The sequence below is a fragment of the Pseudomonas putida group bacterium ESBL64 genome (assembly GCF_045277175.1).
GTDB classification, from domain to species: Bacteria; Pseudomonadota; Gammaproteobacteria; order Pseudomonadales; family Pseudomonadaceae; genus Aquipseudomonas; species Aquipseudomonas alloputida.
The window spans coordinates 400719-631404 of sequence record NZ_CP145799.1 but is presented as its reverse complement, the minus strand read 5'-3'; the positions used below and the strand labels follow the sequence as shown (position 1 = coordinate 631404).

The 230686-nt window shown below is 63.5% G+C and carries 202 protein-coding genes, 2 pseudogenes and 1 riboswitch (2 of these 205 only partly in view); of the genes and pseudogenes, 97 read left to right on the top strand and 107 right to left on the bottom strand.

The features are described from left to right. Positions 1–277 carry the 5' end (the start) of a DAHL domain-containing protein gene (locus tag V6093_RS02815; protein ID WP_144000047.1) on the bottom strand. 1538 nt of this gene lie to the left of the window's left edge, so 277 of the gene's 1815 nt are visible here — the first part of the coding sequence; its start codon is at positions 275–277; the stop codon falls past the left edge of the window. Beyond that, positions 274–1272: a cytochrome-c peroxidase gene (locus V6093_RS02810; protein WP_047604933.1), complete on the bottom strand. Its 999-nt coding sequence runs from the start codon at positions 1270–1272 to the stop codon at positions 274–276. The genes V6093_RS02815 and V6093_RS02810 overlap by 4 nt, the downstream gene beginning before the upstream one ends. Before the next feature lie 197 nt (positions 1273–1469). Here V6093_RS02810 and V6093_RS02805 point away from each other — a divergent pair, with 197 nt between their 5' ends. The 3 genes from V6093_RS02805 (at position 1470) to V6093_RS02795 (ending at position 4773) form a co-directional block, all read left to right on the top strand. Then, positions 1470–2840, top strand: coding sequence for an HD domain-containing phosphohydrolase (locus V6093_RS02805; protein WP_108078608.1), 1371 nt, complete (start codon positions 1470–1472; stop codon positions 2838–2840). Positions 2841–2960: 120 nt separating this feature from the next. Continuing rightward, positions 2961–3626 (top strand): SOS response-associated peptidase, encoded by a 666-nt coding sequence (locus V6093_RS02800; RefSeq protein ID WP_047604934.1) that lies wholly within the window; start codon positions 2961–2963, stop codon positions 3624–3626. Positions 3627–4020: 394 nt separating this feature from the next. Further along, complete coding sequence (locus V6093_RS02795; protein ID WP_146175969.1) at positions 4021–4773, top strand: hypothetical protein; 753 nt, start codon at positions 4021–4023, stop codon at positions 4771–4773. 214 nt (positions 4774–4987) lie between these two features. On the opposite strand, the gene V6093_RS02790 is transcribed toward V6093_RS02795, so the two are convergent. The 5 genes from V6093_RS02790 to V6093_RS02770 form a co-directional block, all read right to left on the bottom strand. Continuing rightward, positions 4988–5572, bottom strand: coding sequence for a hypothetical protein (locus V6093_RS02790; protein ID WP_108078609.1), 585 nt, complete (start codon positions 5570–5572; stop codon positions 4988–4990). Positions 5573–5693: 121 nt separating this feature from the next. Beyond that, positions 5694–6176 carry a hypothetical protein gene (locus V6093_RS02785; protein WP_219341987.1) on the bottom strand — a complete coding sequence of 161 codons (483 nt, stop codon included), beginning with the start codon at positions 6174–6176 and terminating at the stop codon, positions 5694–5696. A gap of 609 nt (positions 6177–6785) precedes the next feature. Further along, positions 6786–7046, bottom strand: coding sequence for a hypothetical protein (locus V6093_RS02780; protein ID WP_138985785.1), 261 nt, complete (start codon positions 7044–7046; stop codon positions 6786–6788). 122 nt (positions 7047–7168) lie between these two features. Beyond that, positions 7169–7747 (bottom strand): tetratricopeptide repeat protein, encoded by a 579-nt coding sequence (locus V6093_RS02775; RefSeq protein ID WP_052196265.1) that lies wholly within the window; start codon positions 7745–7747, stop codon positions 7169–7171. Positions 7748–7852: 105 nt separating this feature from the next. Beyond that, positions 7853–8059, bottom strand: coding sequence for a hypothetical protein (locus V6093_RS02770; RefSeq protein ID WP_052196266.1), 207 nt, complete (start codon positions 8057–8059; stop codon positions 7853–7855). Here V6093_RS02770 and V6093_RS02765 point away from each other — a divergent pair. The 5 genes and pseudogenes from V6093_RS02765 to V6093_RS02745 form a co-directional block, all read left to right on the top strand. Beyond that, positions 7968–8168, top strand: a pseudogene (locus tag V6093_RS02765) (DNA cytosine methyltransferase); the annotation flags it as partial. The gene V6093_RS02770 and the pseudogene V6093_RS02765 overlap by 92 nt on opposite strands. 842 nt (positions 8169–9010) lie before the next feature. Further along, on the top strand, positions 9011–9484 hold the full coding sequence (locus V6093_RS02760) for an OsmC family protein (protein WP_003248145.1): 474 nt from the start codon (positions 9011–9013) through the stop codon (positions 9482–9484). A 174-nt stretch (positions 9485–9658) separates the two neighbouring features. Beyond that, positions 9659–10078, top strand: a complete 420-nt coding sequence (locus tag V6093_RS02755; protein WP_047604937.1) for an integrase — start codon at positions 9659–9661, stop codon at positions 10076–10078. Between the two features lie 32 nt (positions 10079–10110). After that, entirely contained in the window at positions 10111–11697 is a 1587-nt protein-coding gene (locus V6093_RS02750) for an ABC-F family ATPase (RefSeq protein ID WP_003248141.1), read from the top strand. 175 nt (positions 11698–11872) lie between these two features. Further along, entirely contained in the window at positions 11873–13066 is a 1194-nt protein-coding gene (locus V6093_RS02745; protein ID WP_406669694.1) for an MFS transporter, read from the top strand. On the opposite strand, the gene V6093_RS02740 is transcribed toward V6093_RS02745, so the two are convergent. After that, positions 13028–14074 (bottom strand): dienelactone hydrolase, encoded by a 1047-nt coding sequence (locus V6093_RS02740; RefSeq protein ID WP_012052517.1) that lies wholly within the window; start codon positions 14072–14074, stop codon positions 13028–13030. The two genes, V6093_RS02745 and V6093_RS02740, sit on opposite strands and share 39 nt — an antisense overlap. A gap of 201 nt (positions 14075–14275) precedes the next feature. Between V6093_RS02740 and yghU the strand changes: the two genes are divergently transcribed. The 6 genes from yghU (at position 14276) to V6093_RS02710 (ending at position 21637) form a co-directional block, all read left to right on the top strand. After that, entirely contained in the window at positions 14276–15118 is an 843-nt protein-coding gene (gene yghU / locus V6093_RS02735; protein WP_003248134.1) for a glutathione-dependent disulfide-bond oxidoreductase, read from the top strand. 584 nt (positions 15119–15702) lie between these two features. Then, positions 15703–17406: an amidase gene (locus V6093_RS02730; RefSeq protein ID WP_047604939.1), complete on the top strand. Its 1704-nt coding sequence runs from the start codon at positions 15703–15705 to the stop codon at positions 17404–17406. Positions 17407–17488: 82 nt separating this feature from the next. Further along, entirely contained in the window at positions 17489–18163 is a 675-nt protein-coding gene (locus tag V6093_RS02725) for a transcriptional regulator (protein WP_047604983.1), read from the top strand. Continuing rightward, on the top strand, positions 18160–19077 hold the full coding sequence (locus V6093_RS02720) for a pyridoxal-phosphate dependent enzyme (protein ID WP_003248127.1): 918 nt from the start codon (positions 18160–18162) through the stop codon (positions 19075–19077). Before V6093_RS02725 ends, V6093_RS02720 begins: the two co-directional genes overlap by 4 nt. Positions 19078–19262: 185 nt before the next feature. Further along, positions 19263–20360 (top strand): carboxynorspermidine decarboxylase, encoded by a 1098-nt coding sequence (locus V6093_RS02715; RefSeq protein WP_014756455.1) that lies wholly within the window; start codon positions 19263–19265, stop codon positions 20358–20360. Between the two features lie 32 nt (positions 20361–20392). Continuing rightward, complete coding sequence (locus V6093_RS02710) at positions 20393–21637, top strand: saccharopine dehydrogenase family protein (RefSeq protein WP_003248123.1); 1245 nt, start codon at positions 20393–20395, stop codon at positions 21635–21637. Between the two features lie 146 nt (positions 21638–21783). Here V6093_RS02710 and V6093_RS02705 read toward each other — a convergent pair whose 3' ends face one another. Beyond that, the gene (locus V6093_RS02705; protein WP_003248119.1) at positions 21784–22830 is read right to left on the bottom strand and encodes a class I SAM-dependent methyltransferase; all 1047 of its coding nucleotides are present in this window, start codon (positions 22828–22830) and stop codon (positions 21784–21786) included. A gap of 244 nt (positions 22831–23074) precedes the next feature. Between V6093_RS02705 and V6093_RS02700 the strand changes: the two genes are divergently transcribed. The 7 genes from V6093_RS02700 to V6093_RS02670 all read left to right on the top strand — a co-directional run bounded on the left by V6093_RS02700 (position 23075) and on the right by V6093_RS02670 (position 30213). Further along, on the top strand, positions 23075–24412 hold the full coding sequence (locus V6093_RS02700; RefSeq protein ID WP_108078613.1) for a UDP-glucose/GDP-mannose dehydrogenase family protein: 1338 nt from the start codon (positions 23075–23077) through the stop codon (positions 24410–24412). Next, entirely contained in the window at positions 24400–25374 is a 975-nt protein-coding gene (locus V6093_RS02695; RefSeq protein WP_047604941.1) for an NAD-dependent epimerase/dehydratase family protein, read from the top strand. The genes V6093_RS02700 and V6093_RS02695 overlap by 13 nt, the downstream gene beginning before the upstream one ends. A gap of 34 nt (positions 25375–25408) precedes the next feature. Continuing rightward, complete coding sequence (locus V6093_RS02690) at positions 25409–26152, top strand: glycosyltransferase family 2 protein (RefSeq protein WP_003248113.1); 744 nt, start codon at positions 25409–25411, stop codon at positions 26150–26152. Next, positions 26149–26421, top strand: a complete 273-nt coding sequence (locus tag V6093_RS02685) for a lipid-A-disaccharide synthase N-terminal domain-containing protein (RefSeq protein WP_003248111.1) — start codon at positions 26149–26151, stop codon at positions 26419–26421. The genes V6093_RS02690 and V6093_RS02685 overlap by 4 nt, the downstream gene beginning before the upstream one ends. Before the next feature lie 4 nt (positions 26422–26425). Continuing rightward, positions 26426–27982, top strand: a complete 1557-nt coding sequence (locus tag V6093_RS02680) for a glycosyltransferase family 39 protein (protein ID WP_341783163.1) — start codon at positions 26426–26428, stop codon at positions 27980–27982. Positions 27983–28153: 171 nt separating this feature from the next. After that, complete coding sequence (locus tag V6093_RS02675) at positions 28154–29374, top strand: putative DNA modification/repair radical SAM protein (protein ID WP_003248106.1); 1221 nt, start codon at positions 28154–28156, stop codon at positions 29372–29374. Beyond that, positions 29365–30213 (top strand): TIGR03915 family putative DNA repair protein, encoded by an 849-nt coding sequence (locus V6093_RS02670; RefSeq protein WP_014861078.1) that lies wholly within the window; start codon positions 29365–29367, stop codon positions 30211–30213. The genes V6093_RS02675 and V6093_RS02670 overlap by 10 nt, the downstream gene beginning before the upstream one ends. Positions 30214–30274: 61 nt before the next feature. On the opposite strand, the gene V6093_RS02665 is transcribed toward V6093_RS02670, so the two are convergent. The 3 genes from V6093_RS02665 to V6093_RS02655 form a co-directional block, all read right to left on the bottom strand. Then, positions 30275–31246 (bottom strand): biotin-dependent carboxyltransferase family protein, encoded by a 972-nt coding sequence (locus tag V6093_RS02665; RefSeq protein ID WP_003248102.1) that lies wholly within the window; start codon positions 31244–31246, stop codon positions 30275–30277. Further along, positions 31243–32130 (bottom strand): allophanate hydrolase subunit 1, encoded by an 888-nt coding sequence (locus V6093_RS02660; protein WP_012052525.1) that lies wholly within the window; start codon positions 32128–32130, stop codon positions 31243–31245. Before V6093_RS02660 ends, V6093_RS02665 begins: the two co-directional genes overlap by 4 nt. A 92-nt stretch (positions 32131–32222) precedes the next feature. Continuing rightward, positions 32223–32981 (bottom strand): 5-oxoprolinase subunit PxpA, encoded by a 759-nt coding sequence (locus tag V6093_RS02655; protein WP_003248098.1) that lies wholly within the window; start codon positions 32979–32981, stop codon positions 32223–32225. Positions 32982–33101: 120 nt separating this feature from the next. Between V6093_RS02655 and V6093_RS02650 the strand changes: the two genes are divergently transcribed. Beyond that, positions 33102–34019 carry a LysR family transcriptional regulator gene (locus V6093_RS02650; protein WP_108078617.1) on the top strand — a complete coding sequence of 306 codons (918 nt, stop codon included), beginning with the start codon at positions 33102–33104 and terminating at the stop codon, positions 34017–34019. Positions 34020–34036: 17 nt separating this feature from the next. Here V6093_RS02650 and V6093_RS02645 read toward each other — a convergent pair whose 3' ends face one another. From V6093_RS02645 to gtdA, 5 genes are all read right to left on the bottom strand, one after another. After that, positions 34037–35230 carry a 3-hydroxybenzoate 6-monooxygenase gene (locus V6093_RS02645; RefSeq protein ID WP_047604948.1) on the bottom strand — a complete coding sequence of 398 codons (1194 nt, stop codon included), beginning with the start codon at positions 35228–35230 and terminating at the stop codon, positions 34037–34039. Between the two features lie 29 nt (positions 35231–35259). Further along, positions 35260–35901 (bottom strand): maleylacetoacetate isomerase, encoded by a 642-nt coding sequence (maiA, locus tag V6093_RS02640; RefSeq protein WP_108078618.1) that lies wholly within the window; start codon positions 35899–35901, stop codon positions 35260–35262. 18 nt (positions 35902–35919) lie between these two features. After that, on the bottom strand, positions 35920–37272 hold the full coding sequence (locus tag V6093_RS02635; protein WP_406669693.1) for an MFS transporter: 1353 nt from the start codon (positions 37270–37272) through the stop codon (positions 35920–35922). 81 nt (positions 37273–37353) lie between these two features. After that, positions 37354–38052, bottom strand: coding sequence for a fumarylacetoacetate hydrolase family protein (locus tag V6093_RS02630; protein WP_108078620.1), 699 nt, complete (start codon positions 38050–38052; stop codon positions 37354–37356). Between the two features lie 16 nt (positions 38053–38068). Beyond that, on the bottom strand, positions 38069–39124 hold the full coding sequence (gtdA, locus tag V6093_RS02625; RefSeq protein ID WP_047604952.1) for a gentisate 1,2-dioxygenase: 1056 nt from the start codon (positions 39122–39124) through the stop codon (positions 38069–38071). A gap of 141 nt (positions 39125–39265) precedes the next feature. Between gtdA and V6093_RS02620 the strand changes: the two genes are divergently transcribed. The 4 genes from V6093_RS02620 (at position 39266) to V6093_RS02605 (ending at position 43859) form a co-directional block, all read left to right on the top strand. Continuing rightward, positions 39266–40192: a LysR substrate-binding domain-containing protein gene (locus V6093_RS02620; protein ID WP_406669692.1), complete on the top strand. Its 927-nt coding sequence runs from the start codon at positions 39266–39268 to the stop codon at positions 40190–40192. An 87-nt stretch (positions 40193–40279) separates the two neighbouring features. Beyond that, positions 40280–42346: a maltose alpha-D-glucosyltransferase gene (treS, locus tag V6093_RS02615; protein ID WP_012052528.1), complete on the top strand. Its 2067-nt coding sequence runs from the start codon at positions 40280–40282 to the stop codon at positions 42344–42346. Positions 42347–42518: 172 nt separating this feature from the next. Then, positions 42519–43148: a riboflavin synthase gene (locus V6093_RS02610; protein ID WP_003248093.1), complete on the top strand. Its 630-nt coding sequence runs from the start codon at positions 42519–42521 to the stop codon at positions 43146–43148. 9 nt (positions 43149–43157) lie between these two features. Further along, on the top strand, positions 43158–43859 hold the full coding sequence (locus V6093_RS02605) for a YoaK family protein (RefSeq protein ID WP_003248091.1): 702 nt from the start codon (positions 43158–43160) through the stop codon (positions 43857–43859). Here V6093_RS02605 and proP read toward each other — a convergent pair whose 3' ends face one another. The 6 genes from proP to glaH form a co-directional block, all read right to left on the bottom strand. Then, positions 43860–45362 (bottom strand): glycine betaine/L-proline transporter ProP, encoded by a 1503-nt coding sequence (proP, locus tag V6093_RS02600; protein WP_047604954.1) that lies wholly within the window; start codon positions 45360–45362, stop codon positions 43860–43862. It lies immediately after the preceding gene. A 158-nt stretch (positions 45363–45520) separates the two neighbouring features. Continuing rightward, a complete protein-coding gene (hemB, locus tag V6093_RS02595) occupies positions 45521–46495 on the bottom strand; it encodes a porphobilinogen synthase (protein WP_010953815.1) in 975 nt (324 codons plus the stop codon). Positions 46496–46690: 195 nt separating this feature from the next. After that, positions 46691–47584, bottom strand: coding sequence for a PA4780 family RIO1-like protein kinase (locus V6093_RS02590; RefSeq protein WP_003248085.1), 894 nt, complete (start codon positions 47582–47584; stop codon positions 46691–46693). Positions 47585–47671: 87 nt separating this feature from the next. Beyond that, the gene (gene gabP, locus V6093_RS02585) at positions 47672–49063 is read right to left on the bottom strand and encodes a GABA permease (protein ID WP_406669691.1); all 1392 of its coding nucleotides are present in this window, start codon (positions 49061–49063) and stop codon (positions 47672–47674) included. A gap of 150 nt (positions 49064–49213) precedes the next feature. Beyond that, entirely contained in the window at positions 49214–50464 is a 1251-nt protein-coding gene (lhgO, locus tag V6093_RS02580; RefSeq protein WP_019751791.1) for an L-2-hydroxyglutarate oxidase, read from the bottom strand. 114 nt (positions 50465–50578) lie between these two features. After that, positions 50579–51556, bottom strand: coding sequence for a glutarate dioxygenase GlaH (gene glaH, locus V6093_RS02575; protein ID WP_003248080.1), 978 nt, complete (start codon positions 51554–51556; stop codon positions 50579–50581). A gap of 195 nt (positions 51557–51751) precedes the next feature. Between glaH and csiR the strand changes: the two genes are divergently transcribed. From csiR to V6093_RS02560, 3 genes are all read left to right on the top strand, one after another. Next, positions 51752–52447 carry a DNA-binding transcriptional regulator CsiR gene (gene csiR / locus V6093_RS02570; protein ID WP_088512232.1) on the top strand — a complete coding sequence of 232 codons (696 nt, stop codon included), beginning with the start codon at positions 51752–51754 and terminating at the stop codon, positions 52445–52447. 74 nt (positions 52448–52521) lie between these two features. After that, positions 52522–53202: a response regulator transcription factor gene (locus tag V6093_RS02565; RefSeq protein WP_003248078.1), complete on the top strand. Its 681-nt coding sequence runs from the start codon at positions 52522–52524 to the stop codon at positions 53200–53202. After that, positions 53180–54571 (top strand): HAMP domain-containing sensor histidine kinase, encoded by a 1392-nt coding sequence (locus V6093_RS02560; protein ID WP_012052534.1) that lies wholly within the window; start codon positions 53180–53182, stop codon positions 54569–54571. Before V6093_RS02565 ends, V6093_RS02560 begins: the two co-directional genes overlap by 23 nt. Before the next feature lie 129 nt (positions 54572–54700). Here V6093_RS02560 and cysS read toward each other — a convergent pair whose 3' ends face one another. After that, positions 54701–56083 (bottom strand): cysteine--tRNA ligase, encoded by a 1383-nt coding sequence (gene cysS, locus V6093_RS02555; RefSeq protein WP_014591235.1) that lies wholly within the window; start codon positions 56081–56083, stop codon positions 54701–54703. Between the two features lie 9 nt (positions 56084–56092). Next, positions 56093–57796, bottom strand: a complete 1704-nt coding sequence (locus V6093_RS02550) for a glutamine--tRNA ligase/YqeY domain fusion protein (protein WP_003248073.1) — start codon at positions 57794–57796, stop codon at positions 56093–56095. A gap of 248 nt (positions 57797–58044) precedes the next feature. Between V6093_RS02550 and V6093_RS02545 the strand changes: the two genes are divergently transcribed. Further along, complete coding sequence (locus V6093_RS02545) at positions 58045–58545, top strand: peptidylprolyl isomerase (RefSeq protein ID WP_003248071.1); 501 nt, start codon at positions 58045–58047, stop codon at positions 58543–58545. After that, positions 58542–59264: a UDP-2,3-diacylglucosamine diphosphatase gene (locus tag V6093_RS02540; RefSeq protein WP_047604957.1), complete on the top strand. Its 723-nt coding sequence runs from the start codon at positions 58542–58544 to the stop codon at positions 59262–59264. Before V6093_RS02545 ends, V6093_RS02540 begins: the two co-directional genes overlap by 4 nt. 121 nt (positions 59265–59385) lie before the next feature. On the opposite strand, the gene V6093_RS02535 is transcribed toward V6093_RS02540, so the two are convergent. Next, positions 59386–61677, bottom strand: coding sequence for an acylase (locus V6093_RS02535; protein ID WP_406669820.1), 2292 nt, complete (start codon positions 61675–61677; stop codon positions 59386–59388). Between the two features lie 217 nt (positions 61678–61894). On the opposite strand from V6093_RS02535, the gene V6093_RS02530 reads away from it, so the two are divergent. Then, positions 61895–62269: a hypothetical protein gene (locus V6093_RS02530; protein ID WP_003248065.1), complete on the top strand. Its 375-nt coding sequence runs from the start codon at positions 61895–61897 to the stop codon at positions 62267–62269. 36 nt (positions 62270–62305) lie between these two features. Here V6093_RS02530 and V6093_RS02525 read toward each other — a convergent pair whose 3' ends face one another. After that, on the bottom strand, positions 62306–62494 hold the full coding sequence (locus tag V6093_RS02525) for a hypothetical protein (RefSeq protein WP_003248064.1): 189 nt from the start codon (positions 62492–62494) through the stop codon (positions 62306–62308). A gap of 151 nt (positions 62495–62645) precedes the next feature. On the opposite strand from V6093_RS02525, the gene V6093_RS02520 reads away from it, so the two are divergent. From V6093_RS02520 to V6093_RS02505, 4 genes are all read left to right on the top strand, one after another. Then, complete coding sequence (locus tag V6093_RS02520; protein ID WP_014861322.1) at positions 62646–63104, top strand: hypothetical protein; 459 nt, start codon at positions 62646–62648, stop codon at positions 63102–63104. Positions 63105–63355: 251 nt separating this feature from the next. Further along, complete coding sequence (locus V6093_RS02515) at positions 63356–63736, top strand: Mor transcription activator family protein (RefSeq protein ID WP_003248057.1); 381 nt, start codon at positions 63356–63358, stop codon at positions 63734–63736. Between the two features lie 65 nt (positions 63737–63801). Continuing rightward, on the top strand, positions 63802–64446 hold the full coding sequence (locus tag V6093_RS02510; RefSeq protein ID WP_012052541.1) for a DUF2589 domain-containing protein: 645 nt from the start codon (positions 63802–63804) through the stop codon (positions 64444–64446). Between the two features lie 74 nt (positions 64447–64520). After that, positions 64521–65075 (top strand): DUF2589 domain-containing protein, encoded by a 555-nt coding sequence (locus tag V6093_RS02505; protein WP_047604960.1) that lies wholly within the window; start codon positions 64521–64523, stop codon positions 65073–65075. A gap of 19 nt (positions 65076–65094) precedes the next feature. Here V6093_RS02505 and V6093_RS02500 read toward each other — a convergent pair whose 3' ends face one another. From V6093_RS02500 to V6093_RS02490, 3 genes are read right to left on the bottom strand one after another with little or no spacing between them, the layout of a single operon-like run. Next, a complete protein-coding gene (locus tag V6093_RS02500) occupies positions 65095–68769 on the bottom strand; it encodes a translocation/assembly module TamB domain-containing protein (protein ID WP_406669690.1) in 3675 nt (1224 codons plus the stop codon). Further along, positions 68766–70508 (bottom strand): autotransporter assembly complex family protein, encoded by a 1743-nt coding sequence (locus V6093_RS02495; RefSeq protein ID WP_144000565.1) that lies wholly within the window; start codon positions 70506–70508, stop codon positions 68766–68768. Before V6093_RS02495 ends, V6093_RS02500 begins: the two co-directional genes overlap by 4 nt. A 52-nt stretch (positions 70509–70560) precedes the next feature. Next, positions 70561–71211 (bottom strand): N-acetyltransferase, encoded by a 651-nt coding sequence (locus V6093_RS02490; RefSeq protein ID WP_004576713.1) that lies wholly within the window; start codon positions 71209–71211, stop codon positions 70561–70563. Positions 71212–71373: 162 nt separating this feature from the next. Here V6093_RS02490 and xthA point away from each other — a divergent pair, with 162 nt between their 5' ends. After that, positions 71374–72186 carry an exodeoxyribonuclease III gene (xthA, locus tag V6093_RS02485; RefSeq protein WP_003248046.1) on the top strand — a complete coding sequence of 271 codons (813 nt, stop codon included), beginning with the start codon at positions 71374–71376 and terminating at the stop codon, positions 72184–72186. 40 nt (positions 72187–72226) lie between these two features. On the opposite strand, the gene V6093_RS02480 is transcribed toward xthA, so the two are convergent. Further along, complete coding sequence (locus tag V6093_RS02480) at positions 72227–72979, bottom strand: anti-sigma factor (RefSeq protein ID WP_003248043.1); 753 nt, start codon at positions 72977–72979, stop codon at positions 72227–72229. Continuing rightward, positions 72976–73497 carry a sigma-70 family RNA polymerase sigma factor gene (locus tag V6093_RS02475; RefSeq protein WP_004577197.1) on the bottom strand — a complete coding sequence of 174 codons (522 nt, stop codon included), beginning with the start codon at positions 73495–73497 and terminating at the stop codon, positions 72976–72978. Before V6093_RS02475 ends, V6093_RS02480 begins: the two co-directional genes overlap by 4 nt. Positions 73498–73621: 124 nt before the next feature. Here V6093_RS02475 and V6093_RS02470 point away from each other — a divergent pair, with 124 nt between their 5' ends. From V6093_RS02470 to V6093_RS02450, 5 genes are all read left to right on the top strand, one after another. Next, complete coding sequence (locus tag V6093_RS02470; protein WP_267826985.1) at positions 73622–74674, top strand: catalase family peroxidase; 1053 nt, start codon at positions 73622–73624, stop codon at positions 74672–74674. Next, entirely contained in the window at positions 74671–75204 is a 534-nt protein-coding gene (locus tag V6093_RS02465) for a cytochrome b (protein ID WP_274094454.1), read from the top strand. Before V6093_RS02470 ends, V6093_RS02465 begins: the two co-directional genes overlap by 4 nt. A gap of 81 nt (positions 75205–75285) precedes the next feature. Continuing rightward, a complete protein-coding gene (locus tag V6093_RS02460) occupies positions 75286–76491 on the top strand; it encodes an MFS transporter (protein ID WP_047604963.1) in 1206 nt (401 codons plus the stop codon). A gap of 81 nt (positions 76492–76572) precedes the next feature. Continuing rightward, positions 76573–77118: a cupin domain-containing protein gene (locus tag V6093_RS02455; RefSeq protein ID WP_003248033.1), complete on the top strand. Its 546-nt coding sequence runs from the start codon at positions 76573–76575 to the stop codon at positions 77116–77118. A 2-nt stretch (positions 77119–77120) separates the two neighbouring features. Next, on the top strand, positions 77121–77420 hold the full coding sequence (locus tag V6093_RS02450; protein ID WP_267826980.1) for a hypothetical protein: 300 nt from the start codon (positions 77121–77123) through the stop codon (positions 77418–77420). Here V6093_RS02450 and V6093_RS02445 read toward each other — a convergent pair. Together V6093_RS02445 and V6093_RS02440 are read right to left on the bottom strand one after the other, a co-directional pair. Next, positions 77393–78007, bottom strand: a complete 615-nt coding sequence (locus tag V6093_RS02445; RefSeq protein WP_019751801.1) for a 2-hydroxychromene-2-carboxylate isomerase — start codon at positions 78005–78007, stop codon at positions 77393–77395. The genes V6093_RS02450 and V6093_RS02445 overlap by 28 nt on opposite strands. A gap of 29 nt (positions 78008–78036) precedes the next feature. Further along, a complete protein-coding gene (locus tag V6093_RS02440; protein ID WP_047604965.1) occupies positions 78037–78768 on the bottom strand; it encodes an SDR family oxidoreductase in 732 nt (243 codons plus the stop codon). Between the two features lie 89 nt (positions 78769–78857). Here V6093_RS02440 and V6093_RS02435 point away from each other — a divergent pair, with 89 nt between their 5' ends. Both V6093_RS02435 and V6093_RS02430 read left to right on the top strand, forming a co-directional pair. Continuing rightward, on the top strand, positions 78858–79421 hold the full coding sequence (locus tag V6093_RS02435; protein ID WP_003248015.1) for a TetR/AcrR family transcriptional regulator: 564 nt from the start codon (positions 78858–78860) through the stop codon (positions 79419–79421). Continuing rightward, positions 79408–80001 (top strand): DUF4157 domain-containing protein, encoded by a 594-nt coding sequence (locus V6093_RS02430; protein ID WP_047604966.1) that lies wholly within the window; start codon positions 79408–79410, stop codon positions 79999–80001. The genes V6093_RS02435 and V6093_RS02430 overlap by 14 nt, the downstream gene beginning before the upstream one ends. A 261-nt stretch (positions 80002–80262) precedes the next feature. Here V6093_RS02430 and V6093_RS02425 read toward each other — a convergent pair whose 3' ends face one another. The 5 genes from V6093_RS02425 to peaA all read right to left on the bottom strand — a co-directional run bounded on the left by V6093_RS02425 (position 80263) and on the right by peaA (position 86590). Beyond that, positions 80263–81936, bottom strand: coding sequence for a fatty acid CoA ligase family protein (locus tag V6093_RS02425; protein ID WP_267826976.1), 1674 nt, complete (start codon positions 81934–81936; stop codon positions 80263–80265). A 134-nt stretch (positions 81937–82070) separates the two neighbouring features. Continuing rightward, positions 82071–83189, bottom strand: a complete 1119-nt coding sequence (gene peaD, locus V6093_RS02420) for a quinohemoprotein amine dehydrogenase subunit beta (protein WP_003248009.1) — start codon at positions 83187–83189, stop codon at positions 82071–82073. 31 nt (positions 83190–83220) lie between these two features. Then, positions 83221–83544 (bottom strand): quinohemoprotein amine dehydrogenase subunit gamma, encoded by a 324-nt coding sequence (gene qhpC / locus V6093_RS02415; protein ID WP_003248007.1) that lies wholly within the window; start codon positions 83542–83544, stop codon positions 83221–83223. Between the two features lies 1 nt (position 83545). After that, positions 83546–84976, bottom strand: a complete 1431-nt coding sequence (gene peaB, locus V6093_RS02410; protein WP_406669689.1) for a quinohemoprotein amine dehydrogenase maturation protein — start codon at positions 84974–84976, stop codon at positions 83546–83548. A 48-nt stretch (positions 84977–85024) separates the two neighbouring features. Next, complete coding sequence (gene peaA / locus V6093_RS02405) at positions 85025–86590, bottom strand: quinohemoprotein amine dehydrogenase subunit alpha (RefSeq protein WP_029611842.1); 1566 nt, start codon at positions 86588–86590, stop codon at positions 85025–85027. 403 nt (positions 86591–86993) lie between these two features. Between peaA and V6093_RS02400 the strand changes: the two genes are divergently transcribed. Together V6093_RS02400 and V6093_RS02395 are read left to right on the top strand one after the other, a co-directional pair. Continuing rightward, positions 86994–88487 (top strand): aldehyde dehydrogenase, encoded by a 1494-nt coding sequence (locus V6093_RS02400; RefSeq protein WP_003248002.1) that lies wholly within the window; start codon positions 86994–86996, stop codon positions 88485–88487. A gap of 139 nt (positions 88488–88626) precedes the next feature. After that, the gene (locus tag V6093_RS02395; RefSeq protein ID WP_003247999.1) at positions 88627–89940 is read left to right on the top strand and encodes a hypothetical protein; all 1314 of its coding nucleotides are present in this window, start codon (positions 88627–88629) and stop codon (positions 89938–89940) included. Positions 89941–90161: 221 nt separating this feature from the next. On the opposite strand, the gene V6093_RS02390 is transcribed toward V6093_RS02395, so the two are convergent. From V6093_RS02390 to mnxG, 24 genes are all read right to left on the bottom strand, one after another. Beyond that, complete coding sequence (locus V6093_RS02390; RefSeq protein WP_047603813.1) at positions 90162–91454, bottom strand: NAD(P)/FAD-dependent oxidoreductase; 1293 nt, start codon at positions 91452–91454, stop codon at positions 90162–90164. Beyond that, positions 91447–92124, bottom strand: a complete 678-nt coding sequence (locus V6093_RS02385) for a S8 family serine peptidase (protein ID WP_012052158.1) — start codon at positions 92122–92124, stop codon at positions 91447–91449. Before V6093_RS02385 ends, V6093_RS02390 begins: the two co-directional genes overlap by 8 nt. Continuing rightward, positions 92114–93847, bottom strand: coding sequence for an ABC transporter ATP-binding protein (locus tag V6093_RS02380; RefSeq protein ID WP_047603815.1), 1734 nt, complete (start codon positions 93845–93847; stop codon positions 92114–92116). Before V6093_RS02380 ends, V6093_RS02385 begins: the two co-directional genes overlap by 11 nt. A 1-nt stretch (position 93848) precedes the next feature. Then, complete coding sequence (locus V6093_RS02375) at positions 93849–95759, bottom strand: sigma-54-dependent Fis family transcriptional regulator (protein ID WP_179052936.1); 1911 nt, start codon at positions 95757–95759, stop codon at positions 93849–93851. Between the two features lie 341 nt (positions 95760–96100). Next, entirely contained in the window at positions 96101–96337 is a 237-nt protein-coding gene (locus tag V6093_RS02370) for a hypothetical protein (protein ID WP_029380666.1), read from the bottom strand. A 68-nt stretch (positions 96338–96405) separates the two neighbouring features. Then, positions 96406–97257 carry a CsgG/HfaB family protein gene (locus tag V6093_RS02365; protein ID WP_047603817.1) on the bottom strand — a complete coding sequence of 284 codons (852 nt, stop codon included), beginning with the start codon at positions 97255–97257 and terminating at the stop codon, positions 96406–96408. Between the two features lie 34 nt (positions 97258–97291). After that, positions 97292–97705: a curli assembly protein CsgF gene (locus tag V6093_RS02360; RefSeq protein ID WP_047603819.1), complete on the bottom strand. Its 414-nt coding sequence runs from the start codon at positions 97703–97705 to the stop codon at positions 97292–97294. After that, positions 97702–98103, bottom strand: a complete 402-nt coding sequence (gene csgE, locus V6093_RS02355; protein WP_003247969.1) for a curli production assembly/transport protein CsgE — start codon at positions 98101–98103, stop codon at positions 97702–97704. Before csgE ends, V6093_RS02360 begins: the two co-directional genes overlap by 4 nt. Beyond that, a complete protein-coding gene (locus V6093_RS02350; protein ID WP_003247967.1) occupies positions 98100–98627 on the bottom strand; it encodes a type II secretion system protein in 528 nt (175 codons plus the stop codon). Before V6093_RS02350 ends, csgE begins: the two co-directional genes overlap by 4 nt. After that, complete coding sequence (locus V6093_RS02345) at positions 98602–98976, bottom strand: type II secretion system protein (protein ID WP_003247965.1); 375 nt, start codon at positions 98974–98976, stop codon at positions 98602–98604. The genes V6093_RS02350 and V6093_RS02345 overlap by 26 nt, the downstream gene beginning before the upstream one ends. Before the next feature lie 5 nt (positions 98977–98981). Then, a complete protein-coding gene (locus tag V6093_RS02340) occupies positions 98982–99461 on the bottom strand; it encodes a type II secretion system protein (RefSeq protein WP_003247963.1) in 480 nt (159 codons plus the stop codon). Continuing rightward, complete coding sequence (locus V6093_RS02335) at positions 99458–101323, bottom strand: secretin N-terminal domain-containing protein (RefSeq protein ID WP_108078859.1); 1866 nt, start codon at positions 101321–101323, stop codon at positions 99458–99460. Before V6093_RS02335 ends, V6093_RS02340 begins: the two co-directional genes overlap by 4 nt. Continuing rightward, positions 101320–101826: a hypothetical protein gene (locus V6093_RS02330; protein ID WP_012052151.1), complete on the bottom strand. Its 507-nt coding sequence runs from the start codon at positions 101824–101826 to the stop codon at positions 101320–101322. Before V6093_RS02330 ends, V6093_RS02335 begins: the two co-directional genes overlap by 4 nt. Further along, positions 101826–102389 (bottom strand): type 4a pilus biogenesis protein PilO, encoded by a 564-nt coding sequence (gene pilO / locus V6093_RS02325; protein ID WP_003247957.1) that lies wholly within the window; start codon positions 102387–102389, stop codon positions 101826–101828. The genes V6093_RS02330 and pilO overlap by 1 nt, the downstream gene beginning before the upstream one ends. After that, positions 102376–102918 (bottom strand): hypothetical protein, encoded by a 543-nt coding sequence (locus V6093_RS02320; protein ID WP_003247955.1) that lies wholly within the window; start codon positions 102916–102918, stop codon positions 102376–102378. Before V6093_RS02320 ends, pilO begins: the two co-directional genes overlap by 14 nt. 1 nt (position 102919) lies before the next feature. Then, positions 102920–103699 carry a hypothetical protein gene (locus tag V6093_RS02315; protein ID WP_003247953.1) on the bottom strand — a complete coding sequence of 260 codons (780 nt, stop codon included), beginning with the start codon at positions 103697–103699 and terminating at the stop codon, positions 102920–102922. Next, positions 103683–105470, bottom strand: a complete 1788-nt coding sequence (locus V6093_RS02310; protein ID WP_014756954.1) for a GspE/PulE family protein — start codon at positions 105468–105470, stop codon at positions 103683–103685. The genes V6093_RS02315 and V6093_RS02310 overlap by 17 nt, the downstream gene beginning before the upstream one ends. A gap of 60 nt (positions 105471–105530) precedes the next feature. Next, positions 105531–106064, bottom strand: coding sequence for a response regulator (locus tag V6093_RS02305; protein WP_019751814.1), 534 nt, complete (start codon positions 106062–106064; stop codon positions 105531–105533). A gap of 249 nt (positions 106065–106313) precedes the next feature. Further along, a complete protein-coding gene (locus V6093_RS02300) occupies positions 106314–106955 on the bottom strand; it encodes a SurA N-terminal domain-containing protein (protein WP_108078860.1) in 642 nt (213 codons plus the stop codon). Between the two features lie 12 nt (positions 106956–106967). Beyond that, positions 106968–108458, bottom strand: coding sequence for an ABC transporter substrate-binding protein (locus V6093_RS02295; protein ID WP_223817395.1), 1491 nt, complete (start codon positions 108456–108458; stop codon positions 106968–106970). Positions 108459–108652: 194 nt separating this feature from the next. Then, positions 108653–109318, bottom strand: a complete 666-nt coding sequence (locus tag V6093_RS02290) for an SCO family protein (RefSeq protein ID WP_012052145.1) — start codon at positions 109316–109318, stop codon at positions 108653–108655. Further along, complete coding sequence (locus V6093_RS02285; protein ID WP_004577519.1) at positions 109315–109971, bottom strand: SCO family protein; 657 nt, start codon at positions 109969–109971, stop codon at positions 109315–109317. The genes V6093_RS02290 and V6093_RS02285 overlap by 4 nt, the downstream gene beginning before the upstream one ends. Beyond that, a complete protein-coding gene (locus V6093_RS02280; protein ID WP_003247941.1) occupies positions 109968–111944 on the bottom strand; it encodes a cytochrome D1 domain-containing protein in 1977 nt (658 codons plus the stop codon). The genes V6093_RS02285 and V6093_RS02280 overlap by 4 nt, the downstream gene beginning before the upstream one ends. 18 nt (positions 111945–111962) lie before the next feature. Next, entirely contained in the window at positions 111963–117806 is a 5844-nt protein-coding gene (gene mnxG / locus V6093_RS02275) for a manganese-oxidizing multicopper oxidase MnxG (RefSeq protein ID WP_265980122.1), read from the bottom strand. 328 nt (positions 117807–118134) lie between these two features. Here mnxG and V6093_RS02270 point away from each other — a divergent pair, with 328 nt between their 5' ends. Then, the gene (locus V6093_RS02270; protein ID WP_047603832.1) at positions 118135–119208 is read left to right on the top strand and encodes an enoyl-CoA hydratase/isomerase family protein; all 1074 of its coding nucleotides are present in this window, start codon (positions 118135–118137) and stop codon (positions 119206–119208) included. A 16-nt stretch (positions 119209–119224) separates the two neighbouring features. Beyond that, positions 119225–120376, top strand: coding sequence for an acyl-CoA dehydrogenase family protein (locus tag V6093_RS02265; RefSeq protein ID WP_003247935.1), 1152 nt, complete (start codon positions 119225–119227; stop codon positions 120374–120376). 101 nt (positions 120377–120477) lie between these two features. Here the strand turns inward: V6093_RS02265 and V6093_RS02260 are convergent, their stop codons facing one another. After that, positions 120478–121410 carry a LysR family transcriptional regulator gene (locus V6093_RS02260; protein WP_003247933.1) on the bottom strand — a complete coding sequence of 311 codons (933 nt, stop codon included), beginning with the start codon at positions 121408–121410 and terminating at the stop codon, positions 120478–120480. A 124-nt stretch (positions 121411–121534) separates the two neighbouring features. Here V6093_RS02260 and V6093_RS02255 point away from each other — a divergent pair, with 124 nt between their 5' ends. Continuing rightward, positions 121535–121795, top strand: a complete 261-nt coding sequence (locus V6093_RS02255) for a DUF2790 domain-containing protein (protein ID WP_003247932.1) — start codon at positions 121535–121537, stop codon at positions 121793–121795. 1 nt (position 121796) lies between these two features. Here V6093_RS02255 and V6093_RS02250 read toward each other — a convergent pair whose 3' ends face one another. Then, positions 121797–122489, bottom strand: a complete 693-nt coding sequence (locus tag V6093_RS02250; protein WP_004577523.1) for a tRNA (adenine(22)-N(1))-methyltransferase TrmK — start codon at positions 122487–122489, stop codon at positions 121797–121799. Between the two features lie 136 nt (positions 122490–122625). On the opposite strand from V6093_RS02250, the gene V6093_RS02245 reads away from it, so the two are divergent. Together V6093_RS02245 and V6093_RS02240 are read left to right on the top strand one after the other, a co-directional pair. Beyond that, positions 122626–123006, top strand: coding sequence for a RidA family protein (locus tag V6093_RS02245; RefSeq protein WP_004577524.1), 381 nt, complete (start codon positions 122626–122628; stop codon positions 123004–123006). Positions 123007–123220: 214 nt separating this feature from the next. After that, positions 123221–125221, top strand: coding sequence for a U32 family peptidase (locus V6093_RS02240; RefSeq protein ID WP_003247926.1), 2001 nt, complete (start codon positions 123221–123223; stop codon positions 125219–125221). Between the two features lie 705 nt (positions 125222–125926). On the opposite strand, the gene V6093_RS02235 is transcribed toward V6093_RS02240, so the two are convergent. Next, complete coding sequence (locus V6093_RS02235) at positions 125927–127252, bottom strand: sigma-54 dependent transcriptional regulator (RefSeq protein ID WP_003247925.1); 1326 nt, start codon at positions 127250–127252, stop codon at positions 125927–125929. Between the two features lie 341 nt (positions 127253–127593). Between V6093_RS02235 and V6093_RS02230 the strand changes: the two genes are divergently transcribed. Next, positions 127594–127860 carry a hypothetical protein gene (locus V6093_RS02230; RefSeq protein WP_003247923.1) on the top strand — a complete coding sequence of 89 codons (267 nt, stop codon included), beginning with the start codon at positions 127594–127596 and terminating at the stop codon, positions 127858–127860. A gap of 106 nt (positions 127861–127966) precedes the next feature. On the opposite strand, the gene V6093_RS02225 is transcribed toward V6093_RS02230, so the two are convergent. The 4 genes from V6093_RS02225 to cobW all read right to left on the bottom strand — a co-directional run bounded on the left by V6093_RS02225 (position 127967) and on the right by cobW (position 134482). Beyond that, on the bottom strand, positions 127967–128557 hold the full coding sequence (locus tag V6093_RS02225; RefSeq protein WP_012052138.1) for a VWA domain-containing protein: 591 nt from the start codon (positions 128555–128557) through the stop codon (positions 127967–127969). A gap of 77 nt (positions 128558–128634) precedes the next feature. Beyond that, positions 128635–129648: an ATP-binding protein gene (locus V6093_RS02220; protein WP_004577135.1), complete on the bottom strand. Its 1014-nt coding sequence runs from the start codon at positions 129646–129648 to the stop codon at positions 128635–128637. 1 nt (position 129649) lies between these two features. Next, positions 129650–133411 carry a cobaltochelatase subunit CobN gene (gene cobN, locus V6093_RS02215; protein ID WP_047603834.1) on the bottom strand — a complete coding sequence of 1254 codons (3762 nt, stop codon included), beginning with the start codon at positions 133409–133411 and terminating at the stop codon, positions 129650–129652. 3 nt (positions 133412–133414) lie between these two features. Continuing rightward, on the bottom strand, positions 133415–134482 hold the full coding sequence (gene cobW, locus V6093_RS02210) for a cobalamin biosynthesis protein CobW (RefSeq protein ID WP_004577133.1): 1068 nt from the start codon (positions 134480–134482) through the stop codon (positions 133415–133417). Between the two features lie 99 nt (positions 134483–134581). Further along, positions 134582–134799, bottom strand: a riboswitch (cobalamin riboswitch). A gap of 100 nt (positions 134800–134899) precedes the next feature. On the opposite strand from cobW, the gene V6093_RS02205 reads away from it, so the two are divergent. The 4 genes from V6093_RS02205 to V6093_RS02190 all read left to right on the top strand — a co-directional run bounded on the left by V6093_RS02205 (position 134900) and on the right by V6093_RS02190 (position 138316). Continuing rightward, a complete protein-coding gene (locus tag V6093_RS02205; protein WP_004577132.1) occupies positions 134900–135052 on the top strand; it encodes a hypothetical protein in 153 nt (50 codons plus the stop codon). Beyond that, the gene (locus V6093_RS02200; protein WP_004577131.1) at positions 135049–135411 is read left to right on the top strand and encodes a hypothetical protein; all 363 of its coding nucleotides are present in this window, start codon (positions 135049–135051) and stop codon (positions 135409–135411) included. The genes V6093_RS02205 and V6093_RS02200 overlap by 4 nt, the downstream gene beginning before the upstream one ends. 171 nt (positions 135412–135582) lie before the next feature. Then, positions 135583–137160 (top strand): ATP-binding cassette domain-containing protein, encoded by a 1578-nt coding sequence (locus V6093_RS02195; RefSeq protein WP_265980127.1) that lies wholly within the window; start codon positions 135583–135585, stop codon positions 137158–137160. A 136-nt stretch (positions 137161–137296) separates the two neighbouring features. Further along, positions 137297–138316: a branched-chain amino acid aminotransferase gene (locus V6093_RS02190; RefSeq protein WP_003247906.1), complete on the top strand. Its 1020-nt coding sequence runs from the start codon at positions 137297–137299 to the stop codon at positions 138314–138316. A 468-nt stretch (positions 138317–138784) separates the two neighbouring features. On the opposite strand, the gene V6093_RS02185 is transcribed toward V6093_RS02190, so the two are convergent. Then, on the bottom strand, positions 138785–139213 hold the full coding sequence (locus tag V6093_RS02185) for a multidrug/biocide efflux PACE transporter (RefSeq protein ID WP_004577017.1): 429 nt from the start codon (positions 139211–139213) through the stop codon (positions 138785–138787). A gap of 92 nt (positions 139214–139305) precedes the next feature. On the opposite strand from V6093_RS02185, the gene V6093_RS02180 reads away from it, so the two are divergent. From V6093_RS02180 to V6093_RS02165, 4 genes are all read left to right on the top strand, one after another. Then, positions 139306–140160: a LysR family transcriptional regulator gene (locus V6093_RS02180; protein ID WP_003247901.1), complete on the top strand. Its 855-nt coding sequence runs from the start codon at positions 139306–139308 to the stop codon at positions 140158–140160. A gap of 154 nt (positions 140161–140314) precedes the next feature. Then, on the top strand, positions 140315–142060 hold the full coding sequence (locus tag V6093_RS02175; protein WP_033725242.1) for a hydantoinase B/oxoprolinase family protein: 1746 nt from the start codon (positions 140315–140317) through the stop codon (positions 142058–142060). A 13-nt stretch (positions 142061–142073) separates the two neighbouring features. Beyond that, complete coding sequence (locus V6093_RS02170) at positions 142074–144158, top strand: hydantoinase/oxoprolinase family protein (RefSeq protein ID WP_047603837.1); 2085 nt, start codon at positions 142074–142076, stop codon at positions 144156–144158. Positions 144159–144306: 148 nt separating this feature from the next. Further along, positions 144307–145263: a helix-turn-helix domain-containing protein gene (locus V6093_RS02165; RefSeq protein ID WP_003247896.1), complete on the top strand. Its 957-nt coding sequence runs from the start codon at positions 144307–144309 to the stop codon at positions 145261–145263. 59 nt (positions 145264–145322) lie between these two features. On the opposite strand, the gene V6093_RS02160 is transcribed toward V6093_RS02165, so the two are convergent. Next, complete coding sequence (locus V6093_RS02160; RefSeq protein ID WP_047603839.1) at positions 145323–146216, bottom strand: DUF2950 domain-containing protein; 894 nt, start codon at positions 146214–146216, stop codon at positions 145323–145325. Further along, the gene (locus V6093_RS02155; RefSeq protein ID WP_047603841.1) at positions 146213–147679 is read right to left on the bottom strand and encodes a DUF3300 domain-containing protein; all 1467 of its coding nucleotides are present in this window, start codon (positions 147677–147679) and stop codon (positions 146213–146215) included. The genes V6093_RS02160 and V6093_RS02155 overlap by 4 nt, the downstream gene beginning before the upstream one ends. Positions 147680–147924: 245 nt before the next feature. Here V6093_RS02155 and V6093_RS02150 point away from each other — a divergent pair, with 245 nt between their 5' ends. Then, positions 147925–148176 carry a hypothetical protein gene (locus V6093_RS02150; RefSeq protein WP_012052127.1) on the top strand — a complete coding sequence of 84 codons (252 nt, stop codon included), beginning with the start codon at positions 147925–147927 and terminating at the stop codon, positions 148174–148176. Between the two features lie 81 nt (positions 148177–148257). Next, positions 148258–148977: a TorF family putative porin gene (locus V6093_RS02145; protein WP_003247889.1), complete on the top strand. Its 720-nt coding sequence runs from the start codon at positions 148258–148260 to the stop codon at positions 148975–148977. On the opposite strand, the gene V6093_RS02140 is transcribed toward V6093_RS02145, so the two are convergent. Beyond that, positions 148974–149846, bottom strand: a complete 873-nt coding sequence (locus V6093_RS02140; protein ID WP_108078117.1) for a DMT family transporter — start codon at positions 149844–149846, stop codon at positions 148974–148976. The genes V6093_RS02145 and V6093_RS02140 overlap by 4 nt on opposite strands. A 135-nt stretch (positions 149847–149981) precedes the next feature. Further along, positions 149982–150404, bottom strand: coding sequence for a RidA family protein (locus V6093_RS02135; protein WP_060538469.1), 423 nt, complete (start codon positions 150402–150404; stop codon positions 149982–149984). Between the two features lie 189 nt (positions 150405–150593). Here V6093_RS02135 and V6093_RS02130 point away from each other — a divergent pair, with 189 nt between their 5' ends. Next, positions 150594–150920 (top strand): hypothetical protein, encoded by a 327-nt coding sequence (locus V6093_RS02130; protein ID WP_003247879.1) that lies wholly within the window; start codon positions 150594–150596, stop codon positions 150918–150920. A gap of 44 nt (positions 150921–150964) precedes the next feature. Here V6093_RS02130 and V6093_RS02125 read toward each other — a convergent pair whose 3' ends face one another. Continuing rightward, the gene (locus V6093_RS02125; protein WP_003247877.1) at positions 150965–151177 is read right to left on the bottom strand and encodes a PLDc N-terminal domain-containing protein; all 213 of its coding nucleotides are present in this window, start codon (positions 151175–151177) and stop codon (positions 150965–150967) included. Between the two features lie 103 nt (positions 151178–151280). Further along, positions 151281–151751 (bottom strand): hypothetical protein, encoded by a 471-nt coding sequence (locus V6093_RS02120; RefSeq protein WP_047603848.1) that lies wholly within the window; start codon positions 151749–151751, stop codon positions 151281–151283. Between the two features lie 161 nt (positions 151752–151912). Between V6093_RS02120 and V6093_RS02115 the strand changes: the two genes are divergently transcribed. Further along, positions 151913–152920: a GlxA family transcriptional regulator gene (locus V6093_RS02115; RefSeq protein WP_004577025.1), complete on the top strand. Its 1008-nt coding sequence runs from the start codon at positions 151913–151915 to the stop codon at positions 152918–152920. A 38-nt stretch (positions 152921–152958) separates the two neighbouring features. Here V6093_RS02115 and V6093_RS02110 read toward each other — a convergent pair whose 3' ends face one another. Together V6093_RS02110 and V6093_RS02105 are read right to left on the bottom strand one after the other, a co-directional pair. Next, positions 152959–153642: a TetR/AcrR family transcriptional regulator gene (locus V6093_RS02110; RefSeq protein WP_004577026.1), complete on the bottom strand. Its 684-nt coding sequence runs from the start codon at positions 153640–153642 to the stop codon at positions 152959–152961. Between the two features lie 148 nt (positions 153643–153790). Further along, positions 153791–154675, bottom strand: coding sequence for a hypothetical protein (locus V6093_RS02105; RefSeq protein ID WP_064493374.1), 885 nt, complete (start codon positions 154673–154675; stop codon positions 153791–153793). 259 nt (positions 154676–154934) lie between these two features. Between V6093_RS02105 and V6093_RS02100 the strand changes: the two genes are divergently transcribed. The 4 genes from V6093_RS02100 to V6093_RS02085 all read left to right on the top strand — a co-directional run bounded on the left by V6093_RS02100 (position 154935) and on the right by V6093_RS02085 (position 158955). Beyond that, positions 154935–155915, top strand: a complete 981-nt coding sequence (locus V6093_RS02100) for an aliphatic sulfonate ABC transporter substrate-binding protein (RefSeq protein WP_012052120.1) — start codon at positions 154935–154937, stop codon at positions 155913–155915. Between the two features lie 16 nt (positions 155916–155931). Next, positions 155932–157323: an LLM class flavin-dependent oxidoreductase gene (locus V6093_RS02095; protein WP_406669688.1), complete on the top strand. Its 1392-nt coding sequence runs from the start codon at positions 155932–155934 to the stop codon at positions 157321–157323. A 106-nt stretch (positions 157324–157429) separates the two neighbouring features. After that, positions 157430–158266 (top strand): bifunctional allantoicase/(S)-ureidoglycine aminohydrolase, encoded by an 837-nt coding sequence (locus V6093_RS02090; RefSeq protein WP_003247865.1) that lies wholly within the window; start codon positions 157430–157432, stop codon positions 158264–158266. An 89-nt stretch (positions 158267–158355) separates the two neighbouring features. Beyond that, on the top strand, positions 158356–158955 hold the full coding sequence (locus V6093_RS02085; RefSeq protein ID WP_012052118.1) for an START domain-containing protein: 600 nt from the start codon (positions 158356–158358) through the stop codon (positions 158953–158955). 74 nt (positions 158956–159029) lie between these two features. On the opposite strand, the gene V6093_RS02080 is transcribed toward V6093_RS02085, so the two are convergent. After that, on the bottom strand, positions 159030–159452 hold the full coding sequence (locus tag V6093_RS02080) for an Lrp/AsnC family transcriptional regulator (RefSeq protein WP_010954389.1): 423 nt from the start codon (positions 159450–159452) through the stop codon (positions 159030–159032). Between the two features lie 187 nt (positions 159453–159639). On the opposite strand from V6093_RS02080, the gene V6093_RS02075 reads away from it, so the two are divergent. Continuing rightward, positions 159640–160692 (top strand): ornithine cyclodeaminase, encoded by a 1053-nt coding sequence (locus V6093_RS02075; RefSeq protein ID WP_019751839.1) that lies wholly within the window; start codon positions 159640–159642, stop codon positions 160690–160692. Between the two features lie 152 nt (positions 160693–160844). Here the strand turns inward: V6093_RS02075 and V6093_RS02070 are convergent, their stop codons facing one another. The 3 genes from V6093_RS02070 to pobA form a co-directional block, all read right to left on the bottom strand. After that, complete coding sequence (locus V6093_RS02070; RefSeq protein WP_003247855.1) at positions 160845–161726, bottom strand: LysR substrate-binding domain-containing protein; 882 nt, start codon at positions 161724–161726, stop codon at positions 160845–160847. Between the two features lie 44 nt (positions 161727–161770). Then, positions 161771–163561, bottom strand: a complete 1791-nt coding sequence (gene ggt / locus V6093_RS02065; RefSeq protein WP_047603853.1) for a gamma-glutamyltransferase — start codon at positions 163559–163561, stop codon at positions 161771–161773. Positions 163562–163711: 150 nt separating this feature from the next. Beyond that, positions 163712–164899, bottom strand: a complete 1188-nt coding sequence (pobA, locus tag V6093_RS02060; RefSeq protein WP_014753390.1) for a 4-hydroxybenzoate 3-monooxygenase — start codon at positions 164897–164899, stop codon at positions 163712–163714. Positions 164900–165071: 172 nt separating this feature from the next. On the opposite strand from pobA, the gene V6093_RS02055 reads away from it, so the two are divergent. The 3 genes from V6093_RS02055 (at position 165072) to V6093_RS02045 (ending at position 167343) form a co-directional block, all read left to right on the top strand. After that, the gene (locus V6093_RS02055) at positions 165072–165950 is read left to right on the top strand and encodes a helix-turn-helix domain-containing protein (RefSeq protein ID WP_003247849.1); all 879 of its coding nucleotides are present in this window, start codon (positions 165072–165074) and stop codon (positions 165948–165950) included. Positions 165951–166025: 75 nt separating this feature from the next. Continuing rightward, positions 166026–166424 carry a MerR family DNA-binding transcriptional regulator gene (locus V6093_RS02050; protein WP_003247847.1) on the top strand — a complete coding sequence of 133 codons (399 nt, stop codon included), beginning with the start codon at positions 166026–166028 and terminating at the stop codon, positions 166422–166424. A gap of 19 nt (positions 166425–166443) precedes the next feature. Continuing rightward, complete coding sequence (locus V6093_RS02045) at positions 166444–167343, top strand: hydroxymethylglutaryl-CoA lyase (RefSeq protein WP_003247838.1); 900 nt, start codon at positions 166444–166446, stop codon at positions 167341–167343. A 532-nt stretch (positions 167344–167875) separates the two neighbouring features. Here V6093_RS02045 and V6093_RS02040 read toward each other — a convergent pair. Continuing rightward, the gene (locus V6093_RS02040) at positions 167876–168394 is read right to left on the bottom strand and encodes an MgtC/SapB family protein (RefSeq protein ID WP_012052114.1); all 519 of its coding nucleotides are present in this window, start codon (positions 168392–168394) and stop codon (positions 167876–167878) included. 169 nt (positions 168395–168563) lie between these two features. Here V6093_RS02040 and V6093_RS02035 point away from each other — a divergent pair, with 169 nt between their 5' ends. The 5 genes from V6093_RS02035 to V6093_RS02015 all read left to right on the top strand — a co-directional run bounded on the left by V6093_RS02035 (position 168564) and on the right by V6093_RS02015 (position 175636). Continuing rightward, positions 168564–168803, top strand: a complete 240-nt coding sequence (locus tag V6093_RS02035) for a DUF3203 family protein (RefSeq protein WP_003247835.1) — start codon at positions 168564–168566, stop codon at positions 168801–168803. Positions 168804–168924: 121 nt separating this feature from the next. Continuing rightward, positions 168925–170328, top strand: coding sequence for a cytochrome c oxidase accessory protein CcoG (gene ccoG, locus V6093_RS02030; protein WP_108078115.1), 1404 nt, complete (start codon positions 168925–168927; stop codon positions 170326–170328). A 50-nt stretch (positions 170329–170378) separates the two neighbouring features. Further along, complete coding sequence (gene mapR, locus V6093_RS02025) at positions 170379–171788, top strand: GntR family transcriptional regulator MpaR (RefSeq protein WP_054889555.1); 1410 nt, start codon at positions 170379–170381, stop codon at positions 171786–171788. Positions 171789–171845: 57 nt separating this feature from the next. Further along, the gene (locus V6093_RS02020) at positions 171846–173507 is read left to right on the top strand and encodes a PAS domain-containing sensor histidine kinase (protein WP_265980142.1); all 1662 of its coding nucleotides are present in this window, start codon (positions 171846–171848) and stop codon (positions 173505–173507) included. Positions 173508–173569: 62 nt separating this feature from the next. Then, positions 173570–175636 (top strand): PAS domain-containing protein, encoded by a 2067-nt coding sequence (locus V6093_RS02015; protein ID WP_047603857.1) that lies wholly within the window; start codon positions 173570–173572, stop codon positions 175634–175636. Between the two features lie 9 nt (positions 175637–175645). Here the strand turns inward: V6093_RS02015 and V6093_RS02010 are convergent, their stop codons facing one another. The 6 genes from V6093_RS02010 to V6093_RS01985 form a co-directional block, all read right to left on the bottom strand. Further along, entirely contained in the window at positions 175646–176392 is a 747-nt protein-coding gene (locus V6093_RS02010) for an SDR family oxidoreductase (RefSeq protein ID WP_265980145.1), read from the bottom strand. A gap of 841 nt (positions 176393–177233) precedes the next feature. Next, positions 177234–178769 carry a DHA2 family efflux MFS transporter permease subunit gene (locus V6093_RS02005; RefSeq protein WP_019751849.1) on the bottom strand — a complete coding sequence of 512 codons (1536 nt, stop codon included), beginning with the start codon at positions 178767–178769 and terminating at the stop codon, positions 177234–177236. Next, complete coding sequence (locus V6093_RS02000) at positions 178766–179959, bottom strand: HlyD family secretion protein (RefSeq protein WP_265979985.1); 1194 nt, start codon at positions 179957–179959, stop codon at positions 178766–178768. The genes V6093_RS02005 and V6093_RS02000 overlap by 4 nt, the downstream gene beginning before the upstream one ends. A 30-nt stretch (positions 179960–179989) precedes the next feature. Next, the gene (locus V6093_RS01995) at positions 179990–180463 is read right to left on the bottom strand and encodes a MarR family winged helix-turn-helix transcriptional regulator (protein WP_003247811.1); all 474 of its coding nucleotides are present in this window, start codon (positions 180461–180463) and stop codon (positions 179990–179992) included. Positions 180464–180643: 180 nt separating this feature from the next. Continuing rightward, entirely contained in the window at positions 180644–181276 is a 633-nt protein-coding gene (locus tag V6093_RS01990) for a response regulator transcription factor (RefSeq protein ID WP_014860281.1), read from the bottom strand. A gap of 9 nt (positions 181277–181285) precedes the next feature. Further along, positions 181286–182692, bottom strand: coding sequence for a sensor histidine kinase (locus V6093_RS01985; protein WP_033726412.1), 1407 nt, complete (start codon positions 182690–182692; stop codon positions 181286–181288). A 193-nt stretch (positions 182693–182885) separates the two neighbouring features. On the opposite strand from V6093_RS01985, the gene V6093_RS01980 reads away from it, so the two are divergent. The 3 genes from V6093_RS01980 (at position 182886) to V6093_RS01970 (ending at position 187657) form a co-directional block, all read left to right on the top strand. Further along, positions 182886–184508 carry an acyl-CoA synthetase gene (locus tag V6093_RS01980; protein ID WP_003247805.1) on the top strand — a complete coding sequence of 541 codons (1623 nt, stop codon included), beginning with the start codon at positions 182886–182888 and terminating at the stop codon, positions 184506–184508. 92 nt (positions 184509–184600) lie between these two features. Then, complete coding sequence (locus tag V6093_RS01975) at positions 184601–186370, top strand: acyl-CoA dehydrogenase C-terminal domain-containing protein (RefSeq protein WP_003247803.1); 1770 nt, start codon at positions 184601–184603, stop codon at positions 186368–186370. Between the two features lie 279 nt (positions 186371–186649). Next, positions 186650–187657, top strand: a complete 1008-nt coding sequence (locus V6093_RS01970) for a FecR family protein (protein WP_047603861.1) — start codon at positions 186650–186652, stop codon at positions 187655–187657. A 14-nt stretch (positions 187658–187671) separates the two neighbouring features. Here V6093_RS01970 and V6093_RS01965 read toward each other — a convergent pair whose 3' ends face one another. Continuing rightward, positions 187672–188991 (bottom strand): Na+/H+ antiporter family protein, encoded by a 1320-nt coding sequence (locus V6093_RS01965; protein WP_003247798.1) that lies wholly within the window; start codon positions 188989–188991, stop codon positions 187672–187674. A gap of 223 nt (positions 188992–189214) precedes the next feature. Between V6093_RS01965 and V6093_RS01960 the strand changes: the two are divergent. The 8 genes and pseudogenes from V6093_RS01960 to V6093_RS01925 all read left to right on the top strand — a co-directional run. Further along, a pseudogene (locus tag V6093_RS01960) lies at positions 189215–190525 on the top strand (HAMP domain-containing protein); the annotation flags it as partial. Between the two features lie 102 nt (positions 190526–190627). Beyond that, positions 190628–191383: a methyl-accepting chemotaxis protein gene (locus V6093_RS01955; RefSeq protein WP_406669819.1), complete on the top strand. Its 756-nt coding sequence runs from the start codon at positions 190628–190630 to the stop codon at positions 191381–191383. Positions 191384–191478: 95 nt separating this feature from the next. Beyond that, positions 191479–192495, top strand: a complete 1017-nt coding sequence (locus V6093_RS01950) for an ABC transporter substrate-binding protein (RefSeq protein WP_047603863.1) — start codon at positions 191479–191481, stop codon at positions 192493–192495. Then, entirely contained in the window at positions 192492–193340 is an 849-nt protein-coding gene (locus V6093_RS01945; protein ID WP_003247791.1) for a proline/glycine betaine ABC transporter permease, read from the top strand. The genes V6093_RS01950 and V6093_RS01945 overlap by 4 nt, the downstream gene beginning before the upstream one ends. A 93-nt stretch (positions 193341–193433) precedes the next feature. Continuing rightward, on the top strand, positions 193434–194297 hold the full coding sequence (locus V6093_RS01940) for a LysR family transcriptional regulator (RefSeq protein WP_003247790.1): 864 nt from the start codon (positions 193434–193436) through the stop codon (positions 194295–194297). 135 nt (positions 194298–194432) lie between these two features. Continuing rightward, positions 194433–195350 carry an AEC family transporter gene (locus tag V6093_RS01935; RefSeq protein ID WP_003247787.1) on the top strand — a complete coding sequence of 306 codons (918 nt, stop codon included), beginning with the start codon at positions 194433–194435 and terminating at the stop codon, positions 195348–195350. A 34-nt stretch (positions 195351–195384) separates the two neighbouring features. Beyond that, complete coding sequence (locus V6093_RS01930) at positions 195385–195996, top strand: cell wall hydrolase (RefSeq protein ID WP_265979977.1); 612 nt, start codon at positions 195385–195387, stop codon at positions 195994–195996. A 206-nt stretch (positions 195997–196202) separates the two neighbouring features. Continuing rightward, positions 196203–197054 carry a CAP domain-containing protein gene (locus V6093_RS01925; protein WP_003247783.1) on the top strand — a complete coding sequence of 284 codons (852 nt, stop codon included), beginning with the start codon at positions 196203–196205 and terminating at the stop codon, positions 197052–197054. 1 nt (position 197055) lies between these two features. On the opposite strand, the gene V6093_RS01920 is transcribed toward V6093_RS01925, so the two are convergent. After that, entirely contained in the window at positions 197056–198033 is a 978-nt protein-coding gene (locus V6093_RS01920) for a GlxA family transcriptional regulator (protein WP_047603866.1), read from the bottom strand. Positions 198034–198137: 104 nt separating this feature from the next. On the opposite strand from V6093_RS01920, the gene V6093_RS01915 reads away from it, so the two are divergent. Further along, the gene (locus tag V6093_RS01915) at positions 198138–198749 is read left to right on the top strand and encodes a LysE family translocator (protein ID WP_010954419.1); all 612 of its coding nucleotides are present in this window, start codon (positions 198138–198140) and stop codon (positions 198747–198749) included. A 48-nt stretch (positions 198750–198797) separates the two neighbouring features. Here V6093_RS01915 and V6093_RS01910 read toward each other — a convergent pair whose 3' ends face one another. Continuing rightward, positions 198798–199997: an MFS transporter gene (locus V6093_RS01910; protein ID WP_004575297.1), complete on the bottom strand. Its 1200-nt coding sequence runs from the start codon at positions 199995–199997 to the stop codon at positions 198798–198800. Positions 199998–200103: 106 nt separating this feature from the next. Continuing rightward, the gene (locus tag V6093_RS01905) at positions 200104–201009 is read right to left on the bottom strand and encodes a LysR family transcriptional regulator (protein WP_019751858.1); all 906 of its coding nucleotides are present in this window, start codon (positions 201007–201009) and stop codon (positions 200104–200106) included. Positions 201010–201126: 117 nt separating this feature from the next. Between V6093_RS01905 and V6093_RS01900 the strand changes: the two genes are divergently transcribed. The 3 genes from V6093_RS01900 (at position 201127) to V6093_RS01890 (ending at position 205526) form a co-directional block, all read left to right on the top strand. Further along, a complete protein-coding gene (locus tag V6093_RS01900) occupies positions 201127–201477 on the top strand; it encodes a cupin domain-containing protein (protein WP_003247774.1) in 351 nt (116 codons plus the stop codon). Between the two features lie 262 nt (positions 201478–201739). Beyond that, positions 201740–204157 carry a glucose/quinate/shikimate family membrane-bound PQQ-dependent dehydrogenase gene (locus V6093_RS01895; RefSeq protein WP_265979971.1) on the top strand — a complete coding sequence of 806 codons (2418 nt, stop codon included), beginning with the start codon at positions 201740–201742 and terminating at the stop codon, positions 204155–204157. Between the two features lie 100 nt (positions 204158–204257). Further along, positions 204258–205526 (top strand): carbohydrate porin, encoded by a 1269-nt coding sequence (locus V6093_RS01890; protein WP_003247771.1) that lies wholly within the window; start codon positions 204258–204260, stop codon positions 205524–205526. A gap of 42 nt (positions 205527–205568) precedes the next feature. Here V6093_RS01890 and argE read toward each other — a convergent pair whose 3' ends face one another. After that, a complete protein-coding gene (gene argE / locus V6093_RS01885) occupies positions 205569–206729 on the bottom strand; it encodes an acetylornithine deacetylase (protein WP_003247769.1) in 1161 nt (386 codons plus the stop codon). Next, positions 206722–207399 carry a DUF1028 domain-containing protein gene (locus V6093_RS01880; RefSeq protein WP_003247767.1) on the bottom strand — a complete coding sequence of 226 codons (678 nt, stop codon included), beginning with the start codon at positions 207397–207399 and terminating at the stop codon, positions 206722–206724. Before V6093_RS01880 ends, argE begins: the two co-directional genes overlap by 8 nt. Before the next feature lie 317 nt (positions 207400–207716). Here V6093_RS01880 and V6093_RS01875 point away from each other — a divergent pair, with 317 nt between their 5' ends. Both V6093_RS01875 and V6093_RS01870 read left to right on the top strand, forming a co-directional pair. Next, complete coding sequence (locus V6093_RS01875) at positions 207717–209036, top strand: NAD(P)/FAD-dependent oxidoreductase (protein ID WP_003247765.1); 1320 nt, start codon at positions 207717–207719, stop codon at positions 209034–209036. After that, positions 209036–209452 (top strand): RidA family protein, encoded by a 417-nt coding sequence (locus tag V6093_RS01870; RefSeq protein WP_003247763.1) that lies wholly within the window; start codon positions 209036–209038, stop codon positions 209450–209452. The genes V6093_RS01875 and V6093_RS01870 overlap by 1 nt, the downstream gene beginning before the upstream one ends. Before the next feature lie 202 nt (positions 209453–209654). Here the strand turns inward: V6093_RS01870 and V6093_RS01865 are convergent, their stop codons facing one another. Together V6093_RS01865 and V6093_RS01860 are read right to left on the bottom strand one after the other, a co-directional pair. Next, positions 209655–210395: an SDR family NAD(P)-dependent oxidoreductase gene (locus V6093_RS01865; RefSeq protein ID WP_003247762.1), complete on the bottom strand. Its 741-nt coding sequence runs from the start codon at positions 210393–210395 to the stop codon at positions 209655–209657. 177 nt (positions 210396–210572) lie between these two features. Then, complete coding sequence (locus tag V6093_RS01860; protein ID WP_003247759.1) at positions 210573–211400, bottom strand: amidohydrolase; 828 nt, start codon at positions 211398–211400, stop codon at positions 210573–210575. A gap of 148 nt (positions 211401–211548) precedes the next feature. On the opposite strand from V6093_RS01860, the gene V6093_RS01855 reads away from it, so the two are divergent. Beyond that, complete coding sequence (locus V6093_RS01855) at positions 211549–212487, top strand: LysR family transcriptional regulator (protein ID WP_004575289.1); 939 nt, start codon at positions 211549–211551, stop codon at positions 212485–212487. Between the two features lie 80 nt (positions 212488–212567). Here the strand turns inward: V6093_RS01855 and V6093_RS01850 are convergent, their stop codons facing one another. The 4 genes from V6093_RS01850 to pgm all read right to left on the bottom strand — a co-directional run bounded on the left by V6093_RS01850 (position 212568) and on the right by pgm (position 218210). After that, complete coding sequence (locus V6093_RS01850) at positions 212568–214973, bottom strand: TonB-dependent siderophore receptor (RefSeq protein WP_406669687.1); 2406 nt, start codon at positions 214971–214973, stop codon at positions 212568–212570. Positions 214974–215040: 67 nt separating this feature from the next. Beyond that, positions 215041–215985: a FecR domain-containing protein gene (locus V6093_RS01845; RefSeq protein ID WP_047603887.1), complete on the bottom strand. Its 945-nt coding sequence runs from the start codon at positions 215983–215985 to the stop codon at positions 215041–215043. After that, on the bottom strand, positions 215982–216494 hold the full coding sequence (locus V6093_RS01840; protein ID WP_012052087.1) for a sigma-70 family RNA polymerase sigma factor: 513 nt from the start codon (positions 216492–216494) through the stop codon (positions 215982–215984). The genes V6093_RS01845 and V6093_RS01840 overlap by 4 nt, the downstream gene beginning before the upstream one ends. A gap of 78 nt (positions 216495–216572) precedes the next feature. Then, a complete protein-coding gene (gene pgm, locus V6093_RS01835; RefSeq protein WP_406669686.1) occupies positions 216573–218210 on the bottom strand; it encodes a phosphoglucomutase (alpha-D-glucose-1,6-bisphosphate-dependent) in 1638 nt (545 codons plus the stop codon). A 173-nt stretch (positions 218211–218383) separates the two neighbouring features. Between pgm and V6093_RS01830 the strand changes: the two genes are divergently transcribed. Next, positions 218384–219031, top strand: coding sequence for a DUF1345 domain-containing protein (locus tag V6093_RS01830; RefSeq protein WP_003247748.1), 648 nt, complete (start codon positions 218384–218386; stop codon positions 219029–219031). Between the two features lie 274 nt (positions 219032–219305). Next, complete coding sequence (locus tag V6093_RS01825) at positions 219306–219566, top strand: DUF1652 domain-containing protein (protein WP_003247746.1); 261 nt, start codon at positions 219306–219308, stop codon at positions 219564–219566. Between the two features lie 60 nt (positions 219567–219626). On the opposite strand, the gene V6093_RS01820 is transcribed toward V6093_RS01825, so the two are convergent. The 5 genes from V6093_RS01820 to V6093_RS01800 all read right to left on the bottom strand — a co-directional run. Next, entirely contained in the window at positions 219627–221735 is a 2109-nt protein-coding gene (locus tag V6093_RS01820; RefSeq protein ID WP_047603889.1) for a bifunctional diguanylate cyclase/phosphodiesterase, read from the bottom strand. 129 nt (positions 221736–221864) lie between these two features. Beyond that, complete coding sequence (locus tag V6093_RS01815; RefSeq protein ID WP_012052084.1) at positions 221865–223355, bottom strand: efflux transporter outer membrane subunit; 1491 nt, start codon at positions 223353–223355, stop codon at positions 221865–221867. Next, on the bottom strand, positions 223352–226459 hold the full coding sequence (locus V6093_RS01810; protein WP_003247741.1) for an efflux RND transporter permease subunit: 3108 nt from the start codon (positions 226457–226459) through the stop codon (positions 223352–223354). Before V6093_RS01810 ends, V6093_RS01815 begins: the two co-directional genes overlap by 4 nt. Continuing rightward, on the bottom strand, positions 226456–229554 hold the full coding sequence (locus V6093_RS01805) for an MdtB/MuxB family multidrug efflux RND transporter permease subunit (RefSeq protein WP_406669685.1): 3099 nt from the start codon (positions 229552–229554) through the stop codon (positions 226456–226458). Before V6093_RS01805 ends, V6093_RS01810 begins: the two co-directional genes overlap by 4 nt. Then, positions 229551–230686, bottom strand: partial view of an MdtA/MuxA family multidrug efflux RND transporter periplasmic adaptor subunit gene (locus tag V6093_RS01800; RefSeq protein ID WP_003247736.1) — the 3' portion only. It continues 172 nt past the right edge of the window; the window shows 1136 of its 1308 coding nt (coding positions 173–1308); the start codon falls outside the window, past its right edge — the gene reads right to left on this strand; its stop codon occupies positions 229551–229553. Before V6093_RS01800 ends, V6093_RS01805 begins: the two co-directional genes overlap by 4 nt.

The window sequence follows — 230686 nt, the reverse complement described above, 5'->3', positions numbered from 1 at the left end:
CTTCCCGGCTGTCGAATCGTGCCCACAGCCGCTTCATCTCCTTGAGGGGGGTCACGAGTGGATCATAGTTATGAGAGACGGCTACCCGGGCCTTGAGCACCTCGTTTTCCCACACAGCATCCTGTTGCTTGAGCTGACGAATGAGATCTCGGGATTCGTTGTAGGTCTGGGTCTGCTCTGACCCGGAATTCAGGTACAGGTACAGCAGCATCGACGCCAGTACAAGGACCAATCCACTGAATAGAATCAGGCTTGTGCGCCGGGAAATCACCCTCATGGCTGACCCGCCTTTTCAGCAGTAAGGGTTTTGAGGAACAGCATGATGAGCCTGCGGTCCTCATCGCTTGGGATTCGTCCAAGCTGATACTGAAACATCACATCGATCGCACGCTCCAGCGTAGGCGCCGAGCCATCGTGAAAATAGGGCGCGGTCATCGCCACATTGCGCAGGCTCGGCACTTTGAACACGCCCCGGTCGGCCTCCTCTCCGGTCACGTTGAAGCGGCCCTGATCCGCCTCGGTGGGGTGGCCGCGGTCCGCGATGTAGTCGCCGAACACGCCAAATTTCTGGAACATGTTGCCCCCAATATTCACCCCTTGGTGGCAGGCGATGCAGCCATAGTCCTTGAAGCGCTGGTAGCCGTATTTTTCCTCCAGGGTAAGCGCCTCGGTATCGCCCTGCAGGTAACGATCGAAGCGCGCGCCAGGGGTAAGAAGCGTCCTTTGGTAATCGGCCAACGCGCTGAGGATGTTGTCCTTTGTCACCGCGTCCGGGTAGGCATCCTTGAACGCCTGGCGGTAATGCACGTCTGCGGCGATGCGTTGCTCGATCACGCGCCAGTCTCCGCCCATCTCGTGAGCGCTGGTGATCACGGCCTCCCCCTGCTCCTCGAGTGACTCGACCCGGCCATTCCAGAATTGTCGGAAATTAAGGCTGGCATTGAGTACCGTTGGCGTATTGAGCGTAAGCGGCAGGCCATCTGCCCCCATGGAAAACGCCCGGTCATCGGCCCCGTACTTGTCCAGACGGTGACAGCTGGCGCAGGACCGTGTGCCGTTGCGCGACAACCGCGGATCGTTGAACAACTGGCGGCCCAACTCGACACGCCCAGGTGTCAGAGTGGGTATCGGAGGCAGCGGCTTGAGCGGCTCGTCCAGCGGCTCCGCCCCGCTGCCTCCGCTCAGAACGAGCAGCACCCACAGGCCCAGACAACGGCGCAAGCGCTGCAGGTGAAGAGCGGAACGATAACGACAGGTTGTGCGCGCTGACATCCGGGAGAATCCTTTTCCCTGGGCTGACGGACTTACAGAAGGGTGGTGCCATGCCGTCAGGTTAGATGCCTTCCAGACAATTTGCCTGCCACCCGCCACACCTTGCCCGGCACCTGTCACGGAAAAATGAACTAGCCTTTGACCTAAGCGCTCGTTGAGCTCGAGTGCCTCCATCGATCGACCACGTGAGGCCTGCCATGGACGTGCAACCGCCCCTGATTTCACCCTATCGGCCGACCGTGTTGCTGGTAGACGACGAGGAGTCAATCCTTAACAGTCTGCGTCGGCTATTGCGTGGCCAACCCTATGACGTGAAGCTGGCGACCAGCGGAGAGCAGGCACTGGCGCAGATGGCCGAGGGCCCGGTTGATCTGGTGATGAGCGATGCGCGCATGCCCGGGATGGACGGCGCCACCTTGTTGGCACAGATCAATCAGCATCACCCATCGACCGTCAGGATCTTGCTGACCGGCTATGCCGACCCAAGCGCAATCATCAAGGCCGTCAATGACGGTCAAATCCACCGTTACATCAGCAAGCCCTGGAACGACGACGAATTGCTGATGACCTTGCGCCAGGCCCTGGAGCACCAGCTTTCCGAACGCGAGCGCCAACGCCTGGAGCTGCTGGCACGTCGGCAGAACGCCCAGTTGAGACTGCTCAATAACGACTTGGAGAAACGCGTTGCAGCCCGTACCGCGGAGCTGCAGCAGACCGCTGACATGCTCGATCTGGCCTACGAAGAACTGAAACACAGCTATGTGACCGGGACCGAGGTGTTCTCGATGTTGGCTAATCTGCGGCTGCCTCCAGCCAAGCAGACCAATCGACAGATCATCGAACTGGTGCGTTGCTACTGTCGGGTCCACGCCTTGGACGAGGCGATAAGCCGCGATCTGGCCATGGCTGCGGCGCTGTACAACATAGGCAAATTGAGTTGGCCGGATAGCATGATCGTAGCCCCATCGGACCAGCTGATGCACGGCGACCGCGACCGCTATCGCGACTACCCACGCCAAAGTGAAGCGCTGCTGATGACCCTTGAGCCCATGAAAGATGCCGCGCGCCTGATCCTGCATCATCAGGAGCACTGGGACGGCAGCGGTTTCCCGGACCGGCTCAAAGGTGAAGCTATCCCGTTCGGCGCTCGCTTGCTCAAGCTGGCCGTGGACTTCGTTGAGCTGCAACGGGGTTTGATTCTTGAACGGCAGATGAACAGCGATGAGGCCTTGCTCTACCTGCGCAAGTACGCCGACCGGTTGTATGACCCGGCGCTCCTTGAGGATTTCGTCCAGGTTTGCGCCTCGTTCCACAGCGATATCACCCTGGTGGACCCTGAAGTCCAGGTGTGTACCACCCGTGACCTGGCGCCGGGAATGGTGCTTGCGCGCAACCTGAACGCCGACAACGGCATGTTGCTGCTTAACGCCGGCAAGGTTTTGAGCGCCGCGCTGGTGGAAAAGCTGGTGGCCTTTGAATCGATGGAGGGTGGTAAGTACTGCATTTTCGTTCGGGTTCCCTCGAACGACCCTATAACGCCTGGAAGATCAGACTTGGCGCCGTATTGAAGGAGGTGGGGCGCTCATTCAGCCCGGCACCATCAGAACTGCGCGTACAGCACCACGTCGGCGTCATCCACACCGGCAATACACCCAAGCGCTATGCTTGCTCTGGCAGGAGGGTTGCGCATGTGTGGAAGGTTGAGTCAGTACCGAGGCATACACGACTTTGTCGAAACCCTGAGCCTGCCAGAGGCCTGGCGGAACAACGTCGGCGACCAGCCACTTGGCCGGTACAACGTCGCGCCGACCACGCCGGTGGCAGTGCTGCGAGTGGATGAAGCAGGCCCGCGGGCGGACCTGGTGAGATGGGGCTGGCGGCCGCATTGGGCGACCGACCGTGCCGCGCCGATCAACGCCAGGGTCGAAAAGGTGGCACACGGCCCCTTCTTCCGGGCGATCTGGCCGCACCGAGGCATAACGCCGATCGACGGCTGGTATGAATGGGTCGATGAAGGCGGACCGAAGAAACAGCCGTACTACATCCGACGCCGGGACGGGCGCCCTTCCCTTTGCGCCAGCATCGGCCAGTTCGCTGGCAGCGAGCATGATGGGTTCGTCATCATTACGGCCGATGCCCAGGGCGGAATGGTGGATGTGCACGACCGCAGGCCAGTGGTTTTGGCCCCAGACCTTGCGCGTGAGTGGATGCAAACCGCGATGCCCGGGGAACAGGCCGAGCAGATGGTGCTGAACCTGGGTGAGCCAGCCGAGGCCTTCGAGTGGTATCGAGTGAGCACAGCCATTGGCAATGTGCGCAACCAAGGCGCCGAGCTGATACAGCCGCTTCAGTGAAGCGGTAGTGGGCTATCGACCCATAGCGGCCCTCCAGGAAAGTCGGCTGTCGGTTAAAAGCAGGCGGCTCAATTTTAGTCGGAGTCCGCCGATAGTTCCGTTCTGTGACTCTCTAAGCACCCTATGCAATTCGGGAAAACCAATCGCAGCCGCCCCCCGAACGCTAAAATTTTGTAGATTCCCCTGCCATCGAAGGAAAGGGCCTCTGTGATGGCAAAGCCTTACGAACTCTCGGACGAGGTCTGGGACGTGGTCTCCGATCTCTTCATCGAAACTCATAGTCGAAGGCGGCCGCGCTTGCACTTCAGATTGAATGGGCAAAAGTGGCTTTGCCATACACGCTTGCCACCCGCTGTTCGCGTGCGTTCCTTCCACCTACCAGAGTAGTAGCAATGTGATACTATTCCTGATTGATCACTGGGATGTATTACAAGGGCGGGGTGAGATGGGGCCGGATGTCGATGAGGGGAGCTTCAAAAAGACGAGGAGCTTCTTGCTTGTTTTTTCGGGTTTGCTTGTGGCGGTCTGGTATTTTGATGCCAAAATGGAAAGCATTTCCCTACTCGGTAACGCGGTAAGGTTTGGCGATAACGTAGCGCACCTATGGGTCGTGTGGACGATCATCTTGCTCTATCTATTCGGTCGCTATGTCCAGCATTTGCCAGAGAATTGGAGAGTGCTGGATGGCAAAATGTGCGAATTCTATGCGAACGATTTGATTCGACTGACTTATCGGTCCAATCGTGAGCAGGTGCTCGTTAAATGCCGGGAAAAGTTCGAAGCCTCCGAGTATGCCAGCGTGCCCGAGCGCTATGCCCCCGTTAGTGAAGGGGCCACCGTGGGGAAAGTGACTGATTTTCAGCTATTCAAAGCCATCGATGTAAGCTATGTTCGATTTGGTTATTCGTTTCGCTGCGGAATGATCAATAGCCCCATCGATGACTTTATCGATTTCCGCGTTTCCACGTGGGTCAAGCGGCGGGCCAGGTTAAGCGCACTCATCAAGGGCGGATTGCTGACTCCATTTTTTACGGAGTATATTTTCCCGATTTGCTTCGCTTTTCTGGCGCTCCTCGTCACACTGTGGAGCCCGCTCTTTGTCTCGGTTTGGACCAGCATAAGTGACTTCTTCGCCGCCCTGGTTTGATGGCAATACCGATGCTCAGGGGAGGTGTTTTCACGCTGGTTCCGACTGATGCACCGCCCGCTTCGGATCGGTTGCAGACCTCCATAATAACTGCAACGGGTCGAATGCAGCCGGTCGCGTTTGACCGCTGTCGGCCAGTAGCGGTCATTGTGGGCTCGAGTCTTCGCGGCACCAGTAAACTGGATGATGCTCAGCAACTGGCCCCTCTTTTGATTTATGGCTCATAAAGGCAGCCGCCAAGTGGATCAGTCCAGACCAGATCCCCAGTAGCGGGTCGTCTCATAATGTTGTCAAGCTTGGCATCGACGTTACCTTCATGGCGCTCCGCAAATTCAGCCGACTTAGCGAGAGTTATCAAAACTCCTGCTAAATCTGGATACTCGTCAGCTAAGGCCCAGCATTGTTCAGAAAGCACGCAATTGGCAGGTAAATCATCATTTTCGTCGAGCAACCCCGACAATATGCCGGCAAGTAAAGGCTCACTGGTCTCATCTACGCTCGCCAACCTCTCCACTTGGGCCAGCCAATAGAACTCACTAGCGCTTCCTGGGAGTGAAGAGTCAGAGGGGCCGACTGCGCCGTAGTCGTGAATGATCTCGACAACATTACGGTTGCCTTCAGCCGACTGCTGGGCGAGAAAGTTGTGTCCGCATCCTTCGAGAGTAAGACGATAAAGTCTGTCGCCACGCTCAAACAACATGCTGCTAGAGCCTTGACAAAAGAAAGCTGCTTCTTTCAGCGGCTCTTTTGTGAGGATTTCCTGAAAATGAACACCCTCAAACGCTGGTTCATCGGTCATGCGTACTCCCCAACCTGATTTTTCCAATGGGATATAGCTGAGTAAGAATGAGCACGAGAGGCCATTAGAATTAATGCCAGTTGGACTAATCTGGCTTATGAGCTCCGGCCTGGATGAATTGTTAAATACCGACTCCTGATGCTTCGATCGCCGCTTTTGAGAGGAGGCCAAGGTTGCTTCTGAGGTGAGCTTTTTCCCCTAGCCAATTAGGAATCAAAGCACCTTGGGCAGCAAAATGCTCAACATGAACCACTGTAATTCTTCCGTCCGTGTAGGCAACTGAGTTGATCATTTTCCAAGCGCCAGGGCGAGCGCGGCGAAATAGATCGTAAGCGGACACTACATAGTTCAGACCCGTGCCCAAGCCAAACATGACAATGAGCCGAGTCTCTTCCGGCAGGTCACGGAGAAAGGTAGTTGTGCAGTTAGTCGCGACCGATGTGCCGAACGGGGTACCAATGAACTTGTCCAGCATGCCGCCACCTGATCCTTTCCAAGATGCAGACTTATGGTCATAGCGCTCTACAGTGCAACGAATGAGTGATGCGAAATGAAAGCGCCCGGACTTATCCGCGATAAGACGATCTACATGTTTCTTCAGCATATCGGACTCGTCGGTGGGGATGAGCCCGACGTGAGCCAGAATTTTGCCCACGTTGAGGCGATTGCCCTTGTACGCAATTTCGTCGTGAGGTTTAGAAGCGAGTGCTCCAGTCTGAGTCGGGCCCTTGGAAAAGCCAAGTACAACAACCTCGGGCTTAGTGCTACCCCATGCCAGAGGGTTTGCTGTAATTCGCCAATCTCCCTCCGCGCGCTTAGATACATCGAATTGTGGCGCAATATCACTATAGCAACGCGAGCAGGAGACTCTGCCGTGACTCGGTAAGCAACTCATCAATCCTCCCAGTACAGCCAAAGTCTGAAGTAGCCGAGAGCCCATAAGACGGACTCCATAAGCACCTAACTACTACGAGGCAGATGCTCGTTGTGGTTGACGTTAACAATTTGCCATCACAGAGTCCACCGTCCGCTCCTGGCCGGTTGCCGCCTTTCGGGAAGGGCAGCTTTGGATCGAAAGCAGTCCTGCCTGTGCGACGGCTTCTGGCCGATTTCTGCCCTTCACGAATGGCAGCTATGGGTCGATTGCAGCCTTTCCGGGACTGGCTGCATTCGACCCGATATAGATAGCCCGTTCCAAGGTACCCAGTAGCGGTCAATTCCAGATCATAATCGAATGACCTGGCCGCTGGAGCGTCATTGCTTCAGGCCCTGCCCAGGCCTCTGGGTGCACATTGACCCGGAGGGAGCCCTTGTCCAAGCCCAATACGATAACGTTGGCTTCTTTATCTTCACGGATTTCGCCGAGGCTACAGCCCTTGAGATCGGCAAAGCTAATGCCTTCACACAGAAATGGATTGTAGACAGACAACACAGATCCATCAGAACAAACGATCTGAAGATAATCCTCAACCATCAGGGCGTCCCTAATTGCTACGTTAACAGGATGGGGTCGCAACTCATCTTCACGCCCTGGACTATTCATCGCTAGCATTTCTGGCTACTGTCCCGCTGTACTGGCTAGCCCAAGTGACCAACTCAAAGAGCTTTGTAGGCGCGTATACAGGCCAATGCGCTTTTCCGGGCATCTGCCAACTTCTCAAGTGGAATATTGTCAACTATGTCCACCAGACTCTCGCGGGCATCCCTCGCAATCTTCAGCTCGGCTTCCTTATGCCCGTGCACTGCATTGCGTGTGGCGGTATCGATAGAACAACGCACCCACGAGTAAGACTGAACGGGGTCTGGCGCAACACCTTTACCTTCTTGGTAAGCAAGGCCTAAATGCCACTGGGCCTCAGAAACCCCGAGAACTGCGCCTTTACGCCAAAGATCGACAGCGAAGGATGGGGCGGCCTGCATGCCAAGACCATAGTAGGCTAGGTAACCCAAATTGTTGAGCGCAAACCGATTTCCTTGCGCTACTGCCTGACGCCACTGCACCACCGCTTCTGGATAGTCTTTACGCAGGTATGCCTCGACGCCCAGCTCATAGGCCGACTCACTTTGTGAGGAGGTGCGCGCTTGATCCGTGTTGACCGTAGTAGCGGTCGACGAAGTGCAGGACGTCAACATCAATACGCTGACGATGAATCCAATCTTGAATCTCTGATGCACAATGGAATCCTTGCCATGTGTTGGTTGGGCGCAGGACGTTATCGGAAATCGTTCCCATCAACAAGGCCGCGATGGCAAGCAGGATTGTCCTCATACCATTGCAGTTCAAGCTGCCTCTGCATGTTCCATCAACGCCCACAACCTTGCTGCCTCGGTGAACTTCAGCATGGCATCCAACTGGTCTGCGTCCACGTCGCTGCGTCGGTGCGCAGAAATCGCGAGCTCGGCAAGCACCGCGACCTGGGCGTCGGTATCGGCCTTGGAGTTCCACCGGCCGCAGGCGGCTGTGATCGAGAATGTGCCAGAGTTCACCGACTGAGTGCTCTACACCGCCTGGCTGCAGATTGTTCAGGCACTGGGGTATCAGGTGGCGCCACACATTGTCGAGTGGGTCGACCTCGGTGTGCCGCAGCACCGGGTGTGGCAGACCGCTAAAACAAACCCGCTCGGGAGCAATGCGCGTTATGGAGTTGCTGCAGCGAGGATAACTGCCACTGGCAGAGTGCCGACCTCACCATCCTTGGCAACGTCAGCCGCCTAATTGACGTGTGTCTACGCCCCCCCTGCATCACCCGTGAGCACCGTCTGGTCTACTTCTTCGAGATACAGGTGGGCGCACGTCCTGGCAAAAGCCGGGGGCGACGGCACCGCAGCGCAGGTCTTTCTGATCTGAGGGCAAATCCGTACTCTTTCTGATGTAGCCCCTGTCCCCCTCTATTCACTGCCGCGATATGGCGGCCATGGGGTCAGCTGCGTGCTCGTTTCACGACGCGGGCAGCCATGAGCGCGGCGCCCGGTATCCAGAGCCCAGGATTTGAAGTGCCTAATCCAACGGCAAGAAGCGCAATTCCGACAGCAAACATAAGCGTTATCCCTCGCTAGAAAAATCCATTTCAACAATCGCCCATTAAAGCACAGGCCGGTCGCAAGAGCGGCCAAGGAATCGTCATGCCCGAAACATGCGTTGGACCTCGACGCGATCGAGGCGGCGGCGAAGGCTCCGTTGAGCTGAAGCACCACTGTGCGTGTTGAGGCCCCAAGCCTGAGATAGGGTTTCGATACCCTCAAGCCAAGGACACGACAGAGAGCACGAGGAAATCAGCAATCAGGACTGTTCGCAGTTCGGATCATTGCATGTGCTCGGATTGCTCATGCGTCGCTGCAAACACTAGATGCTGGTGAAGAGCCCTCAATCGAGAGCAAGATAACCGCACCCAAGCGATGGGCAAGATTTTCCGGCCGTCTTTCGACACAGGAGTGACCATGAAAGAACACCATTACGCTGTCACCGTAAATTGGATAGGTAACACGGGTGAAGGTACTGCCAGTTATACGGCGTACCAGAGAGACTTCAACGTGGAGGCTCCAGGCAAGGCACCTATCCTTGGCTCTGCCGACCCCGCCTTTCGCGGGAACCCTGAACGCTGGAACCCTGAAGACATGTTGCTGGCCTCGATCTCGGCCTGCCACAAGCTTTGGTATCTTCATCTGTGCGCAGTCAACAACGTGAACGTCTTGGAATATGTCGACTACCCGGTGGGCCGGATGCTTGAAGGGGATGGCCAGCGCAAGGGCCATTTCAAAGACGCTGAGTTAAGGCCTCAGGTCATTATCAGCAGCCAGTCAGATCTGGATCTTGCAAGACGCCTGCATGACGATGCTCACCACGAATGTTTTATTGCCAACTCAGTCAACTTCCCTATCAGATGCAGTGCTGTTATCAAGCATCAGGACTAGATGTTCTGAATACAACTGCTTCCTTTGTTTAACAATGGCTTCTAATCGACGCTATCAATAGAAGGGGGGACACTCTTTCACTAGAGGCCGATAAAGGGCGAAAGCTGATAATCACGACCGACCGCGATCAATCCAAAGCGAAAACCTGACCAGACGAAAACCAAGCATCATCGGGTGGTCCTGTTAAACGAGCGCGCATTGAACGCCTTCAACCATGCCCAGCCAATCGCTACCCTTCGTCGCATGGTGTCCAAGTCGGCCCACCCGACTAGCCCCTTCGTGTTGCAACCTAGCAAAGGTGGGCTGTGGATCAACGAGCCAAGTGTTACAATCCGCCCCTTCAAATCGGCGCTGAAGGCGCTGAACATCCGTGAACGCCGTCAGTACGACACCCGCCACACCTACGCCACCCTATGCCTGATGCCTGGGATGAACCCCGCGTTCATCGCGAGCCAGCTTGGCCACAGCGTCGAGATGTTGCTCTCTACCTACGCGAAATGGATCAGCTCCTCCTCGGACTGGAGGGAGCTGGAGAAGCTGACGCCCCGAGTCGAATTGGTCCAACATTGGCCCAAGACTGACCACAGGGCCTAAATACACCTCTGGAACCCCCGCAGGACAAGCACTTGATTTCTACCGCTAACATCACCATGCAGTTCGGCTCCAAGCCGCTGTTCGAAAACGTTTCCGTCAAATTCAACAACGGCAACCGCTACGGCCTGATCGGCGCCAATGGTTGCGGCAAGTCGACCTTCATGAAAATCCTCGGCGGTGACCTGGAGCCGTCCGCAGGCCAGGTCATGCTTGAGCCGAACACCCGCCTGGGCAAGCTGCGCCAGGACCAGTTCGCCTACGAGGAATTCACCGTGATCGACACGGTGATCATGGGCCACGGCCAGCTGTGGAAAGTCAAAGCCGAGCGTGACCGTATCTACTCGCTGCCGGAAATGACCGAAGAAGACGGCATGGCCGTCGCCGAGCTGGAAACCGAATTCGCCGAAATGGACGGCTACACCGCTGAGTCGCGCGCCGGTGAACTGCTGCTGGGCCTGGGTATTCCGCTGGACCAGCACTTCGGCCCGATGAGCGAAGTGGCACCGGGCTGGAAGCTGCGTGTCCTCCTGGCCCAGGCGCTGTTCTCGGACCCGGACGTGCTGCTGCTCGACGAACCGACCAACCACCTGGACATCAACACCATCCGCTGGCTGGAAACGATCCTCACGGCGCGTAACAGTACCATGATCATCATTTCCCACGACCGGCACTTCCTCAACAGCGTCTGCACCCACATGGCTGACCTGGATTACGGTGAGCTGCGCCTGTTCCCGGGCAACTATGACGAGTACATGACCGCAGCCACCCAGTCGCGTGAGCAGCTGCTGTCGGACAACGCCAAGAAGAAAGCCCAGATCGCCGAGCTGCAGACCTTCGTCAGCCGCTTCTCGGCCAACGCCTCCAAAGCCAAGCAGGCCACTTCTCGTGCCAAGCAGATCGACAAGATCCAGCTGGCCGAGGTCAAGCCGTCCAGCCGCGTCAGCCCGTTCATTCGCTTCGAACAGACGAAAAAACTGCACCGCCAGGCCGTGGTCGTCGAAAAAATGGCCAAAGCCTTCGACGACAAGGTGCTGTTCAAGAACTTCGACATCACCGTCGAAGCGGGCGAGCGCGTTGCGATCATCGGCCCCAACGGTATTGGCAAGACCACCCTGCTGCGCACCCTGGTCGGCGAGATGACCCCGGATGCCGGCTCGGTAAAGTGGACCGACAGCGCCGAAGTGGGCTACTACGCCCAGGACCACGCCCACGACTTCGAAGACGACATGAGCCTGTTCGACTGGATGGGCCAGTGGACCTCTGGTGAGCAGGTTATCCGCGGCACCCTGGGGCGCATGCTGTTCTCCAACGACGAAATCCTCAAGTCGGTGAAGGTGATTTCCGGTGGTGAACAAGGTCGCATGCTGTTCGGCAAGCTGATTTTGCAGAAGCCGAACGTGCTGGTGATGGACGAGCCGACCAACCACCTGGACATGGAATCGATCGAAGCGCTGAACCTGGCGCTGGAAAACTACCCGGGCACCCTGCTGTTCGTCAGCCACGACCGCGAGTTCGTGTCGTCGCTGGCCACGCGCATCATCGAGCTGTCGGCCGATGGTGTGGTGGACTTCAGCGGTACTTACGATGACTACCTGCGCAGCCAGGGTGTGCTGGTCTGATTGAAGGCCAAGGCCTGGCCACCTTGTGTGGCTGGGCCTCTTCGCGGGCTTGCCCGCGAAGCCCCCCTCCGACCGACTGACACTGCCCGACGAATAATTCGTTAGCCTGCTTTCTTTTCCTTTGCGCAACGGCCATGATGGGACCACGCCCAACCGCCCGCCCGCGAAAGAGCCCATGACCGCGCAACAACCTGCCCCCGCCAGTCACACGCTGCACATCACCCTGCAGATCTTGTCGATCGTTTTCTATACCTTCATTGCCTTCCTCTGCATCGGCCTGCCGATTGCGGTGCTGCCCAGCTATGTGCACGACCAGCTCGGCTTTGGCGCAGTGATCGCCGGTGTAACCATTGGCCTGCAGTACCTGGCCACGCTGCTGAGCCGCCCGTTTGCAGGCAGGGTGGCGGACACCTTGGGAGGGAAACAGGCCATCCGCTTTGGCTTGCTGGGGATTGCCGGTTGCGGGGTGTTGACGTTGCTGTCAGCCTGGACCCTCACCTTACCGCTGCTGAGCCTGGCACTGCTGCTCGGTGGACGTTTGCTGCTGGGCATCGCCCAAGGGCTGATCGGCGTAGCCACCTTGAGCTGGGGCATCAGCCAAGTCGGCCCCGAACACACTGCCAGGGTGATCTCGTGGAACGGTATCGCCTCCTATGGCGCGATCGCCATCGGTGCGCCAGTTGGCGTTCTGGCCGTGGACGGGCTGGACTTCAGCGTGCTGGGGCCGGCTTTGCTGGTGCTGGCAACCCTTGCCCTGCTGGTGCTTCGAAAGCGCCCCGACGTGGTCGTGGTGCGCGGCGAGCGCCTGCCCTTCTGGTCGGCGTTCGGCCGGGTTGCCCCGTGTGGCCTGGGTTTGACCCTGGCCTCGATCGGCTACGGCACCTTGACCACCTTCGTCACCCTGTATTACCTCGAGCGCGGCTGGGCCGGCGCGGCCTGGTGCCTGAGTGCGTTTGGTGTGTGCTTCATCATTTCGCGGCTGCTGTTCGTCAACGCGGTCAACCGCTTTGGTGGCTACAACGTGGCGGTCGCCTGCATGGCCACCGAAGTGCTGGGCCTGAGCCTTCTGTGGCTGGCGCCCTCGCCGCCCTGGGCGCTGGTTGGCGCCGGGCTGACCGGTTTCGGGCTGTCGCTGGTGTACCCGGCATTGGGCGTGGAGGCGATCAAGCACGTCCCCAGCAGCAGCCGCGGCGCAGGGCTGGGTGCCTATGCTGTGTTCTTCGACATGGCCTTGGCCATTGCCGGCCCGGTGATGGGCGCCGTGGCGGTACACCTGGGGTATGCCTCGATCTTCTGCGTGGCGGCCCTGCTCGCCTTGGCCGGGGTTGGCCTAACGTTGTGGCTGGCGCGGCGCGCCCGCCGTAGCTGAACGCTCAGCCGGCGCTGGCGCGCCCAGCGCCTGGCTGAAGAACGCTGCCGTTTCTCGCTGCAGCGAATGATGGATATGCCGGCGGTCGACGCCGTCGGCGTCCTTGCACAGCGCCGGCATTCGCGCGTACTGCTCGGCATCGCAGTGGGCCATGAACACGAAATGCCCGGCACCGGCCAACAGGCGGTAGTCCGGTGTGACCGGCAGTTTGCGGGCCAGGGCCTCGGCATTACGGTCTACGGCCACAAGCTGATCGCTGTCGCCACTGTAGATCAGTGCGGGAACCTGCACCCCGGCCAGCGCATGGCGCCCGAACAACAGGCTCAGCGGCGCCATCAACATGACCGCCCCCACTCGCGGGTCGGTCTCGGGCGCCAGTTCGCTACGGTCGGCAATCAGGATGCCGTGGGTCTTGCAGGCGTCTGTGTCATGCGGGCGCTCCAGGCAGTATTGACGCAGACGGTCCAGGTCGGGGCGTGCGCCAGACAGGATCAACGCGGTTTCTCCGCCGGCCGAGTAGCCAATCACGCCCACCTTGCCTTCATTCAGATAAGGCCCGACCACTGCATCATCACGCGCTGCGGTGATCGCCGCGCTGACTTGCAGCGGCCGCCCATAAAGATTGCTCAGGGTGCCAAGGCGACTGTGGTCGCGCACGTTGTCCCCCGGGTGCACCACCGCCACCACCACGAACCCTTGCCGCGCCAGCGACGTGGCCAGGTAATGCAAAGCCAATGGGCTGCCCGTATTGCCGTGAGACAGCACCAGCAACGGGAATCGCCCCATGGCGACGGGCGCCTCTTCGGCCACATCGACGGGATACCCGTCTATACGGCTGATACGGGTTTTGCCAACGGCCGGGTAGAACGCCAGCGCTTGCATCGGGCGGCTATCGACCGGGTCGGTCAAGGTCATAAGGTGCAGGCCGGCAACCCACGGCGCGGCCTCGGCGCGGGCCAACAGGCCGCCGAGCAGGACCAGCGCCAACACGCAGCGTGCAAGGGTCATCGGCCAGCGGTTCCTTGCAGGACGAAGGGATAACCCAGCATAAAACCGGCTGGCGTTGTGCCGGATGAAAACTGGATGAAACCGCCGTCATGCAAGCTGCGCCTGCACCCTGTGCATTTGCGCATTGCGTCGAACCCATGGCATAGATGCAGGTCAACGTTTTCACGTGACCGTTTTCGCGCCTTTGAAGGAGATTCATGCATGAGCAAGCCTGCCTACGTGCCACCCAAAGTCTGGCGCAACGACGCAGCCTCCGGCGGCCAGTTCGCCAGCATCAACCGCCCGGTCGCCGGCCCGACTCACGACAAGGACCTGCCGCTGGGCAAACACCCGCTGCAGCTGTATTCCCTGGCTACGCCCAACGGCGTCAAGGTCACCATTGCCCTTGAAGAGCTGCTTGCCCTGGGCCACGCCGGTGCCGAATACGATGCCTGGCTGATCCGCATCGGCGAGGGTGATCAGTTTTCCAGTGGCTTCGTCCAGGTCAACCCCAACTCGAAGATTCCCGCCCTGCTCGACCGCAGCGTGGAGCCGCCGGTGCGGGTGTTCGAATCAGGTTCGATCCTGCTGTACCTGGCAGAAAAGTTTGGAGCATTGCTGCCAAAATCGCCGGCTGCGCGCACCGAATGCCTGAACTGGTTGTTCTGGCAGATGGGTGCGGCGCCTTACCTGGGCGGTGGTTTTGGCCACTTCTACGTGTATGCACCGGAAAAGTTCGAGTACGCCATCAACCGCTTCACCATGGAGGCCAAGCGTCAGCTGGACGTACTTGATCGTCGCTTGGCCGAAAGCCGTTATCTGGGCGGCGAGGCATACAGTATTGCTGATATTGCCGTGTGGCCGTGGTATGGCCAGCTGGTACGCGGCAACCTGTATGACGCGGCGCAGTTCCTGGCGGTTGACGAGTACCCGAACGTACAGCGCTGGGCCGAGGACATCGCCCAGCGCCCTGCTGTGCAGCGCGGTACACGCGTGAACCGTACCTGGGGAGATGAACACAGCCAGGTGCCGGAGCGCCATAGCGCCGCCGACCTGGCAGGTTGACGCAAACCGTGTGGAGCAACTGTCTTGCTCAATTTCCATAAGCTGGCGCGATCCGTGTGGGAGCGGCCTTGTGTCGCGAAAGGGCCGCGAAGCGGCCCCAGCATTATTTGCATCGACGCTGAAATCCCGGGGCTGCTGTGCAGCCCTTTCGCGACACAAGGCCGCTCCCACAGGGACTGCGCCAGGCTTTAGATGTGGACGACGACTTTCAGGACTTCCAGCGCCGGTTCGACCTTGATGCCCAGCACTGCCCCCAGGTCCATTACCCGTGCCAGTTCCTGCTGCCCTTCCATGACCATCTGCAGTTCATACCTGTGGGAAACAACGGCGACCCTGGGGTTGTGGGTGGGTTTGCGGTGATGATGTTTCTCGATATCGCGCAGGGCTGAGGCTGAGCACCAGCCTGTGGGCGGCCCTTGGGTGACTGAAAGGCCGCCCCCACAATGGGCCGGGTAATGCCTGTGAATGCCCCCGACAATGCCCCCCTGCATAAAACCATTTGCCCCTGCGCAAACCTGCGTCCGCCAAGCCCTTCTTGTACACTCCTCGCATTAGCCCCCACCTGCACATTTTTTGGTGAACGCATGATCGAGGTAACCGAGGTTTCCATTGCCGAGCTGCGCGACGCGCTCGAGTCGGGCCGCACGACAGCGGTCGCGCTGGTCAAGGCCTACCTGGCGCGCATCGACGCCTACGATGGCGCCGACACGGCCACAGCCCTTAACGCCGTAGTGGTACGCAACCCGGAGGCGCTCAAAGAGGCCGAGGCCTCCGATGCCCGTCGTGCCAAGGGCCAGGTGCTTAGCCCGCTGGACGGCATCCCCTACACCGCCAAGGACAGCTACCTGGTCAAAGGCTTGACTGCTGCCTCCGGCAGCCCTGCCTTCAAGGACCTGGTCGCCCAGCGCGATGCCTTCACCATCGAGCGCCTGCGCGCCGCCGGTGCCGTGTGCCTGGGCAAGACCAACATGCCGCCCATGGCTAACGGTGGCATGCAGCGCGGCGTCTATGGCCGCGCCGAAAGCCCGTACAACGCCAACTACCTGACCGCGCCCTTCGCCTCGGGCTCGTCCAACGGTGCCGGTACCGCCACCGCCGCCAGCTTCAGCGCCTTTGGCCTGGCCGAAGAAACCTGGTCCAGCGGCCGTGGCCCGGCGTCCAATAACGGCCTGTGCGCCTACACCCCGTCGCGCGGGGTGATTTCGGTGCGTGGCAACTGGCCGCTGACGCCGACCATGGACGTGGTGGTGCCCTACGCCCGCACCATGGCCGACCTGCTGGAAATCCTCGACGTGGTGGTCGCCGATGACGCCGACAAGCGCGGCGACCTGTGGCGCCTGCAGCCGTGGGTGCCAATCCCCGCTGCCTCGACGGTACGTCCGGCTTCGTACCTTGAACTGGCGGTAGATGCCAGCGCGCTCAAGGGCAAGCGCTTTGGCGTACCACGCATGTATATAAATGCCGATCCCGAAGCGGGCACCGCCGAGAAACCAGGCATCGGCGGGCCGACCGGCCAACGCATCAACACCCGCGCCACGGTGATCGACCTGTGGCAACAAGCACGCCAGGCCCTGGAAGCGGCGGGTGCCGAAGTGCTGGAAGTGGACTTCCCGTTGGTGTCCAACTGCGAAGGCGACCGCCCAGGCGCGCCGACCGTGTACAACCGTGGCATCGTCAGCAAGGCATTCCTGCATGACGAACTGTGGGAACTGTCGGGCTGGGCCTTTGACGACTTCCTGCGCGCCAACGATGACCCCAAGCTTAACCGCCTGGCCGATGTCGACGGGCTGAAGATCTTCCCCCACGACCCGGGCACCTTGCCCAACCGTGAAGATGACCTGGCTGCCGGCATGGACGAGTACGTCAACATGGCCAAACGTGGCCTGAAGACCTGGGACCAGATCGAGACCCTGCCCGACGGCCTGCGCGGGCTGGAGCAGACCCGCAAGCTGGACCTGGAAGACTGGATGGACAAGCTGGGCCTGGACGCGGTGCTGTTCCCCACCGTAGCCGACGTTGGCCCGGCCGATGCCGATATCAACCCGGTATCGGCGGACATCGCCTGGAGCAACGGTGTCTGGGTAGCCAACGGCAACCTGGCAATCCGTCACCTGGGCGTGCCGACCGTGACCGTGCCGATGGGCGTGATGGCCGATATCGGTATGCCGGTGGGGCTGACCTTTGCCGGGAAGGCCTATAGCGACAACGCGCTGCTGAGTTTTGCTGCCGCGTTCGAGGCCACCGGCTCGCGCCGGATGATTCCGCCGCGCACGCCGGCGCTCGGCTGAGTCTTACAGGGGCCGCAAAAGCAGATCGCGAATTTCAACCATATGTGTAAAAATGCACAAACAGTTGATTTTGCGGTCTGCCATGTCTATCACCCCCAGCGAAGAACGCCAACTCACCCTCACCGTGCTCAAGGCCGCGATCCAGGCACTGGGCAGCGTTGCCGCGCGCAACATGGAAATACTCCTGCACGACCTTGACCACCCCGAACACTCGGTGGTGGCGATCGTCAACGGTCATCTTTCCGGCCGCAGCGTGGGCAGCCCGATCCTCGCCGCACCGGAGCAGGACCAGGGTTTCAAGGCACTGATGCAGGCCTCGGCCGACCAGCACGGCTGTGAGCCGGTGGTGCTGCCCGATTACCCCACTACGCTCAAAGGCCGCACGCTACGGAGTGCCACGGCAATCTTCCGTGACAGCAGCGGCCACCCCTTCGCCAGCCTGTGCGTCAACACCGACGTCACCGGCCTGGATGCTGCCATGAGCTTTCTCCAGCAGTTGCAGCCGCTGGGGGCCATACCGGCGGTCAACGAACCGGCCGACATGGAGCTGCTGATGAGCGAGATCATCCAGGCTGCCCTGCAGCGCAGCGGCCAGGGGCGGATGAACAAACAGGCCAAGGTCGAGGCCGTGCGCGTCATGCAGGAGCGCGGCCTGTTCATCGTCAAGGGCGGCGTCGAGAAGGCTGCCAGCGCTCTAGGCGTGACGCGCTACACCATTTACAACTACCTCGAGCAACTACGCGGAGCCAGCCAATGACCTTGCACATTCATACCCCCCTGATCGAGTCGCGCCCGTTGTCGTTGGCGGCCGGTCGTAATATCTGGCTCAAGCTCGACGCCCTGCAACCCTGCGGTTCGTTCAAACTGCGCGGTGTAGGCTACGCCTGCGAGGTACACCACGCGCGTGGCGCCCGGCACTTTGTGTCCTCGTCAGGTGGCAATGCCGGTTTGGCAGTCGCCTACGCCGGACGCAAGCTGGGGGTGCCGGTGACTGTGGTGGTACCCGAAACCACCACCGAACGGGCCAAGCAGCTGCTGCACCTGGAAGACGCCAAGGTGGTGGTGCACGGCAGTTCCTGGCAAGAGGCCAACGCCCTGGCACAGACACTGGTAGGCCCGAACGATGCCTTCATCCACCCATTCGACGACCCACTGCTGTGGGCCGGGCATGCCAGCCTGGTGGATGAGGTGGCCGAAGCCGGCCTGAAGCCGGACGCGGTGGTGTTGTCAGTCGGCGGGGGCGGCTTGCTCAGTGGCGTGGTAGAGGGGCTCAAGCGCAATGGCTGGGGCGATGTGCCGGTGCTGGCAGTAGAAACCGAGGGCGCGGCGTCGCTGCATGCGGCCATGCAGGCCGGGCATTCGGTGGAGCTGGAGCGCATCGCCTCGGTGGCCACGTCGCTGGGGGCCAAGCGTGTGGCTGATCAGGCGCTGACGTGCGTGCAGCAGCATCCGGTGCACAGCCATCTGGTCAGCGATCGCGCAGCGCTGGAGGCCTGTGAGCGGTTCTTGCTGGACCACCGTGTGCTGGTCGAGCCCGCGTGCGGGGCGGCGTTGGCAGTGGCCTATGATGCCAAGGCACTGGGCGCCTTGCGCAATGTACTGGTGGTGGTCTGTGGCGGCGCTACCGCAACACTGGAGCAGATCCAGGCCTGGCTGCAGCAGGCAGACTGAAGCTGCCATCTGTCGGGGGTGATTACGACAGTCACATGCACCTGATCTACTAGGCTCGCCGCAACCGAAAAAGCCCTCGCAATAGCGTCAACCCTGACGAAATGCGTATCCCGCCCTTTCGGTCTGCGGCAAGTGAAGGCACAATGCGTGTCCTTTTTTTGGCCGGCCTGGCCGGGGGCCTTTAAATGATCAAGACGCCGTATTACCTCATCGATAAAACCAAGCTGCTCAGCAACATGGAGAAGATCGCCTACGTGCGCGAACACTCCGGTGCCAAGGCGCTGCTCGCCCTCAAATGCTTCGCCACCTGGTCGGTGTTCGACCTGATGCAGCAGTACATGGACGGTACCACCTCGTCCTCCCTGTTCGAGCTCAAGCTCGGCCGCCAGAAGTTCGCCGGCGAAACCCATGCCTATAGCGTGGCCTGGGCCGACGACGAGGTCGAGGAGATGCTTGAGAACTGCGACAAGATCATCTTCAACTCGATCGGCCAGCTGCAACGCTTTGCCGAACAGTCCGAAGGCAAGGTGCGTGGTCTGCGCGTCAACCCGCAGGTCAGCAGCTCCGACTACCTGCTGGCCGACCCGGCCCGCCCGTTCAGCCGCCTGGGCGAATGGGACCCGGCCAAGATCGAGCAGGTGATCGAACACATCTCCGGCTTCATGTTCCACAACAACTGCGAGAACGGTGACTTCGGCCTGTTCGACAAGATGCTCACGCACATCGAAGAGCGATTCGGCCACCTGCTGCACAAGGTCGAGTGGGTCAGCCTGGGTGGTGGCATTCACTTCACCGGTGAAGACTATGCAGTAGACGCCTTCTGCGCGCGCCTGAAGGCGTTCTCGGAAAAATACGGCGTGCAGGTTTACCTGGAGCCGGGCGAAGCCGCCATCACCAACAGCGCCTCGCTGGAAGTGACCGTGCTCGATACCCTGTACAACGGCAAGCACCTGGCCGTGGTCGACAGCTCGATCGAAGCGCACCTGCTCGACCTGCTGATCTACCGCCTCAACGCCAAGATGGCCCCCAATGACGGCGAGCATACCTACATGGTCTGCGGCAAGTCATGCCTGGCCGGTGACATCTTCGGCGAGTACCAATTCGACCGTCCGCTGGCCATTGGCGATCGCCTGTCGTTCATCGACACGGCGGGTTACACCATGGTCAAGAAAAACTGGTTCAACGGGCTGAAGATGCCTTCCATCGTGGTCAAGCAGCTCGACGGCAGCGTCGAAGTCGTCCGCGAGTTCGGTTTCGAAGACTACGTTTCCAGCCTGTCGTAAGACCGGCTTTCAAGTAAGGAGCAAAGGGTAAATTGAAGAAGAACGTTCTTATCATTGGTGCAGGAGGTGTCGCCAAGGTGGTGGCCCACAAGTGCGCGCAGCATAACGACGAACTGGGTCGTATCGCCATCGCGTCACGGAACATCTCCAAATGCCAGGCCATCATCGACAGCGTCAAGGCCAAGGGTAGCCTCAAGGTACCCGCCGACATCCAGGCCTTCTCGCTCAATGCCCTCGATGTCGAGGCAACCAAGGCGCTGATCCGCGAAACCGAATCGCAGATCGTGATCAATGTGGGTTCCGCCTTCCTCAACATGTCGGTGCTGCGTGCTTGCATCGATACGGGTGTCGCCTATCTGGACACCGCCATCCACGAAGAGCCGGGCAAGATCTGCGAGACTCCACCGTGGTACGGCAACTACGAGTGGAAACACCTCGAAGAGTGCCAGGCAAAGAACATTACCGCCATTCTCGGCGTCGGTTTCGACCCGGGTGTGGTGAACAGCTACGCCAAGCTGGCGCAGCAACAGTATTTCGACAGCATTGATTCGATCGATATTCTCGACGTCAATGCCGGTTCACATGGCAAGTACTTTGCCACCAACTTCGACCCGGAAATCAACTTCCGCGAGTTCACCGGACAAGTGTGGAGCTGGCAGAACAGCCAGTGGACCAGCAACACCATGTTCGAGGTCAAGCGTACCGACGACCTGCCAGTGGTAGGCTCGCAAAACCTGTACCTGACCGGCCACGATGAAGTTCACTCGATTTCGAAGAACCTCAACGTCCCGAACGTGCGCTTCTGGATGAGCTTCGGCGAGCACTACATCAACGTGTTCACGGTACTGAAAAACCTGGGCCTGCTCAGCGAGCAACCGGTGAAAACCGCCGAAGGCCTGGAAGTGGTACCGCTGAAAGTGGTCAAGGCTGTACTGCCAGACCCGGCCTCGCTGGCCCCTGGCTACACCGGCAAGACCTGCATCGGCGACCTGGTCAAAGGCACCAAGGATGGCCAGCCGCGCGAAGTGTTCATCTACAACGTGGCCGACCACGAAGAAGCCTACGCCGAGACCGACAGCCAGGGCATTTCCTACACCGCCGGCGTACCGCCAGTGGCTGCCGCCCTGCTGGTAGCCCGTGGCGAGTGGGATGCCAAGCGCATGGTCAACGTCGAGGAGCTGCCAGCCGAGCCGTTCCTCAAGGCGCTGGACGTGATGGGCCTGCCGACCCGCGTCAAAGATGAAAAAGGCGATCGTCCTTGGGACGCTGAAGCCTAAGCAACAAACAGAAGGGGCGCCACATGGCGCCCCTTCTGCTTTCCAGGCCCAGCCACTTCGCGGGCAGCCCAGGCGCTCCACAGGCCTGAAACAAGCACGTAACCTGTGTGGGCGAGCCCGCGAAGAGGCCGGTGCAGGATCACGCTCTACTTGCGGGCCTCCAGAATCAGGTTGAACGGCGTCTGCGTCGCCCGCCGGAACCTGCTGAACCCTGCCTCCTCGAAGACCGCCCGCAATCGCGCCTCCCCGGCCTGCGCACCCAACCCCAGCCCCACTTCCTGCGACAACGAATTGGGCGTGCAGATAAACGTCGACGCCGCATAGAACAAGCGCCCGACCGGTGTCAGGTTACCCTCCAGCGAGTCCTCGGCATAAGGCTCCACCAGCATGACCGTGCCATCCGCTTTCAAAGCATGGTAGGCATGCCTGGCTGCCCCGACCGGGTCACCCATGTCGTGCAGGCAATCGAAGAAGCACACCAGGTCATGGTCATGCCCCGGGTACTCCTTGGCGCTGGCCTGCTGGAAGCTCACCCGCGACTCCAACCCCGCTTCACGCGCACGCGCGTTGGCGGTGACGATCGAAGGCTGATGATAGTCGTACCCCACGAAGGTCGACGCCGGAAACGCCTGCGCCATCACCAGCGTCGAGGCACCATGACCGCACCCCACATCCGCCACCTTGGCGCCCGCCTGCAGCTTGGCCACCACACCCTCCAGTGCCGGCAGCCAATCCGCTACCAGGAAGGTGCGATACCCCGGCCGGAAAAACCGCTCGGTACCGCTGAACATGCACGGGTGGTGATCGCCCCAGGCCAACCCGCCATCGCCGCGCATGGCGGCTACCAGCTTGTCCTTGTCATGGAACAGCGCCGCCACCACGGACGCGCCGCCGGCCATGTAGGCCGGAGAATCCTCCAGCGCCAGGGCCATGGCCTGTTCTTCAGGCAGCACAAAACGGCCCTTGTCATGGACCATGTAGCCCGATGCCGCCTGGGCATTCAACCATTCTCGCACCAGCCGCGGGTGGCAGCCGGTCTTTTCCGCCAGTTGCTCAGGGGTGACCGCCTGGCTGTCGGCCATGGCCCGGTACAGCCCCAGTTCATCGCCGAGAATGACATTGGCCAGCGTCGCCGCCGCGCCCATGTCGCCCACCAGCTTGCCCATGAAATCGTGAAGCCTTGCCTCGTCCATGACCTGCCCTCCTCTGCAAGAAGGCCATCGCCAACGAGGGACATCCGCTCCGGGAAGGCGGTGGTCGGTTCAAGGGTTTTCGTTCGCGGTACAACGCGCTAACGCGAGCTGTCATTAAGTTTAGATGCTCTGCCTGGGCGAAGTGGAATAAAGGCCTCATGGCCCACGAAAACATCCGTCAGGTAACAATTCCTAAACAAGGATGTGACATTTTTTTTCAGCTTTCCTATCAAGGAGCTGTCAAATGAAGGTCACGGTTTTCGGAACCGGCTATGTCGGCCTGACCCAGGCGGTGTGCCTGGCCCAGGTAGGCCATTCGGTGTTGTGCATGGATGTCGATGCCGATCGGGTGGCCAGCCTGAGTGAAGGCCATTGCCCGATCTTCGAGCCCGGCCTTGCGCCGCTGCTGGAGAAGAACCTCGCCTGCGGTCGGCTGCGCTTCACCACGGATGCCGCAGTCGCTGCCAACTATGCCAGGTTGCAGTTCATTGCCGTCGGTACTCCGCCGCAAGCCGATGGTAGCGCCGACCTGAAACACGTTTTCGCCGTGGTCGACAGCATCCTCGAACACGCTGACGGTCCCAAAGTAATCGTCAACAAGTCCACCGTGCCGGTGGGTACGGTACACCGCATCAAGGCACGCATCGCCCAGGCCGTGGCCGATACCAGCCGCTTCCAGGTGATCAGCAACCCGGAGTTTCTCAAGGAAGGCTCAGCGGTGGATGACTGCATGCGCCCCGAGCGCATCATCATCGGCGGCGCAGATGCGGCCGAAGTGGAGTTGCTACGCGAGCTTTACCTGCCGTTCAGCCGCAACCGCGAGAAGCTTATGGTCATGGATGCGCGCAGCGCCGAGCTGACCAAGTACGCGGCCAACTGCATGCTGGCAACCAAGATTTCCTTCATCAACGAAATCGCCAACCTGGCCGAGCACCTGGGGGCCGACATCGAAATGGTGCGCCGTGGCATCGGCTCGGACCCGCGCATCGGTTATGACTTCATCTACGCCGGCTGCGGTTTTGGCGGCTCGTGCTTCCCCAAAGACCTGCAAGCCCTGCGCCACAGTGCCGAGGCGGAAGGCTTCGAGACACAGTTGCTGCGCGCAGTAGCGTCGGTCAACGAGCAGCAGAAGGGTCGGCTGTTCAGCAAGATCCAGCGCCACTACCCCGGCGGCCTGCGGGGCAAGGTGTTTGCCCTGTGGGGGTTGTCGTTCAAGCCCAATACCAATGATATCCGCGAAGCTTCCAGCCGGGTCCTGCTGGAAGCACTGTGGGCCGCGGGCGCGCGGGTGCAGGCTCACGACCCTCAGGCCATGGAAGAAATCCGGCGCCACTACGGCCCGCGTGCCGACTTGCAACTGGTGCCCTGCAAGGACGATGCATTAAAGGGCGCAGATGCCTTGGTGATCGTCACCGAGTGGCAGGACTACCGCGTACTCAATCTGGACAAGGTGCCGCAGCAGTTGACCGACCGGGTGGTGTTCGACGGGCGCAACCTGTTCGAGCCCGAGCACATGGCCGCCGCCGGCCTGACTTATTACGGGATCGGCCGTGGCCAGGTGCAGCCAGTATGCCGGTACTGATTACTGGTGTGGCAGGTTTCATTGGCTACCACGTGGCGCGGCGCCTGTGCGAGGCCGGCATCGAAGTGGTCGGTATCGACAACCTTAATGCCTACTACAGCGTCGAGCTCAAGCGGGCGCGCCTGCAGGCGTTGTTCGGTTTTTCCAGCTTCCACTTCCATACCCTCGACATCGCCAACCCTGCCGATTTGCAACCGCTGTTCGCCAGGCAGGCGTTCAGCGAGGTGATCCACCTGGCGGCCCAGGCCGGCGTGCGCTATTCACTGGACAACCCGGGTGCCTACGGCCAGGCCAACCTGGTTGGTTTCCTCAATGTTCTCGAGGCCTGCAGAGCGCAGCCACCACGCCACTTGATCTACGCCTCCAGCAGCTCCGTGTACGGGGCCAATGCCAAGCTGCCGTTCAGCATCGACGACCCGGTCGACCAGCCCGTGTCGCTCTATGCCGCCAGCAAGCGCGCCAATGAACTGATGGCGCACAGCTACGCCCACCTGTACCGCCTGCCGACCACCGGCCTGCGCTTTTTCACGGTCTACGGCCCCTGGGGCCGCCCCGACATGGCGCTGTTCAAATTCACCCGCGCCATGCTCGAGGGCCGGCCGATAGCGCTTTACAACAACGGCCTGATGGGCCGCGACTTCACCTACATCGACGACATCGTCGAAAGCATCGTGCGCCTGCGCCTGAAACCGCCCCGGCCAGCCGAGGGGAAACCACCCTGCCAACTGTTCAATATTGGCCGCGGTCAGCCGGTAAGGCTGCTGCATTTTGTCGAATGCCTGGAGGACGCCTTGGGTATCAAGGCCCAACGCGACTACCTGCCGCTGCAAGCGGGGGACGTGCTGGAAACCTGGGCCGACGTCAGCTCACTGGCACGCTGGATCGACTTCTCCCCAGGCACATCGCTGGAACATGGCGTCAACGCCTTCGTTGGCTGGTACCGGGATTTCTACCGGGTTTGATCCAAGCAATCACAACACGATCACAGGTAGCCTCATGAGCGATCCACTTGACCTCTCGGTACTGATCCCCGCCAAGAACGAGGTCGACAACCTGCCATCACTGCTGATGGAGATACGCACTGCACTCACGGCCGAACACTACGAAGTGCTGGTGGTCGACGACGGCAGCAGCGACGGCACCCTGAGCGTACTGCAACACCTGAAAAGCCAGGGCTACAGGCAATTGCGCATCCTGCGTCACGACCGTTCGCTGGGCCAGAGCACCTCGCTGTGGCATGCCGCCCAGGCGGCCCGCGGCCACTGGCTGGCGACCTTGGATGGCGATGGCCAGAACGACCCGGCAGACATCCCCGGCATGCTAGCCCTGGTGCGCGCCAACCAGAACCTGGCCGGCGGCGTCAAGCTGGTGGCCGGGCACCGGGTCAACCGGCGTGACAGCGCCAGCAAGCGCTGGGCCTCGCGCGTAGCCAACGGCCTGCGCAGCCGCCTGCTCAAGGATGCCACGCCCGACACCGGCTGCGGGCTGAAGCTGATCGAGCGGGCAGCCTTCCTGCACCTGCCCTACTTCGACCACATGCACCGCTACATTCCGGCACTGATCCTGCGCCACAACGGCCGCATGCTGGTGCACCCGGTCAACCACCGGCCACGCCACGCCGGTGTCTCCAAGTATGGCAACCTGGACCGCGCCCTGGTCGGCATCCTCGACTTGTTCGGGGTGTGGTGGCTAATCCGCCGCACCCGCCTGCACAGCCGCCCGCAGGAGCTTGAAGGATGACCCGCGAAACCCTCTGGTTGATCATCGGCTTCGCGGGTCAGGCCGTTTTCACCGGGCGCTTCGTGCTGCAGTGGCTGTACAGCGAACTCAAGCGCCGCAGCGTGATCCCGGTAGGCTTCTGGTACCTGAGCATGCTCGGCAGCGCGCTACTGCTGACTTACGCCATCTACCGCCAGGACCCGGTCTTCATTATCGGCCAAAGCTTCGGCTTTCTGGTCTACCTGCGCAACCTGCAACTGATTGCCCGCCACCAGCAACTGAAGGAATAGCCCTTTGCCTAAGTTCAAGACAATCGGGGCCGAACGCCTGGCCCTGATCGCCCTCGCCGTGTTGCTGGTGGGCGCGGGAATCGGCTGGCGTCAGCCGATGAATGTCGATGAAGAACGCTTTCTCGGCGTGGCCCTGGAAATGCTGCAGAGCGGCAACTGGTTCATCCCACACCGTGCAGCAGAGATCTATGGCGACAAGCCACCGTTGTTCATGTGGACCGTGGCGCTGTTCAGCTACCTGACCGGCGCGCCCAACGTTGCCCTGTACCTGCCCGGGCTGCTGTCGGCGGCGACCATCACCTGGGTGCTGCATGACCTCGGGCGGCGCCTGTGGAACCGGCGCACCGGCGTGATCGCGGCCTTGTTGTTCCTGGCCACCTACCAGACCTACAGCATCCTGCGCACCGGGCAGATCGACAGTTTCCTGTGCCTTTGGGTTGCGCTGGGCCTCTACGGCATGCTGCGCCACCTGCTACTGGGGCCCGCCTGGGGCTGGTTCTACCTGGCTTGCGCATCCATGGGCCTGGGCATTATCAGCAAGGGGGTGGGTTTTGTTCCGGCGCTGATATTGCTGCCTTATGCCTGGGCGGTGCGCCATCGCTGGCGCGGCGTAGTCGCCATGCCCGGCCAGGGATGGCGCTGGAGCCTGGGGCTACTGTGGTTACTCGCCGGTTGCGCCGTATGGCTGCTGCCGCTGCTGGTGTCGATCGCCCATGGCGGCGGCGCGGCAGAGCTGGCCTACCTGAAGGAAATCCTGCTGCGCCAGACCGCCAGCCGCTACGCCAATGCCTGGGACCATCGCGAGCCGTTCTGGTACTTCTTCGTCAAGGTCATCCCCAAGTACTGGCTGCCTCTGATCCTGGCCCTGCCCTGGCTGGTACCGGCCTGGCGCCGGCAACTGCAAAAGCACGATGGCCGCTTCCTGCTGCTGCTAGGCTGGGTGGCATTGGTGCTGCTGTTCTTCAGCCTGAGCACCGGCAAGCGCAAGCTGTATATTTTCCCGGCGCTGCCAGGCCTGATTCTGGCCATGGCGCCGCTTGTGCCGTGGCTGCTCAAGCGCTGGTGGCAGCGTCGGCCGGGCTGGCACAAGGCATTCACCACAGCAGCCCTGGTATGGTTCGCCCTGTGGTTCGCGCGTGGTTTCGTCGAACCCGTGAAGGAGGGCCGCAACCCGCATGAGACGCTGATGAGCGACGCCGCACGGACCACTGCCGGTGCAGAACTGGTGCTGGTCAACTGGCGCGAGGGGCATTGGCTGTTTGCCCGGCAACCCATCGTGCACTTCGGCTTCACCGGCCAATCCAGAGTAGAGGCAGCGGTCTATTGGCTGCGCCAGCACCCCACCGCCTTCGCCCTGGTTCCAGCCACCGAACTGGGCCAGTGCTTCAACGTCGACAAGGCACGCAAGCTGGGTGAAACCTCGCGGGCCAAATGGTATGTCGTCGGTGCAGATGCCGACAACGGTCAGTGCCAGGCCAGTGCCCCCAACGACGTCTACCACTTCGCCTGGGCCGATACCTGGCGCAACCCGCTGGTCGTTGAGGAACACGCAGGGAAATGACCCACCAGACCCTGCCGGTCCGGTGGGCGCTTAGGAGAATGCCCGCCGAACTACAGCGCCTGCCCGATCAGGTACTGCTCCAGGTCAAACTCGCGCTCCCCTATCCATATCGCTTGCAATCCATCAAATCTCAAAATACTGTATGAATATTCAGTATAGCGAGATCGCGCCATGCAACTCATCGCCAAACTCGGCATCCTGGCCGATGCCGCCAAGTACGACGCATCTTGCGCCAGCAGCGGCGCGCCCAAGCGTAACTCGCGCGGCGCTGACGGCCTGGGTGCTACCAATGGCATGGGTATCTGTCACAGCTACACCCCCGACGGCCGCTGCGTATCACTGCTCAAGGTACTGCTGACCAACTTCTGCCTGTATGACTGCCAGTACTGCGTCAACCGCCGCTCCAGCAACGTGCCACGCGCCCGCTTCAGCCCCGAGGAAGTGGTACGCCTGACCCTGGACTTCTACCGGCGCAACTGCATCAGCGGCCTGTTCCTCAGCTCCGGCATCATCCGCTCGGCGGACTACACCATGGAGCAGCTGATCCGTGTGGCCCGGCTGTTGCGCGAAGAGCACAGCTTCCGCGGCTACATCCACCTCAAGGCCATCCCCGATGCCGACCCGCTGCTGATCGAAGAGGCCGGGCGCCTGGCCGACCGCCTCAGCGTCAACATCGAACTGCCCACCGACGCCAGCCTCAAGCGCCTGGCGCCGGAAAAGCAAGGGCGCACCATTCGCCAGGCCATGGGCGTGATTCATCAGGGCCAGCAGGCCGTGGCCAACGAGCCCAGGGCGCCGCGCTTTACCCCGGCCGGGCAGAGCACCCAAGTCATCGTCGGCGCCGACAGCACCGACGACAGTACCTTGCTGCGCAATGCCGAGTCGCTGTACCAGGGCTACGGCCTCAAGCGCGTGTACTACTCCGCCTTCAGCCCGATCCCCGACAGCCCCGGCAGCGTGCCCCTCGCCGCACCACCGCTGCTACGCGAACACCGCCTGTATCAAGCCGACTTCCTGCTGCGTGGCTATGGCTACAAGGCTGGCGAGTTGCTGGGCCACAGCGGTAACCTGGCACTGGACATCGACCCCAAGCTGGCCTGGGCGCTGGCCAACCGCGAAGTCTTCCCGCTGGACGTGAACCGCGCGGAACCTGCGCTACTGGCGCGTATCCCCGGCATCGGCCTGCGCAGCGTACAGCGCCTGGTCGCCCTGCGCCGGGAGCGGCGCATCCGTTATGACGACCTGATCCAGCTGCGCTGCGTGCTGGACAAGGCACGGCCGTTCATCGTCACCAGCGACTACCGCCCCGCCCAGGCTGAGCTGCGCAGCGGCTTGCTGCGCGCGCGCTTGAGTGAGCCGCCAGCGCCCGTGCAGATGGGGTTATGGGGGTGATCGCACTCGACTGCGACGACCTGTTCGCCACCTGGCGCGACCAGGCCCGGGTGTTGTTGAGCCATGGCATCGACCCGTCGGAAGTCACCTGGTCGCAAGGCCCGATGGCGGACCTGCTGGCCGTGCCGGCAGCGCCGCCTGAAGGGCCTGGCCCTTTCCGGGCCAAAGTCCCGGCCGCACTGCTGAGCCAGTTGGAGCAGGCCTCTCGCTACCGTGGCGAACAGCGCTGGAACCTGCTGTATGAAGTGCTGTGGCGCGTCGCCCATGGCGACCGCACGGCAATGCTGGCCGGTGACCGGCTGGGCAGTGAGCTGCAACGGCGCATCAAGCAGGTAACCCGCGAGGCACATCACTTGCACGCGTTTGTACGCTTCGTGCCGCTGCCTGATGAACTGGCTGAGCACTTGCAACTGGAGCTGGTGGCCTATCACGAGCCGGCACACGACATTCTGCACAGTGCCAGCGCGCATTTTGCCGACCGCCTGGGGCGTTTGCGCTGGTTGATTGCCACGCCACAGGATGGCATTCGCTTCGACGGCCAGTCGTTCGACTACCAGCGACAGTGCCCCGAGCCCTGGCGCCAGTGGGCCCGCAACGCCGAAGACCCCGGCGCCGAACTCTGGCGCACTTACTACCGCCACACCTTCAACCCGGCCCGCCTCAACCCGGACGCCTTGCGCCTGCACATGCCAGGGCGGTTCTGGCGGCATTTGCCGGAAGGCATGCTGATACCGCAACTTGAAGGCCTGGCGCGCCAAGGCAAACAGCGGGACGGCCAAGCCCTTGAGGTGGCCTCTCAAACCGGCAAGACCATCAGCAAACCTGCGCGCTCGGCGTAGCCGCGGAGCCCGTTGCGGCCCCGTCGGGCACAAGGCCGCTGCTACAGCGAAAACATCATGCTCAACTGAAGAGCCTGGCCAGGCAGGCCAGCTTCTTCTTGTACGAACGCCGCGCCTCCAGTGCCTGCTCCAGGCTCACCGGCAGGAACCGCGCCTGCTGGTTGGGCTGCATCTGCCCGATCAGGTCGAGGTCGGCACTGATCACCGTGCCGATCATGGCGTAGCCGCCCCCCGACACTGCATCGCGATGCAGGATGATCGGTTCCAACCCTGCCGGCACCTGGATCGATCCGATCGGGTAGCAGCTGTCGACGATATTGGACGGGTCCGACCCCGCACCGAAAGGCTGCTCGCGCGGTTGGAAACTCAAGGCGCTGCCGCCTTTGTAGCGATAACCGATGCGGTCCGCTTCGGAGCCAACGGTCCAGGCGTCGGTGAAGAAACGTTGCGCTGCAGCTTCGGTCAGGCGGTGAAAGTACAGCCCAGGCACCACCCGCAACACCACCTCGCCCCCCAAGGCCTGACGCAGGGCCATGGGCAAGCTTGCACCGGCACGGGTCTTGCCGCTGGGCACGCCGACCGGCAGCAGGTCGCCCGCCATCAGTTTGCGCCCATGAAAGCCACCCAACGCGCCCAGCGCGTAGGTGGACCGGCTACCCAGTACCTCGGGCACATCGATGCCTCCGGCCACTGCCAGGTAGGCCCGGGCGCCCGCTGTTGGAAAGCCGAAACGCAACACTTGCCCGGCCCGCACGGCGAACGCCGTGTCCGGGCGCTGCTCGCGGCCATCGAGCAACGCTGGCATCTGCGCGCCGCACACAGCGACCAGTGCGTCCTGCCGGAACTCCAGCTCCGGCCCCACCAGCGCGCACTCCAGGCCCGCAGCGCCGGCCGGGTTGCCCACCAGGTGGTTGGCTGCGCTCAAGGCGTACTGGTCGAGTGCGCCGGACGGTGGAATGCCCAGGTGGTAGTAACCTTCGCGGCCCAGGTCCTGTACAGAAGTGGCCAAGCCCGGTTTGAGTACCTTGATCATGCCAGCACCTCCTGCAACGATTTGGGGTAGCCGACCGGGTCGGCGAGGAAGGCGTCCAGGGAAAACGCCACCGGGCGAATGCGCAGGTCGAAGCAGCCATCCTCCACCTCCGCCACCGCCTGATCGTAGGTGCGGCGGTCGATAGGCTTGAACTGCACGATGTCACCTGGGCGGAAGAACACCATGTGCTCTTTCAGGTAATTCAAGGTCTGCTGCGGGTCGTAGATCGGTGCCGGGGTGACGCCAAACATCTGGTAGCCCCCGGCCCCGCGCACCGAGTAGATGCAACCAAAGCAGCCGCCATGGCCCAGGGTGAGCTTGGGCGTGTCGGTACGGGGGCGCAGGTACTTGGGCACCTGCAGCTGCCGCTGGCGCTCGACCATCTGGAACATGAACGGCAGGCCGGCAACAAAGCCGACCATCGACACGAACCATGGCGCGCCACTGTGGGCGGCGATGAAGGCCTCGACATCGGCCAGGCCGTTGATACGCGCAGCGTACTCCAGGTCAGTGCTGGTCGGGTCCTGGTGGCGATCCCGAAAGCGCATCAGGGTTTCATGGGTCCAGGGGTCGTTGTACAGCACCGGGATCTCGATGATCCGCGTCTGCAACGAACGCTCGGCCACCGCCTGCGCTTCGGCGCCGCGCACGGCTTCGAGCAGTGCCTCGGGGGCGATACGGTCCGGGTCGAAGCGGACCTGGAACGACGCGTTGGCCAGGCACACATCAAGCACGCCATCCAGGGCCATGCGCTCCACCGCACGGGTGACGGCCATACCCTTGAAAAAGGCCTCCAGCGACATGCTTTCGCTGACTTCGGCAAACAGGTGCTCGTCGGCGCCGAAGCTGTAACGGATCGGGGTTGTAGCAAGCGGTTCGGCCATGACAGTTCCTTTTCTTGGAATCTTTATAGAAAGGCAGGCGAAAACAAAATGCACGGGCTCCGGCGTGTCTGTTTGCCGGATGCCTGACGGGTTCAGCGCGGTGCACGCACCACGATGCCGGCCGCATCCAGTGCCTTGCGCGTGGCCTCGACCAGGTCCAGCGCGCCCGGGGTGTCACTGTGCAGGCAAATGGAATCGAATTCGATCGCCAGGTCCTGGCCTTCGACCGTGCGCACCACGCCTTGGCGGCAAGCACGCAGCACCCGCTCGGCGACGGCTTGGGGCTCGTAGCCACGCACATTGCGGGTAAACACGATCGACCCGCTCAGGTCGTACTCGCGGTCGGCATAGAACTCGCGAATCACCGGCTGCCCCATTTCCCGGGCAATGCGGCAGATCACCGAACCCGGCATGCAGTACAGCAGCAACTCGGGCTCGATCACCCGCAGGTTCTGCACCAGCAAGCGCGCCGCTTCTTCGTCACGCGCCAAGTGCATGTACAGCGCCCCATGCGGCTTGATGTGCTGCAGGCGCACGCCCTGGGCACGAGCGATTTCACGCAGCGCGCCCAATTGATAGAGCATGTCGTCCACCAGTTCCTGCGCCGAGGCATTGATGTGCCGGCGGCCAAAGCCGACCAGGTCGCGGAAACCCGGGTGTGCCCCCACCGCAACACCCAGGGCCTTGGCGCGCTCGACGGTGCGGCGCATGGTGCCGGGGTCGCCGGCGTGGAAACCGGTGGCGATGTTGGCGCTGCTGATGTAGCCCATCAGTTCGTGATCGACGCCGTCGCCAATCGTCCACGGGCCAAAGCCCTCACCCATGTCCGAGTTGAAATCCACTGCTTGCATGACCGCGTCTCCTGGCACTTGTGACTGCATGCAAGCCACGTTAGATTCTCTACACCCCCTTGGGAAGATCTATAAACAGATGGGGTACCTTCTGAAAATCAGATACCCCGGGAGCCTACCGTGTCACTCACCTTGCGCCAGGTCCGCTACTTCGTTGCCACCGCTGAAATCGGCCAGATCTCCCAAGCGGCAATCCACCTGAACATCTCCCAGTCGGCAGTGACCACGGCCATCAAGGAGCTGGAAGCGATGCTCGGCGTGCTGTTGTTCCAGCGCTCGGCCCAAGGCATGAGCCTGACCGAAGCCGGCCGGCACTTCTTGAACCGGGCCTACGTCATCCTGCGCAGTGTCGACGATGCGTTGAACAGCCCGCTTCCGGACGTGCGCGCCAGTGGCCTGTTGCGCCTGGCGGCGAGTTACACGGTGATCGGCTACTTCCTGCCGCACCACTTGCAGCGCCTGGAGCACTGGCATCCGGACGTGACCCTGGAGCTGTACGAGCAGGAGCGCAGCGCCATCGAGCAAGGCCTGCTGGAGGGGCGTTTCGACATGGCGGTGGTGCTCACCGCCAACCTCACCCACCCCGACATCGTCTCGGAAACCCTGTTCAACTCCGAGCGCCGGCTGTGGCTGTCCGGGCATCACCCACTGTGCGAGCGCTCGGCCGTGAGCCTGGCCGATGTGGCCTGTGAGCCGTTCATCCTGTTGACCGTGGATGAGGCCGAGCACAGTGCCATGCGCTACTGGGAGCAGGCCGGGCAACGGCCAAGCGTAAGGGTGCGGACCAGCTCGGTGGAGGCCGTGCGCAGCATGGTCGCCAATGGCAGCGGTGTGGCGATCCTGTCGGACCTGGTGCACCGGCCGTGGTCGCTGGAGGGCAAGCGCATCGAGACGGTGACCATCAGCGACCCGGTCACACCGATGAGCGTGGGGTTGGCCTGGCACCGGGAACGGGCATTCAGCCCGGCGATGCAGGCGGTGCGCAATTACTTTCATGATGCGTTTCTGGCACCGCAGCAGTTGTCGGCCCGGCGCTGAGCCTGCCGGGCCTGTCATCAGCGTTTCAGGCAGGTTTCGATGTTCCAGCCATACAACCACTGCACGGCATCGTAGAACTGCTCCTGCGAACGGCCTTCCCACAGCTGGTTGCGCACCAGCCGCTCGACGCCCTTGGCATGGTAAAGCCGCCCCATTTCCCGCGCCGACCACAGCACCCGTGCGGTACGGGGTATGCGGATCGATTCGTACAGGCGCAACGCCGCCTGCAAGTCATGCTCACAGGCCTTCACCGCCTCCCCTAGCACCACGGCGTCCTCCAGCGCCATGCACGCGCCTTGGGCCAGGTACTGGGTCATCGGGTGAGCAGCATCGCCCAGCAGGGTCGCCCGCCCTTCTCCCCACTGTTCCACCGGGTCGCGGTCGGCGGTGGCCCAGCGGCGCCAGGAGGTAGGCCGGTCAAGCATCTGCCGGGGCCGCGGGTGAATGCCCTCGAAATACGACAGTACCTCTTCCTTGCTGCCGTCGGTCACGCCCCACTGTTCCTCGTTACGGCTATGGAAAGTCACTACCAGGTTGTACTGCTGGCCGCCGCGCAGCGGGTAGTGCACCAGGTGGCAGCGCGGGCCGGCCCACAGCATCGGCGCGTTGACGCGCAGATCTTCGGGCATGTTCTGCACATCCACCACGGCGCGGTACACCACGTGCCCGGTGACCCTTGCCGGGTCGCCAACCATACGCTCGCGGATCACCGACTTCACCCCGTCGCAGCCAATCACCGCGTCGGCCTGGTAGCGGTTGCCCTTGCTGTCGGTCAGGGTCACGCCATGGTCGTCCATCTCCATGCCGGCGATAAGCGTCGAGGTTTGGAAACGGATCAACGGATTCTGCTGCACGGCTTCAAGGATCGACAGGTGAATGTCGGCACGATGAATCACACCATACGGGTTGCCGAAACGCTGGCGAAAACGCTCGCCGACTTCAACGCGCCCCACTTCGTGGGCGTCGATGGCGTCCATCATGATCAGGTGGTCGGTAAACACCGAGCGATTGCGCGCAGCATCGCCGACGCCCAGCGCATCCAGCGCGGCATAGGCGTTAGGGCCAAGCTGGATACCGGCGCCGATTTCACCGATATGCTCGGCCTGTTCCAGCAGCAGCACCTGGATACCTTGGGCGGCCAGGGCCTGAGCGGCAGCAAGGCCACCGATGCCCCCGCCGACGATGATGATTTTTTGTTGTTGGGCAGTCATGGTTGGGGTCTCCGTACAGGCTGCGGTTTTTATTGGATGAAGTCGGCTTGGCGGCCGGGCGCAGCACGCTGGAAGGCGGGTTGCGCCTGGCAGTGGTCGTACACCGCCATCACTCGTGGGTAAGCGTGCAGGTCACAGCCCATGCGTTCGGCGTTCGCCACTTGCGGCACCAGGCAGCAGTCGGCCAGGGTCGGCTGTGCACCGAAGCAGTAGGGGCCTTCGCCATGGCGTTGCAGCAGGGCTTCGAGGGCGGCAAGCCCCTCGGCGACCCAGTGCGCGTACCAACGGTCCTTTTCCTCAGGCCCTACGTTCAGCACACCTTGCAGGTAACCAAGCACGCGCAGGTTGTTGAGCGGGTGGATGTCGGATGCGATCAGTTGCGCCACCTCCAGCACCCGGGCACGCAGCAAGGGGTCGCCGGGCAGCAATGGCGCCTGCGGATAGCGCGCGTCGAGGTAGTCGATGATCGCCAGTGACTGGGTCAGGCTGACAGAATCGTTGTCCACCAGTACCGGCACGCCCCCCATGGGGCTGAGCGCACGGTGCGGCGCCTGGCGTTGTTCACCGGCGCGCAGGTTGACGCCGTGGTACTCCACCTCCAGGCCTTTCAGGGCCAGGGCAATGCGCACACGGTACGAGGTGGAACTGTTGAAAAAGCTGTAGAGCTGCATGGCAGTATTCCTGCAGGTTCAGGGCATGATGTGGGTGGTGGCGGGCAACGCAGTGACAGGTCGCACGCCCTTCAGGAAGATCGCCGCAGCGGCCAGCACCGCGGGCAGCATGAGCACGCTGAACAGCAGCTCAAAGGACAGCCCGGCATCCATCAGCAACGCACCACCAAAGGTGCCGCACACTGAGCCGATTCGCCCTACCCCGTGTGCCCAGCTCACACCCGTGGCGCGGCTGCTGGTGGGGTAGAAGGCTGCAGCCAGGGCATTGGCACCGACCTGCGAACCGCTGATGCAAAAGCCCATGCCGGCCACGCTCAGCCCCAGCAGTACGTAGTTGCCATGGCACTGACCAATGGCGAACAGGCACGCCGCGCCGCCGAGCAAGGCCAGCATCAGCACGCTATGTGGCTCGAAGCGGTCCATGGCCGCCCCCAGGCACAATGCGCCAAGGGTGCCACCGATCTGGAACAGCGCGCTGATCAGCGCCGCCTGGCTCAGGCTCAGGCCGGTGTCACGCACCAGCAACGGCAGCCAGTTGGTCATGCCGTAGATGATCAGCAGGCTCATGAAAAACGCCAGCCAAAGCGCCAGGGTGCCGCGGCGTAACGGCGCGGCAAGAATCTGCCGCACCGGCGAATGGCCTTCTACCGCGTCATCGATGCGCAGGCCCTGGCAGCCCACGGGCAACACACCGATGCGTCGCACAATGGCAAGCGCCTTGCTATCGGCCGGATTGCGGCGCGCCAGAAAACGCACGGACTCGGGCAGCGCAAACCACAATACCGGCAGCAATGCCAGCGGCAGCACCCCACCCAGGGCCAGCACACTGCGCCAGCCGAAGACTGGCAACAACTGCGCAGCGACCACCCCGCCCAGGGCTGAGCCGAGGGTGAAGCCGCAGAACATGCCGGTCACCATCAAAGAGCGTCGGCGTTGCGGGCAGTATTCGGAGGTCAGGGTAATGGCGTTGGGCATCGCCCCGCCCAGGCCCAGGCCGGTAAGCAGGCGCAACAGTGCAAGGCTGTGCAGGTCCTGGGCGAATGCGGCAGCCAGGCTGAAGACGCCGAAGCAGGCCACCGACAGCAACAGCACGCGCTTGCGGCCAAAGCGGTCGGCCAAAGGCCCGGCCATGAACGCTCCCAGCATCAGCCCGACCAGTGCTGCACCCAGCACCGGCCCAAGCTCGGCGGCGCCGATTTGCCAGTGCTCGCGCAGCGCCGGGGCAATGAAGCCGATGGCGGCCGTGTCCAGGCCATCGATGGCGGTGACCAGAAAACACAGCAGCAAGACGCGCGACTGAAAGCGCGTCACCGGCTGGCTATCGATGAAGGCTTGTACATCCACGGTGTTGTTTTTATCGGTGGAAGACATGAGCGAAACCTCCGGGCCGGCGCTTGGCGCCGGCCACGTGTTGAACCGGGATGAAAGGCCAGCTGCGCCGGCCCACGGCAATCAGACGACGCGAACGCAGATTTCGCCGAGGCCTTCGACGCCACCCACCATCAGCTCGCCAGCGATCACCGGACCCACGCCTTCGGGGGTACCGGTCATGATCAGGTCACCCGGCTGCAGCTCGAAGAAGCGCGACAGGTAGGCGATGGTTTCCGGCACCGACCAGATCAGCTGGTCGATGTCGCTGCGCTGGCGGTCCTGGCCTTCGACCTGCAGCCAGATGCCGGCCTGCGCCGGATGGCCAACCTGGCTGGCCGGGTAAAGCGGCGCGATGGGTGCTGAGGCGTCGAATGCCTTGCCGATTTCCCAAGGGCGGCCCATTTCGCGCATTTTCATCTGCAAATCGCGACGGGTCATGTCCAGGCCCACTGCATAACCGAACACGTGTTCGTTGGCCTGCTCGGGCGCGATGTTGCGTCCGCCTTTACCGATGGCTGCGACCAGTTCGATTTCGTAGTGGTAATTGCTGGTTTGCGCCGGGTACGGCAGCTCCAGGGTCTGGCCGTCGGCCGTCGGTACCACGGCATCGGCCGGCTTGCAGAAGAAGAACGGCGGCTCGCGGTCCGGGTCAAAGCCCATTTCACGAGCGTGGGCAGCGTAGTTGCGGCCCACGCAGTAAACGCGGCGTACAGGGAAGCGCTGGTCGCTGCCGGCGATCGGCAGGCTGGTGGTGGCGGCAGGTTCAAACAGGTAAGTCATGGCAGGGCTCCTTGGATCAATGATGTTCGCGGGCTTCGCGCAGCAGCCCGAGGGCCTCCTGCACCGGCCGATCGGAATAGCTGAACAGCACACACGCGTCGTCCGCCTGAAGGCTCAGCGTTACCCAACTGGGCACGACGAAGGTGTCCTTGGGCTCGAAATGGAAGGTCTGCCCACCGATGATGGCGCGCCCCCGTCCCTCGACCACCGAGTACACGGTGGCATCGGTGCAGCGGGCAGTCTTGCCGGCGAATCCGCGTGGCAGCAGCTGCATGCAGGTACCGATGGTGGGCATGGCCCAGCCGCCAGTGGCCGGGTTGACATAACGCAGCTTCACGCCATCCCAGGCATCCACTTCGCCCTGCTGCTCAAGCGTGGCCAGCGCTTCGCGGGTACGCGCATACGGGTAGCTGAAAATCGGTGAGGTAGCGCCCTGCACCTCATGGCGCAGCGGCAGCATGTTGGCGCCGTAGCGGGCCAGGCTGTTGCCGTCCGGGCGACTGACTGGCTGCACGGCCTGCGGGTAGTTCTCGGCGAAACCGGCGCCATAGAAGCGCACGGTGGGAATGTCCAGGCCGTCGAGCCAGATCACCGGCTCGCCGCCTTCGGTTTCGCTGGGGTTGCCGTGGTCATGCCAGGTCCAGGACGGGGTGATGATGAAGTCGCCTGGGTGCATGGTGGTGCGCTCGCCGTCCACTGCGGTGTAGGCGCCCTTGCCTTCGACCACGAAACGCAGCGCCGACTGGCTGTGGCGGTGGCTGGGGGCGATCTCGCCCGGCAGGATCAGTTGCAGCCCGGCATACAGGCTGGGGGTGATCGAGGCCTGGCCGCGAATACCCGGGTTTTCCAGCACCAGCACCCGGCGCACCGCCTCTTCGGCGCTGATCAGCTGACCGGCCTCCATCAGGTACGGGCGCACTTCACTGAAGCGCCACAGCGCCGGCACGCAGGTGGTGGTGGGCTGCGGCGGTACCAGGTTGTGCAGCTGTTCCCACAGGGGGAACAGCGCCTGGCTGTCGATGCGTTGATAGAAGTCGGCGCGGGCCGTGCCGATATTGTCGTTGTTATTCATCGCTTCACCTTCGGTGGGCTGGGAAGGGGCGATTGGCAGTGGCAGCGCCCCGTTGTGCGATCGATTAAACGCCCGCCAGGCATACAAAAAAAATGATATTTTCATATGCATCCATACCAAAAAGATGATGAGAGGCACGCCATGCACTGGACCCGCCGCCTGCGCCCAAGGCACCTGCAACTGCTGGTGACGCTGGCCGAAACCGGTAACCTCAGCGACACCGCACGGCAGGCCTACACCACCCAGCCTGGGCTGTCGAAGTTCCTCAAGGAGTTGGAGGAAGATGCCGGCGCCCTACTGTTCGAGCGCCATGCCCGGGGCCTGCGGCCGACCGCCGAAGGTACCCTGCTGGTCAACCATGCGCGGCGCATACTCAGCGAGATGGAACGCGCACAAAGCAACCTGGACGCCCTGCGCGAAGGCAGCACACCCAACGTGGCGATAGGCACCTCACCGGCTTCGGCGCCTAGCCTGGTGCCTGACGCCATCCTGTACTTCCTGGAAAAACACCCGAAAGCGCAGGTATCGCTGCAGGAAAGCACGATGAACGTGCTGCTCGAACGCCTGCAGCTGGGCCAGCTGGATGTGGTGGTCGGGCGGGTCGACAACTACCAGCCCAGCCAGGCCCTGCACAGCGAGATGCTGTTTCGCGAACCCATGCAGGTAGTCGCCCGCCCCGACCACCCGTTAGCCAAGCGCAAGGGCCTGAACTGGGACGACCTGTATCAGTACGATTGGCTGTTGTGGCCGCCTGCCACGCCGATCCGCAACCGCCTGGACACAGCCCTGAGCAACGCCGGGCGCAAGCCGTTGCCGTGCCGCATCGAATCATCGTCGCTGATGGCCAATTTGTGGTTGATGCAGAACAGCGACATGCTGTCGGTGGCGTCCGGGCGGGTGGCCGAGCATTTCCATGGGCGCGGGTTGTTGCGGCAGCTGGATTTCGAGCTGGAGGCCGAAGGCTCGATCGGTATGTGCTGGCGTGATGAACCGCATATCGAAGGGGCAGTGCTGGATTTGCTGGAGAGCCTGCGCGAAGCGGCCCGCAGCCCCATTCGCAAGCCGTGACCGGTGCTGGTTTCTGCGCGGGCCGAACGTTCAGGCCGCGACGCCGTCATAACCTGAGCCGGTGCCGACACGCAAAGAGGACGCGAAATGACCCAGCCCGACCCGTCGTACGTCAAATGGCTCGAAGACCGCGCCATGCTCAAGGCCTCCCAGGCGCGCGCCAGCCTGTACTCAGGCCAGTCGCGCCTGTGGCAACAACCGTACGCCGAGGCCCAGCCACGCCGCGCCACCGAAATCGCCTCGGTGTGGCTGACCGTCTACCCCGACGCCATCATCGCGCCCGAGGGCTGCTCGGTACTCGGTGCCCTGGCCCACGAAGCGTTGTGGAAGCGCCTGTCGGAGATCGGCGTACAGGGCCTGCACACGGGCCCGATCAAACTGTCCGGTGGCATCCGCGGCCGCGAACTCACCCCCAGTGTGGACGGCAACTTCGACCGCATCAGCTTCGACATCGACCCGCTGTACGGCAGCGAGCAGGAACTGATCCAGATGAGCCGCATGGCCGCTGCGCACAATGCCGTGACCATCGACGACCTGATCCCCTCGCACACCGGCAAGGGCGCCGACTTCCGCCTGGCCGAGATCGCCCATGGCCCCTACCCGGGGCTGTACCACATGGTCGAGATCCGCGAAGAAGACTGGACGCTGCTGCCCGAGGTGCCCGCCGGGCGCGATGCGGTCAATTTACTGCCAGCTCAGTGTGACGAGCTGAAGGCGCGCCATTACATCGTTGGCCAGCTGCAGCGGGTAATCTTCTTCGAGCCGGGCGTGAAGGAAACCGACTGGAGCGCCACGCCGCCGATCACAGGCGTCGACGGCAAGACCCGCCGCTGGGTGTACCTGCATTACTTCAAGGAAGGCCAGCCCTCGCTGAACTGGTTGGACCCTACCTTCGCCGCCCAACAAATGATCATTGGTGACGCACTGCACGCGCTGGACTGCCTGGGTGCACGCGGCCTGCGCCTGGACGCCAACGGCTTTCTCGGCGTGGAAACACGCGCCAGCGGCACCGCCTGGTCGGAAAGCCACCCGCTGTCGCTCGTCGGCAACCAGCTGATCGGTGGCATGATCCGCAAGGCCGGCGGTTTCAGCTTCCAGGAGCTGAACCTGACCCTCGATGACATTGCGCAGATGTCCAGAGGCGGTGCCGACCTGTCCTACGATTTCATTACCCGGCCGGCCTACCAGCATGCGCTGCTGACGGGCGACACCGAGTTCCTGCGCCTGATGCTCAAGGAGATGCACGCCTTCGGCATCGACCCGGCCTCGCTGATCCATGCCCTGCAAAACCATGACGAGCTGACCGTGGAGCTGGTGCACTTCTGGACACTGCACGCGCACGACATGTACCTGTACAAGGGCCAGACCCTGCCTGGCAGCATCCTGCGCGAACATATCCGCGAAGAGATCTACGAACGGCTGTCGGGGGAGCATGCGCCGTACAACCTGCGCTTCGTGACCAACGGCATTGCCTGCACCACCGCCAGCCTGATCGCCGCTGCACTGGGTATTCGCGACCTCGAACAGATTGGCGCAACGGATATCGAATTGATCAAGAAGGTGCACCTGCTGCTGGTCATGTACAACGCCATGCAGCCGGGGGTAGTCGCCTTGTCCGGCTGGGACCTGGTCGGTGCCCTGCCCTTGCCCGCCGAAGCGGTGGCCGAACGCATGCTCGACGGCGATACCCGCTGGATTCACCGAGGCGGCTATGACCTGGCCGGACTTGACCCACAGGCGGTGGCTTCGGTGCGTGGCATGCCGCGTGCCCGGTCGCTTTACGGCAGCCTCGACAGCCAGCTGGACGAGGGTGATTCATTTGCCTGCCAGGTGAAGAAACTGCTGGCTGTGCGCCAGGCCTACGGCATCGCCACCAGCCGTCAGGTGCTGGTACCTGAGGTACGCAGCCCAGGGCTGCTGGTGATGGTGCATGAGTTGCCAGCCGGGCGTGGTATCCAGATCACTGCGCTGAACTTCGGCCAGGAGGCAATTGCCGAGGAACTGCTGTTGACCGGCTTCACACCTGGGCCGGTGGTCGACATGATCAACGAGACGGTCGAAGGCGATTTGACCGAGGACGGGCGCCTGATGGTGAACCTGGACCCCTACGAGGCGCTGTGCCTGCGGATCGTCAACAGCAGCGGGCATGTTTGAATCTGGCGTGGCCCTGCCGTCGGCAAACCGGTTTCGCCCGCAAGCACGCCGCCTGCCCCGCGCAGGCGCCAGACTCGCAAGCCGGCTTGCCAGCCAAGAAGCCGGTCTTGCATTTACGGCGCTACGGGCATAGCGTTCGGAAGTTTTCTTTTCCGTGCCCAGGAGCAACTCCATGTACACCGGCATCGTCCAGGCCGTCCGCCCTCTGCTTGATGTGACCACCTACCCGGGCCACAACCAATTCACCATCGACCTCACCCCGGAACTGCTCGACGAACTGAAAATCGGTGCCAGCGTCAGTGTCGAAGGTACCTGCCTGTCCGTGACCGAAATCGACGGCAGCCAGGTCAGGTTCGACGCCATGACCGCTACCCTCGAACGCACCAATCTGAGCAGCTTCAAGCCTGGCCGGAGCGTGAACATCGAACGCTCAGCGAAGATGAACGCCGAAGTCGGCGGCCACCTGATGGCCGGCCACATCGCCACCACCGCCGAGATCGTCGAGCTGTCGATCAAGGAAACCGGCGCCTTCATCAAGTTCCGCATGCCGCCGCGATGGGGCAAGTACGTGTTCCCGCGCGGTTTCATCGGGGTCAATGGCTGCAGCCTGACGGTCGCTGACGTGGAGGATAACGTGATCACCATCAACCTGATCCCGGAAACCCTGCGTCAGACTACCTTCGCCAGCTACCACACAGGTGAACTGCTCAACATCGAGGTCGACCACCAGACCATGGTGCTGGTCGATGTGGTAGAGCGCACCATCAAAGGTACCCTGGCCCGCGAAAACCTGTTGCCCTGAGGCCTGCACATGCTCCCTAACGCCCTCCCCGCGCGCACAGCCAGGCGTTTGCGCCTGCAGGTAATGCGCGGTCGCGTCGGCCTTGGCCTGGTCGCCGCCCTGTCGGTGCTGGCCGGCATGACCGATGCCATCGGCTTGCTGGCACTGGGCGATTTCGTGTCGTTCATGAGTGGTAACACCACACGCCTGGCGGTGGCCATCAGTGAAGCTGACCTGGCCCTTGTGCTACGCCTCAGTGGCGCCGTACTGGGCTTCGTTGCGGGCAATGCGCTGGGTGTGCTCCTGGCTCGCGGATTGCGCCGTCGAGCCTGGCCGGTGCTGTTGGTGGTTGCCGCACTGCTGGCTTTCGCGGCAGCGTGGCCGTTGCCGGCCACCTTCCCTGCGCTGTTGGCGGCCACGCTGGCCATGGGCATGATCAATGCGGTCGTGGAACAGGTGAATGGCCTGCCCATTGGCCTGACTTACGTGACGGGCGCCCTGTCGCGTTTCGGCCGCGGCCTGGGGCGTTGGCTGCTGGGCGAGCGGCGCAATGGCTGGCGGGTCCAGTTGATACCTTGGGCCGGGATGTTGCTGGGCGCCGCGCTCGGCGCCTGGTTGCAACAACACCTGGGCCTGCAGGCGCTGGCCGGCAGTTGTGCGCTGGCCTGCGTGCTGGCATTGGTATCGCGGTTCATACCGCGTTCCTGGCAGCGTGGCTACATGCCGCGCTGATCATTCGATACGCGGGTGCTGCTGTGCCAGTTTTTCGCGCTTGGCTTCCAACTCGGCGATCTGCGCATCGATGTCCTCGATCTTCTGCTCGATGTTGTCGTGGTGCTCCTGCAGCAGTTCACGCGCCTCTTCGATGTCTGACGCCGCAGGGGCGGCGCCGCGCAGGGGCTTGTTGGCGGTTTCCTTCATGGTCAGGCCGGTGACCAGGCCGACAGCAGCGATCACCATCAGGTAATAGGCCGGCATGTACAGGTCGTTTGTGGTCTCCACCAGCCACGCAGCGAGGGTTGGGGTAAGGCCGGCGATCAGCACCGAGATATTGAAGGCGCTGGCCAGGGCGCTGTAACGGATGTGCGTGGGGAACATGGCCGGCAGCGTCGAGGCCATGACGCCGATGAAGAAGTTCAGCAGCACGGCAATGATCAGCAGGCCGGCGAAAATAAGCCCAAGCACCCCACTGTTGATCAGCATGAATGCCGGAATGGCCAAGGCCAGCAGGCCGACACTGCCGACGATGATGAACGGCCGTCGGCCAAACTTGTCGCTGAGCAGACCGATGATCGGCTGCACGAACAGCATGCCGACCATGATCGCGATGATGATCAGCACGCCATGGTCTTCGCTGTAGTGCAGGTTGTGCGACAGGTAGCTGGGCATGTAGGTAAGCAGCATGTAGTAGGTGACGTTGGTGGCGATTACCACGCCGATGCAGGTCACCAGGCTGCGCCAGTGCTGGGTGGCCACCTCCTTGAACGACACCTTGGGCCCGGAGGCCAGGCCTTCACGATCGCCCTGTTCCAGCTTGTCGACGTGCTGCTGGAACGCAGGGGTTTCTTCCAGCGCATGGCGCAGGTAAAGGCCGATGATGCCCAGCGGCAGGGCCAGGAAGAACGGCAGGCGCCAACCCCATTCGAGGAACTTTTCTTCACCCAGCACCGCGGAAATGAGCACCACCACCCCTGCGCCCAATACAAAGCCGGCAATCGAACCGAAATCCAGCCAGCTACCGAGAAAGCCGCGCTTGCGGTCAGGCGCGTACTCGGCAACGAAGATCGAGGCACCGGTGTATTCACCACCCACCGAAAAGCCCTGGGCCATCTTGGCCAGCAGCAACAGGATCGGCGCCCAGATACCAATGCTTGCATAGGACGGTATCAGGCCGATGGCGAAGGTGCTCAGGGACATGATCACGATGGTCGCGGCGAGGATTTTCTGCCGCCCGAACCTGTCGCCCAAGGCGCCGAAGAACAACCCGCCAAGGGGCCGGATCAGGAACGGCACCGAGAAGGTGGCCAAGGCCGCGATCATTTGCACGCTGGGGTCGGCGTTGGGGAAAAACACCTTGCCCAAGGCATAAGCGACGAAGCCATATACCCCAAAGTCGAACCACTCCATGGCGTTGCCCAGCGCGGCGGCCGTGATCGCCTTCTTCATCTTGGCGTCGTCGACGATGGTGATGTCCTTCAGGCCGATTGGCTGGACGCTTTTCTTGCGAGGTTTCATACCCGTATCCCTGTCGATGAATGCTCTAAGGGATCAGATACAACGGGACACTAAATAATTCAGCGCTTACTGTTTTTTTGTGTGTTTGCGGCACCCCCCAACGGCGCCCAAAGAAAAGCCGCTGCAATGGCAGCGGCTTTCATGCCCAAGGCCTGGCTTCAGATACCTTCGCGCGCCAGGTCCATGGCGAAGTAGGTCAGGATCAGGTCTGCACCAGCACGCTTGATTGCGCCAATGCTTTCGCGCACCACCCGGCCTTCGTCGATGGCACCGGCCAGCCCGCCGAACTTGATCATCGCATACTCGCCACTCACCTGGTACGCCGCCAGTGGCAGGCGCGAAGCAGCGCGGATGTCGGCGATCACATCAAGGTAGGCACCGGCCGGCTTGACCATCAGCACGTCCGCGCCTTCCTGCTCGTCGAGCAGCGACTCGCGCACCGCTTCGCGGCGGTTCATCGGGTTCATCTGGTAGCTTTTGCGGTCACCCTTCAGTGCAGTGCCGCCGGCCTCACGGAACGGGCCATACAACGACGAGGCGAACTTGGTCGAGTAGGCCATGATCGCGGTGTCGTGGAAGCCGGCACCGTCCAGCGCGCTGCGGATAGCTTGCACCTGGCCGTCCATCGCCGCCGAGGGGGCAATGAAGTCGGCACCGGCAGCAGCGGCGATGACGGCCTGCTTGCCTAGGTTGGCCAGGGTGGCGTCGTTGTCCACGCCATGGTCATGCAGCACGCCGCAGTGGCCGTGGCTGGTGTATTCGCAGAAGCAGGTGTCGGACATCACCACCATTTCCGGCACGGTGTCCTTGCAGATACGCGACATGCGCGCAACCAGGCCGTTTTCGTTCCAGGTGTCGCTGCCATCGGCATCCAGGTGGTGCGATACGCCAAAGGTCATCACCGACTTGATACCGGCGCGGGCATAGCGCTCGATTTCCTGGGCCAACAGTTTCTCGGGGATACGATTGACACCGGGCATGCTGGTGATCGGCACGAAATCATCGATGCCCTCTTCGACGAAGATCGGCAGGATCAGGTCTTCAAGGCGGAACTCGGTTTCCTGGAAGATCGTGCGCAGGGACTCGTTCTGGCGCAGGCGGCGGGGACGAACGGACGGGAATTGGTTGGACATGACAGCTCCAGGGAATTTGAACGGCGTATACCTTATGCCTGTCGCGCGCCAGTGAAAAGGCTAAATGACGAGATTGTGTCTTGCGTCAATGGCAACGGCCGGGGTTTGCCTGTGTTGGCCTCTTCGCGGGCAAAACCGCGCCCACAAATCCCGTAGGTGCGGGTTTACCCGAGAGGAGGCCGGTACAGGAATAAATTACTGCAGCCAGGGCGGCGTCACTTCCTCTGCCTTGGCCGGCCCATGCTCAGCCTCGGCGCGTGCTGCACGGCGGCGAGCGTCGTCCATCCGGGCGGCGTCGATCTCGCGCATCACCCCGGTTACGTCAGCTTCATGTTCGTCATCCTCGAACACCCCGGTCAACGGGCTGTCGGGCAGCAACTCGCCGGCCTCGTACAACGCCCACATCTCCTGCGCATAGCGGGTGCTTTTCAGCTCCGGGGCAAAGCGCCCGAAATAATGGGCCATGTTGTCCACATCGCGCTGCAGCATGCTGAAGGCATGGTTGTTGGCGGCTGCATCCACTGCCTGCGGCAGGTCGATGATCACCGGCCCGTCCGGGCCGAGCAGCACGTTGAACTCGGACAGGTCGCCATGCACCATTCCGGCGCACAGCATCAGCACGATCTGGCGAATGACGAAGGCGTGGAACGCGCGGGCATCCTCCGCTTCGAGGTGAACGTCGTTCAGGCGCGGGGCCGCATCACCATCGGCATCGGTGACCAGCTCCATCAGGAGCACGCCGTCCTGGAAGTCGTAAGGCTTGGGCACCCTCACACCTGCGGCGGCCAAACGGAACAGCGCTGCCACTTCGGCGTTCTGCCAGGCATCTTCGGCTTCTTTGCGGCCGTACTTGCTGCCCTTGGCCATGGCCCGGGCCTGACGGCTGTTGCGTACCTTGCGGCCCTCCTGGTATTCGGCGGCCTGGCGGAAACTGCGCTTGTTGGCTTCTTTATAGACCTTGGCGCAGCGTACCTCGCTGCCACAGCGCACCACGTACACAGCGGCTTCCTTGCCACTCATCAACGGCCGTAGTACTTCGTCGACAAGGCCGTCTTCGATCAACGGTTCGATTCTTTTAGGTGTCTTCATCAGGCTGCGTTCAGGGTCCTGGCTTTGTTGGCGGACATCCTCTCACAGCCTGATGCGACTTGCTCGTCTGTCTTCAGACCGGACGAATCAGGCGCCCTGCCCTACGCCAGCCACCGCCCCGCCGCGTGCCCGGCGCCGGGTCACCAGCACCCCTGAGCACACCACCAACACCGCCAGCACCATCGTCGAGACCACTTCCAGGCGATGATCCGGGCGGAACAGCATCAATACCAGTACGCCGCTGATGAACAGGATCACGCCCCAGGTCAGCCACGGGAACAGCCACATGCGGTAACCCAGTGTCTTGCCCTGTGCCGTCAGGCGCTGGCGCAGGCGCAGCTGGGAAATGGCGATGACCAGATACACCAGCAAGGCAATGGCACCGGAGCTGGCCATGAGGAAGCCAAACACCTGAGCCGGCACCAGGTAGTTGGCGATCACCGCCAGGAAGGCAGCCCCCGTTGATAACAAGACTGCCACCACGGGTGTACCACTGCGGCTGGTTATCTGGGCACAGGCCGGGGCATCACCCCGGCGGCTAAGCGAATAGACCATGCGCGAGGCGGTGTACAGCGACGAATTGAGGCAACTGGTCACCGACGTCAGCACCACGAAGTCGATGATGGCCTTGGCATTTGGCACGCCGAGGGTGTCCAGCACCGTGACATAAGAGCCTTCGGTCGCCAGGCGTGGGTCGGTCCACGGTACCAATGCGATGACGATGAAGATCGACAGGATGTAGAACAGCGTTATCCGCCAGATCACCGAATTGGTGGCCTTGGAAATATGCTTGCCCGCCTCGTCGGATTCAGCCGCAGCGATGGTCACCACCTCGGCCCCGAGGAACGAGAACATGGTGATCAGCATCGCGCTCAGCACCGCACCAAAGCCGTTGGGCATGAAGCCCCCCGTATCCCACAGGCGCGAGACGCCGCTGACGCCAGCCCCCGGCAACAGGCCGAAAATGGCGCAAACACCCAGGGCGATGAAGCTGACGATGGCCACCACCTTGACCAGTGCCAACCAGAACTCGAACTCACCGTAATTCTTCACGCTGAACAGGTTGGTGGCCGTCAGCAGCAACGTGATCACCAACGACAACACCCAGATCTCCATCTGCGGGACCCAGGAGTTGATGATGGTAGCGGCGATATTGGCCTCGATCGGAATGATCAGCACCCAGAACCACCAGTACAGCCAACCGATGGTGTAACCGGCCCATTTGCCGATGGCGAGGTCAGCGTAGGTTGAGAACGAGCCGGTGTCCGGGGAGGCAACCGCCATTTCGGCCAGCATGCGCATCACCAGCACCACCAGGCCGCCCGCCAGGATATAAGCCAGGATGGTGGCAGGCCCCGCTTCGGCGATGGCGCGGCCAGAGCCGACAAACAGCCCGGCGCCGATCACGCCGGCAATGGACAGCATGGTGACATGCCGTGATTTCAATCCATGACTCAAATTGTTCTTGTGGGTTTGCATGGCGCTACCTTGTTGTTTTTGTCATGCCCACGCAGGGGCCGCCGGCTGCACGTCACCGACGCAGGCGCGAAAAAGCCCGCCCTGCCCTGAATGGTGAGCAGGGCAGTACGGGTTGAGTAAAACGAAACCGCAGGAGGTGTTACCGGGGTGTCAGCTGGCAGCCCTCTGGTTGGCCGACAGGTCGGCCTTGGGGAAGCTGCCGCCCTGCAGGCCGACCTGCTCGCACACCTTCTCGACGATGTAGGCGCCGATCGGGATGGCCGAGGTAGCAGCTGGCGACGGTGCGTTGCACACGTTGACACTGCGTGCGGTGTTGACGAACAGGAAATCGTCGATCAGCTTGCCGTCGCGCGACACCGCCTGGGCACGCACGCCGGCCGGGTAAGGCGTGAGGTCGGCTTTGGTAATGCTCGGGCAGTACTTCTGCACCTGCTTGAGGTACCCGCCCTTGAACAGCGAGTTCTTCATCTCGATCAGGCCCGGGCGGAAGTTCTTCGCCAGCACCTTGAGGATGCCGGGCGTGGTCAGGGTCTGGAACAGGTCGCTGGGGCTGACATCGGTCTTGCGGTAGCCCTCGCGCTTCATCGCCAGCACGGCGTTGGGGCCTACGGTGACGGTGCCGTCGATCATGCGGGTCAGGTGCACCCCCAGGAAGGGCATCGACGGGTCGGGAATCGGGTAGATCAGGTGGTTGACGATCTGATTGTGCTGCTTGGGCAGCAGGTAGTATTCGCCACGGAACGGGCAGATCACGAATTCGGTACGCAGACCGAGCATGCTCACCACGCGGTCGGCCATCAGCCCCGAGCAGGTCACCAGGAAACGGCTGCGCAATTCATCGCGCTGGGTGCGCACGATCACTTCATTTGCCTGTTCCTGCAGGCCAACCACTTCTGCGCCATAGCGGATTTCGCCGCCGGCACGCTGGAACTCTGCGCCCATCGCAGCGGTGACCTGGGCGTAGTTGACGATGCCGCTGGACGGCACGAAGATGCCCCCCATACCGACGATGTTGGGCTCACGCTCGCGCAACTCGTCAGCCGACAGCCAGTAGCGTTCCAGGCCATTGGCCGCCGTGCGCTCCCACAGCGCCTTCATGCGCTGCATTTCCAGATCGTTGGTGGCGACCAGCAGCTTGCCGCACTCATCGAAATGAATGCCGTGCCGGGTGCAGAAGGCTTTGGTCGCCTTGTTGCCTTCCAGGCAGAAGCGCGCCTTGAGGCTGCCGGGGGTGTAATACACGCCGGCGTGGATCACGCCACTGTTATGGCCGGTCTGATGGCGGGCCGGGCCGGACTCTTTCTCCAGCAGGAGAATCTTCGCGTCCGGGTAGACCTTGATCAGGTGCATGGCCGTGGACATGCCCACAATCCCGCCGCCAATAATGATGAAATCGTACACAGCCTTACCTCACACGCAGGCATTGCCTGGCAGGCTCACCAAGGCCCGCACGGGGCCTGGTGGCATTGTTTTGTGCAAAAACGCGTGGGCGAGCGCCCGCCCCGCGCCCTGTCATTATTGCCCGCGCTGGTACAGCGGCTTGGGGAAGGCGACGTAACCACGCTGGCGCATCAGTTCGCGGCGCAGGCCCTCGTGCGGGGTGAAGCGATCGCGGCCATGCAGCCAGAACAGGTTGTTGATCAGCAGGAAACTGCCTACGCCTACCGGCACCGAGACCTTCTTGCCGCTGCCTTCCAGCGACTCGGACAAGGCGTTCAGCCAGATACCTTCCTCGTAGTTTTCCGGCTGCACGAACTGGTCAATGTAGCGCATGGTCGGCCGGCCTTCGGTATCGGTGTCGAATACCGAATGGAACACATCTTCGGCAACCTTTTTGCTCGGCGGTGCGGTCCAGCGCATTTCGCGACGTGCCATCGGGTGACGGAAGAACGCCTCGCACTGCTCCCAGTCGTCCAGGTGCAGCAGCAGCGAGTTGCCGCCTTCCATGTTCTTTTCGTCGATCTTCAGCATCAGCACATAGTCGGTGATCTGGTTCACGAACGTACCGTCGTTGTGCAGCTCCATCACACGGTGCGGCTGGCGCAGGTAGCTGTCGGAGTTGTCGCTGTTGACCACCACGAAGCGCGCATAGAACTGGCCACTCATGGCGTCATAGTTGGAACGGCCGATCAGGTGTGCACAGGCGGTGGTGAACTTGACCATGTCTTCGGCCTGGCTCACGTCATCCAGGCCGATCGGGGTGATCAGCATGCCGCCTGTGGCGCGGTCGAGGATGGTGTTGAGCAGCACCGGGCGCAGCGTGCCCTGGCACAGCTCGTCAAGGATTTCGCCTACACGAAAACGCAGGAACGACTTGTACTCCAATGCCTGCACCGGCCATTGGGCAACGGCCTGCACGAACGCTTCGACAGTTTCCCGGGCAAAGGTCAGTTCCAGCAGGCGCGGCGACTGTTTCGAGGGGGCGATGGTGTAGCCCTGCGGTTCGAGCGGCAGTGGCATGACAAGTTCGTCGATCTGCGTAAAGGCGTTCATGGCAGTGTCCTGGCTAAAAAAGTAGGTGGCGCCGTCCGGTCATGACCTGGATCAGTGCGGGCGAGGTAAAAATATCGCCACTAACTAAAAATGTCTACATTTTTATGTTTCAACGACACTAACCGAGTTTGTCCATTGTTTTTCGTCGGCAGAGGGTTTCGGTATGATCGGCAAAACGTTTTGAGGAACAGGATCTTGGAAGCGCTCGCCCCCCGACAAAACTCAGCATTCAGCGGGTATGAGAGGCTCAAGAAGGACATCATCCGCGGGGTGTTCAAGCCCGGTGAAAAGCTGTTGATGAGCACCCTCAAGGAACGCTACGACCTGGGTGTGGGCCCGCTGCGCGAAGCACTGTCGCAACTGGTGGCCGAGCACCTGGTCAACGCGATCAGCCAGAAAGGCTACCGGGTAGCGCCCATGTCGCTGGATGAGATGAACGACATCTACGACGCCCGCGCCAACCTGGAAGCGATGATCATTGCCTTGGCCATCGAGCGCGGCGATGACGCCTGGGAGGCGTCGGTGCTGGCCCACTCGCATACCTTGGCCAAGGTGGTGGAAGTAAAAACCCGCGAGCAGCGGCTGGATGTGTGGGACGAGCGGCACAAGGCGTTCCATACTGCCATTGCCTCGGGCTGCGGCTCCAAGCACCTGCTGCAGGCGCGCACCTACCTGTTCGACCAGGCCGAGCGCTACCGCCACCTGTGGCTGACGCAGACGGTGTTTTCCGAACAGGCGCTGGCGCTCAAGCGCCAGGAGCATGCGGCACTGGTCGAGGTGATCCTCGCCCGGGATGCCAAAACTGCCAGCGCCATGATGCGCTCGCACCTGATGACACCGGTACCGATCATTGCGCAGATCATGCATGCCGAAGGCATCGGTGCCCGCTAGATGAATTTTTCTTAAATCGCCGGTTGTCTATTCTTTGGCACAATCAGATCTCCATTAGATGCCCAGGAACCAGCATGCCTCGCGTACTGACCATCGAAGACGACGCCGTCACCGGCCAGGAAATCGTCGCCGAACTTACCAGCCACGGCCTGGAAGTGGATTGGGCCGACAATGGCCGTGAAGGCCTGGCCAAAGCCATTGCGGGCGGCTACGACCTGATCACCCTGGACCGCATGCTGCCCGAGGTGGACGGCCTGACCATCGTCACCACCCTGCGCAACCTCAAGATCGCTACGCCGATCCTGATGATCAGCGCCCTCTCCGACGTCGATGAGCGGGTGCGCGGCCTGCGTGCTGGCGGGGACGACTACCTGACCAAGCCGTTCGCCTCCGACGAAATGGCTGCGCGAGTCGAGGTACTGCTGCGCCGTAACAGCGTCCCCATGACCCAGACCCGCTTGCAGGTTGCCGATCTGCAGCTGGACCTGATCAGCCACGAAGCGCGCCGCGGTGACAACACCCTCAACCTGTTGCCCACCGAATACAAGCTGCTGGAGTACCTGATGCGCCACAGCGGCCAGGTGATCACGCGGATGATGATTTTCGAGGAGGTCTGGGGCTATCACTTCGACCCGGGCACCAACCTGATCGACGTGCACATTGGCCGCCTGCGCAAAAAGATCGACTCACCCGGCCAGTCGCCGCTGATCCGTACGGTACGGGGCTCCGGCTATGCCATTGCTGAACCCGTCTAAAGGCTGGAGCTCTTCGACCAGCCGCCTGCTGGCGCTGTACAGCTTTCTGTTCGTGGCCTGGAGCAGCATCCTCATGGGGGTGCTGTACTTCGAGGTATCCAGCTACCTGAACAAACTCACCCGTCACTCCATGCTGCAACGCCAGCACCTGTTCGCCCACATGAGCGGCAAGCAACTGGACGACGCCCTGATTGCCAGCCAGGCCTTCGAGGAGCGCAGCTTTGACGCCTACGGCCTGTTCGATAGCCAGCTCAACCCGATTGGCGGCACCGTGCGAGCCTTGCCCCCAGAGCTCAGACTGGACGGCAAGATCCATGAATTGGAACGCTGCCTGGATGCCGACGACCCACGCATGCCCCGCGACAGCTGCGACGCGGTGGCAATCAAGGTACAGGATGGCCGGTGGCTGGTGCTGGTGCGTGACAATGGCTCGTTGTTCGTGGTTACCCGGATCATCCTGCACGCCCTGCTCTGGGGCATCTCGCTGACCCTGATCCCGGGTTTTGCCGGTTGGTACCTGCTACGGCGCAGGCCGCTCAAGCGTATACGGGCGATCCAGGCCCAGGCCGAACTGATCGTCGCCGGCGACCTGACCCACCGCCTGCCACTGTCGGCCCGTCGCGACGAGCTGGACATGCTTGCGGCGATCGTCAATGCCATGCTCGACCGTATCGAACGGCTGATGCATGAGGTCAAGGGTGTATGCGACAACATTGCCCATGACCTGCGCACACCGCTGACCCGTCTGCGCGCCCAGCTGTACCGTATTCGCCAGCAAAGCGACGTGGATTCTGCGCAAGCCGAAGCGCTGGACCAGGCCATCGGCGAAACCGACACCTTGATGGCGCGCTTTCGCGGGTTGTTACGCATCAGCGAGCTGGAAGACCGCCAGCGCCGCGCCGGCTTCGTCCAGCTTGACCCGCATGAACTGCTGGTAGAACTGCACGATTTTTACCTGCCATTGGCCGAAGATGGCGGCATTCATCTGCAATTGCACCAACCTGCGCAGCTACCGGCACTGCACGGCGATCGCGAGCTGCTGTTCGAGGCGTTGGCGAATCTGGTGGGCAACGCGATCAAGTTTACGCCCGAGGGTGGTCGGGTGCGCATAAGCGCCACGCTGGATGACAACGGCGTGCACATGGCGATCGAGGATAGCGGGCCAGGTATTCCCGAAGAAGAGCGGACGGCCGTACTGAAACGGTTCTATCGCAGCGATGAAGGCCACCGCCATGCCGGCTTCGGGCTGGGGTTGTCGATCGTGGCGGCAATCGTCGACCTGCATGGGTTCGGGCTGGAGATTGGCGAAAGCGAATTGGGTGGGGCCAGGCTGGTATTGCACTGCCCGCTTGCGGGCCTAGTGAAGTAAAAGCGGGGGCCGCTTTGCGGCCCTTCGCGGGCACGCCCGCTCCCACAGGTTGGCGCGACATTTCAAGTGTGCGCTATCCCTGTGGGAGCGGGCATGCCCGCGAAGGGCTGCAACGCAGCCCCAGTTGCTTTAGTCAGCCAGGCGCCAGGTCGTCGTGCCCTTGCTGTCTTCCAGCACTACACCCATGGCGGTCAGCTGATCGCGAATGCGGTCGGACTCAGCCCAGTTCTTGTCCGCACGCGCCTGCAGGCGCGCCTGGATCAAGCCCTCGACTTCAGCCGCATCGACCTTGCCTTCGGCACCGGCACGCAGGAAGTCATCGGCCTCCAGCTGCAGCACACCCAGCACATCACCCAGCTCGCGCAGTCGACCGGCCAGGCCAGCAGCAGCCTCCACGTCGCTGTCGCGCAGGCGGTTGATCTCGCGCACCAGGTCGAACAGAACGGCACAGGCTTCAGGGGTGCCAAAGTCGTCGTTCATCGCCACGCTGAAGCGCTCGACAAACGCTTCGCCACCCTTGGCCGCCACCCGTGGCAGGCCGCGCAGGGCGTGGTAGAAGCGCTCCAGCGCGCCCTTGGCGTCACGCAGGCTGTCTTCCGAGTAGTTGATCGCGCTGCGGTAGTGGCTGGCCACCAGCAGGTAGCGCACCACCTCCGGGTGGTACTTCTCGAGCACGTCGCGGATGGTGAAGAAGTTGTTCAACGACTTGGACATCTTCTCGCCGTTGATACGGATCATGCCGCAATGCATCCAGGCGTTGGCGTACTGCTTGCCGGTGGCCGCCTCGCTCTGGGCAATCTCGTTCTCGTGGTGCGGGAACTCCAGGTCGCTGCCGCCGCCGTGAATGTCGAAGCTCTCGCCCAGGCAGCAGGTGGACATGACCGAGCACTCGATGTGCCAGCCCGGGCGACCCGGGCCCCATGGCGATTCCCAGCTTGGCTCGCCCGGCTTGACGCCCTTCCACAGGACGAAGTCGAGCGGGTCCTGCTTGGCTTCGTCGACCTCGATGCGTGCACCGATACGCAGGTCTTCGATCTTCTTGCGCGACAGCTTGCCGTAGCCGACGAACTTGCCGACCCGGTAGTACACATCGCCATTGCCTGGCGCGTAGGCGTACCCTTTGTCGATCAGGGTCTGGATCATCGCGTGCATGCCAGCGATATGGTCGGTGGCACGCGGCTCCTGGTCCGGCGGCAGAATGTTCAGGCGGCGCTCGTCTTCGTGCATCGCGTCGATCATGCGGGCGGTCAGGGCGTCGAAACTTTCGCCGTTCTCGTTCGCCCGGTTGATGATCTTGTCATCGATGTCGGTGATGTTGCGCACATAGGTCAACTCGTAGCCGCTCTTGCGCAGCCAGCGGGTGACCAGGTCGAACGCCACCATGCTGCGGCCATGGCCCAGGTGGCAGTAGTCGTACACGGTCATGCCGCACACGTACATGCGCACCTTGTTGCCATCCAGCGGCTTGAAGACTTCCTTGGTTTTGCTCAGGGTGTTGTAGATGGTAAGCACGGCGGTTCCTCAGCTGCCCCAGGAGTCACGCAGGGTGACAGTGCGGTTGAACACCGGGCGGCCCGGCTGGCTGTCTTTCAGGTCGGCGCAGAAGTAGCCTTCACGCTCGAACTGGAAGCGGTCCTCGGGCTGCGCCTGGGCCAGCGACGGCTCGGCACGGCACCCGCTGAGTACTTGCAGCGAAGCCGGGTTGATGTTGTCCAGGAAGCTGCCGCCCTCCTCGGTCTTTTCCGGGTTCGGCGAGCGGAACAGGCGGTCGTACAGACGCACTTCGCACTCGACGCTGCCCTCGGCCGGCACCCAGTGGATCACGCCCTTGACCTTGCGGCCTTCCGGGTTCTTGCCCAGGGTGTCCGGGTCGTACGAGCAACGCAGTTCGACGATATTGCCGTCGGCGTCCTTGATGGCTTCGTCAGCACGAATCACGTAGCTGCCGCGCAGGCGCACTTCACCGGCCGGTTCCAGGCGCTTGTAGCCCTTCGGCGGCTCTTCCATGAAGTCGTCGCGGTCGATGTACAGCTCGCGGGAGAACGGCAGCACACGCACGCCCATGTCTTCCTTCGGGTGACGTGGCAGCTCAAGCTGCTCGACCTGGCCTTCAGGGTAGTTGGTGATGACCACTTTCAGCGGGCGCAGCACACACATCGCGCGTGGCGCGGTGCGGTCCAGGTCGTCACGGATGCTGAACTCGAGCATCGACATGTCGACCACACCGTCGGAACGGTTGGTGCCGATCATTTCGCAGAAGTTGCGAATCGAAGCCGGCGTGTAGCCACGGCGACGGAAGCCGGACAAGGTCGACATGCGTGGGTCGTCCCAGGCGTCGACGTGCTTCTCGTCCACAAGCTGCTTGAGCTTGCGCTTGGAGGTAATGGTGTAGTTCAGGTTCAGGCGGCTGAACTCGTACTGGCGCGGGTGTGCCGGCACCGGCAGGTTGTCGAGGAACCAGTCGTACAGCGGACGATGCCCTTCGAACTCAAGGGTGCAGATCGAGTGGGTAATGCCCTCGATGGCGTCCGACTGGCCGTGGGTGAAGTCGTAGTTGGGGTAGATGCACCACTTGTCGCCGGTCTGGTGGTGGTGGGCATGGCGAATGCGGTACAGGATAGGGTCGCGCAGGTTCATGTTTGGCGAGGCCATGTCGATCTTGGCCCGCAGCACACGCTCGCCGTCCTGGAATTCGCCAGCCTTCATGCGGGCGAACAGGTCGAGGTTTTCTTCCACGCTGCGCTCGCGGAACGGGCTGTTCTTGCCCGGCTCCTTGAGGTTGCCGCGGTATTCCTTGGCTTGCTCAGGGGTGAGGTCGCAGACGTAGGCCTTGCCGCGCTTGATCAGCTCGACCGCCCAGTCGTGCAACTGATCGAAATAGTCGGAGGCATAGCGCACGTCGCCGGCCCAGTCGAAGCCCAGCCACTTCACATCGCTCTGGATGGCGTCGATGTACTCCTGGTCTTCCTTGGCCGGGTTGGTATCGTCGAAGCGCAGGTGGCAGACGCCGCCGAATTCCTTGGCCAGGCCGAAGTTGACGCAGATCGACTTGGCGTGGCCGATGTGCAGATAACCATTGGGCTCCGGCGGGAAACGGGTGACGATACTGCTGTGCTTGCCCGAGTCCAGGTCGGCCTGGATGATCGGCCGCAGGAAGTTCGCAGGGACAGCGGGGGCGCCTTTGGCAGCGGCGTTGGGCGCGTTGTCGGCAGTGGGCTTGCTCATAGGATCCTTGAATGCGTGTGTCCAGCCTGGGTAGGCCGATTGAATCAAAGGGCCTATCATAGCCGAAGCAGTCAAGCTGCTGACAGTCGGGCCCGGACAAACTGATGTGATTTATCACGGCTTTTTGCCGCAGCCTGGCAAAATGGCCAGTGCGCGCCATGTGTCGTGATCGCCTGAACATACGTCAGGTGATAACCGGCGCCCTGCGCACCCTAATTTCTGATTGCCTTGAAAGAGCGAGTTTCAGCATGTCCAAAGTCAAACTGACCACCAACCACGGCGACATCGTCCTGCAACTGGACGCCGAGAAAGCGCCACTGACTACCGAAAACTTCGTTCAGTACGTCAAGGACGGCCACTACAATGGCACCGTATTCCACCGTGTGATCAAAGGCTTCATGATCCAGGGCGGCGGCTTCGAGGCCGGCATGAGCCAGAAGAAAACCCGCGCCAGCATCCAGAACGAAGCCGACAACGGCCTGAAGAACAAGAAGTACAGCATTGCCATGGCCCGTACCATGGAGCCGCACTCCGCCTCGGCGCAGTTCTTCATCAACGCCTCCGACAACGACTTCCTCAACCACAGCGGCAAGAACGTGCAAGGCTGGGGTTATGCCGTATTCGGTGAAGTGATCGAAGGCCGTGAAGTGGTCGACGCCATCGAAAAAGTGGCCACCGGTTCCAAAGCTGGCCACCAGGACGTACCGAAGGACGACGTGATCATCGAGAAAGCCGAGATCATTGAGTGATTCTGCTGATCTCTGATCTGCACCTGCAAGAAGAACGCCCGGATATTTCCCGGGCGTTTCTTGATCTGCTCGATGGCCGCGCCCGCCACGCCAAGGCCCTGTACATCCTTGGTGACTTCTTCGAAGCGTGGATTGGCGACGATGCCATGACGCCCTTCCAGCAGTCGATCTGCCAGGCCATGCGCCGGCTCAGCGACAGTGGCACGGCCATCTACCTGATGCATGGCAACCGTGACTTCCTGATTGGCCAGGCCTTCTGCGATGCCGCTGGTTGCACCTTGTTGCACGACCCCAGCGTGATCGAGCTGGGCGGTGAACAGGTGCTGCTGATGCATGGCGACACCCTGTGCACCCGCGACCTGGGCTACATGAAGATGCGCCGCCTGCTGCGCAATCCGCTGAGCTTGTGGATCCTGCGCCACCTGCCGCTGTCGGCCCGCTACAAGCTGGCACGCAAGCTGCGCAGCGAAAGCCGCACGCAAGTGCGGATGAAGTCCACCGAAATCGTCGACGTCACGCCAGAGGAAGTCCCCAAGGTAATGGCGGCGCATGGCGTGCGCACCTTGGTGCATGGCCATACCCATCGGCCAGCGATTCACAAGCTGGTGGTCGATGGCCAGCCGGCACGGCGTATCGTACTGGGCGACTGGGACCGCCGCGGTTGGGCCTTGCAGGTTGACGAGCAGGGCTTTCAGCTGGCGCCGTTCGAGTTTTCCTGACCCGGCGGGTCGCCTTCTTCGCGGGTAAACCCGCTCCCACAGGCTCCGCATCAACGCTGCAAGCGGAGAGTTTCCTGTGAGAGCGGGTTTACCCGTGAATGGGCCGGCGCAGGCTGACGCTTCAGGGCTGGCTGACTACCACCCCCTTGTCCCGCTCACTGATCACCACTTCCCGATACGCCGGGTCTGCCTTGATCTGAGCTTCGGTAAACGGAATCACCGCCAGTTGCTTGGCCGCAAATGCCTTGGTCTGGTCACTGGCATGCGCCGAAGCCTTCTCACTCGACTGGGAAAACGCAAGCAGGCCACGGGCTTCTGGCCCCTTGTCGGTAAAGCTGACCAGTTGCAGGTAGCTGGTGCCACTCACCACCAGCCGCTTGCCCTGCCCGTGCGGCACGCTGTAGATCGCGTTGTACACCCCTAGCGCCTGCGGGCCGCCCGGTACCGGCGTACCATCAAGGGCCTGTTGCACCTGCCCCCAGCGCGCTTCCCCGGCCACGCCACTTTCACTGACCTGCTTGAGCGACGCCAGTGCAGCCTGATGTACCAACCTGCTCACCGCCGCCTGCTCGACAGCCAGGCCGCGCGGGGTGTGCTGCGGGTCGGCCGGGTTGAATGCCACTCGCCAACTTTCCGGGTGCTCGGCCAGCGCATTGAACAGGTTCTGGAAGTGCACCAGGCCCATACCACTGTCGAGGTCGGCCTTGCCGTTCCAGGCGGTCAGGCTGCTGCACACGGCCTGCACATCTGCGCTGGCACCCTTGCACCATTGCAGCAGGTCTGGCAACACCAGGCTGGCCAGGTACACCTCGTCATCGGTGACCATGCGCTGCAATTCATCTACACCTAACCGGGCTTTGCTCTGTAGGCGTTGCAAGGCAAAGCGGCCACGCATGCCCAGTGGTTGGTCATTGCGGCTGACCAGTGGCGAGTAGCCGGTCAGCGGCTGCGCCGGGTTGGCCATCCAGGCCGGGTCGTTGGAGTTCTGTACGAAGTCTTCACGCTCCAGGCTTGGCAGCAGCCGCGCCGGGAAGATGCCCGGTTGCGCCGCCTGCGCGTCAACCTTCCACTGGCATGCGCTCCGCGAGCCATCCAGCACCACCAGGCGCCCTTGCGCCTGCGGGTTGCTGCAGGTATCCAACAGTTGCTGGTCAACATAGGGTACTACCGACTGATTCAGGTACAAGGCCCGCCCTCTCTGGTCCACGGCCAGCGTGTTGACCCAAGGGATACCTTGCAACTGCTCGACCGATCCCTTCAATGCCACCAGGCTGTCGGCTCGGTTGATCTGGTACCACTGCTGCAACACCCGTGAGTTCTCGAGGTTGGCGTCTCGCACGCTGTAGGCCGCCTGCGCATCCCAGTCCAGGCGGCCTGGCCATTGCACCACCGGGCCGAACTGCGAACTGTAGACCGGCCGCTCAACCTGGCTCAGGCTGCCATCCGTGCCTTTGACCGCGACACGGATGGTTTGCCGGGCCATCGGCAGCGACTTGCCATCGAGCACATAGCGGGTCGGGTCTTTGGGGTCGAGTTGCAGGCGGTAGAGCGTGAAGTGCTTGGAGGTGTCGACGGTGTGCGTCCACGCCAGGTGCTGGTTGAAACCGATGTTGACCACCGGCAGGCCCGGTAGCGCCGCGCCCATCACATCAAGCTGGCCGGGAATGGTCAGTTGCATCTGGTAGAAGCGCATGCCGCCCATCCACGGGAAGTGCGGGTTGGCCAGCAACAGGCCGCGGCCATTGGCTGAACGCTGCGCGCCTACTGCCACCGCATTGCTGCCGCGCTCCGCGGCGAACCGCTCCTGCCGGGCCAACGCGCTGGCAAAGCCCGCTGATGATTGCTGACGGGCCAGCGTTGGCGGTTGCGCCCCTGCCAACGCCTCGACGAACTGCCCGACACCGCCCTCGGCCAGTAAACGGCGGGTCAGTTTGACCAGATCCTGGCTGCTGATGGGCCGCACCCACTCACCATCACCACACTCGGCGGGCAGCCCTTGACGACGGCGTTCGACCAACGCCCGGTTGTAGCCGCTGGCGTATCCCGCCAGCAATGCCTGCACCGGCACGGGTTGCGCCTGCAGGAAGGCATCGACCGCCGCTGGGCTATTGAGCCAGGTGAAGAACAGGTCGCTGGTCAGGTTGTCACGCTGCTCCAGGGTCTTGCCCTTGGCGCCGAAATAGCGTGAGCGCTCACCGCTCACGGTCAGCACTTCATTGGCGAGCAGGCATAGGTTGTCCTGGGCGTAGGCATAGCCGACGCCATAGCCCAGGCCACGCTCATCCTTGGCCACGATATGCGGTACGCCGTATCGGGTATAGCGGATCTGGGCACTGGCGTCGGCTATCGCGGGCTGCGCCTGCACACCGACGCTGAAGGCCACCAGGGCAGCGGCCAGGCCGGCGCAAGTCATGGGACGGCAAAGTGGAAACACGGGCACTCCTCGGGTTCGGGGGTCATCCCGATCAGACGAATGGCCAGATGAATATTTTACGTATTACAAGGCGATGGAACGTCTTGATGAGAAACAGGCATTTTTTTCACGAATGGGTTGCAGTTTTTGCGTTCTCATTCGTCCTAGTAAGTGAGCCACCCACATTTCGGGTTCGTCCACGAAAAGGAGCATTCGCATGTACAACCCGCAAACCTCGATCCAGGCCGGGCGCGCGCCAGGCAAAGCGTCCAAGGAACAGGACGTATTTGCTGAAGAACGAATCGGCAACGAACAGATCCGCGAGCTGTTGCGCACCTTCGGCCTGCGCACCAGCCTGATCCGCCTCAAGGTTATCGATGCCTTGCACGCCGCCGACCGCAATGGCCGCAGTATTGGCGTACGCGGGGTGCACGCACAACTGGAACAGCTGGATATCCCGCTGTCGTTCCTCAGTGTGCGTGAAGTGCTCAAGCGCCTGTGTACCGAAGGCGTCATACAACTGGGTAGCGACAAGTGCTACAGGCTCAACCCCCAGGCGCGCGCCGTACTGGAGCAAACACCCTCGCGCTGAGCGCATGGCCGGCCATACCTGGCCGGCCCGCGCAGATCAGGGCTTGACCTTGCGCCGCAGAATGCCGTTGATCACCACGACCACCACGGCAATGGCGATGGCCAGCATCTGGAAGGTCTGCTCACTGATCGTGCCCTGCTTCTGCAGGTGGGACAGGCCCAGCATCAGGCCCAGTACCACCAGGATGATCAGAAGTGAATATTTGAGGCGCTGCACGTGTGTCATCGAATGTTCCTTGCAACATCAGGGGCAAATGGCTCGCAACGAGCCGCGGCAATGATACAACGGTCACCGCCCCCGGCGCTGGATTTCCTGCTGGGTGGGGTGACGTCAGCCTGAAAGCATGGGGCTTCCTAGCACCCACGCCGGAGGCACCATGTACAAACCCCTGTTGTTCGCATCGCTGTTACTGACCCCGCTCTCCCTTCATGCACTGGACACCCAGCAGACGCCGACCGAGCACCTGCTCGAACTGGGCCGCGAGTTGGCCACCCATGCCGGTGCCAGCCAATGGCAACAACTGTGGCAACGCGTACGCCAGGCCGGTTACCTGCAGACCGAAACTGCACCGGTACATTTCAGCGTGCCCACAGCCCGCTTGCCCGACCTGGCCCGACAAACGCTGGCGCAGGCCGACCAGGCACAGCCTCTGAATCAGACCCAGGTACTGTACCGCCGCCACTTTGCCGACCAGGTCATCGGCCAGCGCAACGGCCAGCCGTTGCACGCGCTGTGCCTGCTGGTCGATTGGCGCACGTTGCCGCCGGGCATGCGCGCCACCCCTCAAGCCTATCTGGGTAGCGCCAGCTTGCTGAGCAGCTACCCGTGCGATTGAGGGGTGCCGCACCCGCTCCGCATCATCGCGAGCGACCCGACAGGAAACCAGGAAGCACAGCCAGATGTCGACGCCATTTCCTACAGCGCCAGATATCGCTGCCTGCAAATCCTGTTCACCGAAGCTACAACCCCCAACCCATATGCCGCCTAGCGACGCGCCTCGGCTGTCGCACAGAATTTGCTCACACCTTCGACATAACGCCGCGGGTGATCGGGTCGCACATCCCATCTACCCCGAAGGAGCGCCATATGCAAATGCCAGATTTGAGCCAGATCGATATCAGCCAACTGCCCCACTCGCTGCAGGCACTGATCGACTGTATCGGCATCGAAAACGCCTACCAACTGACCTGCGCCTACGGCGGCAGGCCCAAGTACATCCCCAAGCACCGCGAGCGCACCAAGCTCGCTGACGTGCTGCCGGCCGAAGCGCTCGACGCACTGATCAAGCGCTTTGCCGGGGTCGCCCTGGAGATCCCCAAGGCTGACCACTTTCTGCGTCAGCTGCGCAACCAGCAGATCCAGAAGGAAAGCGCCAACGGTTTGTCCCGCAGCCTGCTGGCCAACAAGTACGGCCTGAGCCTGCGACAGATCGGCAACATCCGGCGCCAGGAGCTTTGCACGCGCTGACGCCCGGACACCTTGGCTGCTATTCGCGGCGGCCTTAACCCACTAGATAGAGCGAGCTTCCCGATATGTCGTTAGATAACAGCCTTATAGGCTCCGTGATCAATGCCCTGCCGATGGACCGCATGATCGCCGGTCCCTTGCAGGCCATGGTCCAGGCGCAGGTCACCGCCAGCAAATCCTACGCCGACTTCCTGATGCAGGTATGCGTCCAGGATGGCAAGGCAGTAGCCATCCAGTTCGACTACGACGAAACCATCGTCGACGAACAGGGCGAATACAAAGGGGTGGTCAGCAAGACCATGAAAGTGCCGCTGATGGCGGCCATTACCCACCCGAACATTTCCATCGAAGAGGGTAATGTAGAGTTCGAGCTGGTTATCAACCAGATGTCGGAAGATGTTTCCAACAAGGACATGAGTGCAGAAGCTACCGGCTCACTGGGATGGGGGCCGTTCAGGCTTAACGTGAAAGGCAGCGTGAGCCACAAATCCACGCAAACCCGTAAAACAGACACCCGTGCCCGCTATGCCTTCAACACGACCCTGAAGCGACAGGAACCGCCCGAAGCGATGATGAGGGTAATCGAGTTCCTCACTGACGCCGCAACCAAGCCAACCATTGTCCGAACCGCCGCACTGGAAAGCCCGGACGAAATATCCCAGGCGGACACCTTGAAACGGGCCGCGCCTGCAAACCTACCGACCCCGTAAAACGCTAGCGCTTGACCCATAGCCCCTCCTGCCGGTAGCCGGAGGGGCACACCCTGGCCTGAGGAGTCGAATCGTTGCAAAAGTCCCCCGCCCCCATGACCTCCATTGACCTGCGTGAAATTACCCGCGGCCTGCAAGAAGCCGCCAGTGCCACCAACAGCCTGATTGCCCAGCAGTACATCAACCTGTTCGACCAGTTTTTCGAGTGCGACACCCAAGCGCTGGGCGCCCCCATGAAAGCCAAGATGGTCGAGGTGGCCATGGATGGGCAGCACATCATGCGCGTCCCCCTGTTTGCGCTGGTGTCACCGAAAGGCCTGGCCCTTGAGCGCATGCAGGTCGACCTGTCGGTAAGGGTCAAAGGCACCGAGGCGCAGCAGGCACTGCTGACCGCGAGCGAGAGCAAGGCCGCGAGCTTCAAGGTCACCATTGGTGGCCAAGGCCGCCAGGGCGAAAACCGCGACCCCGACGAAGTGCAGATCCGCATGCAGTTCCAGGCGAGCGAACCGCCAGAGGCCCTGAACCGGTTGATCGAGGAATACACCAACCTGATCGTCCCGGTACGCGCCACCACTCCACCGCCCTCACCCGACACCAACGAGTTCATCGAGGCGGCCACCGTCCGTTGATGGCCGCCACGCTGCGGGCCTAGAAGTCGCGCTTGTAGAAGATGTCCAGAGAGCTTGCCAGCCCACTGGCGGCCTCGAGGTAAACCTTCTTGCTCAGCTTGTAACGCAACGCGATCGTGTTGGCCGGTTCGAACACGCCCACCCCGTAACGAAGGCTGAGTTTCTCGGTAAGGTTACCGCTGGCGACCACGCTGGTGCTGTTGCCAGAACCTTCGGTATCCAGCTGAAAGTCGTCGATCCCCAGGCTCGACGCCAGGCTGCCGGTTATGCCGGCGCTCCCGGCAAGGCCCAGGCCCAGGGCCGCCTCGGCGAGCATGTTGTTATCTTCGCCGGTATTGCCCAATGGCCGCCCCAATACCAGGTACGAAAGCGCCTGCTCCTGGCTCATGGCCGGCTCCGAGAACACTTTGGTCGTCGGCTGCTCGGCGCTGCCGCTCAGGCGGATGCCGGCTATCACATCGTCAACCTTGCGGATCGCTTCGATGTCCAGGTATGGCTGGTCAATCGGGCCGGCGAACAGCAGACGCGCCCGGCGTATGGTGAGGCGCTGGCCGTAGGCACGGTAGCGGCCGTCTGCCAGGCTCAGTTCGCCACGGGTATCGAGGTTATCGCCGATGTGCACATGACCCAGCAGGTTGGCAGTCAGCCCGAAGCCGCTGAACGACAGCTTGTCGCGGCCAACTTCGACATCGATGTCCATGGCCATTGCCATGGGTGGTTTGCCTTCCTCGGTCTGGTGACCGACGATTACCGTGTCATCCGACACCTTGACCGTGGACGGCGGCAGCTCTCGTACAGTGATCTTGCCCTTGGGCACCTGCACCTTGCCGGTCACCGCCAGCTTGTCATCGATCAGGCGCAAGGTCAGGTCCGGGGCAACTTCCAGTGTGGCGTAGGGCTCGACCGCGACCGGCAGTTGCTGGCCTTGCAGACGCACGTCCATGCCCAGTGCCTGCCCCCAGGTGAGGTTGCCGCTCAACTGGCCACGTCCCGCCTCGCCACTGCGCCAGTTACCGTTGAGCTGCACTTGCTCGCCGGCAATCAGCGCCTGCAATGACAGGTCCTGAAGGCTGGCCGGCAGCTCGGCGCCACTGACTTCGCCACCGCTGAGCATCAGGTTGCCGTTGACCTGAGGTGCCAGCAAGGTGCCTGAAAGCCGACCACTGCCATTGAGCTGCCCGGCCAGGCGTTCGACCATGGGCACGAATGGGCGGGCCACCGACAGGTCCAGCCCGGCCAGTCGGAAATCACCCGACAACGGTTTGTTCTTGCCCAGCGGATCGAGCCGGGCGTTGACGTTCAGCTCACCCAGGCGCTCACCGCGAAACGCCAGGCGCGTATCGATGCGCCGCGGTGCCAGCGTGCTGTCCAGGCGCAGGGCCTGGTAAGGGAAATCGACCCAACGGCCTTTGTCGCGCACGCGCAAGGTGCCACCACTGGCATCGACAACGACAGTGCCCTTGGGGCCGCTGGCCGGGATGTCCAGGTTGATATCGGCATTGAGCAGGCCTTGCCAGGCAAAGTCCTTCGGCAGCCACTGGGCCAGGCTGCCCAGCGGGAACTGCTTGAGGTGGTAGCGCAGGCGCGGTTCGGGGGCCAGCCGCTGGTCGTCGCCACACAGGCTTGCCTGGCCGGAGCGCCAGCAGTGGGCCCCGAAGTCAAGCTGGCCGCTGGCCAGCCGCTGCAGGCGTGCGGGCGCCTGCAACTGCCAGTCCTGGCCACCGGCCTGGATGCGGCCAGTGGCCAAGCGTCCGCGCCAGTCACCTTTGTTCAACTGGCCATCCAGGCCAAGGTCGAGCTTGAGCTGCGGGCCATCCAGCGCGAGGGTCAAGGCCTGTTGGCGAATGTCGCCTTTGCCGTTGGCCTGCAACGTGCCCAAGGCGGTATCACCCAGGTGGATACCGGTTGCCTTGAGCCCGACTACACCGCGTTGGGCGTTGTCCAGGCGGGCATCCAGGTCCAACTGCTGCAGGCGGTTTTCGCCCTGGGCCAAGCGCTGGCCCTGCAGGGTGAGCGTACCTTGCGGGGCCTGCAAGGTGCCGGCGACATCCAGCCGGCCCTTGACCCCGCCTTGCAGCCTTGGCCACAACTGGCCCAGGCGCGGCAAGTCAAGGTCGACTTGCCCCGCCAGGCGCTGTTGCACGCTGCCACTGCCGTTGATGCGGTTGTCACCCAGCTGGATAGCCAGTGCGCCCAGGGTCCAGCTTTGCCCTGCCCCTTGGGCCTCGGCCTTGAGCATGGCTGGCTGGCCACGCAGGCGGCCTTTGAGGTCAAGCTGGGCATCGAGGGTAAGTGCATCGCCTTTCAGTTCGCCTTTGCTGCGCAGTGGCCCCGCCAGGGTACCGGGCAGCTCGGCCAGCCAATAGGCCGGGTCGAGCGCGGAGAGCTGCAGGTCGACATCCCAGGCCAGGGTGTCGGCAAAACGGACGGCGACACTGCCGGCTGCCTTGCCCTGGCCGGCGGTCAGCGCCAACTGCGGCAGTTTCACCTGGGTGAGGTCACCTTCGAACGGGCTGGCCAGGCTGAACGCTCCTGCCGGGCCGTCCAGGTCCCCCGTGAAAGTTCCCTGGTAATTGCCATCACGATAATGCACCTGGGTATTGAAGCGCTTGAGGGTGACCTCGGGCGGTGTCTCCAGTGGGTACAGACGCAACCACGGGAAGTCCTGCCAGTCCAGCTGCGCATCGGCGCTCAGGCCTTGCTGCCAGTCAGCCGTGGCTTGCAGCTTGACCCGTTGGCTGTCGCTGGCGGTCAGGTCCAGGGCATCGAGCCTGGCGCCTTTACTGTCTACCAGGCCGGACAGGACCAAGGCGATCGGTGACTGCTCGGCCGGCAGGCTGGCCCTGCCAGACAGTTGATAGCCATCGAGCAGATCGCCCTTGGCATCGAGCTCGAGCGCTTTCAATTGCAAGGTGTCAGGCAACGCACCAGCCGGTTTGAAAGCGTCGGAGCGGATGTGCAAGGTCGCCGGCAGGTGCTCGGCCAATGCCTGCAACTGCCCGCTCAATGTGGCATCGAGGTAACCACTGCTGGTGCCGGCGAGCTCCAACGTCTTCTGCAATTGGCCATTGGCCGTCAGTGCCAGTTGCCAGGGTTTTTCGTCTACCGCAGGCAACTGCAATTGCGCCTGTAGTGTTACCGGCCAGTCGCCTTCGGGTTGCAGGTCACCCTGTAGGCTCAATTGCAGGTCGTCGCGCAGCAGCCGCAGGCTGTCGATGCGTATCCCGCTGCTGGTCCAGTGCGCAGCCAGTTGCAAATCGCCAAGCAGGTCGCTGCCATCCAGGCGCAGCTGCCCGACCTTGACCTCACCCAGTTCGATGGCCAGCGGCAAGCGCAGGGTCGGCAATTGCAGCGGGGCGCTCTCGGTCGGTTCGGTGCTTGGCGCAAAGGCCATGTCAATGCGGTCTGCCTGCAACCGGTCAATGCACAAGGTAGCGCGCAGCAAGCAAGCAGGCGACCAGGCCAGCGACGGCGCCTGCATCTCTACCGTGCTGCCGCCGTCGGCCCAGGTCAGCCGGCTGGCCTGCCAACTGCCCGCCAGGCGACCCTGGAAGTCGGCCACTTCAAGCCCCGGCACCTTGCCCAGTGCCCAGCGGCTGCCGGCCTGGGTACCCAGCAGCAAGCCGAGCACCAGGCCCATGCTCGCGACGCCCCCCAGCAGGCCCAGTGAAGTAAATTTGATTACGCGTTTCACAGCTCGGGCCCCATGGAAAAGTGCAGGCGAATGCCCCCTTCGTCATCCAGCGCCTTGGCCAGGTCCAGGCGCAGCGGCCCGACCGGCGATACCCAGCGCACACCAAAGCCGACACCGGTCTTGAGGCTGGGCAGCTCCAGGTCGTTGAACGAGTTGCCTTGGTCAACGAACGTCGCGACCCGCCATTTTTCGGTCAGCGAATACTGGTACTCGACACTGCCTGCCACCAGGTAGCGCCCGCCAATACGGTCACCGTCGCTGTTCTTCGGCGACAGGGTCTGGTAGTCGTAACCGCGCACACTCTGGTCGCCACCCGCGAAGAAACGCAGCGACGGCGGAATGTTGTTCTTGAAGCCATTGGTCGCACTGCCACCAAACTGTACGCGCCCGAGAAAGCGGTGGTTGTGGCCGAGCGTGGTCAGGCCTTTGAGCAATACGTTGCCGTGCAGCAGGTTGGTGTCGGAAACCAGCCCTTCCTTGGCACCTTGAACATCGAACTGCAGGCGATAGCCGTTGTGCGGATCGATACGGTTGTCACTGCGCAGGAAGGAATAGCTGACGCCTGGCATCAGCAGGTTGCTCAAACCGGAGTCGTCACCCAGGCGATATTCTTCGCGTTGGTACTTGAGCGAAATCACCCGCTGCCAGCCACTGGGCAGCTTGCTGTGCCACTCGGGGCCGACCGTCAACAGCTTGCTGAGCGTGTCGGTGCCGGCAAGCTCCTCGTTCTGGTAGCCACCGGCAAAGCGCAGCTTGTCGGTCAGCGGCGGATCAAGCGGAATGTCATACCACAGGCCGACGTTCTGGCGCGGGGCCGACAGTTCGGTTTCCCAGCCATAGCTGTGGCCTTGTGGGTTGACCCAGTGGCGGGTCCAGTTGGCCTTGCCGCGCGGCCCGACGTCGGTCGAGAAGCCCAGGCCAAGGCCCATGGTGCGTGGTTTACGGGTTTCCAGGTGAACATCCACCGGGACTTCTTCGCCCACAGCAGCACTGGGTGCCGCATCCACACGCACGCCTTCGAAATAGCCGCTCGATTGCAGGTCGTTGTTCAGTTCCGCGATCAGTTCCGAGTCGTAAGGGGTGCCCGGTTTGAACGAAACCATGCGCTGCAGCAGGTCCTCGTCCAGCGGCGCGTCGCCACCGAAGGTGACGGCGCCCAGGCGATAACGCGGGCCACTCTGGTAGACCAGTTCGATATCCGCCACACCCGCTTGTGGGTCAACGGCCAGGCGCTGGCTACTGAAGCGTCCACTGAAGAAGCCATAGCGCGACGCCTGGTTCTGGATCAACCGCTTGGCATCCTCGTAATGGCCGTGATTGAGTTGTTCACCCGCACGCAGGGCCTTGCTGTTAGGCACGCGGAAGGCCTTCATCTCGCTGGCAGGGCCCTCGATGCGCACGGTCACGTTGCGCAGGCGAATCGGTTCGCCCGGGTTGATGCTGATGATCAGTTGCGGGGGATGGTCGGCGTCGCTGGCAGGCTTGACCTCAGTATCGATCTGCGTTTGATAGTAGCCAAGTGCCTGCGCCGCTTTGCGCGCCTGCTCCTCTGCCCCGCGACTGAAGCGTAAAAGTGCTTCTTCGTCGCGGTCACCCAATGTGCCTATATAGCCTTCGACATTGGCCTTGAGCGCCTTGTTGGCCGGTTTCACCTTCACCAACAACTCGCTCTGGCCCCATGCTGCGAAACTGGCGACCCAGAATACCAGGCCCCAGGTCAATCTTCCTGAATACGTCATGCGGCGCATGCTACCAGAGCCAGGCGCTCAAGGGAGCCGCCCGGCGGCCTGTTCAGGCAAAAGCGGGTTTTGAAGAGACTGGATTAGGATGAAAGAACACCCTCTCTCGGATTGGTCCTACAGCTACTTCACCAATTTCCTCATAACCCTGACGCTGGTAAAAAGCCAGGTAGTGCTCGTTACCGGTGTCCAGCACCACCCCTTGGGTGCCTGGGTCTTCCGCGCACCAGTCGTGCACAGCTTGTAACAATTGCTCGCCATAGTGCTTGCCCTGAAACTGCGGGTGCACCCCCAGCAAAGGCAACACATGCACCTGGTCAGTGGGCAGACAGCTGGCCAATGCAGCCTGGTAGTCCATGTAGCGCCGCGTACAGCGCAGGCCGGTACCCAGCATCATGCGCAGGCGCCAGGCCCAGCTGTCGGCCACGCCCAGCCGGCGCTGCGGCGGCACGATCAGGGCCAGGGCAATCAGGCGGTCCTCGACCAGCAGGCCGATGGCGGGCAGTTGCAGGTAGAAGTGCTGGCGCACCCATTCGCGCACCATCACCCGCAGGCGCCGCTCATACCCGGGGCGCTGGGCTTCGAAGATGTAGGCGAAGGTGGGCTCGTGGCGGTAGGCGTTGTACAGCAGCGAACGTGCCTCGCGGCTGTAACCATCGTCGAGCAGGCAGACACGGGCCGGGGCGGCTGTGGTTTCGGGCATTGCGGGCAGACCTCCTGGAATGGGCGTTCAGTGCCTTGGAGGTGCCCCAGCGTGCTTCGTTCACCCCCAACAGCACGTTAGCAGCAGGCTCGCCTGGCCGCCATGCTGGTGATGCAGGTCGATGTCGGCTAGCATCGCGCCTTTTACCGGGATTGTCTTTCCATGAAGATCGTCTGTTTCAACATCAACGGCCTGCGGGCCCGCCCGCATCAGCTGGCGGCGCTGATCGAAAAGCACCAGCCGGACGTGATCGGCCTGCAGGAAACCAAGGTCAGCGACGATCAGTTCCCGCTGGCCGACGTGCAGGCACTGGGTTACCACGTGCACTACCATGGCCAGAAAGGCCACTACGGCGTGGCCCTGCTGTCGCGCCAGCCGCCGCTGAGCCTGCACAAGGGCTTTGCCACCGACGAAGAGGATGCCCAGCGCCGCTTCATCTGGGGTACCTTTGCCGATGCCAACGGCAGCCCGATCACCATCATGAACGGCTATTTCCCCCAAGGCGAAAGCCGCGACCACCCCACCAAGTTCCCGGCCAAGCAGCGCTTCTACAGCGACCTGCAGGCACTGCTGGAAAGCCAGTTCCGCAACGACCAGCCAGTGCTGGTGATGGGCGACATGAACATCTCGCCGCAAGACTGTGATATCGGCATTGGCCCGGACAACGCCAAACGCTGGCTGAAGACCGGCAAGTGCAGCTTCCTGCCGGAGGAGCGTGAGTGGATGGAACGTTTGAAAGGCTGGGGGTTGGTAGACAGCTTCCGCCACCTGTACCCGGAGGTGACCGACCGTTTCAGCTGGTTCGACTACCGAAGCCGCGGCTTCGAGGACGAGCCCAAGCGCGGCCTGCGCATCGACCTGATCATGGCCTCGCAGCCGCTGGTGCCGCGCATCAAGGCAGCGGGCGTGGACTATGAGCTGCGCGGGATGGAAAAGCCGTCGGACCATGCGCCGATCTGGCTGGAGTTGAGCTGATTCGGGTAACGGGCCCAAGGTGCACACCTTGGGCCCACTCTCACAACCCCAACCTCAACGCCTCCCCCACCCCCGCCCCACGCACATCGTCCGCCGCGCTGACCAAGGCAAAGTTATAAGCCCCATGCGACCAGTACCGTGCCTCCAGCTGGCCATCGACCCGCTGCCCGTCCGGCATGCGCCGATAAAGGTCGCCCGGCGAGCGCAGGAACAGGCTGATGCGCTGGCCCTTGCCATCTTCGAATACCAGTAATGCAGCCGGCCCCTGCTCGTTGCTGAGCAAGCGGGCGCCCACCGGTTTGAAGCCATACCCCGCCAGGTCCGGTAACTGGCCCACCCGGCTGAAATGGCGGCCTAGCCAGTCGCGCAACCGCCCAGGATCACTGGCCTGGATATCCAGTGCTTCACTGCTGGCGAACAAACGGTGCGCCTGAACAGCATCAGCCATGGGCAGGTCGACCCGCGCCAAGGTTGCATCGCGCACTTGCCAGCCGCCCAAGCCCCCCACACCCAACGCCAGCATCACCACCGCCGCCGCCGCCCAACGCCGCTGCCGACGCTGGCGCAATTGCCGACGCAACTGGCCAAGGTCCAGCTGCGCCGCACCGGGCAGCTCGCCCAATCCGGCCAGCGCTGTGCGCAGCCGCCGGGCATCGGCGCGCCAGCCTTCCACCCGTGCCGCAGCTTGCGGGTTGGCCGCCAGCCAGGCCTGCACTTCGGCCCGGCGCACAGGTTCCAGGCGCTCATCGACGTAAGCGTGCAATTCGTCATCGCTGGGGATCAGGCGCTTCATTTCAGTCTCCGCAAGGCCGGTGGCTGGGGGTTGCCCTCGGTCAGTTCGCGCAAGGCATTGCGCGCGCGCGACAGGCGCGACATCACAGTGCCGATGGGGATGCCCAAGGCCTGGGCGGCCTCCTTGTAACTCAAGCCTTCGATGCTGACCAGCAACAACAAGGCACGCTGCTCCGCCGTCAGCCGGGCAAACGCCTGCAGGTCGGCCTGTGCCAGGACGATGGTTTCGAGGTTGTCACCGACCGGCTCATCGTCGTGCTCGTTACGGCCGAACCAGGACAACCAGCGCGCATGCAATCGCTCGCGGCGCTTACCGTCGAGGAACTGTCGATAAAGGATGGTGAACAGCCAGGCACGCAGGGCATCAGCGTCCCGCTGCTGGTCGCGACGGCTCAGGGCCCGCTCGACCGTGGCCTGCACCAGGTCGTCGGCGCTGCCCGGCTCGCGGGTCAGCCACACGGCAAAGCGGCGCAGGCGGGCCAGCAGCTCGCGCCACTGGTGGTCGTCCAAATCATGCATGGCTAGGTCCCGGCCTCTGGGGTTGTCAGTGTAAAGGGCAGACGCCTGTGAACACATTCTATTCCCAATGAGGGAATAACTTTTTCTCTGACACGTCGTACTGGCACCTTCACTGAACCGGACGATGACCATGAACACACCCTTGCACGGCTCGGCCAAAGCCTTGCGCCTGGCCGCCATTGGCGGCGTGCTGCTGGCCGCAGGTGCCGGCTTTGCCTATGCCGCTGGCTGGCTCGGCGAACCCCGACTGACGCCACAGCGCATCATCGACACCTTCGAAGCCCAGGCCGGGCATTACCCCGGCTACCGCAAGAACCACGCCAAGGGCTTGTGCGTGAGCGGCTACTTCCAGGCCAGCGGGCAGGCCGCCAACCTGTCCACGGCGCGCGCCTTCAGCCAGCAACGGGTGCCGGTGGTGGGCCGTTTTGCCATCGGCGGCGCCAACCCGTTCGCCCCGGATACGGGTATACCCGTACGCAGCCTGGCGATTGAGCTAAGCACCGACGATGGCCAGGTCTGGCGGACCGGCATGAACAACCCTCCGGTGCTGGCAGTCAGCACGCCGCAAGGGTTCTACCAGCAAGTACTGGCGAGCGCACCAGACCCGGCAACCGGCAAACCGGACCCTGGCAAGCTGCAGGCGTTCTTCGCCGCTCACCCGGAAAGCGCGGCGTTTCGCCAATGGGCGGCGGGCTACAAACCCAGCAACAGCTTCGCCAACACGCAGTACCACAGTATCAATGCCTTCCACCTGATCGACGCAGCGGGTGCGGCCCACCCGGTGCGTTGGCAGCTCGAGCCACAAACTGCATTTGCGGCATTACCCGCGCAGGTTGATGACAAGCAATTCCTGCAACACGACTTGCAGCAGCGCCTTGCCCAAGGCCCGTTGCGCTGGACGCTGCGCCTGGTACTGGCCGAACCTGGCGATGCCGTGGACGACCCTGCCCGGCCGTGGCCCGCCGAGCGGCGCAGCGTGGACGCTGGCACTCTGGTACTGGAACAGGTAGACGCCCCCGAGCAAGGGGCCTGCCGCGATCTCAACTTCGACCCGCTGATCCTGCCCCGCGGCATAGAGGCATCAGCCGACCCGATCCTCGCCGCCCGCTCGGCCGCCTATTCCGAATCGTTCAACCGCCGTAGCCGCGAATCGCTCAGCACCGGAGCCAAGCCATGAAACCTCAAGCCTTCCACCCTTTCGCCCGCGTGTTGCACTGGCTGATGGCCGTGCTGATTCTGGCCATGCTGTTCATCGGCGTGAGCATGGTCGCCGACCTGTCGCTACGCCACCCGGTGCTGATCAGCCTGCACAAGGCCACCGGGCTGGCCCTGCTGGTGCTGGTGGTACTGCGCATTGCTGTGCGCCTGACCCTACCTCACCCGCCCCTGCCGAACGATCTGCCAAAACTGCAGCGCTGGGCCGCCGGAGCCTCGCATCTGCTGCTTTATGGCCTGATGCTGGCCATGCCGCTGCTGGGCTGGGCCATGCTGTCGGCAGGCGATTACCCGCGCCCGTTCGGCTTGCCCGCCATCGCCCCCCACAACCTGCAGCTATATGCTGTGTTGCGCCAGGCCCATGGCTGGGCCGGCTACCTGCTGTTTGCCACGGTGCTGGTGCATGTGGGGGCCGCTTTGATGCATGCGTGGGTGCGCCGTGACGGTGTGTTGCGTAGCATGTGGCCTGGCCCCTTGCACCGCAGCGAGTGAACGGTAGCAGCACGGGGTTCGACAATCGATAATGATTCCTAATAATATCGGTTTTGTTTGCCACTCTGCCCTGGACTGCCCATGAACGTCGCAAAGGATCCTGCAACCCTTCTGCCTGCCAGCACCCTGAACCTGCGCCCGCTGTTGCTGGCCAACATGGCCTGCACCATGTCGATGATGGCGTTCGTCGCCCTGATCGGCCCGATAGCCCGCCAGCTTGGCATGGCCACCTGGCAAGCTGGCGCCGCCGTGACCGTGGCCGGCGTGGTCTGGGTGCTGCTGGCCCGGCCCTGGGGCCGCGCGGCAGACCGCCTGGGCCGCCGGCGCATCCTGCTGCTGGGCAGCGCCGGCTTCACCCTGGCCTACTGGCTGCTGTGCCTGTTCGTCGAAGGCGCACTGCGCTGGATGCCGGGGGCGACCTTGGCGTTCATCGGCCTGATGATCGCGCGTGGTTGCATCGGCGCCTTTTATGCCGCCATCCCGGTAGGCTGCAATGCGCTGATCGCCGACCATGTCGAGCCGCAACGCCGGGCGCGGGCCATGGCCTCACTGGGGGCGGCCAACGCCGTCGGTCTGGTGGTCGGGCCGGCGCTGGCCGCACTGCTGGCGCGGCACAGCCTGAGCCTGCCGTTCCATATCATGTCGCTGCTGCCGGCCACTGCCTTCCTCGTGCTGTTTTTCACCCTCAAACCACAGGCGCTGCCGCACAGCCACGCCCCCAGCCCGGTGCGGCTGAACGACCCGCGCCTGCGCCGGCCGCTGCTGGTGGCATTCAGCGCCATGCTCAGCGTGACCGTGTCGCAGATCATCGTCGGTTTCTTTGCCCTTGACCGTTTGCATCTGGGCCCTGCCGAAGCGGCCCAGGCGGCTGGCATCGCCCTGACCACCGTGGGTGTGGCACTGATGCTGGCCCAGGTGATACTGCGCCAACTGGAGTGGCCACCGCTGAAGATGATCCGGGTGGGTGCCACGGTATCGGCACTGGGCTTTGCCTGTGGCTCGCTGGCCAGCACGGCCCCCTGGCTGTGGGCTTGCTATTTTGTTGCGGCGGCCGGCATGGGCTTCGTCTTCCCGGCGTTTTCGGCACTGGCGGCCAATGCCATGCAGGCCTCCGAACAAGGCGCCACGGCCGGCTCCATTGGCGCCGCCCAAGGCATGGGCGCGGTGATCGGGCCGCTCGCCGGTACCTTGGTGTATGCCCTTGATCCGCGCTTGCCATTCCTGGCCGTGGCCGTGCTGTTGCTGCTGGTCGGGCTGTGGCCAATGCCGCGTGAGCAGCGGGTTTGAGAAGCACAGCGCGCAAGGGCGCAGAGTGTGTTTTAATGCGCATCGCTCATTATTATTGACACCTCTGATTACAAGGCGGCTATGGACACGGGGACGCGACTCAAACTGGTGCGTGAACGCAACAACCTCTCCCAACGGGAACTGGCCCGTCGCAGCGGGCTGACCAATTCGACGATCTCGCAGATCGAGCAGAATCGCGTCAGCCCTTCGGTCAGCTCCCTGAAAAAACTGCTCGAGGGCATCCCCATGAGCCTGGCGGAGTTTTTCAGCTTCGACGAGCCGGTGCGTGAGGAACGCTACGTATTCCGTGGTGGCGAACAACCCGACCTGGGCCGCAATGGCCTGCGCATGCTGCTGGTTGGCGCCAGCGTCGAAGGCCGCCAAATGCGCATGCTGCGTGAGCTGTACGCACCCGGCGCCGACTCTGGCGAGCCGATCGTGCACGCTGAAGGCGAAGAATGCGGGTTGGTCACCCGTGGCACCGTCGAGCTGTGGGTCGACGGCCAGGTCAGCGTCCTCAATTCGGGCGACGGCTACTACATCCCCACGACCCTGCCGCACAGTTTCAAGAACATCGGCCCGGATGAGGCCGAGATCATCAGCGCCAACACGCCGGCGAATTTCTGATCTTGACGCACAGACCTTCACTGAGCGCCCGGGATGTCTATCAGTGCCTGCGTAATGTGGCCCTTGGCGTGCATCACCTTGAGGTGGCTGCACGCCGCGATGGCGGCCTGGTCGATGTCGGCATCCAGGGCTGGCAACTGACGTTGGCCCTGGATACTGAAGGCTTGGCGCATTGCGTTCATTGCCAAGCCCCCGACGGTGAACAGGCCGGGCTCGAACACTGGCAGCGCTATGGCACCAACCCCACCGACCTGCTCAGCCTGTGGGAGCGCACTCAGCTGGAGAGGCTGCTGGCCCCCTGACGCAGCGCCTCCTCGACAAAGTCCAGGCGGTCCTGGCCGAAGAACATGCCGTCACCGACAAAACAGGTGGGCGCGCCAAACACCCCGCGCGCCACAGCGGCCTCGGTCGCCTGCTTTAGCGCGGCTTTTACTTCGCTGTCAGCGGCCAGGGCATGAAAAACCTGCGGGTCGAAGCCTGCCTGCACGAGTGTTTCATTCAGCACAGCGCTGTCGCTCAGGTTGCGGCGCTGTACCCACAGCCCAGTGAACAGCACCGATAGCAATGCCTCGAACCGATCCGGTGAATGCAACTGGGTACCTGTCACGCCGCGCATCAAAGTCAGGGTATTGACCGGAAAGCCCGGCGGCATCCCGAACGGCACACCGTAGCGTTGGGCAAAGCGTGCCAGGTCGGTGAACATGTAGCGCCCTTTGGCCGGGATCATGGCCGGCGAAGCATTGCCGGTAGCCTGGAAAACCCCGCCAAGCAGCATTGGCCGGTAGCGCAGCGTAGCACCGTGGCGGGCACACAGGTTCGGCAGTTGGGTCCAGGCCAGGTAACTGGCCGGGCTGCCCAGGTCAAAAAAGAAATCGACAGACGTGTGCATGGTGACGGTCCTTGCGTGTTAACGGGGGTTTACCAGCGTTCCATCCAGGGGCGCAGGTCCAGCTCGAACGTCCAGGCGTCGCGGGGCTGGGCGTGCAGGAACCAGTAACTGTCGGCAATGTGCGCCGGGTCAAGGATGCCATCCTGGTCCTTGAGGGCATAACGCTCGGGGAAGCTGTCACGGATGAAGGCCGTGTCGATGGCACCGTCCACCACCACATGGGCGACATGGATGTTGCGTGGCCCCAACTCGCGCGCCATGCTCTGTGCCAGGGCACGCAAGCCATGCTTGGCGCCGGCGAAGGCGGCAAAACCGGCTGCGCCGCGGGTACCGGCTGTAGCGCCGGTGAACAGGAGGGTGCCGCGCTCACGCTGAACCATGCGCCGGGCCACCGCCTGCGCGGTGAGGAAACCGGCAAAGCAGGCCATTTCCCAGATCTTGAAGTACTTGCGTGGGGTTTCCTCGAGAATGCTGCACGGCACATTCGCACCGATATTGAAGACAAATGCCTCAATCGGACCTATATCACGCTCGATAGTGTCTACCAGCGCGGTCACCTCCTCTTCCTTGCGCGCATCAGAGCCAAAACCGTAGGCCTGGCCGCCAGCGGCGTGTATTTCCTCCAGTAGCGGCTGCAGTTTGTCGGCCTGGCGCCGGGTTACGCAGGCAATATAGCCCTCACGCGCAAAGCGCTTGGCGATCTCACCCCCAGTGGCGTCGCCCGCCCCGATCACCAGCACGACTTTTTGTTGTTCTGACATGCCTGCCTCCATGGGTAAATGATCGTTTAGTAAACGAACGCTATGCTATGATCGCGGTCATCGTCAAGCCTGTCTGCCGAGGCATGTGAATGCGCTATTCCAACGAACACAAACAGCAAACCCGCGAACGGTTGCTGGCCAGCAGCGGCGCGCTGGCCAAACGCGGGGGTTTTGCCAGCACCGGCGTGGCCGGGTTGATGAAAGCGATCGGCCTGACCGGCGGTGCCTTCTACAACCACTTCCCGTCCAAGGACGACCTGTTTACCGAGGTGGTACGCCAGGAGCTGAGCAACAGCCCCCTGGCACGCCTAGCTTGCCAAGGCGCCAACCGCGAACGCCTGGGCCGCTGTCTGCAGCAGTACCTGAGCCTGGCCCACCTGCGCAATGCCGAAGGTGGATGCCCGCTGCCGCCGCTGGGTGTGGAAATCGCCCGGGCCGACACGCCGGTGCGTGAAGTGGCTGAGCACTGGCTGGTAGAGCTGCACCAGGCCTGGAGCACAACCTTGGAGGATGAGCAGCTGGCCTGGGTGCTGATAAGCCAGTGCGTAGGGGCATTGCTGGTCGGGCGCATGCTGGCCAGTGAAAGCGTGCAAGCGCAGGTACTGGGCGCCAGCCGCCAGTTTGTCGAACAGGCCCTGCATGAGACGGATTAGTGCCCTGCTGAGTTTGCTATTGGCCCTGCCAGCGCTTGCCGAACAGGCCTGCCCGCCTGGGCAGTATCAAGTGTGCCTGATGGGCTGCTTCTGCGCCCCGATCGACCCAGGCCAGGCCGGGCAGATCCTCAAGGATGTGGAGGTCATGGCCTCGTCCAGCCTGACCTACGCCTTGCGCCAGGCCCGCGACGAAGCCACGGCCAGCGGAGTGCAGCCGATTCCGTTGCATATTCGGGCGCAGCTTGAACCTTGGTATGACTTTGCCGTGCTCGACGCGGCGCGCTTCCGGGTGGGGGATGAGCAACAGATGAGCGCAGCCAATGCGCTATTGCAGAACCCCGATGTGAACGCCGTTACACTGATCGACACGATCATCTTCCGCCGGGCCGCCGATGCCGAGGACAACGTGGCCTTGTGGGCGCACGAGCTCAAGCATGTGCAGCAGTATCAGGAGCTGGGCGTGGAGGCGTTTGCCCGACGCTATACGCGTAACTACGACGACCTGGAGGGGCCGGCCTACAAGATCGAGGCCGAAGTCGACAAGGCGCTGCGCGAGCGTCGTTCAGGCCTGGCCCGCTGATTGGCCAGGGATGTTGGCCAGCAGGGCCGGCCCCTTCGCGGGTAAACCCGCTCCTACAACGGCATGTGTTCAACTCCCGCTGTGTGTCCGCGACCGCGTAGGAGCGGGTTTACCCGCGAATACGGTGGCGGCTGCGACGGTGAACAGCGGGTAGAGATTGGCCAGCAGGGCCGGCCCTTTCGCGGGTGAACCCGCTCCTACGGGCGACCGCGCAGGATGTTCGAATCTTGAGCAAGGCGTTCACCTTGGGCACGTAAAAGGTCATCTGGCAGACAGCTCTTCGACACTGATCTCGCGCATCCGGAACTTCTGCACCTTGCCCGTAACCGTCATCGGAAACGCGTCGACAAAACGGAAGTACCTGGGCACCTTGAAGTGCGCAATCCTTGCCCTCGCCCACTCACGCAACGCTTCTTCACTGACAGCATGCCCCGGGTGCAGGCGCACCCAGGCCACGATCTCTTCACCGTACTTGCTGCACGGCACGCCAATCACCTGCACATCGGCCACCGCCGGATGGGTGAAGAAGAACTCCTCCAGCTCGCGCGGATAAATGTTCTCGCCGCCGCGAATGATCATGTCCTTGCTGCGTCCGACAATACGCACATAGCCCTGCTCGTCCATCACCGCCAGGTCGCCAGTGTGCATCCAGCCCTCTGCGTCGATGCTCTCGGCGGTGGCTTTGGGGTTGTTCCAGTAACCCAGCATCACGCTGTAGCCGCGGGTGCACAGTTCGCCGATCTCGCCACGCGGGACAGTGTTGCCTTCGGCGTCCACCACCTTGCTCTCCAGCCGGGGCTGGGTGCGACCGACGCTGGTCACGCGACGCTCCAGGTCGTCAGCGGCACCGGTCTGCAAGGACACCGGGCTGGTCTCGGTCATGCCATAGGCAATCTGCACTTCGGCCATGTGCATCTCGCCAATCACCCGGCGCATCACCTCGATCGGGCAGGTCGCGCCGGCCATGATCCCGGTGCGCAGGCTCGACAGGTCGAACTCACCACGCTGCGGATGGTCCAGTTGGGCAATGAACATGGTCGGCACGCCATACAGCGCAGTGGCTTTTTCCTGCGCCACTGCCCGCAGCGTGGCCAGCGGGTCGAAGGCATCGCTGGGGTAAATCAGTGCGCTGCCGTGGGTCATGCAGCCAAGGTTGGCCATGACCATGCCGAAGCAGTGGTACAGCGGCACCGGCACCACCAGCCGATCGTGCTCGGTAAGGCCCAGGCTTTCACCGACCATGTACCCGTTGTTGAGGATATTGCTGTGGCTAAGGGTGGCCCCCTTGGGGAAACCGGTGGTGCCTGAGGTGTACTGGATATTGATCGGGTCGTCGCAACGCAGTTGTGCCTGGCGCGCGGCCAGGGCCTCGCCGCTGACGGCCTCGGCACGGGCCTGCAATGCGTGCCAAGCCAGGAAGCCCGGCGGTGGCGACAGCGCCAGGCTGACCACGCCACGCAGCTCGGGGAAGCGCTCGCAGATCAGCGCGCCCGGTTGGCTGTTGGCCAGGCCCGGGAGCAGGCCCTGCAGCGTGGCGTGGTAATCGGAGGTCTTGAACGCATCGGCACAGATCACCCAGCGGCAGCCGGACTGGCCAAGGGCGTAGTCCAGTTCGCTGGAACGGTAGGCCGGGTTGATGTTGACCAGGATCGCGCCAACCTTGGCGCTGGCGAACTGGGTAATGCACCACTCGGCGCAGTTGGGTGCCCAGATGCCAAGACGGTCACCGGGCTGCACGCCCAGGGCCATCAGCGCGCGGGCGTGCTGGTCGACGGCGTCAGCCAGTTGCCGCCACGTGTAGCGCAGGGCCTGATGGTGAACCACCAGCGCCTCACGCTCGGGGAAGCGGGCCACGGTGGCGTCGAAGGCGTCGCCGATGCATTGGGTCAGCAGGGGCTTGTCCTGGTTGCCCTGGGTGTAGCTTGGCTGGGGCATAGGCGTTCTCTTGTTGTTCTTGTGTTTTCTGTGCTGGCTTCTTCGCGGGTGAACCCGCTCCTACAAAAACCTCCACCGGCCTCAAATGTGGCGCCGTCCTTTGTAGGTTTACCCGCGAAGAGGCACACACCGGTTTAGCGAACGAACACCTGCGGCGTCGTGGTAGACATGTCACCACCCGGCAACTTGATGTTCTTCACCTTTTCCAGCGTATCCGGGTTGAACACCGCCAGGTCATTGAAGGTGCCGCCCAGGTAAAGCTTGTCGCCCTTCTTGTCGAACGTCACGCAGTAGTAGGTGTGCTCCAGATTAGCCGCCTTGATCAGCTTGCGCTGTTTGATGTCGTACTTGGCCAGGCGGTTGAGCACGCCGTAGATCTGGTTCGGGTCCTTGGGCGAGCGCAGGCCGGTGAAGTACAGCTCGGTCAGGTCGGCGAACTCCTGGGTGTGGGTCTTGCCGGTCTTCAGGTCGATGCTCAGGTAGCCATACAGCGGTTCGGCGGTGGCCGGGTCCTGCTTGTCATCCTTGAACTTGGCAATGGTGTACAGCATGGTGAACTCATGGCGCGGGCTCTGGTGCGGCCAGAAGTACAGCACATCCGGGGCGCTGTAGCCTTTGCGGTTCCAGTTGCGCAGCGGCAGGGCTACCGAGTATTTGCCGGTCTTCACGTCCATCTTGTAAATGTCCGGCCCGGCAACGTACAGGCTGCCATCGTCGGAGGCGCGCATCAGGTACACCTGGCGCGGCATCGGGAAGCTGCGTACGGGCTTGGCCTGAAGGCCATCGGCGGTGCTGAACACCTCCAGCCGGGGTGGCTTGACCACGTAATGGTCGTTCAGCCTCTGGGTCGGGTTGACCGTGGCATACACCTCTTTGCCGTCTGGGCTGATGGCGAACGAATAGATCGACCGGCCGACTTCACCGGCTACGCTGGACAGGTTGGCGTGGAAGGTGTTCTTGCAAGTGTCCAGGTCGATGCCGTAGATGTCGCCGTAATGGTTGTTGAGCACGTAGGCGGTGCGATTGTCCGGCGCCATCATTGCGGTGCCAGGGCCGAACTTGTCCGGCATCCGGCAGCTCTTGTAGACCGTGTCACTGGCCACATCGACCACATGCAGGTTGTTCGGGTAGTTGGTCACGATCATGTATTCGTGGCCAGCCTTCAGTGCCGGGCCAGTGTCGTCGGCCTGTGCCAGCCCGGCGCCCATGGCGGCGATGGTGAGCGCCAATGGCGCGCAGCGTCCAGCTTTCATGCGGTTTCCCCTTGTCATTCTTGTTGGGCCGTCACTTGTCTTTCGGGAACACGGTGCCGAGGTTGCGCCAGTCCTCTGCCGAGTTGGTCGCCTGGGCGTTCCAGTCCTGGTAGGTGCTCATCATGTCCGGCACCTGGGCCGGCCACCAGCAAGGGTCGGAACAACCATAAAGGTCGGCCTCCATCGGCTGGCACAGCGAGCTCACGCCGCCAAAGGCGTCCACCTCCCAGCCGGGGTCGGTAGTGGCCGTGCAGCCGGCCACCGCGCTCATTGCCATCACGTCTTCGACACGGTCTTCGGCGGCGGCCTGCTCCAGGATGCGCGCCTTGTTGTTCAGGGGCTTCAAGTGCTTCATGTCAATGCGCCTTCCGCGGGGTGATGTAGCGATCGATGAAGGCCGGGTTGGCGGCCATGATGCGGCTGTAGACTTCAATGCCGAAGTCCACCCAGTCGCGCATCAGTTCGCAGTAGTGATACGTCGGGTGCTGCGGGTCGCCGTAGCGCGCATAGCTTTCGTGGTAGCAGCCGCCGGAGCACAGGTTGCGGATGCGACAGCTTTCACAGCCGGTGTTGCTGCGGTCCAGGCGCTGCGACAGGAAGTCGTTGAGCTGCGCCTGCTTCACGCCCTGGTGCACGTTACCGAAGGTGGGCAGGCTGGAGCCGGTGAAGCGGTGGCACAGGTTCAACTCACCTTCGTGGTCCACTGCCAGCATCTTCAACCCGGCGCCACACGGCAGGGCCTTCTTGTGGCCTTCGTGGATGTCGGTGATCAGCTGATGCAGGTTGGAGAACCCGATGTTGCGGTGCTCCAGTGCCGCCTCCAGGTAGCGCCGGCCGAGTGCCTTCATGTTGGCGAAGACTTGCACCAGCTCGTCGGCAGTGAGGTTGAAGTCGGCCATGTCGCCAGAGGTAACCGGGGCAAAGCCGACCTCGGCGAAACCCATTTCGTTGAACAGGTGGTTCCAAATGGTTTCAACGTCGGTAATGCCACGGGTCAGCGTGACCCGCGCGCCCACCGGCCGGCTGGTGTAGCGCGACAGCAGCAGGTCGGCCTTGCGCCGCACCACGTCATAGGTGCCCTGCCCGCCCACGGTGATACGGTTGCGGTCATGCACGGTCTTGGGGCCATCGATGCTGATCGACAGGCCAAAGCGGTGGGCGTTGAGCCAATCGATGATTTCTTCGGTCAGCAAAGTAGCGTTGGTGGTCATGATGAACTCCACCGGCTTGCCCGCTTCGGCGAACCGCCGCTCGCAGTAAGCCACCATGTGTTCGATCAACGGCCGGTTGGACAGCGGTTCGCCACCGAAGAACACCACGCTGTAGCGCTGCTCGTTGGGTGATTCCTTGAGCAGCATCTCCACCGAGGCTTCGGCGGTGGCGGTACTCATCTTCTTGCCGGCGGAAGGCTTGTCCAGGTCTTCCTTGTAGCAATAGGTGCAGCTGAGGTTGCAACCGGTGTTGACGTTGAGCACCACGGTGTTAAGTGCGGTGCGCTCGACTTGCCTGAGGGCGATTTCCGGGGTCAGCGGCGAGCCGTCGCTGACCAGCTCCAGCGCGATCAGCTCGCGCAGGGTGTCCTGGATATCGTCGCCGGCAAACTGCTGGCCAAGGCGCTGCATCAGCTCCTCGGCCGAGCAGCCTTGCTGGCGCAAGGTGTCGATGATGCCGCCGGTCACCGCGTCAGCGGTGAACAGCGAACTGCTGGGGATATGGAACAGCATGCGGTCGGCATCAACCTGTACTTCGTGCAGGTTGCGTTCGACCAGGTTCAGTAGTACGCCCATGGCGACCTCCCGATAATCGATCCGTTGGAAAACCGTTGCAGCCTGCCGTTACGGCAGCGGCGGGTTATTCCAGCGCTGTACGGTGACGATCATGTGCCCTTCGCCGGTCTGGCCACCGTCGGCCAGCGTGGCGATGACCTTCAGGTTACCGGCGTTGTTGGTCATCATCTTGCGCTCAGGGTTGGGCCCGGCACCGCCTGGCACGAACACACCGTCGGCCTGCATCTGCCCGGCGAACTTGACGTCTTCATCCTCGACAGCACGCTCGTTGAACGGCTCGACCTTCCAGCTGGCCGGCAGGTAGCCGATACGCAGCGGCTGGCCATTGGCATCCTTGCCCCAGGCTTCGGCCTCGAAACGCCCCTGCACTTTCGGCACGGAGGCACCGTTCTCGCCAATGCGCGCGATGGAGAACGCCGGCACGACCTTCACTTCATCGACTTTGTCGTAAACCGCCAGGTTCACGCCCTTGAGCGCACCTACCGCCACCTCGCGCAGCCCTGGCCTGGCATCGGCCGCGGCACGGGCCTTGACCCTTACCAGGGTCGGGGTCTGCTCCAGCACTTCGGTCACTTCCACCCCGGCGCCCAGGTCCGGCTTGCCAGTCAGGCCGCTGCCAACCAGGGTGATTTCGCTTTCGCCTCCGGCTTTGATGAACGCCGGTTGTACCGCCAGCAACTGCGCCTTGCCTTCTTTTACGGCGCTGAAGTCCAGGCCGCGCTCATCGTGATCGGCTTCGAACATACGGCCTTTCATTTCGCCATCCAGCGCGGCGAACACCTGACGCAGGTTGGCATCGCCAACCTTCACATTGCCCCGCCATTCATAACCGTTGTACAGGATGGCCGAGCCGCTGCCGTTGAACGGTGTACCGTCGGCGTAAGCGCCCTTGACCTCGACCTTGAAGGTATCGCCCTCTCCGGCCGTGACGCTCATTACCCCACGTACATCGCCCTTGGCCAGCATATGGCCGCTGAATGCCCACTGCCCCGGCAGTACGTCCGCCTTGGGTTTGGCCTTCTGCCATTCGTCCCAGGCCGCGCTGTCCATCGGGAAGCGCTTGGCAAGGTCCGGCACCACTTGCTGCAGGGCGATCGGCAGCCAGTCGCGGTCACGCGCCTGGGCCTGGTATTCAAGGGACGGCCATTGGCCAAGGTGGAAGTGGACCAGGTGTTCCCACTCCTTGGCCGGGCGCCGTTGCAAGGCGACACGGGCACCCGAGTGGCAACGGCCACAGGTCTCGCTGAGCTGGGTGTCGAAGTGCTCGACGGTATTGAGCCGACGCTCCATGGCGTAACGCACGCCATCGGTTTCGCTGGGCGCCAGGCCCTGTTTGTCGGCCAGGTATTTGACCAGCGTGCGACGGTCGTCGTCGCTGATCTGAAGGCCATGCATCACCTGCATGCGGGCGATGCTCATCAGCCAGCCTTCCGGCGTCTTGCGCTGGTGGCTGATGCGGCTATAGGTGTCGTTGCCTTCGGGGATATGGCACCCCATGCACTTGTTCTGCAACAGGCTCGGGCCCTGCTCGGCCGCCATGGCCTGGGTGCTCAGCAGCGCGGCGGCGACCAGCGCCAGTTTGCCCGCATGCCGCCGGAGTCGAGTCGTCTTCAAGGTCAGACCTCCACGGTTGTTGTTCTTATCGTTTTCGCACGCTTTGGTACAGCAGGTGTGCATGTGACGGTTGTGATACAGGAACTGTGCCAGTTAGGGTAAAAGCGTTTCCTTTCAACCCTTTAAGCGGTTTTCGGGGCTTGGCCAGGAGCCGGGATGGCCATTTGCAGCGTGCCATTTCGCGACAGGGTGTTTCATGTTGAGACAGGGCCCGCGAAGAGGCCGAACAGCCACTGTTTCATCACCGTCTCACACCGTCTCAATGTGCAACAGCGCAACCTGGCAAACGCAGCCTTGCGCTCAGGCAAAACCCAACGCCCACAACGCTTTGCGGCCATCTGCCCAGGTTGGCACGGCCATTGCGCCAGTGCCCGTCACATCCAATGACAAGAGGCACAGCCCCATGCTTTCCGAACTGCCCATCCTGCCCGCCACCCGCGCCTTTCTCGAACGCAAGCTGAAGATGCGCATCGGTGCCGACTGGCAGGACGCCGCCAGCGGTCGAACCCTGTCGTTCCGCAACCCGGCCACCGGCGAGGTGCTGGGTGAAGTGCCGGCCGCCGAGGCCGAAGATGTCGACCGCGCCGTGCGCGCTGCGCGCCAGGCCTTCGACGACTCGCCCTGGAGCCGCATGCGCCCGCGCGAGCGGCAGAACCTGCTGTGGCGCCTGGCCGACCTGATGGAGCGCGATGCGCGTCAGCTGGCCGAACTGGAATGCCTGAACAATGGCAAGAGCGCCGCCGTGGCCCAGGTGATGGACGTGCAACTGGCCATCGACTTCCTGCGCTATATGGCGGGCTGGGCCACCAAGATCGAGGGTAGCACCGTCGAAGCGTCCATGCCGCTGATGCCTAACGACCAGTTCCACGGCTTCGTGCGCCGCGAAGCAGTGGGCGTGGTTGGCGCCATCGTTGCCTGGAACTTCCCACTGCTGCTGGCCTGCTGGAAGCTCGGCCCGGCACTGGCCACCGGCTGCACGGTGGTGCTCAAGCCTGCCGATGAAACCCCACTGAGCGTGCTCAAGCTGGCCGAGCTGGTCGACGAGGCCGGCTACCCGGCCGGCGTGTTCAACGTGGTTACCGGTACTGGCCTGAACGCCGGCGCCGCGCTCAGCCGCCACCCCGGCGTAGACAAACTGACCTTCACCGGCTCCACCGAGGTCGGCAAGCTGATCGGCAAGGCGGCCATGGACAACATGACCCGCGTCACCCTGGAACTGGGCGGCAAATCGCCGACCATCGTCATGCCCGACGCCAACCTGCAGGAAGCCGCAGCCGGTGCAGCCACGGCGATCTTCTTCAACCAGGGCCAGGTGTGCTGCGCAGGCTCGCGGCTGTATGTGCACCGCAAGCACTTCGACAATGTGGTGGCCGACATCGCCGCAATTGCCAATGCCATGAAGCTGGGCAACGGGCTGGACCCGGCGGTGCAGATGGGCCCGCTGATTTCAGCCAAGCAGCAGGACCGCGTCACCGGCTACATCGAGCTTGGCCGCGAACTGGGTGCAACCATCGCCTGCGGGGGTGAAGGTTTCGGGCCTGGTTACTTCGTCAAGCCGACGGTGATTGTCGATGTGGACCAGCGTCACCGCCTGGTACAGGAAGAAATATTCGGGCCGGTGCTGGTGGCGATGCCATTCGATGACATCGACGAAGTGATCGGCATGGCCAACGACAATCCCTATGGCCTGGGTGCAAGTATCTGGTCCAACGACCTGGCCGCTGTGCACCGCATGATCCCGCGCATCAAGTCCGGCTCGGTGTGGGTCAACTGCCACAGCGCGCTGGACCCGGCGCTGCCGTTTGGTGGCTACAAGATGTCTGGCGTTGGTCGTGAGATGGGTTCAGCGGCCATCGAGCACTACACCGAGCTGAAATCGGTGTTGATCAAGCTCTGATCCTTTTTCCTGTACCGGCCTCTTCGCGGGTAAACCCGCTCCTACACCCGGTATCACGTGCCTTGTGGGCGCGGATTCACCCGCGAAGAGGCCGGTACAGGCGACACAAAAACAACAATAAAAACCATGGAGCAAACCCATGAGGCACACACTCGCCTGCACATTGGCCCTGCTGTTAACCGCCCCCGCCAGCCAAGCCTACGAGCTGTACAACCACGATGGCACCACCCTCAACGCCAACCTCGAAGCCCTGTTCGGCGTCTTCCACAGCGACGAAAGCTTCAACCAGGCCGGCAACCGCCAACCCGGCAGCACCGCCTGGCAGGAAGGCTACGTCAAATACGGCCTCAGCGGCAGCCAGACCCTGGCCGATAGCGGCACCCTCTACGGCGCCTTCAGCCTGCTCAGTTCCGCCACCTGGGGCGATGGCGACGCCGCCGGCCTGACGTTGGGCGACGAACGCCGTACCGCCATCGAGGACTTGTACCTGGGCTGGCGCTCGGCCAACCTGTTCCCGGCGCTGGGCGAAGATGGCGTGGACATTTCCGGTGGCCGCCAGGTCGTCACCCTGGGTGATGGTTTCCTGATCCAGGGTGACCCGGTCAACCTGGGCAAGGTCGACCTGGGGGCCAACTTCGATCGCGGCGGTGCCTACTACCTGGCCGCACGCAAGGCCTTCGATCGTACCGCCGTGCTGCGCCTGGGTGGCAACCAGGGCTGGCGCGGTGACCTGATGTGGTTGAAGTCCGACAACCATTACCAGGCCGACACTTCCCTGGCGGTTGCCAACCTGGAGCACGTCGCCGATACCGGTACCGTCGGCCTGAGCTGGATCCGCGGCCTCGACGTGGACCAGCGCTACGCGCAGATCATGGGCCTGGAACACCGCGACGGCATGGACACCGCCAGCCTGCGCGGGCGCGGCAACCTGGGCGTCAAAGACCTGGAGCTGGCCGCCGAGTACGTGACCCAGGACAAGACCGGCGGGCGCGAGAATGCCTGGTACCTGGAGGGCAACTGGACCTTCTCCCAACTGCCCTGGTCACCCACCGCCACCTACCGCTACAGCCGCTTCTCCGAAGGCTTCGACCCGCTGTTCTATGGCCTCAGCCGGGGTTACGGCACCTGGTTCCAGGGTGAAGTGGCAGCCAACTATGCCGGTCCGTTCAACAAGAACAGCCAAGTGCACCATGTAGCGCTGAAGGGCAAGCCACGGGACAACCTGACCGTCGGCGCGCTGTACTTCGACTTCGACACGCTGGACACCGACCAGGGCAACCTTGGTGGGCGCGAGTTGGATCTGTATGTGGAATGGATGGTCAACGACCACTTGCTGATCAGCCCGGTGGTGGGGTTCTACAAGCCGGAGCGCAGTGCGGCCAATGGCGGTACGCAGTTGGGCGGGCGGGATACCGGGACTTACCTGCAATTGATTGTCGGGACCTTTTTCTGATCCGACATCCTGGGGCTGCTTCGCAGCCCATCGCGACGCAAGGCCGCTCCCACAGGGTGGACCTGCTCCCAAGGGTTGGATTGGTGTCCAACTTCTTGGGGGCAGTCCAGGGTTGTGTGGTCGCTGTGGGAGCAACTGTCTTGCTCAATTTCTAAAAGCTGGTGCGATCCCTGTGGGAGCGGCCTTGCGTCGCGATGGGCCGCAAAGCGGCCCCGACAATCTCAAACCAACCCCTGCTCCCCTAGCCACCGCCGCACTATTCTCTGCTGTTCACTCGCAAGCCCCGACAACACTGCCTCAAAAGGCCGCCCACTGCGTATTTGTCGCACCACAGGCGCCAGTTCCACCCCCTGCAAATGCCAAACCCCCAGCGGCTGGTCCGCCGTCACCACGACCTCGGCTTCATCCACCAGCCCGTCACGCAGCACCGGCCGCCGCTCAACCCGCACCGCTTGCCAATCAGCCGCCTGATGCAGGGGTTGCGCATCCGGCCAGCCTTGGCGGCGTGACCAGAACGGTTGCCCCACCCGGCTTTGTTCCTGGGCATAGAAATCCCGGCCAATGCGGGCAAAACGCAAGAACAGCTGCTCGACCCGCTGCTGGTGAAACTGCCGCGCCAGCTCGGCCTGCTCAGGCCTGCGCAGCAACGTATTGATCACCACCGGCGCCTGCAATGCCGAAGAGAGCGACTGAAAAATCCCGTTGCCCGACAGCGGGTCAACGGCCATGGCGGCATCCCCCACCCGGATCCAGTCCTGCCCGACACATTCACCCGCCAGAATGGCGGTACTGCTGCGTGCATGCACCTGTGCCGGTATCAATGCCTGACCGTCGAACAGCTCGGCTACCAACGCGCTGCGGCCCCGCAACGCCACGCAGTAAGCTGCCAACCCAGCTTTCCCCGGCAGCCCGGCAGCGTCCTGGGTGACTTGCCAGTAACAGCGGCCATCTTCCAGCCGTGCCATCCACGCCCAGCCATCCTCCAGGCTCTCCACCGCCGACGCAGGCGCACCCGGGCTACCCTGCCAGACATTGAGCAGGCTGACCGTTTCCGGCCCACGCAGGCGGTCTGTGGCCAGGGGCGCCTGACGGCCTCGAGCCTCGACCAGGAAATCAGCAGTCAGCACCTGCCCATCGTCCAGGCGCACATGATGACCGACCCCCTGCACGACCTCACGCACCCGCCCCTCGACCACACTCACGCCTGCGCGCTGAAGGTCTTCGCGCAGCGCCTGGTCAAAGCGTTGCCGGTCGAGCAAAAACTCCTGGTTCATGTGCAGGTGCTGGCCGTTCCAGAGCACCTGGCGAGTGGCCGGCATGGCCGCCTGGCTCAAGGCCCCACCCAGGCCTGCATGACGCAAGCCCTCCAGCACCCGCTGCGAAACACCTTCAACTGCCGCGAAACGGCGCCACTCCGACACCACCGTCACGGTGTAACCCAGCCGCCGCAAGCCAATGGCCGTGGCGGCACCCGCAGGGCCGGCGCCCAGCACCACAATGCGCGGCTCAACCATGGCTGGGCCCCCGTCGCTCTGGGCCGATGAACGCCGCGTGATCGCGCAACCAGTCATGGACCTGCTGGCGATCCCTACCCGGCTCGTCACGCAGCAAAGCCGCAATCCTTCCGCTCAAAGCCGCACAGCCCAAGCTCGCACCTGCTCGGCCGCCCGCCCCCACATAACCACCAAAGTCCGCCTGCCGGGTGCCAAGCCAGGACCACTGGCCGGGCGCACAACGCGCATCACCGGTCAGTCGAAACACCCCAGGGTAGCTGGCCGGGTAGACCGGCCCACCCTGTGCCGGGCTGGATGCACACAACAGCACGCCAGCCGCCAGCGCCTCGGCACAAGCCTGATGCAGCACGGGCCGGTCCTGCTGCAAGCCCAGGCTGAGGTTGATCAGCGTCGCCCCCGACTCCACCAGCCACAGCAATGCGGCAGCCACCTGCAACGCACTGGTGCTGGCCTGAGCACTGAACACCTGGGCCACCAGCACCGACACCGGACCGGCCTCGTGTTGCAAGCTGGCGAGCACCGCACTGCCGTGCCCAAGTTGGTCGGGGAGCATTTCACCTTCGCGCAACTGGCCGTCTTCCAGCCAGAAACGGCGGGCGTCCCGCAAGCCGTTGGCCTGCTCCGGCGAGCAGCCGCTGTCGATGATGCCAACGCGCACGTCAGTGCCCATGCTTGATCACCTCCTGCGCCAGTACCTGCAACTGACCGTCATGCAGTTGCAGATGCAGGTCGGCATCGGCCAGGGTCGAAGCCCGGTGGCTGATCAGGATGCGCGTGCGGCCGGCGAACAGCTGGTCGATGGCCGCGATCACTTCACGTTCGGTGGCCTCATCCACCGCCGAAGTGGCCTCGTCCAGCACCAGAATCGCCGGGGCCTGCAACACTGCACGAGCAATGGCAATACGCTGCTTCTGCCCCCCGGACAACTGCTGGCCACGCTCGCCCAGCAGGCCGTCCAGGCCCAGCGGCAGGCTGTCGACCAGGCTGTCCAGCCGCGCCAGGCGCACCACCCGCTCCAGTTCATCACGGCTGGCCTCGGGCACGCCATAAGCCAGGTTCTGCGCCAGGGTGCCACGGAACAGCACGATGTCCTGGCTGACCACGGCGATTCGCCTGCGCAGCGCAGCCAGGTCTAGGTCGCGCAGGTCGACGCCGTCCAGCAGGATGCGCCCGGCGTCCGGGTCGTAGAAGCGCTGCAGCAGGTCGATCAGGGTTGACTTGCCCACGCCGGAGGCACCGCTGATGGCGACTTTCAGGCCACCCGGGATGCTCACCTGCACGTTGTTCAGTACCGCACCCTGGCGCCCCTCATGGGCAAAGCTCAGCGCCTCCAGGCGCAACTCGCCTGGGCCATCGGGGATGGGCTGCGGATTGACTGCCTGATGCACGGTCACCGCTTCGCGCTTGAGCTCCATGACCCGCCCCAGGCTCACGGCCATGCGCTGCACCGCCACATACAGGCCCAGCAGGCTCTGCACCGGCCCCACGGCCATGCCCATGTAGGTAGAAAAGGCGATCAACGCGCCCAACTGCCAAGTACCCTGGATCACCCACCAGCCACCGACCAGGAACGCACAGGCGCGGCACCACGAGGTGAGCGTGCCGGGGATGGCCTGGGTGAAGAATTCGGTCACCTGCACCTTCAGCAGCTGGCGCATGTAACCTTGCCCAAGCTGGTCCAGGCGCCCTGCTTCCCGGCCTTGCTGGCCGGCCGCCTGGATGAACTTCATCGCCGGCAGGGTCTCGACCAGAAAAGACGACACATCCGCCGAGCGCTCACGCAGGTTGCGCACTTCGCGTTCCACCTTGCGCCGCATCCAGCGCAGCCACAGCACCTCGATCGGCACCAGCAGCGCCAACAACAGGGACAACTGCCACGACAGCATCAGCATCAACGCCACCGCGCCCACCAGGCCGATCACCGCCGACACCGCCGAGAACAGCGAGTCCACGGCAAAGCGCTGGATCTCTGCCACATCGCCATCCAGCCGCGAAAGAATGTCGCCGATACGCCGCCGCCCGTAGAAGGTCGGCGACAACTGCTGCAGATGGCGGTAAAGGTCGTCACGCAGGGCAAACAGGATGCGCCCCGACAAGCGCGTATGCAGGTAGCGGTTGACCCCAGCCAGCACAGTGCCCAGCAGGCCCGCGCCGATCATGATTGCCGCCATGTGCCAAAGCGTTTGGTAATCCTTGGCCAGCAGCCCCTCATCGATCAGGGTCTTGACCAGCCAGGGTTGCGCCAGCGCCAGCAGCGATGCACCCAGCGACAAGCTGAGCAACAGGCCGATGGCACGCCGATGGGGGCGCACGAAACCATACAGCCAGGCCAACGCCTGGCGCATGAGTACAGGGTCGCTGGAATCCACCAGCCTTGCGAACAGGCCGCCCACGTCAGCCGCGCAACTGCTTGAGCTTGCGGTACAGCGTCGCCCGGCTGATACCCAGTGCCTCGGCGGCGGCCGAGACGTTGCCCTGGTGGCGCGCCAGAGCACCGCGGATCTGTTCCAGTTCACTGTCCTTGAGGCTGCCGGAGGGCGCTGCGCTGCTGGCGAGTTCGTCCAGCAGGCAGTCGGTAAGGTGATCGAGTGTCAGCACCTGCTCGCCATCCTCGCGCATGGCCAGGGCGGTGCGCACCACCATTTCCAGCTGGCGGATGTTGCCAGGCCAGTCGAAGCCTTCGAGCAACGCGGTCAACGCCGGGTCGAGGGTTACGCCACGCGCATCAGCCTTGTCCAGCAGGCCCTGGATGATCGCCGCCAGGTCATCACGTTCGCGCAGGGCCGGCAGGCGCAGCGACACGCCGTTGACCCGGTAGAACAGGTCTTCACGGAAGTGTTGTTCCTGCACCAGGCGCTTGAGGTCGCGGTGGGTGGCGCAGATCAGCGCCACGTCGATGTCCTGCTCGTCACCCGCCCCCAAGGGTGCTACGCGGCGCTCCTGCAGCACCCGCAGCAGGCGTGCTTGCAGGGCCAGCGGCATGTCGCCGATTTCGTCGAGGAACAGCGTGCCGCCATGGGCCTGCATCAGCCGCCCGACCATGCCACCCCGGCGCGAACCGGTGAAGGCGCCCTCGCGATAGCCGAACAGCTCGGACTCGATGAGCCCTTCGGGAATGGCCGCGCAGTTGACTGCCACAAACGGTTTGTCGGCACGCGGGCTGGCCTGGTGCAAGGCCCGAGCGACCACTTCCTTGCCGGTACCGGTTTCGCCCAGCAGCAGCACTGGCAAACCACTGCCAAGCCCCTGGCGAGCCATGCGCAGGTTGCGCGCCAGGCGTTGATCACCTCCGGCCAGAGCATCGAGTGCAGGCGACTGTTTGCTCAAGGCCGGCTTGCCAGGTGGTGTGCTGGGGCTGACCCGGCCATGGCGCGGCAGCTGTAGGGCACGGAAATAGAACTCGCCCTTGGCGGTCTGCACGCTGCTCACCCCGCCCTGCCACAGGCGAGCGATAAAGGCCGGGGAACGTTCGCCCAGCAGGTCGGTGCTACGCCGCCCAATCAGTTCGTGACGCGGCACCTGCAACAGCTGGCAGGCACTGTCGTTGGCAGCCAGCACTTCGCCGTCCAGGCTCAGGGCCAACAGGCCGTGCCAGGCACTGTTGAGGTATTGCGGGCGGCTGTGGAAGGCCAGCACCAACTGGTCCGGGTGGCACAGGCCAAACAGGCGGCTTTCAATGTTGCCGGCTGCCAGCATCAGGGTCGACAGGCTGTCCTGCGGTTGCGCCATCACCCCTTCGCGGGTGATGTCGAGCACGCCGATCACCTCGCCGCGCGGGTCGCGCAGTGGCACGGAAGTACAGGAGAACGGGCTCAGGCGGTCAAGGTAATGTTCGCCGCAGTTGATCAGCGTCGGCCGGCCTTCGACCACGGCCGTGCCGATGGCATTGGTGCCGCGCAGCGATTCGCTCCAGCAACTGCCCGGGTGCAGATCGCGCAGGCCTTCGCGTTGCAGCACGTGCTTCTGGCCTTCGATGGCCAGCACGTTGGCCTGGGCATCGCCGAGGATGACGATGCCAGCCTTGCCCTGGCGCGCGACCAGGTAGTCGAGTTCGGGGGTAACGGCATCGATCAGCAGGCGGTTGCGCTCCAGCAGCAGGCGCAGGTCATGGCCCTGTTCCAGGCCCAGGCCGACCTGCTCGCCCTGCAGGCAGTCCAGGCCGTGGCCCAGGCTGCGGCGCCAGGAGGCGTCGATCTCGTCGCGCAGCATGCCCAGCGGTAGTTCGCCTTCGCTGGCCAGCTTCAACCGGGCCTCGCGGGATTCGTGCAGCGGGTCGTGGGCGTTTGTTATAAGTTGTCGCGCCATTTTCTACTCCGGCTGTGCCCCGCAATGTGACGGGGTACGGGCTTGGGAATTTTCCGCAGTGTGCGGGAGAAATGGCTGGCCGTCATCTGGTAGTGGATGGATTGGGGTGTAGCTGGCCAGGTTACTTTAAGCGGGCGCAATCCCTGTGGGCGCTGGCTTGCCGGCGATCACCGGCGTTGCCGGTGCGATACACCGCGTCGCCTGCTTCGCGGGCTTGCCCGCTCCCATAGGCTGGCACCAAGCCTGAGGACTGCACATACCTGTGGGAGCGGGCGAGCCCGCGAAGAGGCCCTCGAGGTCAATCAGGGATATCGATCGCTATCACCAATACCCAAGCCCCGTCAGGCACTCGACGCCGCCTTCCGCCCAGCCAGCTGCTGCCTCTCAACCCCATCCAGCAACGCCTCCACCACCGCCTTGGCCGAATCCAACCCATGGTCATTGCTCAACAACAGATCACGGCAGGTGCCCTTGGCCAGTTCCAGCGCCTTGAGGTTGGTCGCAAACGCCCCTTTCAGCAGCGTGGACAGGTGCACCAGCGCATCTTCGTAATCCACGCCGGAACGAACGGCGAACAACGGTGGATGGCTGCATTATCGCGACACAAGGTCCACACATCGACCGCGCAGGTGCCGTTGAATCTGCTTCAAGGCTGCAGATTCTGGCTCAAGAACTTGTCCACCGTGGCCTTGCCATCAGCTGGATCCCCCGCCACCTGCCACAACCGCCGCTCGATCCCCTGCGCCAGCAAGTGCCCCACCGCCGATTCAATCGCCGACAGCACGCACAACTGCGCCGGTTCATTGGTGGTATACCCCACCTCGGCTTCCAGCAGCTTCTTGAACTCGATGAACTTGAACACGCCGGCACTGCGCCCTACCGAGTAGATGGTCTTGCTGGTCATCACGTTGGCCAGCACCTGCCCGGTGCGCACGTCCACAGCGCGCAGGTTGACGGTGACCTGGTCGACGCGGTATTCGCGGGAGATGTCGATGCCCAGGTAGCGGGCGCCTTCGCCGCCGCTGCGCACGTTGGTGTCGTAGGCAATGATGCCGCCCTCCAACATCAGGTTGGCGGCCTGCAACGGTGGCAGCTCGCCCATGATGTTTTCCGCCACATCCGGCTTTTTCTGCGATGCGCGGATGATCTTGCGCTCGGTCAGCAGGTTCTGCAGCCCTTCACGCTCCAGCACCACGAACCAGCCGCTGGCACTCAGGGCGTCCATCAACATGCTGGCCGCGCCTTGGGTGACGCTGGTGGAGAACGAGCTGGCCGGGGTGGGCTTGTACTGCCCGGTCTGGTCGCGGAAGCCGTACACCACGGCCATCAGCCGGCCTTTGGGCCGTGGCATGTTGATCAGGTCGTAATAGGTCGAGGCCCGAGGGGTCAGGGTCGGGGTTTCCGAGTCCTGTTCGGCCGACATGGGTTCGCGCAGGCTGCAACCACTTTGCAGGCCCAGGGCGGTGAGGATCAGCAGCGCGCTCAGCAGACGTTTCATGGTGTTATCTCCCCAACATAAAAGCCCTTCCCTCTCAGGGGTTCAGGCCGCTGACCTCAATGATCGAAATTTCTCCTGTGGCACGATCGGTGACCTTGATGCTCAAGGCCCCGGAATCGTCGATGACGTCGATGAGAAACGCATCGGTCGCCATGCTGCCGGTGTTGCCATTACTGATGTTGTCCAGCAACTGCGACAACATCCGCGACTCCAGCTGGTTGCTGAAGCGCTCAAGGGCCGTGGTGCCGGTAAAGGCCGAGGCGCGGTCCTTGAGGTCCGGGTCGTCGTAGTCGTTCTGCGCCTGGGCGTTGTTCAGCAGCCAGGTGCCGTTCAACGGGTTACCGCCAAAGGCCGGGTTGACCGGGGTGTACACCAGCTCGGTGGCCTGGGCAGCACAGGCGCTGACCAGCAGGCAGGCGGCAATGCAACGGGGTATGCGGTGGTTCATAGCTCGTCCCTCTCCAAGTCGGTGGTGTCCTGTAGCAGGCGTTGCAGCTTGCGTTGAATGATCTGCTGCTTGACCAGGTCGGCAGCGGCGACGGCCTCGTCTTTGAGCTCGGTGGTATTGGGTGGCAGGAAGCGGCGGTACACCACTTCACGCTCGAACTCCACCGTCACCAGGCTGCCCCAGCGGGCATCGGGGCGTTCGCGTACCACCAGGTTGAAGTCCAGACGGCTGGTGGCACGCAGGCGGTCGGCGAAGTAGTAGTAAAAGTCGTGGCCAATGTGCGAGATGGTGTTGTCGACGATAAAACCCTGCATCTCGTCTTCAGCACCCGCCTTGGCGCAGGTAGTCACCCCAGCCATCAGCAGCAGGCTCAGGCACAGCGCAGTCAGGCGCTTCATGGCGTGTCTCCCGGGCCCGCATTCGTCTGCACACCGCGTGCACTTTCGGTAAAGGCCTGCTCGGCGACGAACTGCCAGTCGCTGTAGTGCTCCATCCCCTCGAACCCGCTCCATTCGGCGCTGAAGCCACTGCGCTTGAAAGGGGTGGCGTCCGAACGGCTGTAGACGCCAGTGATACGGCCGTCGATCGAGCGCAGCAGGCCCCATTCGTCGCTGTTGCTGATCGGGTCAGGGTAAAGCCTGCGGATGTGCCGTTTGGCCTGCGGGAAACGGTTGTCCTGCAGCAGGTCGGCCAGGTCTTGCGGGTACTGGGCCAGCCCGGGGGATGCGCGGTAGTAGCTGCGCAGGGCCTGGGCGTACTGGCTGCCGACCCACAGCAACTGGCGTTCGCGGTCGCGCTGGGCGGCGCTCGCCCAGATCGTGCCGGTGGCCGCCAGGGCCACGCTGCTGACCGCAATCAGCAGCAGCACACCCAGGTAGGTGAAGCCGCCGTTGGCCTTACCATTCAGCGAAGAGGCTGCCATCACGCGCCCTCCCTGTGGCACCGCTCTTGATATCGGCCACGCCACCCGCCACACCCTCGGGCGGCGGCACCAACTGCCAGGCATCGCTGCGCTCGGTAATCGGGTCGACCGGTGTGTTGCGCAGGTAACGTTGCTCCACCAGTTGTTCCAGCGAATCGGGGTAGTGGCCGGTATCACCGTAGTAGTGGTCCAGCGCCTCGCGTAGCACTGCCAGGCTCTGACGCAGGGTGGCCTCGCGCGAGCTTTCCAGGCTGTTGAAGTAGCGCGGCATGGCGATGGTCATCAGCGTGGCGATGATCGCCATCACCACCAGCAGTTCGATCAGGGTGAAGCCTTTGCTGCGTTTCATGGCTGTCACCATTGCCCGTAAGGGATATTGTTCAGGCCTTTGCCACGGGCCCTGGAATACACGTCGAACACGTCTTCGCCGTCGCGCGGGTTGTCGGGGCTGCTGTCGTAGGCACGCAGGCCCCAGCCGCCTTCGTCTTCATCCTTTGCCGCCACCAGCGGGTCGTGCGGGATGCGCCGCAGGAAGTAGAACTTGGCGCCCTTGGCACTGCGCACATCGCGCACGCCCTCTACCAGCACCTGCAGGTTCGGCGGGTAGCCACTGCTGTCCACGCGCTTCTCGATGTAGCCGGCGTCGAAGGCCCGCTTGTAGGCATCGATGGCGTCGCGAATCTGGTACAGCGCCTCGCGCAGTTGCTGCTCCTTGCCGCGGCGTACCACCGTTTCGGTCAGCGGCGCGGCCATGCTGGCGAGCAACCCGAGCAGTGCCAGGGTCAGCACCACCTCGATCAGGCTGAAGCCGTGCATGCGACGCCGCGCGTTCATGGCCGTGGGCTCCCGTTGACCGGGGCGACCGCCATCTGGCTGTCCACGACCGGCTCATCGGTGGTCGGCGCATTACCGGGTACGTCTATCGGCGGCAGTGGCGCCATCTGGCGCACCTGCATGGCCGACTCGGTGCCCGTGGAAAACTCCATGTCCGACGGGCTCTGGTACGGCAGGTTACGTACGATGCGCGGGGTGATCGCCAGCACCAGCTCACTCTTGCTCATGTCGTCCTTGTTGCTGCCGAACAGCCGGCCCAGGCCCGGGATATCGCCAAGGCCGGGAATCTTGTTGCCACTGGCGTTGTGGTCGTTGCGCACCAGGCCGGCCAGCACCTGGGTTTCGCCGTCATGCAGGCGCAGGCTGGTCTGCGCGTTGCGGGTGTCGACCTGGACGGGGATGGTGCCCTGGCGGGTGGCCTCCAGCGGGGTGGCGTTGCTGACCTCGAGCGCCACCTTGATCGCCACTTCGTTGTTCAGGTGCACGGTGGGCTGCACTTCAAGCTTCAGGCCGACGTCCAGGTAGGTGACGCTCTCGGTAATGACCGGCCCTTGGGTCGACGGCACCGAGGTGGCGCTGATGATCGGTACCCGCTGGCCGATGTGGATGCGCGCTTGCTCGCGGTTGCTGACGCGGATCACCGGGCTGGCCAGGGTGTTGATGTCTTTGTCCTGGGCGTTGATCTTGGCCTGCGGCGCCGGCGCAATGCTGATGCGGCTGGAATTGATGCCCTTGAGCTGGTCGAGCACGCTGACCGGGTTGCCATCGTCGCTCAGCACGCCGAAGGTGTTCGGCCATTGCAGGCCAAGGTCGAGGATGCGCGAGGTGGCCACCTCCATCACCTCCACTTCCAGCACCACCTCGGGGTTGGACTGGTCCTGCGACTGCAGCAGCTTCTCGGCCATGCGCACCGCGTCCGACGTGTCGCGCATGGTCAGGGTGTTGAGGCGCTCGTCAACGAACACGTCGCGGGTCTTGAGCATGGTCTTGACCATGTTCAACGCGGTATTGGCGTCGATGCTGGTCAGGTAGAACGTACGCATGACCAGTTCCTGGTAGTCCTTGGTCTTCTGCGGCGAATCGGGGTAGACCATGACGGTGTTGTCGTTGACGATCTTCTGGCGCAGCTGGTTTTGTTCCAGCAGCAGCGCTATCGCGTCCTCGATGCGCACCTCGCGCACGAAGATGGTGGCTTTCATGTCCGGGCGCAGGTCCTTGTCAAAGATGAAGTTGATGCCGGCCACCTGCGACAGCACTTCGAAGATGGTCTTCAGGTTGGCATCGCGAAACTCCAGTGTGACCGGCCGCTCAAGCTTGCTGCGCAATTGCGGGTACGGCTGCGCGGTGCGTGCCTGCACGTTTTCGATGTCGCTGCGCAGCGTTATGCCCTTCTGGTTCTGCGGGTCCAGACGCAAGACTTCGCGCATGTAACGTTCGGCACCGAACAGGTCGCCCTGGCGCAGCGCCGCCTGGCCAAGCGCTACGCGTTCGTCCAGGGTGCGGATCAGCTCCAGCTGGCGAATGCCATCCTGGGCGCGGCGGTTGTTCGGCTCCAGGGTGAGCACCCGGCCATAGCCCATGCGGGCATTGGCGAAGTCATGGCGGACGCGGTCGCTGTCGGCCTGGCTAATCAAGGCCTCGACAGCCGCCTGGCGGCTGTGGGCCAGGGCGATATTCAGCTCTGTGTCACGCGGGTCGTCGCGCAGGGCCTCTTCCAGGCGGGCGATGCCGGCCTCGTACTGGCCCTCTTTCATCAACTGGTCGCTGTCCTGGCGAACCGCACTGGAGCCGCAACCGGCAATGGCCACGCACAGCGCCACGAGCAGAAACGGAGCAGGCTTGCACAGCTTTGACGACTTCATGGTGCGCTCCCGACAGACAAGGTCTGCGACTGGTGCAAAGGCAGGTAGACCAGGTTCAGCTCGCTGGCCGATACCCGATCGAGGCGATAGGTGTCTTCGATCACGTCGCCTTGGCGCACGACGTAGAGTTTTTCGCCGCTCTGCAGGAAGACCTGCAGGTCGTCGCGGTCACCCATGCGGCCGATGAACTGGAAAGGCAGCTCCGGGGCCGTCGGGGCCGCGGCGACGACAGGTGCGGTCATAACCGGTTGTTCGGTGACCGTGGCCAGGGTTTTGGGTGGCGTCCATTGCTGGGTTGGGAACAGGTCGCGGGAGGCCTGTTCCGGCCCTTTCGCGGGTAAGCCCGCGCCGACCATGGACGCAGCGCTTTCTGTTGCAGGCGCGGGTTTACCCGCGAAGGCCGCGACGCCATCGTCCTGGCCAAACCAATGGTCCGGTGCCCAGGCCAGCGCCGCGCTCACGCCAAGGAAGCCGGCCCAGATGACTGCACGTTGTGTGTTCATCATGACCTCGACAGGTAAAGGGTCATGCGCAGGCGGGCATTCAGCTCGCTGTCGCCGATGCGTTTGCGTTGCAGCTCAAGGTCTTCCAGCACCAGCGTCGGCAGTTGCTTGAGCAGGCCCTTGATAAAGCCGCGAATCTGCGGGTAGCTGCCGCGCACTGGCAGCACGATCTGGTAGCGGGCCAGCTGGGTCTTGGGGTCGATGCCCAGCGCGTATTCACCGCGGGCCAAGCTGATGCGCTCGGCGCTGGCCAGGCGGTACAGACGCTCGATCAGCTCGCTGGCCTGGGGCTGACCGGGCAGTTGCTGGCGCAGGCTGTCGAGGGCCTGCTGCTCGGGCTGGACCGCAATCTTCAGCTCACCCCGCTTGACACGCCCTACCTGTTCGCTGGCCTGCGCTTCGCTGGCGCGCAGTTCGCGTACGCTTTGCCATTGCGGCAGCACGCCGGCACACCCCACGCCAATGGCGAGCAGGCCTACGGCTACGGCAGCCAGGCCTACCGGGCCGACAACGCGCAGGCGCTCCTGGAGGATCAGGCGGCTGAACGATTCAAGGGCGCGCATGGCCGATCTCCCAGGTGGCGGTGAGGGTGAAGCGCACCGGGTGCTCGGGCCGCGCAGCGAGCACTTCGTGGTTGAGCAGCGACACGTCGCTGAGCTCGTCGCTGGCTTCCAGCCGCTGGTGGTACTGCAGCATCGCTTCGAGGTTGCGCGCCTCGGCGGCAATGCGCACCTGGCCCTTGCGCGCATCCGGCGTCAGGCCGAGCAGCGCGACGTCGTCCTGCGGCATGGCTTCAAGCATGGCGAACAGTTGCTGCCAAGGACGTTGCAGTTGCTGCGACACACTGCGCATTTGTGCCAGGCGCTCAGCCTGCTCCCGGCTGGCAGCGCTGTTCTTGGGTTCTGCGATGGCCGGGCGGCGGCCCAGTTGCAGTTCCAGGCTATGGACGCTGGCTTCCAGTGCCACTTGCTCGGTCTGCAAGCGTTGCTGCAGCAGCACCAGGCCGGCGACCATGGCGCTGGCAAGGACGAGCAGCGACCAAACCAGCGGTCCGCTGCGCCGTGGCTGGAATTCCAGGTCGAGGCGGCGCATGTCAGGCCACCGCCCGCCACATGGCGCACAGCGGGTCGGCTTCGCTGGCCGGCTGGCACAATTGCACGGCCGCCAGTTGCGGCACGTCGCAGCGGCCCGGGGCATGCAGGTACACCCGCGGCAGGTGCTCGCCGTACAGCTCACAGGTACGCTCGATCAGTGCTTGCAGGGCCTGGTCGCTGTCAGCGCAACCTTGCGCCAGCACTTGCTGCCAGGCACCGCCGGCGGCCAGCAGCAATACACTGCGGCGCGGCTCGGCCAGCACGAACAGGAAGTCCCCCTGCTCCAGCTGTGACCAGCAACGGTTGTAGGCAGCCATCAGGTATGGCTGCACCGAGCGCAGGCTCAGGCGGCTTTCCCGGCCCAGTGCCTGCAGCCGCTGCAGCAAGGCTTCGGGCAGCGCCGTGGCGATGCGGGCGGCACCGGCAGGCTCCGGTGACAGCACAATGCGCCAGTCGTCCAACGGCTGCCCGTAGAGGTTTTCGAAGCAAGCGCGGGCATAGGCGTCCAGCTCGCGAGGGTGGCCGATGGCGTCACTCCAGGGCACCAGGCAGAAGCGGCTGTAGCGGGCCGACAGCAACACCCGCAACTGGGCGCCACGTACCGCATGCTCGGCCAGCAGTGCGGCCAGCCCGTCGACAGCGGCATCCCAGGTCGGTTGGATGGCGTCGCTGCTGAACGCGCGGCTGCCCAGCCATTGGTGGTGATTGTTGTGCCAGCGACCCAGGCCGACACCCTCGGCGCCCAATACGGCGCAGTAACGGTCAGATGAATGTGACACGGTTGATCTCCTCAAGGGTGGTACGGCCATCGCGGACCAGGTCCAAGGCCGAGGCTCGCAGCAGGCGCAGGCCGCGCTGGCAGGCAAGCGTCTTGATCTGCGCCAGCGGGCGGCGCTCCACGATCATTTGCCGCAGGTCGTCATCCAGGTGCAGCAGTTCGGCAATGGCACTGCGGCCGCGGTAACCACTGCCACGGCACTGGCCGCAACCCTTGACACGGACGAATGTCCAGCCGGCCACCCCCTCGCGGGTCAGGCCTGAGCCATACAGGGTGTCGTCATCGTGTTCGCAGGGCGTGGCGCAGTGCGGGCAGGCCAGGCGAATCAGGCGCTGGGCCAGCACCGCGTTGAGCGCAGAAACGAAGCTGTAGGGGTCGACCTGCATCTGGCTGAAGCGGCCAATCACGTCGAACACGTTGTTGGCGTGGATGGTGGTGAACACCAGGTGGCCGGTGAGCGCCGATTGCACGGCAATCTGGGCCGTGTCGGGGTCACGGATTTCACCGACCAGGATCTTGTCCGGGTCGTGACGCAGGATCGAGCGCAGGCCTCGGGCGAAGGTCAGGCCCTTCTTCTCGTTGACCGGGATCTGCAGCACGCCGGGCAGTTGATACTCGACCGGGTCTTCGATGGTGATGATCTTGTCCACGCCATGGTTGATCTCGCTGATCATGGCGTACAGGGTGGTGGTCTTGCCGCTGCCTGTAGGGCCGGTGACCAGGATCATGCCGTAGGGTTCTGCCGCCAACCGGCGCAGGGCGCGCAAGGTTTCGTCGGCAAAGCCCAAGGCTTGCAGCTGCACGCCGCTGACCCGGTCGGACAAGTCCTGCTTGTCGAGCACCCGCAGCACGGCATCTTCACCGAAGATGCTAGGCATGATCGACACCCGGAAGTCGATTTGCCGGTCGCCCACGGCCACCTTGAAGCGGCCGTCCTGGGGCACGCGTTTTTCGCCGATGTCCAGCTCGGCCATGACCTTGATGCGCGAGATCACCTGGTCGGCGAAGGCGCTGCCACTGGCCTTGCCGGCACCGTTGAGCACGCCGTCGATGCGGTACTTGATGGTCAGACCCTGGCCGGTCATGCCCAGGTGGATGTCGCTGGCGTGCAGCTTGAGGGCGTCGTACAGGGTGGAGTTGACCAGCTTGACCACGCGGCTCTGGTCTTCGCTGATACTGGCCAGCGACAGGCGTTGCAGCGGGTCGCTTTCGCTGCTGGCGTCGGCGTCGTGGTCAAGGGCATCGACTGCGTGGAAGCTTTCTTCATGACGGGCCAGGAAGGTGGCCAGGTCGGCGGCGTGGGCCAGGTAAAGCGGCGCGCCTTGCAGTACGTCGTCGATCCAGGCCAGGCGGGCGTGGTCGAAGGGGTCGGCGAACACGCCCAGCAGTTGGCCGCCTTGCTCGATCAGCACACATTCGCGCTTGAGGCACTGGGCCAAGGCCAGCTTGTCGAAGCGTGGGGTGCTGGCCAGCAGGCTGTGGCTGTCGAGTACCGGGTAATGCAGGGTCAGGCCCAGGCGCTGGGTGAAGGTGTCGGGGGTGTCGCAGGCCAGGCGTTCCAGGCAGTCGAGCAGGCGCTCGTCGGTGGCTTGCAGACGGGCCTGGGCCAGCAGTTCGCGGGGGTAGGTCTGGCACGGGTTTACCGGTGCCGGCCCTTTCGCGGGTGAACCCGCTCCTACAGGTTCAGTGCAATCCTGTGGGAGCGGGTTCACCCGCGAAAGGGCCGGTGCAGGCTTTGCAGATTCCGGGGTTGCATCGAATGCTTCTGGCATGGCCTGCGACTCCGCTCAGGGGCGCGTCGCAGGCTGGCTCGGCCAGGGGTGCGGGCGCCGCTATTCCCCTGTGAGCAGTTGATCGTCGTCGGGCCCTGGTGGCTTGGCGCCGTTACGGCGGCGGTCGGCCAACACCCAGCTTCCATCGTACAACTGCAGGGGGAACGATTCGTTCCTGTTCTGGCGTCGTTCGACGAACCCTTCGGCCGGGTTGTCCGTGGCCCTGCGCCGGCGCTCGATGCCCAGCAGGTCGAAGATCGCACGCGCCAGCTCCATCAGTGGGAACGGCTTGAACAGGACGTGACTCACTCCGAGTTCGGCGGCCCGCTCACGCACCTCGACGGTGGGGTGGGCGGTGATCAGCACGAAGTGGCATTGCCTGTTCTTGCGTACAGCCTCCAGAACCTGAAAACCTTCCATGTCGGGCAAGCGGTAATCCAGCACAACTACTTGCGGTGCCAGGCTTTCAGCCTGTTCGATACCACTGGCACCGTTGTGGGCAACATGAACTTCCAGGCCCTGCGCCTGCAGATACGCTTGCAGGTTTTGCGCAAGAGTCTGTTCGTCATCGACTACCAATACTCTGTTCACCAAGGTCGACTCCCAAATACTGCCCGGTTCCCCGGTCTGCGAAGTACGCCCTTGTAGAGACTTGAGCAGGCTTCGTGCCAGGCGTGAATAGTCATGTTGCACCACTGTAAGCCACTGATTTTACTAAGGTGCCGGCCAGCAACCGACAGACGCTGAACAGGCACACCCAACCGGTTCCCCACAAGCGGGGAAAATGATGGCACATTGCCAAACCTTAATTCCCCAGCATTGGGGGACGCGCCCTCAACGGCCTCAGTCGGCGATTTCCACTTTAGCGGACTCGCGCAAACGTTGGCGCACGGTTTGGCGCGCCTGCGCCTCCCGCTGCCCGATGAGCGTTGCCCTGGCCAAGGCCAGGCCGTGTTTGCGTATGACCGATGGATTATCACTTTGGTTCTGCGCTCCTTGCAGTCTCTCCTGGTTGGCATCATAAAATGCCTCCACTTCGCCCTGGCTCGGCGCGTCGACTGCGCTGAGCAGGGCGTACACTTGCTGGGCCGCCATCTCATGCCGGGTGTATTCAGTGTACTGCGCCCTGTCGAAGCCCGCCTCTGCCAGTCGCCTTTCGAATAACGCCGGGCTGCCAAACGCCGCTTCTATCTCGCCAATCTGTGCCGACACGTGTTCATCGCTGACGGCAATGCCTTGGCGTTGCGCTTCCTGCCACAACAACTCCTTGTCGATCAGCTCGTCCAGCGCTTGGTCACGCAGGCGTTTGTACAGGCCTGGGTTGCGGATGCTGGTCACCGCCCGACCCTGGGCGTCCAGGTACTCGCTGAAGTAGCGCTCCAGGCGCATCAACCCGATCTCGACACCATTGACCCGCGCCGCTGGCACATCGGCCCAGCTCACCCTGGTCAGCACCAGCAACAGGCACAACCACACGATCCGCATGACAACCTCCGCTCAAGGGCTGACCGGCACTGGCCGGTAGGGGGTGACCGCAGTAAAGCGTGGCCCGGGCAGGGCCACCGCCACCACATGGGCACCTGCCATGCCCTGGCGGCGACCAGGGCCAAAGCCCAGTGCCGGGGTCAGGCCGGTGGGCACATCGTGCAGGCCTTCGAGCGCAGCGATCAGTTGTTCGCGGCTGGCATCCCGACCAATCTGCTTCAGCGCTTCGCTCAGCAGGCGCAACGCGCACAGCGTATTGACCTGCAACGACACCTGGCGCGGGTCCAGGCCCTGGCGCTGCTGCAGCCCGGCGAGCGTTGCCTGGCCTTGCTCGGTCCAGTCCTCTGGCACGTAGGGGTAGGCCAGAAACAGCCGCTGCGACCACTGCGCCGGCAAGCGCGCCACAGCGCCGGCTACCTGACTGGAAGCGGCGAACAGGTAGGGCTCGCGGCCCGCCACCTGCAACGCCGCCGCCAACTCGGCAAAGGCCTGGGCGCGGCCAAGGAAGACGATGCCCTGCCCGTCCACCGCCTGGCCGTCGAACGCCTGGATAGCGGGTGGCGCCCAGCCCTGCTGTCGTAAACGCTCGCGCACCTGCTCGGCCAACGCGGCGTGTTCGTTACCGGCATACACCACGCGTAACTCATCCGGCGCCAAGCCCAGCGCCACACGGGCATGGCCTGCCAGGCTCAGCAATTGCTCGGGCAAGCCGGGCAGCGGGTCGAAGATCTGTGCGCTGCCGCCGCTGCGCGGGGTACTGCCGACCATCGGCACGTTCTGTGGCGCCAGCAAGGTCGTCAGGCGCTGGTCGAGCATGGGCGCCAATGGCGCGATCAGGGCGAACACTCGCTTTTGCTCGAGCAACTGTTGCAAGGCGCGTTCGGCACTGACCGGGTCGGAGCCTGGGTCAAGCACCACCAGTTCCAGGCGCCGCCCGTGAATGCCGCCTTGCTGGTTGAGTTGACCCACGCCGTCTTCCAGCACGGCGCGCACCACCTGCCCGGCTTCAGCCAGCGGACCGCTCGCGGGCAGCAGCGTGCCAAGGCGCAGCACGCCCTCTTCCACACCAGGGTCACGTTCTTCGGCCAAGCGTTTGAGATAGGCGGTGAGGTTGCGCTGGTCGGCCAAGGTCAACTCGAAGCGTGGCATGGCCGGGTCGAGGCGATTGCCAGCCGGGTCGATACCCTGCTGGATGGCCCGCGCCAGGCTGCTGTCGGTGTAGGCCGGGTAGCGGCGGCCGTTGGCCTCGCGCGGGCCCTGGCCGAGTGCCAGGCGTTGCCAGTCGAGGCCGGGAGGGCGAACACCGCCTTCGGCACGGCCACGGCCGTCGTTGCCATGGCAACTGGCGCAGGGCAGCACGCTGGCGGGGACTGTGATGTCACTGGCGCCGACCCGGGCTTGCAATTGAGCGTCGCTACTGGAAACGCCCTCGCGGTAGAGGCGTTTGCCGGCTTGTTCGTGGTCGGTCAGGTCCAGGGCCAAGGCTGAGGTCGAAGATGCCATGCCAAGCACGCATGTGAGCCATATCGCAAGCCCTGTGGGCGCGGCCTTGTGTCGCGAAAGGCGCGCGCAGCGCGCCCCTCTTTCTGCGCGTGAGCTGCCACTGCCGGGGCTGCTGCGCAGCCCTTCCGCGACGCAAGGCCGCTCCCACAAAAGCGGATGCCACAGAGGCCAATTCCCCAGGCGGCCCATGATACTCACCGACCGGCCAGCGGCTGGGTCAACAGCTGCATGCGCTGGGCAATCGCCGCTGGCGGTGCATCCGGGCGAATCTTGCTCCAGCGTTTACCTGCAACATCACCGGCAATCAGCTGCGTCGAATGCTGCTCGGGACTCGGCAGGAACTGCCCTATACGGCCAAGCACCAGGTCGACATTGGCCTTGTCACCGGTCAGGAACAACCAGTTCGGCCCATCCACCCCTTGCTTGGCGGCGAACGCCTTCAGCGCCTCGGGGGTGTCGTTCAGCGGGTCACTGCTGATCGACACGAAGGTCACCTGGGCGGCCAGGGCTGGCCCCATGGCCTCGCGCACCTCGCGCAGCTTGCGGGTAATCAACGGGCAGGCATCGGTGCAATGGGTGAAGATCACGTTGAGCATCACCACCTTGTCCTTGAGCACGTCACTGTAAAAGCGCAGCTCGCGGCCATTCTGGTCCTTCAGCACGGTGTCGGTGAACCAGGTCTTGGCGTCGCGTGTACCGCCACCACTGGCCATCGCCTGCGGTGCTGGCTGCGGCTCGGGGGGTTGCGGCGCATGGCCTTCGTGGGCGAACGCCACCGACGTGAGGATCCACAGGCAGCCACCCAGTACCAGCCAGTCGAATGCGCGCATGCCAGCGCGGTGGGAGGTTGCAGTGCTCATGGTTGCACCTCGTGATGGTCGGCAATGGCGGTGCTCTTGGCATGTACCCGGCGCGCACTGAGGCGGTTGATTTCTTCGATCAATACGCCCGGGTCGGTGAAGCCGTAGTAACGCGTCCAGTGCCCGCTACGCCCGTCACCCACCAGTATCAGCGGCGGGTGCTGGCTGAGGTCGGCGTTGAAGCTGCCCAGCCCCTTCAGGGTTTCGGTGATGGCGTACGGGGTACCGGTCAGCCAGCTCCAGCCCGGCCCTTTCTGGAATGCCTTGGCATAGTTTTGCAGGCGCTTGGCGTCGTCACGCTGAGGGTCGACACTGATCGACACCAGGCGAACCTCCTCGCCTACCCGGCCGCCCAGCTGCTGCTGGACCTTGCCCATGATCGACGACACCACCGGGCATACCGTGGTGCAGCTGGTGTAAATGAAGCCCATGACCACCAGATGGTCACCCACCAGGTCTTTCTCCAGGCGTACCGGCATGCCTTCCTGGTTCAGCAGCGACACATCGGCAAAACGCACACTGGCCTTTTCCTGATGCGCCGCCGGGGGCTGCCCGGCATGGCCGTCATGCGCGTGACCGGCGTGGGCCATGGCCAGGTGGCTGGCGAATGCCAGGCTCAGGGCCAACAGTGTGCAAGCAGGCTTGGCGTTCATCGCACATTCCTCACGTCAGTCTGGGAGGCGTTGGTTGCAGCAGCCGGCAGAACGCGCAGGCTGGTGTAGTTTTCTTCGGCAAACTTGCGCCCCAACGAGGGCGACTGCACATGCAGGTACCAGGCGCCGGCCTCAGGCAAGTTCAGCGCTGCCTGGTAGACCCCCTCGCCCACCTCTTGCAGCTGCAGGTTGCGCGGCATCGACGATGGCGCCAGGAAGTAGCGCAGGCTCAAGTCGTTCAGGCCCAGGCGCGGCTGCCCGTCGTCACCGACAATCCGTACCCGCGCGGTGAAGTCGCTGTGCTGCGGCAGCGGCTGGTCGAGGCCAATGAACTCGGCACGCGCACCTTTACGTTTGCTGGCATCGCTCCCTGCGGCCACTTCGGTACTGAAGCAATGAATGATTTGCGGCTGGTTGAGCAGGAAGGCAACGTCGAACTTGCCGGCGGCGGGCAGCTTCACCGTCGAGCCATACACCCCGGGGGCCACTTCGCGCAGGCTGCGGTCAACGACGATGGCGGCGCGGGCCTGGTGGCCGCGGTTGTTGTAGCCGGACATCGGTGCATTCATGCCTTCGGCATAGAAGTAGGTGGTGTTGTCCACCGGGTTGACCACGAACACCGAATTGTCATCACGCGATACCGACAGCCCCTGGGCCAGTGGCAGGTCGCCAGCCTGGCGCGGCGCTGCGGGGCCAGCCTCGAAGCCTTGCACGATGGGCGCACGCCCCTCGCCCAGGCTGGCCAGATTGATCATGCTCACTTTCGGCGAGGCCAGGCCACGCACATAGGCATAGCCTTTGGTGAACGTCAGCTGGTACGGTTCGGCCGCCACCGGAATGCGGTGGATCAGCTTGTCGGTACTGGCGTCGATGACCAGGGCCTGGTTCTCCAGGGTATTGAGCACGATGCCGTAGCGGCCATCATGGCTGAAGCGCATCGGCCCCAGGCCCTGTTCGGCCTGGACCGTGTGTCGCAACTGATGGCTGCGGGCATCGAACACCCGTACGCTGCCCTCCTCGCCATCGACCACGTAGACGGCTTGGGACAGCGCCGAATAGCTGACCGACAGCGGGTGCGGGCCTACCTTGATGGTCTTGGCCAGGCGCATTTCCGGGATGTCGATGACGCTCAGGGTGCCGCTGTCGCGATTGCTGACATAGGCATAGCGCGAGTCGGCGCTGAAGGCGATTTCGTGGTGCCCGGTACCGGTGTTGAAGTGCTTCATGGCGCTGCGCCCCGGCACGTCGATCACTGTTACCCCGCCTTTGCCCGGGTCGCTGCTGTTGTTGCCAACCCACAGCCGATGCTGGTCCGGCTGCAGGGCCACGCGCAGCGGCTGGTCGCCGGCGTCCAGGTCGGCCACGCGGGTGAAGGTTTCGGTATCGATCACCGAGACCTTGCCCCGCTCGGGTATCGACACGAAAACCTGCTTGTCGTCGCTGGTGGCCGCCCAGTCCATGGGCCGCCCTGGCAGCTCGATGCGGGCCATGGTGCTGGTCACGCCCCCCACCGACACCGTCGGGTCGATCACTGTCAGGCTGGCGTCATTGTTCAACATCAGCAAGAAGTAGCTGTTCAGGTCGAGCAGCGGCCGGGCCCCGATGCTGCTCTTGAGAAACAGCGCGACCCGCGCCTTGCAGCTCTGCTCGCGGTCCCCGGCCGGGGCCGACTGCGCCGGGTCGATCCACGCCCCCGGGGCCATGCCCGACAGCGGTTGGCCACTGGTCTGGTCGCTGAGCTTGAAGCGGATGTTGGCGAAGCCGCCCTCCTTCAGTTCGCCGCCGGCCAATGGCCGGGCCTCGAACTCCACGTTCACGCCGTCCCGGCTGAGCCGGTGCAAGGCCTGCGAACCGCCCCGTTCCTGCAACAGCTCGCGCGGGTCGCACCATAGCTTTTCGTACGCCACGCCCAGGCCGATCAGCGCTACCCCCAGCACTACCCCCAAGTAAGCAGGGCGAGTCTTTTTGTTCATGCTCGCGTTCCCCTTCCGTCACTGCGCCGGGGCCGTTGCCGGCGGCGCTTCGTTGGTCACCCGCAAGATCCCCCACAGCCCCGAGAGGTTGCCGTAGGCGGCGTAGTCGCGGAACAGGTAGTCACCCGCCACCGCGTTGGCACCGCCGGCACTCGGCAACATGAAGCTGAAGTGCGCCGCTGGCAGTACGCTTTCCTGCGCGCCGATGTACATGGCCATCGGGTTGTAGCCAAAGCGCACCGAACCGATACCAGGCAGGCCAATTGGGTAACCGTCCGCATCGCTCTTCTCGGCCTGGTAGTTGTGCAGTGGCCATACGTGCCCGTCCAACTGGTAGACCATGCCGCGGCTGCCACCACTGGGCATCACGATATGGTTGCGTACCGGTTGGCCAGGCTTGGCGTACAGCACCGGGGTTTGCGGGTCGCCACCGACCAGGGCGTTGGCGTAGGCCATGTGGGCGTTGGGTACATCACCAAAGCCCAGGCCATTGGCGCGGCCGAATGGCGAGTCGGGCGCCATGCCGAAGCGCAGCCACAACGGTTCGGTCTTGTAGTTGACCGCCATGTTGCCGTTGTCTTGCGGGTCACCGGCAGCACCGTTGCCTTCGGTATTGATGCCTTCTACCGGACGGCCATCGGCCCAGCGCATGTTCAGCGCGCGCTGCCACACCGTGACGAAGTCGCGGTAGTCCGGCTGGCCGCTTACCTTCACCGTGGCCTGGGTACGGGTAGCAGTATCCTCGGTCCAGGTGGCGGTTTGCGGCAGGATGCTCATGGCGCCCACCAGACCTTTTTGCGGCTGCTTGATGAAGTCTGACGGGGTCAGGTTGAGGCCGCCGAACTCAATAGGCGTGGTGTTTATGTTGTCCACTGTGCGGCCCAGCTGCGACACCGGTTTGCCTTCACGCTCCAGGTGGCCGGCGTAGTACTGGTACTCCTTGGTCGGGTAAGCGCCGCTGGTGCCGGCACGTGGTGGCACGGTCTGCACCGGGTTCAGGCCAACGTTGGCACCGTCTGACTTGGTGATGTCGTAGGCCAGCAGTTGCGCATGCAGGCCCACGTGGCTGGACGGCCGCATCAGGTTGTTGGCAAAGGCGGTGGAGCCTTCGCTGTCGAAGCGGTCACGCTTGACCACGTTGTGCATCACTGCAGTGCTCGGCAGGTCTGGCATCACCAGTGGCAAGCGGTTCTCCAGGGTGATGCTGATGCAGTCGCCGGCATTGGCGCGCAGTACCAGCGGCTCTACCGGGACACCCGCCTTGAGCTTGCCGGTGGTGGCATCGAGGTCAGCCTTGCGCACGTACAGGATCGCGGTCGGGTCATGCAGCGGCGCACTGTGGCCACCGATGGTGAAAGGCTCCCCATCTTCGGGGTCTACCCCGCTCACCAGCGGGATGGCGGTTCTACGGCTGTTGAACACCAGGGTGCCGCCGTTGGCCTTGAGCGCGCCACCGACATGCTGGCCGACGCCCGCCGGGTCGTTGATGCTGACGCCGTTACGGTTTTCGAGGATGTCGTTGGCCAGCGCTGCGACGATCTCGTAGCTGCGCTTGACCGTGGTGCGGGTACCGATGCCGTTCGGGTTGGCCGTGGTTTTCGGGCAGATGCCGTTGAAGTTCACGGTGTTGCGCATGGCCACCGGCTGCGGGTTGTTGGGCAGCGGGAACAGGTCGGCACGCTGCGCGGTGTAGTTGCGCATGATGCCCCAGATACCGTTCCAATAGCCCTCCAAGGCCGCGTCCAGCGAGTACAGGTAGTCGCCGTTGGTGGCTGCCGAACTGGAGATCATCGACACCGGCGCCATGAAGCCCAACTGCTCGGAGATGCCGATCATTTGCGACGACTTCCAGCCCGAGTTGGAGCTGTTGCCGAAGCCAGAACCGTTCTGCAGCCATTTCACGCCGTGCAGGGTGACGTTGTGCTCCTCTTCATGGCCACCGGCGTGCATGCGCAGGCGCACGTTGTCGCCGGAATAGGTGCGCAGCAACGGGGTGAACGGGTCGCCCGGCTCGGCGCCAGCCGTGTTGATATGCGGCGGGAACAGCGTAGTGCCGCCGGTAGGGCCGACCGCCGAGGTAATCGCCGATGGCGACAGGTTCATCGCCGGGATGGCGCGGTCGGTACGGGTTTGCAGGGCATAGCTGAGGTCGCCGGCCAGGCCGTCGGCCTGCATGCCACGCTTGCCGTCCGGGCCGACCTTGTTCGGGTCATACACGCGCAGGGCCAGCGGCTCGTTGCGGTAGTTGACGACGAACATCCCCGGGTCATCAACCGAGATCGCCTGCGGGCATGGCCGGCTTGGGCAGCCCGGGTTGAGACCGCCGCGTTTCTCGACGATGGCTTCGAGCAGGTTCGACGCCTTGCCGCGCACGGGCGGGTTGATGGCGTAACGGAAGCTGTCGGCAGTGGCCGGGTACGACTGGGCATTGGGAATGCCGTCCGGCCCTGCGCCTACGTACACCCCAGCTTCATAGGCATGCTGGAAGTCACTGTACTCCAGGAAGAACTCGCGGTAGCTGTCGTTCTTGCCGTCGCCATCGTGGTCGCCGGTCTTGATCACCGCCTGCCACGAGGTCGGGCCGCCGTCCTGGCGCGTGGCCGGGTTGTACAGTTGCTCGCCGGTTTCGGCGTGGTACCAGGTGGAGCCGGCCGGTTCGGCCAGCACGGTGGCATACAGGCCCAGTTGCTGGTGGGTCGATGGGCCAAGGTGGTCATGGGTGAAGATGGTACCCAGGCCACGGTCGACGTTATGCACGTTCACCAGCGGGTCAGCGAACCAGCGCTGCATGGCTGTACGCGCGCCCAGCCAGTCGGCGCGACCAAAGCGGCCGAAGTACGGGTGCTGTCTGGCTTTCGGGCAGGCAGCGGTGCCATCGCGGCTATCCCCATCAGTGCAACCGTTGTAAGTACGAATGGCATGCACGCGCTCGACCACGCTACCGGGCGAAAGTATGCCGTCTTCGTAGTTCCAGCCGTTGGCCGAGCCGTCGGCAGCGGTCAGGTCCCACTTGGGCAGGTGGATGTGCTGGCCGATCACGTCGGTCGGGGTGCGCACCTGGTAATCGTCCATCTCATAGATGTTCGGGATCAGGTTGGTGTGCTGGTACATCGCGCAGTCGAAGGTGTTCATGCGCATCACCAGCGGCTCTGGCGGGCGCTGCTTGGTAATGACCGGCCAGGCGTCTTCCCACAGGGCAATGATGCGTGCCTGCGGGAAGTGGTAGCCCACTTTGTTGTACACCGCGTCGAACTGGATGTTGGCCCCTTTGTAGATGCGTGGGCGGTCGGCAGTGAAGGCCGAGGCGCCACGGAAGTTCACGCCCGTCAGGCTCTCTCCACTGTTGAACTCCCCTACCCCGGAAGACTGGGTCAGGCGTTTTCCACGGTCATCCATGCACGGCTCGTAGAACGGCGCACCCGCAGTCGGCAACGCGCCGTTGGTGCGGAACGCACTGGCCACTGGCTGGCTGCCGGGGATCAATGCATAGCTGGGGTGTTCAGCCATGGCGTGGAACTGCATGGCGGCCTGCTCGACATCGGTGCCCTCTTCCGGCAGGTAGATGGGCTTGGCCTTGTGCACGACCTTGGTGAAGTCCAGTTTGGTGGTGGTGGTCTCCGCCACGCCACCGGCGGACACACCGTCCAGTGCATGGCGGCCAAGGCCGCCGTCCCAGCCATCGACCTGGTTCGCATCCAGGTTGGCCCACAGGGCTTTACCACTGTCTTTCAGTTGCCGGGCCAGGGCCGGGTCGAGCATGTCCAGGGGCGGGGTTGGCGGGCGGTTGCCCACGCTGCTTTCCATGCCGCCGATCCAGAACGGGTAGCCTGGGTTTTTCAGCGTGCCGTCGGCATTGCGGTTGGCCTCGGTGCGGTCGACCAGCGCCAGCGAGCCCACGGCCTTGCGCACGGGCGCCTCGCTGGCGTGGTCGTCATCATCCTCGTCTTCGTGGTCATCATCGTTGGCAGCAACCAACGCTTCGGATAGCTTGGGCACGACCACGACTTTGCCGGGCATGGGCGCCATGGCCTTGCCAGGTAACGGCACGATGGCCGGAATCGGCGTACCGGCAACGATCTCGCCATCGGGCAGGGCCCGGGCGCCAGCGGCCGGCTTACCGCTACGCAGGGCGAACGGGGTACTGTGGAAGCCATTCTCGCCCTGCCCGCTCACCTCCAGCCGCGTGCCTTCCTCGAACACGTCATGTACCCGCCACATGGCCCACATGCCCTGGGCGAAGTGCGGGTAGAAGTGACAGTGGTAAATGGCATCGCCGGCAACGCGGTTGCGGTTGCCCGAACCACCGTTGGCGATTTCGTAGGTGTAGCCGACACCGGCGCCGATGCCTTGGGCATCGATGTAGTCGGAGTTGTCGTCATTGGGGTTGAACAGCCACTGATGGCCGTGCAAGTGGAAGATGTGCTGCTCGTGCCCGTTGTGGGTGTTGCGGAACTTGGTGAAGTCACCGATATAGCTGTGGTGCACGTTGGCAGGCTCTGAGGGGTAAAGGGCCATGCTGGCCTTGACCCCGACGGCGCTGGCCGGCGGCACCTCGCCCGGGCGGATGTGTTCCAGGCCGACGTTGGCCGGTACATCCACCAGGGTGCCTATATCGCCGACCGTGTGGGCGCTGAGGAAGAACTCCTCATAGGCACACGACAGGCAGTCGTGCATCGGCCCCACCCCCAAGCGGTTGGCCACCACTTCGGCCCCCATCCCACCAGAGCCGTAATTGATCATGAACGAATCGCGCGCCGGCTCCAGCACGTGGCCCATCACCGGGTCGGCCCAGTAGCCAGGGAAGGCCTGGGTACCGGCAACCTCGTCGGCGAACTGCGAGGCGAAATCACGGAATGCTTCCAGTCGGTTGGGCAGCGCCGGGTTGCGTTTGCCCACGCTTTCCAGCGGGTAAGTGGAACTGGGGAAGCTACCGTCAGGGTTGGGCCCCATGACGATGGCATCGGTTTCGCTGCTGATGATCTCGTTGCCGTTGACCATGGCAATGATCGGTTTGCCGGCCTTGCCTTCGGCGATCCACGGTTCGAGCTGCGGATAACGGGCTTCGTAGTCGATCACGGGCTGGCCGGTGGCGGTTCGCCCCGTGGTGGCCAGGCGCATTTCTTCTTCAGTGAGGGTGTTGCGGTAGGTACGGCCCAGTTTGGGCACGACCACCACCTGGCCGAACAGGCCGTTGGAGACGTTGCCCGCCGTGCCCTCGCCGCCGAACGTAGCGGCTTTGCTGGTGGCGGCGAAGGCGCCTTCGCGCTCGGCATACAGGGTGTAGCTGCGGGTGCTGCCGGGGCTGACGAAGAAGTTGCCGTTACGCCCGGTATAGGCGGAAATATCGGCAATGCTGTTCACCGCCTGCATCCCGTTGACCTGGAAGCCGACCATGCGCTCGGCCACCTGTTCGTCGGCGACAAAGCCTTCGCCGCCTTCGTTTTCAACCTCCGGCCCCTCTGCCTCACCCTCGGGCTCTTCAGCCTCGATACCGTGCTTGTTGGGGTTCGCCTTGTAATCCAGCAGGTTGGTCAGGTTGACCGTCAGGCAGTCACCGGCCGCCACGCGCAGCACGATAGGCCGCGGGCGCTTGTCCGGGCGCAGGGTGACCTTGCCCGGTACCGCGGCCCCGCCCTTGCTGAGGGGGACCTGCTTGTCGTCCACCACGTCCTCACGAAGGGCAAACATCATGCCGTTGGCGTTTTGCGCGCCAAGGCGGTTGAACATCAGTGGCTGGTCCAGTGCCACCACGTTGGCGACCAGGGTGCGCTGGCACTGCACAGCCGCCTCGCTGGTTGCTTCCCAGCCAAGCAAGGCCAGTACAAGTGATGACAGGATGGGGCCTTTGAGCGGCGTCGACATGCTGCACCTCCGGGACACAGGATCTCTGCGGGGAGCTGGAGCAAGGTGTGTGCCAGAAGAAAAATCCAATATTAATCAATAACTTGTACGATCAACCGCAACGGATTGGGGAGGATCCCCCAGCAGGTTCCCCCGAATCGGGGGACGGAATCCCGTGGGGGCAAAGGCTGCTCCACAAGCGCGCGCTGGCCTCAGACAAGGTAAAAACGCACGGTACCCTTGCACAATTGTCGATTGTGCAAGGCAAATTCGCATGCCAGGATCCTGCGATCCTCCAGCGAACTCCAGACTTCACTTGGAAAATCAATAACAAAGCAGGGAGAACGCAATGACTGCACACGCTCATACCCCGGCAGCAACCGACCATGTATTGGCCGAGGTCCGCAACCAGATCGGCCACCTGACCCTGAACCGCCCAGCCGGTCTCAATGCCCTGACCCTGGACATGGTGCGCAGCCTGCGTCAGCACCTGGACCAGTGGGCCGACAACCCGCAGGTACGCGCCGTGGTCCTGCGCGGCGAAGGCCCCAAGGGGTTCTGTGCCGGTGGCGATATCCGCTCGCTGTACGACAGCTTCAAGGCCGGCGACACGCTGCATGAAACCTTTTTCGTCGAAGAGTACGCCCTCGACCTGGTCATCCACCGCTACCGCAAGCCAATACTGGTGGTGATGGACGGCTTCACCCTCGGGGGCGGCATGGGCCTGGCCCAGGGCTGCGACCTGCGCGTGGTCACCGAGCGCAGCCGGCTGGGCATGCCCGAGGTCGGCATCGGCTACTTCCCGGACGTGGGCGGCAGCTACTTCCTCTCGCGCATCCCCGGCGAGCTGGGCATCTACCTGGGTGTCAGCGGTGCCCAGATCCAGGCGGCCGACGCCTTGTATTGCGGCCTGGCCGACTGGTACCTGGCCAGCGATCAGCTCGCTGCCCTCGACCGGGGCCTCGACCAGCTCGACTTCAGCGACCACCCGCTCAAGGACCTGCAAAACCTGCTGGCCAGGCTCGGCACCCAGGCACTGGATGATGCGCCACTGGAAAAGCTGCGCCCGGCCATCGACCACTTCTTCGCCCTGCCCGACCTGCCAGCCATCGTCGAGCAACTGCGTGCGGTGAGCCTCGGCGACAGCCACGCCTGGGCGGTGGCCACCGCCGATCAGCTGGAAACCCGCTCGCCTCTGGCCATGGCGGTTACGCTGGAGATGCTGCGCCGGGGGCGCGAGCTGGGCATTGACGACTGCTTTGCCATGGAACTGCACCTGGACCGCCAGTGGTTCCAGCACGGCGACATCATCGAAGGCGTGCGTGCCCTGATCATCGACAAGGACAAGCAGCCCCGCTGGAACCCGCCGACCCTGGCCGCGCTGCAAGGCCAGCGGGTCGAACAATTCTTCGAAGGCTTGTGAGCCCGGGAGTACACAGATGCAAGACCTCGAACTGAGCGAAGAACAGATCATGATCCGCGACATGGCCCGGGACTTTGCCCGTGGCGAAATCGCACCCCATGCCCAGGCTTGGGAAAAGGCCGGCTGGATCGATGATGGCGTGGTGCGCAAGATGGGCGAGCTGGGCCTGTTGGGCATGGTGGTGCCCGAGGACTTCGGCGGCAGCTACACCGACTATGTCGCCTATGCCCTGGCCGTGGAAGAGATCGCCGCCGGCTGCGGCGCCACCGGGGCGATGATGAGCATCCACAACTCGGTAGGTTGCGGCCCGCTGCTGGCCTACGGCACCGCCGACCAGCAACAGCAGTGGCTGCCACGCCTGGCCAGCGGCGAGGTGATTGGCTGCTTCTGCCTGACCGAGCCACAGGCCGGCTCCGAGGCGCACAACCTGCGCACCCGCGCCGAGCTGGTGGATGGCCAGTGGGTCATCAACGGTGCCAAGCAGTTCGTCAGCAATGCCCGCCGTGCCGGCCTGGCGATCGTCTTCGCAGTGACCGACCCGGAGCTGGGCAAGAAAGGCCTGTCGGCGTTCCTGGTGCCCACCGACAACCCTGGGTTCAAGGTTGATCGCAGTGAGCACAAGATGGGCATTCGCGCCTCCGATACCTGCGCAGTGACCTTCGACAACTGCCGCATTCCTGCCGCCAATATCCTCGGTGAGCGTGGCAAGGGCCTGGCCATTGCCCTGTCCAACCTCGAAGGCGGCCGTATCGGCATTGCCGCCCAGGCCTTGGGCATCGCCCGCGCCGCATTCGAAGCGGCGCTGGTCTACTCGCGTGACCGCATACAGTTTGGCAAGCCGATCAACGAACACCAGAGCATTGCCAACCTGCTGGCCGACATGCAGGTGCAGGTGAACGCCGCACGTTTGCTGATCCTGCACGCCGCCCGCCTGCGCAGCGCCGGCAAGCCGTGCCTGTCGGAAGCGTCACAGGCCAAGCTGTTCGCTTCGGAGATGGCCGAGCGGGTGTGCTCGATGGCCATTCAGGTGCATGGTGGGTACGGCTATCTGGAAGATTACCCGGTGGAGCGCTACTACCGGGATGCGCGGATTACCCAGATCTATGAAGGGTCGAGCGAGATCCAGCGCATGCTGATTGCTCGGGAATTGAAAAACTATCCGCTGTAACGCAAAGGCAACGCGGTTCTTGGGGGCGCGGGCGACGCTGTGGCTGGCACCGGCTTTGCCGGTGTTCGCGGGCGCGCCCGCTCCCACAGGACCCTCTCGCCTCAGCGCCAATACCGCGCGTCATCCACCACCCTGGCATGCCCCTCGAACAGCGCCGGCAACTGCTCCTTGAGGTAGTCGATCCAGGTGCGCACCTTGGCGTCCAGGTAGTGGCGTGACGGATACATCGCATACAGCGCACTCTCCCTCAACCGATACGGTGCCAACAACCGGCGCAAGCGCCCCTGCTCGATCGCCTCGCTGGCGGTGTAGAACGGCAGCAGGCCAATGCCCATGCCCAGCTCGCTGGCCACCAGCATGGCGTCGGCAACGTTGGTGGAAAAACTGTCATTCGGCGCAATCACGCACTGGTCAACCCCTTGCGGGAACACCCAGTCGCCTTCGTACATCGGGTAAGCCATGCGCAGGCAGCGATGGCCGTGCAAGTCTTCGGGGCGCTCCGGTACACCGTGGGTATCCAGGTAACCGGGGGCCGCGCAGGGGATGCTGAAAATGTTGCCCAGCGGCACAGCGATCAGCTGCGAATCCGGCAGCGCACCGTCCACGGTGATCACCACGTCATGCCCTTCTGCCAGCGGGTCGGGGTTACGCTGCGACAGCGTCAGCTCGATCACCACTTCCGGGTATAGCGTGTTGTAGCCGGCCACCAGCGGCATCAGCAACAGCCCCATGCCGTGCGGGCAGTGCAAACGCAGATGGCCGCGAGGCGTGAGGTGCGCCCCTCGCGCTTCGCCCACGGCTTCTTCGGTCAGCAGCATGATCTGCCGAGCACGCTCCAGAAACCGCTCACCCGCCTCGCTCATGCGCAAGCGCCGGGTGGTGCGGTGCAGCAGGCGGGTCTGCAGCTGGTTCTCCAGCTCGGCAACGATGCGCGAAACCTGCGCGGCAGAAATATCCAGAGCATTGGCAGCTGCAGCGAAGCTGCCACATTCCACCACACGGGTGAAGGTACGCATGGCATGCAGCATGTCCATGAAGGTGTGCTCCTTTCTTTGTCTTATTCTTGCGTTATAGGCAGGAATCTATCACGGTTTAGCCCATTTATTGTGGATGACCAATGAATAGATCATTAGCCATCCATTAAAAAAGGAGCCTGTCATGAAACGCTCGATCGCTGTCCTTGCCATTGCCGCTGCCTTCGCCTCGTTCGGTGCTTTTGCCGATGCCGGCAACAACCAGCCAGTCAGCAGCCAATATGAATACGGCATGCCGCTGGACGTGGCCAAGGTCATCTCCATCACACCGGCCAGCAACGCAGCCGACTGCCAGGTAGGCACCGCACACATGGTGTACGTCGACCATCAGGGCCAGAAGCGCGAAATCGACTACCGGGAAATGGGCAACTGCTCGCAGCAGTGAGTCAGGCCAGCACCTGGGTGATCCAGCCCACCTGCTGATTGAAATCGTCGATCTTCGCCTGAGGCACCGCATCGCGGGCCCGCTGGAAATTGGCCAGGGTCTGCTGCTTCTGCCGCAGCATGCGCCGCCACTTGACCACAAACGCCTCGCTTTTCTCCTGCATCAACACGGGGCCGAAGTACAGCTGTTCAGCGCTATACACCCCCCTGCCCGGCTCGGCGACGATGATCTCGTAATCGAAGCGGTTTTCCCGTAGCAGCTCTTCGCTGACGATCTGGTAACCATTGCCCGCCAGCCACTGGCGCAGTTCGCGCTCACCGCCATTGGGCTGCAGTACCAGGCGCGTGACGCCGCCAAGGCGCTGCTTGCCGGCTTCGAGTATCTCGCACATGGTGTCGCCGCCCATCCCGCAGATGCTCACCACCGAGATACGGTCTTGCGGCTCGACCGCTGCCAGCCCATCGGCCAGGCGCACGGTTACCTGCGCTTGCAGGCCGTTTCTGCGCACATTGCGCTGGGCCGAGGCGAACGGCGTCTGTGCCACTTCACCCGCTACCGCGGCCTCGAGCACGCCACGCAGCATCAAGGCCACCGGAAGGTAGCCGTGGTCCGAGCCAATGTCGGCCAGGCGCGCGCCCTGTGGCACATGGGCGGCCACGCGCTCCAGGCGCCTGGACAAAGTCTGTTCGTTCAACGTAAACCCCTGGTTTTGCAATCGCCTGCGATTCTGACGGCGAACGCCGCGCATTTCAAACGCCGAGGCACCCTCGACCGGGCTGGTGTGCTCGCGTAGGCTTGCCGTTTTCCTTCCGTTGCAAGGCAGACACACCATGGCACATGCAGACATCATCTACACCCCGGACCCGGACGCCGAGTCGATTTCCTCGGACGTTGCCGAGTACAACGGCGTGCTGGTCACCACGCAAATCCCGACCCACGCCGACGGCAGCCTGGAACTGGGCGGCATCGTCGAGCAGAGCGAATGCACCCTGCAGGCGCTGAAAGTGGCCCTGGAGAAGGCCGGCAGCGGTATGGACCGCGTGCTGCACCTGACCATCTACCTGACCGACATGGCCGACCGCGCGGCGTTCAACGAGGTGTACCAGCGCTTCTTCAGCAAGCCCTGGCCGGTGCGTGCGGCGGTGGGTGTGGCTTCGCTGGCCTTTGAAGGCATGCGTGTGGAAGTGACGGCGATGGCTGCCAAGCGCTGAGCTGCGCTTGTTGGGGTGCGTAGCGCCCCCAGCATCGTTGACTGACCGCAACATCGCCGGGGCCGCTCTGCGGCCCTTTCGCGACGCAAGGCCGCTCCCACAGTTGCGCGTACCCGCAGCCAATCCCGCACCTCTCGGCACCCCAATGATGCCGCCAGCCCGTTTCACCGCTACAATGCCCGCCTAAACCGTGACAGCCCGAAAATATAAAGACATGTCCCTTCCAAAGAATCACCTGGAACTGCTCAGCCCTGCCCGTGACGTGGCCATCGCCCGTGAAGCGATCCTGCACGGCGCTGACGCCATCTATATCGGCGGCCCGAGCTTCGGCGCGCGCCATAACGCCTGCAACGAAGTCAGCGATATCGCCGAGCTGGTCGAGTTCGCCCATCGCTACCATGCACGCGTGTTCACCACCATCAACACCATCCTGCACGACAACGAGCTGGAACCGGCGCGCAAGCTGATTCACCAGCTGTACGATGCCGGCGTTGACGCGCTGATCGTGCAGGACCTTGGGGTGATGGAGCTGGACATCCCGCCGATCGAGCTGCATGCCAGCACCCAGACCGACATCCGCACCCTGGAACGGGCCAAGTTCCTCGACCAGGCTGGCTTCTCGCAACTGGTACTGGCGCGGGAGCTGAACCTGCAGCAAATCCGCGCCATCGCCGCCGAAACCGATGCCGCCATCGAGTTCTTCATCCACGGCGCGCTGTGCGTGGCGTTCTCTGGCCAATGCAACATTTCCCATGCGCAGACCGGCCGCAGCGCCAACCGTGGTGATTGCTCGCAAGCCTGCCGCCTGCCCTACACGCTGAAAGATGACCAGGGCCGCGTGGTTGCGTTCGAGAAACACCTGCTGTCGATGAAGGACAACAACCAGACCGCCAACCTGGCTGACCTGGTCGATGCCGGCGTGCGCTCGTTCAAGATCGAGGGCCGCTACAAGGACATGGGCTATGTGAAGAACATCACCGCCCATTACCGCAAAGAGCTCGATGCCATCCTTGAAGACCGCCCTCAGTACGCCCGCGCGTCCAGCGGCCGTACCGAACACTTCTTCCTGCCCGACCCGGATAAAACCTTCCACCGCGGCAGCACCGACTACTTCGTGACCGACCGCAAGGTCGATATCGGCGCCTTCGACTCGCCAACCTTCACCGGCCTGCCGGTGGGCGTAGTGGAAAAGGTCGGCAAGCGTGACATGCAAGTGGTCACCGACGTACCGTTGACCAACGGCGACGGCCTCAATGTGCTGGTCAAGCGCGAAGTGGTGGGCTTCCGCGCCAACATCGCCGAACCGCGGGGCGAATTCGAAGAAGACGGCCAGAAGCGCTACCGCTATCGCGTCGAGCCCAACGAAATGCCCGAAGGCCTGCACAAGCTGCGGCCCAACCACCCGCTGTCGCGCAACCTCGACCACAATTGGCAACAGGCCCTGCAACGCACCTCCTCCGAACGCCGGGTCGGCGTGGAGTGGCACGCCGTCCTGCGCGAGCAGCGCCTGATGCTTACCCTCAGCAGTGAAGAAGGCGTGAGCGTGCAGGTGGCCCTGGACGGCCCATTCGGCGTAGCCAACAAGCCGCAGCAGGCACTGGAGCAGTTGCACGACCTGCTCGGCCAGTTGGGCACCACCCTGTACCACGCCGACCGCATCGAACTGGATGCCCCGCAGGCGTACTTCATTCCCAACTCGCAGCTCAAGGCCCTGCGCCGCGAAGCCATCGAGGCACTGACTGCAGCACGCGTGCAGGCGCATCCGCGTGGCGGGCGCAAGGCCGAGACCACGCCACCGCCGGTGTACCCCGAGTCGCACCTGTCGTTCCTGGCCAACGTATACAACCAGAAGGCCCGCGACTTCTACCACCGCCACGGTGTGCAACTGATCGATGCGGCCTATGAAGCGCATGAAGAACACGGCGAAGTGCCGGTGATGATCACCAAGCACTGCCTGCGCTTCTCCTTCAACCTGTGCCCCAAGCAGGCCAAGGGCGTGACCGGCGTGCGTACCAAGGTGGCACCGATGCAGCTGATTCAGGGTGACGAAGTGCTGACCCTGAAGTTCGACTGCAAGCCGTGCGAGATGCATGTGATCGGCAAGATGAAGAGCCACATCATCGACCTGCCGACCCCGGGCAGCGCGGTGGCCCAGGTGGTGGGGCATATCAGCCCCGAAGACTTGCTCAAGACCATCCCGCGCGGACCGCACTGAGTTCGCCGGGCAGGGCCTCTTCGCTACACGGGCTTGTGGTTTTGGTGGTTCCCTGTAGGAGCGGCTTTAGCCGCGAATACGGTAGCCGCGACAACGGTGAACGGCAGGTGGAAATTGGCCAGCAGGCCCGGCCCTTTCGCGGGTAAACCCGCTCCTACGCAGGCTTGTGGTTCCCCGGTAGGAGCGGGTTTACCCGCGAATACGGTAGCCGCGACAACAGTGAACGGCCGGTGGACATTGGCCAGCAGGCCCGGCCCTTTCGCGGGTAAACCCGCGCCTACGCAGGCTTGTGGCTCCCCGGTAGGAGCGGGTTTACCCGCGAATACGATAGCCGCGACAACAGTGAACGGCGGGTGGAAATTGGCCAGCAGGCCCGGCCCTTTCGCGGGTGAACCCGCTCCTACGCAGGCTTGTGCTTCCCCTGTAGGAGCGGGTTTACCCGCAAATACGGTAGCCGCGACAACGGTGAACGGCGGGTGGACATTGGCTAGCAGGCCCGGCCCTTTCGCGGGTAAACCCGCGCCTACGCAGGCTTGTGGTTCCCCGGTAGGAGCGGGTTTACCCGCGAATACGGTAGCCGCGACAACGGTGAACGGCGGGTGGAAATTGGCCAGCAGGCCCGGCCCTTTCGCGGGTGAACCCGCTCCTACACGGGCTTGTGTAAGAGCGGCTTCAAAGAACAGCGCAAGCGTACCTCAGCAGCGCTCAGCGTATCTGGTGCTTGTGCAACAACCGATAGAACGTCGGCCGTGAAATGCCCAGCACCTTGGCCGCCACGCTCAGGTTGTCGCTGTGCCGGTTGAGCACATCGCACAGCGCCTGGCGCTCGGCGCGCTGCTTGTATTCTTCCAGCGTGCCCAGCGGCTGTTGTTCCGGGTCGAGCAGTTGCAACCCCAAGTCCTGCGCCTCGATCTGCCGTCCTTCGGCCAGCACCAACCCGCGGCGCACGCGGTTGGCCAGTTCGCGCACATTGCCCGGCCAGTCATGCCGCCCCATCGCCGCCAGGGCATGGTCGCTGAACGACCGTGGCCGACGCCCGGTCTCCACACTGTAGAAATGGGCAAAATGGTTGGCCAGCATCGACAGGTCACCATGCCGGTCGCGCAACGGCGCGGTCACCACCTGCAATACGTTCAGGCGGTAATACAGGTCTTCGCGGAAACGCCCTTGCTCGATGGCCCGCTCAAGGTCCACATGGGTGGCCGCCAGCACCCGTACATCCACCGGTATGGGCTGGCTGCCACCCACGCGCTCGATGTGCTTCTCCTGCAAAAAACGCAGCAAGTTGGCCTGCAATTCCAACGGCAGGTCGCCGATTTCATCAAGAAACAATGTGCCGCCATCGGCCGCTTCGATACGCCCGGTCTTGCGCTGGTGGGCACCGGTAAAGGCGCCCTTCTCATGGCCGAACAGTTCGGACTGGATCAAGTGCTCGGGGATCGCCCCGCAGTTAATCGCGATGAACGGCTGCTCGCTGCGTTGCGACTGACGGTGCAAGGTGCGCGCCACCAGCTCTTTGCCGGTGCCGCTCTCCCCGCGGATCAGCACAGGCGATTCGGTGGGTGCCAGTTTACCCAGCAACTTGCGCAACTCGCGGATAGGCCGGCTTTCGCCGAGCAACTCATGGGTTGCCTCATCGACCTTGATGGCCCCCTTGCCGCGCAAGCGCGCCATGCCGAAGGCCCGGCCCAGGGTTACCTGCACGCGGGAGACGTCGAACGGCAGGGTATGGAAGTCGAAAAACCACTCACACACAAAATCACCGAACGCCGGCATGCGCAACTGATCGGCGCTGAGCACGGCAATCCATTCGGTGTTGCTGCGCTTGATCATGTCCTTGACCGCGTCCGGGTGCCTCAGGTGCGAAGCCTGCAAGCGCAATAGCCCGACATCGCACGTGTGGTCCAGCGCAGCCCCGAGCATACAGCTGTCCACATCCCAGCCTGCGTTGCGCAGGCCAGGTAACAAGCGGTGGCAATCGTCGCAGGGGTCGACGATAAGCAAACGGCGTTGAGCGGCAGGCTGCTGCATGACCGATCCTTGGCGCCAGTTTTTGGTTTTTTGAAGTAAAACAGCAAGTTGTGGCGCCCGTTTAACAGTAGCAACGAAGTTGACGGTTCCCAGTACCGTCTGTCTGCCGAATCATTTTTTTACAAACCGCCACGGGAATTTTCGCACTTTATCGACATCACATGGCGGCGCAGGCAAGAACAGCGTCGACCCTGAAAAAAAATTTACAGCCAATGTGTGACTTACCCACGAACAACGAGCATCAGTAGACATAACCCCGCGCTGCACTTCGCGATCAATGAGGCGACTTTGAAGCAACGCGGACTTCACTTCGATGTTTGGGACCATAGAGAGACCGAACCATGAATGCCCCGCTCCGTGTCAACGAAGCACTGCTGATTGCCGACCACGCCTTCGAACCTTTCCAGTGCGTAGCCTGGGATGCACCCAACGGTACTGGTGAACTGAGCCTGGCAGTGATCGACCGGACCAGCACCCGCATCGGCGCCAAGCAAGTGTCGTCGCGCATCTACTCCGACCCGGCCCAGTGGGCCAGCCTGATCGAAGAAGTGCGCGCCGAATTGTGTGAAAAGGGCTACGACCTGCAACCGTGGTCGATGCCGAAGTAATATTGGCCAGCACAACAAGTGCGTGCATGGTCACGCACTTGTACAACTTCTCTGTTGCTGTTGTGGCAACTTTCCCAATTGCGACAACGTGTCGCAACCTGCCAGTTCAATCCACCACCTTGAATTGTTGCAAGTGCTGGTAATCAGCCTGCAATTGTTCTGCCAGACGCTGAGCGCGTCCCAGGCGCACGGGCGCCAGTTCCATATCGACCAACAACGTGGCGCATGGCATCGGCTGCACGGTATTGCTGTGCTGCAGGCGACCGTCGGTGAACACCAGGCAACGCAAGGCCTCTTGCGGATGGGCTCGCTGCCGCGCCTGTAGCCAGTGCCGCGCCTGTTCCAGTGCGGCGATCAGCGGCGTGCCCCCACCTGCTCCCAAGGCCTGCAGCCAGGGTTGCAAGGCAGCGGATGCCTTCAGCCCGTGGCGCTGCCACTGTGGTGTGCGCCCGCTGGCAGTCAGCAGGGCCAGGCGGGCGCGTTGTCGATAGGCTTGGTCGAACAATGCCGCCAGCAGCCCTTTGGTCTGTGCCAGCGCCTGATGGCGCCGGGTTGAAGCCGAGGCATCGACGATCACCAGCCACAATTCTGCCGGCCTGCCTTGGCGCTGCTGCCAGCACAGGTCCTGTCGCTGGCGTGGCCGCCCTTTGAGCAAGGTCGGCAGCCAGGCTACCCGGCCGGCCGCCGCATTTCGCACGAGGCCACGGCGGGTACCGTTCTGCTTGCCTATGCCCGTTCTGGCATCCGCCCCGTTGGCTGGTGGCTGGGGGATGCTCAGGGCTTTTTTGCCCAGTTCGGCACCTCGCGGCGGGCGCCGCTGGCTACCGGCTGTGCCGGTAATGCCCCCCAGTCGCCCTGCCCACCCTGTTCGCCCGGGTTGCCGGCGCCGGGCTGCTGGTCAGGCGGCTGTGGCGCCGACGGCGGGCTGGCCTGGGGCGTCATACGGCGGCGATGGCGCAGGGCGAATTCGGCCACCGCCTCGACATCCACTTCTTCGATAGCTGCAGCCCCACGCCAGGCACAGTGGGCGCGCGCAGCGCGCAGCCACACCAGGTCGGCGCGCAGGCCGTCCACGCCGGCGGCGTAGCAGCGCTCGGTAATCCAGGCAAGCGCCTGGTCATCCAGGGCAATGTCGGCCAAGGCCTGGCGCGCCGCGTGGCAGCGCTCGCGCAGTTGCGCCTGGGCCTGGGCCCAGTGTGCGCAGAACGCCTGAGGGTCACTGTCGAAGGCCAGACGGCGGCGAATGATCTGCTGCCGGGCCTCGGGCTCCGGCAAGCCCTCCAGCGCCACGTTCAAGCCGAAACGGTCGAGCAACTGCGGGCGCAGTTCGCCCTCTTCCGGGTTCATGGTGCCGATCAGTACGAAGCGGGCGCTGTGCCGATGCGAGATACCGTCACGTTCGATACGGTTTGTGCCGCTGGCAGCCACGTCAAGCAACAGATCGACCAAGGTGTCGGGCAGCAGGTTGACCTCATCGACATACAGCACACCGCCGTCGGCCTGGGCCAGCACGCCCGGGGAAAACTGCGCCTTGCCCTGCCCCAGCGCGGCATCCAGGTCGAGGGTGCCGACCAACCGCTCTTCACTGGCGCCCAATGGCAAGGTGACGAACGGGCCTTCGCCAAGCAGGTCGGCCAGGCCACGGGCCAGGGTGCTCTTGGCCATGCCACGCGGCCCTTCGATCAGCACACCACCGATCCTGGGGTCGATGGCGGTCAGGCACAGCGCCAGCTTGAGGTCGTCTGCACCGACCACGGCCGCCAGCGGAAATTGTACGGGTTCACTCATTTCAAGCCTGTTCCTCGCCATCGAGCAGTTGGTCCTCAAGGGCTTCGCGGTAGTCGCCCGGCGCCTGCCACAAGCCGCGCTGCTGGGCCTCCAGCAGGCGCTCGGTGAGGTCGCGAAGGGCCTCGGGGTTGTGCTCGCGCATGAAATCGCGGGTCGCCGGGTCGAGCACATAGGCATCGGCCAGCCCCTGGTAATGATGGTCGTCGATCAGGTGCGTGGTGGCGTCGAAGGCGAACAGGTTGTCGACTGTCGCGGCCATCTCGAAGGCACCCTTGTAGCCGTGACGCTTGACCCCGTCGATCCACTTGGGATTGAGCGCACGCGCGCGGATCACCCGGTTCAGCTCTTCCTTGAGAGTACGGATGCGCGGTCGGTCGGCCTGGCTGTGGTCGCCATGGTAGCTGGCCACCACCGCCCCGGACAGGGTTTCCGAGGCCGCCAGCATGCCGCCCTGGAACTGGTAGTAATCGTTGGAATCGAGCAGGTCGTGCTCGTGGTTGTCCTGGTTCTGCAGCACCGCCTGCACCTTGGCCAGGCGCTGGGCGAACTGGGCGCGGGCCGGGGTGCCGTCGTCGCTGCCGCCGTAGGCATAGCCGCCGTGGTTGAGGTAGACCTCTGCCAGGTCATCGCGGCTGTGCCACAAGCGCCCGTCGATGGCGTTCTGCACCCCGGCACCGTAAGCGCCGGGTTTGGCACCGAACACCCGCCAGCCAGCCTGACGTGCAGCCTGCTCGGCATCCACGCCTTGAGCCTGCAGCGCGGCCCGCTCGCTGCGCACACGGGCAGCCAGGGGGTTGAGGTCGTCAGGTTCGTCCAGCGCGGCCACGGCCTGCACGGCGGCGTCGAACAGGCGGATCAGGTTACCGAAGGCATCGCGGAAGAAGCCGGAAACGCGCAAGGTCACATCCACCCGCGGGCGGTCGAGCAGGCTCAACGGCAAGATTTCGAAGTCGTCGACGCGCTGGCTTCCGGTGGCCCAGACAGGCCGCACGCCCATCAGCGCCATGGCCTGCGCGATGTCGTCGCCGCCGGTGCGCATGGTCGCCGTGCCCCACACCGACAGGCCGAGCTGACGCAAGTGATCGCCGTGGTCCTGCAGATGGCGCTCGAGGATCAGGCTGGCCGAGGCGAAGCCCAGGCGCCAGGCTGTGGTGGTGGGCAGGTTGCGCACGTCCACCGTATAGAAGTTGCGGCCAGTGGGCAGCACATCGAGGCGCCCTCGGCTAGGCGCACCACTGGGGCCGGCGGGCACGAAGCGCCCGGCCAGTGCCGCCAGCAGGCCATGCATTTCAGCCGTGCCGCAGGCGTCCAGGCTGGGTGCGACCGCTTCACGCAGGGCTTGCACTACAGCGTGCACCGGTTGCCACTCACTCAGGTCGGGTAACTGTGCCGTGCCCTCCAGTGCCTGCCCGATCACCTGCAGTGCCAGCAGCTCAAGGCGCTCGCGGGTGTCGCCACAGGTGCGCCAAGGTTCATTGCTCATGGCCTGCAGCTGTTCAGGGCGTATGCCCTGCCACGGCTGCCCAAGGTCGCAGTCGAGCGGGTCCCAGCCCGGCACCAGTGCTTTGGCCAAAGCCCGCAGCAGGCTGGCATTACCGCCACGGCCGTCGCCACGCTCGACCCGCAACAACGCCAGCAGCGTATCCAGGCGTAGCCGCCCCTCAGGTGACTGACCAAACACGTGCAGGCCATCGCGAATTTGCGACTCCTTCAGGTCGCACAGGTAGGTATCCAGGCGCGGCAGCCAGAGCGCCGCATCGTCCAGTTGCCCTTCCAGTTGCAATTCACGGTCGATGTGGTTGGCCTTGACCAGCTCGAGGATGTCACGCTGCAACTCGCGGGCACGCCGTGGGTCGAGCAACTGCGCTTCATAGAACTCGTCGGCCAGTTGTTCCAGGTGGCGCAGCGGGCCATAGGTTTCGGCACGGGTCAGCGGCGGCATCAGGTGGTCGATGATCACCGCCTGGGTGCGGCGCTTGGCCTGGGCACCCTCGCCCGGGTCATTGACGATGAACGGGTAGATGTTCGGCAGCGGACCCAGCAGCGCGTCCGGCCAGCACTGCGCCGACAGCCCGACGCCTTTGCCGGGCAGCCATTCGAGGTTGCCATGCTTGCCGACGTGGATCACCGCATCGGCGGCAAATGCGTGACGCAACCAGAAGTGAAATGCCAGGTAGCCATGCGGTGGCACCAGGTCAGGGTCGTGATACACCGCGCTAGGGTCCACCTGGTAGCCCCGCGCCGGCTGGATACCGACGAAGGTCAAGCCAAAGCGCAGGCCGGCAACCATCAGCCGGCCGCTGCGGTACATCGGATCCTGTTCGGGCGGCCCCCAGCGTTCCAGCACTGCCTGGCGGTTGGCCTGCGGCAGGCGCTCGAAGGCCACCTGGTAATCGGCCAGGCTCAGGCTCTGGGCACAGGGGCGCTGGTCGAGGTGGTCGAGGTCGTTGGTCACCCCACCGAGCAGTTGGTGGATCAGTTGCGTACCGCTGCCCGGCAACTCGGCCAGCGGATAGCCTTCGGCCTGCAACGCCTTGAGGATGTTGAGTGCGGCGGCGGGCGTGTCCAGGCCGACGCCATTGCCAATGCGGCCGTCGCGAGTCGGGTAGTTGGCCAGCACCAGGGCCACACGCTTCTGGGCATTGGGCAGGCGGGCCAGCTCGACCCAGCGGCGGGCCAGCTCGGCGACAAAGTCCATGCGCTCGGGGTGGGCGCGGTAGCAGACAACGTCGGACTGGCTGCGCTCGCTGCGCCAGGCCATGTCCTTGAAGCTGACCGGGCGCGTGATGATGCGCCCGTCCAGCTCCGGCAATGCAATGTGCATGGCCAGGTCGCGCGCGCCCAGGCCCTGCTCGCTGGCTTCCCAGCCTGGCTGGTTGTCCTGCGCGCAGATGGCCTGAAGCACCGGGATGTCGCGGCGAAACGGGCGCAGGTTGGGGCGCTCGGGGCTGGACAAGGCGAAACCGGTGGTATTGACCAGCACTTCGGCGCCGACCTCGTCCAGCCAGGCTTCGACCTGTTCCAGGCAGGCGCTTTCCTTGAGGCTGGCCACGGCGATCGGCAACGGGTTCAGGCCGGCAGCCTGCAGGCGCTGGCAGAACACGTCGATGAAGGCGGTATTGGCCGCTTGCAGGTGCGAACGGTAGAACAGCAACGGCGCCACTGGCTGCTCGGGGTGCCAGTGCGGGTACCAGTCCTCGAGTGTCGCACTGCCCTTGGCGGGGTGATAGACCGCCGTGCGCGGCAAAGGCTGCGGCTCGTCCCAGGCATAGTCGCGGCCCAGCCATTGGCTAGCCAGGCAGTTGAACAGGTTGATGGCGTTGGCCTTGCCGCCCTGGCGCAGGTAATGCCAAAGCCGCTCGGCCTGCTCACCGCGGACGTTGCCCAGGCGGGTCAGCTCCGGGTCCGGGCGGTCATCGCCCGGCACCAGAATCAGCTGCACGCCACGGGCGGCCAGCTCGACCAGTTGTTCGACACCATAGCGCCAGTAACCAACGCCACCGTGCAGCGACACCAGGATGACCTTGGCGTGGCGCAGCACCTGGTCGACATACAGGTCGACCGAGGCATGGTTCTGCACCTGCATCGGGTTGGCCAGGCGCAGGCTGGGAAAGTCTTCGGGCAATTGCTCGGCGGTGTCGGCGAGCAAGGCCAGGTGTGAATCGCCGCTGCAGAGAATCACCAGCTCGGCGGGTGTCTGGCCGAGGTCGGCAATGCTGTCATCCGGTACGAAACCACCGGGCTGGGTCCGCAGCAGGTGCATGGGTCAGGCGCCCAGTGCCTGGCGCAGGCGCGCTTCCAGCTGGGCAGCATCGAGGTCCTGGCCGATCAGCACCAGGCGGGTGATGCGCGGCTCATCGGCGCGCCAGGCGCGGTCGAAGTGCTTGTCGAAACGGGTGCCCACGCCTTGTACCAGCAGGCGCATCGGCTTGCCCGGGATGGCGGCGAAGCCTTTGGCGCGCAGGATACCGAACTCCACCACCAGCAGGGTCAGCGCATCGAGCAGCAGGCTTTCGTCGGCTTCAGGCAGGTCGATTGAGATAGAGTCGAAAGCGTCGTGGTCATGATCGTCATGATCGTCGCCATCGTGGTGCGAATCGTGGTGGGTTCGGCGGCCATCGATATGCGCCTCGGACTCGGCACCCACGCCCAGCAGCACCTCCAGTGGCAGCTTGCCGCTGCTGGCCTCGATCACCTTCACCGCCGGCGGCAGTTCTTCGGCCACCTCGGCACGCACCTTGGCCAGGCCTTCGGCGTCGATCAGGTCGGCCTTGTTCAACACCACCAGGTCGGCGCTGGCCAACTGGTCAGCAAACAGCTCATGCAGGGGCGATTCATGGTCCAGGTTAGGGTCGAGCTTGCGCTGGGCATCGACCTGGTCCGGGTAGGCAGCAAAGGTGCCAGCGGCCACGGCCGGGCTGTCGACCACGGTGATGACCGCATCGACGGTGCAGGCGTTACGGATTTCCGGCCACTGGAACGCTTGTACCAATGGCTTGGGCAGGGCCAGGCCGCTGGTTTCGATGAGGATGTGGTCGAGGTCGCCACGGCGGGCCACCAGCTCGCGCATCACCGGGAAGAATTCTTCCTGCACGGTGCAGCACAGGCAGCCGTTGGCCAGCTCGTAGACGCGGCCGCTGGCTTCTTCTTCGGTGCACCCGATGCTGCACTGCTTGAGGATCTCGCCATCGATGCCCAGTTCGCCGAACTCGTTGACGATGACCGCAATGCGGCGCCCCTGGGCGTTGTCGAGCATGTGGCGCAGCAAGGTGGTCTTGCCCGATCCGAGGAAGCCGGTGACGATGGTGACGGGGAGCTTGGCCAGTGTTTTCATGTCGCATTGCCCTTGGCAGTGTGGCGCGGGCATGCAGGACGACAGCCGCAGGCCAGGCCGGCCGGGCTTGTTCGCCACCGGATCACCCCGCCCGGTTGAAAGTCGAAAACGTGACGAGGCAGGTCTCCTGGCTTGCACCGTTCCATGTCCCCGTTCAGTCGAACAGCGGGCTGGCGGGATGACGCCTTCCCGCGCGCTGGCGCAGTGGCTGTGTCGATCCGTTGTCGGTGCTTACAGTTGCGGGGGCAGCCGCGGCTTGTACCGCGTTCCCGTCTTAGCTTCGGCCAGGCCGAAGAACCTCGAAGTGGGCAAGGCTACGCAGTGGCTGGCGGGTGGTCAACCATTGCTGCCGGCTGGTCGACCATAAGGGGAGCAACTGCGCTACAGTGGCACCTTTTCAACGGACAAGGACGCCCCATGCCCCTCGCCCCCGCCCTACCGGTACTGCGCATGTTCTCGGCCGACAAGGCCAAGGCTTTCTACCTGGATTGTCTGCAGGTGCAGGGGCAGGCCCCGTTAGACAACCACCTGCGCTTTTGCCAGCAGATCGATGACGAGGCCAACCCATGAAGGCACTGGGCAAACGCGAAATAGGCCGCCTGGAGCGGGAGTTGGTGGCATGCCTGACCGATGCCTGCGAAACCGCCAAGGCGGAGATTGTCGGCTTCTGTTGGCTAACCCATCGCCTCAACCCGGAGGACTTTCCGAGCAGCCTGCGTATTACCTGGGTATTCGAGCAAGAGGCCGACAAGGCAGCGGCCGTGGTCGGTGATGCGAAGGCGCGCATGCTGGCACTTACCGCTCTGGCGCTGGAGCAAGCCGGCATTGAGCTGGACCATCCGGCCTGGCATGTACGATTCGACAGTGAAGAAGCCTGCGCGCACGGCCACGGCGGAGACTGGGCCAAGCGCTTGCAGACGCAGCGCTGAGCCCCAACCGGCAGCCGGTGCTTTACCCGGCCCCAGACGGTCCGTTAGGCTACGCATTCTCTAAATGACGAGGTGTTCGTCCAATGCGCCATTGATGCCGCCGTCCGTTCGACGGCCAGTCTTCAGCCTCCGGTTCGTTCCGGAGATGTCGCGGCATTTGTGGAGTTGTGCATGACGAACACGTCGATTCTGACGCTGGACAGCGTCTCCTTGGCCTTGCCTGATGGCAGGCCGCTGTTTAGCAACCTCAACGAAACCTTCGACCAACGCCGCACCGGCCTGGTCGGGCGCAATGGCGTGGGCAAAAGCCTGCTAGGGCAGATTCTTGCCGGCCGGCGTGAACCGAGCAGCGGCCATTGTCGGCGCCTCGGGCCTGTCCATTTGCTGGACCAGCAAGTCATCGCGCGCAGCGCCACGCTGGCCGACCTGGCCCAAGTGGGGCCGGTGATTGCGGCGCTGGAGCGCATCGAGCAAGGCAGCATCAAGCCCCAGGATTTCGACACCGTTGGCGAGCGCTGGGATATCCGCGAGCAATTGCAGCTGCAGCTTGAGGGCCACGGGCTGGGTCAACTCGACTGGCGCCAGCCCGCACGGACCCTGAGCGGTGGCCAAGCCATGCGCGTGGCACTGATTGGCGCGTGGCTCAGCGATGCCGATTACCTGATCCTCGATGAGCCAAGCAATCACCTGGACAGCAACGCCCGTGCCCAGCTGCTGAGCATGATCGAAGCCTGGGACCGTGGCTTGCTGGTGATTAGCCACGACCGCAGCCTGCTGGCGCACATGGCACGCATTGTCGAATTATCCAGCCTGGGCTTGCAGGCCTACGGTGGCAACTACAGCCTCTATAGTGCGCAAAAAGCCAACCAGACGGCGCAGGCGCAGCAGCAACTTGCCCGGCTGAAGCAGGAGCAGCAACGCCAGGCCCGTGAACTGCAGCGCCAACGCGAAGACCTGGAGCGCCATCAAGCCCGGGCCGGGCGCCAAGCCAAGCACGCCAACCAGGCCAAAATCCTGGTCGACCGCAAGCAGGAGCGCAGCCAGGCCACTGCTGGCAAGCAGCGCCGCGACCATCGCGATGCTCGGCAAACGCTACTGGGCAAAGTGCGTGACGCCGCCCGCGAGGTGGAGCAAGACAGCGCTATTACCTTGCACGCGCCCACTCCTCAGCGTCATCCGGGCCGAGAGGTCTTGGCCTTGCAGGCACTTTGCTTGCCCCATGGCACCCGCAAAGCGCTTGACCTGCGCTTGTGCCTGGGCCAGCGCGTAGGGCTGATCGGCGCCAATGGCAGTGGCAAGTCCACCCTGCTCAGGCTGCTGAATGGGGAATTGCCAGCATCGCCCGACAATGTGCGCCTCAGTGGCGAGACCGCCCTACTCGACCAGCACTGCAGCACACTGGCAGGCAACCGCAGCGTGCTCGAACACCTGCGCCAAGCCAACCCGACGCTGGCCCAGGGAAAATTGCGCAGCCGCCTGGCGCAACTGGGCCTGGATGCGGCCCGTATCGAACTGCCCAGTAGCCTGCTGAGCGGCGGCGAGCGTATGAAGGCGGCGCTGGCCGCCGTGCTGTACCGCGAACGGCCGCTCGATCTGTTGCTGCTGGACGAACCCGGCAACCACCTGGACCTGCCATCGCTGGCAGCCCTGGAAGGTATGCTTGGGCAGTTTCGCGGGGCGCTGATAGTGGCGTCCCATGATGCGGTATTGCTGGAAAACCTGGCGCTGGATGAGTACTTGCTGTTGTAGACACCGAAAAAAAAGCATCGCAGCCTATCAATTCGTGACTGGCCGTTCCCGATCCGCCAAGGATGGTTTAAGGTGGCATGGTGCGCATATAACAGCAGCCCGAGCGATCGGGCACTTGCAAGACAATGAGGGTGTCATGAGCAACGAAAGCATTAATTGGGACAAGCTGGGTTTCGACTACATCAAGACCGACAAACGCTACCTGTCCGTATGGCGCAATGGCGAGTGGGACAAGGGCACCCTGACCGAAGACAACGTACTGCACATCAGTGAAGGCTCCACGGCCCTGCACTACGGCCAGCAGTGCTTCGAAGGCCTGAAGGCCTACCGTTGCAAGGACGGCTCGATCAACCTGTTCCGCCCGGACCAGAACGCGGCCCGCATGCAGCGCAGCTGCGCACGCCTGCTGATGCCGCACGTGCCGACCGATGTGTTCATCGAAGCGTGCAAGCAAGTGGTCAAGGCGAATGAAAAGTTCGTGCCACCGCACGGCAAAGGCGCCCTGTACCTGCGCCCGTTCGTGATCGGCACCGGCGACAACATTGGCGTGCGCACCGCCCCCGAGTTCATCTTCTCGGTGTTCGCCATCCCGGTTGGTTCGTACTTCAAGGGCGGTATGAAGCCGCACAACTTCCAGATTTCCAGCTTCGACCGTGCTGCCCCACAGGGCACCGGCGCGGCCAAGGTCGGTGGCAACTACGCTGCCAGCCTGCAGCCGGGTGCTGAAGCGAAGAAGGCCAACTTCGCCGACGCCATCTACCTCGACCCGCTGACCCACACCAAGATCGAGGAAGTCGGTTCGGCCAACTTCTTCGGCATCACCGCCAACAACGAGTTCGTCACCCCGAAATCGGCCTCGGTACTGCCAGGCATCACCCGCCTCTCGCTGATGGAACTGGCGCAATCGCGTCTGGGCCTGACCGTGATCGAAGGCGATGTCGAGATCAGCAAGCTGGACCGCTTCGTCGAAGCCGGTGCCTGCGGTACCGCAGCCGTGATCACCCCGATCGGCGGCATCGAGTACAACGGCAAGCTGCACGTGTTCCACGACCTGGAAAAGGTCGGCCCGGTTACCCAGAAGCTCTACAACGAGCTGACCGGTATCCAGAGCGGCGATGTAGAGGCACCGGCAGGCTGGATCGTCAAGGTCGCCTGAGGCGCATCAGCTGTATGAAAACGGGGCATGCCAGCGATGGCATGCCCCGTTTTTCATGGGTTTATACGGTCACCTTGGGCGGTTGTACCCGCAAAGCAGGCGACGCGGGGCATGACACCGGCTGCGCCCACCCCCCCACATGTGTCCACCACCGTGGTAGGAGCGGGTTTACCCGCGAATACGGTGGCGGCAGCGACGGTGAACGGCGGGTGGAGATTGGCCAGCAGGCCCGGCCCTTTCGCGGGTGAACCCGCTCCTACGGCGGCCTGCGCCCAACAACCGACCTGTGCCCCCCATGGTAGGAGCGGGTTTACCCGCGAATACGGTGGCGGCAGCGACGGTGAACGGCGGGTGGAGATTGGCCAGCAGGCCCGGCCCTTTCGCGGGTGAACCCGCTCCTACGACGGCCTGTCCCCAACCACCGACCTGTGTCCACCTCCGATCAGTGAACCGCGCCAGGTGGCAGAATCATGCCAGGTGCCGCTGCACCAGCAGGTGCCGGGCTTTGTCGAACGCCCAGTTGTAGACCACGGTGTAGGGCAGGATGATCACGAAGAAGCCCAGCTCCACCATGAACGCCTGCAGCAGCGAAATCTCCAGCATCCAAGCCGCCACCGGCAGGCACCACACCACCAGGCCGGCTTCGAAGCCAAGACCGTGCACGAAACGCGTACTGGCCTTCCAGTTGATGCGTTCGGTTTGCACCCAGCGATCAACCAGTGCGTTGTAAACCATGTTCCACAGCATGGCGATCACCGACAGGGTCACCGCCAGCGCGCCCGCCGTTGCCAACGACTTGCCCATGATCCAGGACAGCAGCGGCGCACACAGCAGTACCGCAAAAACTTCATAGCCAACGGCGTGGACCAGGCGTTCGGTGAAAGACACGTTTTTCATTGCACATTCCATCCATTGCGGGAGTCGTGCTTCCCATTTTCTTTGATAGAACTGATACTCGCGACATAGCTACCATCGGTTTTATCAATACCATGCGTTACTCTCCCGAAGCTCTGGTCGCCTTTACCGAAGCCGCCTCACTCGGTTCGTTTTCTGCGGCGGCGCGCAAGCTGCGCAAAAGCCAGTCCACTGTCAGCATCGCCATCGCCAATTTCGAGGCCGATATCGGCTGCCCGCTGTTTGACCGCAATGGCCGCCACCCCACGCTCAATGAGGCGGGCAGGCAGGTGCTGAGCCATGTCGAGGCGATTCTCGATGCCAGCGCCCAGCTCGATGCGCTGGCAGTGCGACTGGCGCAAAATGTCGAGGCGCTGGTATCTGTGGTGATGTCGGACAGCTACAGCGTAACGTTCCAGGGGGCGGTGATGACTCGTTTTGCCCAGCACTACCCCCATACCGAGCTACGCTGCGGCCCGGCGGAGGACGCTGATGTGATCGAGATGATCCAGCAGGGCCTGGCCCATGTCGGCATCCTTGCCACACAGCCCGGCTACCCCGCCGACGTGGCCGTGGCGCGCTTGCCGGAGCAGGCAGAGTTCGGCGTGTATGTCGCCAGCGAGCATCCGCTGGCAAGCCTGGCGCAGGTAAAGGCGCAGCATCTGGAGAACGCACGACAGCTGTACATCAAGACCTATGCCCCCAGCCTGCACCATGGCCGTGGCCAAGCGTGGTCGGCACCGGATTACCTTACCCTGCTGGAGTTCGCCGTGCGCGGGTTTGGCTGGGCCGAGCTGCCCAGGGCGCTGGTAAAACGGTTTGGCAACGAGCTGGTGGAGTTGCAGATAGCGGGTTACCCCCGGCGGGTGGATATGGATGTGGCCTGGTCGAGCCGGCGTGCCTTGGGGCCGGCCGGGCAATGGCTGGTGCGACAGATGTTGGGGCAATAGTTGTGTCGCCTGCCCGAACTTGAAGTGCGCCCAGACACAACAACCGGTACACCCAGCGACAAGCCTTCCCCCCACCCCGCCCCTTAGCCTGTCACCACGCGCCGCCCCGCTGCGGCACGCACCCAAAAAGCACAAGAACAAACGTTGGTGACCTATGCAGACAGTAGATCCGATCACCCTTGCGGTTGTCCGGGGTGCGCTGGAGACAGCGCAACGCGAAATGACCCTGACCCTGGAAAAGACCGGGCGCTCCAGTGTGTTCAACCTGGCACACGACTATTCCAACTCGCTGTTCGACCACTTGCCGGAAATGATCCTGCAGGGCCAGGACATTCCCATCCACCTGGGCTCGCTGATACCGGCCATGAAATGCGTGGCCGAGTTCTTCGGCGACGACATCGCCGAAGGCGACGTGATCTACCACAACGACCCCGCCTACAAGGGCAGCCATATTCTCGACTGCTGCATGTACAAACCGGTGTATTACCAGGGCGAGCTGGTGTTCTGGACCGTCTGCAAGGGCCACCTGACCGACATCGGCGGCCCGGTGCCGGCGGGCTACAACCCCGATGCCAAGGAGATCTATGCCGAAGGCCTGCGCATTCCACCGGTCAAGCTGTGGGAAAAGGGCAAGCGTCGTGAGGACGTGATCAACTTCATGCTCACCAACATGCGCGCCCGCCCCTATCAGGAAGGCGACCTCAATGCCCAGTATGGCGCCTGCAAGGTCGGCGAGCGGCACTTGCTGGAGCTGCTGGACAAGTACGGCGTGGCACAGGTGCGTGCCTGCATCGCCGAACTGAAGAACATGGCCGACCGACACATGCGGACGCTGTTGCGCGATGTGCCGGATGGTGACTACAGCGGCACCGCCGTGCTCGAAGATGCCGGCCACGGCCTGGGTGAACTGGCCATCACCGCCCATGTGCAGATCCGTGGCGACCAGGCCCATGTGCGCATCGAAAGCCCGCCGCAGGTGCCGTACTTCATCAATTCCTATGAGGGCAACTCGGTATCCGGGGTTTACCTGGGGCTGATGATGTTCGCCCAGGTGGCGCCGCCTTACAACGAAGGCCTGTATCGCTGCGTAACGGTCGATGTCGGCCCCAGGGGTACGCTGTGCAATGCCGAGGAACCCGCGCCTCACGTCAATTGCACCACCACGCCGATGGAAACCCTCGCCGATGCCGTGCGCACGGCACTGGAGCAGGCCTCGCCACAGCGGGTAACGGCCTCCTGGGGGCATACCAGCGGCATCAACATTGCCGGCCGCGACCCGCGCAACGGCAATAGCGAGTACGTGACGATGGTGCTGGCCTCGATCATTTCCGGTGCCGGTGCCAACAAGGTGATGGATGGCTGGCACGCCTGCGGCCCGCTGTGCTGCTTCGGGGCGCTGATGAGCGGTGACATCGAGCTGCTCGAACACGCTTATCCGGTGCTGATCCACCGCTACAGCCTGATGGCCGACAGTGGTGGCGCCGGTGAGTTACGCGGGGGTTCGGGCACCCGCCTGGAGATCGAGCCACTGGACCACGCCATGACCGTGGTCGGCTTCGGCGAGGGCCGCCAGTTGCCCACCGCTGGTGCCGCCGGGGCTCGCAATGCCCTGCTCGAGCCCAAACTGGGCCGGCTGATCCATCGCCATGCCGATGGCCGCGAAGACCACTACACGCAGAACCCCATGCTCACCCTGCAGCCCGGCGAACGCATCATCAACATCAACCCAGGGGGTGGTGGCTACGGCGACCCACTGCGCCGTCGGGTCGCAGCAGTACTGGAGGACGTGCGCAACGGCCTGGTCTCGCCACAAGGCGCAGCCCTGGAATATGGCGTGGTCCTCGATGCCGATGGCCAATTGGACGAAACAGCCACCCACCTTGCCCGCGCCCCGCGCTAACCGGAGAACACGCATGCGTAACCAATATCGCCTGGGCGTAGACGCCGGCGGCACTTTCACCGATTTCATCCTGGCCGATCGCGACGGCGGCGTGCAGCTGTTCAAGGCCCCCTCCACGCCGCAGGACGGCACCTTGGCCATTCGCGCTGGCCTGGCACAGATTGCTGACGCCACCGGGCGCAGCCCGGCCGAACTGATCGCCAACTGTGACCTGTGCATCAACGGCACCACCGTGGCCCTCAACGCGCTGATCGAGCGCACCGGGGTCAAGGTGGGCCTGCTGTGCACCGAGGGGCACGAGGACAGCCTGGAAATCCGCCTGGGCCACAAGGAAGAGGGCCACCGCTACGACGCCCACTACCCGCCGGCACACATGCTTGCCCCACGCCACCTGCGCCGCCCGATCGGTGGCCGAATCCTTGGCGATGGCCGTGAGCACAGCCCGCTGGACGAAGCCGCCATCCATGCCGCCATCGACTACTTCCGTGCCGAAGGCGTGCAGGCCGTGGCCATTTCCTTCCTGTGGTCGGTGCGCAACCCCAGCCACGAACAACGGGCCGCCGAACTGGTACGGGCTGCCCTGCCCGAGGTGTTCGTCTGCACCGGCTGCGAGGTGTTCCCGCAGATTCGCGAATACACCCGCACCTCCACCACCGTGGTCAACGCCTACCTCAGCCCGGTAATGGCACGTTACGTGGCGCGCATCGACAGCCTGTTTCAGGCACTTGGCGCACAGCAGCCAGTACGCTACTTCCAGTCCAATGGCGGGTTGGCGCCCGGGCACCTGATGCGTGAGCGCGCCGTCAACGCGATCAACTCCGGTCCGGCCTCAGCGCCACAAGCCGGGCTGGCGGTAGCGAGGCCGTTCGGGATCGACAACGTCATCACCGTGGACATGGGCGGCACCTCGTTCGACATCACCCTGACCAACGCCGGACGCACCAACTTCAGCAAGGACGTGGACTTCCTGCGCCAGCGCATCGGCGTGCCGATGATCCAGGTGGAGACCCTGGGTGCCGGCGGTGGCTCCATCGCCCACCTGGACGAGTTTGGCATGCTCCAGGTCGGACCGCGCAGCGCCGGCGCCATGCCTGGGCCGGTGTGCTACGGCAAGGGTGGCCGCGAACCCACGGTCACCGACGCCAACCTGGCACTTGGCTACCTGCCCGACGGCGCACTGCTGGGCGGCAGTATCCGCCTGAACCGCCAGGCCGCGCTGGACGCCATCCGGAGCACGATCGCCGAACCGTTGGGCATCAGTGTGGAACGCGCGGCATTCGGCATCACCACCCTGGTCAACCTGAACATGGTCAACGGCATCCGCCGCGTATCGATCGAGCGCGGTCACGACCCGCGTGACTTCGCCCTGATCGGCGCAGGCGGTGCGGCGGGCATGCACGTGGTGCGCCTGGCCGAAGAAATCGGCATGCACACCGTGCTGATCCCCAAGGTGGCCTCGGGCTTGTGTGCGTTCGGCCAGATCCTGTCCGACGTGCGCTACGACCAGCTCACCAGCCTGTCGATGCGACTGGACGCCGGGCACGTCGACCTGGCGCAACTCAACCAGACCCTCACCGCGCTGCGTGAGCAAGGCCTGGCCAACCTGCGCGAAGACGGTTTTGGCGACCAGGCCAGCAGCTGCCACTACACCCTGGAGATGCGCTACCTGGGGCAGATTCATGAGTGCAGTGTGGACCTGCAGCAGCACAGCCTGGACGAGGCAGGGCTGGCCGCGCTGGTCAGCCGCTTCCACAGCCGCCACCAGACCCTGTACTCGTACAGCGAACCCGACAGCCCGGTGGAGCTGGTGAACCTGGAGTGCTCGGTGATCGGCCACCTGCCACGCCCGCCGCAACCCGAGCTGCAGGGGCCGGCCGAGCCCCCCGCCCCCGCCGCGCAATCCGTCCGCCCGATGCTGTTCAGTGCCGACGGTGAATGGCAGCCCACACCGGTGTTCAACGGCAACCACCTGTTGCCAGGGCAGACCGTGCATGGCCCCTGTGTGATCGAGGAAGACACCACCAACATTGTCCTGCCACCCGGCTGGCAAGCTCGCCTGGAGCCTTCGGCCACCTACCGAGTGACACGCGGGGGTTGATCTTGCGGTCGGCGCGCGCCGATCATGGGCCTGACAACCGCCCGGCAGTTTTGCGCTGCCGGGCGGTTTTTACAATAACAAGAGCTGCTTGAGTAGCTTGCCTGCAGTTCCTTTTTTCAATGCTGCCCTCTTTGAAAAAGGACCCACCATGCCCACAGAACTCTCGACCCACGGCTGGCCACAGCCTGAACGCCAGGCACGCTGGGCCGAAGCCATCAGTGACACCTATTTCCCACTGAGCCTTGAATTTGCTGCCGGACAGCCATTCGATGGCCACCTGCAGCGCTGGAGTACGCCGAGCACGCCGCTCAGCCTGTCGCGCCTGCGGTCCAGCCAGCTGGGTTACTCGCGCAGCAACGCGCATATCGGCCAGGACCATGAAGCGTTCTACCTGGTGACCGTACCGCATGGCAGCGAGGTGCACTTCGAACAGGACGGCCACCAGATCAGTTGCAGCCCGGGCGGTTTCATCGTCGAGCGCGGCGATGCACCCTACCGCTTCCACTACGGCACGCAGAACGACTTGTGGGTGCTCAAGCTGCCCGAGCGTGCGCTCAAAGCCAACCTGCTGGGGCACAAGCGCTATACCCGGCATTGCTTCGATGCCCGTCAGGGCCTGGGGCGCATCTTCGTCGAGCAACTCGACCTGTGTGCCCGCCATTTCGACACCAGCCCCCCGGCAGCCCGGCATCTACTGCTGGAACAGGCCTCCGCCACCCTGCTGCTGGCCTTGCAACAGGATGAGCGCGTGCTGGGCAGCGAAGGCAGCAACCTCAGCACCCTGCACCTGACGCGGGTCGAGCAGTACGTGCAGCAAAACCTGGGTGACCCCGAGCTGTCGCCACAAACCATCGCCAGCGCCTGTGGGCTGTCGCTGCGTTATCTGCACAAGTTGTTCGCGATCACGCCCTACACCCTTGGCGAGTGGGTACGCCGTCAACGCCTGGAGGCCGTGCACCGGCAACTGCTTGACCCGCATTGCCACCTGGCGATCGGCGAACTGGCATTTCGCTGGGGCTTTGCCGATCAGGCGCAGTTCACCCGGGCATTTCGCCAGCAGTATGGGTGCACGGCGAGCGAGGTGCGGGCTACGCGTGCGCACTGATCACAACAACGGAAAATGGCCCGCTTCCACAGGGGCACCGTCGCGTTGGCTTGGCGGGCTCAATCCCCCGCCACCACATCCACCACTTTCCAGCTGTCGTCCGGGTCGAAGCGTTTCATCTCCTTCGCCAGCCTGTCGCCATGCGGCCCGAGGTCTTTCTCGAACACTTGGCCGTCATGGCTGATCATGAAGCTCATCACCCCGGTGTCGTCGTACCTGGCCGGCCAGGCGACCATGGCGAAGCCACGGCTCATCTGGTTGCCGATCAGGTAGCTGTAGGCACCGCCCGGGGCGGATGGGCCCTGTGCGTCCAGGATGCGGAAGTGGTAGCCATACCAGGCGTCACCGACCACATCCTGGCCGAACAGCGGGCCCAACGGGCTGACGTCACCGTCGCCATTGTCATCCCAATACAGCCCGTCATGCTTGCCCGGCTCGCTGAAAATCTTCTGTGCGTACTCCAGCGCACCATCTCCGTTGTGGTCCTGGGTGGCGTAGTCCATTTGCGCATCGTGATAGGCCAGCAGCGACTGCAGAACACCCAGCTCGTTGCGCCCGATGCGACGGGCGCGAATTTCGGCACTGCCCGCCTTGAGGTCGAAGCGCCAGCCCTGGCTGCTCCTGGTCAGCGGTATGGGCAAGGTCCAGTGACCGGTGCCCACCGCCAGGATGGCCTTGCCCTCGCCTGACATGTCGATGCTGTGCTGTGCGCGATACTGCTCGAGAAAGGTATCCACATCGCTGCGTTGCACACCACCGCGCGGTATATAGGTGCGCCAGTCATCGCCCAGCAACTGGGCCAGGCGGGCTTCATCAGGTTTTTCCTGGCCCAGCGCCGCGACAAAGGCTTCCACGGCCTTCTCCGGCGTTGGGAAGGCTTGCTGGGCGGCGGCCATGAACGACCAGGCCAAACCTGCCGTCAGCAGCAATGCAGCCAGTGTTGGGCGCTTCATCGACGGCCTCCTGCGCCGCGACGCGCGGGCGCACTGGGCCGGGAGATCGGGTGCCCGGCGGCACGAGACGCACCTGGCCGCTGAGCGAACGACTGGCTGGTATGGCCGCGGTTGGCCTGCACGCTGGTGCGCGACGGCGAGCGCACACCGTCGAAGGCATTGTTGCGGGCACGGCCTGCCGTATTGGCAGGACGGCTCTGCGCCGGCTGCCGCACCTGGCCGTCGCCCTGCCGGCGTTGATTGGCCAGGTTGCCGTTCTGCTGGCGGCCTTGATCATTGCGGGTTTCCTGCCGACGGTCAGTCGCCCGCGCGCCATCATCACGGGACGGCATGCGGTTGCCGTCAGGATTGCCTGCCTTGGCCTCGCGCATTTGCTCGCGGGCCTGACGGTTACTGGTAGCCGGCCGTTCGATACCTGCGCGGTCCATCGATACCCGGGCTTTGTCTCGGGCCTGGGCCCGTTGGGCGTCGTCGCCGCGGAACGCGGTGCGCTGAGTGGCACCGTCCAGCTGGCGGCCGTACTGCTGACGGCTGCGAGAATCGCGGTATGGCACCCCGTCGCGGTTGGCGGCATTGTGCTGCCATTTGTTCTGGTTGTTGGTGATGCGGTTGTTGACGTTGAGGTTGTTGTAGCGGTTGACGTCAATGTCGATGTCATTGTTGTCCCAGTCGCAATCGCCCCACAACGAGGCGACGATCGCCACGCCGGTACCGAAGGCCAGGCCGGCCACCAGCGCGGAACCGGGGTAGTACATGGGCGGCGGCGGGTAATACACCGGCGGCGAGGCCGGGTAGGCCCACGTACCATAGGTGGTGGTCGGGTTATAGCTGGGCACATACACCACTTGCGGGTCGGCCGGCGCGATGACGATGGTGGTGGGCGGGCTGCTGGCCGCTGCCCCTTGGGTGCTACTGCCGCTTGCGGCTGGCGCCGGTGCAGGTGCGGTCTGCACGGTGACGTGCTGGTACTGGCTGCTCTGCAGATTGCCGGCGGCCTGCGCCTGGTGGCGCAAACGCTGCACGCTGCCCATGACATCATCGGGCTGGGCGAGGAAAGCATCGCCCAGGCGCTGCACCCAGACCGGGTCCTGGCCAAGCGTTGCCAGCACCTGCGGGAAGGCCACCAGTGCCTGTACGCTAGGGTCCCAGGGCTGCTTGGCCACTTGCCTGACCGCATCGTCGCCGGTGGCCTTGGGGTTGGCCTTGGACCAGGTCACGGCTTCATTGACCTGCCCCGGGTAGGTTGACGCCATCAGCACCTGAGCCAGCAACTGATCAGGGTACAAGGCAATGGGGGCCAGCATCTGGTCCAGTTGCTCCTGGGAGAACACCGGGTCCTTGGCCACGGGCGTGGCAGCGGATGGCGCCGGATCCGGCGCGGGCACGTCTTCGGCCAGCACCAGGCCCGGGGCAGCGCTCAGGCAAAGCAGTGCCGACAGGACAGCAAACAATGGCATGCGCATCGCTTATCCCCACAAGGTCAGACCGCGTGGGTTAAGGGTAGCAATGGCAGTGCTTTTGACCAGACGAGGGGACGCTAACTTTTCGCGCTTCAACGGTGGGATGGTTGATGCATTTGAGTCTATAGGTGGGCTTCGCCGGAACCGTCGATAGTCACTATCGAGCGGGGCAATTTCTAACGAACGCTGTGGCCGCATAACCTAGCGCCATCCCCACGCTGCTTCCTAGACTGCCCTGGAGCTAACCAATGAATACCTTGGCCCGCCAGCTGTCCGCCACCCTTGTCGCTTTTGCCATCGCCGTGATCAGCGGCTGTGCCAGCCACCCTGAACTGCGCCCGTACACCGCCGAGGAAACTCGCCAGTTGCAACTGGAAGCCTTGCAGCGCCGCGGACTGTCGCTGGACAATTACGAGCAGCAACGGAGGGTGATCCTGCGTGCCGGTAACCTGCCTGTCGTGACGGAGGCCGCCGACGCTGAACGTTCGACCAAAGGCTGAACGGGCTAACCGGCGGTTCCCTCCCTCCACTTGCGCAGGTATCCTCTACCGCTCAACCGCAAGCCTTCCAGGACGGAGACCATGATCAGGCCCCTTCTGTTGCTGAGTGCTGCGCTGCTTTTAAGCCCCGCGTCGCAAGCCCAGCAGATGAAACGCCAACTGGGCGATTTCGACTTCACACTCGGCACCACCCCCTCACGCAGCATGGCGCAAGGGCTTATCTCACCCAGTGCCGTTGGCGCATTCCATGGCGGGCTAGACCTCAGCCACCCCAATGGCTGGTACCTGGGCCAGTACGCCCCAAGCATGGGCGTCACCCCTGACTCGACCCTGCGCCTGGACAGCTACCTGGGCTACAAGCACCATTTCGACAGCAGCCTGGGCTACGAGGTAGGGCTGATCCATTACAGTCAGCCCAATATCGCAGGCCCCGACAGCTACGCCCTGTATGGGGGGATTTCGGTGCTGGGCAGCCGCTTCGGCGGGGCGCTGCGCGACAACCCCGACAACCGCACGGGCACGCTGTTCGCCGACTTCGGCCATCTGCCGATGTTCGACGTCGACTTCACCGTCAAGCTCGCCCACCACCGCCTGGGCACGCCGTTCACCATTGGCGATGGCAGCCAGGTGAATACCTTTTCCGATTGGTCACTGGAGCTGTCGCGGCCCTGGCTGGGCATCGACCTGAACCTGATCTACAGCAACTCCAGCCTGAGTGGCGCGAGCTGCGATGCCTATTCGGGCATCAATACCTATTGCGACAGCGTGGTCACACTCAAGGCCCAGCGCAGCTTTTTTTAACGGCGCGGCGCCAGCGCCAGGGCAATGCCGCCCAACACCACCACACAGGCGATCAACAAGCGCAACGACACCGGTTCGCCAATCAGGGCAACCCCGCCCAGGGCGGCAATCACCGGCACACTCAGTTGCAGGGTCGCCGCCTGTTGCGCACTGATCTGCCTGACCACGCCATACCAAACGGCATAGCCTGCGCCAGAAGCCAGCACACCGGAACCCAAGGCATACAACAAGCCAAGTGGCGTGAGGTGCGGGCCGGCACCCAGCAACAGCATCGGTAGCAGCAGCACCAGGCACGGCAAGCTGCGGGCGAAATTGCCGGCAGTGTCGGCCAGCGGCCTGGGCGAGCCTTTGCCCAGTAGCGTATACACCCCCCAGGCCACACCGGACAGGGCCATCAGCAATGCACTGGCCAACGGCGGCGCGGACACGCCGGGCAACAGCAGCACCAGCAGGCCGGCAAAGGCAATCAGCATGCCCAGCAGCATGCGTACCGTGATGTGTTCGCCCCTGTACCACGCGAAGCCGAACATAGTGATCTGCACGGCACCGAACAGCAACAACGCCCCCACCCCTGCCCCCAGTTGCAGGTAAGCCGCAGAAAACAGGAACGCGTACAGGAACAGGGCCAAGCCGCCCCACCAACTGCCGCCCATGGTGTGCACCGGGCTGCGCAGGCGAATCAGCAACAGCAGAAACAGCGCGCCACTGGCCAGGCGGACCATGGTGAAGGACACCGGGTCGATGGCCCCGTCCTTCAGCGCCAGCCGGCAGAACACCGAGTTGGCGGCAAACGCCACCAGACTGAAAAGGGCAGGCCAAAGCCAGGCGCTGGTCTTGCGGTCAGTAAGCGTGGTCGTGCCTGTACTCATGGTGTGGTCACCTCTGAGTGGGATTGTTGTTATAGCGGCATTTAGTCAGGACCGGCACCGATATACAAGGAAGAATCCACCGTGGAGGATGGCACCGGCTACGCCGGTGTTCGCGGGTAAACCCGCGCCGGCTTTTCAGGTTTTGGGCAAGACGGCGGCTACTGCTTCGATCTCCACCAGCATGCCGTCCAGCGCCAGCCGGGGCACCGGTATCAGCGTGCAGGTCGGTTTCATGTGCGCCCCCCAGGCCCTGTCGGCCTCGGCCACCCATTGGTGCAGGCGCGCTTCGGAGTGCTCGACAATCAGCAGGGTCAGCTTGAACACCTGGGCCAGGCTTGCACCTTTCGACGCCAGGGCCCGCTCCAGGTTGGCCAATGCCTGCCGGGCCTGATCGGCGAACACGGGTGACAACTGGCCCTGGCTATCCTCCCCACCCTGACCGGCGATGAACAGCAGACGGCTGTCAGCGCGCACTTCGGCGACATGGGAGTAGGCGTTGCCACTGGGGTCGTAGAGGCCTTCGGGGTTGCTTAGCTGGAATGCGCTTGATGGGGTCACGACAAGCCTTTGCTCGGTTGGAAGAGCGTCGGAGTATCGGACCTTAAGTTAACTCGAGGTCAAGCCTGAAGTAGGACATTTCGTACAAGGCATCGTCATGTTGGAACCAAGCGTGTGTTTGCGCAGCGGCTGTCAGGCCTTAGATTGCAAAGCCCGGCATGGAGGCCTTTAACCAACAAGGAAAAACCGATGAGCAAATTTGATTTTCAGCTGGCCTATACCATCAAGCCGCACAGCGCTCCACGCGATGAAACCGATGCGGCACAGGCACGTCTGCACCTGCGGGAAAAGCTCGGCCTGGACACCGTCGAGCACATTGAAACCACGCTGCTTGGCATGATCACGCTCAATGGCACCACCCTCGCTGACCGCAAGCGGGAAGCTGAAAAGCTGGTCCGCGATTACATCCATGACGCGCTCAAGGAACTGCGCGTACTGTCCACCGTGAAGTTCTACGGCTGCCTGATGGTGGACGGGCTGGGGCCAGCCATGCGTTTCGACATCCTGCCCAAATGACCCTCGACGGCCTCAGGCGCCCCCGCGCCCGAGGCCGCAAACCGTCATTTTTCCTGCAGCACCGCCCTGCCCTTCACCGCCCGCGGCCCGCGCCAGGCCCAGAACAGCAAACCGGGGAAGGGTGCGTAGACCACGAAGACGATCCACAGCATCTTGCGCTCGGCGCGCCGTTCACTGCCGATGATGTGCCAGATGGCCCAGATCTCCAGCAGAATGACCAAGGCTGCGATGATGATCCAGATCGTACCGATTTCCATGAGCGCTCTCCCAATGGCATGTATTGGGTTGGGTTGCTGCAAGCGCTGAGGGTTCAGATTGATTTGACTCACCGCGCCTCTTTGCAGGCGCGGCGAAAAGGCCTTATTGCCGTGGTGCATTCTCCAGCGCAGCCTTCAACGCCGCTGCATCGGTGAACGCCCGCTGGTTGACCAGCACGCCCTGCTGCAGTTGTAACCACTGCACCTGGCCCTCCTGCCCGGGGTAACGGCTGGCCACTCGCCCATCACGGTCGAGCAGCACCCGGTAGCTGTAATCGCGCATGGCCGGGACTGCGAAGAGTTTGCTGATCAGCGCAGGCATGCGCTGAATGTCGGCCACGAATACAGCCGCGCGTGCTTCCAGGTAGCCCTTGGGCTGCTCGGCCAGTGCCGCCTTGACCAGCTTGGCACCGTCCATATCGCGCGCCACCAGCAGTATCTGCGTGTCGGCAGCAAGGCTGTAGGCCTGGTCGTACTGGTCGAGCAGTGTGAACGGGGCAAGCTTGTCGCCCTGCTCCAGGGCGTTGGCCAGCAACGGCAACAGGCTGAGCATCACTACAGCGGCATATCTCATCAGGGGCATCCTCAATGACGGGAGGTCAGCATAGCGGTAAAGCGCCAGGACAGGCAGGTTTGCCTGAACACGACCTGTAATACGACACAGCCACCGGGGAGATTGTCTTTCCTCCGGGCACCGTCCACACTCTGCGGGCCAGCCAGGAAGCGGAGTTCAGAGTGCCCACGCCACGCCAGTTCAGCCAAAAGACCAGCACCAGCAACATGCTACGGCTCAAAACAAGCAGCGCCAATGCCCAGGCGCCCTATCGGGTCGACTTTATCCTGCTCGAACACTTCTCGATGGCCAGTTTCACGGTGGCCATGGACGTACTGGTCACGGCCAACCTGCTACGTGCCGACAGCTTCCGGTTCACCCCGCTGTCGCTGGACGGCGACCGGGTGCTCAGCGACCTGGGGCTGGAACTGGTGGCCACCGAGCTGTCCGCCGCGGCGCTGAAGGAGCTGGACCTGTTGGTGGTCTGTGGCGGCTTGCGCACACCACTCAAGTACCCGGAACTCGATCGCCTGCTGGACGATTGCGCGGCCCACGGCATGGCCTTGGGCGGCTTGTGGAACGGCGCCTGGTTCCTTGGCCGTGCCGGGGTGCTGGACGACTACGGTTGCAGCATCCACCCCGAGCAACGTGCCAGCCTGTCGGAGCGCAGCCCGCAAACCCGCATCACCCCGGCCAGCTTTACCCTCGACCGTGACCGCCTCAGCGCCGCCAGCCCCAATGGCGCCATGGAGCTGATGCTGGGCCTGGTACGCCGGCTGTATGGTGATGGCCTGGCCGAAGGTGTCGAGGAAATCCTGTCATTCTCCGGTGCGCGCTACCGCCAGGTGGGTCCTGGGGCGAAGAAGTCCATGAGCCTGCACCTGCGCACCATTGTCGAGCTGATGGAGAACAACCTCGAGGAAACCCTCAGCCTCGACCAGTTGGCCGCCTACAGCGGGCGCTCGCGGCGGCAGATCGACCGCCTGTTCCAGGCCCAGCTGGGCACGTCGCCCCGGCGCTATTACATGGAGCTGCGCATCACCAAGAGCCGCCGGCTGCTGCAGTATTCCGACCTGTCGGTGATGGAAGTGGCAGTGGCCTGCGGGTTTGTCTCGGTGTCGCACTTCAGCAAGTGCTATGCGGCGTATTTCGGCTACCCGCCGTCGCGCGAGCAACGGCTGGGCGAGTGACCGAGGCCCTTTGAGCCAGCCCAGGCGCTCGAGCAATCTCAGGTACGAGGCTCGAGCTGGATATACCGCAACACCGCATCACAGATCATGGCTTTGTGGCGCAGCTTTATTTGCTCATCAGACAGGTCGATCTGGAAGATCTCGCCAAAGGTATGGCGGTTCGACACCCGGTAGAAGCAGAACGAGCTCATCAGCATGTGCAGGTCGATGACCTCGATGCCGGCGCGGAACACGCCTTCCTGAACGCCACGGCGCAGGGTGTTGCCCAGGGCCTCCAGCACCAGGCTGCTCATTTCGCGAATGGCCGGCGACTGCTTGACGTACTCGCCATAGTGGATGTTTTCGGTGCAGATGATGCGCACGAAATCGACGTTGCGGTCATGGTGATCGAAGGTGAACTCCACCAGCCGGCGGATCGCCTGCTCAGCCGGTAACGACTCCAGGTCCAGGCTCTGTTCGGTCTTGCGGATATCCCCGTACAACTTCACCAGGCACTCGCAATACAGCTGCTCCTTGCTGCCGAAGTAGTAGTAGATCATGCGCTTGGAAGTGGCGGTGCGTTCGGCGATGGCGTCGACGCGGGCGCCGGCCAGCCCTTGCTGAACGAACTCGTTGATGGCGGCCTGGAGGATGTCCTCGCGTGTTTTCTCAGGGTTGTTCTTGCGCGTTTTGCGCACCCCTTCGGTTTCAGGCTGGCCGAGGCCGACTACGGAATCACTCATACCCACTCACAGGCTGTTTATTGGAATGCCGGGATTATCCGTTAGCGCGGCCATGCAGGGAAGCACGCTGTTGGTCGGGTAGCCATGATGCCTTGGGCTCAAGCAGCGCGGTCAGCCTGCAGGCACTGATCATCAGCCAGGCGCACAGTCAGTTACGCTGGGCAGTCGCGGGCGCCGGCGCGGGCGTCAGGCGCAGCACGCGGTTACGCCCACCTTCAGCGAGCAGATAACCCCCGATACCATCGGCGATGATCGCCTGGGGAGCCTTGAGGAAAGTCAGCACCGTTTGCTGGCTGCCATCGGCATCGATGCGCAGCAGGCGCGCACGGTGTGTGTTGTCCTCGCTGATCCATAGGCCACGTTGATCACAATACAAGAATGTAGGGTTACGCAAACCGTCGACCACCACCGGGTCGCTGCCATCGTCGGACAGGGAGCGGACCCTGCCATTGGCCTTTTCGGTGTACAGCAGGCGGCCGTCGCTGCAGCGGGTCAGGCCTTCGGTTTCGGTCAGGCCGGACCGCAGTACATCCAGCTGCCCGCTGCTCCAGTCATAGCGCATCAGGCGACCATTGCCCTTGCGGTCTTCGATGGCATAAAGATAGTTGCCTTCGTTCCAGAGGCCTTGCACGCTCTCGCCGTCGAACAGCTGGGTGACCTGGCCATCGCGGGACAGGCTGACAGGTGCCAGGCCACCTTCCTGGCTGAACACCCAGCCGCCCTGCGCCGCGACCATACCGTCGGGCTTGGACAGGTTATCGATCAGCACGACGCGCTCGCCCGTAGCCGTGATCTTGAGGATGCTGCCCCGGCCGTCATCCAGTTCACGGCTGACCAGCAGGCTGCCATCCGTTTGCGGTAACAGCGAGGCGGCTTTGGTTACGTCGCGATGCAACACCTCAACATCCCAGCCGGTAGCGGCCTGAACCGGGTAGAAACTCTGCCACGCGAAGAAGCCCAAGGTGGCCGCGAGCAGGCCGGAGGTAGCAGTCAAGGCGATGCGGGCGCTGCGCTTGCGCAGGATGTGCGGCATGAAGGGGCTCCTCGGAATCGTTGCGGATCCTAGCAAGCGAATGTGAAAAAAATGTCGAAAGCTGCACAAACGGGTGCTGCAGGACCCGCCGATCTCAGCCCATGGCGCCTCCAACAACGATAGGCACCCCGCTACTAAAAACAAAAGGATATAAAAATAACTAAACAATCTAACAAACTGGAATATATAAATTGAAAGCCAAACGCCACCTCCTTAGTCTGGGCAGATCGCCTCTCACCCGATTCAAGGAGCAATGCCCATGCCCAAACATGCCTTCTCCCCATTACGCCGTCTGCTGATCGGCGGTTTACTGGCCAGCGTCGCCAGCGCCCTGCTGCCCTGGTCCGAAGCCATTGCCGACGACGCCAGGACACTGCGCATCGGCTACCAGAAATTCAACAGCATCAACATCCTCAAAGGCAGCGGCGCCCTGGAGAAGGCCCTGGCACCGCAAGGTGTGAAGGTCAGCTGGCATGAGTTCGCCGCAGGCCCCCAGCTACTGGAGGCACTGAGCACCGGCGCCATCGACCTCGGCCACGCAGCCGATGCCCCCTCGGTGTTCGCCCAGGCCGCCGGCAAGCCTGTGGTCTACCTGGCCGCCGAACAACCCTACCCACGCGGCATTGGCCTGGTCGTGCGCGAGCAGGACCACCTGGCCAGTGTGCAGGACCTGAAAGGCAAGCGCGTGGCCACCGGCCGCGGCTGGAATGCCCAATACCTGTTGGCCGTAGCCCTGCAGCAGGCTGGCCTCAGTTACAAGGACATTACCCCCGCCTACGTCAACAATGCCGCCGATGCCGTGGCCGCCCTGCAATCGGGCAGTGTGCAGGCCGTGACCCTGTGGGACCCGTTCCTCGCCGCCGCAGAAAGCCAGCCAGGGTTGAAAAACCTGCGCGACGGCAGCGGCCTGTCCAACAACCGCACCTTCTACCTGTCCACCGCCAGCTATGCCGACCAGCACCGTGCACTGCTGAAAACCTTCTTTGCCGAGCTGGGCAAGGTCAGCCAGTGGGCCAACGCCAAGCCCGCCGAAGTGGCCGCGCTGCTGGCACCGCAGCTGGGGATCAGCACCCAGGTGCTGGAAGTGGCCAGCGAACGGCGCAACTACAACGCCGTCGCTATCACCCCGCAGATCGTTGCCGAACAACAGAAGCTGGCGGACACCTTCCAGGGCCTGGGCCTGATTCCACGCAAGCTACAGGTGGCCGAAGCGGTCTACCCGGCTTCCGTGTTGCCTTGAACGGAGCGCGCTGACCATGCCTCGCCCGATCCGCTTCAACGCCTTCAGCATGAACGCTGCCAGCCACCAGTCCCCTGGGCTGTGGCGCCATCCGCGCAACACCAGTGTGGCGTTCAACCGCCTGAGTTACTGGACCGACCTGGCCCGCCTGCTCGAACGCGGCCTGTTCGACGCCCTGTTCATCGCCGATGTGCTGGGTATCTACGACGTCTATCAAGGCAGCCCGCAAGCCGCCCTGCGCGGTGGCGTGCAGGTGCCGGTCAATGATCCGCTGCTGCTGGTGCCGGCGATGGCCGGGGCGACCGAGCACCTGGGTTTTGGTGTCACCTTTTCGCTGACCTACGAACACCCCTACCCCTTCGCCCGGCGCATGTCCACGCTCGACCACCTGAGCAATGGCCGGGTCGGCTGGAACATCGTCACCGGGTATCTGGACAGCGCTGCGCGCAACCTCGGCCTGGCGCATCAACTGGGCCACGACCAACGCTATGACCTGGCCGAGGAATACCTGCAGGTGCTGTACAAGCTGTGGGAGAAAAGCTGGGACGACGACGCTGTGCTGCTGGAGCGTGAAAGCGGGCGCTATATCGAACCCTCGCGGGTACACCCGATCAACCATGTGGGCGAGCACTTCCAGGTGCCCGGCATGCACCTGTGCCAGCCGTCGCCGCAACGCACCCCGGTGTTGTTCCAGGCCGGTGCGTCGGCACGCGGCCAGCAGTTTGCCGCACGGCATGCCGAATGCGTGTTTATCAGCGGGCCGACGCCGACGGTGCTGCGCCGCTACGCCGACGGCATCCGCCAGGCCTGCGAAGCGGCCGGGCGTGGCCGTGACGAAGTGCTGATCTACGCCCAGGCGCTGTTGATTGTCGCCCCCACGCGGGAAGAAGCCGAGGCCCGCTTTAACGACTATCGCCGCTATGTCGACCTGGACGCTGCCCTGGCGCTGCTGTCAGGCTGGACCGGTATCGACTTCGCCGGCCTCGACCCCGATGCACCGATCGAGTACGTCGAGAACGATGCTGGCCGTGCTGCCCTGGCAGCCTTTACCGCCGCCGACCCCACTCGCCGCTGGACCGTACGCGAAGCCGCCGAGTTCGTTGGCCTCGGCGGTCGCGGCCCCGTGCTGATCGGCGCTGCCAGCGAGGTGGCCGACCAGCTGGAAACCTGGCTGGACCATACCGGCATCGACGGTTTCAACCTGACCTACGCCGTGCAACCGGACGACCTGGCCAATGTAGTCGACCTGCTGGTGCCCGAGCTGCAACGGCGCGGCCGCTACCCGCTGAGCTACACCAAGGGCCCCCTGCGCCACAAGCTGTTCGGCCGCGGCGGCCAGCTGCCCGAACGGCACGTTGGGCGCCAGGTCAGCATTCAGCGATCAAATACCGGGTATTCCAACATTTAATTTGTGGATGCCACGCACTCGACCCTATTCTGTGGCCACATCCCCTGCGCCGCACCGGCCGGTGCGGTTCAAGGCATGGGGAGAGAACAACAAGTCGAGATCGTCCATGTCGAACCATTCGTACTTCGCCCCCCACGGTGGGCACCCGGCTCAAACCGAGCTGCTGACTGACCGTGCCATGTTCACCGAAGCCTATGCCGTCATCCCTAAAGGCGTGATGCGTGACATCGTCACCAGCCACCTGCCCTTTTGGGACAAGATGCGCATGTGGGTCATCGCCCGCCCGCTGACCGGTTTTGCCGAAACGTTCTCCCAGTACATCGTCGAACTGGCCCCGGAAGGCGGCAGCGAGCGCCCTGAGCTGGACGCCGATGCGGAAGCCGTGGTGTTCATCGTCGAAGGCGAACTGGACATCACCGTCGAAGGCAAACACCACACCCTGGTACCTGGCGGCTACGCCTTCCTGGCCCCGGGCGCCGAGTGGAGCCTGCGTAACAACAGCAAGTCCAACGTCACCTTCCACTGGCTGCGCAAGCACTACCAGAAGGTTGAAGGCCTGGACGTGCCGGAATCCTTCGTCACCCACCGCGACAACGCCACCGTCATCGAGATGCCGGGCACCGAAGGCCGCTGGAAAACCACCCGCTTTGTCGACATGGCCGACATGCGCCACGACATGCACGTGAACATCGTCACCTTCCAGCCCGGCGGTGTGATTCCGTTCGCAGAAACCCACGTGATGGAACACGGCCTGTACGTGCTGGAAGGCAAGGCAGTGTACCGTCTGAACCAGGACTGGGTCGAAGTGGAAGCCGGCGACTTCATGTGGCTGCGTGCCTTCTGCCCGCAAGCCTGCTACGCCGGCGGCCCAGGCAACTTCAGCTACCTGCTGTACAAGGACGTGAACCGTCACGTACACCTGACGCTGAACCCTAAGCGCTAAGCCCAGGCTGATGCCCGCAAGCCCGCCAACCTGGCGGGCTTTCTGTTTGCCGCGCATACTGAAATACCCACCCCTGCAGGGTACCGGCCATGAACCGCTGCCTGCTGCTCGCGGCCTTGCTGCTGTGCGCCTCTGCCCTGGCCACCGATGACTGGCACCTGGCCTACGACCGCGAAGGCATTCGCGTGTACCTGAAAGATGCAGGCGACTCGCCCTACCAGCAATTTCGTGGTGTCAGCACCATGAAAGCCAGCCTGCGCACGCTCACTGACCTGCAGGATAACCTGCGGGTGGCCTGCAAGTGGCTGTACGCCTGTGACCAGATGCGGCTGCTGGATGTGGAGGGTGACAACACCTGGGTGTACCTGACCACTCAGCTGCCTTGGCCGGCGAGGCCACGGGACATTGTGCTTAAAGTGACCAGCGAACGCCTGGTCGACGGTACCCTGGTGCGCCACCTGAGCGCCGATCCCGATAGGATCCCCAGGGTTGACGGCCTGATCCGGGTAGAGCACCTGAGTGGCGTGTGGCAGATGAGACCGCTGGGTGACCGCGTGACCGAGGTGACCTACCAGTTGCAGGCCGCCCCTGCCGGGGATGTGCCGGGGTGGCTGGCCAACCGGTTTGTAGTGGATACACCGGTGGTGACGTTGCGTACGTTGCGAGCGGTGGCTGAGCGCCAACCTTGAAGTGCCGCCAGGCCGCAGACCGACTGCAGCAGGGCCAGCAGCTTTTTATGCAATACCCCCCTCTGGCTCAGCGGTCACATCTTGTAGGTCGACAGCAGGATGCTGGTCTCGGTGTTCTCGATATGCGGGATCGAGCGGATGGCGTTCAGCGCCCGGTCGAACGCTTCGAGGGTGTCGGCGCGCAACTCTGCCATCAGGTCCCAGCGGCCATTGGTGGTGTGGATGGCCACCACATTGGGATGCCCGCGCAGCGCGTGCTTGACCTCTGCGGCATGGTGGCCGCTGATGCCGATGCTGGTGATTGCCCGCACCCCCTGGTCCAGCGCATCGGAGCGCAAACGTACCGTGTAACCGATGATCACACCCTGCTCTTCAAGCCGGGTGATGCGGTTATGCACCGTTGCCCTGGCCACCTTCAGCTTTTTTGCCAGGGTCAGCACCGGGGTACGTGCGTTGTCCCGCAACAGTGCAATCAGTTCCCGATCGATCGTGTCCATAAGCCTGCCAAATAATCAGATTGCTACGTTGGGTTGGCAGATTGTCCAGAAGCCTGACGAAACTGACAACCTGTATGCTTCCGATTGGCGCAACCTGTCATCAAAATGTTCATGCGGCTTCACTTCGATAATCTCAAGCGCTTACCCCGCACTGCTGGGCAAGCGCACAATAACAAGGTGCAAGAGCATGACGTATTTCATTGATGTTCCAACCATGTCGGACTTGGTGCATGACATTGGCGTAGCGCCGTTTATTGGCGAGCTTGCCGCTGCCCTGCGGGACGATTTCAAACGCTGGCAGGCGTTTGACAAGTCCGCGCGCGTTGCCAGCCACTCGGAAGTGGGCGTGATCGAACTGATGCCGGTCGCCGACAAAAGCCGCTATGCCTTCAAATACGTCAACGGCCACCCGGCCAATACTGCACGCAACCTGCATACGGTGATGGCCTTCGGTGTACTGGCCGATGTCGACTCCGGTTACCCGGTGCTGCTGTCCGAACTGACCATCGCCACCGCCCTGCGCACCGCAGCGACTTCGCTGATGGCAGCCCAGGCACTGGCCCGCCCGAACGCGCGCAAGATGGCGCTGATCGGCAACGGCGCGCAAAGCGAATTCCAGGCCCTGGCCTTCCACAAGCACCTGGGCATCGAAGAAATCGTCGCCTACGACACCGACCCGCTGGCCACCGCCAAGCTTATCGCCAACCTCAAGGAATACAGCGGCTTGACCATCCGCCGAGCCAGTTCGGTTGCCGAGGCGGTGAAAGGCGTGGACATCATCACCACGGTGACGGCCGACAAGGCCTACGCCACCATCATTACCCCCGACATGCTGGAGCCCGGTATGCACCTGAACGCCGTGGGCGGTGACTGCCCAGGCAAAACCGAGCTGCACGCCGATGTGCTGCGCAACGCACGGGTGTTCGTCGAGTACGAGCCACAAACCCGTATCGAAGGTGAGATCCAGCAGCTGCCGGCGGACTTTCCGGTGGTCGACCTGTGGCGCGTGCTGCGCGGAGAAACCGAGGGCCGCCAAAGCGACAGCCAGGTCACTGTGTTCGATTCGGTGGGCTTCGCCCTCGAAGACTACACCGTACTACGGTACGTACTACAGCAAGCCGAAAAGCGCGGGATGGGTACCAAGATCGACCTGGTGCCGTGGGTTGAGGACGACCCGAAAGACCTGTTCAGCCACACCCGAGGCCGCGCTGGCAAAAGCCGCATCCGACGGGTTGCCTGACATTGAATCGGTTTAGTCGAACGTGTGGGAGCAGGCATGCCCGCTAAGCAGGCTGCACGGTGCATGGCACGGGCTTAGCCCGTGCTCGCCGGAAAAGCCCACAGTGATCGCACTGGCGTTGGGTCGTGTGCAAGCGCATTTCCCACTGACCGTCAGATCCCACCGCCCGCCAGCAACTGCGTCATCACCTCAGCCAACGCCTTGACCATCACATCCGCCGTCGGCCGGTGCACGATGACGATCTCATAGCTGTCGACCTCCGGCAGCCCTTGCCCGGCCCCCAGCACCCTGTGCTCGCCGGTGGCCGCCCTGGGTGGCAGCAGGCTGATACCCATGCCATCGGCGACCGCAGCCTGGATGCCACTGAGGCTGGAACTGGTAAAGCTGATGCGCCAGCGCCGCCCCATGCCTTCGATGGCGTTGATCATGTCCTCGCGGTACAGGCCGCGCGGCGGAAAGGTGACCAACGGGATCGGGTCCAGCTCGAAGGCAGGCGTGTGTGCGCTGTCGATCCACTGCAGACGCTCTGGCCAACAGGCCACACCCTCACGGCTGTTGCGCCGCTGCTTGAGCAGCACCAGGTCAAGTTCGCCATTGTCATAGGCCTGGCTCAGGTCACGGCACAAGCCGCTGGTCACTTCGAGCTTCACCTGTGGGTGCAGCCGGCTGAATGCCGACAGCGCATTGGTGGTACGCCCGCCCACGAAGTCCTCGGGCACACCAAGCCGTACCGTGGTGCCCACCATCGCCCCGGCCAGGGCTTCAAGCATCTGATCGTTCAGGGCCAGCATGTGCCGGGCATAGCCGAGCAAGGTCTGCCCGGCGTCGGTCGGCAGCACATCACGGTTGCCTCGCACCAGCAGGCGGTGGCCAACCATGTCTTCCAGGCGGCGCACTTTCTGGCTGATCGTCGACTGGGTCGAATGCAGCCGCGCGGCAGCGGTGGTGAAGCTGCCGCAGTCGGCCACCACGACAATGGCGCGCAGCAGGTCGAGGTCGAACAGAGCCCTATTCGATTTCACGCTGATAGACATCTAGATATTCAACGACTGAATGGCAAGTCTGCGTTCTATCACGGCTAGTCACCGAGGGCCACTCCTTCCCGCCGAGGATCGGCACCGCCTGACCAACCCTCGCCGCTGCGCTGGATGATCTGCATGCCGCTGGTCATGGTCATCGGTGTCACCTCATGGCCCCAGGCTGCCAACTGGCGGATCAGCGCCGGGCTGCTCAGCCCTGCTTCCACTTCGGTGCCGGCATTGCGGCTGCCGAAGTTGGGCAGGCCGGCGGCCTGCTGCGGGTCGAGCTGCCAATCCAGCAGGCCGACCAGTGCCTTGTTCACGTAACCGATGATCTGCGAACCACCCGGCGAACCGAGGCTCGCGACAAACTCGCCCGTGGCACGCGAGAACACCAATGTCGGCGCCATGGCCGACAGCGGCCGTTTGCCCGGCTGCACCCGATTGGCCACAGGCTTGCCGTGCTCGTGGGGGATGAACGAGAAGTCGGTCAGCTGATTGTTGAGCAGGAAGCCCTTGACCATCAGGTGCGAGCCAAATGCGGCCTCCACCGAGGTGGTCATGGCCAGGGCCTGGCCGCTGTCATCCACCGCACTGAGGTGAGAGGTGGAGATGCGCAGTGGCGAGCGGTCGGGCGCAAGTGCCAGGTCCGCTCCTTGCGGCTGGCCCGGGCGGGCGCGCTTCATGCTGTGCTCGCCGATCAGCGCCGCGCGGCTGGCCAGATAAGCAGAATCGGTCAGGGCCTTGACCGGGACGGGCACGTAGTCGTTGTCGGCCAGGTACTGAGCGCGGTCGGCGTAGGCCAGGCGCTCGGCCTCGGCGATCAGGTGCACGGCCAAGGGCGGGGCTTCCAGGCGGGCCGGGGACGAGGTGGCCAGCGGTCGCAGCGCTGCCAGGTCGCGTTGCGGCGCGGTGCGCTGCACGGCTTCGAGCAGGCCCAAGGTCTGCAGCACGGTCACCCCACCCGAGGAGGGTGGCGGCATGCCGCATATTTGCCAGGCCTTGTAGGGACCGCACAACGGCTCGCGCTCCTTGGCCTGGTACTGCTGCAAATCCTGCAGCGACAGATACCCGGCATTGGCATGGCCACGCACCGTGGCGACGATGGCTTCGGCAATTTCACCGCTGTAGAACACCTCGGGCCCCTGTGCGGCGATCTGCTCGAAGGTCTGTGCCAACTCAGGGTTGCGCAGGATTGTACCCACGGCCAGCGGCCTGCCCTGTTCATCCAGGAAGTAACGGGCCATTGCGGGTGAGCGGGCAATGTAGGGGTCCCCGGCCAGTAGCGTGTGCAGGCGCTCGGAAACCGCGAAGCCGTTGCGTGCCAAGGCGATGGCCGGGGCGAACAGGTCGTGCCAGGGCAACTTGCCGTGCTGCTCGTGGGCCTGTTTCAGGGCACGCAGCACCCCGGGCACGCCCACCGAACGCCCACCGATCTGCGCCACCCGGAACGGCATGGGTGTGCCATCGGCTTGCAGGAACAGTTTTTCCGTCACCGCCGCAGGTGCTGCCTCACGCCCGTCGAATGCCTGCACGCGCTTGCCATCCCAGTACAGGATGAACGCTCCGCCACCGATCCCACTGGACTGCGGCTCGACCAGTGTCAGCACCATTTGCATGGCGATGGCGGCGTCAATCGCACTGCCGCCGGCACGCAACATCGCCCGCCCCGCTTCACTGGCCAGCGGGTTGGCTGCGGCGACCATGTGCCGGCTGGCGTGCACCGGCTGCAAACCGCTACGGTAGCCGGAGGCCAGTTCCGGTGGCGCGGGCAATACCTGGTCGGCGCCGGCCCAGTTACTGGTAGCCAGCAGGCACAGAGCGCCGATCAGCGGGGTGGGATATTTCATCGTCATGCATCCTGCCATCACCTATTCAGCGAAGCACTGTCGGTCATACGCAGTCTCGACTTCAAGCCTTGGTGTAATTACCGGCAAGCCATTCGCTGACCAATGCAGCCCTTGCTCCCTGCATGAGTGCCAGGTTTGCGCAATGACGGATCAGGTCACTTCTTCGAACGGCAGCCCCACATAGTTCTCGGCAATGTTCACCAGCCCCGCCGGCGAGGTCAGGAAGTACTCGCGGTCAGCTTCCTGCATCTTCTGGTCCCAAGCGTCCTTGTGGCTACCGAAGTCATGCAGCAGTTGGGTCATGAACCAGCTGAAGCGCTCGCCCTTCCACACGCGGCGCAGTGCCAGCGGCGAGTATTGCGCAAGCAGGTCGACGCGCCCTTCGTGGTACACCTTGACCAGAATGCGGTACAGGTAGTTGACGTCCGAGGCCGCCAGGTTAAGACCTTTGGCACCCGTAGGGGGGACGATGTGCGCCGCGTCACCCACCAGGAACAGGTGACCATACTGCATGGGTTCGACCACCAGGCTACGCAGTGGCGCAATACTTTTTTCCAACGCGGGGCCTGTGACCAGGTCCGCCGCCACCTCGGCGGGCAAACGGGCTTTCAGTTCGTCCCAGAAACGCTCGTCAGACCACTCCTCGACCCGATCCTGCAAAGGTACCTGCAGGTAGTAGCGGCTGCGTGTTTGCGAGCGTTGGCTACACAACGCGAAACCGCGCGCATGGTGGGCGTAGATCAGCTCGTGATTGACCGGTGGTGTGTCCGACAGCAGGCCCAGCCAGCCAAACGGGTAAACCCGTTCATACTGCTTCAGCACGCCCTCCGGGATGCTCTGCCGAGAGATGCCGTGGAAGCCGTCGCAGCCGGCGATATAGTCGCAGTCAACCCGCTGCACCCGGCCATCCTTTTCGAACGTCAGGTAGGGCTTCTCGCCTTTCAATTCATGCGGCTGAACGTTGGCGGCTGAATAGATGATCGGCGCACCACTGGCTTCACGGGCCTGCATCAGGTCACGGGTGACCTCGGTCTGGCCGTAGACCATCACCGTCTTGCCACCGGTCAGCGCCTTGAGGTCCAGGCGTTGACGGCGCCCACCAACCAGCAGCTCGACCCCCTCGTGCACCAGGCCTTCACGGTCCATGCGCTCGGCCACGCCGGCCTCGCGCAGCAGGTCGACCGTGCCTTGCTCCAGCACCCCGGCGCGGATGCGGCCTAGTACGTACTCGGCGGTCTGGCGTTCGACGATGATGTTATCGATACCGGCCTTGTGCAGCAGCTGGCCCAGCAGCAGGCCAGACGGACCTGCACCAATAATTGCAACCTGAGTTTTCATTGTTGTTGTCTCTGTTCGGACGATACCGGCCTGGGACTGGCAGCGGGGCGGCATCTGCTGTTAGGGTTTGCCATTGCATTTTTACTGGCAGAAAACGCCGTTTAAGTGTGCTATTCCATAAAAAATCTGCACTTTTACGAAAAGCGTTCGATTAACGGACAGGCCAACCCAGATGAAATCCACCCTCCCCGGCGTCCCGTTGTTCAAGCTGTATGGCGAAAATCAGGCCTGGCCCGGCACCGACCTGCTGCACTGCGAGTCGATCCCGGCACGCAGCCGCCTGCATCACTGGGAGATCAAGCCGCACCAGCATGCCGAGCTGTTCCAGCTGCTGTATGTACAGCGTGGCCAGGCCCAGGTGGAGATCGAGGGCGTGCGCAGTGCCATCGGCGAAGCGGCGATCCAGGTCGTGCCACCGATGACCGTGCATGGCTTTCGCTTCAGCGCCGATATCCAGGGCTATGTCCTGACCTTTGGTACTGCCCTTGTAGCGAACCTGGAACAGCGCCTGGGCGCGCCACTGACGGTGCTGGCACAGCCTGCGTGTTATCCGTTGGGCCATGACCGCGTGCACCTGCGCAGCCTGGTCGACACCTTGCAGCGGGAGTACCAAGGCAATGCCCCGGCACGCGCCGCGATGCTGGAAGCGTTGGTGACCGCGCTGATGGTGTGGATCAGCCGCCGTCAGCAGCAAGGGCAGGCACCGCGTAACCGTGATGAACGTGACCGCCTGTTGCTGGGGCAATACTTGCGCCTGGTCGAAGCGCATTACCGCGAGCATCTGTCGGTTGAAGACTTTGCCGCGCGGCTGAATATTCCGAGTTTGCAACTGAACCAGCTGTGCCGGGCACTGAGCGGTCAGACTGCATTGCAGGTGGTGCACCAGCGGTTGTTGCTGGAGGCGCGACGCAACCTTATTTACACGCGGATGAGCATTGGGCAGTTGTCGGATAGCCTGGGGTTTACCGACCCGACCTACTTCGCCCGGTGGTTCAAGCGCTTGAGTGGGCAAACGCCCAATGCGTATCGCAGATCAGGGTTGTCGGAATAATCCTTGGCGGCCTCTTCTTGACGTATACGTCAACCTGCCCTCAGGATATCCGCATACCCCACGCCGAGCCCGAGCATGAGCACTCAGACCTACAGCATCTCCGACCTGTCCCGCGAACTGGACATCACCACCCGCGCTATCCGCTTCTACGAAGAACAGGGCCTGCTCAGCCCTGAGCGTCGCGGGCTGGAACGTATCTACTCACCGCGCGACAAGGTCAGCCTGAAGCTCATCCTGCGCGGCAAGCGCATTGGCTTTTCCCTGGCCGAGTGCCGCGAGTTGATCGAACTGTATGACCCCACCAGCGGCAACCTCAAACAGCTCAACAGCATGCTGGCGAAGATTGCCGAGCGCCGCGCCCAGCTGGAGCAGCAGATGCTGGACATCCACCAGATGCAACTGGAACTGGACACCGCCCAGGAGCGCTGCGAACAAGCCCTGGCCGCCACCCTGAACAACAAAGACAACCGCTGAACGCCACAGGAAACCCGCCATGTCCTTGCCCAAACACGTCCGCCTGGTCGAAGTCGGCCCACGCGACGGCCTACAGAACGAAGCCCAGCCCATCAGCGTCGCCGACAAGGTACGCCTGGTCAACGACCTCACCGAAGCGGGCCTGGCCTATATAGAAGTGGGCAGTTTCGTGTCCCCCAAGTGGGTGCCACAGATGGCCGGCTCTGCCGAGGTATTCGCCGGCATCCAGCAGCGCCCCGGTGTGACGTATGCCGCACTGGCGCCGAACCTGCGCGGTTTCGAGGACGCCCTGGCTGCCGGGGTCAAGGAAGTAGCGGTGTTCGCTGCCGCCTCCGAAGCGTTCTCGCAACGCAACATCAATTGTTCGATCAGCGAAAGCCTCAAGCGCTTCGAACCCATCATGGACGCTGCGCGCAGCCACGGCGTGCGCGTGCGCGGGTATGTGTCATGTGTGCTTGGCTGCCCTTACGAGGGCAAGGTCAGCGCCGAGCAGGTGGCCCCGGTGGCCCGCGCCCTGCACGACATGGGCTGCTACGAGGTCTCGCTGGGTGACACCATTGGCACCGGCACCGCAGGCGACACCCGACGCCTGTTCGAGGTGGTGTCGGCCCAGGTACCGCGCGAGCAGTTGGCCGGACACTTCCATGACACTTACGGCCAGGCCTTGGCCAACGTCTATGCCAGCCTGCTCGAGGGCATCAGCGTATTCGACAGCTCGGTAGCCGGGCTGGGCGGCTGCCCTTACGCCAAGGGTGCTACCGGCAATATCGCCAGTGAAGACGTTGTGTACCTGCTGCAGGGGCTTGGCATTGAAACCGGCATCGACCTGGGCCGGCTGATAGCCGCCGGCCAGCGCATCAGCGGCGTGCTGGGCCGCGACAACGGGTCGCGGGTAGCACGGGCGTGCAGCGCACAATAGGTCACACCGGTGTCACATTGGTGTGGGTGAAGTGTTACCTCCCGCACATTTCACAGCAAAAAATCGGGTAACAGGGAAACAAATCGGCAGAATTTCAGGCTGGGCGGTGTCGACCAAAATTCTTAAATCATTGATTTTAAAGGGTTTTTAAAAGTTGGCACGCACCCTGCTATATCTCTGGTACAAGAACAAAAAAAACGCGATACCCAATAAAAACAACAGGTAACGGCTCTGACATAACAAGAACAACACGGCAGAGGCGTAGCAAGCAGATTTTTTTGGAGTCGACACGCTTTTCAGGGGTTCGCCCCGCGGTCTGGCACAGAACAATAAAACTACCTCAAGGTAGCGGCAGCCAGGTTCGGATCAGCAATGATGAAAGCAGGTCAGCGCTCAAAAAAATACGTTTGCTCTTGACCCCGCATGGGGGTCGCCCGCAACACCAGGACAAGCCGACAAAAACAACAAAAGGCCGGTCCCAATAATAAAAAAAGAGCAGGCAACAACGCTTTGAGGGGAGCTTCGGCTCCCCTCAGTGCTTCCTGCCCTCTTCCTCCTTCTGCTTCTCCTCATTCTGTCCTTCGACCTTCTCCACCAGCAACGGCATCGTGCCCAGTACCAGCAGGGCCAGTACCGTGCTGATCAGCGCCGTGGCTTCGCGCCCCATGCCAGCCGCCGTGCCAATGGCAGCCGTCATCCATAGCCCGGCAGCGGTCGTCAGGCCCTTCACATGGCTGGTGTCCTGGCCGTTACCCTTCAGAATGGTACCCGCACCGAGAAAACCGATACCGGCAACGATGCCCTGGATCACCCGACTGAGTGCCTGTTCATCGGCCCCCGCCATACTGGGCGCCAGCACGAACAGGGCGGCCCCCAGCGACACCAGCATGTGGGTACGCACCCCGGCAGACTTGCCCTTGTGTTCGCGCTCGAAGCCCAGTACTGCGCCGAGCACAGCAGCCATCAGCAAGCGCACAAGGATTTGCGTGACCTCGCGCTCATCGGTGACATCGGCGAATTCCGCCTGGATTGCTTGCCAGATGACATCCATCGCAGTTGTGTCCCCTGCTTGAGCTTCATGAATCCGCCCGCCACGTCAGCAAGCCTGCCCTATGCATGGTTGACCGTCACACGTACTGCAAAGTGCCGCTCAGCTTGCTGATGCAGCAACTGGCCCCTGACCGCGGTCCACCCTGTAATCACCCCGGGAGGACCCCACCATGCCCATTGAAATCGACGAAACCACCCGCCGCTGCACACTGATCGGCGAAGGCCTGCGCATCGAGGGCGAAGGCCCGGATATCGAGATCATCACCGACGAACAGTTGCGTATGTCGGTGGCCATACTGGCCGGCCAACGCGTGCCCATTACCGAAACCGAGGCCGATGCACTGACCGTGGCGGGTGCGGTGGATAGCCGCAGGCATCTGAAGGCCAGCGCGCCAGGCTCGGTGATATGAGGCCTGGCGGGGCCATGCGGCAAATCTGATATGGTTTTTATCGTAAAATCTGAACCTGTGCTGATAACAGCTTCAGCGCCATAGTGCTCATGCCTGATCGAGGCCTGATGAGCACCGAACCATGAACGATAGAATCCCTTTTACAGAGATCGCCACCGCCCCAGCCAGCATCCAAGCGCGACGCACCGACAGCGGCATCCAGACCCGCAGCTTTACCGGGCTTTACCGTAACCTGCGCATCGGCTTTGCCGGCGCCCTGTTCGTGCTGTTCTTCGGCACGGCCTGGCTTAACTGGAACGGCCGCCAGGCCGTGCTGTGGGACCTGGGAAACAGCAAGTTCCACATCTTCGGCGCCACCTTCTGGCCACAGGACTTCATCCTGCTGTCGGCGTTGCTGATCATCTGTGCCTTTGGCCTGTTCGCCATCACCGTCTACGCCGGGCGCGTCTGGTGCGGTTACAGTTGCCCACAAAGCACCTGGACCTGGCTATTCATGTGGTGCGAAAAGGTTACCGAGGGGGACCGCAACCAGCGCATCAAGCTGGCCGCGGCGCCCTGGAGCCTGAACAAACTGGCCCGTCGCACGCTCAAGCACAGCCTGTGGTTGGCCATTGGCGTGCTCACGGGGCTGACCTTCGTCGGCTACTTCACCCCGATCCGGCCACTGGCCGCAGAATTGCTCACCTTGCAACTGGGCGGTGTGGCACTGTTCTGGGTGCTGTTCTTCACGGCCGCTACCTACATCAATGCCGGCCTGCTGCGTGAAGCGGTGTGCCTGCACATGTGCCCGTATGCGCGCTTCCAGAGCGTGATGTTCGACAAGGACACCCTGGCGGTCGCTTACGACCCGCGTCGTGGCGAGGCCCGTGGTCCGCGCAAGAAAGGCAGTGATGTCGGTGCCCAGGGACTGGGCGACTGCATCGATTGCACCCTGTGCGTGCAGGTGTGCCCCACCGGCATCGACATCCGTGATGGCTTGCAGATGGCTTGCATCGGCTGTGCCGCGTGCATCGACGCCTGTGACGGGGTAATGGACAAGATGGGTTACGCCCGCGGCCTGATTGGCTACAAGTCCGAGCACAGCCTGCAAGGCGGCACCACCCACTGGCTGCGCCCGCGCCTGTTGGGCTACGCTGCCGCACTGCTGGTCATGATCGGGGCACTGGTGGTGGCCCTGCAGATGCGCCCGATGGTATCGCTGGATGTGATCAAGGACCGCGGCCTGTTCCGCGAAAACGCCCAAGGCCAGATCGAGAACATTTACCTGCTCAAAGTCATCAACAAGACCGAACGTACCCAGCACTATCAATTGCGCCTGCTGGACGCTGACGGTTTCACCCTGCAGGGCAGTAGCGCACTGGTCATCCCAGCTGGCGAAATGAGCGAACTGCCGGTGTCGGTGGCAATGCTCGCCGAGCGCCCGACCAGCAGCTCGCAGGCGCTGAGCTTTGAAATCAGCGAGCGTGACGACCCCGCTATCCGCAGCGTGGCGCACAGTCGCTTCGTCGCCCCCATGAACCGCTGATCCCTTACACTCACGCCACCTTGCCTGCCAGGCTTGGACAGAAGGCCAGAATGAAACGCTACGAACGCTTCGCCGATGACATTGCCGAACTGATCCGCTCCGGGGTGCTGGGCCCCGGCCAGCGCGTGCCGTCCGTGCGCTACGCCAGCCAGACCCACGGGGTCAGCCCGTCTACCGTGTTCCAGGCCTATTACCTGCTGGAACGCCGCGGGCTGATCCGCGCCCGGCCGCGCTCCGGGTATTTCGTCAACGCCCACGTTCCGCGTCAGTTCTGCGAGCCGCAGGCGCTGCAGCCGGTGAGCGAGTCTACCGATGTCGACGTCAGCGCCTTGGTATTTTCGATCCTCGACTCGATCAAGGACCCCAACACCATTGCCTTCGGCTCAGCCTTTCCCAGCCCTGAACTGTTCCCGCTGCAACGCCTGTCCCGCTCACTGGCCAGTGCCAGCCGCAGCATGGACCCGCGCATGGTGGTGACCGATCTGTCCCCCGGTAACCCGCAGCTGCGCCGGCAGATCGCCCTGCGCTACATGGTCGGTGGGCTGATGCTGCCGATGGAAGAGCTGCTGATCACCAACGGCGCACTGGAGGCCCTGAACCTGTGCCTGCAGGCCGTGACCCAGCCGGGCGATCTGGTCGCCATCGAGGCCCCGGCCTTCTATGCCTGCCTGCAGGTGCTGGAGCGGCTCAAGCTCAAGGCCGTGGAAATCCCCGTGCACCCGCGCGAGGGCATGGACCTGGGGGTGCTGGCGCAGACCCTGGAAAAGCACCCGGTAAAGGCCGTGTGGTGCATGACCAATTTCCAGAACCCAGTGGGTGCAAGCATGCCGGAGGCCAAGAAACAGGCGCTGGTGGAGTTGCTGGCACGCCATCAGGTGCCGTTGATCGAAGACGACGTGTACGCCGAGCTGTACTACTCGCAACAGGCGCCCAAACCCGCCAAGGCCTTCGACACTCAGGGCCTGGTCATGCACTGCGGCTCGTTCGCCAAAAGCCTGGCACCGGGCTATCGCATTGGCTGGGTGGCCGCCGGGCGCTTTGCGCAGAAGATCGAGCGGTTGAAACTGATGACCTCCCTGTGTGCCTCCATGCCGGCCCAGGCGGCCATCGCCGACTACCTGCAACACGGCGGCTACGACCGCCACCTGCGCAAGCTGCGCTACGCGCTGGAGGGCCAGCAGGCCAACATGCTGGCAGCCATCGCCCGCCACTTCCCGGCGCAGACACGGGTCAGCCAGCCCTCCGGCGGCTACTTCCTGTGGCTGGAACTGCCCGAGCAGATGGACGCCCTCAAGCTGTTCCACATGGCCCTGGCCCAAGGCATCAGCATCGCCCCTGGGCCGATCTTTTCGCCCACCCGACGCTTTGGCAATTGCATCCGCCTGAACTACGGCAGCCCCTGGCATGACGGCGCCGAACAGGCCATGGAAACCCTCGGGCGGATCATTCGCTCGTTCTGATAGCGAGGGGCCCGAGGGGCGACTATAGTTGCTCGATCCGATCATCAGGCCTTCGTCATGCAGCCAGATACGCTTGCGTCCTTTGCCCAGTTGCAAGCGCGTGTCGCAGAACTGGAAGCACGCCTGGCAGAGCGCGAAGACAGCGTCCAGGCGTATGACAGGCTGCTTGGAGAACTGCTCGACAACAGCCCGGCCAACGTGTTTGCTGCCGACCGCAGGATGCGCCTGTTGGCCATCAACCGCACGGCGCGCGAAACCTTCGAACGTTACCGAGGCTTCGTGCCGCAGATTGGCGACTACGTACCCCAGTTCCTGACCGATCAACCCGACATCATGGGCCGCCTGGCCCCGATATGGCCGCGCATACTGGCAGGGGAAGCGTTCATCGACACCGTCACCTTCGGGCTGGACGACGCACCACGCCACTACGAAATTCGCTACCACCCGTGGCTCGATGCTCAGCAGCGAATTCAGGGCGGCTACCTGTTCGCCTATGACATCACGCAGCGCGTGACCGAACAGGAACGCCTGCAGCAGGCCGAAGAAGCACTGCGCCAGGCGCAGAAGATGGAGGCGGTCGGCCAGTTGACCGGCGGGATTGCCCATGATTTCAACAACCTGCTGGCCAGCATCCTTGGCGCCCTGGAACTGGCCGGGCAACGTCTGGTGCAGCAACGCCTGGCGGACACCGCGCAGCTGCTTGAACTCAGCCGGCACAACGCCCAACGCGCCGCAGCCTTGGTGCAGCGCTTGCTGGCATTCTCACGGCAGCAGACGCTGGTCCCGCAACGGGTCGATGTGCAGCAACTGGTGGCCGGTATGCACGACCTGATCAGCAGCTCCACCGGCCCCTATGTCGACTACCACGACCAGACACATGCCGGACTATGGCCTATCCGAATAGACGCACAGCAACTGGAAAACGCGCTGCTCAACCTGTGCATCAACGCCCGTGACGCCATGCCGCTTGGCGGCACCTTGAGCATCGGTTGCGCCAATGTCGAAGTGCAAGGCGCCGAAGCCAGACAGCGGGGCCTGGCCACTGGCCAGTTTCTGCGTATCCGCGTTGAAGACACCGGCATGGGCATGTCCAAAGCAGTGATGCAGCGCGCCCTTGAGCCCTTCTTCACCACCAAGCCGCTCGGCCAGGGCACTGGCCTTGGGCTGTCGATGGTCTACGGCTTTGTGCGGCAATCCGGTGGCCAGCTGGTCATCGATAGCACGCCTGGCCAGGGTACGGCCATCAACCTGTATCTCCCCTGCGATGAAAGCATCGCCGCCGCTTCACCCAGCCCCCACGTCGAGGGGCCTGCGCCTGCGGCCTCGCTTCAGCAGCGCGCGTGCAGGGTGATGCTGGTGGAAGACGAGCCGGCCCTGCGCCTGGTCATGCTGGAGGTATTGATAGATCAGGGCCATGAAGTTCAGGCATTCGAAGATGGCCGGCAGGCATACAAGGCCTTGCGGGAAGCCCCTGCACCGGACTTGCTGATCACCGATGTCGGCCTGCCTGGGGGTATCGATGGCTACCAACTCGCGGACGCCTGTCGAAGTATTGCCCCCCATGCAGCGGTGCTGCTGATCACAGGCTATGACCTTGCGCACAGTACGGCAAAAGTGCGGCCCGACCGGCGCACCGAACTGCTGGCCAAGCCATTCGATCTTCAAGCACTTGCCCAGGCGCTTGAACGGCTGCTGGGGAGCACCGCCCAGTCACCCTGAGTGGCTATTCGCCTGCAGGTGAACACGTTAAAGTCAGGACTTTTCATTGGCCGGACGCAGGCATGCCTTCTCGTGATCTGAACTCACTGCGCCAACAAGTCGAAGACCTCCAGCGACAGAACACACTGCTGGAGCAACGGCTTGCAAGCCACCAGGCGCACGACCAGGACTTCTATCGCTCACTGTTCGACACCATGGACGAAGGCTTCTGCATCATCGAGTTCTTCGATGGCCCCCATGGCCCCCTGAGTGACTACGTGCACGTGCTGGCCAACGCAGCCTATGCCAAACACGCCGGCATCCCCAACGTGGTCGGGCAAAAACTGCGCGAGATGGTGCCCGATGAGGCGGATGACTGGGTGGCCCGCTATGGCGCGGTGCTTCGCACCGGCGAACCGCTGCACTTCGAGCAGGAACTGATTGCCACGGGCCACGTGCTGTCGGTGACCACTTTTCGCATAGAACCTGCCGAGAAACGCCAGGTAGCGGTACTGTTCAAGGATGTCACCGAACGCCGGCGTGCAGAGCAGGCCCTGCAGCGCCTGAACGAAGAGCTCGAACAACGGGTGAATGCCGCACTGGCGGAGCGACGCTTGTTTGCCGAGCTGGTCGATCACAGTGTGGTCAATGTGCATGTGATCGACAAGGACCTGCGCTGGCTGGCTGTCAATCGCCAGGCCAGGCATGACTTCCACCTGCTGTACGGGAGTACACCCGAAATCGGCGAATACCTGCCCGGGTTGTTCGAGGATGGCGCCGCCGGCCAGACGCCTGTTCTGCCGATGTGGCAGCGCGCCCTGGCAGGCGAGCAGTTCATCGAGATCGGCACCTTCGGCAAGCCCCCCGCGCTGCGCCATTATGAGTTGCGCTTCAACGCCTTGCGCGACCCAGAAGGCGAGGTACATGGCGCGTTTCTGTTCGCCTATGACATCAGTGAGCGAGTACAGGAGCAGGAACGCTTGGCCAAGGCCGAAGCGGCGCTGCGCCAGGCACAGAAGATGGAAGCCGTAGGCCAGCTCAGTGGCGGCATAGCCCACGACTTCAACAACTTGCTGGGCGGCATCCTGGGCGCCCAGGAGCTGATGCGGCAACGCCTTGAGCAGTCACGCTTCGACGCCCTGGCGCCCTTGCTGGAGCTGTCCAGCAGCGCGGCGCAGCGGGCCTCTTCGCTGGTGCACCGGCTGCTGGCATTCTCCCGCCAGCAGACCCTGCAACCCTGCTCCACGCAAGTGGCCACCTTGGTGGCCGGCATGGAAGACCTGCTGCGCCGCACCATCGGCCCGGCGATTACCCTGAGCAGCCGCTTTGCCAGCCAGCTGTGGCCGACCTTCATCGACCCTCCCCAACTGGAAAGCGCCTTGCTCAACTTATGCATCAACGCGCGCGATGCCATGCCTGCCGGTGGTGTGATCGAGATCATTGGCGACAACCTGCAGCTTGACGACGAGCAGGCCGTGGCACTGGAACTGCCGGCCAGCGAGTTCGTGCGGCTGAGCATCGTCGACAACGGTAGCGGCATGTCGGCTGAAGTTGTCGAGCGCGCAGTCGAGCCGTTCTTCACCACCAAGCCGATGGGCCAGGGCACCGGCCTGGGTTTGTCCATGACCTATGGCTTCGTGCGCCAGTCGGGTGGGCAATTACGGGTGCTGTCGGTGCCTGGCGAGGGTACCCGCATCGAGCTGCTGTTACCCCGCCACCACGAGCAAGCCCAGGCGCCAATCAGCAAACCTCCGCGCGCGCTCTTGCAAAGAAGCAGCGAGACTGCAAAACGCATTCTGTTGGTTGAAGATCAGACGGCCTTGCGCCTGGTGATTGGCGAAGTGTTGGAAGAGCTGGGCTATCGGGTGGACGCCTTCGAGAACGGTCCGTCTGCCCTCACCCACCTGCAAAGCGGCGAACGGCCAGACTTGCTGCTGAGCGATGTCGGCCTGCCTGGCGGCCTGAATGGCCGCCAGGTAGCCGAACGCTGCCGTGAGCGCTACCCGGACCTCAAGGTGCTGTTGATCACCGGTTACGATGAGAGCGCGGCGCTCAGCGACGGCCAACCGCTGCAAGGTACGTTGGTGTTGACCAAGCCGTTCGAACTGGAAGCACTGGCAGAGCGGGTTCGCGAGCTGCTGGAACCTTGAGGGGCGCGCTCAGCGCCCGCCGCCCAGGTCGATGAAACTGCCGGTGGCATAGGAGGCTTTGTCCGAGAGCAACCAGAGGATGGCCTCGGCCACTTCCTCGGGATACCCTCCTCGGCCCATGGGCAAGCCAGGTTCAAGCTTGCTGACGCGATCCGGGTCGCCAGAAAGCGCATGGAAACCGGTATGAATATAGCCCGGTCGTACGCCATTGACGCGCACGCCCTCGCCTGCCACTTCTTTGGCCAGGCCGATGGTGAAGGTGTCGAGCGCGCCCTTGGAGGCGGCATAGTCGACATATTCGTTGGGCGAACCCAGGCGTGCGGCGACCGATGATACGTTGACGATGGCCCCGCCTTGCCCGCCATGCCGGCGCGCCATGCGCAGCAGGGCGTGCTTGGCGCAGAGCATGGGGCCGACGACGTTGGTCTTCATGACGTTCAGCAGACGGAACTCGGACATGTTCTCGACCCTGCTCTGCTGGCCGATGGTGCCGGCGTTGTTGACCAGTGCGGTGACCGGGCCGAGCTCGTCGTCGACGCGCAGGAACAGCTGGATGATTTCATCTTCGACGCTGACGTCGGCACGCACCGCGATGGCCTCGGCGCCCAGGGCGCGGACCTGGCTGAGGATGGCTTCGGCGGCTTGGTCATCGGCGAGATAGTTGATGCAGATGCGGTAGCCCTGGCGGGCGGCCAGCAGCGCAGTGGCGGCGCCGATACCGCGGCTGCCGCCGGTGATGACAATGACGTTCTCCATGGGTTTGCCAATGGTTTGGGGAAGGGAGCATCGACAATAGGCGAAATGGCGCTGCGTTGGAATGACGAAGATCAGCACAGCCAACCCTCTGCTGTTGATGTGGCTGTTGATGTGGCTGTTGATCTTGCTTTTGATCTTGATCTTGATCTTCGCGACTTCAGGAGGCCGAACGCAGGCCTTGCGGAGGCAGGTGACGGGCATGGATGCCCGTCAAGCGCTGAGGCCCCAGGATGGGGCCTTCGGCGCGGTCCTGCCGGGAGCAAGGCCGGAGTGAGGGGACCCCGGAGCGCAGCGCAGGGGCCGGATGATGGGAGCGCAGCGTTTTTTGGTTACTTTTTGTCGCGTTTGACAAAAAGTGACTCGCCGTAAGGGCGAAAAGGTGAGTCAGCGTCGCCATCGCGAATGGACTGTTCGCTGAGTCAAAACAGACGAATTTGCTTCTTGCTTCTTGCTTCTTGCTTCTTGGATGTGGGCATTCACATCGAGTAGGTATTCATTCACGCAGGTGGCGCACAGTCACCTTTCCGCCCTTACGGCGGGTCACTTTTTGTCAAACGCGACAAAAAGTAACCAAAAAACGCTGGCTCCTGTCATCCGGCCCCTGCGCTACGCTCCGGGGTTCCCTCGCTCCGGGCTTGCTCCCGGGAGGACCGCGCTGCAGGCCCCATCCTGGGGCCCAGCGCTTGACGGGCATCCATGCCCGTCACCTCCCTTCGCAAGCCCTGCGCTCGGCCTCCTGAAGTCGCAATCCGCGGCGCCTGGGCTATCGCGCGCTTAGAAGCAAAATCAAAAGCCGAAGCGAGAGCGAGAGCGAGAGCATCGGGACCTTGCCTTGTTTAGCTCAATGCCCTGCCGATGCCGGCCCCGCCTTGGCGGTAAAGGGTGGCTTGGCGAACCACACCAGCAGAATCAACCCGGCAAACACCCAGCTCATCAAGGTGAAGTAATCCACCGTCGACATCATGTAAGCCTGCCCGTTGAGTATCTGCTCCAACTGCGCATAACTCTGCGGGCTGGCCCCGCCCAACTGCTCAAGGGTATGCCGCGTCGTCGGGTCGAACTGGCTGATGTGCTCACTCAGGTAGGCATGGTGCTGATCCGCCCGACGAATCCAGATCCAGGTGGTCAACGAAGCCGCAAAACTCCCGCCCAAGGTTCGCAGGAATGTAGCCAGCCCCGAACCGTCGGCAATCTGGTGCGGCGGCAGGTCAGACAGCAGAATGCTCAAGGTCGGCATGAAGAACAACGCCACGCCAATCCCCATGAACAACTGCACCAGGGCCACGTGCTGGAAGTCCACCTCGCTGGTGAAACCGGCACGCATGTAGCAACTGGTGCCAATCGCCAGGAACGCCAACCCAGCGAGCACCCGCAGGTCGAAACGGTGCGCATATTTGCCCACGAACGGCGACATGATCACCGGCAGCAAACCGATCGGCGCCACCGCCAGGCCCGCCCAAGTCGCGGTATAGCCCATCTGCGTCTGCAACCACTGCGGCAGGATCAGGTTGATACCGAAGAACCCGGCATACCCCCCGACCAGCACAATGGTGCCAATGCGGAAGTTGCGGTGCACAAACAGACGCAAGTTGACCACCGGGTGCCGGTCGGTCAGTTCCCAGATCACGAATACCGCCAGGAACACCACCGAAACCAGGCTGCCGACAATGATGAACGACGACTCGAACCAGTCCAGATCGTTACCCTTGTCCAGCACTACCTGCAAGGCCCCAACGCCGATAATCAGGGTCAGCAGGCCAATGTAGTCCATCGGCTGGCGGCTGGTGACCACCGGGCGCGTACGCATCTGCTGGCGCACCACGGCAGCTGCAAACAGGCCGATGGGCACGTTGATGAAGAAGATCCATGGCCAGCTGTAGCTATCGGTAATCCAGCCGCCAAGAATCGGCCCGGCAATCGGCGCCACCACCGTGACCATCGCCAGCAGCGCCAGTGCCATCCCCCGTTTTGCCGGGGGGTAGACAGCAATCAGCAGAGTCTGGGTCATCGGGTAAAGCGGCCCGGCGACCACACCCTGCAAGACGCGAAACCCGACCAACTCGGGCATCGACTGGGCGATACCGCACAGGAACGAAGCCAGCACGAACAGCAGCGTGGCCCAGATGAACAGTTTCACTTCACCAAAGCGCCGGCTCAGCCAGCCGGTCAGCGGCAAGGCGATAGCGTTGCTCACCGCGAACGAGGTGATGACCCAGGTGCCTTGCTCGTAGCTCACCCCCAGGTTGCCGGAAATGGTCGGCAGGGCCACGTTGGCGATGGTGGTGTCCAGCACCTGCATGAACGTCGCGAGCGACAGGCCGATGGTGGTCAGCAGCAGACTTGGCGGCGTGAACTGGGCAGCGGCGTTGTTGCTCATCGTTGCGCCGTCTTGCCGGTTGCACTGTTCTCGTGAATCAACCGGGCGATCAGGTTGTCGGCTTCGATCATCTGGTGGTCATACACCTGGGTGGTGTAGCTGGCCTTCTGCGGTGGCTGCTGGGCCAGGGTCGGGCCGCTCTGGTCATGCAGGTCGACTTCAACCACGGTGGACAGGCCAATACGTAGCGGGTGGTCCTTGAGCTGGTCGGGGCTGAGGTGGATGCGCACGGGTACTCGCTGGACAATCTTGATCCAGTTACCGGTTGCGTTCTGCGCCGGCAGCAAGGCAAAGGCGCTGCCGGTGCCCGCCCCGAGGCTGTCGACCGTGCCGCTGTACTTGACCTCGCTGCCGTACACATCAGCGGTGATTTCCACCGGCTGGCCGATGCGCATCTCTCGCAGCTGGGTTTCCTTGAAGTTGGCATCGATCCACACCTGATCCAGCGGGATGACCGCCATGGTCGCGGTGCCCGGCTGCAGGCGCTGGCCCAACTGGACGGTACGCTTGGCGACGTAGCCGGTGACCGGCGCGACCAATGTGGTGCGGGCGTGGTCGAGGTAGGCCTGGCGCAGGTCGGCAGCTGCAGCCATGACATCGGGGTGCGAGGACACCACGGTGTCGTCGACCAGCGCGCTGCTGGTGCTGAGCTGTTGCCGCGCGCTGTTGACGGCGGCCTGGGCAACGCTCAGGTCGTCGCGGGCATGGGACAGTTCTTCTGCGGCAATCGCACCACTGTCAGCCAGCACCTTGCGCCGGTTGAAGTCCTGCTGCGCCTTGCGCAGTTCGGCTTGGCGCGTTTCCAGTTGAGCCTTCAGCGAGTCGACGTTGCTGTACAGCCCGCGCACCTGCCGCACGCTGCGTGCCAGCTTGGCTTCGGCGGACTGCAAGGCCACTTCGCTGTCGGCCGGGTCGAATTGCAGCAACACCTGGCCGGCGTGGACCAGGTCGCCGTCATCGGCCCCGATGCTGATAACGGTGCCAGCGACCAGCGGGGTGATCTCCACCACGTTGCCGTTGACATACGCATCGTCGGTGCTTTCGTGCCAACGCCCGACAATGCTGTACCAGGCCCAGGTGCCGACCCCTGCCAGGATCAGCAGCAACAGCAGGCCAAGCAACCAAGCCTTGCGCTTGCGCGACGGCTCGGGCGAGACGGAGGGAGTCGGGGTGTCTGCGGGAGAGGCCATGACAATACCTTGGATAATTCGTTACAGGGTTCAACGGTCGCCGAAGCGGCGGATCGTCAACGGGTCGCCAGCACCGAGCAGCACCTTGGCCAGCAGGCCTTCCAGGGTCTTGAGCTCCTCTGGTGCCAGCACGCCGCACAACTCGTTCATGGCGGCGGCGCCAATTTCCGGCAGGCGGTTGGCCAGGCGCTGGCCGTCGGCGGTGAGTGCCAGGCGCACCTGGCGACGGTCGTCGGCGCAGCGGTTGCGCACGATCAGCTCCTTCTGCTCGAGGCGGTCGAGCATGCGGGTCATCGATCCGCTGTCCAGGCCCAGGTAACGGCACAGTTCGGCCGGGGTATCCACCTGGTACTGGGTGACGATGATCAGCACTTTGAACTGCGCGGCGGTGACGCCCTCTGACTCCAGGTGCCAGTCAAGAATGCGGTCTTTGAGAATCGCAGCACGGCCAAGCAACATGCCGATGGCGCAGGTTTGGAAGTTCTCGGGAGAAAAATGGGCCATCGTTGGCTGCTCAGTTAAGTGTGTAGAAATATTACTGCCTAGGCAGTGAATGTCAAAGCTTTCATTAGCTAGCTATGAAATAGTGGGTGTTTTCTGGCTGTCACACCGCCCCCAGCAGGCGCGCATTGCGGCCCATTGCGACACACAACGCCGCCCCTGCCAGGGGCTACGTAAAGGCGGCTACCGCGCTCGCAGGCCCAGCGCCTCCACTGCCCCGCAAGCAATCGCCATCCCCACCAGCTCTGCGAGGCTGCCTGCCTGCAACCGCTTCATCACCCGGCCTCGGTACAGGTCCACGGTCTTGACGCTGATGCCCAACTGCTCGGCAATCTCGCGGTTGTTCAACCCTTGGGCCAACGGTACGAAGACGTCTCGCTCACGCGGCGTCAGGCCGTCGATGCGCGCCTGCACCAAGGCCAGCGCCTGATCGCCCTCTCGCGCCAGCCCGGCGTGCTCCAGCGCAGCCTGAACGCTGTCGAGCAGCAACTGGTCGTTGTAGGGTTTTTCGATGAAGTCGCAGGCGCCGGCCTTGAACGCCCGCACCACGATCGGTACATCGGCATGACCGCTGACGAAGATCACCGGCACCATCAGGCCACGCTCGCGCATCGCCTGCTGCACAGCCAACCCGCCCAGCCCCGGCATGCGCACATCCAACAGCACACACGCGGGCCCATCATCGACGCAGGCGTCGAGAAACGCCTGCCCGCTGGCGAATGGCAAGGCTTGCAGGCCCACCGACTGCAGCAGCCAGACCGTAGAGTCGCGCATACCCTGGTCGTCATCGACCACATACACTTTTGCTTGCAACACTGCCTCCCCTTATTCCCTGCTGACCGCCAGCCGGCAGCACAGTACCAGACCGCCGTTGTCACCCGCCCGCGCCCACAGGCTGCCACCGAAGCCTTCGATCAGGCTGCGGCTCATGCTCAAGCCCAAGCCCAGGCCGTCGGCCTTGCTGGTGGTAAACGGCGTAAAGATTTCATCCAGCCGCTCGGGTGCCACGCCCGGGCCCTGGTCGGCGACCTCGACCAGCACCCCATCGCCATCGCGCGCCGCGCAGAGCAGGATACGTGACGGCCGCTCACCCTGCTGCTCGCGATTGGCATCGATGGCATTGCGCAGCAGGTTGAGCAGCACCTGCTCCAGCAGCACCCGGTCGGCATACACCAAGGGCAGTTGAGCGCTCATGCGAAGTTCCACCTGCACCTGGTCCCGCGCGGCTTCCCAGGCGCACAGGCGCATGGCTTCGCCGGCCAGCTCGGCCACGTCCAGTGCCTGCAGGCGGCGCGGTTCCTTGCGCAGAAAGGCACGCAGACGGCGGATCACTTCGGCGGCATGGGTGGCCTGCTCGCTGATACGCTGCAGGCCCTGGCCAATCCGCTCGCGCGCCTGGGGATCACGTTCCAGGCCCTGCAGGTAACGCTGACTGGCGTTGGCATAGTTGACCACCGCGGCCAGTGGCTGATTGATCTCGTGGGCGATGCCCGAGGCCAGCTCGCCCAAGGTCGCGAGGCGGGCACTGTGCGCCAGGCTTTCCTGCGCTTCGATGCGCAAGGTGATGTCGCGGGACACGCTGACCACCTCCACCACCGCGCCGGTGTAGGTCTCGCGGATCGCCCGGCTGGCAATTTCGAACCAACGGTAGTCACCTGTCGCCTGGCGTACCCGGCAGGTCATCGTGTGGTAGCCGTCCTGGTCCAGCGCGGCCGCGGCCTGGCGCAGTACCTGACGCCGCTCGCGCGGATGCAGCAGGGTATGTACAGGCATGCCACGCAGCTGCTCGGGCCACAGGCCGAGCAGGCGGTAGGCTGCCGGTGAGGCATCGAGAAAGCGGCCATCGGGGCTGTGCCGGGAAATCAGGTCGGTGGTGTTTTCGATGATCAGCCGATACAGGCGCCGGGCGCGGCTGGCTTCGCGTGCGCCATGGCGCTCTTCGCTGGCATCACGGCAGCGGCCCAGCACCTGCTGGCCCTGGTTGTCCGGCATGAACGTCCACAGCACGATGCGTTCGCCGACCTGCACTTCCACATCGCTGATCGCCCGATGCTGGCGCAGACAGGCACGCACCAGGGCCGCGCAATTGGCCGGCAGCCAGCAAGCCAGCTCAGGCCCTTCGGCGACCCAGGCCTGCAATGCCGGGTTGAGTGCCAGCGGGCTTGCATCACTGGCCAGCAACAGACTGGGTTGTGGGTCTTTGGCAAGCAAAGGGTAAGCAGTGTCATCCACAGTAGGCGGCCTATTTTTATAGTAGTTTTACTATATTGCTATAGTCGATATTCCTAATACCATAGCGACTCGCGTAAAACTGCGACAGAGGGGGCGGCCCACCGTCCGCCCCCTGCACCCTGAACAGAGCTAACAATCAGCCATCGGGGGCCAGGTGCACAGGCTGCGTCTGCCTCCCTTACAGGATTACCGCATGTCGATCTATGCCCAGGGCCTGATGCCCGCTGCCGTCAACCATGTCGCCCTCACCCCGCTGAGCTTCATCGAACGCACCGCTGCCGTGTACGGCAACTACCCGGCCGTCATCCACGGCGCCATCCGCCGCAACTGGCAAGAAACCTACCAACGCTGTCGGCGCCTGGCCAGCGCCCTGGCCGGCCGTGGCATTGGCCGTGGCGACACCGTGGCAGTGATGCTGCCCAACACCCCGACCATGCTCGAGGCGCACTTCGGCGTACCCATGACCGGTGCCGTGCTCAATACCCTGAACGTGCGCCTGGATGCCGAGGCCATCGCCTTCATGCTGCAGCATGGCGAGGCCAAAGTGCTGATCACCGACCGCGAGTTCCATGCGGTCATCGAAGGCGCTCTGGCACTGCTTGAACACCCGCCGCTGGTGGTTGATGTGGATGACCCAGAGTACGGCGAAGGCCGCGCGGTCAGCCAGCTGGACTATGAGGCCCTGCTCAACGAAGGCGACCCGGAATTTGCCTGGGAATGGCCCGATGACGAGTGGCAGGCCATATCGCTGAACTACACCTCCGGCACCACCGGCAACCCCAAGGGCGTGGTCTACCACCACCGTGGTGCCTACCTGAACGCCCTGGGCAACCAGATGACCTGGGCCATGGGCCACCGCCCGGTGTACCTGTGGACGTTGCCGATGTTCCACTGCAACGGCTGGTGCTACCCCTGGACCATCACCGCCCTGGCCGGCACCCATGTGTTCCTGCGCCGGGTCGACCCGCAGAAGATCCTGACCCTGATCCGCGAGCACAAAGTCAGCCACCTGTGCGGTGCGCCGATCGTGCTCAACGCGCTGGTCAACATGCCCGAGGCGGCCAAGGCAGCCATCGAGCACCCGGTGCAGGCCATGGTCGCCGGCGCCGCTCCACCGGCCAAGGTCATCGGCGCCGTGGAAGAAATGGGCATCAAGGTCACCCACACCTACGGCCTGACCGAGGTTTATGGCCCGGTGACCGTGTGTGCCTGGCATGACGAATGGGACGCGCTTTCGCTGGAGGAGCGTGCACGCATCAAGTCTCGCCAAGGCGTGCGCTACCCGACCCTCGATGGCCTGATGGTCGCCGACCCGCAAACCCTTCAGCCAGTACCCCGCGACGGCAATACCCTGGGCGAAATCTTCATGCGCGGCAACACGGTGATGAAGGGTTACCTGAAAAACCCTGAAGCCACCGCCGAAGCCTTCCGTGGCGGCTGGTTCCACACCGGCGACCTGGCCGTGTGGCATGCCGACGGCTATATCGAGATCAAGGACCGGCTCAAGGACATCATCATTTCCGGTGGCGAAAACATCTCCACCATCGAGGTCGAAGACGCCCTGTACAAGCACCCGGCAGTGCTGGAAGCCGCCGTGGTGGCACGCCCGGATGAAAAATGGGGGGAAACCCCGTGCGCCTTCGTTGCCCTGAAGCCGGGCCGAGAGGACACCCGTGAAGCCGACATCACCAGTTGGTGCCGCGAGCACCTGGCCGGGTTCAAGGTGCCGAAGACCGTGGTGTTCGGCGAGCTGCCCAAGACCTCGACCGGCAAGATCCAGAAGTACGTGCTGCGCGACCGGGCCAAGGCCCTCTGATGCCGTAGCCGCCCCCCTTCAGGCGCAGCACACGGCTGCGCCTGAAGGTTCAGCGCACGCCCAACCCTCCCTCACTATTGCAAGAGCTGCCGATGACCACCTATTCCGCCCCCCTGCGCGACATGCGCTTCGTCCTGCATGACGTGTTCAACGCTTCAGGCCTGTGGGCCCGACTGCCCGCCCTGGCCGAACGCATCGATGCCGACACTGCCGACGCCATTCTCGAGGAAGCATCAAAAGTCACCGGCCAGCTGATCGCCCCGCTCAGCCGCAACGGTGACGAGCAAGGTGTGTGCTTCGACGCAGGCCAAGTCACCACCCCCGAAGGCTTTCGCGAGGCCTGGAACACCTACCGCGAAGGTGGCTGGGTCGGCTTGGGCGGCAACCCGGAACACGGCGGCATGGGCATGCCAAAGATGCTCGGCGTGCTGTTCGAAGAGATGCTCTACGCGGCTGACTGCAGCTTCAGCCTGTATTCGGCATTGAGCGCAGGCAGTTGCCTGGCGATCGATGCCCACGCCAGCGAAGCGCTCAAGGCCACTTACCTGCCACCGCTGTACGAAGGCCGCTGGGCCGGCACCATGTGCCTGACCGAACCCCATGCCGGCACTGACCTGGGGCTGATCCGCACCCGCGCCGAGCCTCAGGCCGATGGCAGCGTGCGCATCAGTGGCAGCAAGATCTTCATTACCGGCGGCGAGCAGGACCTGACCGAGAACATCGTCCACCTGGTGCTGGCCAAGCTGCCGGATGCGCCCGCCGGTGCCAAAGGCATATCGCTTTTTCTGGTCCCCAAATTCCTGGTCGAGGCCGATGGCCGCCTGGGCGCGCGCAATGCTGTCCATTGTGGCTCGATCGAACACAAGATGGGCATCAAGGCCTCGGCGACCTGCGTCATGAACTTTGACGGTGCCATCGGTTACCTGGTGGGCGAACCGAACAAGGGCCTGGCAGCGATGTTCACCATGATGAACTACGAGCGCCTGTCCATCGGCATACAGGGCATCGGTTGTGCCGAAGCCTCCTACCAGAGCGCCGCCCGCTATGCCAACGAGCGCCTGCAGAGCCGCGCAGCGACTGGCCCGCAGGCACACGACAAGGTGGCCGACCCGATCATCCACCATGGTGATGTTCGGCGCATGCTGCTGACCATGCGCACCCTCACCGAAGCAGGTCGGGCGTTCGCCGTCTACGTTGGCCAGCAACTGGACGTGGCGCGCTATGCCGAGGACGCTGGCGAACGCGAGCATGCCCAGCGCCTGGTGGCACTGCTGACACCGGTGGCCAAGGCATTCTTCACCGACAACGGTCTGGAAAGCTGCGTGCTTGGCCAGCAGGTGTACGGCGGTCATGGCTACATCCGCGAATGGGGCCAGGAGCAACGGGTGCGAGACGTGCGCATTGCGCAAATCTATGAAGGCACCAACGGCATTCAGGCCCTTGATCTGCTGGGGCGCAAGGTGCTGGCCGACGGTGGTCAGGCGTTGGCCAGCTTTGCCAGCGAAGTGCGGGCCTTCAGTGTGGATGCGCCCTTGCACCGCGAGGCCCTGCAGGCAAGCCTGGCGCGGCTCGAGGCCACCAGCAGCTGGCTGCGGGCGCAGGCTGGCGAGGATGCCAACCTGGTCAGCGCGGTAGCCGTTGAGTACCTGCAGCTGTTCGGGCTGACGGCCTATGCGTACATGTGGGCGCGGATGGCGGCGGTGGCGCTGGCCAAACGTGATGAGGACGAGGCGTTTCATGGTGCGAAGCTTGCCTGTGCGACGTTCTATTTCCAGCGGGTCTTGCCGCGGGGGTTGGGGCTGGAGGCGAGCATTCGGGCCGGTAGTGGCAGCCTTTATGGGCTAGAGGCCGCACAGTTCTGACCGGTGTGTCACTGACGCGCTTGTTGCAAGGGCAGCCGTGTGCTGCGAAGAGGGCCGGTACAGGTTACCGAATCGGTACTGCAAACACTGACCTCTTCGCCGCACCAGGCCGCCCCGGAAGCGATTGCAGACATCGTCTTTTGCCCGCGAAGGGTTCTCAAACGCTGAAAAACCGTGGTCAATCCGACGAAAAACCGGCACAACTGATAGTCATTCGCCATTACATTGGTTCTCGGGAGCACTCTCGCAAGGGTAGAATGCGCAAAACCCGGAGCCGCAATGAACCACGACCGCCTCAATCCCAGCCCAGACGATGCCATCACCGACGCCGCAGCGCATTGGTGCATGCGCCTGCACGCCGACGATTGCACGCAGGCCGAGCGTGAAGCATTCGCTGGCTGGTTGGCGGCCGACCCGCGGCATGCCGAAGAATATCAGGCGATGCTGGAAATCTGGCAAACAGCCGACCTGCTGCCGCGTAGCGCCACCGTCATCGACTTCAACCCACCTGCCAAACACGCCGCCCGCCCCCGCAACTGGCGGCCGCTGGCGTCTGCTGCGGCCATCGCCCTGGCAGTGCTGCCGCTGGCCGGCTGGATGGGGTGGGAACAGGGCTGGTTGCCCAACCACTACCAGCACGTCGAAGCCGGTGACCGCATGCAGACCGTGGAGCTCAGCGACGGCAGCACGGTACAGCTCAACCTGCACACCGAGCTCACCTTCCTCAACTACAAGGACCAGCGCCAGGTCACGCTCAAGCGCGGCGAGGCGTTCTTCAAGGTGCGACACGACAGCAGCCACCCGTTCATCGTGCGTGCAGGCAGTGGCCAGACCCGGGTCACCGGCACCCAGTTCAACGTGTGGAAGTACCAGGACCAGGTGAAGGTCACCCTGGTGGAAGGTTCAGTGCTGGTGTCCAGTGAGGGCAATGCCGGTGGCTACCGCCTTGGCCCTGGCATGCAGGCCAGCTACCACAAGGGCGACTTCGAGCCGCAGCTGGAGCAAAGCGACGACTATGGCAACAGCCTGGCATGGCGCAGCGGCAAGCTGGTGCTCGACAACCTGAGCCTGGAACAGGCGCTGCCGGTGATAAACCGCTACCTCGACGCCCCGCTGCGACTGGCCGATGCCAGCACCGGCCGCATTCGCATCAGCGGCATCTACAACACCCGTGAGGTGGGGCGCCTGGTCAACAACCTGCCCAAAGTCCTGCCGGTCTACCTGACCCGCAGCAAGGACGGCAGCACCGTGCTCAATCGCATCTCGCCGCCGCCCGACAAGGGCTGACGCCCTCCCCCGCCTTACAAGGTCATCGCCGCCAACCAACCGAACGCCAGCAGCGGCAGGTTGTAATGGATGAAGGTCGGCACCACGGTGTCCCAGATGTGGTGGTGCTGGCCATCCACGTTCAGGCCCGAGGTCGGGCCCAGGGTCGAGTCCGAGGCCGGCGAACCTGCATCACCCAGCGCACCGGCAGTACCAATGATGCACACCGTGGCCAACGGGTCGAAGCCCAGTTGTACGCACAGTGGCACGAAAATCGCCGCCAGGATCGGCACAGTGGAGAACGACGAGCCGATCCCCATCGTCACCAAAAGGCCTACCAACAGCATCAGCAGGGCACCGACGCCCTTGCTGTGGTCGATCCACTGCGCCGAGGTTTCCACCAGGCTCTTCACCTCACCGGTGGCCTTCATCACCTCGGCAAAACCGGACGCGGTAATCATGATGAAACCGATCATGGCCATCATCTTCATGCCTTCGGTGAACAGGTCGTCGGTCTCTTTCCACTTGACGATGCCCGACAGCGAGAAGATCAGGAAACCGACCATGGCACCGATGATCATCGAGTCCAGCAACAGCTGGACAATGAAGGCTGCCGCGATCGCCAGCCCGGCCACCAGCAAGGTCAGCGGGTTGTACTGCACGCTCACCTGCTCCACCTGCTGGATCCGCGCCAGGTCGTAGTCACGCTTCTTGCGGTAGCTGATGAACACCGCCACCAGCAGGCCGACGAGCATGCCGGCAGCCGGGACGGCCATGGCGTGGGTGACGTTGACGCCGCTCACATCGACACCCGCGCGGGCCACATTGGCCAACAGGATCTCGTTGAGGAAGATGTTGCCGAAGCCCACCGGCAGGAACATGTACGGGGTGATCAGGCCAAAGGTGATCACACAGGCGATCAGCCGGCGGTCGATACGCAGGCGCGTCAGCACGTACAACAGAGGGGGTACCAGCAGCGGAATGAAGGCAATGTGGATGGGCAGGATGTTCTGGGACGACACGGCCACCACCAGCATCAGGCCGATCATCAGCCATTTGACCTTGCCGCCCTTGGCGTCGCCCTGTCGGTCGATCATGGCCAGGGCGCGGTCGGCCAGCGCATGGGCCAGGCCAGACTTGGCGATTGCCACGGCAAAGGCACCCAGCAGTGCATAGGACAAAGCCACCGTGGCACCACCGCCGAGGCCACCGTTGAAGGCCTTGAGCGTGCCTTCGATGCCCAGGCCGCCCACCAGCCCACCGGCCAGGGCGCCGATGATCAGGGCGATGACCACGTGCACGCGGGACAGGCTGAGTATCAGCATGATGCCGACCGCGGCGATCACTGCATTCATGGTTGGCTTACCTCATTACGACAGAAAAAAGCGCGAACTCTGAAGCAGTAGGCGGCAGATGTCAAAAGCGCCTTGATACGGCGCGTTAGTGGCGGTCAAATTTAAATTGAATGTTTGAATAAAGAAAAAACGGCAGGGGCCGATATTGAGGGAGGCAGCGAGGTGCCTGGCCGCAGCGCTTTGGCACCTCCCGGCCCCACCGCAGATAAAGCCATAACCCTTAATGCCAAAAAAGGGATCCGCCCCCATGCCTTTGCGACAACTTTCCATCCAGTGGAAGATCACCCTGCTCGCCGGTCTCTGTCTGGCCGCTATCGTCACCTTGCTCGTCGGCCTGTCGCTGTACCGCATGGATCACAGTTCGGACCTGGTCAAGGCCAGCAGCATGCAGATGCTGACCGAGGCGGCGCAGTCGCGTATCGAGTCACAAGGTGAAGTGCAAGCGCTGAACATTCGCCGCCAGTTCATGGATGCCTACCAGTACGGCGCCGGCTTCGCCCGTCAGGTGCTGTTCCTGCGCGAGCAGGCCGAAAAGCGCTTTCTCGATGCCTTCGACCTGCGCGAGGACATGACCCGCCAGGTACGCGCCGCACTGCAAGCCAACCCCGACCTGCTCGGCCTGTCACTGGTGTTCGAGCCCAATGCCCTGGACAACAAGGACAGCCTGTTTGCCGGCAAGGCAGAATTGGGCAGCAACGAAACCGGGCGCTTTGCCCTGTACTGGTCGCAGCCACGCGCCGGCCAGTTGACCTCGATGGCCCTGCCCGAACATGACATGGCCAACACCGAGATCGGCCCCAGCGGCCAGCCGGCCAACACCTGGTGGGTATGCCCACGCACCTCCGGCAAGGTGTGCGTGGTAGAGCCGTACTTCTACGACATCGATGGCCAGCAGGTGCTGATGACCAGCATCGTGTTCCCGCTGGCGGTCAACGGCAAGATCATTGCCACCCTGTCCATCGACATCAACCTCAATAGCCTGCAGGCGCTGAGCCAGGAGGCCAGCCGCAGCCTCTATGAAGGCCGCACCACGGTCGGCATTCTGACCCCGGTCGGCCTGCTGGCCGGCTACAGCGCCGATGCCACCAAGCTGGCCCAGCGCTTTGACCAGGTAGACCCGGTCAAAGGCGCCGAGCTGGTGCGCAAGCTGGCCGATGGCAAGCTGACCATCCTCCACGACCGGCAGCGCTTGAAGGTGCTGGCGGCATTCCGGCCAATCCCGGACGCCCAGCCCTGGGGCGTGTTGCTGGATGTGCCGGAAAACGCCCTGACCGGGCCGGCCGAAACCCTGAAGCAGGAACTTGACGCGCTCAATACCAGCGGCACCTTGCTGGAACTGAGCCTGGGCCTGGCCGCCGCCATTGTCGGCCTGCTGCTGGTATGGCTGATGGCCCGCGGGGTTACCCGGCCGATCCTCGGCGTGGCCGCCATGCTCAAGGACATTGCCAGCGGCGAAGGCGACCTGACCCGTCGCCTGACCTACCAGAAACAGGACGAACTGGGCGAACTGGCCGGCTGGTTCAACCGCTTCCTCGACAAGTTGCAGCCAACCATCGCCGAGGTCAAACGCTCGGTGCAGGCCGCCCGAGGCACGGCCGACCAGTCCTCGGCGATTGCCACTGAAACCAGCGCCGGCATGGAGCAGCAGTACCGCCAGGTCGACCAGGTAGCCACCGCCTCCCATGAAATGAGCGCCACCGCCCAGGACGTTGCCCGCAGCGCCGCCCAGGCTGCGCAGGCGGCGCGCGATGCCGACCAGGCCACCCGCGAGGGCTTGGCGGTAATCGACCGAACCACCAGCAGCATCGGTGCCCTGGCCGCCAACATGAGCGACACCATGGCCGAAATAGAAGGCCTGGCGCAGAACAGCGAGAAGATCGGCTCGGTACTGGAAGTGATCCGCTCGATCGCCGAACAGACCAACCTGCTGGCACTCAACGCTGCCATCGAAGCTGCCCGCGCCGGAGAGGCCGGCCGTGGCTTTGCCGTGGTCGCCGATGAGGTGCGCAACCTTGCCCAGCGCACTCAGGAGTCGGTGGAAGAAACCCGTCAGGTCATCGAAGCCCTGCAGAACGGCACCCGCGAAGTGGTCGGCGCCATGGACCAAAGCCACCGCCAGGCCCAAGGTGGCGTGGAGCAGGTCGGCCAAGCCGTCACGGCATTGCAGCGCATTGGCCAGGCGGTGACGGTGATCACCGACATGAACCTGCAGATCGCCTCTGCCGCCGAGGAGCAAAGTGCGGTAGCCGAGGAAATCAACAGCAACGTGGCGACCATTCGTGATGTCACTGAATCCCTGTCAGGCCAGGCCAACGAGTCGGCGCGGGTCAGCCAGTCGCTGAACAGCCTGGCCAACCAGCAGCAAGCGCTGATGGACCAGTTCCGCGTCTGAAGCGAACGGGGCCACGCCAGTGGCCCTGAAACTGACAAAACCTCGTCGTCTACACTTGCCCCCACCGCCAAGGCATGGCGAACGACGAGGTTCACATGAAGAGCATTTCAACGCTGCTGGCCGGGCTGCTGTTGACGTTGGGCCTGGCCAGCACCGACAGCGCCACATCGGCAGAGCAACCTGCGCCTATCCATTTTGGTGCCATCGGCTGGGAAAGCGGCGCCCTCACCACCGAGATCCTGCGCCTGATCGTGGAGCGCGGCTACGGCTACCGCACCGACACCCTGCCTGGCAGCACGGTCAGCATGGAGGTGGCCCTGGCGCGCAATGACCTGCAAGTGATCGCCGAGGAATGGGCCGGGCGCAGCCCTGCCTGGGTCAAGGCCGAACAGGCCGGCCAGGTGTTCGCACTGGGCGATACGGTCAAAAATGCAGAGGAAGGTTGGTGGGTACCGGCCTATGTGATCGAGGGCGATGCCGCACGCAACCTGAAGCCCGTGGCGCCTGAGCTGCACAGTGTCGAGGACCTCAAGCGTTACCCGCAGGTATTTTCTGACCCCGAATCGCCCGGTAAAGGGCGTTTTCTCAACAGCCCAAGCGGCTGGACGTCTGAAACCGTCAACAGCCAAAAGCTCAAGGCCTATGGCCTGGATGGCCTCTACAACAACTTCCGCAGTGGCTCCGGCGCCGCGATGGACGCCGAGATCGGTTCGGCTATCCGGCGCGGCAAACCTGTGCTGTTCTACTACTGGAACCCGACCCCGCTGATGGGGCGCTACAAGCTCATCCGGCTGGAAGAACCCCCGTTCGATGCCCAGGCCTGGGCCACCCTCACCGACCCCGCCAACCCCAACCCGAAAGGCAGCCGCTCGCTGCCGGCAAAGTTGTCGATCGGCGTGTCCAAAGCCTTTCGCGAAAACTACCCAGACTTGGTCAGTGTGTTCGAACAGGTCAACCTGCCCATCGATCGCCTGAACAAGGCCCTGGCCGTCATGAGCGAAAAACGCACGCCCCCGCGCGAAGCCGCCCTCACCTTCCTGCGCGATCACCGCGAGGTGTGGAAAGCCTGGCTGCCGGCGGACATCGCCGCCAAGGTCGAGGCCAGCCTGTGAGCAGCGGTTTCCCGCAGACCCTGCAGTTTTCCTTTGCCGACAGCATCAACCGCCTGGTCGACGGGTTGGTATTGAACTACGGCGACCACCTGCGCAGTTTTTCTGACCAGTTGCTGCAACTGCTGGTCGGCCTGGAGAACCTGTTGCGTCTGTTGCCTTGGTGGCTGTTGTTGTTGCTGGTGGGTCTGCTGGCCTGGCACGCCAGCCGCAGCCTGCTGCGCAGCGCCGTGCTGGTCGCGCTGCTGGCCTTGATCGGTATGCTCGGGCTCTGGGACAAGCTGCTGCAGACCCTGGCCCTGGTGCTGGTCAGTACCGGCCTGTGCGTACTGGTGGGTGTACCGCTGGGCATCCTGCTGGCCGCCCGGCCACTGGCCAGGCGGCTGCTGTTGCCGGTCCTCGATGTGATGCAGACGCTACCTGCGTTCGTTTACCTGATCCCGGTGCTGATGCTGTTTGGCCTGGGCAAGGTGCCTGCCGTGTTCGCCACGCTGATCTACGCCCTGCCGCCGCTGGTGCGGTTGACCGAGCTGGGCTTGAGCCAGATCGACCCCTCGTTGCTGCAGGCCGCACACGGCCTTGGCGCAAGCCGCTGGCAGCGGTTGCGGCGCATCGCCCTGCCCCTGGCGCTGCCGAGTATCATGGCCGGGCTCAACCAGTCGGTCATGATGGCCTTGTCGATGGTGGTCGTGGCGTCGATGATCGGCGCCCGTGGGTTGGGTGAGGATGTGCTGGCGGGGATCCAGACCTTGAATGTTGGCCAAGGGATGGAGGCCGGGCTGGCAATTGTCGCCCTGGCCATGGTGATCGACCGGATCAGCCAGGCCTATGGGCGTAGCAGTCGCTGAGCCGTATCGGCAAGGCCTGGGAGCAGCCTTGTGCTGCGAGAGGGCCGGGCCTGACAATATGCCTCTGTCAGCTGAGAACCGGACCTCAACCGCATGTCCCTGAAAGCCCTGCGCACCTTGGTGACCATCGCCCGCCACGGCACCTTTGCCCGCGCCGCCGACCTGCTCAGCCTCACCCCCTCGGCGGTCAGCCTGCACATCAAAACCCTCGAAGACGAACTGAAGGTGACCTTGTTCGACCGTAGCCGCAGGCAGGTGGTGCTGACCGAAGCCGGCCAGTTGGCGGTGGCCCGCGCCGAAAGCCTTCTGGCTGCCTATGACGAACTGGCCGATGCCCTGGCCAGCGGCCCAAGCCTGCGCGGCCGCTTGCGCCTGGGGGCGATCCACACGGTGCTGGCGCGGCGTTTGCCCAAGGCGCTGGTGTGGATCAAGGCCCATCACCCGCAGCTACACATCAGCGTGGCCTCGGGCATGTCGGCGGAGCTGGCGCGGCGCGTGGAAGACGGTGAGCTCGATGCAGCGATCACCACCGAACCGGTCAGCCCTTACCCGCAGAACCTGGACTTTACACCGCTGTTCGAGGACCGTTTCTGGGCCATTGCCAGCCCTGAGCTGGCCGGGTATAGCGTGCCGCAGTTGCTGGCCAGCCAGCCATTCCTGCGCTTCGACAAGCGTGCCTGGGCCGGCCGGCAAATCGAGCAGGAGCTACGCCGCCAGCAGGTGCAGGTGAGCGAACTGATGGAGCTGGACAGCCAGGAAGCCCTGGCGCGCATGGCGGTGATGGGCCTGGGCGTGGCGGTCATTCCCATGGCGGATGACGACCTGCAACGCTTGCCACCCGCCACCTGCCTGCCGTTTGGCGAGCCGCAGCTGACCCGGCGGGTGGTGTTGCTGGAGCATGAAAAAAGCCAGCGGCGGCATTTGAGTGCGGTGTTGAAGACCGCCCTGGAAGCCTGACACCAGGCTGCTCCAAAGCGCGATCTGCACCCACCAACATGCATTTTTCCTCAACGGTCACTGAAGAAAACAACGTTTTTACAGATTGATCCGCCCCCGTAGTCTGTGCACGTACCCGACCACGGAATGCTGACCATGCTGCACTTGCTGCTGACCACCCTGCTCCCCATCATCCTGCTGATAGCGCTGGGTACCTTCCTGCGCCTTCGCGGTTTTCTTGCCGAGAGCTTCTGGCCTGGCGCCGAGCGCCTGAGCTACTACGTCCTGCTGCCGTCGCTGTTCCTCCATGGCCTGGCCACCGCCAACCTCGATGGCATACCGGTGCTGGGCATGGCCGGCGCACTGATGCTCTCGACCCTGGCCGGTGCCGTATTGCTGATGCTGTATCAGGGCGCGGCGAACCATGAGGGTGCCGACTTCACCTCGGTGTTTCAGGGCGGTATCCGCTTCAACAACTACATCGGTGCCACCCTGGCTGCGGGCATCTACGGCAGCGCAGGGATTGCCCTGGCGGCGGTGGCCAACGCTGCCATCGTGCCCTTGGTCAACCTGCTCTGCGTGCTGGTGTTTGCCCGCTTCAGCGCCCGTCACAGTTCGCCAGCCACAGTGCTTCGGGCGATCTTCGCCAACCCGTTGATCGTCGGCTGCGCAGGGGGGCTGGTGCTACGGGCCACGGGGCTGGGCTTGCCGGCCGGTATCGACGCCACGGTCAAGGCCTTGGGCCAGGCCGCACTGCCTTTGGGCCTGCTGTGTGTCGGCGCTGCCCTGGGCGGCGCCAGCCTCGGCCAGCAGGTACGGCCGCTGATGGCAGCATCGACGTTCAAGTTCCTGGTCATGCCACTGACCACCTGGGGCGTTTGCCGGCTGCTCGGCCTGAGTGGCCAGGCAGCAGTGGTGGCGGTGTTGTTCCAGGCGCTGCCAACCGCTTCGTCATCTTATGTCATGGCCCGGCAAATGGGCGGCAATGCGCCACTGATGGCCACCCTCATCGCCCTGCAGACCGTGGCTGCGGCCGCCACCCTGCCTTTGGTATTAATGCTTACGCTTGGCTAGACTGAAATTCTGCCCACTGCCTGGTAATGTGCCCATGCGCCTTCACTTGATGCTGATCGGCTTGACCTCGGCCCTGCTCGCAGCCCCCCTGTATGCCGCTGATCCAGCCAAAGCCGTCGTTGCCGAGGACAAGGCCGCAGTGCTTGAAGAAAAGGTCGTCGAAGATGCGCCGCCCCCCAGGAAGGCAGAGAAACTGACCCCAGGCGAAACGCAGGCAGTGGACCCGGCTGGCCAGGCGCCGCTGGATGACAGCATCACCTGCCTGGCACGTACCATCTACTGGGAAGCCAAAGGCGCCGACGCCAAAGACATGACCGCAGTGGCCAGTGTGGTGCTCAACCGCCTGGGCCACGATGGCTTTCCCGACACCATCTGCGCGGTAGTCAAACAGGGTGTGGAGACCAAGGCCTGTCAGTTCTCATGGTGGTGTGACGGGCGCCCGGACCAGGTCGAGGAACCGCAACGCTACGACGTTGCCAAAGAGATCGCACGCAAGGCGCTGAACCAGCAGTTGAAAGACCCCACCGGCGGTGCGTTGTACTTTCACGACCGCACGGTGCGCCCCGACTGGGCGAAGGCTTATCGCAAGACCGCGCAGACCACCCACTTCCTGTTCTACAAGCCGAACCAGGCGTTGGCCCATTGACGCGTAAACGGCTGACAACGCCGGCCCGATGCGAATGACTGGCACCTGACCGCACTTTTCCACGGGCCTGGGGTCTACTCCCTCTTTTGCCGCCAGTAACGATTGCCGGCGTTTTCATTGCCTTGCACGACCTCGGGCCAAAAGCCCCGGGCTTGTGTAGGATGAGCAGCGCACACCACGACGCTGCCAGTCATAGGGAGATCCACATGCGCGTCCTGACATCCGTTGTCGCCTTGTCACTGGGCCTGGTCGTTTCGACCGGGGCGCTGGCAGCCACCGGCGAAGAGGCGCAGTTGATCGATTCGATCAATGTCTACCGCAGCAAGGCCCAGCCCTGCGGTGGTGAGGCGTCGTTGGAACTGCCGCCGCTCAACAGCGACACACGCCTTGCGCTGTCGCCAGAGGGCACCCGCGACCTGCAACAGGCCATGACCCGCGCCGCCTACCCCATGGTCAGCGTCCAAGCCATCAGCCTGTCGGGGCCACGCGACGCACGCGCCGCCATGCATGCCATCGAGGAAAGCTTCTGCCAGGTGGTGCTCGACCCGCAATTCGTCGATATCGGCGTCAGCCAGGAGGGCCGCGACTGGCGCATCGTGCTGGCACGGCCGCTGCTCAGCGGCCGCCTGGGCGACTGGCAGGCCGAGGGACAGAAGGTGCTGCAGGAGGTCAACGCCGCGCGCAAGGTGCCACGGCAATGCGGCGGCCAGCCGTTTGCCGCCGCCCCGGCACTGAGCTGGAGCACAGTGCTGGCGGAGGTCGCCGCCAACCACACACGGGCCATGGCCAACCAGAACTTCTTCGACCACATCGACAAAGATGGCCGCACACCCGGTGACCGGGCGGAACTGGCCGGGTACCTGTACCAGCAGATCGGCGAAAATATCACCGCCGGGCGTGACACCGCGCAAAAGGTCGTCAACGGCTGGCTGGACAGCCCGGGGCACTGCGCCACGCTGATGAATCCGGACTTCCGTGAACTGGGCGCTGCCTATGCGATGGACCCCAAGAGCGATGCAGGGATCTACTGGACAGGGTTGTTCGGGACGCCGCAGTAGATCACGTGAACGGGTAATGACCTGCACGCAACTGCAGGGCCGTACACCCAAACCGACGCCGCACGCACTTGCCAAGGTAGCTGGCATCACCCAGGCCCACCTCATCGGCAATCTGCGCCAGGCTGTGGCTGGAGTTGAGCAAACGCCAGCGCGCCTGCTGCAAGCGCATCTCCAGCCACCAGGCCTTGGTGCTCATCCCGTGGCTGGCCTGGAACTGCCGGTCCAGTTGACGCCGGCTGATGCCCAGTTCTGCGGCCAGTTGCTCCACGGCCAACGGTGTGCCCAGGTGATGACGCATCAGTGCTTGCGCCCGTTGCACCTGGCGCCCCTGACCAGCACCCAGCTCCAGCGAGCGCAAGGCGTGACGGCTGTCGCGGGTCTCGTCCACCAGCATGTCAGCCAGCCCTTTGAGCGCACGGGCTCGCCCACAAGCGCGTGACAGTAGTGCAACGGCCAGGTCTATGGCGGCAGTGCCACCGGCGCACGTGATGCGGTTGCCATCGATGCAGTACAACTGCTCGCGCAGCAGCTGCAACTGCGGAAAAGCAGCACGAAACTCGGCTTCGTGACGCCAGTGCACCACCACCTTGTGCCCCTGCAGCAGGCCGCAGGCAGCCAGCAGGAAGGCGCCATTGTCGACCCCCACCAGCTTGACTCCCGCCTTGGCGGCCTGCCTGAGCAACGCCTGGTAACGTGGCGCCAGCGCCGCGGTGGCCATGGCACTGCGACCGCCGAACACCACCAGGTAGTCGAAAAGGTCGAGGTCGAGCTGATCGGCAATGGCCTCGACCTGCAGCACTGCGCCACTGCTCGACGGTACCGGCTCAAGGCTGAGCCCCGCCACCGTCCAGCTGCAATAGCGTTGTTGGCTGTAGTCCTCGTCGTCGGCGCTGAAGCGCAATTTGTCGAGAAAGGCGCCAAACGGCAGCAAGGCAAAATCCGGTAACGGCATGATCAGCAAGCGAATGTCGGGCGGCATGAAACCACGTCCAGAAAAGACTCTTGTATGACCAGATAGTACTCTTTCAGCGTGAGCGTTGCGCCATAGACTGTCGCCCTCTCTCGAACAAGGCAGTTTTCAACATGGCACTGGACACCTGGCTCATCTACCTGCTGGCCAGCATCGGCCTGTCGCTGACCCCAGGGCCCAACAGCCTGTTGGCGTTGACCCATGGCGCGCTCTATGGCGCACGGCGAACGCTGTTCACCATCGTGGGCGGGGTATTGGGTTTCAGCGCCCTCATCGCCTTGACCATGTTCGGCCTCAGCGCACTGCTGCAGACCTCGGCGGCAGTGCTGAGCGTCCTGAAGTGGGTGGGTGGGGCTTATTTGATCTGGCTGGGCATTCAACTGTGGCGCAGTCCAGGCCTGCAGCTGGAATTGACCGCGCACAGCGCGCGGCTGGGCAATGCCGGGCTGTTTCGCCAGGGCCTGCTTTCGGCCATGGCGAACCCCAAGGTGCTGCTGTTCTATGGTGCCTTCCTGCCGCAGTTCATCGACCCACAGCGAGGGCTGGTGCTGCAATTTGCGGTGATGGCCGCGACCTTTGCCAGCGTCGAGTTTCTGGTCGAATACCTGCTGGCGCGCCTGGCGTTTCGCATTCGGCCATGGCTGGCCAAGGGTGGCAAAGGTTTCAATCGCTGCTGCGGGAGCCTGTTTGCCTTGATTGGCCTGGCGCTGCCGCTTGGCCGATAGCGGGCCCGCGAACACGGGCGAAGCCCGTGCCCTGCACCGCGTAACGGTTCAACCCCGGCGTGCTTTAAGTAGAAACACAACCAGCGCCACACCCGGCAACCCCGCCCCCACCAGTGCCACGCCATGCCAACCAAACTGGCTGAACAGCGCACTGGCCACCGCCGACCCCAGCGCCCCGCCGAGGAAGATGCTGGTCATGTACACCGCATTCAGCCGCCCGCGGCTGGCAGGGTCCAGTGCGTACACTTCACGCTGGCCGATGACCATGTTCATCTGCACCGCAAAGTCCAGCAACACGCCGGTAAGGCCCAGGCCAATCACGCTGTATCCCGGCACTGTCAGCCCCAGCAACAAGGCCGCCGGCGCCAGCAACAGCGCCAGCAGCGAGCCGGCCCGGGCATGCCCGGCATCGGCCAGGCGGCCGGCCATGGGCGCAGCAACGGCACCCACCGCGCCGACAAGGGCGAACACAGCGATCTGGCTTTGTGACAGGCCATGCTCACCGGCAAGCGCCATCGGCACTGCCGTCCAGTAAAGGCTGAACGCTGCAAACATCAATGCCTGGTACAACGAACGCTGGCGCAACAGCGGATAACGACGCAGCAGTGTGAGCAGCGACAGCATCAGCCCGGCATAGCTGGCTTTGTGCTCGGGCCGCCGCTGCGGCAAGGTCAATGACAGCAACAGGATGATCGCCAGCATTACCCCGGCGGCGCCAATGAACACCGCACGCCAGCCGAAGTGGTCGGCCACCACGCTCGACAGCGGTCGCGCCAGCAGGATGCCCAGCAGCAAGCCGCCCATGATGTTACCGACCACACGACCACGCTGCTGTTCCGGCGCCAGATGCGCCGCCAGCGGGATGAGCATCTGCACCGACACCGAACTGAAGCCGATCAGCAATGCATAACCCAGGAACAGCTGACCCTGGCCACTGCTGCTGGTGCCCGCCAGCAGCAGGCTGACGCAGGCCAGGACCGCGGTGGCCACCATCAGGCGGCGGTTTTCCAGCAGGTCGGCCAGCGGCACCAGCAATAACAGGCCCAGGGCATAGCCCAACTGCGTGAGCGAAACGATGAGGCTGGCATGCTCGGTGGACAGCCCCAGGTCCGGGGCGATCAGCCCGACGATGGGCTGGGCGTAGTAGATGTTGGCGACGATCGCGCCGCAGCAGAACGCCAGCAGCACTACCAGAGCCCGGCTCAGGCTGGCGGCTGCCGGTTGCGCTGTCGCAAGGGACGGGTTCATGCGAAGTTCCTCGACAAGGGATGGGTATATGTCGGCCACCTTACCCATGGACGTCAGCGCCGAGAATCCGGCGGTGGCGCAATGCGGCTTTGCGCGCTGCGCAACACTAGTTACCGTGTATGAGCAAATTTTCGCAAAAGTCGATGAATGCGTTGACTCGCCGTGAACCCCGGTGGTTGGGCATATACAAGGCGTTGATGCTGTTATTGGCCATGCCAGGGCTGGCCTGCCAGTCGGGGAAGACCCGCTGCAGGCGCCCTGCCAACACATCCTCGCGTACCAGCCAATCGGCCAGCAGTGCGATACCACTGCCTGCCAGTGCCGTTTCACGCAACATGTCGGCATTGGCGCTGCGCAGTGGCCCACTTACGTCCAGTTCCAGGCTGTCCTGGCCACAGGTCAGGCGCCAGGGGCGCGCCTTCTGCCCATAGCGAAAGCGCAGGCAGGCATGGTCAAGCAACTCCCGGGGATGCTGCAGTGGCTCACGCCCGGCCAGGTAAGCCGGGCTGGCCACCAGCCAACGCTGAAAACGGCCGAGCCGGCGGCACACCAACTCGTCATTGGGCGAGGGGTCGCCCAGGCGAATCGACAGGTCATAGCGCCCGTCAAGCAAATCGTCCAGCCGGTCACTGAGGTCGATGTCCAGTTCCAGCGCCGGGTGCTGCGCCAGGAATGGCCCCAGGTGCGGGGCAATGACCCGCCTGCCGAACTCCACTGGCAGGCACAGGCGCAGCACACCGACAGGCTCCTCGCCGCGATCGGCGATGCTGGCATCAGCCTCGTCCAGTGCTTCAAAAATGCCCCGTGCGCGCTGGTAGTAACGGGCGCCAGCCTCGGTCAGGCTGACCTGGCGTGTCGAGCGGTTGAGCAAGGTGGCACCCAGCGACGCTTCCAGGGCATCGACCAGACGTGTCACCGACGATGTCGCCAGCCCTAGCCTGCGCGCGGCAGCAGAAAAGCCTTGGGCATCGACAGTGGCCACGAACATTTTCATCGCCAGCAGCTTGTCCATGTTCAGCCCGTCTTCCAAAACTCGGAAAGTTCTTACAAACAGCCGGGCGGGTCAAGCCGCGCGCGTCAAGGCGATTGCGTCCATAGTGGAATCACCCCATTTCCAAGGAGGCTTACCATGACCCTGAACAACCTGCTGACCGCCCTGCCGCCCTGCGATCCCGCCAGCGCCGAACGTGTCGACGAATTGCTCAGCCGCCCGGGCATCCGCGTGGAGCGTATCGTCTCCAGCGGGCAGGCCAGCCCTCCCGGCTTCTGGTACGACCAGGCCGAAGGCGAGTGGATCATGTTGCTCAGTGGTGCTGCCGCCCTGCGTTTCGAGCACGAGCACCACACCCGCCTGCTGGCGCCGGGCGATTGTCTGGACATCCCCCCGCACGACCGCCACCGCGTGGAATGGACCGCGCCCGGCACGGCCACCATCTGGCTCGCGGTGTTCTATAGCAGCAGCACCCCATGGCCGGCCTGAAGGGGCCATGCCTGCCCGTGCACAAGGCGCAGTTGTCCCGTCGCCGTGCAAGGTTGGGCTTACGACCAAAGCATGAATACAAATCGAAGAGGCGTCATAAACGCCCCGTTCAATGCGTTTTTCAGCACATTATCTATACTTTTAGCCACATCTTCGTAAGTTCAGCCCTGCGACAATCAGCCTCGCTCAATTATGTACCAACTTGTTAATTAGCAAGCTAAGGGCTTAAACTGCGCGCATTCCACCTGCTGAGATCCCTGGCATGAAAGAAACACCGCGCGCCTCTGGCGCCACACACTTCATCCTGGTCGGCCTGGGCGTGATCATCGCCCTGCTCGGCCTCCTCCTGGCTGCTGGCGGCGTCAAGCTCGCCGGTCTGGGCGGTTCCTGGTACTTCCTGATCGGCGGCTTGGCCATGGCCATCGCCGGTGTCCTCATTGCTCGCTGCAAGAAGGCGGGCGCCTGGCTGTATGCCGTGTTCCTGGTCGGTACTGCCATCTGGGCACTGATCGATGCGGGCCTGGTGTTCTGGCCGCTGTTCTCGCGCCTGTTCATGTTCGGTGCAATCGGCATGGTCGTGGCGCTGGTCTACCCGCTGCTGGCGCGTGCCAACGGCGCCAGCGCCGGGCGCGGTGCGTACGGCGTAGCCGGGGTAATGGCCGTGGTACTGGTGATCGCGGTCGGCAACATGTTCGTTGCCCACCCAAGCGTCGCCCCCACCGGCAAGGGCCCGGGCATGACCCCGGTCGAAGCCGGCAAGGAACAGAAAGACTGGGCCCACTACGGCAACACCGAAGGTGGCAGCCGCTTCGCCGCGCTGGACCAGATCAACCGTGACAACGTCAACAAGCTGAAAGTGGCCTGGACCTACCACACCGGCGACGTCGCGATCAGTGACGGCAACGGTGCCGAAGACCAGCTCACCCCGCTGCAGATCGGCAGCAAGGTGTTCATCTGCACCCCGCACAACAACCTGATCGCACTCGATGCCGACACCGGCAAAGAGCTGTGGAAGAACGAAATCAACGCCCAGTCCAAGGTCTGGCAGCGTTGCCGTGGCATGGCCTACTTCGACGCCACTGCCGCCATCGCCCAGCCAACCCAGCCGAACAGCTCGCCGATCACCGGCGTTAGCGTAGCGGCCGGTGCCAACTGCCAGCGTCGCCTGCTGACCAACACCATCGACGGCCGCCTGATTGCCGTCGACGCTGACAACGGCGAGTTCTGCCAGGGCTTCGGCAACAATGGCCAGGTCGACCTCAAGGCCGGCCTGGGTGATGTACCGGACTCTTACTACCAGCTGTCCTCGGCACCGCTGATGGCCGGCACTACCGTAGTGGTCGGCGGCCGTGTTGCCGACAACGTCCAGACCGACATGCCTGGCGGCGTGATCCGTGGTTTTGACGTGATCACCGGTGAAATGCGCTGGGCCTTCGACCCGGGCAACCCGGAAGATCGCCAGGCACCACAGGCCGACAGCACCTACGTGCGCAGCACCCCGAACAGCTGGGCGCCGATGTCCTACGACCCGGCGATGAACACCGTGTTCCTGCCCATGGGTTCGTCGTCCACCGACATCTACGGCGTAGAGCGCAGCAAACTGGACCACACTTACGGCGCTTCGGTGCTGGCCCTGGACGCCACCACCGGCAACCAGAAATGGGTGTTCCAGACCGTGCACAATGACCTCTGGGACTTCGACCTGCCCATGCAGCCAAGCCTGATCGACTTCACCAAGGACGACGGCCAGTCGGTACCTGCGGTGGTGATCGGCACCAAGGCCGGGCAGATCTACGTGCTCGACCGTGCCACCGGCAAGCCGCTGACTCAGGTCGACGAAGTACCGGTCAAGCCAAGCAACATCCCGAACGAGCCGTACGCCCCTACCCAGCCCAAGTCGGTGGGCATGCCGCAGATCGGCGCGCAGACCCTGACCGAATCGGACATGTGGGGCGCCACCCCGTATGACCAACTGCTGTGCCGCATCGACTTCAAGAAGATGCGCTACGACGGCCTGTACACCGCGCCGGGTACCGACCTGTCGCTGAGCTTCCCGGGTTCGCTGGGTGGCATGAACTGGGGCAGCCTCTCCACCGACCCGGTACATGGCTTCATCTTCGTCAACGACATGCGTCTGGGCCTGTGGATCCAGATGATCCCGTCGCAGAACAAAGGTGGCGCGGCTTCCGGTGGCGAAGCACTGAACACTGGCATGGGCGCGGTACCGCTCAAGGGCACCCCGTATGCCGTGAACAAGAACCGCTTCCTGTCGGTCGCCGGCATTCCATGCCAGGCACCGCCGTTCGGCACCCTGACCGCCATCGACATGAAGACCCGCCAGGTGGCCTGGCAGGTGCCGGTCGGCACCGTTGAAGACACCGGCCCGCTCGGCATCCGCATGCACCTGCCGATCAAGATCGGCCTGCCAACCCTTGGCGGCACCCTGTCGACCCAAGGCGGCCTGGTGTTCATCGCCGGTACCCAGGACTTCTACCTGCGTGCCTACGACAGCAGCAACGGTAACGAAATCTGGAAGGCTCGCCTGCCCGTGGGCAGCCAGGGCGGCCCGATGACCTACGTCTCGCCGAAGACCGGCAAGCAGTACGTGGTGATCACCGCTGGCGGCGCCCGCCAGTCGACTGACCGCGGCGACTATGTGATTTCTTACGCTCTGCCGTAAGACCGCGTCGCCTGCTTCGCGGGCAAGCCCGCTCCTACAAGGCCCCTGTAGGAGCGGGCTTGCCCGCGAATGCCCCTCAAAGACAACCCGAGATTCTGTAATGCCATCCGCAACTCGCATCACCCCCACCCTGCTGCTGGCCCTGGCCAGCACCACTGCCCTTGCCAGCGACGACCTCATGACCCGCAGCACCCTGACCGGTGACTGGGGCGGCCTGCGCCATCAACTCGAAGAAGACGGCGTCAAGATCACCGGCGACTACAGCGGTGAAACCGCCTACAACGCCCACGGTGGCCTGCACCGTTCGGCGCGCTATTCGCAGAACGTCAAGCTGGGTGTGCAGTTCGACCTGTCGAAACTGTACGGCCTGGACAACGGCGGCAAGGTCCAGCTGACCATCAACGACCGCCGCGGTAACAGCGCCTCGGAAGACCTGGTCGGCAACCGCCTGCCAATCCAGGAAAACTACGGTGGCCTGTACACCCGCCTGACCGAGCTGAGCTACGAGCGCACGCTGTTCACCCCGGCGCTCAACGTCAAGCTGGGCTACATGGCCATGGGCAACGACCTCGGCGGCCTGGACAGCGGCATCCTGTGCAACTTCATGAACGCTGGCTTCTGCGGCCACCCGCTGAACATGTCCGGCGGCAGTGGCTGGACCAACTACCCCAACGCCCACCTCGGCGTGCGCGTGAAGTACGACCTGTCACCTGCCTGGCAGTTGCGCGTGGCGGCGTTCAACGTCGACCCCGAAAGCAACGGCAACTCCAGCCGCGCCTGGCATCTGGGGCCCAAGCACACCACCGGCACCGTGGTACCGGTAGAACTGGTATACAAGCTGCAGGGTGAACTGCCAGGCGAGTACAAGCTTGGTTACTACTACGACAGCTCTGATGTGAAACGCATCGGCAGCGATGATGAAGTGTCCGGCCGGGGTGGCCATTACCTGCTGGTCGACCAGGCGGTGTGGAACGACCAGGCCTCCCCAGGCCGAAGCCTGCACGCCTTCGGCCAGTACTCGGCGTCGAGCAAGGCCGCTTCGCCGTTCACCAAGTGGTATGGCGCCGGCGTGGTGCTGTACAAGCCGTTCGAAGGCCGCCCGAAGGATACCGTGGCACTGGGTTACGGCCGGGCCGTACCCAACCCGCGTAGCCGCGATGTGCTGGAAGATGCCGCGTTCAACGCGGGCCAGCAGTTCCCGGATATCGACAGCGCCGAACAGTTGATCGAACTGAGCTACGGCTACCAGGCCACGCCATGGCTGAACCTGCGCCCGGATGTGCAATACATCATCGAGCCAGGGGCGTTTTCGGGCAAAGACATCGACAATGCACTCGTGGTCGGCCTGCAGGTCAAGGCGACCTTCTGAACCGCCGGGGCCGCACTGCGGCCCCATCCGCCGGCGCAACCCTCAAGCCTGTTTGAGGTAGTCCACTAGTCTCAGCAGCATGGCATCACAGCCGCGCAACTGCTCGACACTGACAAACTCATCCGGCTTATGGCCCTGGTCCATGCTGCCAGGGCCGCACACCACGGTGGGGATGCCCGCCTGGTCGAACAAGCCACCTTCGGTACCAAACGCTACCGTGCCGAACGTATCCGAGCCGCTGAGTAGCGCCACCAAGCGCGCAGCCTCGCTGTCTTCCGGTGTCGCCAGCCCCGGATAGGCACTCAGCGGCGCCAGGCGAATGGCGCTGGCGGTATTGACCTTGCGCATACGCGGCAGCAACTCGGCTTCAGCATACGTTTGTAACTGGTCGGCCACCGCCTGCGCCTCGAACCCTGGGAGCGCGCGCACTTCGAAATCGAACTCGCACTCGGCCGGTACGATGTTCAGCGCCCTGCCCCCTTTGATCACGCCGGTCTGCACCGTGGAGAACGGCGGATCGAAGCGCTCGTCGTGATGAGCCGGCAGTGCCAGGGCATCGCCGATTTCACCCAACTTGCCAATCAGTTTCGCCGCATACTCGATGGCGTTCACCCCATACGGCGCGTACGCCGAATGGCACGCCGCGCCCTGTACCTGGCAACGCATTGCCAGCTTGCCCTTGTGCCCCAGCACCGGTTTGAGTTCGGTGGGTTCACCGATCAAACACAGCCGTGGTTTACACGGGCGCTGTTCGAGGGCAGCCAGCATCGAGCGCACGCCCAGGCAACCGACTTCTTCGTCGTAGGAAAACGCCAGGTGTACCGGCATGCGCAACGGCTGCGCGAGAAACGCGGGCACAGCAGCCAACACCGAGGCGATAAAGCCTTTCATGTCGGCCGTGCCGCGGCCATACAGGCGGCCGTCATGCTCACTCAGGGCAAACGGCTCGACCGTCCAGGCCTGGCCATCCACCGGCACCACATCGGTATGCCCAGACAGCACCACACCACCCACATCCCTGGGACCGACAGTGGCGAACAGGTTGGCCTTGGTGCCCTCCGGGTTATGGAACAGCTCGCACTCCACCCCCAGCTCGGCCAGGTAATCACGGATAAAACCGATCAGCGCCAGGTTGGAGTCGCGGCTCACCGTGGCAAAACCGATCAGCCGGGCCAGCAGTGCGCGACTGGCAAATTCACTCATCGCCCGGCACCCCATAACTTGGCGCGGCGGTCGGGTTGAGGGCGCGGGTGACGTAATCCTGCATCTGCGGGCGATAGGCTTGCCACAGGCCATCGAGCACACCGATCGGGTCGCTATCGGCCCAGTCGACGCGCAGGTCCACCAGCGGCCAGGTCAGCTCGCCAGCAATCTTCAGCGCCGCCGAGTGCACGGGCCCGGCTTCGCCACCCGCTGCCATCGCCGCGTGCATGGCTGCCAGCAGGCGGTCGGCCAGGTGGCCGCCGGCCTGCTCGAAGGCCAGCACCATGGCTTCGATCACCTGGGTCGAGGACAGCAGGTTGCCAGCCGCCGCGCATTGTTCGCCGGCCATTGCATGGTGTGTGCCCAAGGCTTCCCGCCCGGTGAACAGGGCCACCTGGCCTTGGCTGTCGATCACCGTGACCTGGCGGTACTCACTCCAGCCATTGGCACTGAGCACCCTGTCCAGCGCTGCGGCGGGCGGCAACTGGCCATGCTCCAGGGCATCGAGAATCTGCGGGCCCAGCGCCGGCAGGGTGATGTTCTGGGTCGAGACCGCGCCCACACCGGCACGCACCCAGGGGCAACGGGCCCCCACGGCGATGCTCGACGAGCTGATGGCGATACCGACCTGGCCGGTTTCCTGGCAACGACCGATGATGGAGAACGTCATGTCATGGTTCCTGTTGTGCTGTGCGATACACGGCATTCTGAGTGGAACCTTCGGGCGGGCGAAACGACCTTTTTCCGAGGGGGTAGGCAGGAAAAAACTAGGCTCACGGGCCCGCTCTCTGCACCCGCTCGAAAAACCACGTCACCCACCCGGCCAACCTGCCCCACAGGCCAGAGAAATCAAGGCCTTCGCCGTTTTATCGGCAAGCACCAGCTAAATACTATTTTCGCCATTTCCACGGCATCCCTAGTCTGGCTCCAGGCAACGGCGGTCCTCCAAACCGACCTGACAAAAACCGCCTGAACAAGGGCTCGGACATGACACTGAACAACCTCGAAATCGACACCCTCGTCGTCGGCGCCGGCCAGGCCGGCGTGGCCATGAGCGAACACCTGAGCAAGCTTGGCGTGCCGCACCTGGTACTGGAGCGCAACCGCATCGCGCAGGCCTGGCGTACTGGCCGCTGGGACTCACTGGTCGCCAACGGCCCGGCCTGGCACGACCGCTTCCCGGGGCTGGAATTCAACCTCGACGCCGATGCGTTCGCCGGCAAGGACCAGGTGGCCGACTACTTCGAGCAGTACGTACGCAAGTACAACCTGCCCGTGCGCACCGGCATTGAAGTGAAGCGCGTGGTGCGTAACAGCGACCGCCCAGGCTTCACCATCGACACCAATGAGGGCGTGATTCGCGCCAACCGCGTAGTCGCTGCCACCGGCCCGTTCCAGAAGCCGGTGATCCCGGCCATCGCGCCGAAAGACAGCAACCTGCACCAGATTCATTCCGCCGCTTATTTCAACCCAGAGCAGTTGCCTGAAGGCGCGGTACTGGTGGTCGGTGCCGGTTCTTCCGGTGTGCAGATTGCCGAGGAATTGATGCGCGCCGGGCGCCAGGTGTACCTGTCGGTCGGCGCCCACGACCGCCCGCCGCGTGCCTACCGCAACCGTGACTTCTGCTGGTGGCTGGGCGTGCTGGGCGAGTGGGACGCGGAAATTGCCAAACCCGGTCGCGAGCATGTGACCATCGCGGTCAGCGGCGCCCGTGGTGGCCACACCGTGGACTTCCGCGCCCTCGCCCACCAGGGCATGACCCTGGTCGGCCTGACCCAGTCGTTCGAAAACGGCGTCGCGCGCTTCCAGGACAACCTGGTCGAGAACATCAACCGCGGCGACGACAACTACCTGGCCCTGCTGGATGCGGCCGATGCCTACATCGAACGCAACGGCCTGGACCTGCCGGAAGAGCCCGAAGCCCGCCAGCGCCTGGCCGACCCGGAGTGCATGCGCAACCCGCTGCAGCAGCTGGACCTGGCCAAGGCCGGCGTCAGCAGCATCATCTGGGCCACCGGTTACGGCGTGGACTTCAGCTGGCTGCAGGTAGACACCTTCGATGCCAACGGCAAGCCCCAGCACCAGCGTGGTGTGGCCCGTGAACCGGGCGTGTACTTCCTCGGCCTGCCGTGGTTGTCGCGCCGTGGTTCATCGTTCATCTGGGGGGTGTGGCACGACGCCAAGCACGTCGCCGGCCACATCGCCACGCAACGTACCTACACCGCCTACCGCGACCGCGAGCAACGCGCAGCGGATGAGCAGCAAACCGCCAAGATCAGCAATGTCAGCACCCTCGGAGCCCACTGATGCCTACCCATACTCGCATCCGCATGTTCAACACCAAGGAAACCTACCCCAACCAGACCCTGGACAACGACTTGTGCCAGGCCGTGCGGGCGGGCAATACCATCTACGTGCGTGGCCAGGTCGGTACCGACTTCGAAGGCAAGCTGGTAGGCCTGGGTGACCCGCGCGCACAAACCGAACAGGCGATGAAGAACGTCAAGCAACTGCTTGAAGAAGCCGGCTCGGACCTGTCGCACATCGTCAAGACCACCACCTACATCACCGACCCGCGCTTCCGCGAGCCGGTGTACAAAGAGGTGGGCAAGTGGCTCAAGGGCGTGTTCCCGATTTCCACCGGGTTGGTGGTGGCCGGGTTGGCCCAGGCCGAGTGGCTGATGGAGATCGACGTGATCGCCGTGGTACCCGATCAGGAATAACCACAGGCCTGAATGACGGCGGGTGACTGCCACCTGCCCGTCCAGTCACGCCTGGGTTGCCCGTGCCGCTGCTTGCAAGCGTTGAGGTGCGGGCACGCCAATGGACGACGGCACTTGCACACTGAGACGTCGCCCGCAGTTCGCGCGTGGCTGGCTACCCGGCGCAGCTCCAACGCCATCGGGCGTACCACACCCAGCCCACTCAGTAGGTCGCCCTCCCGCCGCTGAGGTCAAACACAAAGCCAGTGGTAAAGCTGCACTCAGGCCCGGCGATCCAGCTGACCATGTTGGCAATCTCCTCGGCCTTGAGGAAGCGCCCCATGGGGATCTTGGCCTTGCTCGCGGCAATATGCTCGGCCGTCATCTCGGCCATCAGCGGCGTCTCGACCATCGCCGGTGCCACGCAGTTGAGCAGCACGCCATCCTGCGCCAGCTCCTTGGCTGCCGCCTTGGTGAAAGCGATGACCCCGGCCTTGGCTGCCGAATAGCCCGAGATGTACTGCACACCCTCCTTGCCGGCCATGGAGGCGATATTGACGATGCGCCCGTAGCCGCGCTCACGCATGTGCGCGATGGCGGTGCGGCAGCAATAGAACACACCGTTCAGGTCGATGGCGATGACCTTGTCCCAGGCGTCTGGCGGGTACTCCCAAGACGCCACCACCGGGCCGTTGATGCCGGCATTGTTGACCAAGATCTGCACCTGCCCCAAACGCGCCAGCGTCTGGGCAAAAGCCGCCTCCACCGAGGCCAGCGACGACACATCCACTGCCTGGCGCAGCACCGGCTCGAAGCCGTTTTCCGTACTGTTCCAGCCATCGACGGCAAGGTCCCAGATCACCACCTGGGCGCCGGCGACATGCAAGCGGCGGGCAATCGCCAGGCCGATGCCACGCATGCCACCGGTGACGATAGCGGTTTGGCCTTGCAGGTACTGGCTCATTGTTCAGCTCCATTTTCGACAGAAGGAATATCCGGCAAGCGACGCAGGTCACATGCCTTTTGGGGCGCTAGCCGAGACGATCCTCCAGGCCATGGAGGATGCCGCCCGGGACGGGTGTTCTGTTCAGTGTTCATCAGGATTGCGCGCTTGTTGTTGGAAGGGCACACAACGGAGGGGCTAGGCAAACCCGAACAATCGCCGAGGGGTGTCCCACATCACTGTGCGGCGCAGCCGGGCATCCGGCATCAGGCGCTCGGCCAACTTCAGCAGCGGGCCGTAGTCCACCCGCGCGGGCTGGCGAATGAACGGCCAGTCCGAACCCCACACACAGGCTTGGGCGCCAAAGGCTTCGAGCAGGGCCTGCACGTATGCACTGCTCTGTTCGAACAAGGCATCCGCTGCGGCAAACTTCTGCATGCCTGACAGCTTCACGCAGGCGCGGCCGCTGTCGGCCAGCCGCAGCAACGCCTGGAAGCCGGCTTGCTGCACACCGGCAGCGACATCCGGGCGGCCGCAATGGTCAATCAACAGACGAGCCTGCGAGCCTTGCAGCAGGCCGTGCAGGTCCAGCAACTGGTCGTCACACACCTGCAGCTGGGCGAACATGCCAAGCTCGGCGAGCTTGCCGAACAGCCCGTCAACGCCCTTGAGGCTGGCTACCCCGTAAAGCGCGGGGTTGAAGGCGATACCCACCACGCCTTGCGCCTGTAACGCCGCCAGCGCGTCGAGGTTGATGTCCGCCTTGACCACCGCCACCCCCTTGAACCGCCCCTGCCCGCTGGCCAAGGCATGCAGCAGGCAGCGGTTGTCGGTGTGGTAGCCGCTGTTGGGGCCCACCAGCAAGGCATGTTGCACGCCGTAAGCCTCCATCACCCGGGTGAACTGCGCCTGCGTGGCGACCTCCTGGCCGGAGGGCGCATAGGGTGCATCGGGGTGATAGGGGAAACGGGCGGGGTCAAACAAATGGTTATGGCAATCGATCTTCGCTTCGTCAAATATGTTCACGCAGCACTCCCGTCAAGCGCTACTGCGCTTGTCTGCAGATCTTGTTATTGTGCGCCGCAAGGGCGGTTAGGCTGGGGTTCACGATACTGTGTGGCCGGCTTTGACGCTCATACCCAGATGGCGAAAACCATAACCGAAGGTAATACACATGCTGCTTGGCAACGAAGGCGCAGACGCAAGCCCCATGGTGTTCAAGCTGCGGCACATGGAAGTGTTCAGGGCGGTGATGCTGACGGGCTCTATCAGCGCGGCGGCCAAATTGCTGTATGTGTCGCAGCCGGCGGTGAGCAAGTTGATCCAGTACATCGAAGCGCGCCTGGCCTACCCGCTGTTCGAGCGCGTCAACAACCGCCTGGTGCCGACGGCCGAAGCGCAGGTGCTGTTTCGCGAGGTCGAGCGGGTGTACCAGGCAGCGTTGCAGGTCAACGAATGCGCCCTCGCGCTGGGCGCTGGCGGCCAGCGCAAGTTGCGTATCTCGTGCAGTGCATCGTTGTCCACGGTGGTGATCCCGATGGCCCTGGCCCAGCTCAAGCGTGAATCACCGTCACTGAATATCGAGTGGCAAACCTCGTTGATGGGCGAAATGCCCAATCAGATCTTGTCGAAGAAGGTCGACCTGTCGATCGCCGCCCTGCCGGTGGTGCACGACCACCTGCATTCGCAAGCGTTCATGCGTGGACGCATGGTAGTGGTGATGCCGCCGGGTCACCCTTTGGCCGGTCAGCCCGCGCTGACCTTGCAGCAGCTGGAGGGCCATGCGTTGCTGCTGTTCCGGCCCGACATGCCGTTTGGCGAGCTGTTGGCCGAACACATCGGGCGCCGCGGGCTACAGCTGAAATCACTGTTGTCGTTCACCAATGCCAACGAGGCTGTGGCGTTGGTCAAGCAAGGCATGGGCATCAGCGTGATCGACGAGTTCGTTGCACAGGACAGCGGGCTCGCGGTGGTGCCGTTGGCCGATGAGATTCACTTCGATATCAGCTTCGTCTATTCGCGCTTCGAGCCGCCCTCGCATGCAGCGCTGCAGTTGATGCGGGTGTTGCAGGGGCAGGCGCAGAAGCTGGGGCGGGCGCTTGCGCCGGGCTGATCATCTACGCAACTGCCCCACCGAGTCGCCTGATTCCCGGTCGCACCCGCTCCCGCTGGGTAGGTATACAAGGGTTCGGTTTAAAAGCCGACCGTGGCCGAGAGCAGATAGGTCCGCGGGGTGGACAGGGTCAACCCCGGCTCACTGTCATCCGACGCCCCTGCCGAGCTCCAGTAGCGATCATCGAGCACATTCTCGACACTGGCCCGCAAGGTAACCTCGGTGGCGTCCACCTTGAAGGCATAACGTGCACCCACGTCATAACGCTCCCAGCCATCGATGCGTTTGCTGTTGTTCTGGTCCAGGTACTGCGAGCTGGAGTGAATGCCGCGCGCTGTGAAGGTCAGGCCGTTCACCCCTGGCACGTCCCATTCAGCCCCCAGATTGACGTTGTATTCGGGCGTGGCCGGCGCACGGTTGCCATCGTAGGCACCGCCGACGGTGTCGGTCAGCTCGCTGTCGATATACATCACCCCACCCAACACCCGCACGCCCTGCACCGGCTCACCGAACACACTCAGCTCGATGCCGCGGTTGTCACGCTTGCCATTGGGGCCGAACACCCGCGAAGCGGGGTTGGTCTCGTAGGCCGGCTGGCGAATGCGGAAGGCGCTGGCAGTAAAGGCCACCTGGCCGAGGTCGTACTTGGCCCCCACCTCGATCTGGCGGCTGGTGAACGGCGGGAAGATCTGGTCTTCGTTGATCGAGGTCGAGGGGGCGATCTTGCCTTGGCTCAGGCCCTCCATGTAGTTGGCATACAACGAGAGCTGGTCGGTGACCTTGAGCAATACGCCCCCAGAAGGCGAGACTTTTTCTTCGTCATAGCCCGTATCGCCTTTGACGCCGTCGCTCCAGTCATCCACCTGCACCCGTTGCCAGCGCGCACCCAGGGTCAACAGCAGGCGGTCGTCAAAAAAGCCAAGGGTGTCGGCCAGGGCCACGCCGGAGAAGCGGTTTTCCGTGTAGACCTCGGGGTCGAGGCGGGTTGGCGTACCGGGTGTCGGTGCGGCCACCGGGTTGTAGAGGTTGCTCGGCGCCGCGGCATAGCGCGCCCCGCCGTTGGTGAAGTCCATGTAGTAATAGGTGGCGGCCAGGTTCAGCGCGTGGCTGACCGGCCCGGTATGGAACCAGTGACGTAAACCGGCCATGGCGGTGCGCACCGACTCGTCCCGGGTAAAGTCACGCGGCTGCACGGTGAAGTCGCCAGCATCGTTGGTGATCGACACATTATGGCGCAGGAAGTCGTGGTTGCTCTTGCGCGCACCGACCGCACCATAGGCCAGCAGCGATTCGCTGATATCGTACTCGGCGTTCAGCGCACCGAAGGTGTCGTTGGTACGCGCCTTGCTCCAGGCCTGGGCGTAGTTGTGGCGTACGTCATTGGCATTGGGCACCTTGGCATTGGCACCGACCAGCACACGTTCCTGCGGGGCGTCGGTATCGCGCTCGGTGTGGCCAAGGTCTGCCGAGAGACGCAGGCGCTCGCCTCGAAAATCCAGGCCCAGCACCGCCATTTCGCGGTCGACGCGCTGGTGGTCCCATTCGGTATCACCGGCCTGCTTCACCCCATTGAAGCGCAAGCCGAACTGCTGGCCTTCACCAAAGCGACGGCCGATGTCCACGGCGCCGCCAGCCTGGCCGGCCGAGGCGTAGCTGCCGGTGAATTCGGTGATCGGCTTGTCAGCGGCTCGCTTGGGCTGCACATTGATACCGCCGCCCACGCTGCCACGCGGCGATATGCCATTGATCAACTGGCTGGGGCCTTTGATGATGTCGACCCGGTCGGCCATTTCCATGTCGATCGAATACGTCGGCAAGATGCCATAAAGACCGTTGTAGGCCACATCACTGTTGAACAGGCTGAAGCCGCGAATGGTGAACTGCTCGAAACGCCCGCCCGCCGGGTTGGTAGCACGCACTGAAGGGTCACTGGCAATCAGCTCGCCCAAGGTGCGCGCCTGTTGGTTCTTGACCAGGTCGCTGGTGTAGCTGGTGATGCTGAACGGGGTTTCCATGAAGTCGCGCGAACCGAGCAAACCTTGTGCCCCTTGGCGTGCCACTTGGCCACCGGCATACGGCTGCGCTTCGTTGCCTGCGGCCAGGCCGCCGACGATGCGGGTGGGGGCGATTTCCAGCGCGCCACTGGCCTGGGGGGCTGGCATCAGGGTGAAGGCCCCCTCACCCACTGGTAGCGCCTGCAGGCCGCTACTGCGCAGCAACTGGTTGAAGCCTTCATCGACACTGTAACGACCGGACAAGCCGTTACTTTGCCGGCCCTCTACCAATGCCGGGTCCAGCGAAAGGCTGACACCGGCCTGGTCGGCGAAATGGGTCAAAGCGGCACCCAGGCTGGCTGGCGCCACCTGGAACGTACGCCGGGCCGGCTCATCGGCCCAGGCGGGTGCACACAACAGCAGGCTCATCGCGAACAATGGATGTGCTGCGCGCGCCAGTGGGCGCAGGCGGCAAGTTTTTACTGCAGGCATTGAACAAGGCTCCCCTTTTATTTTCTCCTACCGGTAATGACCGGCGAGTGAAAAAAAGGGGACAGTCTCATGCTCGATTTTCTCGTGCGGTCAGGCTCACCCAATAACGCGTGCGGGTCTGCACTTGCAACGGCAGGCTGGCGGCGAGCAGGGCCAACACCCGGTCGGTGTCGTCAAGGCGGAACGTGCCGGTAACACGCAAGCGCTCCAGTTCTGGTGCCCAGCGCAGTACGCCGGGGCGATACCTGCGCAGTTCGTGCAGCAACTCGCCCAGCGGGCGGTCGTCCAGCCGTAGCGCACCTTCGCGCCAGCCCAGTTGCCATGCGTCGAACGCTTTGACAGGGCCAACGCCGGCCGCCTGCAAACTGGCCTGTTGGCCGGCCTGTAGCATCACGGCTGGACCCCGCAACGGCTGCAGGCTGACCGCCCCCTTGATCGCCGACACCCGGCAGGCCTCATCAAGCAGGCGCAGGCACGCCTCGCCCTCACTGAGCACCACCCGGCCGTAAGGCACCTGCAAGGTGAGGCTCAGGTTAGCGGGCACGCTGACGGCCACTTCACCGCGCAGCAGTGCCACGCGGCCTGCACCCAGCTCGATATCGACCGCACTGTCGGTGTTCAACTGCAACAAGGTGCCGTCGCTCAGCAGTGCCTGCCTGCGCTCTCCTACCGCGGTGCGCATGTCGGCGGTCCAGGCATCCAGCGGCAGCTCACGGCTCACCAGCCAGGCCACCGGCAACAACGCCGTCACACCCAGGGCTTGTTTGAGCAATGCCCGACGACCGGCATCCGGACGATCCAGGGCGGCCATCGCCAATGCGCCGGGCAACCCGGCAAACCGCGCTCGCAGCAGCGATGCCTTTTGCCAGGCGTCTTCGTGCAGGTGACTGCTGGCGCGCCATTGCGCCAGACGCTGCAGGTCAGATTCGCTTGCGTCGCCAGAATCCAGTAATGCCAGCCAACGGGCTGCAGCACGCAGCGCCTCGCGGGTTTCTGGGGGGTGGGGGCTCATTGCAACTCGGCCAACAGGCAATGTTCGTAAGCCTGCGCCATGTAGCGTTTCACCGAGCGCTGGCAGACGCCCAGGCGCTGGCCAATCTCGGCGTAGCCCAAGCCTTCCAGCTGGCTCCAGAGAAAGGCCTTGCGTATCGGCGGCTTGAGGCCGTCGAGCAATTCATCCAGTGCTTGTAGGGTTTCGAGCAGTACCCAGCGCTGTTCTGGCGACGGCACATGTTGCTCGGGCAACTGCGCCAAGGCATCAAGGTAGGCCTGCTCCAGGCTACGGCGCTGGTGGAAGTTGCTGAGCAAACGCTTGCCCACGGTCAGCAGGTAGGCACGCGGTTCGCGTATGTCTGCCAGCGGCTGGGCGCTGGCCAGAATGCGCAAAAAAGTATCCTGACTGAGGTCGGCGGCATCCCAGGCATTGCCCATACGCCGGCGCAGCCAGGTTTCAAGCCAGCCGCGATGCTCCCGGTACAGGGCAGGCAGGCCAGGCTCCGGTGGCGGCGCGGCGTCGATCATGAGGAGGGTCCTGCGGCGGAGTAAATAAGATTAATTCTAATTTACATCACGCCACAGAACCAAGCGGTTTGTTACCGGTCAGGCAATTGCTTCATCGACCAGCACTTGTGCTTCCTGCACCAGACGCTGCAAATGCGCCTCGTCGATGAAGCTTTCAGCGTAGATCTTGTAGATGTCTTCAGTACCCGACGGGCGCGCGGCGAACCAGCCATTGGCCGTCATCACCTTAAGCCCGCCAATCGCCTGGCCATTGCCTGGGGCGTGGCTGAGGATCTGCACGATCGGCTCACCGGCCAGTTCGGTCGACTTCACCTGCTCCGGCGCCAGCTTGCTCAGCAACGCCTTCTGCCGCGCATCGGCCTTGGCCTCGACACGGGTGGCGAACGGCTTGCCCAGCGCGTCGGTCAGGTCGGCATAAGCCTGGCTCGGGTTACGCCCGGTACGGGCGGTCATTTCGGCGGCCAGCAAGGCCGGGATCAACCCGTCCTTGTCGGTGGCCCACACCGAGCCATCGCGACGCAGGAACGAAGCCCCTGCACTTTCTTCGCCACCAAAACCGAGCGAACCGTCGAACAGGCCCTGGGCGAAGAACTTGAAGCCCACCGGCACCTCATACAGATCGCGGCCCAGGCGTTGGGTAACGCGGTCGATCAGGCCGCTGGAGACCACGGTCTTGCCCACGGCGGCGTCGGTGCGCCACTGCGGGCGGTGGCGGAACAGGTAGTCGATGGCCACGGCGAGGTAGTTGTTGGGTTGCAGCAGGCCGTCAGGGGTGACGATGCCGTGGCGGTCGTGGTCCGGGTCGCAGGCGAAGGCCACGTCAAAGCGCTCGCGCAGGCCTATCAGGCCCTGCATGGCATATGGTGAGGAAGGGTCCATGCGGATCTGGCCGTCCCAGTCGACGGTCATGAAGCGGAAGGTCGGGTCGACCTCGGTGTTCACCACTTCCAGGTCCAGCTGGTAGTACTTGGCAATGGCCGACCAGTAGCGTACCCCTGCCCCGCCCAGCGGGTCGACGCCCAGGCGCAACCCGGCGCCACGGATGACATCGAAATCGATGACGTTTTCCAGGTCGGCCACATAGTTGCTGACGTAATCGTGGCGGTGGGTGGTCGGCGCCTGCAGCGCCTGGGCATGGTCCATGCGCTTGACGCCCGCCAGGTTAGCCGCCAGCAGCTCGTTGGCCTTGCCCTCGATCCACTTGGTCACGTCGCTGTCGGCCGGGCCACCGTTGGGCGGGTTGTACTTGAAGCCACCGCTTTGCGGCGGGTTGTGCGACGGGGTGATGACAATACCGTCAGCCAGGCCCTGCGTGCGGCCACGGTTGTGGCAGAGGATGGCGTGGGAAACCGCCGGCGTCGGCGTGTATTCGTCATCCTTGGACAGCATCACCTGCACGCCGTTGGCGGCCAGCACTTCCAGGGCGCTGGCGGTCGCCGGCGCTGACAGGGCGTGGGTATCGGCGCCGATGAACAGCGGGCCATCGATGCCTTTTTCCTGGCGGTACAGGCAAATCGCCTGGCTAATGGCCAGGACGTGATACTCGTTGAAACTCAATTCAAGCGAACTGCCCCGGTGCCCCGAGGTGCCGAAGGCCACGCGCTGGGCCGCCACGGCAGCGTCTGGGCGGCCCGTGTAATAGGCGGTAAGCAGCCGGGGAATATCGACCAGCACGCTGGCCGGAGCCGGCTTGCCTGCCAAAGGACTGAGCGTCATGCAAAAACCTCGAGTTCAACGGATGTTGGTGTTGGAACGTGCAGTGTACTGAGAGTTGCAATGCCGTGCGATGGGGGACTCAAAGAAACCCCAGGCCCTGCAGGGTATTGCGCCTCCCACCCAACCCTATGACGGTCTAGAGTACAAGCCATACCCCTTGTGAACGAGGCCCCATGGCTTTCCATCGCCTGACCCGCACACACCCCCGCCTGAGCCTCGCCGCTGCAGTCGGCCTCGCTGGCGCCTGGCTGATCCCCGCCGGTGATACCGTGCAGCACATCCTCGCTGGCTGGAACCTGGGGGTGTGGCTGTACCTGCTGCTGGTGCTCTACCTGAGCTGGACAGCCAGCCCGGAAAAGGTCCGCAAAGTCGCCGGCGTCGAAGACGAGAACGCCGGCCTGGTCCTGCTGACCGTGTGCATCGCCGCCATCGCCAGCCTTGCCGCGGTCACCCTGCAACTGGTCTCCAGCCGCGGCCTGCAAGGCACGGCCCTGGCCGTGCACTATCTCTACACGGGCCTGACCGTCGCCGGTTCCTGGCTGCTGATCGGCTGCATATTCACCCTGCACTACGCCCGCCTGTTCTACACCGGGCAAAACCACGAACCCCCACTGCGCTTCGCTGATGGCGAGCGCAACCCGGATTACTGGGACTTCCACTACTTCTCGTTCACCATCAGCGTGGCGGTGCAAACCTCAGACGTGGGTGTCGCCGGGCGTGGGTTGCGGCGGGTAGTGCTGGCGCATTCGTTGGTGGGCTTCGTGTTCAATACGGCGATTCTGGGGTTCACTATCAACATTGCCGCCGGGTTGCTGGGTTAACCAAGCCGCTCGTCTGAAAAAACTGCGGGTCGAACGTCAGCGAAAGTCACCAAACCCGATGGTTACCTGGCACCTTGCGGCCGGGAAAACGTTTGCCATGCAGCCAGCCGCCCCACTGCGCCCATGACAAGGGTGTGACCGCTGTCATGCATTCGCACATTTGTCGTACTTGCAACCGAAAATCGCGCGTAGCAGGTGCTATCTTTAGTTTCCCGGCGGCCGCATCGATGTGGCCACCCGCTCATCACGTCCAGGTACGGACAAGGAGGCTGGCATGAACAAGATGACGTTCCCCAACGCCTGCCAGGTGATGCGCTGGCATTTCCATCCGTTGGGTTTCGAGGCCAGCATGGATGCGCCACGCAGCATGGTCGCGCGGCTGTTCGACCGCGCCAGCGGTGAAACCCTGCTGGCGATTGCGGGCATCCCCTGTGCAGCGATCATGGCCGCCGCCGATGTAGAGCGCATCATCGAGGCCGTCGAGGCGGAAATGGATGCCTTCATTCCCGCCTTTACCTTGCGCGATGCAGTCTAGGCTCTGTACGAAAAGCCTTGATACTTGTTCATGCTGCGTTGAAAACAGCCTTACCAAGTATCAAGGCTTTTCATACAGCGACTGGCCCGCAGCAGTGAGTTCCGGGCCCATGGCCTGCAACTTGCTCATAAACTGCTCGGCCGGCACGGGCTGGCCCAGCAGGTAGCCCTGCAACGAATCACACCCCAGACGGGTCAGGAAGTCCTGCTGCTTGTCGGTTTCAACCCCCTCGGCAACGATACGCAGGCCTAACGCCTGGCCCAGTGCGACAATTGCCGAAACAATCGCCGCATCGTCACTGTCCTGCTCCAGGTCACGTACGAAACCGCGGTCGATTTTCAGCTCGTTGGCTGGCAGGCGCTTGAGGTACATCAGACTGGAATAGCCCGTACCAAAGTCATCAATGGACAAGTCCACGCCCATGTCGGACAGGCGCTGCAGCACGGTCAGGCTGGCATCGGCATCGTGCATGGCGGTGGTTTCGGTAATTTCCAGTGTCAGGCAGTTGGCTGGCAAGCCGTTCTGCTGCAGGGCGCGGGCCACGCTGTCGACCAGACCGGCATGGCAGAACTGGATGGCCGACAGGTTCACCGCCATGCGCCAGCCATGGTGCCCCTGGTCCAGCCACTGACGCATCTGACGGCAGGCCTCAGTGAGTACCCACTCACCAATGGGGATGATCAGGCCGGTCTTTTCTGCCAGGCCGATGAAGCGGTCAGGCAGCAGCAGGCCCTGCTGCGGGTGCTCCCAGCGCAGCAACGCTTCGGCACCGATCGGTTGGCAGGCCTGGGCGTCGAACTTGGGCTGGTAATGCAAGCGGAACTGGCGCTGCTCCAGCGCCAGGCGCAAGTCCTGCAACAGCTGCAACTGCTGGCGCGCATTGCTGTTCATCGACACATCGAAGAAGCTGTAACCGTTCTTGCCGGCGCTCTTGGCATGGTACATGGCAGCGTCGGCGTTACGCAGCAGCTCATGCTGGTCCTGGCCGTTGCCCGGATACAGGACGATGCCCAGGCTCGCCGACAGTTGCAGGTCGTGCTCGGCGACGCGGAAAGGCCGGGACACCAGGTTGACCTGCTTGACCGCCACGTCCATGGCATCGTTCGGCTCCTGCAGTTCCACCAGCAGCACGAATTCGTCGCCGCCAATCCGTGCCAGCGTGTCCTGGCTGTGCAGGTGGCCGCGCAGGCGGGCCGCCACCGCTTTGAGCAGAAGGTCACCGATATGATGGCCAAAGGCATCGTTGACGGGTTTGAAGCCGTCCAGATCAATGAACATCAGGGCAAAACAACCGCCCTGCTCCGCCACTTTGGCAATGGCCTGTTCGATGCGGTCCGCCAGCAGGGTACGGTTGGGCAGATCGGTGAGGGTGTCGTGCAAGGCCAGTTGGGTCAGTTCCTGGTTGGCCAAGGTCAGCGAACGGGCCAACTCGGCAGTACGCGCCTCGAGACGCGCGTCCAGCACCGAAGTCAGCAAAGCCACTGCCAGTACTGCCAGCGTGGTGATCAGCACCAGGTAAACAAGGCTGTCCCCCTGCAACCCGCCCCCCAGCGCGCCGCAGAAGCTGCCCTCGGGGAAGTTTGCCGCTGCCATGCCGGTGTAATGCATGCCCACGATGGCAACGCCCATGACCACCGCCGCCAGACCGCGGATCTGCCGTATATAGGGTGTGTGTGTGCGCAGGCGGAAGGCAATCCACAATGCCGCCGCCGAGGCGCCTACGGCAATCAGCAGCGAAGCACCGAACAACGTCGGGTCGTAATCGATGCCTGGCAGCATGCGCAGCGCGGCCATGCCGGTGTAGTGCATGCAGGCGATACCGGCGCCCATGATCAGCGCGCCGAACCCCAACTGCAGCGCTGGCAGGCTCGGCTGACTGACCAGCCACAAGGCAAAGCCCGAGGACAGCACAGCGATCAGCAGCGAGAACGCGGTCAGGGCCAGGTCGTACCCCAAGTCGATGGGCAAGCTGAAGGCAAGCATGCCAATGAAGTGCATCGACCACACGCCGATGCCCATGGCCAACGCACCGCCGCCCATCCACAGGCAGGCAGCGCGGCCCTTGGCCGTGGCGATGCGGCCGGTCAGGTCAAGGGCGGTATAGGATGCCAGGATTGCCACGCACAGCGAAATCAACACCAGCGAAGAGGAGTAGCTACCGGTCAGCATTGAGAGTTCCAGCGCCGGGACAGGGGGCCCGACAAAAGCTGACGATTGTACTCAAGCTTAAGCGAAACGCACGGGGTTTTTGCGAATGGGAATGGATCCAATAACCGCAGCCTACCCCTCTGCGTTTGGTCAATTCTGCTCGGCAAACGCCTGCTCTGCATCCCAGCCGCCGCCCAACGCAGCCACCAGTTGCACACTGGCCACCAGGCGCCCTTGCAGCAGGTTCAGCACACTGCGCTCGTTGCTCAGCGCCGTGGTTTGCACGTTGACCACATCCAGATAGCCGATCAGCCCGGCACGGTACTGGTTTTCGGTCAGGCGCAACGACTCACGGGCGGCGTCAAGCGCCTCTTGGCGCACCACGGCTTCATCGCCATACACCTTCAGTTGAACCAGCAGGTTTTCCACTTCCTTGAAGCCGTCCAGCACGGTCTGGCGGTACTGCGCCACCGTCTGGTCATACACGGCCACCGTGCGGTCGACCTCGGCGCTGCGTTTGCCGGCGTCGAACAGGGTCAGCGCCAACTGCGGGCCTACCGACCAGTAGCGGTTGGGCAACTCGATCCAGTTGCTGAAGCTGCTGCTGGAATAACCACCACTCATGCTCAGGCTGAGGTCCGGGAAGTAGGCTGCCCGCGACACCCCGATGTTGGCGTTGGCCGCCATCACGTTGCGTTCGGCTGCCGCGATGTCCGGGCGCCGCTCCAGCAGCTGCGAAGGCAGCGAAACCGGTATTTGCGGCAACGCGGGAATCGCCTTGCTGTCGGCCAGGGCGAAGTCGGCAGGCGTCTTGCCCAGCAGCACGGCGATGGCGTTTTCGAACTGCGCACGCTGCCAGATCAGGTCAATCAAGTCAGCCTGGGTGCTTTTGAGCTGCGTACGGGCCTGGGCCACGGCATCCGGGCCGGCGACACCGGCGCGGTACTGGTTTTCGTTCATTCGCAGCGAGCGCTCATAAGCCGCCACGGTGGCTTCCAGCAAGCGCTTCTGCTCATCAATCACCCGCAATTGCAGGTAGTTCTGCACCAGCTCCGACTGTTGGCTCAAGCGGATCGACGCAAGGTCGGCGAAACTCGCTTCGGCACTGGCCTCGTTGGCATTCAGGGTTTCGCGCAGCTTGCCCCACAGGTCGATCTCCCAGCTCACGCCCAACTGCGCGTTGTAGGTGTTGCGAATGCCGCTGCTGTTATTGGACAGGCTGGAACTGGAGCTGCCGGTGCCCTGCGCCGAACGGTTCTTGCTGGCGCTCAGGTCCAGGCTGGGGAACAGCGCCGCACGGCTGCTGCGCACCAGCGCCTGGGCCTGGCGGTACTGGGCTTCTGATTGCGCCACGGTCTGGTTGCTGCGGTTAAGCTCTTCGACCAGCGCGTTGAGCCCGGCATCACCGTAGATTTCCCACCAGGCGCCACGGGCGATGGCGTCGGACGGCGAGGCCTGGGTCCAACCTTCGGCATGCTTGAACTGCGCCGCCGTGCTGTTCAGCTCGGGGCGGTGGTAGTCCGGGCTCAGGGTACAGGCACTGAGCAAGGCCACGCACAACCCGGCACCAAGCAGGCGCGAGCCACGGCCACGGGTCAGTGCCTGCAGGGCACGGTGAAGTGGGGTCTGGGCAAAAGTCATAGCGGGGTTTCCAGGGCGGCGTCGGTGCGCACGCCGCGCCAACGGTTGAAACGGTGGCGCAGGCGGTCCAGGTACAGGTAAACCACCGGCGTCGTATAAAGGGTGAGGATCTGGCTGAACACCAGGCCACCGATGATGGTCAGGCCCAGCGGCTGACGCATTTCTGCGCCTTCAGCCTGGCTCAGCAGCAACGGCAATGCGCCAAGGATCGCTGCCAGGGTGGTCATCAGGATCGGCCGCAGGCGCAGCAGGCAGGCCCGGCGGATCGACTCTTCCGGCGAAAAGCCCTGATGGCGCTCCAGCTGCAAGGCCAGGTCGATCATCAGGATGGCATTCTTTTTCACCACCCCAATCAACAGGAACAGCCCCAGCAACGAGATCAGGCTGAACTCGCCACCGGTGACGTACAGCGCCAGCAAGGCCCCGACGCCCGCCGAAGGCAGTGTCGAGAGAATGGTCAGCGGGTGAATGTAGCTTTCATACAGAATGCCCAGCACCAGGTACACCAGCAGCAGTGCGCCAAGGATCATGAATGGCTGGCCCTGCTGGGTCTGGGCAAAGGCATCGGCAGTGCCGCCGAGCTTGGCAATCACCTCCTCGGGCAGCCCCAGTTTGGCCACCGCGCGCTCCAGTGCCGCCATGGCCTGATCGGGGCTGTAGCCCTCGGCGACGTCGAAGGCGATGTCTTCCGAGGCGAACTGGCCTTCGTGGCTGACCCGGTCGTTGGCCAGGCTGTTCTCGTAGTGGGCGATGGTCGACAGCGGCACCCGGGCGCCGTCGGCGGTGATCACCTGCACTTGCTCCAGCGTGCTCGGGTCCCAGGCGTATTTCGGGTTGATCTCGAGCACCACCTGGTACTGGTTGAGGCTGTCGTAGATGGTGGAGATCTGCCGCTGGCTGTAGGCGTTGTTCAGTACTGCGGTGACCATGTCCATGTCGATGCCCAGGCGCTTGGCCTGGTCACGGTCGACCACCAGCGTCACCTGTTGGGTACCGGCACCATCGCGGGCGTCAATGGCGGTCAGCTCAGGCAGTGCACGCAGCGCCGCGACCACCTTGGGGAACCATTCGCGCAACGCCGCCAGGTCGCCACTTTGCAGGGTATACAGGTACTGAGAGGAGGTCTGGTCACGCCCACCGCCACCCAGTTGCAGGTCCTGGTCGGCCATCAGGAACAGGCGCCCGCCGGGCACTTTGGGCAGCTCCTTGCGCAGGCGTTCGATCACCTTCTGCGCATCGATCTTGCGCTCGCTGATCGGTTTCAGGCGCACCAGCACCATGGCGTTGTTGGTACCGCTGTTGCCACCGATGAAACCGGCAACGCTCTGTACTGCCGGGTCGGCCAGCAAGGCGCGGCGGTAGATTTCCATCTTCGGCTGCATCACCGTGAACGACAGGCCGTCGTCACCCCGGATGAAGCCCATCAACTGGCCGGTATCCTGCTGGGGTATCAGCGTCTTGGGCACCACCACGTACAGGGCGATGTTGATGCCGATGGTGGCCAACAGGCTGAGCAGGGTCAGGCGCTTGTGGCGCAGGGCCCAGCCCAGGCTGCGGTCATAGGCAGCAACCATGCGCTGATGCAGCTTGTCGCTCCAGCGCTGCAGGCGTGTCTGCTGGGCCTGGTGCGGCTTGAGCCAGCGGGCGCAGAGCATCGGTGTAAGGGTGAGCGACACCACCAGCGAGACGATGATCGCCGCCGCCAGGGTGATGGAAAACTCCTGGAACAGGTTGCGCACGATGCCGCCCATGAACAGGATGGAGACGAACACCGCCACCAGCGACACGTTCATCGACAGCAAGGTGAAGCCCACCTCCTTGGCCCCCAGGAAGGCCGCCTTCATCGGTGGCTGGCCGTTCTCGATGTGCCTGGAGATGTTTTCCAGCACCACGATGGCATCGTCCACCACCAGCCCGGTGGCAAGGATCAGCGCCATCAGCGACAGGTTGTTGAGCGAGAAACCGCACACGTACATGACTGCGAACGTACCCACCAGCGATACCGGCACCGCCAGGCTGGGGATCAGCGAGGCGCGCAGGCTGCCGAGGAACAGGTAGACCACCAGGATCACCAGCACCACGGCGATCAGCAGGGTGTGCTCGGCCTCTTTGAGGGTGGCCTTGATCACGGGCGAGCGGTCCATGGCCACGTTCAGTTGCACGCTGGCGGGCAGCAACGACTGCAATGCCGGTAGCTGCGCCTTGATCTGGTCGACCGTTTCGATGATGTTGGCGCCGCTCTGGCGGTTGACCACCAGCAACACCGCTGCCTGGTCGTTGAAGAAGCCGCTGTTGTAACGGTTTTCAACGCCGTCGGTGACCGTCGCCACGTCAGACAGGCGCAGAATGGTGCCGTTCTGCTGGCGAATCACCACCGGCTCGTAATCCTTGGCACTTTCCAGCTGGTCGTTGGCCCGCACCTGCCAGTTGCGCTCGGTGTCCTCGACAAAGCCCATGGGCCGGCGCTGGTTGGCGTTGGACACGGCGGTGCGCACTTCGTCCAGCGACAGGTTGTACTGGTTGAGCAGTTGCGGCTCGACGGCAATGCGCACGGCAGGCAGCGAACTGCCGCCGATCTGCACCTCCCCTACCCCCGATACCTGAGCCAGGCTCTGTGAAAGGATGGTGTCGGCCAGGTCATACAGCTGGCCCTTCTGCAACACATCCGAAGTCAGTGACAGCACCATGATCGGCGCCTGCGACGGGTTGATCTTCTTGTAGGTGGGCATGCTACGCATGCCACTGGGCAGCAGGTTGCGGGTAGCGTTGATCGCCGCTTGCACCTCACGGGCTGCGCCATCGATGTCACGGCCCATCTCGAAGCCGATGATTACCCGTGTCGACCCCTGGTTGGAGCTGCTGGTGAGCGTGGTGACGCCGGCGATGCTGCCCAGCTTGCGTTCCAGCGGTGTGGCCACGGTGGACGCCATGACCTCGGGGCTGGCACCAGAGAGGTTCGCCGACACCACGATCACCGGGAAGTCCATTTGCGGCAGTGGCGCCACCGGTAGCAAGCCAAAGCTGACCCCACCCAGCAGCATGATTGCCAGGCTCAACAGCATGGTCGCCACCGGGCGACGGATGAAAGGCCCGGACAGGTTCATGCCTGGGCCTGCTTCACGTCAATGGCCGGGCGCAGGCGGCGGGCCAGGCGATCGAAGTACAGGTAGATGACCGGGGTGGTGAACAGCGTCAGCACCTGGCTGACCAGCAACCCGCCGACCATCACCAGGCCCAGTGGCTGGCGCAGCTCGGCACCGGAACCGGTGGCAAGCATCAGCGGCACCGCACCAAACAGCGCGGCCAGGGTGGTCATCAGGATCGGCCGGAAGCGCAGCAGTGCCGCCTGGTAGATGGCATCGCGCGGGCTCATGCCCTGATGGCGCTCGGCCTCCAGGGCGAAGTCGATCATCATGATTGCGTTCTTCTTGACGATACCGATCAGCAGGATGATGCCGATGATGGCGATCATGCCCAGGTCGTTACCGCTGATGAGCAAGGCCAGCAAGGCGCCGACCGCCGCTGACGGCAGGGTCGAGAGGATGGTGATCGGGTGTATGTAGCTTTCGTACAGCACCCCCAGCACGATGTACATGGTCACCACCGCCGCCAGAATCAGCAGCAAGGTGCTCGACAACGATGCCTGGAAGGCCTCGGCGGCACCCTGGAAGCGGGTTTGCACACCCAGCGGCATGCCGATGTCCTGCTGCACCTGCTCGATCACCTGCACGGCTTCGCCCAGCGACGCGCCGTGAGCCAGGTTGAACGACAAGGTCACTGCCGGGAACTGGCCGATGTGAGAAATAGCCAGCTGGGCTTGACGCTGCTCGATCCGCGCCAGCGCCGAAAGGCGCACCTGGCCGCCATCGGTGGCCTTGACGTGGATCGACTCCAGCGCCTGCGGGCCGATCGTGGCGGCGTCCTTGGACTGCAACACCACGCGGTACTGGCTGGCCTGAGTGTAGATGGTCGAGATCTGCCGCTGGCCGAAGGCGTCGTACAGGGCATTGGTGATCTGCGACACGCTGATCCCCAGGCGGCTGGCCATGTCACGGTCGATGACCAGGTACACCTGCAAGCCCTTGTCCTGTAGGTCGCTGGCCACATCGGCCAGTTCCGGGCGCTGCTGCAGCGCCTGCACCAGCTTGCCACTCCACTGCGCCAGCAGGTCGGCGTCCGGCGACGACAGGCTGAACTGATACTGGGTCCGGCTGACCCGGTCCTCGATGCTCAGGTCTTGCACCGGCTGCATGAACAGGCGGATGCCCACCAGCCGGTCGACCTGCGGCTGCAGGCGGCTGATCACTTCGCTGGCGCTGACATCGCGCTCGCCGTGGGGCTTGAGGTTGATCAGCAGGCGACCACTGTTGAGCGTGGCGTTGTCGCCGTCTACGCCAATGTAGGACGACAGGCTTTGCACGGCCGGGTCTTGCAGGATGACCTTGCTCAGGGCCTGCTGACGTTCGCTCATGGCGGCGAACGAGGTGGACTGCGGCGCTTCGGAAATACCCTGGATCACCCCCGTGTCCTGCACCGGGAAGAAGCCCTTGGGCACGACCATGTACAGGAACACCGTGAGCACCAGGCTGGCCACCGCCACCAGCAAGGTCAGCGGCTGATGCTTGAGCACCCACTGCAGGGCGCTGCCGTAGTGCTTGATCAGCCAGTCGATCCAGGCGCCACTGGCACGGTAGAAGCGGCCTTGTTCTTCTTCCTTGGGCTCGCGCTTGAGCAGACGCGCGCACATCATCGGTGTCAGGGTCAGGGACACCACCAGGGAAATCAGAATGGCGACTGCCAGCGTGATGGCGAACTCGCGGAACAGGCGACCGACCACGTCCGCCATGAACAGCAACGGGATAAGGACCGCAATCAGCGAGAAGGTCAGCGAAATCAGGGTGAAGCCAATCTGCCTGGCACCCTTGAGCGCCGCCTGCATGGGCGTCTCGCCCTCTTCGATATGCCGGGAGATGTTCTCCAGCATGACGATGGCATCATCGACCACAAAGCCGGTGGCGATGGTCAGGGCCATGAGTGTCAGGTTGTTGACCGAGAACCCGGCCAGGTACATGACCCCGAACGTCCCGATCAGCGACAGTGGCACGGCAATCGACGGAATGAGGGTGGCGCTGAAGCGGCGCAAGAAGACGAAGGTGACCATCACCACCAGAACGATGGCGATCAGCAGTTCGTGCTGCACGTCCTTGACCGCGGCACGAATGGTCTGGGTGCGGTCGGTCAGCACCGAGACATCGAGGCCGGCCGGCAGGTTGTCGGTGATCGACGGCAGCAGGTCCTTGATGCGGTCGACCACTTCGATCACGTTGGCGCCCGGCTGACGCTGGATGTTCAGCAGCACAGCATGGTTCTCGTTCGCCCAGGCGGCCAGCCGCTCGTTCTCGGCGCCGTCGACGATTTCGGCCACATCTTTCAGGCGCAGCGGCGCACCGTTGTTGTAGGCCAGGATCAGGTTGGCGTATTCCTCGGGAGAACGCAGCTGGTCGTTGGCATCGAGCATCGACACCCGGGTCGGGCCGTCGAAGTTGCCTTTGGGCTGGTTGACGTTGGAGGCACCGATCAGCGTGCGCACGTCATCCAGATTCAAGCCATTGGCCGCCAGGGCGTCGACGTTGACCTTGATGCGTACCGCTTGGCGCTGGCCACCGGCAATGCTGACCATGCCCACGCCGCTGATTTGCGCCAGCTTTTGCGCCACGCGGGTATCGACCAGGTCGTTGAGCTTGGGCAGCGGCATGGTCTTGCTGGAGATGGCCAGGGTCAGCACCGGGGTGTCGGCCGGGTTGACCTTGTTGTACACCGGCGGTGCCGGCAGGTCACTGGGCAACAAGTTGCTGGCGGCGTTGATCGCGGCCTGCACCTGCTGCTCGGCAACGTCCATGTTCATGTCGAGGTTGAAACGCAAGGTCAGCACCGACGCGCCGCCAGAACTGGTCGAGGCCATCTGTTCCAGGCCCGGCATCTGGCCGAACTGGCGCTCCAGTGGCGCGGTGACAGCGCTGGTCATCACCTGCGGGCTGGCGCCGGGGTACAGGGTCATGACGCGAATGGTCGGGTAATCCACCTGCGGCAAGGCGGAAACCGGCAGCAACTTGTAGGCGATCAGGCCAGCCAGCACGATGGCCAGCATGCTCAGCGTGGTGGCGACCGGGCGCAGGATGAACAGGCGCGAGAGGTTCATGCGCCCGCCTTGCCTGCTGTGTTGCCAGGTTGTGCTTCATCTGTTTGCGCCGCGCCCTTGGTTTCCTGCCCTTGCAGGTGCTGGCCCGGGGTGGTCGGCACTTGCGAGCTGTCTTCGACCACTTCCACCTGGGTGCCTTCGCGCAGGCGGTCGGTGCCTTCCAGCACCAGGCGATCGCCGGCCTTCAAGCCGTCGAGAATGACGCTGTTCTCGCCATCGCTGGCGCCCACCTTGAGCTTGCGGACATTGACGGTGCTCTTCTCGTTGACCACATAGGCAAAGGTGCCATCGTTGCCAAACTGGATGGCCGCGGCCGGGGCCATGACCACCTGCTTGAGGGTGTCGGCCAGCAAGCGCACGTTGACGAACTGGTTGGGGAACAGGGCCAGGTCCTTGTTCTCGAAGCGGCCTTTGAACTTCAGCGTGCCGGTGGTGGTGTCGATCTGGTTGTCGATGCTGCCCAGCACACCGGTGGACTGCAGCTTGCTGTCACCGCGGTCCCAGGCCTCGACCGGCAGGCTGGCGCCACTGCGGTAGCGCTCCAGCACAGTGCTCAGTTCGGTTTCCGGCAGGGTGAAGGCGACGTTGATCGGCTCGGTTTGGGTGATCACCACCAGCGCGGTGGTGTCGTTGGCGGCCACCAGGTTGCCCAGATCGAGCTGGCGCAGGCCCACACGGCCACTGATCGGCGCACGGATCTGGGTGAAATCGAGGTTCAGGCGGGCGTCGTTGACCTGTGCCTGATTGGTCTTGACCAGCCCCTGGAACTGCGCAACCTGGGCTTGGGCAGTGTCCAGGGTTTGCTTGGCGATGCTGTCTTCGGCGTACAGGCCTTTATAGCGGGCCAGGTCGACCTGAGCATTCTTCAACTGCGCCTGGTTCTGCGCCAAGGTGCCTTCGGCCTGCTGCAGGGCGATGCGATAAGGGCGCGGGTCGATTTCGGCCAGCAGGTCGCCAGCCTTGACGCGCTGGCCTTCCTTGAAGTGGATGTTCACCAGTTCGCCAGCCACGCGGCTGCGCACATTGACCGTATTGGTCGCGGTGACCGTGCCCAAGGCTTTGTAGTAGAGGGGGAAGTCGCCTGTCCGCACCGGCACGACACGTACGGGTACCGGGTCACTGGAGCCGCCAA

Bases quoted from the DNA above. Each gene is read 5' to 3' on its own strand.
- V6093_RS02810 (WP_047604933.1), bottom strand. From the start codon at position 1,272: ATGTCAGCGCGCACAACCTGTCGTTATCGTTCCGCTCTTCACCTGCAG.
- V6093_RS02805 (WP_108078608.1), top strand. From the start codon at position 1,470: ATGGACGTGCAACCGCCCCTGATTTCACCCTATCGGCCGACCGTGTTG.
- V6093_RS02800 (WP_047604934.1), top strand. From the start codon at position 2,961: ATGTGTGGAAGGTTGAGTCAGTACCGAGGCATACACGACTTTGTCGAA.
- V6093_RS02790 (WP_108078609.1), bottom strand. From the start codon at position 5,572: ATGACCGATGAACCAGCGTTTGAGGGTGTTCATTTTCAGGAAATCCTC.
- V6093_RS02785 (WP_219341987.1), bottom strand. From the start codon at position 6,176: ATGCTGAAGAAACATGTAGATCGTCTTATCGCGGATAAGTCCGGGCGC.
- V6093_RS02780 (WP_138985785.1), bottom strand. From the start codon at position 7,046: ATGGTTGAGGATTATCTTCAGATCGTTTGTTCTGATGGATCTGTGTTG.
- V6093_RS02760 (WP_003248145.1), top strand. From the start codon at position 9,011: ATGAAAGAACACCATTACGCTGTCACCGTAAATTGGATAGGTAACACG.
- V6093_RS02745 (WP_406669694.1), top strand. From the start codon at position 11,873: ATGACCGCGCAACAACCTGCCCCCGCCAGTCACACGCTGCACATCACC.
- V6093_RS02740 (WP_012052517.1), bottom strand. From the start codon at position 14,074: ATGACCCTTGCACGCTGCGTGTTGGCGCTGGTCCTGCTCGGCGGCCTG.
- yghU (WP_003248134.1), top strand. From the start codon at position 14,276: ATGAGCAAGCCTGCCTACGTGCCACCCAAAGTCTGGCGCAACGACGCA.
- V6093_RS02730 (WP_047604939.1), top strand. From the start codon at position 15,703: ATGATCGAGGTAACCGAGGTTTCCATTGCCGAGCTGCGCGACGCGCTC.
- V6093_RS02725 (WP_047604983.1), top strand. From the start codon at position 17,489: ATGTCTATCACCCCCAGCGAAGAACGCCAACTCACCCTCACCGTGCTC.
- V6093_RS02720 (WP_003248127.1), top strand. From the start codon at position 18,160: ATGACCTTGCACATTCATACCCCCCTGATCGAGTCGCGCCCGTTGTCG.
- V6093_RS02715 (WP_014756455.1), top strand. From the start codon at position 19,263: ATGATCAAGACGCCGTATTACCTCATCGATAAAACCAAGCTGCTCAGC.
- V6093_RS02705 (WP_003248119.1), bottom strand. From the start codon at position 22,830: ATGGACGAGGCAAGGCTTCACGATTTCATGGGCAAGCTGGTGGGCGAC.
- V6093_RS02700 (WP_108078613.1), top strand. From the start codon at position 23,075: ATGAAGGTCACGGTTTTCGGAACCGGCTATGTCGGCCTGACCCAGGCG.
- V6093_RS02695 (WP_047604941.1), top strand. From the start codon at position 24,400: ATGCCGGTACTGATTACTGGTGTGGCAGGTTTCATTGGCTACCACGTG.
- V6093_RS02690 (WP_003248113.1), top strand. From the start codon at position 25,409: ATGAGCGATCCACTTGACCTCTCGGTACTGATCCCCGCCAAGAACGAG.
- V6093_RS02685 (WP_003248111.1), top strand. From the start codon at position 26,149: ATGACCCGCGAAACCCTCTGGTTGATCATCGGCTTCGCGGGTCAGGCC.
- V6093_RS02675 (WP_003248106.1), top strand. From the start codon at position 28,154: ATGCAACTCATCGCCAAACTCGGCATCCTGGCCGATGCCGCCAAGTAC.
- V6093_RS02670 (WP_014861078.1), top strand. From the start codon at position 29,365: ATGGGGGTGATCGCACTCGACTGCGACGACCTGTTCGCCACCTGGCGC.
- V6093_RS02665 (WP_003248102.1), bottom strand. From the start codon at position 31,246: ATGATCAAGGTACTCAAACCGGGCTTGGCCACTTCTGTACAGGACCTG.
- V6093_RS02660 (WP_012052525.1), bottom strand. From the start codon at position 32,130: ATGGCCGAACCGCTTGCTACAACCCCGATCCGTTACAGCTTCGGCGCC.
- V6093_RS02655 (WP_003248098.1), bottom strand. From the start codon at position 32,981: ATGCAAGCAGTGGATTTCAACTCGGACATGGGTGAGGGCTTTGGCCCG.
- V6093_RS02645 (WP_047604948.1), bottom strand. From the start codon at position 35,230: ATGACTGCCCAACAACAAAAAATCATCATCGTCGGCGGGGGCATCGGT.
- maiA (WP_108078618.1), bottom strand. From the start codon at position 35,901: ATGCAGCTCTACAGCTTTTTCAACAGTTCCACCTCGTACCGTGTGCGC.
- V6093_RS02635 (WP_406669693.1), bottom strand. From the start codon at position 37,272: ATGTCTTCCACCGATAAAAACAACACCGTGGATGTACAAGCCTTCATC.
- V6093_RS02630 (WP_108078620.1), bottom strand. From the start codon at position 38,052: ATGACTTACCTGTTTGAACCTGCCGCCACCACCAGCCTGCCGATCGCC.
- gtdA (WP_047604952.1), bottom strand. From the start codon at position 39,124: ATGAATAACAACGACAATATCGGCACGGCCCGCGCCGACTTCTATCAA.
- V6093_RS02620 (WP_406669692.1), top strand. From the start codon at position 39,266: ATGCACTGGACCCGCCGCCTGCGCCCAAGGCACCTGCAACTGCTGGTG.
- treS (WP_012052528.1), top strand. From the start codon at position 40,280: ATGACCCAGCCCGACCCGTCGTACGTCAAATGGCTCGAAGACCGCGCC.
- V6093_RS02610 (WP_003248093.1), top strand. From the start codon at position 42,519: ATGTACACCGGCATCGTCCAGGCCGTCCGCCCTCTGCTTGATGTGACC.
- V6093_RS02605 (WP_003248091.1), top strand. From the start codon at position 43,158: ATGCTCCCTAACGCCCTCCCCGCGCGCACAGCCAGGCGTTTGCGCCTG.
- proP (WP_047604954.1), bottom strand. From the start codon at position 45,362: ATGAAACCTCGCAAGAAAAGCGTCCAGCCAATCGGCCTGAAGGACATC.
- hemB (WP_010953815.1), bottom strand. From the start codon at position 46,495: ATGTCCAACCAATTCCCGTCCGTTCGTCCCCGCCGCCTGCGCCAGAAC.
- V6093_RS02590 (WP_003248085.1), bottom strand. From the start codon at position 47,584: ATGAAGACACCTAAAAGAATCGAACCGTTGATCGAAGACGGCCTTGTC.
- gabP (WP_406669691.1), bottom strand. From the start codon at position 49,063: ATGCAAACCCACAAGAACAATTTGAGTCATGGATTGAAATCACGGCAT.
- glaH (WP_003248080.1), bottom strand. From the start codon at position 51,556: ATGAACGCCTTTACGCAGATCGACGAACTTGTCATGCCACTGCCGCTC.
- V6093_RS02565 (WP_003248078.1), top strand. From the start codon at position 52,522: ATGCCTCGCGTACTGACCATCGAAGACGACGCCGTCACCGGCCAGGAA.
- V6093_RS02560 (WP_012052534.1), top strand. From the start codon at position 53,180: ATGCCATTGCTGAACCCGTCTAAAGGCTGGAGCTCTTCGACCAGCCGC.
- V6093_RS02550 (WP_003248073.1), bottom strand. From the start codon at position 57,796: ATGAGCAAGCCCACTGCCGACAACGCGCCCAACGCCGCTGCCAAAGGC.
- V6093_RS02545 (WP_003248071.1), top strand. From the start codon at position 58,045: ATGTCCAAAGTCAAACTGACCACCAACCACGGCGACATCGTCCTGCAA.
- V6093_RS02535 (WP_406669820.1), bottom strand. From the start codon at position 61,677: ATGACTTGCGCCGGCCTGGCCGCTGCCCTGGTGGCCTTCAGCGTCGGT.
- V6093_RS02530 (WP_003248065.1), top strand. From the start codon at position 61,895: ATGTACAACCCGCAAACCTCGATCCAGGCCGGGCGCGCGCCAGGCAAA.
- V6093_RS02525 (WP_003248064.1), bottom strand. From the start codon at position 62,494: ATGACACACGTGCAGCGCCTCAAATATTCACTTCTGATCATCCTGGTG.
- V6093_RS02520 (WP_014861322.1), top strand. From the start codon at position 62,646: ATGTACAAACCCCTGTTGTTCGCATCGCTGTTACTGACCCCGCTCTCC.
- V6093_RS02515 (WP_003248057.1), top strand. From the start codon at position 63,356: ATGCAAATGCCAGATTTGAGCCAGATCGATATCAGCCAACTGCCCCAC.
- V6093_RS02510 (WP_012052541.1), top strand. From the start codon at position 63,802: ATGTCGTTAGATAACAGCCTTATAGGCTCCGTGATCAATGCCCTGCCG.
- V6093_RS02495 (WP_144000565.1), bottom strand. From the start codon at position 70,508: ATGACGTATTCAGGAAGATTGACCTGGGGCCTGGTATTCTGGGTCGCC.
- V6093_RS02490 (WP_004576713.1), bottom strand. From the start codon at position 71,211: ATGCCCGAAACCACAGCCGCCCCGGCCCGTGTCTGCCTGCTCGACGAT.
- xthA (WP_003248046.1), top strand. From the start codon at position 71,374: ATGAAGATCGTCTGTTTCAACATCAACGGCCTGCGGGCCCGCCCGCAT.
- V6093_RS02480 (WP_003248043.1), bottom strand. From the start codon at position 72,979: ATGAAGCGCCTGATCCCCAGCGATGACGAATTGCACGCTTACGTCGAT.
- V6093_RS02475 (WP_004577197.1), bottom strand. From the start codon at position 73,497: ATGCATGATTTGGACGACCACCAGTGGCGCGAGCTGCTGGCCCGCCTG.
- V6093_RS02470 (WP_267826985.1), top strand. From the start codon at position 73,622: ATGACCATGAACACACCCTTGCACGGCTCGGCCAAAGCCTTGCGCCTG.
- V6093_RS02465 (WP_274094454.1), top strand. From the start codon at position 74,671: ATGAAACCTCAAGCCTTCCACCCTTTCGCCCGCGTGTTGCACTGGCTG.
- V6093_RS02460 (WP_047604963.1), top strand. From the start codon at position 75,286: ATGAACGTCGCAAAGGATCCTGCAACCCTTCTGCCTGCCAGCACCCTG.
- V6093_RS02455 (WP_003248033.1), top strand. From the start codon at position 76,573: ATGGACACGGGGACGCGACTCAAACTGGTGCGTGAACGCAACAACCTC.
- V6093_RS02445 (WP_019751801.1), bottom strand. From the start codon at position 78,007: ATGCACACGTCTGTCGATTTCTTTTTTGACCTGGGCAGCCCGGCCAGT.
- V6093_RS02440 (WP_047604965.1), bottom strand. From the start codon at position 78,768: ATGTCAGAACAACAAAAAGTCGTGCTGGTGATCGGGGCGGGCGACGCC.
- V6093_RS02435 (WP_003248015.1), top strand. From the start codon at position 78,858: ATGCGCTATTCCAACGAACACAAACAGCAAACCCGCGAACGGTTGCTG.
- V6093_RS02430 (WP_047604966.1), top strand. From the start codon at position 79,408: ATGAGACGGATTAGTGCCCTGCTGAGTTTGCTATTGGCCCTGCCAGCG.
- V6093_RS02425 (WP_267826976.1), bottom strand. From the start codon at position 81,936: ATGCCCCAGCCAAGCTACACCCAGGGCAACCAGGACAAGCCCCTGCTG.
- peaD (WP_003248009.1), bottom strand. From the start codon at position 83,189: ATGAAAGCTGGACGCTGCGCGCCATTGGCGCTCACCATCGCCGCCATG.
- qhpC (WP_003248007.1), bottom strand. From the start codon at position 83,544: ATGAAGCACTTGAAGCCCCTGAACAACAAGGCGCGCATCCTGGAGCAG.
- peaB (WP_406669689.1), bottom strand. From the start codon at position 84,976: ATGGGCGTACTACTGAACCTGGTCGAACGCAACCTGCACGAAGTACAG.
- V6093_RS02400 (WP_003248002.1), top strand. From the start codon at position 86,994: ATGCTTTCCGAACTGCCCATCCTGCCCGCCACCCGCGCCTTTCTCGAA.
- V6093_RS02395 (WP_003247999.1), top strand. From the start codon at position 88,627: ATGAGGCACACACTCGCCTGCACATTGGCCCTGCTGTTAACCGCCCCC.
- V6093_RS02390 (WP_047603813.1), bottom strand. From the start codon at position 91,454: ATGGTTGAGCCGCGCATTGTGGTGCTGGGCGCCGGCCCTGCGGGTGCC.
- V6093_RS02385 (WP_012052158.1), bottom strand. From the start codon at position 92,124: ATGGGCACTGACGTGCGCGTTGGCATCATCGACAGCGGCTGCTCGCCG.
- V6093_RS02375 (WP_179052936.1), bottom strand. From the start codon at position 95,759: ATGGCGCGACAACTTATAACAAACGCCCACGACCCGCTGCACGAATCC.
- V6093_RS02365 (WP_047603817.1), bottom strand. From the start codon at position 97,257: ATGAAACGTCTGCTGAGCGCGCTGCTGATCCTCACCGCCCTGGGCCTG.
- V6093_RS02360 (WP_047603819.1), bottom strand. From the start codon at position 97,705: ATGAACCACCGCATACCCCGTTGCATTGCCGCCTGCCTGCTGGTCAGC.
- csgE (WP_003247969.1), bottom strand. From the start codon at position 98,103: ATGAAGCGCCTGACTGCGCTGTGCCTGAGCCTGCTGCTGATGGCTGGG.
- V6093_RS02350 (WP_003247967.1), bottom strand. From the start codon at position 98,627: ATGGCAGCCTCTTCGCTGAATGGTAAGGCCAACGGCGGCTTCACCTAC.
- V6093_RS02345 (WP_003247965.1), bottom strand. From the start codon at position 98,976: ATGAAACGCAGCAAAGGCTTCACCCTGATCGAACTGCTGGTGGTGATG.
- V6093_RS02340 (WP_003247963.1), bottom strand. From the start codon at position 99,461: ATGAACGCGCGGCGTCGCATGCACGGCTTCAGCCTGATCGAGGTGGTG.
- V6093_RS02335 (WP_108078859.1), bottom strand. From the start codon at position 101,323: ATGAAGTCGTCAAAGCTGTGCAAGCCTGCTCCGTTTCTGCTCGTGGCG.
- V6093_RS02330 (WP_012052151.1), bottom strand. From the start codon at position 101,826: ATGAACACACAACGTGCAGTCATCTGGGCCGGCTTCCTTGGCGTGAGC.
- pilO (WP_003247957.1), bottom strand. From the start codon at position 102,389: ATGCGCGCCCTTGAATCGTTCAGCCGCCTGATCCTCCAGGAGCGCCTG.
- V6093_RS02320 (WP_003247955.1), bottom strand. From the start codon at position 102,918: ATGCGCCGCCTCGACCTGGAATTCCAGCCACGGCGCAGCGGACCGCTG.
- V6093_RS02310 (WP_014756954.1), bottom strand. From the start codon at position 105,470: ATGCCAGAAGCATTCGATGCAACCCCGGAATCTGCAAAGCCTGCACCG.
- V6093_RS02300 (WP_108078860.1), bottom strand. From the start codon at position 106,955: ATGCGGATCGTGTGGTTGTGCCTGTTGCTGGTGCTGACCAGGGTGAGC.
- V6093_RS02295 (WP_223817395.1), bottom strand. From the start codon at position 108,458: ATGGCATCTTCGACCTCAGCCTTGGCCCTGGACCTGACCGACCACGAA.
- V6093_RS02290 (WP_012052145.1), bottom strand. From the start codon at position 109,318: ATGAGCACTGCAACCTCCCACCGCGCTGGCATGCGCGCATTCGACTGG.
- V6093_RS02285 (WP_004577519.1), bottom strand. From the start codon at position 109,971: ATGAACGCCAAGCCTGCTTGCACACTGTTGGCCCTGAGCCTGGCATTC.
- V6093_RS02280 (WP_003247941.1), bottom strand. From the start codon at position 111,944: ATGAACAAAAAGACTCGCCCTGCTTACTTGGGGGTAGTGCTGGGGGTA.
- mnxG (WP_265980122.1), bottom strand. From the start codon at position 117,806: ATGTCGACGCCGCTCAAAGGCCCCATCCTGTCATCACTTGTACTGGCC.
- V6093_RS02270 (WP_047603832.1), top strand. From the start codon at position 118,135: ATGACTGCACACGCTCATACCCCGGCAGCAACCGACCATGTATTGGCC.
- V6093_RS02265 (WP_003247935.1), top strand. From the start codon at position 119,225: ATGCAAGACCTCGAACTGAGCGAAGAACAGATCATGATCCGCGACATG.
- V6093_RS02260 (WP_003247933.1), bottom strand. From the start codon at position 121,410: ATGGACATGCTGCATGCCATGCGTACCTTCACCCGTGTGGTGGAATGT.
- V6093_RS02255 (WP_003247932.1), top strand. From the start codon at position 121,535: ATGAAACGCTCGATCGCTGTCCTTGCCATTGCCGCTGCCTTCGCCTCG.
- V6093_RS02245 (WP_004577524.1), top strand. From the start codon at position 122,626: ATGGCACATGCAGACATCATCTACACCCCGGACCCGGACGCCGAGTCG.
- V6093_RS02240 (WP_003247926.1), top strand. From the start codon at position 123,221: ATGTCCCTTCCAAAGAATCACCTGGAACTGCTCAGCCCTGCCCGTGAC.
- V6093_RS02235 (WP_003247925.1), bottom strand. From the start codon at position 127,252: ATGCAGCAGCCTGCCGCTCAACGCCGTTTGCTTATCGTCGACCCCTGC.
- V6093_RS02230 (WP_003247923.1), top strand. From the start codon at position 127,594: ATGAATGCCCCGCTCCGTGTCAACGAAGCACTGCTGATTGCCGACCAC.
- V6093_RS02220 (WP_004577135.1), bottom strand. From the start codon at position 129,648: ATGAGTGAACCCGTACAATTTCCGCTGGCGGCCGTGGTCGGTGCAGAC.
- cobN (WP_047603834.1), bottom strand. From the start codon at position 133,411: ATGCACCTGCTGCGGACCCAGCCCGGTGGTTTCGTACCGGATGACAGC.
- cobW (WP_004577133.1), bottom strand. From the start codon at position 134,482: ATGAAAACACTGGCCAAGCTCCCCGTCACCATCGTCACCGGCTTCCTC.
- V6093_RS02205 (WP_004577132.1), top strand. From the start codon at position 134,900: ATGCCCCTCGCCCCCGCCCTACCGGTACTGCGCATGTTCTCGGCCGAC.
- V6093_RS02200 (WP_004577131.1), top strand. From the start codon at position 135,049: ATGAAGGCACTGGGCAAACGCGAAATAGGCCGCCTGGAGCGGGAGTTG.
- V6093_RS02195 (WP_265980127.1), top strand. From the start codon at position 135,583: ATGACGAACACGTCGATTCTGACGCTGGACAGCGTCTCCTTGGCCTTG.
- V6093_RS02190 (WP_003247906.1), top strand. From the start codon at position 137,297: ATGAGCAACGAAAGCATTAATTGGGACAAGCTGGGTTTCGACTACATC.
- V6093_RS02185 (WP_004577017.1), bottom strand. From the start codon at position 139,213: ATGAAAAACGTGTCTTTCACCGAACGCCTGGTCCACGCCGTTGGCTAT.
- V6093_RS02180 (WP_003247901.1), top strand. From the start codon at position 139,306: ATGCGTTACTCTCCCGAAGCTCTGGTCGCCTTTACCGAAGCCGCCTCA.
- V6093_RS02175 (WP_033725242.1), top strand. From the start codon at position 140,315: ATGCAGACAGTAGATCCGATCACCCTTGCGGTTGTCCGGGGTGCGCTG.
- V6093_RS02170 (WP_047603837.1), top strand. From the start codon at position 142,074: ATGCGTAACCAATATCGCCTGGGCGTAGACGCCGGCGGCACTTTCACC.
- V6093_RS02165 (WP_003247896.1), top strand. From the start codon at position 144,307: ATGCCCACAGAACTCTCGACCCACGGCTGGCCACAGCCTGAACGCCAG.
- V6093_RS02160 (WP_047603839.1), bottom strand. From the start codon at position 146,216: ATGAAGCGCCCAACACTGGCTGCATTGCTGCTGACGGCAGGTTTGGCC.
- V6093_RS02155 (WP_047603841.1), bottom strand. From the start codon at position 147,679: ATGCGCATGCCATTGTTTGCTGTCCTGTCGGCACTGCTTTGCCTGAGC.
- V6093_RS02150 (WP_012052127.1), top strand. From the start codon at position 147,925: ATGAATACCTTGGCCCGCCAGCTGTCCGCCACCCTTGTCGCTTTTGCC.
- V6093_RS02145 (WP_003247889.1), top strand. From the start codon at position 148,258: ATGATCAGGCCCCTTCTGTTGCTGAGTGCTGCGCTGCTTTTAAGCCCC.
- V6093_RS02140 (WP_108078117.1), bottom strand. From the start codon at position 149,846: ATGAGTACAGGCACGACCACGCTTACTGACCGCAAGACCAGCGCCTGG.
- V6093_RS02130 (WP_003247879.1), top strand. From the start codon at position 150,594: ATGAGCAAATTTGATTTTCAGCTGGCCTATACCATCAAGCCGCACAGC.
- V6093_RS02125 (WP_003247877.1), bottom strand. From the start codon at position 151,177: ATGGAAATCGGTACGATCTGGATCATCATCGCAGCCTTGGTCATTCTG.
- V6093_RS02120 (WP_047603848.1), bottom strand. From the start codon at position 151,751: ATGAGATATGCCGCTGTAGTGATGCTCAGCCTGTTGCCGTTGCTGGCC.
- V6093_RS02110 (WP_004577026.1), bottom strand. From the start codon at position 153,642: ATGAGTGATTCCGTAGTCGGCCTCGGCCAGCCTGAAACCGAAGGGGTG.
- V6093_RS02105 (WP_064493374.1), bottom strand. From the start codon at position 154,675: ATGCCGCACATCCTGCGCAAGCGCAGCGCCCGCATCGCCTTGACTGCT.
- V6093_RS02100 (WP_012052120.1), top strand. From the start codon at position 154,935: ATGCCCAAACATGCCTTCTCCCCATTACGCCGTCTGCTGATCGGCGGT.
- V6093_RS02095 (WP_406669688.1), top strand. From the start codon at position 155,932: ATGCCTCGCCCGATCCGCTTCAACGCCTTCAGCATGAACGCTGCCAGC.
- V6093_RS02090 (WP_003247865.1), top strand. From the start codon at position 157,430: ATGTCGAACCATTCGTACTTCGCCCCCCACGGTGGGCACCCGGCTCAA.
- V6093_RS02085 (WP_012052118.1), top strand. From the start codon at position 158,356: ATGAACCGCTGCCTGCTGCTCGCGGCCTTGCTGCTGTGCGCCTCTGCC.
- V6093_RS02080 (WP_010954389.1), bottom strand. From the start codon at position 159,452: ATGGACACGATCGATCGGGAACTGATTGCACTGTTGCGGGACAACGCA.
- V6093_RS02075 (WP_019751839.1), top strand. From the start codon at position 159,640: ATGACGTATTTCATTGATGTTCCAACCATGTCGGACTTGGTGCATGAC.
- V6093_RS02070 (WP_003247855.1), bottom strand. From the start codon at position 161,726: ATGTCTATCAGCGTGAAATCGAATAGGGCTCTGTTCGACCTCGACCTG.
- ggt (WP_047603853.1), bottom strand. From the start codon at position 163,561: ATGAAATATCCCACCCCGCTGATCGGCGCTCTGTGCCTGCTGGCTACC.
- pobA (WP_014753390.1), bottom strand. From the start codon at position 164,899: ATGAAAACTCAGGTTGCAATTATTGGTGCAGGTCCGTCTGGCCTGCTG.
- V6093_RS02055 (WP_003247849.1), top strand. From the start codon at position 165,072: ATGAAATCCACCCTCCCCGGCGTCCCGTTGTTCAAGCTGTATGGCGAA.
- V6093_RS02050 (WP_003247847.1), top strand. From the start codon at position 166,026: ATGAGCACTCAGACCTACAGCATCTCCGACCTGTCCCGCGAACTGGAC.
- V6093_RS02045 (WP_003247838.1), top strand. From the start codon at position 166,444: ATGTCCTTGCCCAAACACGTCCGCCTGGTCGAAGTCGGCCCACGCGAC.
- V6093_RS02040 (WP_012052114.1), bottom strand. From the start codon at position 168,394: ATGGATGTCATCTGGCAAGCAATCCAGGCGGAATTCGCCGATGTCACC.
- V6093_RS02035 (WP_003247835.1), top strand. From the start codon at position 168,564: ATGCCCATTGAAATCGACGAAACCACCCGCCGCTGCACACTGATCGGC.
- ccoG (WP_108078115.1), top strand. From the start codon at position 168,925: ATGAACGATAGAATCCCTTTTACAGAGATCGCCACCGCCCCAGCCAGC.
- mapR (WP_054889555.1), top strand. From the start codon at position 170,379: ATGAAACGCTACGAACGCTTCGCCGATGACATTGCCGAACTGATCCGC.
- V6093_RS02020 (WP_265980142.1), top strand. From the start codon at position 171,846: ATGCAGCCAGATACGCTTGCGTCCTTTGCCCAGTTGCAAGCGCGTGTC.
- V6093_RS02015 (WP_047603857.1), top strand. From the start codon at position 173,570: ATGCCTTCTCGTGATCTGAACTCACTGCGCCAACAAGTCGAAGACCTC.
- V6093_RS02010 (WP_265980145.1), bottom strand. From the start codon at position 176,392: ATGGAGAACGTCATTGTCATCACCGGCGGCAGCCGCGGTATCGGCGCC.
- V6093_RS02005 (WP_019751849.1), bottom strand. From the start codon at position 178,769: ATGAGCAACAACGCCGCTGCCCAGTTCACGCCGCCAAGTCTGCTGCTG.
- V6093_RS02000 (WP_265979985.1), bottom strand. From the start codon at position 179,959: ATGGCCTCTCCCGCAGACACCCCGACTCCCTCCGTCTCGCCCGAGCCG.
- V6093_RS01995 (WP_003247811.1), bottom strand. From the start codon at position 180,463: ATGGCCCATTTTTCTCCCGAGAACTTCCAAACCTGCGCCATCGGCATG.
- V6093_RS01980 (WP_003247805.1), top strand. From the start codon at position 182,886: ATGTCGATCTATGCCCAGGGCCTGATGCCCGCTGCCGTCAACCATGTC.
- V6093_RS01975 (WP_003247803.1), top strand. From the start codon at position 184,601: ATGACCACCTATTCCGCCCCCCTGCGCGACATGCGCTTCGTCCTGCAT.
- V6093_RS01970 (WP_047603861.1), top strand. From the start codon at position 186,650: ATGAACCACGACCGCCTCAATCCCAGCCCAGACGATGCCATCACCGAC.
- V6093_RS01965 (WP_003247798.1), bottom strand. From the start codon at position 188,991: ATGAATGCAGTGATCGCCGCGGTCGGCATCATGCTGATACTCAGCCTG.
- V6093_RS01955 (WP_406669819.1), top strand. From the start codon at position 190,628: ATGGAGCAGCAGTACCGCCAGGTCGACCAGGTAGCCACCGCCTCCCAT.
- V6093_RS01950 (WP_047603863.1), top strand. From the start codon at position 191,479: ATGAAGAGCATTTCAACGCTGCTGGCCGGGCTGCTGTTGACGTTGGGC.
- V6093_RS01940 (WP_003247790.1), top strand. From the start codon at position 193,434: ATGTCCCTGAAAGCCCTGCGCACCTTGGTGACCATCGCCCGCCACGGC.
- V6093_RS01935 (WP_003247787.1), top strand. From the start codon at position 194,433: ATGCTGCACTTGCTGCTGACCACCCTGCTCCCCATCATCCTGCTGATA.
- V6093_RS01930 (WP_265979977.1), top strand. From the start codon at position 195,385: ATGCGCCTTCACTTGATGCTGATCGGCTTGACCTCGGCCCTGCTCGCA.
- V6093_RS01925 (WP_003247783.1), top strand. From the start codon at position 196,203: ATGCGCGTCCTGACATCCGTTGTCGCCTTGTCACTGGGCCTGGTCGTT.
- V6093_RS01920 (WP_047603866.1), bottom strand. From the start codon at position 198,033: ATGCCGCCCGACATTCGCTTGCTGATCATGCCGTTACCGGATTTTGCC.
- V6093_RS01915 (WP_010954419.1), top strand. From the start codon at position 198,138: ATGGCACTGGACACCTGGCTCATCTACCTGCTGGCCAGCATCGGCCTG.
- V6093_RS01910 (WP_004575297.1), bottom strand. From the start codon at position 199,997: ATGAACCCGTCCCTTGCGACAGCGCAACCGGCAGCCGCCAGCCTGAGC.
- V6093_RS01905 (WP_019751858.1), bottom strand. From the start codon at position 201,009: ATGGACAAGCTGCTGGCGATGAAAATGTTCGTGGCCACTGTCGATGCC.
- V6093_RS01900 (WP_003247774.1), top strand. From the start codon at position 201,127: ATGACCCTGAACAACCTGCTGACCGCCCTGCCGCCCTGCGATCCCGCC.
- V6093_RS01895 (WP_265979971.1), top strand. From the start codon at position 201,740: ATGAAAGAAACACCGCGCGCCTCTGGCGCCACACACTTCATCCTGGTC.
- V6093_RS01890 (WP_003247771.1), top strand. From the start codon at position 204,258: ATGCCATCCGCAACTCGCATCACCCCCACCCTGCTGCTGGCCCTGGCC.
- argE (WP_003247769.1), bottom strand. From the start codon at position 206,729: ATGAGTGAATTTGCCAGTCGCGCACTGCTGGCCCGGCTGATCGGTTTT.
- V6093_RS01880 (WP_003247767.1), bottom strand. From the start codon at position 207,399: ATGACGTTCTCCATCATCGGTCGTTGCCAGGAAACCGGCCAGGTCGGT.
- V6093_RS01875 (WP_003247765.1), top strand. From the start codon at position 207,717: ATGACACTGAACAACCTCGAAATCGACACCCTCGTCGTCGGCGCCGGC.
- V6093_RS01870 (WP_003247763.1), top strand. From the start codon at position 209,036: ATGCCTACCCATACTCGCATCCGCATGTTCAACACCAAGGAAACCTAC.
- V6093_RS01865 (WP_003247762.1), bottom strand. From the start codon at position 210,395: ATGAGCCAGTACCTGCAAGGCCAAACCGCTATCGTCACCGGTGGCATG.
- V6093_RS01855 (WP_004575289.1), top strand. From the start codon at position 211,549: ATGCTGCTTGGCAACGAAGGCGCAGACGCAAGCCCCATGGTGTTCAAG.
- V6093_RS01850 (WP_406669687.1), bottom strand. From the start codon at position 214,973: ATGCCTGCAGTAAAAACTTGCCGCCTGCGCCCACTGGCGCGCGCAGCA.
- V6093_RS01845 (WP_047603887.1), bottom strand. From the start codon at position 215,985: ATGAGCCCCCACCCCCCAGAAACCCGCGAGGCGCTGCGTGCTGCAGCC.
- V6093_RS01840 (WP_012052087.1), bottom strand. From the start codon at position 216,494: ATGATCGACGCCGCGCCGCCACCGGAGCCTGGCCTGCCTGCCCTGTAC.
- pgm (WP_406669686.1), bottom strand. From the start codon at position 218,210: ATGACGCTCAGTCCTTTGGCAGGCAAGCCGGCTCCGGCCAGCGTGCTG.
- V6093_RS01830 (WP_003247748.1), top strand. From the start codon at position 218,384: ATGGCTTTCCATCGCCTGACCCGCACACACCCCCGCCTGAGCCTCGCC.
- V6093_RS01825 (WP_003247746.1), top strand. From the start codon at position 219,306: ATGAACAAGATGACGTTCCCCAACGCCTGCCAGGTGATGCGCTGGCAT.
- V6093_RS01820 (WP_047603889.1), bottom strand. From the start codon at position 221,735: ATGCTGACCGGTAGCTACTCCTCTTCGCTGGTGTTGATTTCGCTGTGC.
- V6093_RS01815 (WP_012052084.1), bottom strand. From the start codon at position 223,355: ATGACTTTTGCCCAGACCCCACTTCACCGTGCCCTGCAGGCACTGACC.
- V6093_RS01810 (WP_003247741.1), bottom strand. From the start codon at position 226,459: ATGAACCTGTCCGGGCCTTTCATCCGTCGCCCGGTGGCGACCATGCTG.
- V6093_RS01805 (WP_406669685.1), bottom strand. From the start codon at position 229,554: ATGAACCTCTCGCGCCTGTTCATCCTGCGCCCGGTCGCCACCACGCTG.